The 195775-nt window shown below is 68.5% G+C and carries 159 protein-coding genes, 1 tRNA gene, 1 rRNA gene and 1 other RNA gene (1 of these 162 running past the window's edge); 65 read left to right on the forward strand and 97 right to left on the reverse strand.

Annotation, left to right across the window (positions count from 1 at the left end; genetic code table 11):
• The 5 genes from thrB to CW348_RS11385 all read right to left on the reverse strand — a co-directional run.
• On the reverse strand, positions 1-924 hold the 5' portion of the coding sequence (gene thrB / locus CW348_RS11365; protein WP_011292845.1) for a homoserine kinase. Its footprint begins 27 nt before the window's first position; 924 of the gene's 951 nt are visible here — the first part of the coding sequence; the start codon lies at positions 922-924; its stop codon lies off the left edge, out of view.
• Positions 925-953: 29 nt separating this feature from the next.
• The gene (gene thrC, locus CW348_RS11370) at positions 954-2018 is read right to left on the reverse strand and encodes a threonine synthase (protein ID WP_011292846.1); all 1065 of its coding nucleotides are present in this window, start codon (positions 2016-2018) and stop codon (positions 954-956) included.
• Positions 2019-2226: 208 nt separating this feature from the next.
• Complete coding sequence (locus CW348_RS11375; RefSeq protein ID WP_011292847.1) at positions 2227-3522, reverse strand: homoserine dehydrogenase; 1296 nt, start codon at positions 3520-3522, stop codon at positions 2227-2229.
• Positions 3523-3602: 80 nt separating this feature from the next.
• Positions 3603-4988: a diaminopimelate decarboxylase gene (gene lysA / locus CW348_RS11380; protein WP_011292848.1), complete on the reverse strand. Its 1386-nt coding sequence runs from the start codon at positions 4986-4988 to the stop codon at positions 3603-3605.
• An 86-nt stretch (positions 4989-5074) separates the two neighbouring features.
• Complete coding sequence (locus tag CW348_RS11385) at positions 5075-6244, reverse strand: DALR anticodon-binding domain-containing protein (RefSeq protein ID WP_255266193.1); 1170 nt, start codon at positions 6242-6244, stop codon at positions 5075-5077.
• Between the two features lie 399 nt (positions 6245-6643).
• On the opposite strand from CW348_RS11385, the gene CW348_RS11390 reads away from it, so the two are divergent.
• Positions 6644-6715 (forward strand) — tRNA-Arg (locus CW348_RS11390).
• A 383-nt stretch (positions 6716-7098) separates the two neighbouring features.
• Here the strand turns inward: CW348_RS11390 and CW348_RS11395 are convergent.
• The gene (locus tag CW348_RS11395; protein WP_104613014.1) at positions 7099-8592 is read right to left on the reverse strand and encodes a carboxylesterase/lipase family protein; all 1494 of its coding nucleotides are present in this window, start codon (positions 8590-8592) and stop codon (positions 7099-7101) included.
• A gap of 445 nt (positions 8593-9037) precedes the next feature.
• Here CW348_RS11395 and CW348_RS11400 point away from each other — a divergent pair, with 445 nt between their 5' ends.
• Positions 9038-9811 carry a PP2C family serine/threonine-protein phosphatase gene (locus CW348_RS11400; protein ID WP_011292851.1) on the forward strand — a complete coding sequence of 258 codons (774 nt, stop codon included), beginning with the start codon at positions 9038-9040 and terminating at the stop codon, positions 9809-9811.
• Between the two features lie 312 nt (positions 9812-10123).
• Here the strand turns inward: CW348_RS11400 and CW348_RS11405 are convergent, their stop codons facing one another.
• Positions 10124-11044: an aminoglycoside phosphotransferase family protein gene (locus CW348_RS11405; protein WP_011292852.1), complete on the reverse strand. Its 921-nt coding sequence runs from the start codon at positions 11042-11044 to the stop codon at positions 10124-10126.
• 713 nt (positions 11045-11757) lie between these two features.
• Entirely contained in the window at positions 11758-12447 is a 690-nt protein-coding gene (locus tag CW348_RS11410; RefSeq protein WP_011292853.1) for a sirohydrochlorin chelatase, read from the reverse strand.
• 512 nt (positions 12448-12959) lie between these two features.
• On the opposite strand from CW348_RS11410, the gene CW348_RS11415 reads away from it, so the two are divergent.
• The 4 genes from CW348_RS11415 to CW348_RS11430 all read left to right on the forward strand — a co-directional run bounded on the left by CW348_RS11415 (position 12960) and on the right by CW348_RS11430 (position 17285).
• Positions 12960-14297: an aminoglycoside phosphotransferase family protein gene (locus CW348_RS11415; RefSeq protein WP_104613013.1), complete on the forward strand. Its 1338-nt coding sequence runs from the start codon at positions 12960-12962 to the stop codon at positions 14295-14297.
• A 416-nt stretch (positions 14298-14713) separates the two neighbouring features.
• On the forward strand, positions 14714-15523 hold the full coding sequence (locus CW348_RS11420) for a nucleotidyltransferase domain-containing protein (RefSeq protein WP_011292855.1): 810 nt from the start codon (positions 14714-14716) through the stop codon (positions 15521-15523).
• An 81-nt stretch (positions 15524-15604) separates the two neighbouring features.
• Positions 15605-16162: a peptide deformylase gene (gene def / locus CW348_RS11425; protein WP_011292856.1), complete on the forward strand. Its 558-nt coding sequence runs from the start codon at positions 15605-15607 to the stop codon at positions 16160-16162.
• Between the two features lie 148 nt (positions 16163-16310).
• Positions 16311-17285 carry a hypothetical protein gene (locus CW348_RS11430; RefSeq protein ID WP_011292857.1) on the forward strand — a complete coding sequence of 325 codons (975 nt, stop codon included), beginning with the start codon at positions 16311-16313 and terminating at the stop codon, positions 17283-17285.
• 48 nt (positions 17286-17333) lie between these two features.
• Here the strand turns inward: CW348_RS11430 and CW348_RS11435 are convergent, their stop codons facing one another.
• From CW348_RS11435 to CW348_RS11445, 3 genes are all read right to left on the reverse strand, one after another.
• The gene (locus CW348_RS11435; protein ID WP_011292858.1) at positions 17334-18131 is read right to left on the reverse strand and encodes an alpha/beta hydrolase; all 798 of its coding nucleotides are present in this window, start codon (positions 18129-18131) and stop codon (positions 17334-17336) included.
• A gap of 64 nt (positions 18132-18195) precedes the next feature.
• Complete coding sequence (locus CW348_RS11440) at positions 18196-18993, reverse strand: M48 family metallopeptidase (RefSeq protein ID WP_011292859.1); 798 nt, start codon at positions 18991-18993, stop codon at positions 18196-18198.
• Between the two features lie 91 nt (positions 18994-19084).
• Positions 19085-20833 (reverse strand): amidohydrolase, encoded by a 1749-nt coding sequence (locus tag CW348_RS11445; protein ID WP_276527022.1) that lies wholly within the window; start codon positions 20831-20833, stop codon positions 19085-19087.
• Positions 20834-21383: 550 nt separating this feature from the next.
• On the opposite strand from CW348_RS11445, the gene CW348_RS11450 reads away from it, so the two are divergent.
• Complete coding sequence (locus CW348_RS11450) at positions 21384-21521, forward strand: hypothetical protein (RefSeq protein ID WP_016189136.1); 138 nt, start codon at positions 21384-21386, stop codon at positions 21519-21521.
• Between the two features lie 218 nt (positions 21522-21739).
• Positions 21740-21982, forward strand: a complete 243-nt coding sequence (locus CW348_RS11455; protein WP_016189137.1) for a hypothetical protein — start codon at positions 21740-21742, stop codon at positions 21980-21982.
• A gap of 232 nt (positions 21983-22214) precedes the next feature.
• On the opposite strand, the gene CW348_RS11460 is transcribed toward CW348_RS11455, so the two are convergent.
• Positions 22215-23186, reverse strand: a complete 972-nt coding sequence (locus tag CW348_RS11460) for a CDP-alcohol phosphatidyltransferase family protein (RefSeq protein ID WP_011292862.1) — start codon at positions 23184-23186, stop codon at positions 22215-22217.
• A gap of 231 nt (positions 23187-23417) precedes the next feature.
• On the opposite strand from CW348_RS11460, the gene CW348_RS11465 reads away from it, so the two are divergent.
• The 11 genes from CW348_RS11465 (at position 23418) to CW348_RS11515 (ending at position 37207) form a co-directional block, all read left to right on the forward strand.
• On the forward strand, positions 23418-24857 hold the full coding sequence (locus tag CW348_RS11465) for a GuaB1 family IMP dehydrogenase-related protein (protein ID WP_016189138.1): 1440 nt from the start codon (positions 23418-23420) through the stop codon (positions 24855-24857).
• Positions 24858-25050: 193 nt separating this feature from the next.
• Positions 25051-26880 carry a VWA domain-containing protein gene (locus CW348_RS11470; RefSeq protein ID WP_011292864.1) on the forward strand — a complete coding sequence of 610 codons (1830 nt, stop codon included), beginning with the start codon at positions 25051-25053 and terminating at the stop codon, positions 26878-26880.
• A 26-nt stretch (positions 26881-26906) separates the two neighbouring features.
• Positions 26907-27569: a hypothetical protein gene (locus tag CW348_RS11475; protein WP_011292865.1), complete on the forward strand. Its 663-nt coding sequence runs from the start codon at positions 26907-26909 to the stop codon at positions 27567-27569.
• A 43-nt stretch (positions 27570-27612) separates the two neighbouring features.
• Positions 27613-28008, forward strand: coding sequence for a DUF3592 domain-containing protein (locus tag CW348_RS11480; RefSeq protein WP_011292866.1), 396 nt, complete (start codon positions 27613-27615; stop codon positions 28006-28008).
• A gap of 269 nt (positions 28009-28277) precedes the next feature.
• On the forward strand, positions 28278-30788 hold the full coding sequence (locus CW348_RS11485) for a sensor histidine kinase (RefSeq protein WP_104613125.1): 2511 nt from the start codon (positions 28278-28280) through the stop codon (positions 30786-30788).
• Positions 30785-31225: a roadblock/LC7 domain-containing protein gene (locus CW348_RS11490; protein WP_011292868.1), complete on the forward strand. Its 441-nt coding sequence runs from the start codon at positions 30785-30787 to the stop codon at positions 31223-31225. The genes CW348_RS11485 and CW348_RS11490 overlap by 4 nt, the downstream gene beginning before the upstream one ends.
• Before the next feature lie 12 nt (positions 31226-31237).
• Positions 31238-31615, forward strand: a complete 378-nt coding sequence (locus tag CW348_RS11495) for a DUF742 domain-containing protein (protein WP_011292869.1) — start codon at positions 31238-31240, stop codon at positions 31613-31615.
• The gene (locus tag CW348_RS11500; protein ID WP_011292870.1) at positions 31596-32183 is read left to right on the forward strand and encodes an ATP/GTP-binding protein; all 588 of its coding nucleotides are present in this window, start codon (positions 31596-31598) and stop codon (positions 32181-32183) included. Before CW348_RS11495 ends, CW348_RS11500 begins: the two co-directional genes overlap by 20 nt.
• A 172-nt stretch (positions 32184-32355) precedes the next feature.
• Complete coding sequence (locus tag CW348_RS11505) at positions 32356-33315, forward strand: oxygenase MpaB family protein (protein WP_016189142.1); 960 nt, start codon at positions 32356-32358, stop codon at positions 33313-33315.
• A 247-nt stretch (positions 33316-33562) separates the two neighbouring features.
• Positions 33563-34225, forward strand: coding sequence for a TrmH family RNA methyltransferase (locus CW348_RS11510; protein ID WP_016189143.1), 663 nt, complete (start codon positions 33563-33565; stop codon positions 34223-34225).
• Between the two features lie 126 nt (positions 34226-34351).
• On the forward strand, positions 34352-37207 hold the full coding sequence (locus tag CW348_RS11515) for a DEAD/DEAH box helicase family protein (protein WP_104612802.1): 2856 nt from the start codon (positions 34352-34354) through the stop codon (positions 37205-37207).
• A 99-nt stretch (positions 37208-37306) separates the two neighbouring features.
• On the opposite strand, the gene CW348_RS11520 is transcribed toward CW348_RS11515, so the two are convergent.
• Genes CW348_RS11520 through CW348_RS11530 form a run of 3 tightly spaced genes read right to left on the reverse strand, consistent with a single transcriptional unit; the run spans position 37307 to position 40707 of the window.
• Entirely contained in the window at positions 37307-38053 is a 747-nt protein-coding gene (locus CW348_RS11520; RefSeq protein WP_011292874.1) for a succinate dehydrogenase/fumarate reductase iron-sulfur subunit, read from the reverse strand.
• Positions 38050-39990 (reverse strand): fumarate reductase/succinate dehydrogenase flavoprotein subunit, encoded by a 1941-nt coding sequence (locus CW348_RS11525; protein ID WP_011292875.1) that lies wholly within the window; start codon positions 39988-39990, stop codon positions 38050-38052. Before CW348_RS11525 ends, CW348_RS11520 begins: the two co-directional genes overlap by 4 nt.
• Positions 39991-40707 carry a succinate dehydrogenase cytochrome b subunit gene (locus CW348_RS11530; protein ID WP_011292876.1) on the reverse strand — a complete coding sequence of 239 codons (717 nt, stop codon included), beginning with the start codon at positions 40705-40707 and terminating at the stop codon, positions 39991-39993.
• Between the two features lie 79 nt (positions 40708-40786).
• Here CW348_RS11530 and CW348_RS11535 point away from each other — a divergent pair, with 79 nt between their 5' ends.
• On the forward strand, positions 40787-41740 hold the full coding sequence (locus tag CW348_RS11535; protein ID WP_011292877.1) for a LysR family transcriptional regulator: 954 nt from the start codon (positions 40787-40789) through the stop codon (positions 41738-41740).
• 11 nt (positions 41741-41751) lie between these two features.
• On the opposite strand, the gene CW348_RS11540 is transcribed toward CW348_RS11535, so the two are convergent.
• The 4 genes from CW348_RS11540 to CW348_RS11555 form a co-directional block, all read right to left on the reverse strand.
• The gene (locus tag CW348_RS11540; RefSeq protein WP_104612801.1) at positions 41752-42933 is read right to left on the reverse strand and encodes an FAD-dependent monooxygenase; all 1182 of its coding nucleotides are present in this window, start codon (positions 42931-42933) and stop codon (positions 41752-41754) included.
• A 193-nt stretch (positions 42934-43126) separates the two neighbouring features.
• Positions 43127-45013 carry a translational GTPase TypA gene (typA, locus tag CW348_RS11545; protein WP_104612800.1) on the reverse strand — a complete coding sequence of 629 codons (1887 nt, stop codon included), beginning with the start codon at positions 45011-45013 and terminating at the stop codon, positions 43127-43129.
• A gap of 127 nt (positions 45014-45140) precedes the next feature.
• A complete protein-coding gene (locus tag CW348_RS11550) occupies positions 45141-45584 on the reverse strand; it encodes a (deoxy)nucleoside triphosphate pyrophosphohydrolase (protein WP_016189148.1) in 444 nt (147 codons plus the stop codon).
• 9 nt (positions 45585-45593) lie between these two features.
• On the reverse strand, positions 45594-46868 hold the full coding sequence (locus CW348_RS11555) for an acyltransferase (RefSeq protein ID WP_011292881.1): 1275 nt from the start codon (positions 46866-46868) through the stop codon (positions 45594-45596).
• A gap of 138 nt (positions 46869-47006) precedes the next feature.
• Between CW348_RS11555 and CW348_RS11560 the strand changes: the two genes are divergently transcribed.
• Genes CW348_RS11560 through CW348_RS11575 form a run of 4 tightly spaced genes read left to right on the forward strand, consistent with a single transcriptional unit; the run spans position 47007 to position 51055 of the window.
• Complete coding sequence (locus CW348_RS11560) at positions 47007-47942, forward strand: DUF3068 domain-containing protein (RefSeq protein WP_011292882.1); 936 nt, start codon at positions 47007-47009, stop codon at positions 47940-47942.
• A gap of 58 nt (positions 47943-48000) precedes the next feature.
• Positions 48001-48885 carry a decaprenyl-phosphate phosphoribosyltransferase gene (locus tag CW348_RS11565; RefSeq protein WP_011292883.1) on the forward strand — a complete coding sequence of 295 codons (885 nt, stop codon included), beginning with the start codon at positions 48001-48003 and terminating at the stop codon, positions 48883-48885.
• 26 nt (positions 48886-48911) lie between these two features.
• Positions 48912-50270 carry an FAD-binding oxidoreductase gene (locus tag CW348_RS11570; RefSeq protein ID WP_011292884.1) on the forward strand — a complete coding sequence of 453 codons (1359 nt, stop codon included), beginning with the start codon at positions 48912-48914 and terminating at the stop codon, positions 50268-50270.
• A gap of 17 nt (positions 50271-50287) precedes the next feature.
• Entirely contained in the window at positions 50288-51055 is a 768-nt protein-coding gene (locus CW348_RS11575) for a decaprenylphospho-beta-D-erythro-pentofuranosid-2-ulose 2-reductase (protein ID WP_038044072.1), read from the forward strand.
• Between the two features lie 92 nt (positions 51056-51147).
• Here CW348_RS11575 and CW348_RS11580 read toward each other — a convergent pair whose 3' ends face one another.
• Complete coding sequence (locus tag CW348_RS11580; protein WP_227480923.1) at positions 51148-53085, reverse strand: hypothetical protein; 1938 nt, start codon at positions 53083-53085, stop codon at positions 51148-51150.
• Between the two features lie 111 nt (positions 53086-53196).
• Between CW348_RS11580 and CW348_RS11585 the strand changes: the two genes are divergently transcribed.
• Together CW348_RS11585 and CW348_RS11590 are read left to right on the forward strand one after the other, a co-directional pair.
• On the forward strand, positions 53197-53952 hold the full coding sequence (locus CW348_RS11585; protein WP_107491010.1) for a class I SAM-dependent methyltransferase: 756 nt from the start codon (positions 53197-53199) through the stop codon (positions 53950-53952).
• A complete protein-coding gene (locus CW348_RS11590) occupies positions 53949-54689 on the forward strand; it encodes a class I SAM-dependent methyltransferase (protein ID WP_011292888.1) in 741 nt (246 codons plus the stop codon). The genes CW348_RS11585 and CW348_RS11590 overlap by 4 nt, the downstream gene beginning before the upstream one ends.
• 52 nt (positions 54690-54741) lie before the next feature.
• Here the strand turns inward: CW348_RS11590 and CW348_RS11595 are convergent, their stop codons facing one another.
• The 6 genes from CW348_RS11595 to CW348_RS11620 form a co-directional block, all read right to left on the reverse strand.
• Entirely contained in the window at positions 54742-55731 is a 990-nt protein-coding gene (locus tag CW348_RS11595; RefSeq protein WP_104612798.1) for a DUF3068 domain-containing protein, read from the reverse strand.
• A complete protein-coding gene (locus CW348_RS11600) occupies positions 55728-59939 on the reverse strand; it encodes an alpha-(1->3)-arabinofuranosyltransferase (RefSeq protein WP_061783928.1) in 4212 nt (1403 codons plus the stop codon). Before CW348_RS11600 ends, CW348_RS11595 begins: the two co-directional genes overlap by 4 nt.
• Positions 59936-61219, reverse strand: coding sequence for a glycosyltransferase family 4 protein (locus CW348_RS11605; RefSeq protein WP_016189156.1), 1284 nt, complete (start codon positions 61217-61219; stop codon positions 59936-59938). The genes CW348_RS11600 and CW348_RS11605 overlap by 4 nt, the downstream gene beginning before the upstream one ends.
• A gap of 235 nt (positions 61220-61454) precedes the next feature.
• The gene (locus CW348_RS11610; RefSeq protein WP_016189157.1) at positions 61455-61595 is read right to left on the reverse strand and encodes a hypothetical protein; all 141 of its coding nucleotides are present in this window, start codon (positions 61593-61595) and stop codon (positions 61455-61457) included.
• 159 nt (positions 61596-61754) lie between these two features.
• The gene (locus tag CW348_RS11615) at positions 61755-63440 is read right to left on the reverse strand and encodes a hypothetical protein (RefSeq protein WP_011292892.1); all 1686 of its coding nucleotides are present in this window, start codon (positions 63438-63440) and stop codon (positions 61755-61757) included.
• Positions 63427-64947 (reverse strand): GDSL-type esterase/lipase family protein, encoded by a 1521-nt coding sequence (locus CW348_RS11620; protein ID WP_011292893.1) that lies wholly within the window; start codon positions 64945-64947, stop codon positions 63427-63429. The genes CW348_RS11615 and CW348_RS11620 overlap by 14 nt, the downstream gene beginning before the upstream one ends.
• A gap of 235 nt (positions 64948-65182) precedes the next feature.
• Here CW348_RS11620 and CW348_RS11625 point away from each other — a divergent pair, with 235 nt between their 5' ends.
• A complete protein-coding gene (locus CW348_RS11625) occupies positions 65183-66085 on the forward strand; it encodes a hypothetical protein (RefSeq protein ID WP_011292894.1) in 903 nt (300 codons plus the stop codon).
• 7 nt (positions 66086-66092) lie between these two features.
• Here the strand turns inward: CW348_RS11625 and CW348_RS11630 are convergent, their stop codons facing one another.
• Positions 66093-66611: an NADPH-dependent FMN reductase gene (locus tag CW348_RS11630; RefSeq protein ID WP_011292895.1), complete on the reverse strand. Its 519-nt coding sequence runs from the start codon at positions 66609-66611 to the stop codon at positions 66093-66095.
• Between the two features lie 382 nt (positions 66612-66993).
• Here CW348_RS11630 and nagA point away from each other — a divergent pair, with 382 nt between their 5' ends.
• The gene (nagA, locus tag CW348_RS11635) at positions 66994-68151 is read left to right on the forward strand and encodes an N-acetylglucosamine-6-phosphate deacetylase (RefSeq protein ID WP_011292896.1); all 1158 of its coding nucleotides are present in this window, start codon (positions 66994-66996) and stop codon (positions 68149-68151) included.
• A gap of 287 nt (positions 68152-68438) precedes the next feature.
• Entirely contained in the window at positions 68439-68765 is a 327-nt protein-coding gene (locus CW348_RS11640) for a hypothetical protein (RefSeq protein ID WP_011292897.1), read from the forward strand.
• Between the two features lie 88 nt (positions 68766-68853).
• Here the strand turns inward: CW348_RS11640 and ssrA are convergent.
• From ssrA to CW348_RS11695, 11 genes are all read right to left on the reverse strand, one after another.
• Positions 68854-69226, reverse strand: a transfer-messenger RNA (tmRNA) gene (ssrA, locus tag CW348_RS11645).
• Positions 69227-69709: 483 nt separating this feature from the next.
• Positions 69710-71641 carry a penicillin-binding transpeptidase domain-containing protein gene (locus CW348_RS11650; RefSeq protein ID WP_011292898.1) on the reverse strand — a complete coding sequence of 644 codons (1932 nt, stop codon included), beginning with the start codon at positions 71639-71641 and terminating at the stop codon, positions 69710-69712.
• A 12-nt stretch (positions 71642-71653) separates the two neighbouring features.
• Positions 71654-72136, reverse strand: coding sequence for an SsrA-binding protein SmpB (smpB, locus tag CW348_RS11655; RefSeq protein ID WP_011292899.1), 483 nt, complete (start codon positions 72134-72136; stop codon positions 71654-71656).
• 41 nt (positions 72137-72177) lie between these two features.
• Positions 72178-73086: a permease-like cell division protein FtsX gene (gene ftsX, locus CW348_RS11660; RefSeq protein ID WP_011292900.1), complete on the reverse strand. Its 909-nt coding sequence runs from the start codon at positions 73084-73086 to the stop codon at positions 72178-72180.
• 118 nt (positions 73087-73204) lie between these two features.
• Positions 73205-73894 (reverse strand): cell division ATP-binding protein FtsE, encoded by a 690-nt coding sequence (gene ftsE / locus CW348_RS11665; protein ID WP_011292901.1) that lies wholly within the window; start codon positions 73892-73894, stop codon positions 73205-73207.
• 341 nt (positions 73895-74235) lie between these two features.
• Positions 74236-75363 carry a peptide chain release factor 2 gene (prfB, locus tag CW348_RS11670; RefSeq protein WP_011292902.1) on the reverse strand — a complete coding sequence of 376 codons (1128 nt, stop codon included), beginning with the start codon at positions 75361-75363 and terminating at the stop codon, positions 74236-74238.
• A gap of 75 nt (positions 75364-75438) precedes the next feature.
• Positions 75439-76278 (reverse strand): lipopolysaccharide assembly protein LapB, encoded by an 840-nt coding sequence (locus CW348_RS11675; protein WP_011292903.1) that lies wholly within the window; start codon positions 76276-76278, stop codon positions 75439-75441.
• A 98-nt stretch (positions 76279-76376) separates the two neighbouring features.
• Positions 76377-81218 (reverse strand): NAD-glutamate dehydrogenase, encoded by a 4842-nt coding sequence (locus tag CW348_RS11680; RefSeq protein ID WP_016189161.1) that lies wholly within the window; start codon positions 81216-81218, stop codon positions 76377-76379.
• Between the two features lie 424 nt (positions 81219-81642).
• Complete coding sequence (locus CW348_RS11685; protein ID WP_011292905.1) at positions 81643-82380, reverse strand: HAD family hydrolase; 738 nt, start codon at positions 82378-82380, stop codon at positions 81643-81645.
• Positions 82381-82514: 134 nt separating this feature from the next.
• Entirely contained in the window at positions 82515-82967 is a 453-nt protein-coding gene (locus tag CW348_RS11690) for a DUF6912 family protein (protein ID WP_011292906.1), read from the reverse strand.
• A gap of 79 nt (positions 82968-83046) precedes the next feature.
• On the reverse strand, positions 83047-83703 hold the full coding sequence (locus CW348_RS11695; RefSeq protein ID WP_011292907.1) for an HAD family phosphatase: 657 nt from the start codon (positions 83701-83703) through the stop codon (positions 83047-83049).
• Between the two features lie 122 nt (positions 83704-83825).
• On the opposite strand from CW348_RS11695, the gene CW348_RS11700 reads away from it, so the two are divergent.
• Positions 83826-85022: an acyl-CoA dehydrogenase family protein gene (locus tag CW348_RS11700; RefSeq protein WP_016189162.1), complete on the forward strand. Its 1197-nt coding sequence runs from the start codon at positions 83826-83828 to the stop codon at positions 85020-85022.
• Positions 85023-85085: 63 nt separating this feature from the next.
• Here the strand turns inward: CW348_RS11700 and CW348_RS11705 are convergent, their stop codons facing one another.
• The 11 genes from CW348_RS11705 to mtrA all read right to left on the reverse strand — a co-directional run bounded on the left by CW348_RS11705 (position 85086) and on the right by mtrA (position 99017).
• Positions 85086-86744 (reverse strand): glycoside hydrolase family 3 protein, encoded by a 1659-nt coding sequence (locus CW348_RS11705; protein WP_104612797.1) that lies wholly within the window; start codon positions 86742-86744, stop codon positions 85086-85088.
• An 81-nt stretch (positions 86745-86825) separates the two neighbouring features.
• The gene (locus tag CW348_RS11710; RefSeq protein ID WP_011292910.1) at positions 86826-87089 is read right to left on the reverse strand and encodes an HPr family phosphocarrier protein; all 264 of its coding nucleotides are present in this window, start codon (positions 87087-87089) and stop codon (positions 86826-86828) included.
• On the reverse strand, positions 87086-87799 hold the full coding sequence (locus tag CW348_RS11715; protein ID WP_016189163.1) for an HAD family phosphatase: 714 nt from the start codon (positions 87797-87799) through the stop codon (positions 87086-87088). Before CW348_RS11715 ends, CW348_RS11710 begins: the two co-directional genes overlap by 4 nt.
• Positions 87790-88239, reverse strand: coding sequence for a PTS glucose transporter subunit IIA (locus CW348_RS11720; RefSeq protein WP_011292912.1), 450 nt, complete (start codon positions 88237-88239; stop codon positions 87790-87792). The genes CW348_RS11715 and CW348_RS11720 overlap by 10 nt, the downstream gene beginning before the upstream one ends.
• Positions 88240-88508: 269 nt before the next feature.
• Complete coding sequence (gene secA / locus CW348_RS11725) at positions 88509-91415, reverse strand: preprotein translocase subunit SecA (RefSeq protein WP_104612796.1); 2907 nt, start codon at positions 91413-91415, stop codon at positions 88509-88511.
• 136 nt (positions 91416-91551) lie between these two features.
• Positions 91552-92280 carry a response regulator transcription factor gene (locus CW348_RS11730; protein WP_011292914.1) on the reverse strand — a complete coding sequence of 243 codons (729 nt, stop codon included), beginning with the start codon at positions 92278-92280 and terminating at the stop codon, positions 91552-91554.
• Between the two features lie 215 nt (positions 92281-92495).
• Positions 92496-93176, reverse strand: a complete 681-nt coding sequence (gene hpf / locus CW348_RS11735; RefSeq protein WP_011292915.1) for a ribosome hibernation-promoting factor, HPF/YfiA family — start codon at positions 93174-93176, stop codon at positions 92496-92498.
• Positions 93177-93813: 637 nt separating this feature from the next.
• Positions 93814-94632: a ComF family protein gene (locus CW348_RS11740; protein WP_061783975.1), complete on the reverse strand. Its 819-nt coding sequence runs from the start codon at positions 94630-94632 to the stop codon at positions 93814-93816.
• A gap of 69 nt (positions 94633-94701) precedes the next feature.
• Positions 94702-96582 (reverse strand): LpqB family beta-propeller domain-containing protein, encoded by a 1881-nt coding sequence (locus tag CW348_RS11745; RefSeq protein ID WP_011292917.1) that lies wholly within the window; start codon positions 96580-96582, stop codon positions 94702-94704.
• Complete coding sequence (gene mtrB / locus CW348_RS11750; protein ID WP_011292918.1) at positions 96579-98318, reverse strand: MtrAB system histidine kinase MtrB; 1740 nt, start codon at positions 98316-98318, stop codon at positions 96579-96581. Before mtrB ends, CW348_RS11745 begins: the two co-directional genes overlap by 4 nt.
• A gap of 21 nt (positions 98319-98339) precedes the next feature.
• The gene (mtrA, locus tag CW348_RS11755) at positions 98340-99017 is read right to left on the reverse strand and encodes an MtrAB system response regulator MtrA (RefSeq protein ID WP_011292919.1); all 678 of its coding nucleotides are present in this window, start codon (positions 99015-99017) and stop codon (positions 98340-98342) included.
• A gap of 612 nt (positions 99018-99629) precedes the next feature.
• Here mtrA and CW348_RS11760 point away from each other — a divergent pair.
• The 5 genes from CW348_RS11760 to CW348_RS11780 are packed head-to-tail and all read left to right on the forward strand — an operon-like array spanning position 99630 to position 104825.
• A complete protein-coding gene (locus tag CW348_RS11760) occupies positions 99630-100751 on the forward strand; it encodes a hypothetical protein (protein ID WP_152436266.1) in 1122 nt (373 codons plus the stop codon).
• Entirely contained in the window at positions 100751-101362 is a 612-nt protein-coding gene (locus CW348_RS11765) for a DUF4129 domain-containing protein (protein WP_011292921.1), read from the forward strand. The genes CW348_RS11760 and CW348_RS11765 overlap by 1 nt, the downstream gene beginning before the upstream one ends.
• Positions 101359-102507 (forward strand): DUF4350 domain-containing protein, encoded by a 1149-nt coding sequence (locus tag CW348_RS11770; RefSeq protein WP_011292922.1) that lies wholly within the window; start codon positions 101359-101361, stop codon positions 102505-102507. The genes CW348_RS11765 and CW348_RS11770 overlap by 4 nt, the downstream gene beginning before the upstream one ends.
• Positions 102504-103487: a MoxR family ATPase gene (locus CW348_RS11775; RefSeq protein WP_011292923.1), complete on the forward strand. Its 984-nt coding sequence runs from the start codon at positions 102504-102506 to the stop codon at positions 103485-103487. The genes CW348_RS11770 and CW348_RS11775 overlap by 4 nt, the downstream gene beginning before the upstream one ends.
• A 36-nt stretch (positions 103488-103523) precedes the next feature.
• Entirely contained in the window at positions 103524-104825 is a 1302-nt protein-coding gene (locus tag CW348_RS11780) for a DUF58 domain-containing protein (protein WP_104612794.1), read from the forward strand.
• 33 nt (positions 104826-104858) lie between these two features.
• Here CW348_RS11780 and CW348_RS11785 read toward each other — a convergent pair whose 3' ends face one another.
• On the reverse strand, positions 104859-105854 hold the full coding sequence (locus CW348_RS11785; protein WP_011292925.1) for a stage II sporulation protein M: 996 nt from the start codon (positions 105852-105854) through the stop codon (positions 104859-104861).
• 152 nt (positions 105855-106006) lie between these two features.
• On the opposite strand from CW348_RS11785, the gene CW348_RS11790 reads away from it, so the two are divergent.
• Together CW348_RS11790 and CW348_RS11795 are read left to right on the forward strand one after the other, a co-directional pair.
• Positions 106007-106801 carry an RDD family protein gene (locus CW348_RS11790; RefSeq protein WP_016189170.1) on the forward strand — a complete coding sequence of 265 codons (795 nt, stop codon included), beginning with the start codon at positions 106007-106009 and terminating at the stop codon, positions 106799-106801.
• A gap of 72 nt (positions 106802-106873) precedes the next feature.
• Positions 106874-107626: a ZIP family metal transporter gene (locus tag CW348_RS11795; protein ID WP_011292927.1), complete on the forward strand. Its 753-nt coding sequence runs from the start codon at positions 106874-106876 to the stop codon at positions 107624-107626.
• A gap of 494 nt (positions 107627-108120) precedes the next feature.
• Here CW348_RS11795 and ahcY read toward each other — a convergent pair whose 3' ends face one another.
• Positions 108121-109557: an adenosylhomocysteinase gene (ahcY, locus tag CW348_RS11800; RefSeq protein WP_011292928.1), complete on the reverse strand. Its 1437-nt coding sequence runs from the start codon at positions 109555-109557 to the stop codon at positions 108121-108123.
• A 220-nt stretch (positions 109558-109777) separates the two neighbouring features.
• Between ahcY and CW348_RS11805 the strand changes: the two genes are divergently transcribed.
• A complete protein-coding gene (locus CW348_RS11805) occupies positions 109778-111028 on the forward strand; it encodes a hypothetical protein (RefSeq protein ID WP_016189171.1) in 1251 nt (416 codons plus the stop codon).
• Between the two features lie 32 nt (positions 111029-111060).
• Here the strand turns inward: CW348_RS11805 and CW348_RS11810 are convergent, their stop codons facing one another.
• The 5 genes from CW348_RS11810 to CW348_RS11830 all read right to left on the reverse strand — a co-directional run bounded on the left by CW348_RS11810 (position 111061) and on the right by CW348_RS11830 (position 115723).
• On the reverse strand, positions 111061-112326 hold the full coding sequence (locus tag CW348_RS11810; protein WP_104612793.1) for a serine/threonine-protein kinase: 1266 nt from the start codon (positions 112324-112326) through the stop codon (positions 111061-111063).
• A 30-nt stretch (positions 112327-112356) separates the two neighbouring features.
• Positions 112357-113466 (reverse strand): SIS domain-containing protein, encoded by a 1110-nt coding sequence (locus CW348_RS11815; protein ID WP_104612792.1) that lies wholly within the window; start codon positions 113464-113466, stop codon positions 112357-112359.
• Positions 113467-113540: 74 nt separating this feature from the next.
• Positions 113541-113717 (reverse strand): Trm112 family protein, encoded by a 177-nt coding sequence (locus tag CW348_RS11820; protein ID WP_011292932.1) that lies wholly within the window; start codon positions 113715-113717, stop codon positions 113541-113543.
• Positions 113718-113758: 41 nt separating this feature from the next.
• A complete protein-coding gene (locus CW348_RS11825; RefSeq protein WP_011292933.1) occupies positions 113759-115126 on the reverse strand; it encodes a phosphomannomutase/phosphoglucomutase in 1368 nt (455 codons plus the stop codon).
• Between the two features lie 180 nt (positions 115127-115306).
• Positions 115307-115723, reverse strand: a complete 417-nt coding sequence (locus CW348_RS11830; protein ID WP_038044087.1) for a DUF3499 domain-containing protein — start codon at positions 115721-115723, stop codon at positions 115307-115309.
• A 175-nt stretch (positions 115724-115898) separates the two neighbouring features.
• On the opposite strand from CW348_RS11830, the gene CW348_RS11835 reads away from it, so the two are divergent.
• Complete coding sequence (locus CW348_RS11835; RefSeq protein WP_173668267.1) at positions 115899-116294, forward strand: metallopeptidase family protein; 396 nt, start codon at positions 115899-115901, stop codon at positions 116292-116294.
• 64 nt (positions 116295-116358) lie between these two features.
• On the opposite strand, the gene CW348_RS11840 is transcribed toward CW348_RS11835, so the two are convergent.
• The 4 genes from CW348_RS11840 to CW348_RS11855 all read right to left on the reverse strand — a co-directional run bounded on the left by CW348_RS11840 (position 116359) and on the right by CW348_RS11855 (position 122927).
• Positions 116359-117774 (reverse strand): DUF5719 family protein, encoded by a 1416-nt coding sequence (locus tag CW348_RS11840; protein WP_104613105.1) that lies wholly within the window; start codon positions 117772-117774, stop codon positions 116359-116361.
• Positions 117771-120995: a glycosyltransferase gene (locus tag CW348_RS11845; RefSeq protein WP_061784014.1), complete on the reverse strand. Its 3225-nt coding sequence runs from the start codon at positions 120993-120995 to the stop codon at positions 117771-117773. The genes CW348_RS11840 and CW348_RS11845 overlap by 4 nt, the downstream gene beginning before the upstream one ends.
• A 262-nt stretch (positions 120996-121257) precedes the next feature.
• Positions 121258-121545 carry a WhiB family transcriptional regulator gene (locus CW348_RS11850; RefSeq protein ID WP_016189177.1) on the reverse strand — a complete coding sequence of 96 codons (288 nt, stop codon included), beginning with the start codon at positions 121543-121545 and terminating at the stop codon, positions 121258-121260.
• Positions 121546-121763: 218 nt separating this feature from the next.
• The gene (locus CW348_RS11855; protein ID WP_287463727.1) at positions 121764-122927 is read right to left on the reverse strand and encodes a hypothetical protein; all 1164 of its coding nucleotides are present in this window, start codon (positions 122925-122927) and stop codon (positions 121764-121766) included.
• A gap of 215 nt (positions 122928-123142) precedes the next feature.
• Here CW348_RS11855 and cofD point away from each other — a divergent pair, with 215 nt between their 5' ends.
• Both cofD and CW348_RS11865 read left to right on the forward strand, forming a co-directional pair.
• On the forward strand, positions 123143-124111 hold the full coding sequence (gene cofD / locus CW348_RS11860; RefSeq protein ID WP_016189180.1) for a 2-phospho-L-lactate transferase: 969 nt from the start codon (positions 123143-123145) through the stop codon (positions 124109-124111).
• Positions 124108-125379, forward strand: a complete 1272-nt coding sequence (locus tag CW348_RS11865) for a coenzyme F420-0:L-glutamate ligase (protein WP_011292941.1) — start codon at positions 124108-124110, stop codon at positions 125377-125379. The genes cofD and CW348_RS11865 overlap by 4 nt, the downstream gene beginning before the upstream one ends.
• A gap of 70 nt (positions 125380-125449) precedes the next feature.
• On the opposite strand, the gene CW348_RS11870 is transcribed toward CW348_RS11865, so the two are convergent.
• Both CW348_RS11870 and CW348_RS11875 read right to left on the reverse strand, forming a co-directional pair.
• Positions 125450-128095, reverse strand: coding sequence for a bifunctional FO biosynthesis protein CofGH (locus CW348_RS11870; RefSeq protein WP_081430430.1), 2646 nt, complete (start codon positions 128093-128095; stop codon positions 125450-125452).
• Positions 128096-128214: 119 nt separating this feature from the next.
• Positions 128215-128916 (reverse strand): class I SAM-dependent methyltransferase, encoded by a 702-nt coding sequence (locus tag CW348_RS11875; protein ID WP_104613107.1) that lies wholly within the window; start codon positions 128914-128916, stop codon positions 128215-128217.
• Between the two features lie 95 nt (positions 128917-129011).
• On the opposite strand from CW348_RS11875, the gene CW348_RS11880 reads away from it, so the two are divergent.
• Positions 129012-129947, forward strand: a complete 936-nt coding sequence (locus tag CW348_RS11880) for a flippase-like domain-containing protein (RefSeq protein WP_258076931.1) — start codon at positions 129012-129014, stop codon at positions 129945-129947.
• Positions 129948-129950: 3 nt separating this feature from the next.
• Here the strand turns inward: CW348_RS11880 and CW348_RS11885 are convergent, their stop codons facing one another.
• Genes CW348_RS11885 through CW348_RS11895 form a run of 3 tightly spaced genes read right to left on the reverse strand, consistent with a single transcriptional unit; the run spans position 129951 to position 134020 of the window.
• Positions 129951-131045 carry a glycosyltransferase family 4 protein gene (locus CW348_RS11885; RefSeq protein WP_287463732.1) on the reverse strand — a complete coding sequence of 365 codons (1095 nt, stop codon included), beginning with the start codon at positions 131043-131045 and terminating at the stop codon, positions 129951-129953.
• Positions 131046-131058: 13 nt separating this feature from the next.
• Positions 131059-131976, reverse strand: coding sequence for a glycosyltransferase family 2 protein (locus CW348_RS11890; RefSeq protein ID WP_011292946.1), 918 nt, complete (start codon positions 131974-131976; stop codon positions 131059-131061).
• Between the two features lie 7 nt (positions 131977-131983).
• Entirely contained in the window at positions 131984-134020 is a 2037-nt protein-coding gene (locus CW348_RS11895) for a hypothetical protein (protein WP_041428147.1), read from the reverse strand.
• Positions 134021-134204: 184 nt separating this feature from the next.
• On the opposite strand from CW348_RS11895, the gene CW348_RS11900 reads away from it, so the two are divergent.
• Together CW348_RS11900 and CW348_RS11905 are read left to right on the forward strand one after the other, a co-directional pair.
• On the forward strand, positions 134205-135005 hold the full coding sequence (locus CW348_RS11900) for a TIGR03089 family protein (protein ID WP_016189184.1): 801 nt from the start codon (positions 134205-134207) through the stop codon (positions 135003-135005).
• A gap of 25 nt (positions 135006-135030) precedes the next feature.
• Positions 135031-136467 carry an LCP family protein gene (locus CW348_RS11905; RefSeq protein WP_011292949.1) on the forward strand — a complete coding sequence of 479 codons (1437 nt, stop codon included), beginning with the start codon at positions 135031-135033 and terminating at the stop codon, positions 136465-136467.
• Positions 136468-136488: 21 nt separating this feature from the next.
• Here CW348_RS11905 and CW348_RS11910 read toward each other — a convergent pair whose 3' ends face one another.
• Both CW348_RS11910 and CW348_RS11915 read right to left on the reverse strand, forming a co-directional pair.
• Positions 136489-138669 (reverse strand): glycosyltransferase, encoded by a 2181-nt coding sequence (locus tag CW348_RS11910; protein WP_104612870.1) that lies wholly within the window; start codon positions 138667-138669, stop codon positions 136489-136491.
• Between the two features lie 96 nt (positions 138670-138765).
• Positions 138766-140421, reverse strand: coding sequence for a hypothetical protein (locus CW348_RS11915; protein WP_104612871.1), 1656 nt, complete (start codon positions 140419-140421; stop codon positions 138766-138768).
• Positions 140422-140986: 565 nt separating this feature from the next.
• On the opposite strand from CW348_RS11915, the gene CW348_RS11920 reads away from it, so the two are divergent.
• Together CW348_RS11920 and CW348_RS11925 are read left to right on the forward strand one after the other, a co-directional pair.
• A complete protein-coding gene (locus CW348_RS11920) occupies positions 140987-142306 on the forward strand; it encodes a nucleotide sugar dehydrogenase (RefSeq protein WP_104612872.1) in 1320 nt (439 codons plus the stop codon).
• A 245-nt stretch (positions 142307-142551) separates the two neighbouring features.
• Positions 142552-143166, forward strand: a complete 615-nt coding sequence (locus tag CW348_RS11925) for a malonic semialdehyde reductase (protein WP_016189187.1) — start codon at positions 142552-142554, stop codon at positions 143164-143166.
• A gap of 73 nt (positions 143167-143239) precedes the next feature.
• On the opposite strand, the gene CW348_RS11930 is transcribed toward CW348_RS11925, so the two are convergent.
• From CW348_RS11930 to CW348_RS11965, 8 genes are all read right to left on the reverse strand, one after another.
• Positions 143240-144070 carry a glycosyltransferase family 2 protein gene (locus tag CW348_RS11930; RefSeq protein ID WP_104612880.1) on the reverse strand — a complete coding sequence of 277 codons (831 nt, stop codon included), beginning with the start codon at positions 144068-144070 and terminating at the stop codon, positions 143240-143242.
• 295 nt (positions 144071-144365) lie between these two features.
• Complete coding sequence (locus CW348_RS11935) at positions 144366-145136, reverse strand: CDP-alcohol phosphatidyltransferase family protein (protein ID WP_016189189.1); 771 nt, start codon at positions 145134-145136, stop codon at positions 144366-144368.
• Entirely contained in the window at positions 145114-146163 is a 1050-nt protein-coding gene (locus CW348_RS11940) for an iron-containing alcohol dehydrogenase family protein (protein ID WP_011292956.1), read from the reverse strand. Before CW348_RS11940 ends, CW348_RS11935 begins: the two co-directional genes overlap by 23 nt.
• Before the next feature lie 5 nt (positions 146164-146168).
• Entirely contained in the window at positions 146169-146900 is a 732-nt protein-coding gene (locus tag CW348_RS11945) for a sugar phosphate nucleotidyltransferase (RefSeq protein ID WP_011292957.1), read from the reverse strand.
• A gap of 17 nt (positions 146901-146917) precedes the next feature.
• Complete coding sequence (locus tag CW348_RS11950; protein ID WP_011292958.1) at positions 146918-147556, reverse strand: DUF5941 domain-containing protein; 639 nt, start codon at positions 147554-147556, stop codon at positions 146918-146920.
• A gap of 8 nt (positions 147557-147564) precedes the next feature.
• The gene (locus CW348_RS11955; RefSeq protein ID WP_011292959.1) at positions 147565-148425 is read right to left on the reverse strand and encodes a hypothetical protein; all 861 of its coding nucleotides are present in this window, start codon (positions 148423-148425) and stop codon (positions 147565-147567) included.
• A 95-nt stretch (positions 148426-148520) separates the two neighbouring features.
• Complete coding sequence (locus tag CW348_RS11960) at positions 148521-149306, reverse strand: ABC transporter ATP-binding protein (RefSeq protein ID WP_011292960.1); 786 nt, start codon at positions 149304-149306, stop codon at positions 148521-148523.
• Positions 149306-150136 carry an ABC transporter permease gene (locus CW348_RS11965; RefSeq protein WP_011292961.1) on the reverse strand — a complete coding sequence of 277 codons (831 nt, stop codon included), beginning with the start codon at positions 150134-150136 and terminating at the stop codon, positions 149306-149308. The genes CW348_RS11960 and CW348_RS11965 overlap by 1 nt, the downstream gene beginning before the upstream one ends.
• Before the next feature lie 427 nt (positions 150137-150563).
• On the opposite strand from CW348_RS11965, the gene ispD reads away from it, so the two are divergent.
• Positions 150564-151313 carry a 2-C-methyl-D-erythritol 4-phosphate cytidylyltransferase gene (gene ispD / locus CW348_RS11970; protein WP_016189192.1) on the forward strand — a complete coding sequence of 250 codons (750 nt, stop codon included), beginning with the start codon at positions 150564-150566 and terminating at the stop codon, positions 151311-151313.
• Entirely contained in the window at positions 151310-152077 is a 768-nt protein-coding gene (locus CW348_RS11975; RefSeq protein ID WP_011292963.1) for a glycerophosphodiester phosphodiesterase, read from the forward strand. Before ispD ends, CW348_RS11975 begins: the two co-directional genes overlap by 4 nt.
• Before the next feature lie 41 nt (positions 152078-152118).
• Here CW348_RS11975 and CW348_RS11980 read toward each other — a convergent pair whose 3' ends face one another.
• Entirely contained in the window at positions 152119-153132 is a 1014-nt protein-coding gene (locus tag CW348_RS11980; RefSeq protein WP_081430452.1) for a glycosyltransferase family 2 protein, read from the reverse strand.
• A 262-nt stretch (positions 153133-153394) separates the two neighbouring features.
• On the opposite strand from CW348_RS11980, the gene CW348_RS11985 reads away from it, so the two are divergent.
• The 4 genes from CW348_RS11985 (at position 153395) to CW348_RS12000 (ending at position 157688) form a co-directional block, all read left to right on the forward strand.
• Positions 153395-154924, forward strand: a complete 1530-nt coding sequence (locus CW348_RS11985; protein WP_011292965.1) for an LCP family protein — start codon at positions 153395-153397, stop codon at positions 154922-154924.
• Between the two features lie 128 nt (positions 154925-155052).
• A complete protein-coding gene (locus CW348_RS11990) occupies positions 155053-155682 on the forward strand; it encodes a hypothetical protein (RefSeq protein WP_011292966.1) in 630 nt (209 codons plus the stop codon).
• A 221-nt stretch (positions 155683-155903) separates the two neighbouring features.
• Entirely contained in the window at positions 155904-157235 is a 1332-nt protein-coding gene (locus CW348_RS11995; protein ID WP_104612873.1) for a UDP-glucose/GDP-mannose dehydrogenase family protein, read from the forward strand.
• A gap of 36 nt (positions 157236-157271) precedes the next feature.
• Positions 157272-157688 (forward strand): CoA-binding protein, encoded by a 417-nt coding sequence (locus CW348_RS12000; protein WP_011292968.1) that lies wholly within the window; start codon positions 157272-157274, stop codon positions 157686-157688.
• Positions 157689-157754: 66 nt separating this feature from the next.
• Here CW348_RS12000 and purE read toward each other — a convergent pair whose 3' ends face one another.
• Both purE and CW348_RS12010 read right to left on the reverse strand, forming a co-directional pair.
• A complete protein-coding gene (purE, locus tag CW348_RS12005; protein ID WP_104612874.1) occupies positions 157755-158288 on the reverse strand; it encodes a 5-(carboxyamino)imidazole ribonucleotide mutase in 534 nt (177 codons plus the stop codon).
• Positions 158285-159442, reverse strand: coding sequence for a 5-(carboxyamino)imidazole ribonucleotide synthase (locus tag CW348_RS12010; RefSeq protein ID WP_104612875.1), 1158 nt, complete (start codon positions 159440-159442; stop codon positions 158285-158287). The genes purE and CW348_RS12010 overlap by 4 nt, the downstream gene beginning before the upstream one ends.
• 107 nt (positions 159443-159549) lie before the next feature.
• Here CW348_RS12010 and CW348_RS12015 point away from each other — a divergent pair, with 107 nt between their 5' ends.
• The 3 genes from CW348_RS12015 (at position 159550) to CW348_RS12025 (ending at position 162233) form a co-directional block, all read left to right on the forward strand.
• Positions 159550-160017 carry a GtrA family protein gene (locus CW348_RS12015; RefSeq protein WP_011292971.1) on the forward strand — a complete coding sequence of 156 codons (468 nt, stop codon included), beginning with the start codon at positions 159550-159552 and terminating at the stop codon, positions 160015-160017.
• 237 nt (positions 160018-160254) lie between these two features.
• Positions 160255-160923 (forward strand): response regulator transcription factor, encoded by a 669-nt coding sequence (locus CW348_RS12020; RefSeq protein ID WP_011292972.1) that lies wholly within the window; start codon positions 160255-160257, stop codon positions 160921-160923.
• A 26-nt stretch (positions 160924-160949) separates the two neighbouring features.
• Positions 160950-162233, forward strand: coding sequence for a HAMP domain-containing sensor histidine kinase (locus CW348_RS12025; protein ID WP_038044118.1), 1284 nt, complete (start codon positions 160950-160952; stop codon positions 162231-162233).
• Positions 162234-162248: 15 nt separating this feature from the next.
• Here the strand turns inward: CW348_RS12025 and CW348_RS12030 are convergent, their stop codons facing one another.
• The 4 genes from CW348_RS12030 to CW348_RS12045 form a co-directional block, all read right to left on the reverse strand.
• Positions 162249-162878 carry an MBL fold metallo-hydrolase gene (locus CW348_RS12030; protein WP_011292974.1) on the reverse strand — a complete coding sequence of 210 codons (630 nt, stop codon included), beginning with the start codon at positions 162876-162878 and terminating at the stop codon, positions 162249-162251.
• 97 nt (positions 162879-162975) lie between these two features.
• Positions 162976-163986, reverse strand: coding sequence for an adenylate/guanylate cyclase domain-containing protein (locus tag CW348_RS12035; RefSeq protein WP_011292975.1), 1011 nt, complete (start codon positions 163984-163986; stop codon positions 162976-162978).
• A gap of 182 nt (positions 163987-164168) precedes the next feature.
• The gene (locus CW348_RS12040; protein ID WP_104612876.1) at positions 164169-165008 is read right to left on the reverse strand and encodes a biotin--[acetyl-CoA-carboxylase] ligase; all 840 of its coding nucleotides are present in this window, start codon (positions 165006-165008) and stop codon (positions 164169-164171) included.
• Between the two features lie 81 nt (positions 165009-165089).
• The gene (locus tag CW348_RS12045; protein WP_219821492.1) at positions 165090-167690 is read right to left on the reverse strand and encodes a phosphoenolpyruvate carboxylase; all 2601 of its coding nucleotides are present in this window, start codon (positions 167688-167690) and stop codon (positions 165090-165092) included.
• 251 nt (positions 167691-167941) lie between these two features.
• Here CW348_RS12045 and CW348_RS12050 point away from each other — a divergent pair, with 251 nt between their 5' ends.
• The 4 genes from CW348_RS12050 to CW348_RS12065 all read left to right on the forward strand — a co-directional run bounded on the left by CW348_RS12050 (position 167942) and on the right by CW348_RS12065 (position 173237).
• On the forward strand, positions 167942-169546 hold the full coding sequence (locus CW348_RS12050) for an acyl-CoA carboxylase subunit beta (protein ID WP_011292978.1): 1605 nt from the start codon (positions 167942-167944) through the stop codon (positions 169544-169546).
• Positions 169546-169791, forward strand: a complete 246-nt coding sequence (locus tag CW348_RS12055; protein ID WP_011292979.1) for an acyl-CoA carboxylase subunit epsilon — start codon at positions 169546-169548, stop codon at positions 169789-169791. The genes CW348_RS12050 and CW348_RS12055 overlap by 1 nt, the downstream gene beginning before the upstream one ends.
• 99 nt (positions 169792-169890) lie before the next feature.
• Positions 169891-171654 (forward strand): biotin carboxylase N-terminal domain-containing protein, encoded by a 1764-nt coding sequence (locus CW348_RS12060; RefSeq protein WP_011292980.1) that lies wholly within the window; start codon positions 169891-169893, stop codon positions 171652-171654.
• Positions 171655-171950: 296 nt separating this feature from the next.
• The gene (locus tag CW348_RS12065; protein ID WP_011292981.1) at positions 171951-173237 is read left to right on the forward strand and encodes a hypothetical protein; all 1287 of its coding nucleotides are present in this window, start codon (positions 171951-171953) and stop codon (positions 173235-173237) included.
• A 96-nt stretch (positions 173238-173333) separates the two neighbouring features.
• Here CW348_RS12065 and CW348_RS12070 read toward each other — a convergent pair whose 3' ends face one another.
• Entirely contained in the window at positions 173334-174716 is a 1383-nt protein-coding gene (locus CW348_RS12070) for an NAD(P)H-quinone dehydrogenase (RefSeq protein ID WP_011292982.1), read from the reverse strand.
• A 175-nt stretch (positions 174717-174891) separates the two neighbouring features.
• On the opposite strand from CW348_RS12070, the gene CW348_RS12075 reads away from it, so the two are divergent.
• On the forward strand, positions 174892-175341 hold the full coding sequence (locus CW348_RS12075) for a gamma-glutamylcyclotransferase (protein WP_104612877.1): 450 nt from the start codon (positions 174892-174894) through the stop codon (positions 175339-175341).
• 369 nt (positions 175342-175710) lie between these two features.
• Here the strand turns inward: CW348_RS12075 and CW348_RS12080 are convergent, their stop codons facing one another.
• From CW348_RS12080 to CW348_RS12095, 4 genes are all read right to left on the reverse strand, one after another.
• On the reverse strand, positions 175711-176283 hold the full coding sequence (locus CW348_RS12080) for a PH domain-containing protein (RefSeq protein ID WP_011292985.1): 573 nt from the start codon (positions 176281-176283) through the stop codon (positions 175711-175713).
• Positions 176280-177383, reverse strand: coding sequence for an adenosine deaminase (locus tag CW348_RS12085; RefSeq protein ID WP_011292986.1), 1104 nt, complete (start codon positions 177381-177383; stop codon positions 176280-176282). Before CW348_RS12085 ends, CW348_RS12080 begins: the two co-directional genes overlap by 4 nt.
• Before the next feature lie 64 nt (positions 177384-177447).
• Positions 177448-178680: a M20 family metallopeptidase gene (locus CW348_RS12090; protein WP_011292987.1), complete on the reverse strand. Its 1233-nt coding sequence runs from the start codon at positions 178678-178680 to the stop codon at positions 177448-177450.
• Positions 178667-179866 (reverse strand): glutamate--cysteine ligase, encoded by a 1200-nt coding sequence (locus tag CW348_RS12095; RefSeq protein WP_011292988.1) that lies wholly within the window; start codon positions 179864-179866, stop codon positions 178667-178669. Before CW348_RS12095 ends, CW348_RS12090 begins: the two co-directional genes overlap by 14 nt.
• A gap of 643 nt (positions 179867-180509) precedes the next feature.
• Here CW348_RS12095 and CW348_RS12100 point away from each other — a divergent pair.
• Together CW348_RS12100 and CW348_RS12105 are read left to right on the forward strand one after the other, a co-directional pair.
• A complete protein-coding gene (locus tag CW348_RS12100) occupies positions 180510-181661 on the forward strand; it encodes a galactokinase (protein ID WP_016189208.1) in 1152 nt (383 codons plus the stop codon).
• Positions 181662-181769: 108 nt separating this feature from the next.
• The gene (locus tag CW348_RS12105) at positions 181770-182984 is read left to right on the forward strand and encodes an LCP family protein (RefSeq protein WP_104612878.1); all 1215 of its coding nucleotides are present in this window, start codon (positions 181770-181772) and stop codon (positions 182982-182984) included.
• Positions 182985-183284: 300 nt separating this feature from the next.
• Here the strand turns inward: CW348_RS12105 and CW348_RS12110 are convergent, their stop codons facing one another.
• Entirely contained in the window at positions 183285-184505 is a 1221-nt protein-coding gene (locus tag CW348_RS12110) for an NADP-dependent isocitrate dehydrogenase (protein WP_287463774.1), read from the reverse strand.
• 219 nt (positions 184506-184724) lie between these two features.
• The gene (locus CW348_RS12115; RefSeq protein ID WP_049755069.1) at positions 184725-185054 is read right to left on the reverse strand and encodes a DUF3017 domain-containing protein; all 330 of its coding nucleotides are present in this window, start codon (positions 185052-185054) and stop codon (positions 184725-184727) included.
• 519 nt (positions 185055-185573) lie between these two features.
• On the opposite strand from CW348_RS12115, the gene CW348_RS12120 reads away from it, so the two are divergent.
• Positions 185574-186179 carry an FHA domain-containing protein gene (locus tag CW348_RS12120; protein WP_016189212.1) on the forward strand — a complete coding sequence of 202 codons (606 nt, stop codon included), beginning with the start codon at positions 185574-185576 and terminating at the stop codon, positions 186177-186179.
• A 47-nt stretch (positions 186180-186226) separates the two neighbouring features.
• On the opposite strand, the gene CW348_RS12125 is transcribed toward CW348_RS12120, so the two are convergent.
• From CW348_RS12125 to purN, 3 genes are read right to left on the reverse strand one after another with little or no spacing between them, the layout of a single operon-like run.
• Complete coding sequence (locus CW348_RS12125; protein WP_011292994.1) at positions 186227-187078, reverse strand: bifunctional methylenetetrahydrofolate dehydrogenase/methenyltetrahydrofolate cyclohydrolase; 852 nt, start codon at positions 187076-187078, stop codon at positions 186227-186229.
• Positions 187079-187136: 58 nt separating this feature from the next.
• Positions 187137-188705, reverse strand: coding sequence for a bifunctional phosphoribosylaminoimidazolecarboxamide formyltransferase/IMP cyclohydrolase (purH, locus tag CW348_RS12130; RefSeq protein ID WP_011292995.1), 1569 nt, complete (start codon positions 188703-188705; stop codon positions 187137-187139).
• A complete protein-coding gene (gene purN, locus CW348_RS12135; RefSeq protein ID WP_081430453.1) occupies positions 188702-189334 on the reverse strand; it encodes a phosphoribosylglycinamide formyltransferase in 633 nt (210 codons plus the stop codon). Before purN ends, purH begins: the two co-directional genes overlap by 4 nt.
• Positions 189335-189609: 275 nt before the next feature.
• Between purN and CW348_RS12140 the strand changes: the two genes are divergently transcribed.
• On the forward strand, positions 189610-190038 hold the full coding sequence (locus CW348_RS12140; protein ID WP_011292997.1) for a hypothetical protein: 429 nt from the start codon (positions 189610-189612) through the stop codon (positions 190036-190038).
• Here the strand turns inward: CW348_RS12140 and CW348_RS12145 are convergent.
• From CW348_RS12145 to CW348_RS12160, 4 genes are all read right to left on the reverse strand, one after another.
• Positions 190035-191408 (reverse strand): DUF6350 family protein, encoded by a 1374-nt coding sequence (locus CW348_RS12145; RefSeq protein WP_016189215.1) that lies wholly within the window; start codon positions 191406-191408, stop codon positions 190035-190037. The two genes, CW348_RS12140 and CW348_RS12145, sit on opposite strands and share 4 nt — an antisense overlap.
• A 262-nt stretch (positions 191409-191670) precedes the next feature.
• The gene (sucD, locus tag CW348_RS12150; protein ID WP_011292999.1) at positions 191671-192549 is read right to left on the reverse strand and encodes a succinate--CoA ligase subunit alpha; all 879 of its coding nucleotides are present in this window, start codon (positions 192547-192549) and stop codon (positions 191671-191673) included.
• Positions 192550-192569: 20 nt separating this feature from the next.
• The gene (gene sucC, locus CW348_RS12155; protein ID WP_016189216.1) at positions 192570-193751 is read right to left on the reverse strand and encodes an ADP-forming succinate--CoA ligase subunit beta; all 1182 of its coding nucleotides are present in this window, start codon (positions 193749-193751) and stop codon (positions 192570-192572) included.
• 289 nt (positions 193752-194040) lie between these two features.
• A complete protein-coding gene (locus CW348_RS12160; protein ID WP_016189217.1) occupies positions 194041-194835 on the reverse strand; it encodes a TSUP family transporter in 795 nt (264 codons plus the stop codon).
• 181 nt (positions 194836-195016) lie between these two features.
• On the opposite strand from CW348_RS12160, the gene CW348_RS12165 reads away from it, so the two are divergent.
• Positions 195017-195295 carry a hypothetical protein gene (locus tag CW348_RS12165; RefSeq protein WP_011293002.1) on the forward strand — a complete coding sequence of 93 codons (279 nt, stop codon included), beginning with the start codon at positions 195017-195019 and terminating at the stop codon, positions 195293-195295.
• A gap of 356 nt (positions 195296-195651) precedes the next feature.
• Here CW348_RS12165 and rrf read toward each other — a convergent pair.
• Positions 195652-195767: ribosomal RNA gene (rrf, locus tag CW348_RS12170) — 5S ribosomal RNA — on the reverse strand.
• Positions 195768-195775 lie beyond the last annotated feature (8 nt).

A 195775-nucleotide genomic window follows, 5' to 3' on the forward strand; every position in this document is an offset into this window, starting at 1 on the left:
CCCTACCAGATCAATCGCTAAGGGGCGTATGTGCCATTCAGTACCCGCTCGCCGCCGGATTGAATCAACTATGGCGCTGTTCTTTTGTGGAGATTCGCCGTGGGGATCGCCCGCGGCACCGTGGTAGAGCACTAAGACGGTAGGTCCGGCTCCGGAGATCACCGCCGCCAGGCCGTCGCCGCGCAGGGATTCGACCAGCGCAGCGCTTTCCGGCATGGCTTCGGCCCGATACGACTGGTGCAGCCGGTCCTCGGTCGCCTCGAACAGCAGCTCGGGGCATTCGCGGACGGCCGCGACGAGCAGGGCCGCGCGTCCCGCGGAGAACGCGGCGTCGGAGTGCGGCACCGTCTCAGGCAGCAGCCCCCGGGCCCGCTGGGTGGACAGGCTCCGACGGGGCACGCAGACGATCGGCAGCACCCCGGGTGCGGGAGCTGCCGTCCAGGCACGCCAGGTCTTGGCACCGTGCCAGGAGATGGTGAACCCGCCATAGACACACGGGGCCACGTTGTCCGGGTGGCCTTCGATATCGGCCGCGGTCTGGAACACCCAGTCCCGGTCGAGCCGGCCGCCGCCGACCAGGGCCGCGGTCGCGGCCACGCCCGCCACGATCGCCGAGGCGGACGACCCCAGTCCTCGGCCGTGCGGGATGGCGTTGCGGCAGCGCAGGTCGACACCGGGCATGGTCTGACCGACGGCATCGAATGCGGCGCGCATGGCGCGTACCACCAGATGCGACTCGTCGAGAGGAACGCTGTCCGCTCCTTCCCCCTCGACAGCCACCGTAACATTGCGGTCCTCGCGGACGCGGACTTCGACCTCGTCGGACAGGTCCAATGCGAGTCCAAGAGAGTCGAATCCCGGTCCGAGGTTCGCGCTCGTAGCAGGGGTACGCACAGTAACCGCGGTGCGCTGCGGCTGAGGCATTCAGTGGCTCCGAATGAGGAGGGTCTGGGCTAGGCCAGGCCGAGCGCCGCCGCAGCGGCCTGGGCATCGACAGGAATCGTGGTGGCAGAGGAGGCGCCGGCCAGAGCCCAGTCGGGGTCTTTGAGGCCGTTGCCGGTGACCGTGCAGACGACGCGGCTGCCCCGCTCGATCTGCCCGGCTTCCACTGCCTGCAGTAGGCCCGCCACACTGGCCGCGGAGGCCAGTTCCACGAAAACCCCTTCCTGGCCGGCAAGCAGCCGGTAGGCGGCGAGAATCTGCCGGTCGGTGACCGCATCGATGCGACCGCCGGACTCGTCGCGGGCCTTTTCCGCAAACCGCCAGGAAGCAGGGTTGCCGATCCGGATGGCAGTAGCAATAGTACGCGGCTGGGTCACCGGTGCGCCATCGACGATCGGTGAGGCCCCGCTGGCTTGGAAGCCGAACATGCGCGGCAGGCGGGTGGCCAGTCCGTCTGAGTGGTACTCCTGGTAGCCCATCCAGTAGGCGGTGATGTTGCCCGCGTTGCCCACCGGCAGGCAGTGGACGTCGGGAGCGTCGCCGAGGGCGTCCACGATCTCGAACGAGGCGGTCTTCTGGCCCTGGAGGCGGAACGGGTTGACCGAGTTGACCAGCGCCACCGGGTAGTCGGTGGAGAGCTGGCGGGCCAGTTCCAGACAGTCGTCGAAGTTGCCGTCGACTTGGAGCAGGCGGGCGCCGTGGACGAGGGCTTGCGCCAGTTTGCCCATGGCGATCTTGCCCCGGGGCACGAGGACCGCGCAGGTCATCCCGGCGCGTACCGCGTAGGCGGCGGCGCTGGCGCTGGTGTTCCCCGTGGACGCGCAGATGACCGCTTTGGCTCCTTCCTCAGCGGCTTTGGAGATGGCCATGGTCATCCCGCGGTCTTTGAAGGAGCCCGTGGGATTGAGCCCTTCAACCTTGAGGTAGACCTCGCATCCGGTCAGTTCCGAAACCCGCGTGGCGGGAACCAGCGGTGTACCCCCCTCAAGCAGGGTGACGACCGGGGTGTTCGCCGTGACGGGAAGGCGATCGCGATATTCCTCGACGATTCCTCGCCACGCCCGTGCCATGCTCATGACAGGGCCCTTTCGAATGGTGGACTGGTTGGACGACCGGACGCCGTCGCCGCGCCCGGATGGGATGCTCCAGTGGGGCGACCACGCGTGAGCTCGTAGTCTGCCCCTGATTCTAGAGCCCTTCGGAACGCGGCACTTCCGCGGCATCTGCCCCTTGGGGCTGCTGCGGCGGCCGCCGCGGGAGGCGAGGGACGGGTCCGGGCGCTGCTCATCGTTCGTTGTCGAAGGTTTCGACCCGCATCACGCTGGCGACCGCGCGGACGTCCTCGTGGTTGCGCAGTTGCTCCACGGTCCGGGCCAGGGCGGCATCCGGCGCGGTGTGGCTGACCAGGACGAGCTGGGCGTCGTCCCCGCGGCCTTCCTGGCGGACGTGCTTGATCGACACGCCGTTGGCCGCGAAGACTTTGGCGACCCCGGCGAGCACGCCGGGCCGGTCGGCAACGTCCAGCGCCACGTGGTAGCTGGTGATGGTCTCCCCCATGGGGTGGACGGGCAGTTTCGCGTCGGCCCGGCCGTCGGCCACGAAAGTGCGGGCCAGGCGGTTCCGTGCCACCGCGACCAGGTCGCCGAGGACTGCGCTGGCGGTGGGGACGCCTCCCGCGCCCGCGCCGTAGAACATGAGCTGCCCGGCGGACTCGGCTTCCACGAACACCGCGTTGTAGGCGCCTTTGACGCTGGCGAGCGGGTGTTCGCGGGGCAGCATCACCGGGTGGACGCGCACGCCGATGCTGGAGCCGTCGTCGGAGCGCTGGCAGATCGCGAGGAGTTTCACCACGCAGCCCATGGCCTTGGCGCTGGCGATGTCGGCCGCGGAGACCTCGGTGATGCCTTCGCGGTGCACATCGGCAGCGGTCACCGGTGTGTGGAAGGCGAGCCGGGCCAGGATCGCGGCTTTAGCGGCGGCGTCGAAGCCCTCCACGTCGGCGGTCGGGTCGGCTTCGGCGTATCCCAGGGCCTGGGCTTCCTCCAGTGACTCGGTGAAGCCGGCGCCCAGGCTGTCCATCCGGTCCAGGATGTAGTTGGTGGTGCCGTTGACGATGCCCAAGACCCGGTTGACGCGGTCCCCGGCCAGGGAGTCACGCAGCGGCCGCAGCAGCGGGATGGCCCCGGCGACGCTGGCCTCGTAGTACACGTCAACTCCCGCTTCCCGGGCAGCGGCGTGGATGGTCGCGCCGTCCTCGGCGAGCAGCGCCTTGTTGGCGGTCACCACAGACTTGCCCTTCTGGATCGCGGCCAGGATGAGCGACCGGGCGGGCTCGATGCCGCCGATGACCTCCACCACGAGGTCGATGTCGTCTCTGGTCACAAGACCCATGGCGTCGGTGGTGAGGAGGTCGGGGTCCACGCCCGTCCCCCGGGCGCGGTCCAGGCGGCGCACCGCGATGCCTCCGATCTCCAGGGGCGTTCCGATGCGCTCCGCAAGTTCACGCGACTGCTCGTTGAGCAGCCGGACCACCTGAGAACCCACAACGCCGCAACCCAGCAGCGCCACCTTCAGTGCCATGAGGGGGTGACTCCCGTTTCGTCGTTCATTGTCCGTATCCAGAACCTCGTCGTGGTGGCCAGAGCGTCGTCGGCCACTGCTCAGCCTACGTCCAGCCGCAACAGGTCTTCTTCGGTTTCCCGTCGCACCAGGACGCGGGCGTTCTTCTCGCGGACCGCGACCACGGCGGGCCGGGGCACGTGGTTGTAGTTGCTGGCCATGGAGTAGCAGTAGGCGCCGGTGGCGGCCACTGCTACCAGGTCGCCGGGACGCAGGTCGGCAGGGAGGTAGAGGTCGCGCACGACGATGTCGCCGCTCTCGCAGTGCTTGCCGACCAGGCGGGACAGCATCGGCTCGGCGTCGCTGTGCCGCGAGGCCAGCACACAGGTGTACTCCGCACCGTACAGCGCGGTGCGGATGTTGTCGCTCATACCGCCGTCGACACTGACATAGGTGCGGATCCCCTCCACGTCCTTGACCGTGCCGACCTCGTAGAGGGTGATGCCCGCCGGTCCGGCGATGGCGCGGCCGGGTTCGACCGCGATCCGCGGCACCGGCAGGTTCTGGGCGGCGCATTCGTGTTCGACGATCGACCGCAGGCTGTCCGCGATGCTCTTGGGGTCCAGCGGGTCGTCGTCGGGGAGGTAAGCGATCCCCAGCCCGCCCCCGAGGTCGAGTTCGGGGAGGGAGATCCCGTGTTCAGCGTAGATCTGGGTGAGGAAGGTGCTGAGACGGCGCGCGGCGACTTCGAAGCCTGCGGTGTCGAAGATCTGCGATCCGATGTGGGAGTGGAGCCCGACGAGGCGCAGGTGCGGGGAGGTGAGCAGGCGGCGCACCGCCTCGGCAGCCGCCCCGTTGCTGAGGGACAGCCCGAACTTCTGGTCGTCGTGGGCGGTGGCGACGAACTCGTGGGTGTGTGCCTCCACGCCGGTGGTGACACGGATCAGCACTTCGGGGACACGGCCTCGCTCCGCGGCGATCCGCTCCAGCCGGTCGATCTCGTCGAAGGAGTCGATGATGATCCGTCCGACGCCGACTTCGACGGCCCGGGCCAGTTCGGCCGCGGACTTGTTGTTGCCGTGCATGCCGATCCGCTCGGGCGGGAACCCCGCGGCCAGGGCGACAGCGAGCTCGCCGCCGGTGCACACGTCGAGTTTGAGCCCTTCCTCGGCCACCCAGCGGGCCACCGCCTTGGTGAGCAGGGCCTTGCCCGCGTAGTAGACGTCGGCGTCCTCGAAGGCGAGACGGTAGTCGCGGGCGCGGGCCCGGAAGTCTGCTTCGTCGATGACGTAGAGCGGGGTGCCGAATTTCCGGGCGAGTTCGGTGACGCCGACACCGCCGATGGTGATCTCGCCGTCGACTCGGGTGGCTGTGCTCGGCCAGACGCGGGGGTGGAGCTCGAGGAGGTCCGCCGGAGGGCTGGGTGGGTGTTCCTCAGGCAGCACGTCCGCGTGGCGCGGTCCGGCGGGATGGGCGTAACGGCTCATGGATAAGACTCTCGGCTGGGTTGTGCTAGGGGCGGAGATGTGGTCGCGCGCCGGCCCGTACTGATCGCGGCGCGGTTGACGAGCGTCTACAGCCTTGTGGGCGCGGACACACCGATGAGGAGGAGTCCCGCGCGTAGGACACCGGCGGCGGCTGCACAGAGGTCGAGCCGGGCTGCCACGGTTGTGGTGTGGGTGTCGGCCGTGCCCTCGTGTCCGGGCAGGACACTGTGGGACTCCCACCACTCATGGTAGGCAGCGGCAAGGGACTCAAGGTAACGCACCAGGATATGAGGTTGGTGACGCCGGGCTGCAGCGCGGAGCGCAGCCGGGCCGTCGAAAAGCGTACCGAGGAGGGCCTCGGCTGCGGGAGTGGTGAGGGCCGCTACTTCGTCGGCGGTGTGGCGGCGGCGGGTGCCGAGCCGCCGCAGCCCGAGCTGGGCCGCCCAGTGGTGGACCGCGGTGTGCGCGTGGGCGTGGGCGTAGCGCAGAGCGAAAGCCGGGTTGGCGGCGGTGGCGCGGGCCCAGGCGCCCGGCGCGTGCGGGCTGGGGCGCGCGGGCAGGTCGGGGCCGGTGGTTTCCTGCGGCCGCACCTGGTCGGCGGCGCTCCGGCAGGCGGCGACGCGGGCGGCAGCCTCTCCGATCACCGTGAGCAGTTGGGCGGCCTCGGTTGCGGTGTTGTCCTGGGGCACGTCGCGCCAGTCCGCTGGGGGTTGCCGGGTGAGGGCGGCCGCGGCAGCGGGCGCGGTCGCGGGGTCGGCGGCCGCAGCGATCCGGCGGCGCGCATCAGCACGGGCCCAGTCCCGTAGCTGTCCGGAGTCGCGGGCGTGGGCCAGGTCGGAGAGGGCCCAGCCGTCGGGGGGCGGCCCGGGTTGGTGTGCCACGCCCGGGACGGCCAGGTCGAGCAGAAAGGCCGCGGGCGCGTCGGCGACGAGTTGAGCGAGCGCGGCCCGCATGCTCGGCACGGGGGTGACGGCAACGAATCCGGGTCCGGTGACCTGGACGTCGGTGAGGTGCGGCTGGTTGCGGAGCACCGCGGTGATGTCGGCTGCCAGGTCGCGGGCAGCCCGGCCAAGGCGTCCGGCGAGCCGCGACGGCAGGGGGGAGAGGTACTGTCCGGGCTGGTCGGTCGACCGTCGGAGGGGGGCGTCGGGAAGGTGGGCCGCGGGGATTCCCGTGGCTTCTGTACAGGCGTGGCGGATGAGGTCGCTGAGATAGCGGGGGGTCGCCGCAGCGAACGACAGTGCTGTCATGGCCATGTGGGCTCCGGTGCAGGGCCGGATGTGTGGGGTGCCGGGCAGGACGGCGAAGGTGTCTCTGCCACGGTCCGCTTCTGGCATGCGTGGTGTGATGAGTGCCACTACACGGTGGCGGACCGGGAGGTCTGCGCCTGGTTCGGCAGCCTAGTGCCCCGGGAGGACGGGCAGCTGGATTGGGTGTTGCAGTGTCCTCGGAACCGCGGTGGTCCGGTGTCTTTGCTCTGGTGTGACCTGTGGCTCTGTCCCGCTTCTCGCTTTGCGGTGCGGCTCGCGGGGCGCGCCGAGCGGTGCCCGGTGTGGGGGTTGTGGGCGTGACCGCAGCGCTCGGGGGTGGCTGCGGGCGGCAACAATGATCGTGCAACCTACTCAGCGGCCCTGCTACAGTTGAGGAAGCAGAGCGCCCCCTTAGCTCAGGGGATAGAGCAACGGCCTCCGGAGCCGTGTGCGCAGGTTCGAATCCTGCAGGGGGCACCCAGAAGACAGCAAACCCCAGCGGCTTTCAGTCCCGGGGTTGTGTTGTTGACAGGCTTTTCGGTGCTGTTTCGGGCTTACTTGCGAGCGTACCGCCGCGTCTTTTTCCGCTCTCTGCGCGGACTCTTCTTCGTGGGACAGCCATAAGGTGCGTGCGGTGCCCCGCGGGCCGTTCCCCTGCCGAGTGGGCCAGCACACATGTCACCAGGGTGCTCCCGGTGTCTTCGGGCAGCGAGGCGAGGCTGTCTGCCTGCGCAGGCGGCGGGCACGGCCTGTTCTTCGCCTTCTCTCCTCCCCTTTGTCTCAGACAGGTGATCCGCCCGCCGCATCCGCACGGGTGCGGCGGGCGGATTTTTCTTTGCCAGGACTCACCGCGGCCCGGGCTACAGCGGCACCCCGTCCCACAGGGCGCGGGTGGCGGGGTACGGGTCCGTGACCATCTCCGAGACGGGGTGGTCGAAGCGCATGACCGACCGGGTTTCGGGGTTCCATGCGGGCCAGCCCGGGTCGCCGGAGGTAGCGAAACGCACCCAGGCGTTGTGGACGGTCTCGGCGAGCTCTTCCGGGGGGTTGGTGCCGACGAGGGAGGCGGCCCGGTCCAGGGTGCGGAACACGAAGGGGAGCTCGACCGCGTGGCAGGCACCCAGGATTCCGTCGAGCTGCGGAGTGCGCCAGGCGAATTCGTAGCCGAAGGTGCGGGCGGGCGCGTCGACGCGGGATTCGGCGATGCGGAGGGCGGGGATGCGGAACACCTGGTCGGTGATGATCGAGGCGAGGATGTCGCCGGGTTCTTCGCCGCGTCCTTCCGCGGTGTAGGCCTTGGCGGCGTCCGCGTCCAGCCCGGACTTGGCGAGGTGGGCGGTCACGTAGTCGCTGGTGATGAAGGGCAGCAGCCCGGTGGGGGCGAGGAACAGCCGGTATTCGTCGGTGGTGGTGCCGAACAGCAGGTCGACGTCGTGTCCGGCGCCGCCGGCGATGGCCTCCGCGGGGCGCTGGGAGAGGAGTTCTCCGTCGATGACGGGGGCAAAGGGCAACAGGACACTGCCGCCGGCGATCCGTTCCCCCCACACTGCAGGGGCGGGGGCTCCCTGGATTTCTTGGGCGACCTGTTGTTGGACGTCGAGGAGCTGGGCGACGGGAACGTGGGCGAGGGCTGCCGCGGTGGGTTCGACCCCCAGCCGGTGGGCGATCACTGCGGCGATGGTGGTGGCGTCTTCGGCTGCCACTGCCATGTTGCCTGCGCCTGACTGGAGGATGGCGCGGCGGAACAGGCCGCGGGCTCGCGGGGTGGCCATGAGGGTGCACACGCTCATGGCGCCCGCGGATTCCCCGAACACGGTGACGTTGCCGGGGTCGCCGCCGAAGCGGGCGATGTTGTCGCGCACCCATTCCAGGGCAGCGATCTGGTCAAGCAGGCCCCGGTTGGAAGGAGCGTCGGGCAGGTCGGCGAAGCCGATGATGCCGAGCCGGTAGTTGAAGCTCACGAAGACGACGCCGTCGCGGGCGAAAGCAGCGCCGTCGTAGACGGGTTCTGAGCCGGAGCCGTTGGTGAACGCCCCGCCGTGGATCCACACCATGACCGGCAGGCCGACGGCGTTGGGGTCCGGGGTCCACACGTTGAGCGTGAGGTAGTCGTCCCCCGGGATGAACCGTTCGATGAGCAGCGCGCCGATGGCTTCGGGGTAGGGCGGGCGGGGCGCGGTGGCGCTGAATTCGGTGGCGTCCCGTACCCCGTCCCAGGGGCGGGGCGGGCGGGGTGCGGTAAAGCGGTGGGCGCCGACAGGCGGCTCAGCGTAGGGAATTCCGCGGAAGACCGCGATCCCGTTCTCTTTGCTTCCTCGCACGTCGCCCGAGCCGGTTCTGATCACGATCTCCACGCATTTACCCCTTTCTTTACCGACTAGTCGGTTTCTTCCTAGTAATGCGGGATGAGTGATGTCAAGGGGCACACGTGAAGATTTCTCATTCGCCACCCATTTTCCGTTTTTAGGCAGCGTGTCAGGCTACTTGCGTCGCCCTCACCGCCCAGCCGCACAAACACAGCCACCTGGCCGAATTACCGCAAACCGATTCCGACCGTCCGCGGAATCGTCCGTTTGCGCACCGCATTACCGGCGCGTCGGCACCGCCGCGCGCCTCACCGCTGCTTGTCTATCCCCCACGCCGCTACCGCTGCGTCACCGTCGCGACCTTCCGCCCGCGGGCCGTCCCGTCCCACTGATCCGGCCCTCGGAAAGCTCATTCCCAACCAAAACCACCCAAACGGCGTAAGTGGGGCGCCGACCCGCGGCGCCCCCGCCACGGACTGTGAAAGAGGGGCTCATGCGAATCAGGCAGGCCAGCCGCCGCGGTGTTGGAGCGAACAACGAAGACCGGCTCGGCAGCGGAGCTGACTGGGCGTTCGTCTTGGACGGAGCCACCGCCCCCGCCGGAGTGGACAGCGGCTGCATCCACGATGTGTGCTGGCTCGTCGACCGGCTAGCGGAAGCGCTCAGCGTCACCCTCAACACCCCGATGCCGCTGACCGACGCGCTCGCCGTCGCAATCGAACGGGTCTGCTATGCCCACGGCGGCCAGTGCGACCTGAACAACCCAGACAGCCCGTCGGCGACCGTGGCCCTGGCTCGGCGCTGCGACGACGGCTTCGACTACCTGGTGCTGGCGGACACCGCGGTGGTATTCGCCCAGGGCGACGGAACAGTCCAGGCAGTCAGCGACGACCGGGTAGACCGCCTGCCGGGAGGCCGCCCCTACAGCAGGCAGCTCGTCCGGGAATCCCGCAACGCCCCCGGAGGGTTCTGGGTCGCCAGCACGGTCCCCGAAGCCGCCTACGAGGCGCTGACCGGGACCGTGCGCGGCAACGAGTTCGCGCTGATGTCCGACGGCTGCTCTCGCCTAGTGGACTACTACGGGTATAGCTGGGCAGACGTCTGGAACCACCTCCGGGCCTACGGCCCGCACTCCCTGGTCGACTGGGTGCGTCGCGAGGAACGCCGCCACGGTGTGAAACTCGGCAAACTCCACGACGACGCCACCGTGCTGCACGCGGTCTTCGCCCCCGACCAGGCCCGCAGGCTGGCCCGAGCCTCCCATTGACTGCCCTACCCGGGGCGGGGCACCGGTGTGTCAGTCCTGCTGCAGGACTGACACACCGGTCGTCCAGATCGTTTCGGCCCCGTGCGGCACGGGACGTCGATCACGGATGGGGAGGGAGGACTGCAGTCGGACTCCGGCGGTCCGCAGCACGGGAATACGGCTGGTCGCACCATGAGGCTGGGGATGGCCACGGCGCTAGGGACCGTCAGCCGAAGCACTTTCCAAGGTCTCGCTCTTCTCCTCGTCCCGACTGATGGCCTAGTTCGGGCGGTGCTGAGCGGTACGAACCGGACGGGGAAAGTCGCTGCGGGCTCAGGCTGCGCAGAGCTCCATTGCCACTTTGAACGCCACGGTGTCCGCGCGTCCACGGTTCGCCAGTGCGGTAGCGAAGATGGGGGCGAAGGCGACACACCACCGGAACAACCGCTGGTGGGGAACGCCGATACCAGCGGCGAGGACCATGCAGCGTTCCTCGATCTCGGCGAGGGACTCGGTCTGCCACACCGCCCAATCGATCGCGTCATAAGCGGGGTCCCCCAGGCAGCCGCGGGGGTCGATGGCGACCAGTCCGCGTCTCACTCCCCCGTCGAGAATGTTGCCCGGGTGGAGCTCCCCGTGGAGCGGCACCGCGTTCTCCTCCTCCCACGCCAGGGTGCGGGCCAGCGCGTGGCCGTGGTGCATGAACGGGGCGGGGACGAGGTCGGCGGCCGGGCCCTCGACCCGAGCGCGCTCCCACAGGTCGAACAGGAAGTTGACTCGGCTGATCAGCGGGTGCAGTTCCTGTCGTTGGGCGTCGCTGAGCGGAATGGAGTGCAGCTCGGTGATGAGGGAGCTGATCTGTTCCATCGGGGGGACCGTGCCGAGCTCGGCAATAGTGAACCCCGGTTCGATCGCTTCCAAGAGGATTCCGCCGCGTTCCGTGTCCACCGCATAGACCTTCGGCACCCGGTCGGTGGACGCCCACAAGGCAAGGACGCGCCCCTCGGCACCGATCAGCGCTGGATCAGGGCTGATCTTGAGGATCGCTGGGGTCCCGTCGGCGCGGCGGCACCGGAAGACGACCGATGTCTGTCCGTGCGGTCCGCGTCCTTCCACCGTGCAGCCCCACTCGTCCATGAGCTCGGTGACAAGGCGGGGAAGCCCGTCCAGCCAGTGCAGCGCCCCGGCCCCGAAACGTCGCACCAAGCGCTCTTGTTGTTTGTCATCGATGGGCTGCGTAACGACATTATTCATGGGAACCACCCTCAGAAGATCGGTTTCCTCTATCCGTGCTTCCCCCTTACGCCCCTGTCACTCCTCTTTCCTCTGTATTCTGCGGCGCACTGCGTCCGCATGCCGGGAGGGGCGTGTGTTTCTGATCGGTTCCGCGGGGAAAAGCAGTCCCCGGTCAGTGGACTCGGGGCCGGATCGGGTAACCGGTTGTTTTCTCTACGCAAGGAGAACGTCGAGGCGACGGCTTCCCAAACAGAGAGCCACCGCGTCGATACTGAACTGTCAAGGATTTGTCGGCTGGCTTCATCCCGGGTATTAGCGGCGCTTGGCAGCCGAATCCGCGGCGCTCTCTCACCGAATCGGGGTATTCCGCCTCGGCTCTCCGTTCCATAGCGCCCCAGAGGGCTCGCGGATCGCCGTGTCCCGCCGCCGGTTGCGGAGCTTGGATACCGTCTCACTCCTCCGCGCTGCCGCGGGATTTTCCTTTCTTTGCGGCGCCGCCCAGCCGCGGCCCGGATTCTTTCGGCGTATTCACAGCGGGAAGGAGCACCCGTCTTACGACGTGTTTCGCCAGCCGCGGCCCGTGCGGGGCCGGGAGATGCAGATATGCGGATCAGCCCCCTGACTCTTCCTGCTCGGACGGTCCTGGCCGACGCCGGTGCGGTCGGCCAGGACCGTGCTGGATGGAGACTTCCGGTTCGTGGAGTTCCCCTCCAGGCTTTCCGTTCTGCTCGTCACGCTGCCAGCCGTGCGGTGGCGGCCCGGTGCTGGGCCAGCAGTGTTTCGACCACGACGGGTGAAGGGCCGAGCGGGGCGGTGACAGTGGTGGCACCGCTGTCCTGGAGTTCGGCCAGCTCTGCCCCGTCCACGAGCTGCCAGGCGGCCACAGCCACCCTCTCGTGCCCGTTGCGGCGCAGGCGAGCCACCGCGTCGGTCACGGAAGGAGCCCATTCCCGCAGGTAGCCGATCTGAACCGGGGTCTGCAGCCGACGGCTCAGCATTCGCGCCACGTCGAGGACCTGGCGGTGCTCCGTGTCGTTGGACAGCTCCAATCCGCCGTCCACAGCGAGGACGATGCCGTCCCCGGGACGCCAGTCGGCGGCGTGGAGCCGAGCGATGAGCTGCCCGACGATCGAGGGCACCGCTCCCAGCGGGGCCGTCATGCAGGCGTCGAAGCGGCCACCCAGGTCGAGCCCGGCCAGCAGTTCAGTGCTCGCGGTATCGCTGCCCGCGAGGAACGCCGGGACGACTACGAGCGGTCCCGCCGTGGACTGCACGATGTCGCGGAGTTCAGCTCGGGTGCCGAACGCCGTGCATACCGGGACCTCTCGGCGGTCGGACACCGCTTCGGCCAGGCCATGCAGGGCGTCTCGGCGCCGGGCGTCACGTGTTCCGTCCGCCACGAGAACCATAGTCGGGACCATAACCACTGCCTCCAAAAGACCCGAGAACCCTGCCTGTTAACCCCGGAGCCTAATAAGCACGGGTTTCACACGAATGAATCTGTGTTACACGTGAGCTAACAGCGCCCAATAGTCGCCCACCCGACCGAAGTCAGAACAAAGACCAAGCTGGTTGACTCCGGGAGGAACACTGGAGGATTACCCCTCCGTGGACCACTACCGGTAGCCACGCACTACAGAGGATAATCGAAGGGAATTTTCTTCTCCATATCACAACAATGTTGCGCCTATCACTTAGGATGTCGCTCTGCAGCGCATGGGCGGTGCGGACCCGCGGAGTTCTCGGGGTAGCGGATTCCGGTCAAGAGTCAGCCTTCCAGGAGATTCATTGGGGGGCGTCCGGTCCATTCGGAGGGCGCGGTGTTCAAGAAATACCCAGTTCCGAACCCGCCTTAACATAATTTCCCAAGCGGCTTCTCCCCGCCAGCAGAGCAGAATGAGAAAATTGAAAAGAACGTGTTCTAACAGGCGAATTGCGGACCGGTTCGCCGCCTGTCTGGATCGCCATGGAGGTGGCGGTGCCGCAAGGAAGCACATTCCCCAGCGCTGACGAGGAACTCATCCGTACCGATCCCCGGCTCCCCGGGCTCCGCTCGCTCCTCACCGGGGACGCGGCCGCAGCACTCCTCGACACACTGCTCCCCGAAAGCCAGGAACGACCGTCCCGCATCACCGTGGTGCGCGGCCGCTACCGCCGCGGCACCAGCTTTACCGCCACCCTGGTCCTGCACTCTGCAGACGGCCCGCAGTACGCCTTTGCCCGGGCTTTCCCCCCGGACGCCGCGGCCGAGCTCGCCGCGGAGCTCGACTATGCCCGCCGGTGGCATCCCCCCGCTGCGCGGAGTGCTGGTCTGCGCGCCCTCGCCGCCCCAAGGCTGCATGGACTCTGTTCCAGCCCCGACCTCGGCATCGTGCTGGGACCGCCCGCGGACGACCGTGCCCTGCCCGCCCTGCGGTGGCTCGTCGACGAACCGCACCGCTCGACCGGGCTTGCTGAACTGTCGCCGCGCACTCGCTCCTACCTGGCCGGACACCACTGGACCGGGCAGACCAGCGACGCTTCAGGCGCTCCACGACTCGTGCTCCATGCCCGCTCCGCTGGGGTGAACGCGGCCTGCTACCTCGGCCCGGCGCTTGCCGGAATCCCCGTGCCCGGGCTGGTCAAAGTGAGCCGGTACGGGCTGGTGGTCACCGAGTGGCTCCCCGGAACACCCGTGAACCGCCTTGCAGCATCGGCTCAGGAAGAGGCCCTGGCCCAGGCTGGTCGGCTGCTTGCCCGCCTGCATGCGGCGCCGCCACCGCGGGAACTCCCCCGCCGCGATCTGGACACCGCACTGTCCTGCGCCGCTGCAGACCTCTCCGCGCTCCTCCCCCGCCTGGCGTCCCGCGCCGCGGCCGTGGCGCAGGACGTCAGCGCCACCCTCGCCCGTACCGAGACGCCTTCGGTGTTCGTCCACGGCCGTCTGGCACCGACGCGCATCATCGTGGGCGAGCACGGTCCGGCGTTCGTGGACTTGACGGAGGCGCACCGCGGCCATCCCGCCGTCGACCTGGCCTGGTATGCCGCATCCTGTGCTGCAGCCCAGCCGCGCCCTGGCCGCCCGGTCATCCCGCCCGAACCGCTCCTAGCGGGCTACCTGGACGCGCTTCCCCCGCCGCTGGCCGCGCACGTCCACCGCGACCTGGGTGCCGTGACGGCTGCCGCGCTCCTGCACCAGGCGACCGTTCCGTTCCGCCGCGGTGCCCCCGACTGGGGCATCCGCGCGGCCGCGCTTCTCGCCGCTGCCGAAGCCGCGCTGGCGGAGCAGTGACCTGCGCGGGGCGCCGCACCGCCACCGCCGTTTGCCGAAGTGCTCTGCGGGGCATGCCGTATCAGCCGGTCTCGGATGCCGGACCACGGCCTCCCATGCGACTATGGACCTGTCCGATACACCGGAGGGCGCGGCTGCCCCGCGCACTGTGCGCTCGAGGCCGTCCCAGGGCCGCCCCGGCAGCGGCCTCCCGGCGTGTCGGCATGGCAGGACGAACCTCCACCGGGGCGGTCGCAAGCCGCGGTGGACACTCCCGCCCTTGAAGCACGAATATCGACCCTTAAACCGGGAAATGCAGGCTTTCGATACCGTCTGCGTCCCGGACGGGCGGGCGCCGCGGATACCCCCCGCCGGAGTGTGCGCACTCCGTCCGGTGTCACGGCCCGACCGGAACAACTGGACTGGAGTAGTGACTGATGGCTGTCCACCCGCTGGTACGAACCGTGGCTGAGGCGTTCCTGCGGGACGTCGACAATGAGCTCCCAGGTCTCGTGGAAGGCCTCTACCTGACCGGATCCGTGGCGTTGGGAGACTTCCGTCCACACACCAGCGACATCAACTTTGTCGTGGTCACTACAGAGCGGCTCACTGCCGCCCAGCACGACGCGCTCCGGCGGACGCATGCCCGGATCCGCAGCAGTTTTCCCCGTCCCCACTTCAACGGCATCTATGTCACCTGGGAGGACCTCGCTACCAACCCGCAGCAGTGCGGCCCGGTGGCTTCCGTCCTCGCCGGACGGCTGCGGTTGCGCGCCAGCGCCGAGGTCAACCCGGTCACCTGGCGGGTACTGGCCGAGCGTGGGATTGCCGTCCGCGGCCCGCACCCGGACCACGTGGACATCTGGGACGAACCGACCATGCTGCGGACGTGGTCGTTCGGCAACCTCGAAGAGCAGTGGCGACGGTGGCGTGCCAAAGCAGGCCGCCTCATCACCCCGCGCGGCCTGGCAGTGCTGGGTTCCCTAGTGCCCTCGTGGAGTGTGCTCAGCGTCAGCCGCCTCCACTTCACCCTGCGCACCGGGGAAGTCACCTCCAAGTCGGGGGCGGGTTTCTACGCCCTGCACGCCTTCCCGGAGCGCTGGGAGCGCATCGTCAACGAGTGCCTGCGGATCCGCCGCAACTCCACGCTGCCGTCGCTCTACCGGAGCGCGTTGGAGCGGCGCCGGGCAGCGCTCGACTACATCGAAATGGTGGTGGACGACGCGCTCTCGCTGCAGCCGGCCTGAGCCCGCGTCAGAGCGGTTCCCTCTTCTCTGCGCCTCCCTGGAAGGTCAAAAGCCCTGCGGGCAAGGCTCTACTCTGGGGGCATGACCAAGCGCCCCATCGTCCTCTTCGGGGACCCGGTGCTGTCGACACCCGCCGCCCCGATCACCACGTTCAACCGGCACACTGAGGCTCTGATCCGCGACCTGATGGACACGGTGGACGCCCCTGGCCGGGCCGGGGTCGCCGCCCCCCAGATCGGGGTGGGGCTGCGGGCGTTCAGCTACCGCGTGGACGGCCAGATCGGCTATGTCATCAACCCGGAGATCGTGGAGCTGTCCGAGGAGATCCAGGAGGACGGCAATGAAGGCTGCCTGTCCGTGCCCGGACTGTGGTATCCGACCCCGCGGGCCCGTCGGGCCGTCGTCAAAGGAGTGGACCTCCGCAACGAGCCGGTGGTCGTGGCAGGCACCGGGGTGATGGCGCGCTGCCTGCAGCATGAGACTGATCACTTGGCGGGGAAGCTCTACCTGGACCGGCTGCCTCCCGAGACGCGCCGTGCCGCTATGCGGGAGATCCGCCGTTCCCCGTGGTTCCTGGGCGCTCGGGAGACGCCGCCGTCCACCCCCTCCCTTCCGTCTGCTTTTGGCGGAAAGTTCTGATCTGTGCCTCTCTTCCGATTAACGAGCGGTATCGACTAGTCAGATCACGAGAAGATCTCATAAGGTCTGCTCCAGCACCACGTGGCCCGGGTGACCCCCGCCTCACTTCTGTGGTACGGCCACAGGTCCCTCCCATGGAGCTAGTCAAGTGAGCAAATCCGTCGATCCTTCCACTGTGTCCATCCGCCGCCGCAGCGCTGTCCTCCTCTCCTCCGCTGCGGCGCTCTTCCTAGCCTTGTCCTCCTCCACGGCCCACGCTGACCCCGACGAGCCGTCCCTGGAGGAGCTGAACGAGCGCATCGCGGCGCTGGAGGAGGAGTACGACGCTGAGCTCGTCCAGTACACCAGCGCCAAGGAAGAGGTGGAGCGGGCCACCGAGGAGCTCGAAGAGATCGAAGAGAAGCTGGAGGCCGCGCGCGACGATGTGGCGCTGATCGCGGCCAGCCAGTACAAGAGCAGCGGGTTCGACCCCGTCATCGAGGTCATGGTGAGCCGCTCCCCCGACGAGGTGCTCTCCGACGTGGCTCTGATCACCCAGGTCTCCCATATCAACGGGGAGCGGGTGTCCCACCTGTCCGAGCTGAAGGAGGAGGCGGAGCAGGCCAAGGAGGAGGCCGAAGCGAAACTGGCAGAAGCCGAAGAGCTCGTTGAGGAGCTTGAAGCGCAACGCGACGAAGTGCTCGCCAAGATCGAGGAGTACGAGTCGGAACAGGTGCCGGTCACCACCGGAACCGGCAGCATTCCCGAGAGCGCCCGCGGCTGGGGCTTCGACGGTGCTACCCCGCGGATGGCGGCGATCCGAGACGAGATCATCCGGAAGTTCGGCGCCCCCTACCCGGTGGGGTGCCTGCGCCCCGGCGACCCCGGAGAGCACGGTTCGGGGCGTGCCTGCGACTTCATGATGAGCGCGGGGGGTGCGATGCCTTCTGCGGCCAACCGGGAGCTGGGCTGGCAGATCGCCGAATACGCCAAGGCCAACGCCGACCGGCTCGGGGTCATGTATGTGATCTGGGAGCAGAAGATCTGGGACTCCCGGAACCCGGGCGCCGGGTGGAAGCCGATGGCGGACCGGGGAAGCATCACCCAGAACCACTACGACCACGTGCACATCTCGTCGTGGTGACCGCGCTTTCCTCCGCGGCTCCGCCGCAGGGGTGTCCGCGGCCGCGGTTCACAGCGTGGCAGCCAGGTACAGGCTGAGCCAGGAGGCGAGGCGGTCGACGAGATCCGGTCGGACGGCCACGGCCCGTTCGGCATGCCCCATTCCCGGTTCAATCCACAGTTCCCTGGGGTCTTGTGCCGCCTCGTGGATCCGCCGAGCGTGCTCGACCGGAAAGTAGGGGTCGGCGTCGCCGTGGACGACGAGTAGTCCGGCGGGGGCTACGGCCCCGGCCAGTTCCGTCGGGTCCAGGGGGACCGGGTCCCATGGGCGGTCGAGGACCCTGACGTTGCGGGTCAGGCGGAGCAGAAGCCGGCCTGCCGGGCGGGTCACTCCGAAGGTGAGCAGCCGCATCCGCGTCGTGCCCTGGTAGAACCAGCGGCTGGGGCCGCTGACCGCCACCACGGCGTTGACGCCGCCGAAAAGGCCGGCGTGGCGGACCGCGACGGCCGCCCCCATGGAGAACCCCAGAGTCGCGATCTGGGTGTACCCCTGGGCGCGGAGATGGTCCACGGCGGTCTGCAGGTCGATGACCTCCCGGTCTCCGACAGTGGAGAATCCGGTGGAGGCGTGGTGGCCGCGGAAGTCGAAGAGCAGGACGTCCCCTACGGCCAGCAGGCGGGCGGCGATCGCTCTCGTGTGCGGGCTGCGCCATGTTCCCGTGAAACCGTTGGCGAGTACGACGGCGCTGGTCCGGGTGCGGGTGCCGCGGAGCAGCACCGAGTCGATTCGGACCCCGTCGGGGGTGGTGAGCCAGCGGCGTGCCTGCCGGGGGTGCTGGGCGTCGCGGTCGCGCACGGGATAGGTCATGGCTCCATCGTGCCGGAGGGGGCGGGGAAGGCGGGGGAAGGCACCGCGGTACGGCGTGCGGGTGTCAGAAGACCCGTCCCGGCTTGCTGCGGTCGCGGAGCGCAGCAAAACGCCACGTGTTGATCGGATGGGTGGCCAGCAGGTTCACCAGCATCACGAAGAATCCTTGGTCGGTGCGGGCCCGGTCGGCGATGGCGGCGAAGTCCACCCGGGGGTACAGGTATTTGCCTGCGGCTAGGACGCACAGACCGTGAACGCCTTCGGGGCAGAAACGGTAGGCGTGGTTGTCGGCGGTGTATTCCTGGGCCCGGCTCAGCGAGCTGCCGAGTCCGGGGATGAGGTTGGCGATGGAGATGCCGAACTGCCGCCAGAAGGAGGCGTGGCCTGCGGCGATGTGCCCGACTTCGTGTCCGATGACGAAGCGGAGTGCCGCGAGGTCCCCGTTGCGGACCCCGATTTCGAACAGGTCGCTGGTGATCGCCACATAGCGGCGGAACCCGTGCCCGGAGGCAAAGGCGTTGATCTGGCCGTGGCCGGCGACAAGGTAGGCGTCCGGGGGATGCGGCAGCCCGAAGGCGCGGGCGGCGTCGAGCACGATCTGGTGGATTTCCGGGAATTGGTGTTCGGTGATACGGACACCGTTGACGCGCTGCCGGGCGTACAACTGTCCGCGGGTGAAGAACACGAGGGCCGGGACGAGGAGCACCAGCAGCGGCTGGGTGCTGTGTTCGGTGATGGCCCGGTCAAAAGTGCCGATGACCGTGAGTGTGGTGACAGCCACACAGATCCACAGCAGACGGTTCTCCTGTGGATGGCGTAGCGACCGGTCCAGCCGTCGGCCCTCCCGGCCCCAGGGTGTCATGTGCGTCCGTCCGCTCTGCGGGGTCGCCCCCGATGGTCGACCAGGTGTGCGTGGTGGTGGCCTCGCTGGTCAGGAGGCGCACCACCCGGGGTCAGTAGCGGTACGGAGGTTCGTCTGAGTGGGGCGGGGTCTCCGGCGGGGGCGGGGCATCAACCGGCGGCCCCATGGGGGGCGGAGCGGCGAGCGGGGGACCGGAGGGCGGGCGGAAGGAAGGTGCGGGGCCGGTCTGGGGTCCCTGCGTGGGGCCTCGTGGGGGCGGGGGAGGATCGTTCAGGAGTTCCGCCATGTTGGCCCGTTGCGTGGTCTCCCCTTCATCGTCGGCGAGCAGCGCTTCCATGTCCGCGCTCTGCGTCGACTCCCCCTCATCATCGTCCGCGAGCAGCGCCTCCATGTCCGCGCTCTGCGTCGACTCCCCCTCATCATCGTCCGCGAGCAGCGCCTCCATGTCCGCGCTCTGCGTCGACTCCCCCTCATCATCGTCCGCGAGCAGCGCCTCCATGTCCGCGCTCTGCGTCGACTCGTCCTCCGTGATCCGGGAACTGGCGATCTGCGCCAGGCCGGAGGTGGCCCGTCCCGGTCCAGAGGTGCGGCCCAGATAGGTGAGGGCACCGATCGTGAGTGCGGCGATTCCGGCGCGCAGGGTGGCTTCGCGATCGGGGGCGAATTGGGAGGAGTGGGAGCCCGGCACTGACGCGAGTTTGTCGAAGGGGGTGGCTCCGGGGGCGGCGGACCACACGTCGTGCGGGGTGGAGCCGAGGAGCCACATGACGTATGGCACGGGTTCAGGGTCATCAGGGAGCCCGAACGCACCGAAGTCGTCGCCAACCGCGAAAGGTTCCGGCAGGTCGATCACATAGGCGTCGCCGAAGTAGGCCCGGTGGGCGGAGGACACCGCGCGGGTGTGCTGCGCGTGGTTGCGGATCAGGCTGGTCCTGCGGATCTCGGTGACCTCGGGTTCGCGGGGGGCTGCCGAGGCAGCGGCTTCGGCTTTGACTACGCGTTCGATGGCCGCGTAAATCCGGTCGGCTACCCGCTCGTTGAGGCAGCGCGTGTTGATTTCCAGGTACGCCTCGTCGGGGACGAGGTCGGCTTTGGTTCCGGCGCGCACCACTCCCGTGGTGAGGACCGCCATCTCACTGGGGTTGACTTCGCGCGCGACGATGGTCTGCAGGCGTGTGATGATGGATGCGGCGATGACCACGGGGTCGACACCGGTCTGCGGCTGGAATCCGCCGTGGCCCGGGCTGCCGAAGATCCGCACTCCCACGGTGGTGGACATGCCGAGGATGACCCCGGCCCGGTGGGCGATCATTCCGGCGGGTTGGGGGCCGACCCGCTGGGTGAGGACGATGTCGGGGCGCCCGAAGCGTTCGTAGAGGCCGTCAGCGAGCATGGCCTCGGCGCCGTCCAGGGTCTCCTGGCCGGGCTGTGCGACGACCATCAGGGTGCCGCTCCAGTGTTTCCGTGAACTGGACAGCAGGTCTGCTGTCCCGACCAGGCAGGCGGTGTGCGCGTCGTGGCCGGCGGCGTGCATGATCGGCGTTTCTTGGCCGTCGGCCGTCGTCCCGCGGGCGGTACTGGCGTAGGGCAGACCGGTCTGCTCTGCGAGGGGCAGGGCGTCCATAGCGCAGCGGAGCAGCACGGTCGGTCCTTCACCGTTGCGGAGGATCCCGACGACCCCGGTACCGCCGATCCCGGTCGTGACTTCGTACCCCGCCCGGGACAGCCATTCGGCCACGGCTTGGGAGGTGCGGTGCTCCTGATGCGACAATTCAGGGTTTCGGTGCAGGTCAACGTAGAAACCCTCGACGAGGGGGAAAATCTCGTCGACGAGTCGCATGACCTCGCTGCCGTGTTCCGTGACACGTCGTGGATCGACCGCCTGCGGCACTACTTGCCACCGCCTTCGTTATGTCGGTTCGATGGAACGGACCGTGGTCGGGCCCGGCGGAACGCACGCGACCCGCAACGATTGTTGCCGCCCACGTCGGGAATCTCAACACGCTTCCCGGGCCGGCGGACGTGCGCGCTCCGGTGCTCCGCTCCTGGAGTCGAGGGGAGCCGGGTGGGGAAGACCGTGTCCCAGCAGCCCATCTCTCCAGCTTTTCTCGCCGGGCTTTCCTGAGAGTCCTCTTATCCTTCTCCCAGAATTCTCTCGGGATTACTGTCTGTCACAACAAGTGCTGTGCTGTCGAACCGCTTTCTCCCGCAGCCTCCGTTGGTGATCGTTCTCTCGGAGAGCGTGTGGTCCCAACGCCCTTCTTTCCTACGACTGCCGTACCTGCCGCAGCACGCCAGCAACGCGATTCCCGGTTGGAGAATGCGAAATTCCCCCTCGTCGCTTTGATGGTGTTCGGCCCCGCGATCGATCCGATCTGGGGAACCCCTTGGTGAACGCGGTCTCCACGCGGGTCTACGCGTTCTGCAGGCCCGCGTCCATCCTGATCAGCGGCTACCTGCCGCAGCGGTTCGACGCTTCTCCGCGGCGAGTGGAAAAACTGGTGCTCGGGCTGGCTTCCCCTACCTGATCTTCTGGGAGGGCACGTGCTTTGGGCGCTCGTGGTGGGCCCGAGATTTCCGACGGCCCACTGGAGCCGGCGTGGCCCCTGCGGTTCCTGGTGGCCCTGTCTGGCTGGCGGTTGCGTGTTCCCGCGGGGCAGCGGCTGCGGTGGCCGCTCACCACAGCGGTAGGGGTCTCTGTCGCCGTGGCTTCGCGGAGTTGGGGGACGTACTTGGCCTGGGGCGGATGCTGAGTCTACTGCCGTTCTTCGTGCTCGCCCTGCTGCAGCCGAGGCACTTGTCCGCGCTCACGGTCGTCGTCTCGCTGGTGGCGGCCGTGCCTGCGGCGCACTACGTGGACTGTGCGTGGTTCTCCTGGCGGTCGAGCCTGGTCGACCGCGGTATCGACCCGTTGGGGCTCGGACTGCTGAGCCGGTCCGGCTGCATGCTGGCGGCTCTCGCCCTGACGCTGGCCCTTCGGCCGGGATGAGCTGGCCGACAGGGCTCTGGGATGGCGGTCAATACCGGCCCAGGGCTGGCGCTGGCCTTTGTCCTCTGCCTGCCGTGGGTCAGGGCGGTGGTGCGCCCGCTCGTCGAACCGGACGCCTCGTGGCTCTTGCGGCCGTCTGCTGCGGAGCGCTCCCGTGCGGTGGAGCGGTCCAGCGGCTCAACGGTCCGGAGAGGCCGGTGAGGGCCCTTCCGGACCAGGAAACCTGTCGGGGTCAGCTGGCGGCGGCGTTGGCCTCGGCCTCGGCAGCAGCGGTCAGCTGCCGGATGCCGGCTTCGAAGACCCGGGTGTCCAGCCACAGCTTGACCACCAGCACGGCCTCGAAGAGCATCAGCGCGGCGCCAGCGAAGACAGAGACGGGAATGATGAAGTGCGGCCACGGGGTGAACAGCGAGACGAGAGCGGTCAAAGGTGCCACGATGCACACGAACATCTCGAATTCGATCCCGCTGAACAGGTGCGGACGGACCCGGTGGCGCAGCAGCGCTTCCCGCAGGCGCTGGTAGGTGCTGAACCTCGTGAACACGGGCGCCATCGAGGAGACCACGCCCTCTTTTTTGTCGTCCTTGGGCTGCTGGTGCTGGGGGAAGACGGTCGTCTCGGTCTCAGTGCTCTCCGCGTCTTCGGCGGCCCCCGGCTCGTTCTCGCTCTGCTCAGGCTGGTCGTTCTGCTGGCCGAGCAGCGCGTTCAACCGCCGCCGCATGGTGCGCCGGGTCTTGGCGATCTGCGTGCCGTTGAGGTAGCGCAGCAGGTCGAAGAAGGTGAGCAGCGGCGCGAGCAGCAGGTAGGCGATCTCTCCGGTGTGGACCCACTGGCCGAGGAGCAGGGCCATCATGCAGGCGAAGAACCGGATGCGGTCGAAGACGAAGTCGACCCAGGCCCCGAACACCGTACCGGTGCCTTTGAGGCGCGCGATCTTGCCGTCCATGCAGTCGAGCACGAAGCTGAGGTGGAACAGCAGCGCTCCAGCCACCAGCCAGGGCCATGTCGCCTGAGTGAAGCACGCCGCCGCCCCCAAACCCAGGAGTCCGGCTCCGAAGGTGAGCTGGTTAGGGGTGATGGAGGTGTGGTTGGCAGTCCAGACGACCAGCCGTCCGGCGAGCGGATCGACCAGGAACACCGTCCACCAGGCATCACGTTTCTTGTACGTGCGCTCCTGGATTTCAGCAAGCGTGAAGGCTGTCATCGTCTTGTGTTACTCCTGTAACGGGGTGGAGAGACTCCACATCGGGTGGACGCCCCCGGAGAATGCGAGGACACGTTTTCCCGGGCGGAGTGGTGGGACGGGAGATCCGATGGTCACCGCTCTGCCGGGATGACGGTTGGCGAACCATAATCTGAAAAAAGTGAGAGGCGTGACGTGGGAACAGGGTCGCGTCTTTCACCAAGGCCGCCCAACATCGAAATCGAGGTGGACGTGCGCTTTCTCAACGACCAGGTGCCCACCCACGACCTGACCTACGGCGATGTGTTCATGGTTCCCCAACGTTCATCTGTAGGTTCCCGGATGAACGTTGACCTGACATCGCATGATGGTACAGGTACGACTATTCCTATCGTAGTGGCGAACATGACAGCGGTTGCCGGTCGCCGCATGGCCGAAACCGTGGCACGCCGCGGTGGTCTGGTCGTCCTACCCCAGGACATCCCTACCGATGTGGTAGCGGATGTGATCCAGTGGACAAAAACCCGTGATCTGGTGCACGATACGCCGATCACTCTGGCGCCGACGGAGACGGTCGGCCACGCGCTCAACCTCTTGCCTAAGCGGGCGCACAACGCGGTCATCGTCGTCGACGAGGAACGCCGTCCCATCGGTGTCGTCACCGAGGCGGACTGTGTGGGGGTGGACCGCTTCACCCAGTTGCACGAGGTGATGTCCACCGAGTTGCTCACCCTCGCCGCGGGCACCGACCCGCAGGAGGCGTTCGCCATCCTGCACGACTCCCGGCACCGCCTGGCCCCCGTGGTCGACAGCAACGGGGCTCTGGTCGGGGTGCTGACCCGCACCGGGGCGCTCCGCGCCACCCTCTACCGGCCCGCCGTGGACGCGCAAGGACGGCTGCGTGTCGCCGCCGCCGTGGGCATCAACGGCGATGTGGCGGGCCGGGCAGCGAAACTCCTGGAGGCCGGGGTGGACACCCTGGTTGTGGACACTGCGCACGGCCACCAGGAGAAGATGCTCGAGGTGCTCCGCCAGGTGCGGGCCCTGGACCCGCAGGTGCCGGTGGTGGCGGGCAACGTGGTGACCGCTGAAGGGGTGCGCGACCTCGTCGAGGCCGGCGCCGACATCGTCAAAGTCGGGGTGGGGCCGGGGGCGATGTGCACCACCCGCATGATGACGGGGGTGGGCCGTCCCCAGTTCTCCGCCGTGGTGGAGTGCGCTGCCGCCGCCCGGGAACTCGGCAAGTGGGTCTGGGCTGACGGGGGAATCCGGCACCCGCGTGACGTGGCGCTCGCGCTGGCCGCCGGGGCGAGCAATGTGATGATCGGCTCCTGGTTCGCCGGGACCTACGAGTCTCCCGGGGATGTGCTGCGGGACTCGGAGGGACGGTTGTACAAGGAGAGCTTCGGCATGGCCTCGGCCCGCGCGGTCCGGCTGCGCACCGCGGACGATTCGCCGTTCGAGCGGGCGCGTAAAGCCCTGTTCGAGGAGGGCATCTCTTCTGGGCGGATGTACCTGGACCCGGAGCGCCCCAGCGTCGAAGACCTGATCGACATGATCGTGGCGGGGGTACGCAGCGCGATGACCTACGCTGGCGCGGCGAACTTGGCGGAGTTCCACGAGCGCGCGGTGATCGGAGTCCAGAGCGTCGCCGGGTACAACGAGGGCAAGCCGGTGCTGCACGGCTGGTGACCAGGGCTGGGGTGCGGCTCCTGGGTGCTCAGGGGCTGCACCACATCACCGCCCCAAATCCGACAAACGGCACTTTCATTACAAAAATACTTTTTTGTTCTTGGTGCAACCTGTTCTGCCTACGCTGCCTCTAAAGCATCGGGGGCTTACATCTCGGGGGACACCTGCGGAGCGGCACCAAGGACGGGATTCAGTGGTCTACCAGGCTTCTTCTCCACCACGGCATCGACGGTTCCTTCCCTTTCTCATCGTCGCCGTTGTCGCGGTCCTCGTCATCGCCCTTGTGCGGTGGGTGGCGACCGGAGCGAAACTGCCCTCGCTCGCCCAGTTCGGATGCCTTGGGGACGCCATCTCCCTGACCGTGGCGTCCTCACCGGAGAAAGCCGGGGTGATGCGGCAGCTCGCCGAGGACTACAGCGGCACCCGGATCGACGAAGGCTGCGTGGAAGTCTCCATCGTCGAACAGTCTTCCGGGATGACCATGGACGCCCTCGCCGCCGGGGAATGGGACGAAGAGGAGTACGGCCCCCGCCCCGATGTGTGGTCGCCGGCAAGCTCCGGCTGGGTGGAGATCACCCGGCAGCGGGTCACCGAACAGGACCGCGCCTCACTCATCCCGGAAGAGACCCCCTCGATCGCCAACTCCCCCCTCGTCATCGCCATGCCCCGGCCGATGGCTGAAGCGCTCGGCTGGCCGGACAAGGAGCTCGGCTGGGTAGACCTGCACGACCTTGCGGACAGCGAAGCAGGATGGGGATCGGTCGGCCACCCCGAGTGGGGCGAGTTCCGCATGGGCAAGACCAACCCCAACTACTCCACGTCCGGGCTCAACGCCACCGTCGGCACCTACTTCGCGGGCACGGGTATGGCCTCCGACCTCACCGTCGACGACATCAACTCCAGCCAGACCCGCGCGTTCGTCAGCGCTGTGGAGCGCTCCATCGTCCACTACGGCGACATCACCATGACGTTCCTGGCCAACCTGCGCCGCGCCGACGCGGAAGGGCAAGGGCTCACCTACGTCTCCGCGGTGGCGGTGGAGGAGATGTCGGTGGTGCACTACAACCAGGGCAACCCCAGCGGCGACCCGGCAACCGCGGAAGACGCCGAACCGCCGAACGTGCCGCTCGTCGCGGTCTACCCCAAAGAGGGCACCCTGATGTCGGACCACCCCTACGTGGTCCTGGACTGGGCGGACGAGCCGAAGCGCGCCGCTGCGGCGGCTTTCCTGGACTACCTCCTCAGCGACGAGGCGCAGCAGGTGTTCCTGGACAACGCGTTCCGGGGGCACGACGGGCGCACCGGGGACCTGTTGACCGAGGAGAACGGGGTGCTGCCCGCAGAGCCGGTCGAGCTCTCCCTGCCGTCGGCGAACGTGCTCAACGCGATGCTGGAGAACTGGGCTGAGCTCCGCAAGCCCGCCAACGTCCTCCTCGTCATCGACACGTCCGGCTCGATGCAGGAATCGGTCCCGGGCACGGGAAGCACCCGCCTGGAGCTCGCCAAGGAGGCCGCTATCACGTCCCTCGACGAGTTCTCTGACAGCGACCGCGTGGGGCTGTGGATGTTCAGCACCGACCTGGAGGACAACGGGCAGGACTGGCGGGAGCTCGTGCCCCTCGGCCCGCTCGGCGCCTCGGTCAACGGGACACCCCGCCGGGAGGAGCTCGCGGAGCGGATCTCCAACCTGCCGCCAGGGGGCGGTACCGGCCTCTACGACACCGCGCTGGCCGCGCACACGCTCGTCGCCGAGCACAGCCGGCCGGACGCCATCAACGCGGTTGTGTTCCTCACCGACGGGAAGAACGAAGATCTCAACGGCATCAGCCTGGAGAAGCTCCTCGACAGCATCACCCCGGAACCCGGGCAGCAGGGGGTGCGGATCTTCACCATCAGCTACGGCGAGGACGCGGACCTGAAGACGATGACTCAGATCGCGGAAGCTACCAACGCCGCGGCCTACGACGCCTCCGACCCCCAGAGCATCGACGAGGTGTTCGAAGCAGTGATCTCCAACTTCTAGCGGCGGGATTCGGAGGGGAACAGAGAATGCAGCTACGGAAGTTCGCCAACCCGTGGTGCCTCCTGTGCGGCGCGGTGGCGGGCGGGCTGGCCTGGGCGGTGACCCTCCCCGTCTGGGCAGCCTTCGTGATCGCCGTGATCATCTGGTTGACCGCGGTGCTCGTGTTCGGCTTCCTGTTCCCCACCGCCCCGTCCGAGACGGAGCTGCCCGCCGACCCGGTGGCGGTCGACGCCGGCTGCGCCCGCCGCGCGCACGCGGCCGCCGCCTCCCTGCAGGACGTGGCCGCACCGTTCCTGGAAGGGCCGCTGGGGGACCGGGTTTCCCGCATCGTCTGGCGGGCCGGTGAGATCGCCGCGTCCATTGACCACCTCGTCCGCCGCAGCCAGGAGCTGTCCGCGCTGGTCCACAACCTGGCACAGCATCCGCACTCCCGGGGACGGGCACGCTATGTGGAGTCCCGCCACGCCGAGATACGGCGCCGCATGTACGCGGCGACCCGGGACTTGGAGGCCGCGGTCCCCCGATTCTTGGCTACGGCCTCCCCTGGGGCCGCTCCCGATGTGGCCGCCCTGGACCGGCTTGCTACCGATTTGGAAAACATCGGCTACGGCGTGGACATTGGTGAGAGCATGGTCACGGAGATCTTGGGGCCGGAGCCTCCGCGCACCCCGCAGGCGCCGGCGAACTGACCGCAGCCCATAGCCATCCGACCGAGCTTTCGGACCACGATCGATGGATCGCTACTACCCTCTCCTGCCTATCGGAATCGGCCTGTGCTCCCTCGTGTGGCTGGTACGGGACATCGTCGCCGCGTGGCTGCTGGGGCGACGCGGCGAGCGAGCCGAAGGCACGATCGTCGGCTATGCCGAAACCAACAGCACCTCGCGGATGATCGTGCGGTTCCGCACCGAAGAAGGGGAGGAGGTCCTGGCTCTGCACGACAACTCCTCCTGGTCGGCTGCCCGCTACGGTGATCCCGTCACCGTCTCCTACGATCCGGATAACCCGCAGCGGGCTCGAGTCGTCGCTGCCCCGTGGTTGAGCCTGTGGCCCCGCACACTTTTCCTGACCGTGGCCTCAGGCATTCTTCTGATCGGCTGTTTCCTCGGTTTCCTCACCTGGGGATAACCGCGCCGACGGCTCGGCTCTAAGATCCCACCGCAATGGCATCTCATCCGGTTCTTCGGTTTTCGTCCGGAATGATCACCATGGAGTTAGCCGAACGCGGTACGATCCTTGCTGGTTTCCTTACCCTTTGACCGCTTACGCGCTTCAGCACACCGCGCCGCCCTCTCTCGCACAGGGGGTGGCCCTCGGCTCCGGCCGTCATCGCTGTCACAGTATCCGTCGGCCTTTTCCCCATGTGTGCTCAGCGGCCCCGGTCCTCTAGGAGAGCAGTGCAGGCAGCCAAGAAGAAGCGGGCTCCCCTGATCAAGACCCGCCTCCGCAGAATTGTCCTCGCTCCGGTCTCGGCGTTGGTCGTCCTGTGGTTGATCGGTAGCGTCTACCTGGCCTACGGGACGGTGGTGCAGTACGCCTACGTCCAGGCCAACGACCGTCTCCTTCTCCCCTCGGCCCTGGCACTGACCGCGGTCATGGATGAGCGTTCGGTGACCATGGCCTACCTGGACCGCCCCCGAGAGACCCGGGAGACCCTCCTCGACGTCCGCGCAGACGTCGACCAGCGCATGGGCAATATCCTCGACGAATTCCGCGGCCTTTTGTCATTGTCCCCCGAGAAAGTCCAGAAACGCATCACCTACCTGGACGAAAAGTTCAAGGAAATCGGCGAACTGCGTGCCCGGGTCGACCAGGGAAACATCGACCGTGAAGAGGTCGAGGAGTATTACAACGACCTGGTCATGGCGGGTGCCGACCTCTTCGACGAGCAGGCCCGGTCCGTTCCCAGCCCGGAGGTCGTCGGACCTTCGGTCAGCGCTGTCTCCATGTTCCGTGTCGTCGACGCGCTCGCCCGGGCCGACGCGAAACTCTCCCGCGGCTTCGCCACCGGCGAGTTCTCCATGGACGACCAGCACGAGTTCGTGGCGCAGGTCGGCGCATACGAATCCATGCTGGAAGCGGTCGACGACTATCTTGGCCCCGAGCCCACGAACATGCTCGCGTCCCTGCGGGACAACGAAGAGTACGTCCACCTGCACGAACTCATCCACGAGATCGCCAACCGGATGATCACCACGGAGTTCGACCCCTACACCGGGCAAGAGGTCGAAGATTTGAGCCTGCCGGTGGACGAAGCCGAATGGCGGTCCGCCTACCTGCCGGTGAAGGACGCCCTCACCGAGATCGGGGCCAGCCAGGCGACCTGGGGTGCGCAGGTGCAGCGCTCGGACGCCAACCAGTCTCTGCTCATCGCGGTGCTCGGCTCGCTCGGGGTTGCCGCGCTCACCGCGACCGTGCTGGTCTACTCCACCCGGTCGTCGCAACGGCTCGTCGACCGTCTCGTACAGTTGCGCGACCAGACCCAGGAGCTGGCGGACAAGCGCCTGCCTGCGCTGATGGACCGTTTGAAGAAGAACGAGCCGCTCGACTCCGAGGTGGAGGTCGAAGCCGAGATCCTGCCGCTGAGCGAGTCCGAGGACGAGATCGGCGAGGTGAGCCGTGCCTTCACCGCCGCCCAGCGCACGGCGGTCGAAGCCGCGGTCCGGCAGGCGCAACTGCGCCAGGGTGTCAACCGCGTGTTCCTCAACATCGCCCACCGCAGCCAGACCCTGGTCCACCGCCAGTTGCGCATCCTGGACAAGCTCGAACGCGAACAGGAGGACCCGGAGCAGCTCACCGACCTGTTCAAACTGGACCACCTCGCCACCCGGGCCCGGCGGAACGCAGAAAACCTGCTCATTCTCGGCGGCCAGAACCCTGGACGCACCTGGCACCACCCGCTGCCGCTCATCGACGTGCTGCGCGGTGCGATCTCGGAGTGCGGTGACTACTCCCGGGTCAAACGGCAGCGGATCGCCCCGGTCTCCGTGCAGGGCAACGCGGTCGCTGACGTCATCCACCTCGTCGCCGAGCTGGTCGACAACGCGACCACCTTCTCCCCGCCGCACACCAAGGTCCACTTGCGCGCGGACCGGGTGCCCAACGGGGTGACGATCGAGATCGAAGACCGCGGCCTGGGCATGAAGGACGACGAGCTCGAGTCGGCCAACGCGATGCTGGCCGATCCGCCCGAGTTCGACGTGATGCGTCTCAACGAGAAGACGCGGCTGGGCCTGTTCGTGGTCTCCCACCTGGCGCGGCGGCACCACATCAAGGTGCAGTTGCGCACCTCCCCCTACGGGGGTGTACTGGCGATCGTGCTGCTGCCGGCAAACCTGATCGTCGACGAGCAGCCCTCCCCCCTCCGCGGCGCCAACACGGACGGCGGAGAGACGGGCAGCGGGCTGCCGCAGCGCGGGGTGCGCACCCCGGCCCTGCCGGCTGCGTCGCCCACCGGTGCCCCGTCCGAGGAGGCTTCCGAAAGCGACGGGGACATGCTCACCACCCCCTCGTCCTCCCAGGCGCCCGCCCAGCCGCCGAGGTTGCCCCGGCGGATTCCTGGGGTGAGCACGTTCCCTGAACTGGCCACCGAGGGCGCGGCCCGCCGCCCCACTCCTCCTGCCCCTTCCGGTTCCTCTCCGGCTGACGCGCCGCAGCGTCCGCAGCCCGCCGCCACGGAGGGCCGTCCTCCGCTGCCGCGTCGCATCCCCCAAGTGAATCTCGTCCCCCAGTTGTGCGACGACCCGACTGAAGAAACGGCTTCTTCCCCTGAGACAGGGCCATCCACCAATGACATGGAACGTCCAACGCGTCTCCGGCAGACCCTGACCGCATTCCAACAGGGCACCCGCAAAGGACGCGAGGACGGTAAGAAGCTGCTGAACGACACCGAGAAGGATGCACAGTGACCGACAACGCACCCCGTGATCTGGACTGGCTGCTCGACGAACTCGTGGAGCGCGCGGTCGGTGCCCAGCACGCGATCGTGCTGTCCGCCGACGGGCTTCCCATCGGGAAGTCCAAGGACATCACCACGGAGGACGCCGAACACCTCTCCGCGATCGCCTCAGCATTCCAGAGCCTTGCGCAAGGCACCGGACGCCAGTTCAAGGGCGGCCGAGTGCTGCAGACCGTCGTGGAGATGGAGCACGCCTACCTGTTCGTCACCGGGGCGGGCAGCGGCGCCTGCCTGGCAGTGCTCGCTGGGGAAGGGTCCGATGTGGGGCTCATCGCCTACGAGATGAACGTCCTGGTGGAACAGGTCGGCCGGTTCCTGGAGTCCTCCCCCCGAAGCACCGCAGAGTCACCAGCCCACGGTCAGACGACCGCGGCCTCCACGCGATAGCGGAGAGCAACCATGTCCGATCGGCGCACGCCGGACAAGGCTTCCGACGGTCCCGGCTCTCCGGTCAGGCCTTACGTGATGACTGAGGGCCGTGAGGCAACCAACACGGTCCAACTGGACATGATCAGTGTGGTCATCTCGGCCCGCGGCGAGGTGGACGAGCTGTCCTTGGAGCCGGAACAGCTTGCCATCCTCGACCTTTGCCAGCGCCCCTTATCAGTGGCAGAGGTCGCGGCACGCCTCGACATCCCGGTGGCCGTGGTCAAAGTGCTGATGGGAGACCTGATCGCGCGCGGCTACATGCTGGCCCGCGCCCCGTACACGATCCAGCACCCGGTGGTCGGCCGGGACGTCCTTCAGGCGGTACTCGATGGCATCCAACGACTCTGATCGCGGTCCAACACTGCTCCCCGCGGCGCTCAAGGTTCTCATCGCGGGCGGGTTCGGCGCGGGGAAGACCACGATGGTCGGCTCGATTAGTGAGATCACCCCGCTGAGCACCGAGGAGGTGATGACCGAGGCCAGTCTGGGGGTGGACGACCTGTCCGGCGTGGAGAACAAGACGACCACCACGGTGGCGCTGGACTTCGGTCGGATCACCATCAGCCCTGAGCTGGTGTTGTACCTGTTCGGTACCCCGGGTCAGGAGCGGTTCTGGTTTATGTGGAACGAGCTGGCTGCCGGGGCGCTGGGTGCGGTGGTGCTTGCCGACACCCGGCGGTTGGAGACGTGTTTTCCCTCGGTGGACTTCTTCGAACGGCGCGGTATCCCGTTTGTGGTCGCGGTGAACTGCTTCGACGGGGCCGCCGTATACCAGCCGGAGGAGGTCCGCGACGCCCTGAGCCTCGATCCGCAGATCCCCGTGCTGCTGTGTGACGCGCGGGTGCGCGAGTCGTGCAAAGAAGTGCTGATCACGCTGATCCAGCACCTCCAGTCCAGGGCGGCCAGCACGGTGTGATGCTTGGTGGTCGCTGATCGCATCAGCGACCACCCGCACCCCATCCGTTGCTTTTTTCACATTTTGAGCTGGTTCATACAAGTTTTTTAGGGGTATGAAGAAGGGTTGATGTGCCGCGGGGCTTTGGAACAGCCCCCGGAGACGGTACACAACCGCCCTGGAGACACCCCCCGTGAAACGCTTCGACTGGTATACCGAGATCCACCGGCTTGACGCCGAAGCCGACTGCCGTCGGATCACGGAAATCCTCACCACGCACGAGTTTCCTTGGGACATCGAGCAGGCGTTGAGCCTGGCCCTCTACCGCACCTACGCCGTACCGAGCATCGGGCAACTGCTCGCAGAGACCCGAGAATTCCTCGACCGCACCCAGCGCCGCTCCGACGACACCGCCCTCATCCTCACCGAGATCATGCGGCACGGTTTCGAACCGGGACGGGGGCGCGATGCGCTGCGGCGCATGAACCAGATGCACCGCTCCTACGACATCAGCAACGACGACTACCTCTACGTGCTCAGCACTTTCGTCGTCATGCCGGTGCGCTGGATCAACGACCTGGGCTACGGCTGGCGTCGGCTCACCGAGCACGAGATCACCGCCAACACCAACTACTACCGGCTGCTCGGCAAGCACATGGGGATCAAAGAGATCCCTGAAACCTACGACGAGTTCTACGAGCTGTTCGACTCCTACGAGATCGCCCACTTCGGGTACAGCGAAGGAGGCCGGGCTGTCTCCGATGCCACGCTGCGGCTGATGGTCGATACCGTCCCCCGCTGGCAGCAGCCGGTCTTCCGGAAGTTCACCATGGCTCTGCTGGACGACCGGCTCATCCAAGCGTTCCGCTACGACCCGCCGTCACGGTTCTGGCGCACCGCCGCGCACCTGGCGATGCGGCTGCGGGCCAAGATCGTCCGGTTCATGCCCCCGCGGGTGGAGCCCTACCGCATCGAGAACAACCCGAAGATCAAGAGCTACCCCAACGGCTACGATCCGCGGCGGATCGGCACGTTCCCCAAGGGATGCCCGGTGCCGCACGACATGGTCACCATTGAGATCCCCGAGACGGGTGCCCGCATCCCCGCTCCCGGGCAGGAACTGGCCCCGCAGGGGCAGGACGCGCGCGCATAGTCTGAACCTTATGGCCGGAAGCGGTCGGGCGGCAGACGGCGGTCTTGTGCGACTCTGGTAGGGATGTCCCCAATAGGAAGAGAGCCTATGGTGACCTTTTCTCCCGAACGAGCTGCGGCATCCACCCGTGCAGGAGAGGGCTGCCGCAGACGGAGTCTGCTGCCGGGCTGCCGCCCCGCGTCCTCCAGGGATCGAGCACCGACACCTCAATAGCGTGACTGCTGCTGTGGGGCCTAAGCTGAACCGCGTGAGTGAACAGGTCGTTCCCCCATCCTCCGACAGTCCCCCTCCCCCCGACCGGACCGAGGTGGGTGTAGGTCCGTGGGAAGGTCCCTGGCCCGAAGGCGATCACTACGACCCGGAACTGCTCAAAAACGGCGACCGCCGGAACGTGGTGGACCGGTACCGCTACTGGCGGCGGGAAGCGATCGTCGCTGACCTCGACCGCCGGCGCCACCCATTCCATGTGGCCATCGAAAACTGGGAGCACGACTTCAACATCGGGTCCGTGGTCCGCACCGCGAACGCTTTCGCTGCCCGTGCCGTCCACATTGTGGGGCGCCGCCGCTGGAACCGGCGCGGCGCGATGGTGACCGACCGCTACCAGCACATCCACCACCACCCCGACACGGCTTCCCTGGTGGCATGGGCGGAAGCCCACGACCTTCCGCTGATCGGGATCGACAACCTTCCAGGCTCGGTCCCGTTGGAGACCTATCCCCTGCCCCGCGAATGCGTTCTCGTCTTCGGCCAGGAGGGACCCGGCCTGTCGGAAGAAGTCCGCAAAGTCTGCGTTTCGGTGCTCTCCATCGCCCAGTTCGGCTCCACACGGTCCATCAACGCTGGTGCGGCCGCTGCGGTGGCCATGCACGCTTGGATCCGCGCCCATGTGTTCCACCAGTCCGTGTGACATCCCATCCCCGCGCGGTACTTGACGGCCCCGTGCCGCTGCTCGCCGCGTTCCCTGACGAGGAGAGAGGAGGCCGCGTTCTCTCCCTGGCTTGACGGCCTGGGGCACCACACCGCGCACACCATGATGAGCAGAGTCGCATCGGCCCGCTGGCCGGGTGGATTTCGGTCGTACCAGCGGCACGCGCTGGAAGCGTTGGATGCCCGTTGGGCGTCGGGGGAACGGCGTGCGTGGGTGGTGCTGCCTCCCGGAGCGGGCAAGACTCTCGTCGGATTGGAAGCGGCGCGGCGGCTTGGCCACCGCACGGTGGTGTTCGTCCCCAACACCGCGGTCCAAAACCAGTGGCTCGCCCTGTGGCGGAAGTTCGACCGCCCCGACGGGTGTACTGCGGGAACCCGGCGCTCCCTCGACCACGACGTCACCGTGCTGACCTACCAGTCGCTAGCCGTGTTCGACCCGGATGCGGAGACCGACGAAGAGGGAAATGAACTGCCTCCCCTGGGTCGGCTGCACGGCAACGGCAGCGCCCTGCTCGAAGCCCTGCGTGCGGCGGGGCCGGTCACCGTCATCCTCGACGAGTGCCACCACCTCCTGCAGATGTGGGGGCGGCTGCTCGCCGACGTGCTGCGGGAACTCCCGAACGCCCACGTCCTCGGCCTCACCGGCACCCCGTGGGAGACCCTAACGGACAGTGAGGCCGTACTGGTTCGGCGCATGTTCGGCGCCCCGATCCGCGGGGCTTCCATTCCCGCCCTGGTCCGCGACGGCTACCTCGCCCCCTTCGCGGAACTCGTCTGGATCACCGAACCCACACCCGCCGAACAGGACTACATCGCCGAGCAAGGACTGCGGTTCACGGAACTCTGCACCGACCTGTTCTCCCCCGGTTTTGCCAGCACCGACTTCGTGACCTGGCTGCGCCGCAGGTTCTGCGAGCGTGTCACCGACACGGGGGAGCAGGCGAGCTGGGCGCAACTGGCCGCGCAGGAACCGGAACTCACCGACGCAGCCCTGCGTCTGCACCATGCCGGGCTGTTCATGCTGCCGCCCGGCGCCCGTCTCCTGGAGCGGCACCGCAGCGCCCCCACGGCTGACGACTGGATGGTGCTGATCAGCGACTACGTCCTCAACTGTCTGGCCCCCCACCAGGGCAAAGAGCTCGTCGCCCCGGAGCGGGCCGCCGACGACCGGGACACGCAAGCGTGGGAGCGGATTCGCACCGCGCTGCGGGCGATCGGATACACACTGACCCGGCACGGCATCCGCGGCGGCCGTTCCCCCGTGGACCGGGTGCTGGCTCGGAGCTCCGCGAAATCGCAGAGCACTGTGCAGATCATCGCAGCTGAGTCCGCGTTCTTGGGTTCGCGGCTGCGGGCCCTGGTGCTGTGCGACCACGAACGGGCCAGTGTGCGCCCTTCACCGCAGTTGCGCGACGTGCTCGACGACCAAGCTGGGTCGGCGTGGCTGCAGTTGGAGCTGTTGGCCACAGACGAGCGCACCAGCGCCCTGCATCCCATGCTGGTGACCAACCGCACCGTGGCCGCGGCCCCGGACACCGCGGACGATTTCATCGCGTTCGTCAAGGAGCGCCGCCCCGCCCTCAACTTGACCTGTGTGGATACGGGGTCCCGCGGCTCCCTGGTGCGGATCGAAGGCCGCTGGACGTCCCGGACCTGGGCCCGACTGGTCACCGAATACTTCGAAGAGGGCCGCTGCCAAGTCCTAGTGGGCACGCTCGGACTGCTCGGCGAAGGCTGGGACACTCCCCGGGTCAACACGATCGTGGACTTGACGACCGCCACCACCCCCACCTCGGTGGTTCAAGGGCGCGGCCGTGCGCTGCGCCTTGACCCGGAGTGGCCGGAGAAGACCGCGCACACCTGGACAGTGGTGTGTGTCAGCGACACCCACCCCAAGGGGAGCGCGGACTGGGAGCGGTTCGTCCGCAAGCACGAAGGCTACCTGGGAGCGGCTGCTGACGGGGAAGTGATGAGCGGGGTCGCGCACGTCGACCCGGCGCTCTCCCCGTATGCGCCGCCGCCGGTGGACCAGTTCGCGGACATCAACGAGCGGATGCTGCGGCGCGCCGAAGACCGAGAGGATACCCGGGAGCGGTGGCGGATCGGCTCCCCCTACACGGACGAACTGCTGGCCACGGTCCGGGTCCGGCCGCAGCAGTATCGGGGAGTGCTGGCGCCCCGCCCGGCAGGCCAGTCCCCGCAACCGCCGCCCGCCGTGCCGGGCCGGGCGGGGGTGGACACTGCTGAACAGTTGGCGGTGTCCCCGCTGTGGAAGATCGTGCTGTCTGTTCCCGTGGTCGCGGCCGCGGTCCTGCTGGTGGTGACCGCGTTCGGCCTTCCGCCGTCGGCCGGCCTGGCCGTGGCAGGAGCGGTGGCCGGCGGGGTCTGCGCCTACCGGCTGCTGGCCCGGCGGCCGCGGATCCGGCGGGCCGCCCAGCTTTTCGAGATCGCTTCTGGGGAGCCTGACATTCTCCGGTTCGGTTACGCCATTGCGGATGCGATGCATGCGGCGGGGTATTCCCCGGTGGGCGCGGAAGGCCTGCGGTTGGACATCGACACGGACGGCACGTTCCGGCTCACGTTCACCGGCGCCGGGCCTGCCGAAGCCAAAGCCTTCAGCACGGCCTTGGACGAGGTGATCTCACCGCTGGTAGGCCAGCCCCGCTACATCATCAACCGCTACCGGATCGAGCCTCCCGCCGATGCAGCGCAGGCCCAGCGGATGGGGATGGACTGGCTGCTCGGCAAAGCCCCGGAGAACCCCGCGGTGTTCCACGCGGTGCCGGCACTGCTGGGCCGCGACCGGCGGGGAGTGGAAGCGTTTGCGCGGGCGTGGAACCGGTGGCTGTCCGCCGGGGAGCCCATCTACACCGCGAGCCCGGCGGGGTCCCGGCTGCTGCACACCTACTACGCCACGGACCCGTACCCGTCGGAGACAGAGTCCCGGTTCACCTGGCTGTGAGCTTCCCAGTCGAAGGAGCGGGTCCGCTGCCTTCATGCGGGCGGGCCCGCCCTTCCCCAGGGGAGGGCGGGCCCGCTGTCTGAAGCCGAAGAAAGCCTGTTACAGCTTTCCGGAGGCCAGCGCACTCAACAGGTCGTTGTTGAGCTGGGAGATCGTGTCCAACGGGATGCCCTTCGGGCAGACCGCTGCACATTCGCCGATGTTGGTGCAGCCGCCGAAGCCTTCCTCGTCGTGCTGGTTGACCATCTTCACCACGCGGGAGGCCCGCTCGGGCTGTCCCTGCGGGAGCATGCCCAGGTGGGTGATCTTGGCTGCGGTGAACAGCATCGCCGAGGCGTTGGGGCAGGCCGCCACGCAAGCGCCGCAGCCGATGCAGGTGGCGGCGTCGAACGCGCGGTCCGCGTCAGCCTTGGGCACCGGGACGGAGTGCGCGTCCGGGGCCGTGCCGGTGGGCGCGCTGATGTAACCGCCCGCCTGGATGATGCGGTCGAACGCGCTCCGGTCGACCACCAGGTCCTTGATCACCGGGAACGCCTTGGCCCGCCACGGCTCGACCTCGATGACGTCGCCGTCCTTGAAACTGCGCATGTGCAGCTGGCAGGTGGTCGTCACTTCGGGGCCGTGGGCGACACCGTTGATCACCACGCCGCACGCGCCGCAGATGCCTTCCCGGCAGTCGTGGTCGAACGCGATCGGGTCCTCGCCCTGGAGCGTGAGCTTCTCGTTGAGGACGTCGAGCATCTCCAGGAAGGACATGTTCTCGTTGACGTCATCGAGCTCGTAGGTGACCATCCGGCCTTCGTCGTCCCTGCTCTTCTGACGCCACACACGCAGGGTGATTCTCACTTGTAGCTCCGCTGCTTCATCTCGACGTACTCGTATTCCAGGGCTTCCTTGTGCAGCACGGGCGGTTCACCCACGCCGGTGAACTCCCACGCTGCGACATAGGCGAACTCGTCGTCATGACGCAGCGCCTCGCCGTCTTCGGTCTGGCTTTCGGCGCGGAAGTGGCCACCGCAGGACTCGCGGCGGTGCAGCGCGTCGATGCACATCAGTTCCGCCAGTTCCATGAAGTCGGCGACTCGGTGAGCCCGCTCCAGGGTCTGGTTGAGTTCTTCGTTGACGCCGGTGACCTTGACGTCACGCCAGAACTCGTCCCGCAGCTCGCGGATGAGCGTGATCGCCTTGCGCAGCCCTTCCTCCGTGCGCTCCATACCGCAGTAGTCCCACATGATCTTGCCGAGCTCGCGGTGGAAGGAGTCCACGGTGCGGCTGCCGTTGATGGACAGCAGCTTCTCGAGGCGGGCGCGCACGCCCTCGACTGCCTCCTTGACCTCCGGGTGGTTCTCGTCGATCTTCTCGAAGGGTCCGTCGGCCAGGTAGTCGTTGATGGTGTTGGGCAGCACGAAGTAGCCGTCGGCCAGGCCCTGCATGAGCGCGCTGGCGCCCAGCCGGTTGGCGCCGTGATCGGAGAAGTTGGCCTCACCGATCACGAACAGGCCGGGGATGGTGCTCTGCAGGTCGTAGTCGACCCACAGTCCGCCCATGGTGTAGTGCACCGCCGGGTAGATCCGCATGGGGACCTCGTACGGGTTCTCCCCGGTGATGCGCTCGTACATGTCGAACAGGTTGCCGTACTTGGCTTCGACCGCGTCGCGCCCCATCCGCTTGATGGCGTCAGCGAAGTCCAGGTAGACGCCCAGGCCGCCGGGGCCGACCCCGCGTCCTTCGTCGCAGACCCGCTTGGCGGCCCGCGAAGCGATGTCGCGCGGCACCAGGTTGCCGAAGGCCGGGTACATGCGCTCCAGGTAGTAGTCGCGCTCCTCTTCGGGGATGTCCCGCGGGTCGCGCGTGTCACCCTTCTTCTTCGGCACCCAGATCCGGCCGTCGTTGCGGAGCGACTCGCTCATCAGGGTCAGCTTGGACTGGTAGGTGCCGCTGACCGGGATGCACGTCGGGTGGATCTGCGTGAAGCAGGGGTTGGCGAAGAACGCGCCCTTGCGGTGGGCCCGCCAGATCGCCGTGACGTTGCTGCCCATCGCGTTGGTGGACAGGAAGAACACGTTGCCGTAGCCACCGGTGGCGAGGACGACCGCGTCCGCGAAGTGGGTCTCGATCTCACCGGTGACCATGTCGCGCACGATGATGCCGCGCGCCCGGCCGTCGACGACGATGAGGTCCAGCATCTCGTGGCGGGTGTACATCTCCACCGTGCCCGCCGCGACCTGCCGTTCCAGCGCCTGGTAGGCACCGAGCAGCAGCTGCTGCCCCGTCTGGCCGCGGGCGTAGAAGGTGCGGGAGACCTGCACACCGCCGAAGGAGCGGTTGTCGAGCAGACCGCCGTATTCGCGGGCGAAAGGCACGCCCTGGGCCACGCACTGGTCGATGATCTCGACGCTGACCTGGGCCAGCCGGTAGACGTTGGATTCGCGGGCCCGGTAGTCGCCGCCTTTGACGGTGTCGTAGAACAGCCGGTAGATGCTGTCCCCGTCGTTGCGGTAGTTCTTCGCCGCGTTGATGCCGCCCTGCGCGGCAATGCTGTGCGCGCGCCGCGGGCTGTCCTGGTAGCAGAACGACTTGATGTTGTACCCGGCCTCGCCCAGGGTGGCCGCCGCGGAGGCGCCAGCCAGACCGGTACCCACGATGATGATCGAGAGCTTGCGCCGGTTCGCTGGGTTCACCAGTCGTGCGGAGAAGCGGCGCTTGTCCCAGCGCTCCGCGATCGGCCCGTCCGGGGCCTTCTCGTCGCGGATCGGAGCGCCCTCGGTGTAAAGCTCGGTCATCTAGCCCACCAGCCCAAAGAGAACGGAGAACGGGGGAATGAGGAACCCGACCGTGATGGCCACGGCGACGGCAGTCGCAACGGCGTTGATGGCACGCTGACGCCGCGCCTTGTTCTTACCGAGGGTCTGCACTGCGCTCCACAGCCCGTGCCGCAGGTGGAAGCCGACCGCCAGCATCGAGATGAAGTAGGTCAGCACCACCCACCAGATCTGGAAGCCGTTGACGACCCGCTCGTACGGGCTGTCGGAGGCCCCACCCGGAGCAATGTGGTTGGTGGTGAGGTGGAGCAGGTGGTAGAGCACGAAAAGCGCGATGACCACGCCGCCCCAGCGCATGGTGAAGGACGCGTAGGTGCGCTGCACTCCGGTCCGGTTCTTCTTGCTGTGGTAGCGCCGTGATCCCTTGCCTGCGGTCGCCTGCCGCGCCCGGTTCCACAGGGTGAAGGCCGCGTACATGTGGATGAGGACGCTCGCCAGGAGGACGACGCGCATAATCCACAGGAAGCCGTTGGTCGGGAGCATCGGAGCGCCGAGCACTCTCAGGTGGTGGGAGTACTCGTCGAAGGCCTCCTGCCCCCCGAAGATCATCAGGTTGCCGTACATGTGCGCGATCAGGAACAGCACCAGGATCGCACCGGTGATCGCCATCGCGGCCTTGAGCGCCACCGTCGATCTGAATGCTGCCGATCGCTGCTTCGTCAGGGTACTGTTCGCCACGTTGTGAACTTTAGATCTTTCTTAACAGGTTCGTCTAAGTCATCAGAACGCTCGTGACCATAGCTTTAGGCTATGGACTATGCAGCTCCAGCAATTGGCCTACTTCCTCGCAGTGGCCGAAACCCGACATTTCACCCGGGCAGCTGAGCTTTCCCGAGTCGCGCAACCCAGTCTGAGCAAGCAGATCAAGGCCCTCGAAGAAGAACTCGGCGCGCCGCTCTTCGTGCGCGCCCGGGGAAATATCACACTCACTCCGGCGGGAGAAATCCTGCTGCCGCTCGCCCAGCGCATCCTCGCCGACGTGGAGACGGCACGCCGGGAGATCCAGGAACTCGCGGGCATGCGCCGCGGCTGGGTGCGCCTCGGCGCCACCCCGTCCCTGTGCGCTGGGCTGCTCGCCGACGCCCTCGTCCGATTCCACGAACGCTACCCGGGAATCGAACTGCACGTGGAAGAGGGCGGCTCCCGCGACCTCATCCGCGCCCTCGGCGGTGGCGAACTCGACCTCGCCCTGATCATCCTGCCCCTGCACAGCAGCGATCCGGCGTTCGTGACCGTGCCGATCCTGCGGGAGAGTCTGGTCGTCGCCAGCCCGATATCTCAGCCCCCGCCCACCAACGGCGGGGCAATGCGGATCACCGACCTGCGGGACCAGCCACTGGTGATGTTCCGGCGCGGCTACGACGTGCGGGAGACGACACTCAGCGCCTGCCGGGCCGCGGGCTTCGAACCCCGCCTGGCCGTGGAAGGCGGTGAGATGGACGCGGTGCTGCGGTTCGTCGAAGCCGGCCTGGGGCTGGCGGTCGTGCCCAGCATGGTGCTGCGGAACCGTCCCGGACTGCGCGGCACCCCGCTCGCCGAGCCGCGACTACTCCGCACCATCGCGCTCGCCCACCGCAAAGACGTCGCCCTCTCCCGGACCGCGCGGGCCTTCTGGCGGGTGCTCATGTCCTACCTCGGCACCCTCACCAAAGCCGAGCTCGGCGAAGACCTCGAAGTCATCGCCCCAACCGAGAAACTCAAGCGGATCTGAGGCGTGTGCGGTCAGAGCAGCGCACTCTGTCGCGGCGGCTCCCACTCCACCAGGGAGTCCAGGTAGCGCTGCGCCACCTGGTGGGCGGCGAACGCGCCCACCGCTCTGATCCCGGCATCGCGGAACCGGACCAGGGCTGGGGAGGCGGTCCGGGCCATCTCCGCGAACTGCGCGACCCGCTGCACGACCCGGCTGGTCCGTTGGATCCGGTCGTCGGTGTAGGAGGTCAACGCGGTCGGCAGGTAGGCGGCGGAGCCGCTAGCGCGGTGGGCGAGTACGACAGCGTCCTCCATGGCCAGGCAGACGCCCAGGTCCAGGTTGGGCGGGGCGGCGTGGGCGGCGTCCCCGACCAGCGCCACCCGGCCGCTGTGGTAGGCAGGCAGCGGATCGTCGGCCACCCAGGCGTCTGCGCGGACCACTGCCTGGGCGGGGACAGCGCGGACCAGTGCGGGAATGGGGTCGTGCCAGGAGCCGAACAGCCGCAAGAGTTCGGCCCGCTCGTCGGCGGACCGCTGACCCGCGGGTGCGGTGGCCGTGGCATAGCAGTAGGCCCGGCCGTCGGGCAGGGGCAGCACCCCGAAGGACGCGCCGCTGCCCCACGTCTCCCCTGCCGGGACGGCGTGCACCGGGGCGGGGGTGAGGAACCGCCACGTCGTGAAGCCCGCATACGTCGGTTCCGGGTGGCGGGGGAACAGCAGGGCGCGCATCCTGGAGTGGACACCGTCGGCCGCGACAACGAGGTCTGCGGCCAGGTCGCCCGCCGTGGTGCGAACATGGGCCCGCTGGTGGATGTCCCCCACGCGGAGCTCGGTCACCGTCACACCCACGTGGATCGCCCCGGCCGGCAGCCGGGCGGCGAGGAGTCGGAGCAGGGCGGAGCGGCTGACCACAGCGACCGCTGCCCCGTACCTGCGGGTCAACCGCTCCTGTTCCAGGCGCAGCAGGACACGGCCGTCGGCGCGGCGCAGTTCCACCGTAGGCGGCCAGGCTGCGGCCGCGTGGAAGGCTTCACCGACGCCGAGGGCGCGCAGTACGCGTAGCCCGTTGGGGAGGATCCCCAGGCCGGTGTCGACGGCTCCTGGAGATGTGGACGGTTCGCAGACGGTGACAGCCCATCCCCTGTCGTGGAGGGCGACCGCGGCGGTGAGCCCGCCGACACCGCCACCGATGATGACCGCGTGAGGCTGCGCCATGGAAGGTCCTTATCGTTCGCCCGACGGACATCGCCGCTCGAGCACCGGAAACCGGGAAGGCGTCGTGTGCCCCTCAGATTACGGTTGGAAACGCGAGAAAACCATGCGGTCAAGGGAATGCGACGTTTGCTGGTTTTCTTCTGTGCCGCACGGGCTGCCGCCTTCCCCGCAGCTAGGGCGTCTGCAGCCGCGCTCAGCGGCGCTTGCGGTAGGCCAGGATGCGGGCCCGCTCCTTCTGGTCGAGGATGACTTTGCGGATGCGGACCGCCTCCGGGGTGACCTCCACGCATTCGTCCTCGCGGCAGAACTCCAACGCCTCCTCCAAGGAGAGCTTGCGCGGCGGGGAGAGGCGTTCGAGCTCCTCGGCGGTGGAGGAGCGCACGTTGCTGACCTTGCGCTCCTTGGTGATGTTGACGTCGATGTCGTCGGCACGGGAGTTCTCGCCGACCACCATGCCCTCGTAGACCTCGGTGCCCGGCTCCACGAAAAGCGTGCCTCGCTCCTGCAGGCCGAACATGGCATAGGCGGTGGCTTTGCCGCTGCGGTCGGCGACCAGCGATCCAGTGGCGCGCGTGCGGAGCTCGCCGAACCACGGCGCATAACCGTCGAAGACGTGGTGGGCGATACCGGTGCCGCGCGTCTCGGTGAGGAACTCGGTGCGGAAGCCGATGAGGCCGCGCGACGGCACCGTCCAGTCCATGCGGACCCATCCGGTGCCATGGTTGGTCATGGTCTCCATGCGGCCCTTGCGGATGTTGAGGAGCTGGGTGACGGCGCCCAGGTACTCCTCGGGGATGTCCACGGTGAGGCGCTCCACAGGCTCGTGGACCTGGCCGTCGATGACCTTGGTGACGACCTGCGGTTTGCCCACGGTCAGCTCGTAGCCTTCACGGCGCATCTGCTCGACGAGGATGGCCAGCGCCAGCTCCCCGCGCCCCTGCACCTCCCACGTGTCAGGCCGGTCGGTGGGCAGGACGCGCAGGCTGACGTTGCCGACGAGTTCCCGGTCGAGACGTTCTTTGACGAGGCGGGCGGTGACCTTCGCGCCTTTGACCCGGCCCACGAGCGGCGACGTGTTCGTGCCGATCGTCATGGAGATCGCTGGCTCGTCCACGGTGATCGGCGGCAGCGGCCGGGGATCCGCCGGGTCGGCCAGGGTCTCCCCGATCATGATGTCGGGGATACCGGCGATCGCAATGATGTCGCCAGGCCCGGCTTTCTCCGCGGGCTTGCGGTCCAACGCCTCGGTCAGGAACAGTTCGGTGACTTTGACGTGCTCGATGCTGCCGTCGGTGCGGATCCAGGCGACCTGCTGGCCTTTGCGGATCTCTCCCTGGTGGACGCGGCACAGGGCGAGCCGGCCCAGGAACGGGGACGCGTCCAGGTTCGTGACGTGGGCTTGGAGGGGTGCGCCCGGGGTGTAGGCGGGGGCGGGAATCGTGTCGAGGATGGTGGTGAACAGCGGTTCCAGAGTGTCGCTGTCGGGGAGGCTGCCGTCGGCGGGGCGGGTGAGGGAGGCCCGGCCTTCGCGGGCGCACGCGTAGACGATGGGGAAGTCGATCTGCTCCTCGGTGGCGTCCAGGTCGAGGAAGAGCTCGTAGGTGTCGTCCACCACCTCGGCGATCCGGCTGTCCGGGCGGTCCACCTTGTTGATGACGAGGATCACCGGGAGCTGGGCAGCCAGGGCTTTGCGCAGCACGAACCGCGTCTGCGGGAGAGGCCCTTCGCTGGCGTCGACAAGCAGCAGCACACCGTCCACCATGGACAGCCCGCGCTCCACTTCCCCGCCGAAGTCGGCGTGGCCAGGGGTGTCGACGATGTTGATGACGATGTTCTCGCCGGCGGGCGTGGTGTAGCGGACCGCGGTGTTCTTGGCGAGGATGGTGATGCCCTTCTCGCGTTCCAGATCACCGGAGTCCATGACCCGCTCGTCGACGTCCTGGTTGGCGCGGAACGCCCCGGACTGCCAGAGCATGGCGTCCACGAGGGTGGTTTTGCCGTGGTCGACGTGCGCGACGATGGCGATGTTGCGCAGGTCGGTGCGGCGGGCCGTGTTGTGGACGGTGGTGGCGGTAGGCATGCGAAAGTCTCGATCGTGTTGTGGGAAAACAGAGGGGGCACCGCGACTTCCGCGGCCTCCCGCCATTTTATGCGCCGCTCACCCCCTGCCGTGATGACGGGCTGGTCACACGGGGTGCGCTCTTTGGTCACTTGTCGAGCAGGGAGCTGGAGACGCTGTGCGGCGCCAAAACGTTCCGGACATCGTCGAGGAACGGTGCGTCGGTGGGCAGCCAGTCCACGTCGTCGAGGGTCTCCGGGGTCAGCCAGCGCAGCGCCAGGTGCTCCACGAGGCGGGGTTCGCCGCGAAGGAGTTCTGCGGTCCACAGGCGCAGGACCGCGCGAGGGCTGCCGGGGCGTGTAGGAAAGTCGACTTCGCGGGGCAGCCGTTCCAACGGCCGGACGTCGACATCCAGTTCTTCCCGGCACTCGCGGATCAGCGCCTCTTCCTCGCTCTCACCGGGGTCAACCTTGCCGCCGGGGAACTCCCATCCGCCCCGCATGCTCTCGGGTTCTGCACGTTGCGCGGCGAGGACTGCGCCGTCCCGGATGATCGCGGCGCCGACAACGATGAGGACTTCTCCGTCTGCCATGGGCTGACCCTACCGTTGCGGGGCAGTAGCGCGGTCCGCGTCAGCCGGTTCCGGGGTAGCGGACGCGTCGGGTCGGCGCGTGACACGGGCCATGATCGGCTGCTCCACCCAGTAGTAGGTGGCGGCCGCGAGCAGGATGGTGCCCGCGGCCACGGGGACGAGGTCGAGCGGGAAGAAACCGGTGAATGCTTCCTGGTTCGTCACGTCGCGCCACAGGTAGAGCACAACGAACTGCCACAGGAAGATGCCGTAGGAGACCCGGCCCAGGAAGCGCATGGTCCGATGCTCCAGGAAGGTGCGCAACCAGGAGGGTCGGGCAGTCGGCTCTTGGGGAAGCAGCGCGAGCGGGGCGATCAGAAAGAACGCGAAAACCATGGTGACCAGGAGTTCGGCCACCCCCGCCCAGAAGTCCTCCGCTCCGCGGAACCGGTCGCCAGTCAGCGGAGTGCATCCCAGCAGGTAGGCGGCTGCGGCAACACTCCAGCACAGTCCAGGAGAGGCTGCGAGCGTCTGGCAGAACCGGCGTACCGGTCCGGCCGCGTCACGCTCCCACCACGCCCACCGGGCCAGGACCGCAAGCGCCATACCGACAGCGAACAAGCCGAGGGCACGTGGGGGCCAGGCGTGCAGGTGGAGGCGCGGTTCCGGGAAGAACTGGATGACGAGCGCGGCCAGGCTGAGCACGGGAAGCACGGCAACCCCGGTGAGCAGGATCCGAGCCCGCCCTTCCGGATCGCTTCCGCGTGCGGCCAACATCGCCAGTCCCACGGCCAGCAGGGGAAGCAGCACGTAGAAAGCGACTTCGACGCACAGGCTCCACATCTGGCCTAGCCCGCGCGGCCCAGTGCCGGTCCACCACGGAGCAGGGTCGTAGATGAACGTCAAGGTCAGGATTTCCAGCCAGGCACGCGGTGTCCCTAAGTGTTCGCGTGACCACAGCAGGAGGGCCACCACAGCGACCAGCCAGTAGGCGGGAAGGATCCGCGCTGCCCGCCGCCGCAGGTAGCTGCGGACTGACGGGCCGGGTTCGCCGTCGATCGCCGCGTTGGCCCAGGGCCGGTAGAGCAGCAGCCCGGAAAGCGCGAAGAACAGCGGCACCGCCATATCGCCTCCGGCGAGGAGTGCGCCGCCTACCCCTGGGGCGAGCGCATCCCCCGTCTCCATAGCGACGTGGAAGAGCAACACCAGAAGCGCCGCGAGCGCCCGCATGCCTTCAAGAGCGGGCTGGTGCCCGCTGACCTGAGGAAGTGCTGTGTTGGCCGAACGGGAGAGGGCTGTGGTCACGTTTCTCTCCCAACCAGAAACAGAATCGGATTACAAAAATTCGGTCACATAGGGGTGACTCATATCACTAAGAGTCCATACGATACCCAAAACTTCATCAAACCCTCCCCAAACCCCCAGGCCCCGTCAGGAGGAGCCATGCGTCGTACCGTGGCCACCGTGGGCGTCGCCTTCGGGGTCTTCTGCCTTGTGCTTGCCCCCCTGCTGCGCTATTGGGTGGCCAGCGCATTCATGAAGACTCCGTTGGACTATTACGCGCAGACGGTCAACCGCAGCGAAGACGCGACCTACTTCAACGTCGAAGAGATGAAGGTGATCGAGGGGGCGACCGTCGAAGCGCACACCACCCTCAAGGCGGACGTGCGCGCCAGCGACGACGACATCGTCGTCTGGGACGAGTTCCGCTGGGTGAAAGACGTCGACCGCGACTTCGCCTTCCTCTCCACCACTCGGCACACCGCGCACGACCGGGTCACCGGCGAAGCGGTGGACTGCTGTGGTTCCTCGGTCAACGAGGAATCCGTCCCGCAGAGCGGCCAGGCATTCAAGTGGCCGTTCCTCGTCGAACAGCGCGACTACGAATTCTTCGACTCCACCGTCCGCGAAGCCCTGCCCATCAGGTTCGAAGGAGTCGAAGAGGTAGACGGCCACCCCGGTGTGGAGGCCTACAAGTTCGTCCAAGAGGTCGAACCGACCGTGGTCGAAACCCGCGAGCTGCCCCGCAGCCTGCTCGGCCTCGACGGGGAAGGCGACGTCACCGCCGACATCGTCTACTCCAATACCCGCACCTACTGGGTCGACCCGATCACCGGCTCCCCGCTCGACCTCCGTGAGGAGCAGCGCCGTGTCGCAGTCGTCGACGGTGAGGAACGGCTCGTCATGTTCGACGCCACGATGGACTTCACCGACGAGACCGTTGCTGAACGGGTCGCGGCTGCCGCCGACGGCGACAAGATCATCCTCATCCGCACCACCCTGCCGATCGTGCTGCTCGCAGTGGGCGCCGTGGTCCTCGTGATCGGTCTGGCGCTCTCCCTGTCCCGCACCAGAACCCCTGCCCACGCCCGCGCTTGACGTGCTGTCGACGAGCGGCCCCGCGTTCCGCCCGCACCCGGAACGCGGGACTCCCCCGTTGCGACGTCCCGGGCCACGCGCCGTGGCCTGGGGCGTCCTGCTCGTGGCCCGTCCTCGGCAGTGGATCAAGAACCTCCTCGTCGCAGCGGCACCCGCGCTCGCCGGGGCACTGGACTCTGCGGCAGCCGCGGCCGACACCCTGCTGGCCTTCCTCCTGTTCTGTGCGGCGGCGAGCGGCACCTACCTGCTCAACGACATCGCTGATGCGGAAGCCGACCGGGCCCATGCCCGCAAACGGCACCGTCCCATCGCTTCCGGCCTGGTCCCCGTCCCCCTGGCCGCGGTCCTCGGCGCGCTCCTCATCGGCTCCGCCCCGCTGGTCGCGCTGGCCGCCGCCAAGCCCCGCCTTGCCCTGGTCCTCGTCGGCTACCTTGCGCTGTCGGTGAGCTACACCTACGGGCTGAAACACCTTCCACTCTGCGACATCGCCGCAGTCGCGGGCTGCCACGTGCTGCGCGCCCTCGCCGGAGGGGCCACCACCGGTGTCCCCATCACCGGCTGGTTCCTCGCCGTCGTCTCCCTGGGGGCGCTTCTCGTCGTGGCGGGGAAACGGGAAGCGGAGCTCCGCACCCCCGCTTCCAGACGCACCCGCGCCACCCTCGCGTACTACACGACCGGTTTCCTCACCCGGCTGCGGATCGCGACCGCGAGCGCCATGGTCGCCACCTACTTCCTGTGGGCGTGGACCACTCCCACCGGCCTCGCCCAGGTGCTGACCGTAGCGAGTATCGTTCCCCTGGTCATGGCGGTATTCCGGCTCCACGCGCTCGTGGACCGCGGCATCGGAGAGGAGCCGGAGGAACTGGTGCTGCGTGACCGCCCACTGCAGCTGTGCCTCGCCGCTCTCGGGGCCCTCGTCCTGCTCGGCGTCCACGTGGGCTGAGCCTGATTCGACGGCAGGGAGGACCGGTGCACCGCCACCGCACACCGCTCACCGGCTGGGGACTCCTGCGCCCCACCGTCGCCACCGTGGTGCGCCCCCGCACCACAGACGAACTCGCCGCTGTGCTCCGCTCCGCCGCCCGCGGACGCGGCGCGGTCGCCCGCGGTCTGGGCCGCTCCTACGGTGATGCCGCGCAGAACGCGGACGGCACCGTAGTGGACTGCGCCGACCTCACCCCGGGCTTCCGGGTGGACGCGGCTGCGGGCACGGTCACTGCCTCGGCAGGCACCAGCCTGGACACGTTGCTGCGCCACCTGCTGCCCCGCGGCTTCTTCCTCCCGGTGACCCCCGGCACCCGGCAGGTCACCGTGGGGGGAGCGATCGCCGCCGACGTCCACGGCAAGAACCACCACGTCGACTCGTCGTTCGGCGCACACCTGCGCGCCCTCACCCTCGTCACCCCCGACGGCGCGGTCCGCCGCCTCGGCCCCGACCGGGACCCGGACCTGTTCTGGGCGACCGTCGGCGGCATGGGGTTGACCGGGGTGATCACCGAAGCCACGTTCACCGTGCTTCCCGTGACGACCTCGCGGATGCGAGTGGACACCGACCGCATCCCTGACCTGGAGGCGGCCCTAGCGGCAATGACCGAGCGCGACGACGACTACCGCTACTCGGTGTGCTGGCTGGACCTGCTGGCGCGCGGCCGCTTTCTGGGGCGCGGCGTGCTCACCCGCGCCCACCACGCCCACGTCGCCGACCTGCCTCCCGCGGCCCGCCGCGACCCGTTGCGCTACCGGCCCCGGCAGGGGATCCGGGTGCCGCGCGGCGTGCCCTCCCGCCTACTGACGCCGACCACCGTACGGGCCTTCAACACGGCCTACTATGCGGCAGCGCCGCGCCGCCGCCGGGACGAGCTCCAGGAGGTCACCGCGTTCTTCTACCCGTTGGACGCGCTCCGCGACTGGAACCGGCTGTACGGGTCCCGCGGCCTGGTGCAGTACCAGTTCACCGTGCCGTTCGGGCAGGAGGAGACGCTGCGGCGGATCGTCGAGCACCTGGCGAAGCACCAGGCCCCCTCGTTCCTCGCGGTCCTGAAACGCTTCGGCCCCGGCACTCCCGCTCCGCTGTCCTTCCCCCAGCCCGGGTGGACACTAGCGGTGGACCTGCCCGCCGACCTTCCTGGACTCCTCCCGCTGCTCACCCGCTTCGACGAATGGGTGCTCGCCGCGGGAGGCCGCCTCTACCTGGCCAAGGACAGCCGGGCCGCAGCGGCAACCGTGCACGCCATGTACCCGGAGCTTCCCCGGTGGCACCGGGTGCGGGACCGGGTGGACCCCGAGCGGGTGCTGGTCTCGGACCTGGCCCGCCGTTTAGAACTGTGACAGGAGGACGGAGCGAGATGCGTCGGACAGCACGTGCCGTGGAATCGGTGCTGCTGCTCGGCGGACGCAGCGAGATCGGGCTGGCCATCGTGGAACGGCTGGTCCGCGACGGCGCCCGCCGGATCGTGCTGGCGGCCCGGCCGGGACGGCAGGCGCCGCTGGCGGAGGCGGCCGCCCGCCTCCGAGCTCAGGGCGCTGCCGACGTGCACGTCGTCGACTTCGACGCGGCCACGCCCGCCGACCATGCCGCAACCGTTGCGGAGGCGGTGCGTCTCGTCGGCGACCTCGACGTGGTGGTCGCCGCGTTCGGGGTGCTCGGCGACCAGTCGCGCCTCGTCGGCGACCCCGTGGCGGCAGCCGAGAACGTGACAGTGAACCTGACCGGTCATGTGTCGGCCGGGTTGGCGGTTGCGGCCCGGCTCCGCGAACAGGGCCACGGAACCCTGGTGGTGCTGTCGTCCGTGGCGGGGGTGCGAGTGCGGCGCGCCAACCTCGTCTACGGAGCGGCCAAGGCAGGCCTCGACGGTTTTGCCCACGCGTTGGGCGACCTGCTCGCCGAGAGCGGCGCCCGGGTCTTGGTGGTCCGTCCCGGATATGTGCGCACCCGCATGTCCGCGCACGTGCCTGAAGCGCCGCTGGCCACCACTCCGCAGCAGGTCGCGGACACGGTCGCTGCGGCGCTCCGCCGCGGCACGCGGACCGTGTGGGTTCCCCGCGCCCTCGGCGTGCTGGCGCTGGTCTTCAGGCTGCTGCCCCGTCCCGTGTGGCGCCGGTTGCCTCGTTGACCGCGCTTCCCGGTGCCTGCCCGGGCTGTGCACGGTCCTGCACCCCGCCGGTACGCGGCTGCTCCCCGGTGCTTTCCTGAGCGGGCACTGCCCTATTCAGTTTTCTCTTCCAGGTCTTCCTGCTCCCAGGGGTTGCCTTCCACCGACGGGACGAGTTCGCCGAACGTGACCCAGGTCAGGCAGACCTCATCGGGCACCTTGATCACCAGGGTCTGCCCTTTCCCGGTCAGCGGCACATACCAGGATCCCCCGTAGGGGGCAGCAGGCAGGACCGTGGTCTGGGTGACCGTGTCGAGCCCCACCGTGGTTTCGGCATCCCGGTCGGAGACGTAGCTGAGGCCCAGCACGTGGCCGGGGTGGCCGAAGGTGGAGACCTGGTGAAGTACCTGGCCGTCGAGCGTCTCCACGCATTCCCCGTCGTCAGGCGGGCCGAGGAAGACGCTGTCCGGTGCGGGCTCGGCGACCACGAGGAAACCCGCGTCGTTGAGCACCATGGGCAGGGCCGCGGGCTGGGGGTCGGCGATCCGCTCGGCGTCGTCGCCGGCGAGCGGGCTGAGCAGGAACGAGCTGAACCGGCGATGCCCGTTCCACGGCAGCACGATGTCTTCGGGAACCGGACGGGGGAACACTCCCGCTTCTTCGGGGATCGCGGCCAGGGAAGCGCGCACCGTGTCCAGGTACCAGTGGACCCGGTCCCCCGACAGGGTGTCCGCGTAGGCCGCGGTGGACACGGAAGCCGCAGCGACGAACCCGGCCGTGGCCCCCGCTGCTGTGCCGCGGAGCAGCCGTCTGGGCAGGCGGATCCGCTGCCGAACCGGGCGCTGCGCAGCGGACTCCTCCCAGCGGGGGGCGAGGAACGCCCAGGCCACGCAGAACGCGAACACGAGAGCAGCATCGGCCACGTAGCGGGGGTCGTAGCCGACGAGCTCGTGGTAGCGTCCACGCGCCACCAGCGTGGGGACAAGGTCCACGCACACCAGGTAGCCGACGAGCAGCGCCCAGGCACGCCACGCCCATCGGGGGCGGTGCAGCAGGCTCACCCCCACCATCGCCGCCAGCACCGTCCACGCTGCCGCGACGAGGGCCGGATGCGGTTGGAGCAGGCCGCCTGCCGGGGTGACCGGCCCCCACGAGAACGGACCGCCCACGGCCCCGACGGGGAAGGTCTCCAAGAGGAGCCGCCGCGCCTGTCCGAGCGCCGCCTTCAGCGCCGGCACCCCAGCACCCTCCGCATCAGCGGGACGACTCATGTAGACCACCAGGTAGCCGAGGAACAGGGCGCCCATACCGGTCCAGAACCTGGGGCGGGCGCGCAGGGCGGCTGACGGCGCCCACGTCAACGGTCCGGGGGTGTGGAACGCGACCGCCACGGCGAAGAGCAGCAGCGGCAGCAGCAGGGCTTTGACGGAGAACGCCATACCGCCCACGACCGCGGCCGCGGCCAGCCACGCGTCCCGCTCGCGTCCGTGGCGCAGGTAGCGCACCGTCCACAGCAGGGCGAGCGCTGTCGCCAGCTGGAACGGGATCGCGTTGAGCGCTGCTGACCACCAGGCCAGGACAGGCACGGTGAGGGGCGCGCACACCGCGACGGCCAACGGTGCGAGAATCGCCCAGCGCCATCCCCAGACTTCGCCGAGCAGCCGGAAGGTCGCCGCTGCGGCGGCGCCGTGCAGGGCGAGCATGGTGCCCGCAGCCAGCGTCCAGTTGTAGGGGGACAGGGCAGTCAGCACGGCGACCAGTAGCTTCGCCCCGGGCATGAAGTGGCCTTTGTGCAGGCTGGTCAGGTAGTCGAAGGTCAGCGGGGAGGCTGCCGCGTCGGCCACGAACAGGAAGTCGTCTTCGATGAAGTAGGCGTGCCGCAGAACCCAGGCGCGCAGGCCCAGGGTGAGGGCGATGAGTGCGGCACCGGCGAGCACGACACGGTGGCTCTTCTGCGGGACTTCTCGCTCCGACGGTGCGGTCGCCGGGGAGGTAGTCAGACGGCTGTCGGGGTTGACGCCGCCATCAGCGGAAGTGACAGAATGAGGCACATTGCCCACTATTGCGTAGCTCACCCCGCGGGGTCCATGGTCGTACCCGGAACGCGGAAAAAACGTGAACTGTTGCCGTCCGCCGCACCGTGGCGGCTGTCAGGAGTGTTCGTGAGTCTCGACGAGATCCGGAAGGACTGGACGACGCTGGGGGCCGCCGCTCCCCTGTGGGCGGTCTGCGTCGACCCCGCCAAACGGCACGGCGGATGGGACGATGACGAGTTCCTCGCCTCGGGCCGGGCCGAGATCGACGCCGCGATGGCGCGGCTGGCCGAGCTCGGGATCGCGCACGGCCGGGAGCGGGCACTGGATTTCGGCTGCGGGGCGGGACGCTTGTCCAACGCCCTGGCCGCCTACTTCGACCGGGTAGTGGGGGTGGACATCTCCGCGCCCATGCTGGCGGAGGCCCGCCGACTGGACCGCAGCGGCGGCCGGATCGACTTCCTCCTCAACGACGCCCCCGACCTGAAGATCTTCCCTGACGCCTCCTTCGACCTGGTCTACACCGACCTGGTGCTGCAGCACCTGCCGCCGCCCCTGGCCCGCGGGTACCTCGCGGAGTTCGCCCGGGTGCTGCGGCCTGGCGGGGCCTTAGTGGCGGGGATGCCCGCCACCGAGCGCCGCACCGTGAAAGGGCTGGTGTTCCGGTATGCACCGCACCGCGTGATCCGGTTCATCCAGCGCGTCCTGCTCGGATATCCCGCGCCGATGCGCATGCACACGATGCCGCCGGAGCAGATGCGGGAGCTGCTCGCCTCCCACGGCGTCCGGGTGGTCTCCGCCGAAGAGTACGCGGGCGACGACCACGGCACCCACTGGGTCCACATGCGCTACTACGCCCGCAAGGATCCGGGGGCCGCCCTGTGACCTCTCCCGTCCCCTTCCGCGCCACGGTGGGCCGGTCGGTGCGGCTGTTCGCGGCGTTCCGCAAAGAGCAGACCGACCCGGACTTCTTCTACGGCACTCTGGCCCGGGACACGGTGGCGCAGTTGCAGCAGTACACCGAGTTGGACGGTGCGATCGTCGCCGATGTGGGCGGCGGTCCCGGCTATTTCGCGGACGCGCTCCGCGAGGCGGGGGCGCGCTGCCTGTGTGTGGACGCTGACGCGGGTGAGATGCGGCTGCGGGACGGGGTCCTGCCGAAGAACGCGGTCCTGGGCAGTGCCCTCGACTTGCCGTTGCGCACCGGTTCGGTGGACGTGTGCTTCTCCTCCAACGTGCTGGAGCATGTCCCCGACCCGATCCGCATGGCTGATGAGATGGTGCGGGTCACCCGGCCGGGCGGGATCATCTACCTGTCGTACACGCTGTGGCTCTCCCCGTGGGGCGGGCATGAGACGTCGCCGTGGCACTACTTCGGCGGCCACTACGCGGCCCGCCGGTTCACCCGCCGTCACGGTCGCCGCCCGAAGAACGACTTCGGCTCCACCTTGTTTGCGGTCTCGGCCGCGGAGATGATCCGCTGGGCGCGGCGGACCCCGCACGCCTCGGTGGTGGCGATCCTGCCCCGCTACCTGCCGTGGTGGGCGTATCCGGTGGTGCGGATCCCGGTGCTCCGCGAGTTCCTCACCTGGAACCTGCTGCTGGTGCTGCGTCGCCGCTAGTAGGCCCGCATCAGGAGCGTGTCGGCTGCCGACGTGCCGTGGGAGTGCTGCGTCAGGAGGTAGCCCGGGCTGCGCGCCGGGCCAGCAGCATCCCGGATGCGACGAGCACCGCGCCGCAGACGCCGAGGACGAGCGGCCCCCATTCCTGCACGGCCCGCAGCAGACGCACCTGGGTGTCGGCGAGGTGGCGGGCCCGGCCGACCTGGCTGGGGACCGCTTCGAGGTCCGCGTCGAGCAGCAGCCGCTCGTGGTCGCTGTCGAGGGCGCGGAGTGTTTCACGCCGCTGTTCGGCCAGGTCGATGACTTGGCCGCTGGACGGCTCCACCCAGTAGACGCGGACGGCCTCTACCCAGCGTTCGGCGCGCACCGTGCCTTTGCGGTCCAGGCCGAGTGCTGCGGCGGGCACGTCGCGGACCGATCCGGGGACCCGGGTTGGCGGGATCTCCTGCCGGTAGCGGTGGACAGTGAGCCCGTCCCGGTCCTCGATCCCGTCGAGGCGCATCACGGGTGCCGCGTGCGTCTCCGGGTCGTGGAAGGCGAACGCTGCCTCGGCCGTGCCGGGCGGCCAGAGCCCGGTCCGCGCCCCGCTGCCAGCACCGCTGGTGCCGCAGCAGTCCACGATCCGTCCGCTGGCCCGGTCAACGACGCGCTGGTATTCGAGGAAGCCGATCGCTCCTAGCGGGCCATGGGTGTCGATGGTTGTCGCCACCGCGACCAGGCCCGGTGCGCCCGGCACCGGGGTGCCCCGCGTGCTGACGGTCTGTTTGACCTCCACGTTCTCCCGGGTCTGCCAGTGCGCAGTGTCCAAGTAGGTGGCGTGGGGGTCGAGAAGGGTCCACGTGTAGTGGAATTCGGCGGGCAGCAGGGCGAGCCGGGGGGCGACGACCAGCGGGAGGAGCAGGGCAGCGGTGAGACAGAACGCGCCCAGCATCGTCGTCAGCAGTCCCGCGCCGCGCGGCGGCCTCCGCCGTACGGTGGGCTGCCGCTCCTCCCCGGTCTGGTCGACCGGCTGCGGTTCCGCCGTGTCCTCTGCTCGGGTCACGGTGCTTCCTCCGCGTTGTCGGGCTGTGGGCGGGCCGCGGCGCGGGAGGGGGCATGCTGGGCTGCCGCGGGAGAGGGGCGGCGGCGCGGGGTGGACGGCAGGGCGAGGACGATGCTCACCAGTGCGGGCAGGCACAGCAGTTGCGCGACCCAGCCGCGGAGCGGTTCCGCGAGCACGGCCGTGGCCTCGTGCAGTGGCAGGTGGGCGGCGAGCGCGCTGCCGCTCGCGGCGCAGAGCCCGGCTGCGGCAAGTGAACCGGCGACCACCCAGCTGGGGGAGACCCGCTGTCCGCGCCGCTCCAGGGCGGAGGCGGTGAAGAGTCCGGCCAGGGCGACGGCGCAGCCCGCCCACCCGGAACTCACGATCCCGGCAAGGACAGCGATGACGCCCACGACGGGCAGGGGGAGGCGGGTCGTCCCTGCTGCGGGGAGGGCTGCCCAGCGCTGGGCTGCTGCCGTGCGGGGCAGGAGCAGCAGCATGACGAGGAGTACCGCGACCAGGACAGCGCCGACGGCGAGAGCCGCGTGGTAGAGGGTGTCTGGGGCATAGGAGAGGACGATCTCCCCGGAGGTTCCTGCGGGCAGCAGCCACGCCTGCTTCCACCCGTCGACGCGCACCGGGGTGAGCTCAGTTCCGGTATCGGCGAGCCGTGCCGTCCACCCGTCGTTGAAGTTCTCGGTGACGACGAGGTAGGAGTCGACGTCGGTGTCCACGGTGACCCGGCGTTCGCTGCGGCCCCACGCTTCGACGTCTACGGCCGCGGCGCGGACCGGGGCAGCGTCTTCTTGGGCGGCCTGTTCTGCATCGCGGACGATGACCGAGTCCACGCGGTACCGCTCAGTGGGCGGCAGGGTGATCCGGTTGGCTCCTGCGGTGAGGGGCACGGTGGTGCAGCTCGTGAACTCGACGGGCCGTCCGGCCAGCTGGTCGCGCACGGTTCCGCGGCTGATCCGGGTCTCCACCGGCGTACCGTTGACGGTCACGGTCGGTCCTTGACCGCATCCGGTGGTGGCGTCCGTGTCGTCGGGGACCGAGCGGGACGGGGCGACGCCGGGGAGGACGATTTCCGCGATCTCCAGTGGCTGGTCTGCGGGCGGGTCGAAGACGATCCGCAGCTCTTTGGCACGCAGTTTCGCGAACGTGAAGTGCCCGTAGGCGTCGAGGAGTCCTTCACGGACGGTGGTGCCGGTGTCCAGTACCACGCCGATGGGCCGGGTGACGGTGTCGCCGCGGGGGAACTCCACGGTCAGCTCGGAGAGGGTCACAGTCGTGCCGAAGTCGATGTGCAGGGAGGGGCGGTTGTCGTCCGGGGAGGGGTACCAGACAGTGGCGTCGTCGCCGTCGAACGCGTTCCGGCCCAGCGCGGCAGGGTGGTCAACCGAGGTGGACGACGCGGTGACTTTCGGGTAGCCGCCCGCGCGGTTGGCGTTCTTCTCAATCCGTTCCAGGTCGACCACGGTGACCTGCCCGGTGATGACGTGGTCTTTGGCCGCGGCCTCAGCGGAAAGCGTGACACTCCGGTCGAGGCGGTAGGCGTCCTCGCCCTGGATTTCCAGGCTGGGATGGCAAGTCCACACCCGTGACCCGTGGAAGCAGCCGGGGGCGGCGCCCGCTGCCCCCGTGAACAGCAGGGTGTCGGCGTCGACGACGCCGGGCACGGTGAGAATGCGGTCGGCGCGGAGCCCGGGGATGGCGAGCGAGACAATGCCGACCCGGGTGCCGGCCCGGTATCCAGGCTCCCAGGCGAGCTCGTCGACGCGGATCCGCATCCTGCTGGTCTTCCCTTCGGGGACTACGAGTTCCTGGGTGAGGTGGAAAGGGTCGATGTCGGTTTGGGCGCTGCCGTGGTCGGTGGTGACGGTGACCGTGGCGGGGGGCGGGGTGTCCGGGAGCCGTTCGAAGGTGATGGTGGTGCCGGTCACGTCGCGGGGTTCGGTGAACGTCACTTCCAGCCATTCCCCGACCGCACCTTCGATACTGCTGGACCGCCACGAGGTGGCGGAGGACTGGTCGAGTGCCGCGTACGGGGTCCGGCCCGGGTCACGCCGGCTGGGGAAAGCAGAGGCGCGGGATTCGGCGGAGGAGGCGGTGACCGCGGCGATCCCTTCGTAGCGGATGACGGCGGTGTAGGGCTCCCAGGCGGGGTCGACGACGTCGGGAGCGGGCATGTCGCGGTCGAATTCTTCGGTGGCGGTGAGGGCGGCTGAGGTGTTGCGCCGCACATCGGGGTAGACGACTTCGACACGGCGCAGGGTGTCGGAGACGACGGTGTCGGCGGCGGCGATCTGCTCGGCTCCCGGGTCGTCGCCGACGATCACGGGGCGGTCGTCAGTGAGCAGCCCGGTGTCCGCCATGGCCAGCAGGGTTTCGGGCCCGCCGATGACGCGCAGCGCCGTATCGGCGGGGACCGTGCTGGCCAGCGGGGCGGTGTCGGTGACTTCGTAGATGTCGAGCGCCCGGTAGGGCTGGTCGTACCAGTGCGCGGCGGGCAGCGCGTCGAGGCTGCCGATGACAGGGCCAAAGGAGCGCACGTGTTCGATGCCTGGCGAGTCGGCGAGCGCCTGGTGGACTCGGGCGGGCCAGCCGCCGTTGTTCCCTTCGCGCTGCAGGTCGTTGCGGACGAGCAGGTAGCGCACTCCCATGCGGGCGAGGACCTGGGCGAGGCCCGCAGACCCTTGCCCGGTGGAGAGCCGCTGGTCGACGGCGTGGGTGAGCCGGGACACCCCCGCTGAGCCCCAGGGGATGATCTGCTGGTTGGTCCACGGGGTGTCCATGAGCGGCTGCATGGGCTCGTCCATGGGGCGGCCCCAGAGGTATTCGCCGCGCGCCGAACCGGGGACCGCCATGGTCATCCGGCCGCCGCTGTGCGCGTCGAGCCACGCGGTCGCCTCGTACCAGTAGCCGGGGATTTCGGTGAAGGAGCCGCGGGTGGCTCCGCCGACGGTGGCGAACGGGGTCAGCGTGGCGAGGACGGTCAGCGCGCACGCGCCCGCGGCCAGGCGCTGCGGGGCTTCGGGACGCTGGAGCGGGCCGCGGGCGGGGAGGCGGTGGGCGACGGCGACGGGGAGGTGCGCGAGGCCGAGGACGACAGGAAGGCGGATCAGGACGTCGAACTTGTGGATGTTGCGGAACGGGCTGAGTACCCCGTCGAGCAGGTGCTGCACGGTGGGGCCGAACAGGCCGCCCAAGTCTCCGGTGTACCCGGCGGTGATAAGGGTAATCCCGGCGAGCGCGCTCGCGCCGAGGAACAGCCGTTCCGGGTTGTTCCGGTGCACTGCTCCGGCCAGGCCCAGCCCGGCGACCAGGGTGGTGGTGAGCACGAGCCAGGGCTTGGTGGCTATTTCGCTGCCGGCGGGGAGCGCGGAGGGACCGAAGATGTACCCCAGCCAGTGGGAGGCCCCGCGCACCGTGTTGAGGAGCGAGGTGACGCTGGTGGTGGTGGCGGCGTTCTCGGTGAAGGGCATGAACGAGAACACGTAGCCGCCCATGATCAGCAGCGGGACCAGCCACCAGAAGGAGGCGAGGCCGATAGCGGCCAGCCACCAGCCGAGCAGGGTCCACGTGCGCCGCTGGCGGGCGCGGGTAGCCAGGTAGAGCAGGGGGACGGTCAGGACGGCCAGTTCGGAGGCGGCGTTGGTGCCGCCGCACAGCAGGAATGCTGCGGCGGACAGCAGGGCCGCGCGCCGCGGGTCTGCGCCGGGCCGGGTCCCGTGGATGAGGGGCAGCAGCACCCACGGCAGCAGCAGGGTCGGCTGGAGTTCCGCGGAGTTGTACGACAGCAGGGTGAGGACGCGGGGGGACAGCGCGAACGCGACCCCCGCGAGGACCTGGGTCGGCAGCGAGCCGATGCGCAGGGCGCGGGCTACGGCGACGGTGCCGGTGAACGCCGCGCACAGCAGGGCTGCCATCCACAGCCGCTGGACCACCCATTCGGGCATGCCGGCGCTGATGAGCACGGCGTGGAAGGGGCCGTTGGGGAACAGGTAGCCGTAGGCCTGGTTCTGGAGCTGCCCGAAGTACGCCGGGTCCCACAGGTACAGGGCCCGGTACAGGAAGCCCAGCGGGTTGATGGTGAGGTCGAGTTTGGTGTCGCCGACGATCCGTGTGGGGTCGAGACTGAACGCGAGGGCGCTGAGGAGCAGGCACCCGGCGAGCAGGGTGAGCCTGCGGACTATGGTCTCGTCACGGTCAGCGGCGGACGGGGTCAACGGAGCAGACCTCGCCTTTCCGGGGTGCGGTGGAGTTCTGCGGCGAGCAGGTGGGCCATGGCGCAGCCGCTGCGTTCCCAGGTGAATTGCGCGGCCCAGTCTCGGCAGGCTTGGCGGATCTCGGCGGCGCGCACCGGGTCGGCGAGTTCGCGGAGGGCGCGTTCGACCACGTCGGTAAGGGTTTCCCCGTCGCGGACCAGCCAGCCGGTTTCTCCGTGCCGCACCGAGTCGCGGAGCCCGTCCACGTCGTAGGCGACCGTGGGCACGCCGTGCGCGGCGGCTTCGATCACGGTGAGCCCCCAGCCTTCGAATTCTGAGGGGGTGACGTGCAGGGTGGCTCCGGCGAGGACCGCGTTCTTTTCCGCTTCGGGCAGGAAGCCGTGCAAGTGGACGACGTCGTGGAGGCCGTGGTGGTCGATGCGTTCCCGCAGCGGCACGCTTTCGGGGCCGCGTCCCACGATGTGGGCGCGCAGGCCGGGGTAGCGGGACCGGAGTTCGGCGACCGCGTCGACGACGCGGGTGACGCGTTTCTGGACGACGAGGCGGCCGAGGAAGACGATCGCGGGGGAGCCGAGGTCGGTGCGGGGCGGGGTGGGCGGGAGCTGCGCGCGGGCGGGGCCGCCGTTGTGCACGATGGTGATGGGGGCGCGCCACCCGAGTTTGTCGCGCATGGCGCGGCGGGAGGACTCGGAAACGGTCACGGTGGGGCAGGAAGCGTAGACGCGGCTGGCGACCCAGCTTTCGATGAACCGGCCTAGCCGGGCGAGCGGCGGGCTGAAGTAGGCGTTGAACTGCAGGTCGTGGACGTGGTGCACGATGCTGATGACGCGGGTGCGGCGGGGCAGGACGATTCGGGAGAAGAAGGGGATGCCGTTCATGCAGTCGAAGGCCGCGTGGAACCGGCGTCGCCGCACCAAGAGCCACAGCATCACCCGGAGGTAGACGGTCCAGGGGCCGCCCATCCGCCGGATGGCGATGCCGTCGCGGGTCTCGGCGCGGGCTTGACCGCGTTCCCGGCTGGTCACGAATACTACTTCGGCCCCGCAGCGGACGAGGTAGCGGCTGATCTGCCAGGCGTAGGTCTCTGCGCCTCCGGCGACGCTCTGCCACGGGTCGCGCCAGTTGATCATGGCGATGCGGACGCCGTCGAGGCGGGGTGCCGCGTCCAGGCTCTCGTCCGGTACCGAGGAGGTCCGATCGTTGGCTGTTGCCGCGGGTGCGGCCCGGTGAGGGTGGTGGGTGGGGTGGAGACCGGTGGAGGGGGTGTGTTGGGAGACCACGTGCTCTTCTACTTTCCGCGAGCGGTGACCAGGGGAAACCCAGACAGTCGACACGGAAAGCATTTATTTGAATTCGAAGAGTAATTGACTTGGGGGTTGCCGAGGGGCGGTGCCGACCGTGCCGACGGTCTGAGGGGGTGTGCGTGTGCGCTGCGTCGGGAGTGCGAGGACTGGAACGTGGTCGGCGAAGCGCTCCGGGCGCCGCGGCGACGGCATTCACCGGAGCACGCCGCGCCTACCTGTCGCCGTAGTTGTAGAGCGTCTCGTTCACCGGTTCGACGGAAGTCGCTGAGGTTGTCGCAACCGTGGTCACGGTCAGGGTCGCGACCACTGCGAGGGCCGCGCCGACGGCACACGCGACCAGGATTCTGACCACTGCGCTTCTCCTTCCTCGACGCGTCACGTCGTTGAGGATGTGCGGGTATGGAGCAAGAGTAGAATCGAATTCGGCACTTGACTAGAGCTGTACCCGCACCGTTATCGCTGCTCCGGCCCTATCTGCCGCCTCACATGCCTCATACGCTGTAGTGATGTACTAATCGGTAACTTTCAGGAGTAGGAGCAGCGGACCGTCGTGGACCGCCGTGAAACCGGTGTGCGCGAAACCGAGGCTGCTCCCCTCGGGCACATTGGTCCGGTCGACGAGCACGTAGCGCACCCCTTCCGCGGCCAGCCGCTGTGCTAGGTCCGGCGTGTCCCGCGGGAGTCCGTCGTCCCCCATCAGCGGAGCGATCCGCTGGGCACGCGGGTCCTCCCCGGCGACCACGCGGAGCTGTTCCCCGTCCCGCACCCGCAGCGCGTCGTTCCACACCACGGGACGGTCGACCATCTTGATCGCCGGGTCCAGCACCACTGTCGCTGCATCCTTTCCCGTGGGAAAACCCCGGTAGGCGCTCCACGGCAAAGACAGCAGCGCCCCCTCGTGGGGGTCCTCGTTGACCAGCCGCTGCACCGTCACCCACTCGTGGGGGTAGTCGACCGGACGCAGCGTCCCCCACGCGCCCCACGCCAGTCCGGGAAGCAGCACCACCGGGGCAAGCAGCGCGCACCCCGCGAGGAGACGCGTCGCTGCCCGGGAACCTCGCGCTGTCCCCCGCCCACCGGACTGCCCCCACCACTGCACGGCGCCAGCCAGTCCCACGGCCTGCAGCAGAGCGAGCGGTGCCAGGTAGAGGTGCCCGTCGCGCAGCGGACCGAACCCCGGCCACAGGTCGATGAGTGCGCGCAGCACCCCTCTCCCCGCTTCCACGGTGCCTGCCAGGGCGACCAGCAGGCCCGCCGCTGCGGCCGCGGTCAATCCAGCCTGGAACCCTGGCTGGGGGCCGCGCCGCAGCAGCCATCCCCACCCGGTTAGCGCCACCAGGGACAGCACCAGCCGCCCCACCGCGCCCACCGGCTCGGCGAAACCGGGGGGCACGGCCCGGGCATTCCAGATCCCGCCCAAGCTGAGCAGGGAGGCCACCGTGCCGAGCGGAGTATCGGCGCGGACCGCGAACACGTCCACCGCTGCGGGATCCGTCGTTGCGGCGCTGGCCAAGGCAGGCACCAGCCACGGCAGTGCCGCCACCGCCAGGCAGCCGAGCACCGCGGCACTGGCGGCGATTGCCCGCCGCCACGGCCGCAGTAGGGCGATGGGCAGGGCCACCAGCGCGGACAGTACCGCAGACGAGAACCCGCCGATGGCGGCCGGCACCAGCGCGGCCCCCACGCGGGGCAGGTCGCGGGGTCCGCGGTACCGGGCTGCCGCGGCCACCACCCACGGAAGTCCGGCATAGCCCAGCAGCAGCGCCCACTGCCCCAGCAGCAGCCGCTCGGCGAGGAACGGGTTCCACACGTAGGCGAGAGCTGCCGCACTGCGCGCCGCCAGCCCGGGCCCCGGCACGAGCCGGGCCGCACCGGCGGCGCCGAGGACGAACACGGTGAGCAGCAGCAGTGTCTGCACCACATCGCCGGGAAGCACCATGCCCAGGAGGGCTGCGACGGCGTCGCTGGGCACTGCCCGGGGGAAACCGTCCCCCCAGCCCAGGGCCGCAGGGGAGAGCGGGGCGTTGGGGACGAACACCATGTCGTAGCGGAGCACGTAGCCCGGTCCCAGGGCGGGTCCCAGTACCGCTGCTCCGGCGGCCAGTCCGATCCCTGCCGGCCCCCACCGGTGCAGGAAGCAGGAGAATGCTGCGCGCCGCTGGCGGGGGGACGGCCGGGCAGGGTCAGTCGCTGGCACGGTAGACGATCCGTTCCGAGAAGCCGCCGGCGAGGTAGTCCCGGTGAGCGCGGACCGCGAACTCGTGGCCTTCGTGGCCCGGGCCGAGCTCCACCTGCGTAGCGTCGTGCACGACGGCTACGGTCTCCCAACCCGTGTCAGCGCTCACTTCCGCGGAGTCGGCGGGTGCACACTGGTCGCCCGCTGCACCGGAGCATTTCAGCTGGCGGCGCCACACCGCGTAGTGCGTGGCGCCGGGAGCAGCCTCCCAGGTGAGCACCCCGGCAACGATGCGGAGCCCTTCGGGGGCGGGCGGCGGGTCGTCGTCCAGTTCCAGTTGCACGGACGCAGAGAGCGGCCCCGGATCGTCGCCTTTGAGCGCCCGCACCGCGAACTCGTAGACGGCGCCCGCGAACAGGCCGGTGACCTCGTAGGTTTCGGTCTCCTCCGCGGTTGCGGCGACCACGCCGAGACTGGTCTGCTCATCCGGATCGGGGGACACCCTGCGCTGGAACACCTCGTAATGTGTCGCCCCTTCGACGTCCTCCCAGTACACGTGGACCCCTTCAGCGGTCCGTTCTGCGCGGACGTCCTCGGGAGCGGCGGTGGGCCCCACCGTCACCTCCGGCAGGGGGCGCGGGTAGGGAGCTCCCAGGTTGAGGGGGCGGGCCAGCGCGTCCGCGAACGCGGCGGCGATCTTCAGTTCGCCGCGCGTGTTGGGGTGGACGGCGTCCCAGTTGTCGTCCGCGGGCGCGTAGTCGGCGGCCGTGCGGGCGACGACGACCGGGGAGTTCGCGGTGGTGAGCTGCTCAGCCAGGGTCGGCAGAGCAGTGTTGTAGCTGTGGATGACCGTGTTGGCCGCCCGGTCGTTCTCGGTACCCCACACCGGGGGGATCTCGCCGAGCACGATGCGGATGTCGCCTTTGGCGAGCCGGGCGGCAGCAACGATGCCGCGGGTCCGGTCGAGCACTTCGGCTGTGCTGGCACCGCGCACGATGTCGTTGACGCCGACGAGGAGGAGCAGGTAGTGCGGGTCGGCGTCGACGACTTCCCGGCCGATGCGTTCCGCGACTTCCGCCGCGGTGGCTCCCCACACGCCCGCGTGGTCGGTGTCGAAATCAGCGGCATAGCGGTGGTCGCCGGGGCGGTCGGCGACCGGGTCGAACAGGTCGTTGCGCGGTCCCACGAAGTCCACGGCGACTCCGGCATGTTCGGTGAGGTGCTCCCACAGCCAGTAGCGCCAGGTGTAGTCCCCGGTACTGCCTTGGACGCGGGAATCGCCGCACACCATGATCCGGACCGGGTCCCCGGGCGGGGACCATTCCGTGGGCGGGGCGGGTCTGGGGGGTGCGGGACCGTCCACCCGGAAACCGCCGAGGGTGGTCTGGAGGACGAGCATAGTGAAGGCCATCGCGGCCATGGTGATGGCGAGCAGGCCGGACACGGGAGGGCGTGCCCACAGCCACCGGCGGCGCCTCCCGGTCTCCTCGGCCCCTTCCGCGGGGGGCGGGGTGTCTGTCTGCTCCACAGCGGACAGCCTAGGATGTGGTGCTCACCCCGGGCTATGCCGTACGCAACTGCCGTACCAGTGGTGGGGTTGGACACCGCACCGGGCACGGGGGTCCCTGGGGGCGGCGTCCTGCTGCGACTCTGCGCCGTCCGGGTGTCCCGTGCCGCTGGACGGGGGTAGCGGGGTCTCCCCTCCCCGGGTTACCCTCGGGTAACCTGCTGGCGCTCTCCCCCCGTCCAGAAAGGTCGTCCACGTGACCGGTCTGATCGCCGCCTTGGTTTCCGCCATGGTCTACGGTGTCGGCCTGACCGTGGAGCAGCGCGCCCTACACCGGTCGGAACCCATCGGCATCCGCCGCCCGCTGCACCTGGCGCGCGTCCTGTTCGGCAACCCCCGGTGGCTCGCCGGATGCGTGCTGGCGGCACTGGGCAGCGTCGGACTCATCGTCTCCCTGGGACTTGCCCCGGTCTCCGTGGTCCAGCCGACCTTTGCCGGGGGGATCTCGCTCACCCTGCTGCTGCTGTCCCTAGCCCAGCAGCAGCGGATCAGCCGGGGAGAGCTGGCCGCCCTTGGCATCATGCCGGTCGCCCTCCTCCTGCTGGCCCTGTCCCTGGGACCGCGCGATGCCGCGGCAGGAACCGTCCCGCACCTTCCTCTCCTGCTCACGGTCAGCGGGGTCACTCTCGCGGTCTGCGCGGCAGGGGTGGCCCTTGTCGGCGGCGGCCGGGCGTCCGCGGCTCTCATGGGCGGCGCTGCCGGACTCGCGCAGGGGGTGGCGGGACTGCACGGCAAGGGAATCGGCGGTCTCCTCGCCGACCACGGGCTCTTCGCCGCACTCGTGCCGGTCCTACTCTCCCCGTTCCCCTACCTGTACGCGCTGGGGTGGGCGGTGGGTATTGCGCTCTTCCAAACTTCGATGCAGCGCTCCCGCGCCTCCATCACCGCCCCGGCGGCGAATGTGGTGGGCAACGTCTTCACGGTCGTGGCCGGCACCGTGATCTTCGCCGAGCCCTTGCCGACCGAACCGCTTCCCCTGGTGCTGCGCGCCCTGGGTTTCCTGCTCACCCTCACCGTGGTGGCACTGGTCCACCGGGCTTCCGGCGAGGCGGAAGCGGAAGCCGGTCGGCTGCGCGCCGCGGCCCAGCCGACCGGCTGAGCCCGTCTTACACGGCGACGGCCAAGGCCTGGCGGAGCGACGGAGCTGCGACTTCCGCCCACGCGTCGACCACGCTGAGCGGTTCGGCGAGTTCCGAAGTGGCCAGGACCAGGCCGGGTTCGGCCACCCACGCGCCCAGGTCGGACAGGAGGACCCGCAGGTCGCTTTCGATGTTGTAGCCGTTGCGCAGGTCGTCCACCACCGCCAGCGGCAGCGCGATGACGTGGGCGAGGCCCAGCTCCGGCAGCCGGTCGAGGAACACCTTGAGCAGCCCGGTATAGCTGCCGTGGATTTGGGGGGTGGCCACGATCAGTACGTCGGTTGCGGCGATCGTGGCGAGCGCGTCGGCGACGCCGTCCGTCGCTTCTTCAGCGAGCAGCGCCGGACCCAACGCGGCAAGGTCGATGACGTCGATGCAGGCAGGGACACCGGTGTGCGCGGCGATAGCGTCAGCGGTGTGGACAGCGGTGGCACGAAGGGCGGAACGGGTCTCGAGTGCAGCGACGAGCACAGTGAAGCGAGTCATAGTGATCTCCAGGTGACACGACGGCCTCAAGCCGCGGGACGTAGCGCGAGGGAATCGTCGAGACGGGGAAGGCGGCAGAAGAGGGTTCCCAGGCACGGCGAACACGCACGTTCCTGACCGCTGGGATCAATGGATCTGGACCGGGGGCTCGAACGCGTGCGAGGAAACCGCGAGGACAGCAGGGGACAGAAACCCCGAAAGAAAAACGCTAGCGACGACAGAGTGCGCTCGCCTGCTGTCGCAGATCGACGTGCAGACGCTGAACGAGCAGCTCACCGGCAGACATGTACACCATCATGAAACGGACTCCAGGATGGCGTCAATGCGTGATGGACAGTTTTGTCAGAGTTAGCGGGTGAGGAAGGACACAGGGGGTCGGGCAGTGCGCACATTGACTAACGCACGGATCGTCACCTCGCAGGGGTGGACCGCAGGGTGGCTGCGCGTCGACGGTCCACGTATTGCCGAGGTCGGCGCGGGAATCGCCCCCTATCCCGCAGCAGAATCCGTGGACTTGGGCGGCCGCCTCCTCGTCCCCGGCTGGGTGGACATCCACGTCCACGGCGGCGGGGGCGCTTCCTTTGACGACGGCGACCCCGAGCGCGCCCTGGCCGCCGTCGACCTGCACCGTCGGCACGGGACGACCAGCCTGGTCGCGGGACTGGTGACCGCTTCCCCCGCAGCTCTGCTGCGCCAGGTGGCCGCGCTGGCCGAACTGTGCGAGGCGGGTGAGCTCGCCGGCATCCACTTGGAAGGCCCCTACCTGGCCACACAGCGGTGCGGGGCGCACGATCCGGCCCTGCTGCGCTCCCCAGACCTCGCCGAGTTCCAGCGGATCCTCCGCGCAGGCCGCGGCCACGTCCGGATGATCACACTCGCCCCCGAGCTGCCCGGCGCGCTCGAACTGGTGCGTGCAGCTGTTTCCGAAGGCGTCGTGGCCGCGGTCGGGCACACCGACGCCGACTATGCCACGGTGTGCGCCGCGTTCGACGCGGGGGCGACGGTGGCCACCCACCTGTTCAACCAGATGCGGCCCCTCCACCACCGGGATCCCGGGCCCGTGGCCGCGGCGCTCACCGACGACCGGGTGACCGTGGAGGTCATCAACGACGGGGTCCACCTCCATCCCGCGGTGGTGCGCATGGCCTGGGCTGCGGCCGGAGCCGACCGCACCGCTTTCGTCACCGATGCCATGGCAGCGGCCGGGCTGGGCGACGGGGACTACACCTTGGGCGGGCGCCGTGTCCGGGTCGCAGACGGCACAGCCCGCCTGGCGGACACGGGGGCGATCGCGGGCAGCACGATCACTTTGGCCGATGCTGTCCGTCGGGCAGTGCGTGACCTGGGCATTCCGCTGGCCGCGGCGGTACGCGCAGCCAGCACGGTTCCCGCTGCCGCCCTGCGCCTCGCTGACGTGGGGGCTCTCCTGCCGGGACGCTACGCCGACCTCGTCGTGCTGGAGCCGGATGGGACGCTCCACGCCGTCTACCACCGGGGCCGCCCCGTCACCGGAGTTCCGGCCAGCCGGGGCCAGCGCTGAGCCTGTTCCGCTCCGCTCCCCTGCGGTTCTGCGTCCGGTACGGAGGACGGGATCGGGCGGCCTGGGCGAGGGCGGGGGCGCCTGTCAGCGCGCTCTGGCCTACGGCAGGTGCCCTCGGGGTCTGCCCCGGTCCCGGCCATGCCGACTATGCCCCGGCAGTGCTCCCGCAACGGATATGTTGAGACACCCCACGGCGTGTCATCATTACGTTGCGTGACCAAAGACGGTTTGACCTTCACAATACGTGAAAGTCAACTGGAGTTTCCTCTATCTAGGAGGACACCGTCATGGTTCACCCCACACATCCCACCCGCCCCGTCACCCCGGCGGCGATACTCACCCAATCCCTGCAGCGCAAACGGCTGGCCCGCCTCGCTGAAGCAGTCTCCTCACACGGGATCTGGGCGCGCGTCATCGACGACGGCCGCCCGTTCCTTCGGGTGAGCAACCCGCAGTCCGAGTTCGCCGTGGAAGACATCACCTGCGAACGCCGGGGGCAGGGCTACGTCTTCGTGACCTCGTTCGGCATGTACCTCGGCGACTGCGACGACCGCAGCCTGCGCCCGAGTGTGGAGCGGACCGCGCGCCTGCTCGGCGTGGAACTGTCCAACTGAGGACCGCACGCACCGGACGCCATGCTCCCCAGCACACAAAAAACTGCGGCGGCCGGTGCATTTCTGCACCGGCCGCCGCAGCAGCGACGCGTGGAGGTGGCGGGAATCGAACCCGCGTCCTTCGATGCTGCAGCAGGGCTTCTCCGGGCGCAGTCTGCTCAGCGTTCTCCTCGGCCCCGGCGCTCACGCAGACAAGTCGCCGACAGGCCCAGCCACAGAGCATGTCCCAGTCAGATCCTGTGGCCTGATCTGACCGGCAAGTCTCCTCAACGATGCCGGACACTGGGTCGGAGACGCTCCCAGGCCGACAGAGTCACTCTCGATTAAGCAGCGAGAGCGAACTCAGTGCGCTTAGAGTTGGCACTTATTTTTTTCGCGGTCGCATTTTTAACGAGGCTGCGTCCGCTCTCCTCGGCCCGCTTCCCCTACAACAACCATCGAAGTCGAAACCGATCACCCCCTGTGCAGTTGTCAACGGGCTTCGAGCCCGCACTCAGGACTCACGCAGCGTCCTCGTTTTCTTAGGCTACTGGTTCAACACACCAGGTGCCAACCACATTCCCGGGACGCACGCAACTGCCTCGAAAACTGGAGAAACCCCCGCGGGCGCGGACGAGATCCGTCGACGCTGCCCGCGAGGGCCGGCCGGTAGGGTCACACCGACCTCGGTGGACAGGGCCTCCCCCGAGACGAGGTCCTGTCCCAGACTGGCCGCGACCCCCCATTCGCAGACCAGTCACCTATGAAGACGCCTCAGACGGCGTCCCAGGTTGCCTCCTCAGGAGAAAATTCGGGAGAAACCCCTCAAACCACCGCCCGTCCGTCGCTGCCCGAGCACGGCACGCAGTGCAGGCTCACGGGAGACCGGGCGGGGCCGTGCGGTCGCGGCCACCGCAGCCGTCACCCCTGACGGCCCGCCGTGCCAGCGGGAGCCCGCAACCGGGTCACGCACTCCCCTCGAGCTGGGAGTCCGCCTCGGCAGCGGAAACGTAGCTGGCGGGCAGCAGCTGCAGGAACGACAGGGCAGAGTTCACCGCGAACTGGTAGGTGTGCGAGGGAGCGGCCTCCACCACCACCGCGAAAGCGACGTGGCCCCGGTAGCCGACAAACCACTGGATGGTCTTCTCCTCACCGTCGATTTCCTGGGTGACCATCCCCGTCTGGCCGTGCACCGGGTTCACGTAGTCGATGTTGAGCACGGAGGCACTGCCCTGCTCCACGGGGGCGCGCATCAGCTCGCGGAGCGGCTCCAGCACCGCGGGGTCAACCGGAATGCTGTCCACTTCCGGCTCCACCCCGTCGATCAGCCGCGGCGCGTGCCACTGCCCGCCCGCAACCGCAGCCGCCACGAGAGCCATCCCCAGCGGGCTGACCGTGATCCCGTCCGCCCCCACTGTGGCAGCGGCAACCTGCTCCTGGCCTCCCTGCACGGTGAACTCCCCGGAAAACGCGGGGACCGGCAACTGCCACGGCTGGCCGATACCGAACCGCTCCGCGCTCTCCGCCAGGTCCGCGGCGCTCAACGAGCTCGACAGCCCCACAAACGCTGTCGTGCAGCTGTAGGCGAAGTTCGTCCGCAGGTCCGGGGTCCCCAGCAGGCTGCCGCCGTTGGGGTTCGTGAAAGTCCGGCTGCCCACTTCCGCCTGCTGCTCGCAGGCCATCGTGGTGTCCAGAGTGGCTTTGCCCCCGCTCAGCAGTGCTGCGGCCGAGACGATCGTGAACGTCTCGCCCGGGTAGTACTGCCTGGTCAGCGCACCGTCGTTGGACGGCTCGTCGGGCTGTCCCGCCGCGGCGAGGATCTCCCCGGAACGCGCATCCACCGCTACCAGGTAGGCGGTGCCGTTGATCGTAGCCAGCGACGTCTCCGCCGCCTCCTGCACCGCGTGGTCGAGGGTGGTGGTCAGCGAACCGCTCTCCTCCCCCGTCCACGTCTCCAGCACCCCCGTCTCCTCGCCCGAGGAGCTGAGCGTGACGACCCGGGTCGTCGCCGTACCGGCGAGCTGCTGCTGGAAACTGCTCTGCAAGCCGTTGAGCCCCACCGTGTCCCCCGCCTGGTACGGGCCCGAAACACGGTTGGCGACCTTGTGCTCCGCGGTTCCCGCGACCTCGCCGACCACGCCCGCGGCCCGGATCGGCAGGAGAGGCATCGTCCCCTCCTCGACCTCCACGCCGGGAATCGCGGTGGCCTTCGCGAGCAGGGAGCTGGACACGTCCTGGGTGCGTTTGAGGACGAGCGGCTGGAACTCCTCCGGAGGCGCAGACCGGACCCGGTTGAGCAGCGGCTCAGGATCCTCGTCGAGCAGCTCCGCCAGGCTGTTGATCCCCTCGGTCATGTCCGCCATCGCGGCGGGACGCACCCCGAACGCGGTGACTTCGGTCTCCTCGACGAGGGGTTCGCCGTTGCGGTCGTAGATCTGGCCGCGGTCTGGGACATCGTAGGTGACCGCGAGCCGCTCCCCCTCCCCCAGCTCCGGGTGGATCACCGCAGGCGACCAGTCGATCACCCAGCCCGAGTCCGTGCGCGTCAACGGGATCGTCCCCGTGTAGCGCCACACCGGATCGCCGATACCGAGGTCGGCCTCGGCCCCGAAACCGGCCGTCGCCGTGTCCCCGTCCATCTCGATCGGGCGAAGGCTCAACCGCAGCGCCGCCAGGTCAAGCTGGTTGTGCGCTTGACGGAGCGCCTCAGCGACCTCGGCGACGTCACCGTTGGTGACCTGTGCTGCGGCCTCGTAGTCGCCTTCCTGCCAGTTCAGCAGAAAGCTACGGACGGCGACCTCAGGGCTTGGCTCCGCCGCGCAGGCCGCAGTGGCCGTGACCAGAAGGGCGCCCGTGGTCGCGGCAAGGAATCGACGGAGGCTGTTTCGGGGGGGCAACCTGCTGTCCTTTCAACGCCGCCGACGCAGAGCTCTTTCCATTTCGCGCTTAGCCTCGCGTTCGGCGATGTCGTGGCGTTTGTCGTACTCGCGCTTGCCTCGGGCCAGAGCGATCTCGACCTTGGCCCGGCCGTTCCGGAAGTAGAGCGACAGCGGGACCAGCGTGCGGCCCGCCTCGCGGGTCTTCGCGTCCAGCTTCGCGATCTCCTCCCGGTGCAACAGGAGCTTACGCGGGCGACGCGGAGCGTGGTTCGTCCACGTCCCCATCGTGTACTCGGGGATGTGCACGTTGTGCAGCCAGACCTCGCCGTTCTTGATCTGGGCGAAACCGTCGACCAGGGAGGCACGGCCGGCACGCAGCGACTTCACCTCGGTACCGGTCAGCACCAGACCGGCCTCATAGGTGTCTTCGATGTGGTAGTCGTGCCGGGCGCGCCGGTTCTGCGCGATGGTCTTCGGTCCCTGCCCCTTGTCCTGTTTTTTCTTCCGTGCCATGTGTGCTCGCTCCTCGCCAGGCTGGCCGCCTCATCAGAGCCTCAGACGCGCAGGTACCGCCGCAGCGTCAGGAAAGAGGCGATCGCACAGAGCAGCACACCCAGGATGATGGACATTCCGATAACGGAGAGCAGTGCCCCCGTGCTGAGCCGGACTCCGGAGTAGAACCAGTCCTGGATCTTGTCCAGCAGGACATACCTGGCTGCGACGATGAAGCCTGAAGCGATGATACCGCCGATGAGACCGCAGATCGCGCCCTCGAGAAGGAACGGGAGCTGGATGTAGAAGTTGGAGGCTCCCACCAGGCGCATGATTCCGGTCTCCCGGCGGCGGCTGTAGGCCGACAGGCGGATCGTGTTGCCGATCAGCAGCGCGGCAGCGGCGAGCTGGACGATAGCGAAGGTCAGTGCCGCCCACTTGAGGACGTCGAACAGTTCGAAGAACCGGTCGAGCACGTCTTTGTCGTTGGAGACCATGTCGACGCCGGCCCGGTTCCGGAAGCTCTCCTGGACCTTCTCGTACTGCGAGGGGTCGACCAGTTGGACCCGGAAGTTGTCGGGGATGTCGCCTTCCTGCGTGGCTTCGACGAGGGCCTGCTGGTTGGCGAAGCGGTTCTGGAAGTCCTCCCACGCCTGGGCCTGGTCGACGTACTCGACACTGGCGACCTCGGGCATGGATTCCAGGTCCGCTTGGATCGCGGCGCGGTCCTCATCGGTCGCGGGCCCGTTCTCGACGCAGTGGCTGCTGGGTGAGCTCTCGGTGCACAGGTAGATCGTGATCGAAATCCGCTGGTCCCAATACCCGCGCATTGCGCTGACTTGCTGGTTGATCAGCATGCCAGCACCGAAGAGGGCCAGCGAAATGGCGACCGTGGTGATGACCGCGATGGTCATCGTCAGGTTGCGCCGTAGGCCGATCCAGATCTCAGAGAGTACGAACTGTGCGCGCATGATGTGTCAAAGGTCCATCCTTGTTGGGCTCCGCGCCACTGGGTAGGCGTACCACGAGAGCCGCTGGGCGGGGTTCCGCTGAAGGCTCCACGAGCCCGGGATTCACGAAAAGCGGGACCTAGTACGCCTGGCCGTAGACGCCACGCGACTGGTCACGGATGACCTCGCCGTCCTCGAGCTCAATGACCCGCTTGCGCATCGAGTCGACGATGGCAGCGTCATGGGTGGCCATGACGACAGTAGTTCCGGTCCGGTTGATTCGGTCGAGCACCTTCATAATGCCGATCGAGGTCGCAGGGTCGATGTTCCCTGTCGGCTCGTCGGCGAGAAGGATCTGCGGACGGTTGACGAATGCCCGAGCAATCGCCACTCGCTGCTGTTCACCACCGGAGAGTTCGCTGGGCATGCGGTCGCCCTTGCCTTCGAGGCCGACCAGTTCGACGACCTCGGGGACAACCTTGCGGATGAACCGACGCGGCTTTCCGATGACCTCCAACGCGAACGCCACGTTCTCGTAGACGTTCTTGTTGGGCAGCAGCCGGAAGTCCTGGAATACGCAGCCGATGCGACGCCGCAGGTGCGGAACCTTCCAGTTCGACAGCCGTGAGAGGTCCTTACCCGCGACGTGGACCCGACCTTTGGTCGGTTTCTCCTCTTTGAGGATGAGACGGAGGAACGTGGACTTACCCGATCCCGAAGGGCCGACGAGGAAGACGAACTCCCCCTTCTGAACGTCGATGGAAACGTTGTTCAGCGCGGGACGTTTCTGGGTCGGGTAGACCTTGGTGACGTTTTCAAACTGGATCACGGGCGCATCACAAGGGTCTCGAAGTTAGGGCCCACAGCGGTGGGTCCGCTCAAGGCAGTACCGCGGCCACAGGGCCAGACGACAGTCTAGGGGGAAAGCGACCCGGAATGTCCGGGTTCACTTTGAACCGCGGAACGTGCGGCGCCGCTGTTCGCTCCCCGGCACCGACAGTGTCTTCCCTTCCCGGGCCTCACAGCGGACTCGGGAGTAACACTAGTCAGCTACCAAGAGCATAGAGGGATCGTCAAGCGGTGATAACGTTCACATATACACGACTTTCCGAGCCGCGGCGGGCGTTTCCGCGAATCCGCCGCGGCTCTGCTCGTGCACCGGCGGCACAGTTATCCCGCTTTCTTCTGCTCGTCCCTCTCCCGGCTCCGCAGCCAGCGGATCCCAGCGTTGATGAACTCGTCGATCTCTCCGTCGAGGACAGCGCTGGTGTTCCCGGTCTCCACCCCGGTGCGGATGTCTTTGACGCTCTGGTAGGGGTGGAGCACGTAGTTGCGCATCTGGGTTCCCCACGCCCGCGCGGACTCACCGCGGAGCGCGGCGAGCTCGGCCTCCTCCTCCTGGCGTTTGCGTTCCAGCAGCTTGGCCTGGAGGATCGACATCGCGGTAGCGCGGTTTTGCAACTGGGAGCGTTCGTTCTGGCAGGAGACCACGATCCCGGTCGGCAGGTGGGTGATCCGCACCGCCGAGTCGGTGGTGTTGACGCCCTGGCCGCCGGGCCCTGAAGAGCGGTACACGTCGATCCGCAGTTCGCTTTCGTCAATCTCAATGTGGTCGCTCTGCTCGACGACCGGGACCACATCGACTCCGGCGAACGAGGTCTGACGGCGGCTCTGGTTGTCGAACGGCGAGATCCGCACCAGGCGGTGCGTACCGTGCTCGCCGCGCAGCATGCCGTAGGCGTAGGGCGCCTTGACCACGAACGTCGTGGACTTGATGCCGGCTTCCTCAGCGTAGGAGGTCTCGTAGATCTCCGTCGGGTAGCCGTGGCGCTCCGCCCAGCGGAGGTACATCCGCTGCAGCATCTGCGTCCAGTCTGCCGCGTCGACCCCACCCGCCTGAGCGTTGATGCTGATCAGTGCTTCACGCTCGTCGTAGGGGCCCGATAGCAGGGTGCGCACCTCAAGATCGCTGATGTCCTTGCGCAGCGCGGCCAGCTCCCTGCGGGCCTCGGCAAGGGTTTCGGCGTCGTTCTCTGCCGCCGCGAGCTCGAAGAGCACACCGAGGTCATCGATCCGGCTGCGGATGTTCTCGACCTTGGAGACTTCCGACTCCAAAAAGGAGAGCCGCCGCGTGACCTTCTGCGCATTGGCCTGGTCGTTCCACAGCTCGGGATCGGCTGACTGCTCCCGCAGCTGCTCAATTTCCGTGCGCTTGGCGTCGAGGTCCAGTACGGCCTCGATGTTCTCCAGCGTGGATGTGAGTTCCTTGATCTGCTCTGCGGGGTCTAGTTCTGCCACACTGCCAAGTCTAAACGGCGCCCGCTGCCTTCTCGCCCACTCAGTTTTCTTCTGCCCGGGAAACGCACAGCAGCGTCACAGCCCGTGGTGGACGCGGAGCTGTTCCACTTTCCGGCACACCTCGGCGACCTCGGGGTGGTCGCGTTCGGCTTCGCCCAGCCCGCGCAGTCTGGCCACGGCAAGGACCGCATCGGAGATGCGGCCGAGCCGCAACTGGGCTTCGATCGCTGTCACGAGCGGCAGCGGCCCGTGCGACGCTTTCCAGTGGGAGAGCACGAGGGAGATGCACTCCGTGTCGTGCCCTTGGGCGGCCAGGGCGCGGGCGGCCCGCCGCAGCGGCTCGCCGTGGCGGGCTCCCCGGGTGCAGGCGGCAGTGAACAGTTCCAGGGCCGAGTCCAGTTCGCCCCGGTGCAGGGCGCGCTCGCCCAGCATCAGCGTGGCGCGCCAACTGCGCGGTGCCTGCTCGGCAAGCCACGCGTCGGCCTGCTCGGCTCCGTGCTGCCTGGCGTGGTACCGCCACCCCCACACAAGGGCTTCCCGGTGGTCGGGGTCGCAGCGCAGCGCGTTCGCCAGCGCGGTGGCGACGTCCCTGGTGCTGCCCCGGCGCTCCGCCAGCGGGACGAGGGCGAACCATGTGTCGGCGTGCCCGCCGCGGCCTTTGATGTGCCGGATGAGTTCCCGTTCGGCTTCGTCGTGCCGGCCGCAGGCGCGCAGTGCCAGCGCGTAGAGCACCATGCCCCGGTCCAGGTCGGGGTCGAGTTCCCGCACCCGCTGCGCGGCGGGCAGCACTTCGGGGCCGAACCCTTCGTGGAGTGCGCTGCGGACGAGGTCCCGGAGGCGGTCGACATCGTTCCAGACGTGGTCGACGGCTTCGAGCAGCGCGTCGACGCTCGGGCGTTCGGTGTTCGGCTGCACACCGCCATGACACCAACTCCGGGCTGGCAGCGCCAACCCCCGCAGCGTGCGGGCCGGGGCCGCTGCTGCGGTCCCGGCCCGCGTCTGCTCAGGTCAGCTCAGATACTGGAGGCCACCAGCGACCGGATCGATCGCACCGCCACCGAGAGGGTGGACAGGTCGAAGCGCTCCGTCTCCCAGATCTCCGAGAGCAGTTCGGTGGCCCGCCGCACCGCGGCGCGGTTCTGCTCAGTCCAGTGGGCGCGGAGTTCGTCCGGCCGCTCCCCGGCATGCCCGGAGCGCAGGATGATCGCGCTCAGGTCGGCTTGGGCGGCATACAGGTCGTCGCGCACCGCGGCGCGCGCCATCGTGCTCCAGCGGTCGTCGCGCGGCAGGGCGATGATCCGCTCCCGCAGCCGGGTGAGCTGCAACTGGTCGGCCAGGTCGAAGTAGACCTCCGCCACCTCGCGCAGCGACCGGCCGGTCTCCTCGGAGACGCGGATCAGGTCGAAGGTCGAGTAGGCGGGGACCATGGCGGCGACCTGTTCGGCCAGCTCCTGGGGCACGCCCTTGGCCACGAGGGCGTCCCGGCGCTCCGTGAAAGCCTGCAGGTCGCGCCCCTGCAGCATTGCGGACAGCTGCGGGACGATCTCCTGGACGCCTTTCCGGAACCGGGCGATCTCGGCGTGGAGGTCCGAGTCGAAGGAGCGGTAGCGCATCAGCCAGCGGGCCGACCGTTCGACCAGCTTGCGGGCTTCCAGCAGCATGGTCAACTGGGTGTCGACGTCGACCTGGTAGTCGAGGGCCTCGACCTTCGCCCAGAAGTCCCGCAGGCCGAAGACTTCCGTCACCAGCAGGTAGGCGCGGGCGATCTCCGGAGCGTCCGCGCCCGTCTCCTCGGCGAAACGGAAGGCGAACGTCGACCCGCACCGGTTGACCATTTCGTTGACCACCACCGTGGTGATGATCTCCCGGCGCAGCGGATGCTGGAGGATGGCGTCGCGGAAGCGCTCGCGCAGCGGTGTGGGGAAGTACTCCAGCAGCACGGAGTTCAGATAGGGGTCGTCGGGCAGGTCCGAGGCGAGGATCTCCTCGGCCAGCACGATCTTGGTGTAGGCGATCAGCGTGGCGAACTCAGGCCCGGTGAGCCCGCGCCCGGCCGACCGCCGGGCCGCGATCGCCTTGTCGTCGGGCAGGAACTCGAGCTTGCGCTGCAAGTGGCCGTCCCGCTCCAGTTTGCGCAGGTAGCGGGTGTGGACGTGCAGCATGGCGGGACTCTGCTTGCGGGCCGCAGCCAGCGCCGTGTTCTGCAGGTAGTTGGTGCGCAGCACGAGGCGGGCGACCTCGTCGGTCATGTCCATGAACAGCGCGTCGCGCTCGGCCTTGTCGAGCCGCCCGGCCCGGACCTCGCGGTCCAGCATGATCTTGATGTTCACCTCGTGGTCCGAGGTGTCCACGCCGGCGGAGTTGTCGATGAAGTCGGCGTTGACGCGGCCGCCGGCGAGCGCGAACTCGATGCGGGCCTGCTGGGTCATTCCCAGGTTGCCGCCTTCCCCGACCACTTTGCAGCGCAACTGGGAGGCGTCGACGCGGACCGGGTCGTTGGCCTTGTCCCCCACCGAGGTGTGGGATTCGGTGGACGCCTTGATGTAGGTGCCGATCCCGCCGTTCCACAGCAGGTCCACCGGGGCGGTGAGGACGCACTTGATCAGCTCGTGCGGGGTGAGGGTCGTGACGTCGTCCGCGATCCCCAGGGCCCGGCGCACCTGCGGGCTGATCGGCACGGACTTGGCGTGGCGGGAGTACACGCCGCCACCCGGGGAGATCAGCTCGGGGTTGTAGTCCGCCCAGGAGCTGCGGGGGAGTTCGAAGAGACGGCGGCGCTCCGCGTAGCTCACCGCCGGATCCGGGTCGGGGTCGAGGAAGATGTGCCGGTGGTCGAAGGCGGCGATGAGGCGGATGTGCTCGGAGCGGAGCATGCCGTTGCCGAACACGTCGCCCGACATGTCGCCGATGCCCACCACCGTGAAGTCCTCTTTCTGGACGTCCACGCCCATTTCCCGGAAGTGGTATTTGACCGACTCCCAGGCGCCGCGGGCGGTGATGCCCATGGCCTTGTGGTCGTAGCCGACCGAGCCGCCGGAGGCGAAGGCGTCGCCCAGCCAGAAGCCGCGTTCTGCGGCGACCGCGTTAGCGATGTCGGAGAAGGTCGCTGTGCCCTTGTCGGCAGCCACGACCAGGTAGGAGTCGTCTCCGTCGTAGCGGACCACGTCCTCGGGGTGGCTGACAGTCCCGTTGACGAGGTTGTCGGTGACGTCGAGCAGGCCGCCGATGAACTGCTTGTAGCAGTCCACGACTTCCGCCATGACCGCGTCGCGGTCGCCCTTGGGCAGCCGCTTGCAGACGAACCCGCCTTTGGCGCCGCTAGGCACGATGACGGAGTTCTTGACCGTCTGCGCTTTGACGAGGCCCAGGATTTCGGTGCGGTAGTCCTCGATTCGGTCCGACCAGCGCAGCCCGCCGCGCGCCACCGTGCCGAACCGCAGGTGGACTCCCTCAACGCGCGGGGAGTAGACGAACGTCTCCAGCTTAGGCCGCGGCTGCGGCATGTCGGGGATACGTCCCGGGTCCAGCTTGTAGACCAGGTAGGGCTTGGTGCCGCCGTCCTGGAAGTAGTTGGTGCGCAGGGTGGCGCCGATCGCGGCGAGGAAGAACCGCAGGATGCGGTCGGCGTCGAGGTTGTCGACCTGGTCGAGCTCTCCGAGGATCTCCTCGGTGATCCCCTCGCACAGTTCTGCGCGGCCCTCGTCCAACTGCGGGTCGAACCGCGATTCGAAGAGCCGGACCAGTAGCCGGGCGATGTGCGTGTGGGAGTTGAGCACATCGGCGATGTAGGCGGGGGTGAAGGACGTGGCGGTCTGCCGGAGGTAGGTGGCGTAGGCGCGGAGCACGGTGATCTGGCGCCAGTTCAGGCCGCCGTGCACGACCAGGGCGTTGAAGCGGTCGGATTCGAGCCGTCCCTGCCACAGCGCGACAAAAGCCTCTTCGAACAGGCCTGCCACCTGCTCTATCTCCGCGGAGTCGAGCGGGGGGTTGACGAGGCCGAAGTCGTAGATCCACGCGAATTCGCGCTTCCCGTCCCCATCTGCTTCGCGTTCGAAGCCGTAGGGCCACTCGTCGACGATCTCCAGTCCCATGTGCTCGAGCAGCGGAAGGACTTGGGAGAGCGTGATCGGGCTGCCGCTCCGGTAGACCTTGCACCGCCACTCGCCGGGCAGGACCCCTTCGGAGCGGTAGAGCCGGACTTTGATGTCGTCGGGGCCGAGCTGGTCGAGGCAGGCGATGTCGTCGACCGCGACGGAGGCCGGGACGTCGACCTTGTAGCTCTCGCTGATCGTGGCGAGGTAGGTGTCCAGCAGCTCTTGGGCGCGTTCAGGGCCGAAGCGGGCGGTCAGCTCGGCGGCGAAGTCGTCGTTCCAGGAGCGGATGACGCGGGCGACTTCGGCTTCGAGCTTGTCCTGGTCCACTCCGGCGAGTTCGGTGCCCCGCCCCGCGCGGACCACGATGTGCAGGCGGGCGAGCGGGGAGGCGCCCACCATCACGCTGTGGTCCATGTCGGCGCCGTGGAATGCCCGGGAGAGCACCTCCTGCACGGCCTGCTGCACCTTGGTGGTGTAGCGGTCGCGCGGCATGTAGATCAAGCAGGACACGTACCGGCCGTAGGGGTCGCGGCGGAGGAAGAGCCGGGTGCCGAGGCGTTCCCGGAGCCGCAGCACGCCCAAGATGACCTTCTGGACTTCCTCCACTGACATCTGGAACAGCTCTTCGCGGGGGAAGTCCGCCAGGAGTTCGATGGCTTCGCGGCCGTCGTAGCTGTCGGGGGCGAAGCCGGCGCGGCTCAGGAGTTCGTCCTGTTTCCGGGACAGGATCGGGATCTGGCTGATGGGGCTTGCCTCGGCTTCGCGGGTGTAGAGGCCGAGGAAGCGGTGTTCGCCGACGACCCGGCCCTGGTCGTCGAACTTCTTGACGCCGATGTAGTCCAGGTACTTGGGCTGGTAGACGGTGGAGCGGGAGTTGGCTTTGGTGAGGACCAGCACGTGGGGTTCGCGAGCTTTGCGCTGGCCTTCGGGGGGAAGCGGGCGGACGGTGGGCCCGTCCTGCGGGTCCATGCGCAGCAGCCCCAGGCCGGTGCCGAGGACGGCGCGCAGCCCTTCAGCCCCGCTCTCATCGGTGTCCAACTGGTATTCCCGGTAGCCCAGGAAGATGAAGTGCTGGTCGGTCAGCCAGCGCAGGAACTCCGCGCTCTCGGTGATCTCCTCTTTGGCGACCCCGCCCGCAACGAGGGCGGCAGCGGATTCGGTCACCTGGTCGGCCAGGCGGAGGGCGGTGTGCCGCATCCGCGCGCTGTCTTCGTTGACCTGCCGGACGTCGGTGAGGACCTGGGTGAGGTCGTCGGCGAGCTCCTGACGGGCGGCCTCTTCCGTGCGGCGGTCGATTTCGATGCGGATCCACGACTCTTCGCAGGGCCGGAGGGTAGCGTCCTCCGGGTCGATCTCGACGATGGCGCCGAGGGTGTCGCGTTCCACCCGGAGCTGGGGGTGGATGATCGACCGCGCGCTGATCCCGCGCTCTGCCAGGCGCATGGTCACCGAGCTGACGAGGAAGGGGGTGTCGTCGGTGACGATCTCGACGACGCTGTGGTCGGCGTCTTCCGGGCTGCGGACCCGGACCTTGGTGCGCCCTTCCGGGCGGCGGGCGCCGAGGTCCCAGTGGTCGAGAGCGTGCCGGACGAGCTGGTCGGGGTGGCGTTCGGTGAGTTCCTCGGGGTTGGCGTGCCGGTAGTACCGGTGGAGGAACCGCCGGAACCGGTCGGTGTCGACCGGCAGCGGGTGGGACTGGGACCATTGGCTGACGGCGTCGTCAAGGAGCTGCGTCCTGACGGCGTCGGGCTGCCCTGACATGTGCGATCTCACTCCTTTGTGAGTCGTCGGGGGTGGTAGGCCGCGGTGCTCGCGGTACCGCGCACTCTACTGTGACATTGTGTGACAGATGCGAGAGGAGCTCACAACCGTTTCCAGATGAGGCTCCGGGCTCACCAGCCCAGGAAGTACCCAAAGAGGCGTGACCGGACTCCGTTGTCCGGTTAACTCTGTGTTGCACGTCGTACACAGGGACAGGACGTGCGCCTTCGGTCAACGGTGCGCTTCTCTCGCCAGTGACTGCCAGTCTCAGAACCTACTCGTCGTCCACCACAGAAAAACTGGACAAAATGGATAAAGCCGTCCGCTAGTGCGCTGGTGAACGGCTGATATCCACTCTCTGACAGTACCCCGAGGCGTCCCGTTCCGGGGGGAATTCCGCGGGTTCTCCTCGTCCCCGGGGTCCTCAGTCCTCACTCGTCGCGGCGCGGATCGCGGCCACCAGCGCGGCCGGATCGGTGAGGTCGTCCAGGATGTGCTCAGCACCGGCCGCCCGCAGCTGGGACTCGGTGGAGGACCCGCTGACGACGGCGATCGGCTGCACCCGGCCGATCCGGGCCGCCTCCACATCACGCACCGACTCGGTGATGTACACGGTCTGGGACTCGGGGAAGGCTCGGCCGTAGGCCTCTTCCGCCCGCATCCGGGTGAACTGGATCAGGCTGGCCTTGGGATAGTTCTCCGACCCGTAGCCGCCGATGCTCAAATCGAGGCAGCTGTCCAGTCCGAAGGCGGCGAGCTTCGCCTTGGCGTTGCTCCGGATCGTGCCGGTGACCACCGTCTGCACGGTGTCCGGCAGCCGCATGACCGCGTTGAGCGCGTCCAGCGCCCCCGGCATCATCCGGCCTCGGACGGCGAGCTGGTCGCTGTGCCGGGCGAACGCCTCCCCCAGTTCTTTGGTGAAGCGCGGCAGCAGCGTTTCATCCGTGTCGTCGACGTCGTTGCGCGCCAGGAAGTCGAAGAACAGCTCCGAATCGGTCCGCCCCGCCGTCGGCGCGAGGTACACCAACGGTACGCCGGTCACCTTCTCGAACGCCTCGGCATAGGCCGCGCGCGTCACCTGGGCGACGTCGACAAGGGTGAGGTCGATGTTCCACAACACCAGACGGCTGATGGGAAGCTCCTTTACGCAGGGAAACGGCACTGATGTTCCATACGGGCCCCATTCTGCCGCACCCTCCCGACTTCCCGCCGGGGCATTCTTCCCGTTCCCCGCTGCAGCGGGCCCGCTCAGGCGGCTGGCGCCCTGGGGGGATGGTGCCGCGCGGGGAGCCGGGGCTATGCGGTCGTGGGGTCTTCCAGGAGATAGCGCAGCTCCTGGGTGGCGTACCAGAGGAGTTCGTGCTCCTCGGTCCGCCCGGCTTTGATGTCCGGGGCCGCGGCCTCGTCGTCGATATGCGCGGAGGCGATGCGTTTGAGCGGCACCACCCCGTCGATGCGGACCTGCCCGGGCGTCTCCGCCTCCGCCACAGGGTGCACGATGCGCTCGGGCAGCTCGGCCGCGATCACGACCCGACGGGCCGGGGCCTCGGGGTCTGCGGCGAGCATCCGCAGGGATGCGTCCGCGGCCATGCTCATCGCGGCGTATTCCAGTTCTTCCTCGTCGTCAGTGCCCACGGCGGCGCGCAGGGCGGGGGTGACGGCGTACGCGGTGTACGGCGCGTCGCGGAACCCTCCGTCCGCCAAGGCCGAGGCGAGCGTGGTGAACGTAGCGGGCAGATAGATGCGCATGTGCTTGTGTCCCCAACGTGGTGTGCGGTCCGCTGTTCCCTGTCACGGGCTGGACGAGCTGCGGTGCGGCAGGGGCCGCTCACAGCAGGGAGGCGAGGCTGATCCCGCAGGCCTCCTCGAGCTGTGCCCGCGTCTCCGCGGGGTCGCGGTGCACGATACCGGTCATCCCCAGGTCGACCGCGGCCGCGACGTTGCGCTCCACGTCATCGACGAAGACGCACTCCTCGGCTTCCAGGCCCACCAGCTCCAGGGCGTAGTGGAAGATCTCCGGTTCGGGTTTGCGCATGCCCACTTCCCCGGAGATGACCACGCCGTCGAAGGTTTCGGCGAACCGCTCCCGCGGGTAGACGTTGCCCCAGGAGTTGGAGAGCAGGCAGGTGCGTATGCCCTGGCTGCGTGCCGCGCGCAGGGCCGCGTACATCTCCTCTACCGGCTCGAATCCGGCGAACATGCGCGCGATCAGCCCTTCCGCGGGGACTGGGCCGCCGTCGACCAGCCGGAGCCGCGCGGCGAGCATCCGTTCGAACTCGGCAGGGTCCACTTCGCCGCGTTCCAGGGCGTGCACTGGGCTGCGCGCCCCCTCGTGGTAGGCAGCGTGCACCCAGGTGCGCATGACCTCCCGGTAGGCAGCGCGGTCGATCCGCTCCTGCTCCAGCCAGGCCGCAATGGTCTCCGGGAGCGGAGAGGTCAGCACTCCGCCCCAGTCGATGATGATTCCCCTGCGGTTGCGGGACATTTCGCCTCCATCTCCCCGAACTACGGGCGATGTTAGTTCCCCGAGCCGTCTTCGCTAAATCCTCGGGGCCCACCACCACACCCCAAGGTACCGACCGGTCGGTCTAGTGCGATACTCGTGTCATGGACTTCGAACTCAGCCCCAAGGCCAAGGACTACCTGGCCAACCTCCAGGAGTTCATGGACGAACACGTCTACCCGGCGGAGCCCGTCTACCACGCCTGGCGCCAGCAGGCGGGCCCCGACAACCATGAACTCCCGCCCATCATGGAAGACCTCAAAGCCGAGGCCCGCCGCCGCGGCCTGTGGAACCTGTTCCTCCCGGACGTCAGCGGGCTCAGCGTCCTCGACTACGCTCCCCTCGCTGAGCTCAGCGGCCGCTCCAGCCTCGCCCCGCAGGCGATGAACTGCTCCGCCCCGGACACCGGGAACATGGAGGTGCTGCACATGTTCGGCACCCCCGAGCAGAAGAAGCGGTGGCTGGAACCGCTGCTGGACGGCAGGATCCGCTCGGCCTTCGCGATGACCGAGCCCGACGTCGCCTCCTCCGACGCCACCAACATCCGCACCTCGATCGTGCGCGACGGCGACGAGTACGTGATCAACGGGCGGAAATGGTGGATCAGCGGGGCGGCCGACCCGCGCTGCGAGATCTTCATCGTCATGGGGAAGACCAACCCCGACGCGGACCTCCACCGGCAGCAGTCCATGATCCTGGTCCCCCGCGACACCCCCGGGGTCAAAGTGCTGCGCTCCCTGCCCGTCTTCGGCTACCAGGACCAGGAAGGCCACTGCGAAGTCGAATTCGACAACGTCCGGGTCCCCGCCGAGAACCTCATCGCGAACGAAGGCGACGGCTTCATGATCGCCCAGGCCCGCCTCGGCCCCGGCCGAGTCCACCACTGCATGCGGGCCCTCGGCAAAGCAGAGCGCGCCCTCGAACTGATGGTGCGCCGTGCCACCAGCCGGGTCGCCTTCGGCAAGCCCTTGTCCGAGCAGGGCATCGTCCAAGCACACATCGCCGAGTCGCGGCTGGAGATCGAGCAGGCGCGCCTGCTCGTCCTCAAGACCGCGTGGATGATCGACCGGTACGGGGCGAAAGCCGCACGCAACGAAATCGCCGCGATCAAAGTGGTGGCGCCCCGCGTGGCCGCGGCCGTCATCGACCGCGCCATCCAAGTCCACGGCGGCGCCGGGGTCAGCGACGTGGTGCCGCTCGCGGAAATGTACGCCGGAGCGCGCGCCATGCGCATCTTCGATGGCCCCGACGAAGTCCACCTGCGCTCGCTGGCCCGCCGCGAGATCAAACGGCACTCCTGATCGCGACCACGCCGAGGTCCCCGCCCCAGCGGGAGACCTCGGCGTCCGCGTGTCTGCGCAGGCTCAGTAGCTCAAGCCGTCCCCGAAGCCCAGTTCGGTGCCGGGGATGTCCACGGGCAGCCGGCCGGAAGGGGACACCTCCCCGGCAACCACCCGGGCCGCGGCAACGCGGGACACCTCCATCGTGGAGTAGACCGCGAGAAACGCGTCGACGTCCGGCAGCACACTGAGGTCGTAGGGGGTGCCTTGGGCGACGACCACCACCGGGGCTCCCGACGCCTGGGCGCGGGCCACCAGGCGCTGCTGCTCGGCGTCGCCGCGTGCCCCGTCCGTGCCGACCACCACCGCATCAGCACCGCTCAGGGAATCCGTCACCGTGAGCCCGAGGTCGGCCAGGGCCGCACCGATCTCCTCGGCCCCCACCCCGAGGACGTGCACCGTTGCGGTGCGCGCCAACGGCAGCACGCCGTTGGTGTTGCGAAGCAGGGTCACTGAAGCGTCCGCGACCCGCTGGGCTGCCTCGTGGTGCTCCGGCTGCGTAGCGACCTGTGCTGCCTGCTCCGCGTCAGCCGGCGCCGCGTCGAACAGGCCGCGGCGCAGTTTCAACCGCAGGATCCGCAGCACCGACTCGTCCAGACGCTCCTCGCTGATCCGCCCCTCTTCCACGGCGGACAGCACCGCAGAGTAGGCGAGGTCCACATCGGGCGGCATCAGCAACTGGTCGGCCCCGGCGAGGACCGCGCGCACCGCCACCTCGCCGTCGTCGTGTGTCTGGCGGACCCCCTCCATGTTGAGCGCGTCCGTGGTGACCACGCCGTCATAGCCGAGCTCCTCACGCAGCACCCCGGTGATGAGGTGCGGAGAAAGCGTGGCGGGCTCCTCGGCGTCACCCAGCTGCGGCATGAGCACGTGCGCGGTCATCACCATGTCGACTCCGGCGTCGACGAGCCGCTGGAACGGCGGCAGGTCGACCCGTTCCCACTCGTCGCGGCTCTTGTCGATCACGGGCAGCCCTGTGTGGCTGTCCACATCGGTGTCGCCGTGGCCGGGGAAGTGCTTAGCGACCGCCACCACCCCGCCGTCTTGGAAAGCCACCACCTCGGCGGCGGCCAGCTCCCCGACAAGCTCCGGGTCCGAACTGAACGAGCGGATCCCGATCACCGGGTTGTCCGCGTTGACGTTGACGTCCGCTACCGGCGCGTAGTCGAGATTGATCCCCACCGCGGCCAACTGCTCCGCGGTCGCCGCTGCCAGCTCCCGGGCCAGTTCCGGGTCGCGGGCCGCGCCCAACGCCATCGCGTCGGGGAAACGGGCACCGAACGGGAGCCGCGACACCAGTCCCTGCTCCTCGTCCACCCCGAGGAACAGCGGAATCCCCGCCCCCGTGCCGGTGGCACGCTCTTGCAGCCCGTTGGACATGGCAGCCACCTGCTCGGGAGTCTCCAAGTTCTCGGGGAAGTAGATGAACCCGCCTGGGTGGTAGCGCTCGATCACCTCGGCGTTCTCCTCGGCCGTGGTGCCGGAGAGTACGGGGACCAGCAGCTGTCCCACTTTCTCTTCCAGGCTCATCTCCGCGAGCAGCGCTGCCGCCTGAGCGTCCACGTCAGCGGGGTCGGATATCTGGGTGGTGCGCTCCCCCGGGCGGGGTGCGCTCCCCCCGCCGCAGGCGGTTGTGAACAGCAGAACGGTTGCACCGGCCAGCACAGGCAGACGTCGAAACATGGGCACGCTTTCACAGACTAAGGATGACGACGCGTCGTTCTCCGGGCCGCGGTCGCGGTCGGCAGCGCCGGGACAGACCCGTCACGGCGTAGCGGCGATCTCGGCGAGACGGTCCAGCAGCTCTTCGGCCCCCTCGCCCTCCGCGGTGATCACGATCTCCTCCCCGCAGCGCACCCCCAGCGCCAGCACCGCCAGCATGCTCGTCGCCGGCACGCTCGCCCCGCTGGGACGGGCAATGCGCACCTCCCCGTCGAACTCGGAGGCCGCCGTAACGAACCGCGCCGCGGGCCGGGCATGCAGTCCCACGGGGGAAGCCACGGTGACCCGGCGTTCCGCGCGGCTCACCCTTGACCTGCCAGAGCAGTCTGGGGCGGCTCCGGATCCCGCAAAACCAACTGCGGCCAGCCCACCTGTCCCAGATGCTCCACGACGAGATGGGCGTGGGCCAGCGCCTGCGGCGGATGCGTCGTCGTGACTCCGACGACCCGCATCCCCGCGTTGCGCCCCGCCATGATCCCCGCCGGGGTGTCCTCGAACACCACGATGTGCTCGGGGCCGTAGCCGACAAGCTCGGCTCCGCTGAGATACCCCTCAGGGTGCGGTTTGCCGACCGTGACATCGTCCGCAGAGATGATCCCGCGGAACATGTCGCGGACCCCCAGCCATTCCAGGGTGCTTTCTGCCCACTGCCGCCCGGCCGAGGTCACCAACGCAAACGGCACTCCCTGGGCGTGTAGGTACTTCAGAAACGCCACGGACTCGGGCAGCTGCTCCACCGGGGGCAGGTCCGGATCCTGGCCGTAGCGCCAGCGGTCAGCAAAGATGTCCTCCACGGACTCGCCCGGGAACAGGTGGGCGAGCTCGTTGATCACGTCTTCGCCGCGCCGCCCCATGAACTTGCGCAGCAGCGCCTCGTCCGGTTCGACCCCGCGGTCCTGGAGCACCCTGGCCCACACCGCCACACTCCGCGGTTCGCTGTTGATGAGAGTTCCGTCGAGATCGAACAGGGCCGCGCGCGGCGTCGCCCACTCGCTCTCGGTTGTCCTCAAGCCCATCGGAATAGCAATTCTCCTCGTTTGACCTCTCCGCTCACCGGACGCGAAATGACGTCGCCGTCCGCGTCCAAAGCCACGATTGGCACGATCGGGGAGATTCCACTCGCTACGACCTCGGCCGGATTCCACCTGATCAGCGGCTGTCCCGCGGTGACCTCGTCGCCCTGGGCGGCAAGGAGCTCAAACCCTCGGATCAGGGGGAGCCGGACCGTGTTCATGCCCAGGTGTACCAGGACCCCCTTGCCGTCCGCACTCTGCACTACGAACGCGTGCGGGTGGAAACTGACGATCCGGCCGGTGATCGGAGCAACCGCCTCTTGCACCTCCTTGCGGGGGTCGATCGCGGTCCCCGGGCCCACCAACCCTTGGGCGAACATCGGGTCAGGAACTCTGCTGAGTCCCACAGCCACACCCGTCACGGGGGCGAGTACCGCAAGCACGCTCCTACCTCCTTCACCGACCAGGGCGTTGTCGGACGGCGGCAAGCCACCCGGACTCGCGAGGTGCCGTGGGTCACAGGCTGAGCTTAGGACGGAGTGATCGCGATGCCTAGACAGTTGGCAGAAAAACGAATGGCCGTCCTGTGCCAGCTTCCGACGGTCTGGCCCGACCCGGAGTCCGGTATGCGAACTCCGGGTCGGGCCAGACTATCCGCACATAACCGGCAGCGGTCCCAGGGACGTCCCTGGGACCGCTGCACTGTCAGCCGTCACACACGCGACTTAGGCGCGCCATGGCACTTCTTGTACTTCTTGCCGGAGCCGCAGGGGCAGGGCGCGTTGCGCGGGGTGTTCGCATAGTCCGGACCGGTGTCCTCGGTGCGCTTCTCGACACCGCCGCCCTCACTGGGACCGGAGTACTGCAGCTTCTCGGGCTGCTTCTCCTCCTTGCCCAGCGCGGGGACCACGGCCTGCGCCTTCTTCGCTACGGACTCGGCGTCCTCGTCCTGCGCGGTGTCCTTCGCGGACTCCGCAGCCTCGGCGGACGCAGCGGACTCCTCCGCTTCCTGGGCGTCCTCCGCCTTGTCCTCCGTCTTCTCGGCCTCAGGCGCCACCAGGGGAATCGCGGAGGCCGTGGCCGCCGCGGAAGCCGCAGTGATCTGGGACTCCTGCGGCTGGTTCACCCGGACCTCGACGTTGAACAGGAAGCGGATCGACTCCTCCTTGATGCCTTCGAGCATCTCCTGGAACATGTCGTAGCCTTCCCGCTGGTATTCGATCAGCGGGTTGCGCTGCGCCATGGCACGCAGGCCGATGCCCTCTTGGAGGTAGTCCATCTCGTAGAGGTGCTCCCGCCACTTGCGGTCCATGACCTGGAGGATGACCTGGCGCTCCACCTCGCGCATGGTCTCCTCGCCGATCTCGGCCTCGCGGCGGTCGTAGACCTCGTGGGCGTCCTCCCGGACCCGCTGGCTGATGATGTCCGGGGTCAGCACGCTGATGTCCCCGCCGTTCTCCTCGATGAGCTGGTCGGCGGTGAAGCTCACCGGGAAGATCTGGCTGAAGGCCGTCCACAGGTGTTCGAGGTCCCAGTCCTCCGGGTCGCCTTCGGCGGTCGCCGAGCGGACGTAGGAGTCGAGCACGTCGTCGATCATGCTCCGGACCTGCTCGCGGAGGTCAGCACCTTCCAGCACCTTGCGGCGCTCGGCGTAGATCACCTGGCGCTGCCGGTTGAGGACCTCGTCGTACTTGAGGACGTTCTTGCGGATCTCGAAGTTCTGCTGCTCGAGCTGGCCCTGCGCACTCTGGATGGCCTTGGTGACCATCTTGTGCTCGATCGGCTGGTCGTCAGGCAGGTTCAGCCGGTTCATGATCATCTGAACCCGCTCGCCGTTGAACAGCCGCATCAGGTCGTCGCCGAGCGACAGGTAGAAGCGGGACTTGCCGGGGTCGCCCTGGCGTCCGGCACGACCGCGCAACTGGTTGTCGATCCGCCGGGACTCGTGGCGTTCGGTGCCCAGCACGTACAGGCCGCCGAGCTCAACCACCTTCTGGTGCTCGGCTTCGACTTCCTTCTTGGCCCGCTCCAGCGCCTCCGGCCAGGCCTTCTCGTACTCTTCGGGGGTCTCGAGGGGGGAGAGGCCACGTTCCTGCAGCTCTTCGGCTGCAATGAAATCCGGGTTGCCGCCGAGCATGATGTCGGTACCGCGACCGGCCATGTTGGTGGCCACGGTAACCGCGCCGAGCTTGCCGGCCCGGGCCACGATGGCCGCCTCCCGGGCGTGGTTCTTGGCGTTGAGGACCTCGTGCGGGATCCCGCGCCGCTTGAGCATCTTGCTCAGCAGCTCGGACTTCTCCACGCTAGTCGTACCCACCAGCACCGGCTGGCCCCGCTCGTGGCACTCGGCGATGTCTTCGACAATCGCCTGGAACTTGGCCTCCTCGGTCTTGTAGACCAAGTCCCGCAGATCCTCGCGGATCATGGGCTTGTTGGTGGGGATGGGCACGACACCCAGGTTGTAGGTCTGCTGGAACTCTGCCGCCTCCGTGACCGCCGTACCGGTCATGCCGGCCAGCTTCTCGTAGAGCCGGAAGTAGTTCTGCAGGGTGATCTTGGCGAGAGTCTGGTTCTCTTCCTTGATCTTGACTTTCTCTTTGGCCTCAATGGCCTGGTGCATGCCCTCGTTGTAGCGGCGGCCCCGCAGGATACGGCCGGTGAACTCATCGACGATGAGCACCTCGCCGTCCTTGACGATGTAGTCCCGGTCCCTGCGGTAGAGCTCCTTGGCCTTGATGGCGTTGTGGAGGAAGCTGATCAGCGGAGTGTTGACCGACTCGTAGAGGTTGTCGATCCCCAGCCAGTCCTCGACCTTGGCCACCCCGGCCTCGGTGATGCCGACGGTGCGCTTCTTCTCGTCGACCTCGTAGTCGACGTCGCGGCGCAGCCGCGGGGCGATCTTGGCGAACTCGACGTACCAGCGCGAGTTCTGCTCTGCGGGACCACTGATGATCAGCGGGGTGCGAGCCTCATCAATCAGAATGGAGTCGACCTCGTCGACGATGGCGTAGTGGTGGCCGCGCTGCACGCAGTTGTCGAGCGACCGCGCCATGTTGTCGCGCAGGTAGTCGAAGCCGAACTCGTTGTTGGTGCCGTAGGTGATGTCCGCCTGGTAGGCCTTGCGGCGCGCTGCCGGGGACATCTCCGGGGAGATGACACCAACCTCCATGCCCAGGAACCGGTAGATGCGGCCCATGGTCTCGGCGTCGCGGCGGGCCAGGTAGTCGTTAACGGTGACCACGTGGACGCCCTTACCGGTGAGCGCGTTGAGGTAAACGGGGAGTGTCGCGGTAAGCGTCTTACCCTCACCGGTTTTCATCTCAGCGATATTGCCGAAATGCAGCGCGGCGCCGCCCATGAGCTGCACGTCGAAGTGCCGCTGCCCCAAGGTCCGCTTCGCCGCCTCGCGCACGGTGGCGAAAGCCTCGGGCAGCAGGTCGTCTAGCTCCTCACCGTCCTTAAGCCGCTGCTTGTATTCGTCGGTGAGCGCGCGCAATTCAGCGTCGCTGAGGTCGACGAAATCATCCTCGATGGAGTTGATCTGGTCCTTGAGCTTATTCAGCTTGCGCAGGATTTTGCCTTCGCCTATGCGCAGGACCCTGTCGAGTATGCCTGGCACTTCTAATGCGCTCCTCGCGATCGTGGCCCGCATCCGGAGACGGGATGCATCCATTCCCCGTAGCTCCCATCGTAGGAGAGCCTATGCCCTCCCCAGGAACATCTGCGTACCGCGAAGCGGAGGGCACGGAGCGTGACTATCTGCCACGCTGGCCGATGGGTCCGTCGTCGGTGTCGTCAGCGTCCAGGAATTTTTCCCGGATCGCGTAGACAGCGGCCTCGGTCCTCGAATGCAACTGGAGCTTCTCCAGGATGTTGCGGACGTGGTTTTTGACCGTGTTGTCCGAAATGTAGAGCCGGTCGGCGATGTCACGGTTGTTCAGCCCGCGCGCGACCAGTCGCAGCACCTCGGTTTCCCTCTCGGTCAGCCGGGGGGGTTTCGTGGGCTGGCTCCGTCGGTCTTTTCCTTTCCGGGCCAGCGCCGCGAATTCGTTGATGAGCTTAGTGGCCATCGAGGGGTTGATGAAAGACTGACCTTTGCAGACCGCACGCACCGCCTCGGGAAGCTCCACCACCGAGATCTCTTTGAGGAGGTAGCCGGTCGCACCGGCCTTGATCGCCTCGAAGAGGTCCTCCTCTTCGTCGCTCATCGTGAGCATCACGATCTTGGCGTCGGGGACAGCTTCCTTGATCCCCGCGCACGCAGCGATCCCGCTGCGTTTCGGCATCCGCACATCCAGCAGGACGACATCGGGGCGGAGTTCCTTGGCCCGGGCAACCGCTTCCTCCCCGTCCCCGGCCTCTCCCACCACCTCGATGTCAGGCTCCTCAGCCAGGACGGAGACCAGTCCTCTCCGGAAGAACTCGTGGTCATCAACGACGAGTACCTTGATGGATTCCACTCGGGTGGGGGGAGCCCCGCTCACTGTCTGTGTTCCTTCCTCCCGCGCGGTGGCGTCACACGGGTGTGGGGCGCTCTGCGAACGAGCGCTGCACCGTCGACCCACGACAGACGTGGCTGTGCTCGGTCACGGGCCCAGGGACTCTCGGGATCCCGTTGGAGCGCCGTACCCCACGGTGTGTCGTGCCGAAACCGGGGCTTCGGCACGACACACCGGACGCTATTCAGATGTAGGAAACTTTATTCCATGAGGCGCAGCACGCCATAGTTGAACCCCTTGCGCCGGTAGACCACGCTGGGCAGCCCCTGCTCCTTGTCGCGGAACAGGTAGAAGTCGTGGCCCACCAGCTCCATCTCCAGAAGGGCTTGGTCGATGGTCATGGGTTTGGCGTAGTGGAACTTCTCCCGGACCACCAGGGAACCGCCGCCCTCGGTGTCCAACTCCACGAATTCGTCGGCGAAAGCGCTGTCGACAGCGCTGCCGTCGAACTCCTCTGCCTGGTTCTCCTCGCGGTCCTCGACCACCTGCGGCGGGATGGCTGAGTCGGCCGGAAGGCCGTCGACAGGAAGCTGCGCGGTCGCGGCGGCCACGGAGACGAGCCCTCGGCTTCCCTTGTGCACCTTGCGGCGGTCAGCGAGCTTCCGCAGCCGGGCCTCGACCCGGTCCAGGGCGAGGTCCAAAGCGGTGTAGCGGTCATCTGCGGCGGCCTCGCCTCGGACCACCGGGCCGGAGGAGCGGATGGTCAGCTCCACCCTCTCGCGGTGGTTGGCGAGCCTCGGGTTGCGCTCCTTGGACACCTCCACGTCGACGCTCATCATGTCCTTGCGTTCCCACTTGCGGAGCTTGGCCAGCTTGTGCTCGACGTGCCGCCGGAACTTGTCGCTGACTCCGGTGCGTCGACCTTTGACGATGATGTCCACAAGACCCCCTTCGTCGCATGGTCGCCTCCAGAGGCGACCAGCTATGCGGTGTGCGCCCCGTTCGCTGTTCGCGTGGGGTTGACCGGTGTCTTCCTCCTCTCCAGCCTCAGCAGCCACAGGCCTTTCTACTTGGGCGTATACCCAGCAGACCCCACGATCATCACCGGTCGTTGGTCCTGTACGCGCAGAGAGAAACTGCAGAAGCGCGGGGCAGGCCGCAGGCCGGGGACCGCGTTAGGTGATCCGGGAACCGCACGTGGACGGATGGACGGGCGCGGCAGGCGCTGCAGCGGCCTTACCGCCCCCACAAACACAAGGGGGCGCCCGTGACGGCGCGCCCCGTGTGGACAGAAAGTGTCACCCGCCCGGCCGACCTGGTCTTCGTCCCCACATCCGCCTGCTGAGGGGCTCGCGGCGCTTGTGCGCCACTACTACCCTTCTCCCTTGTCCGGAGGGCATCGGGCCCTCCCAAGAGGCAGGACTTACCTCTAAGCCGCACCGTGATCAGTCGACGAAAAGTCGCCTTACGTGGGCCGTTTCGCCTGCGGCTGGCATCGGCTTGCCGACCCGGCGTCCCCATTGAGGGCACGCCACGGTCGACGCAACCACGGACCCGGACGGGTGCCATAATGGAACGCTAACCCGAGATCGCCCGGTTGTCAGGTACCGTCTTCCAACGACTTTTCTGAATCTCCCGACACATCGCGTGCGGTGCACCACCGGGAGGCGAACGGGCCGGACCAGCTGTCGCTGTTTGCGACGGGTCCGTCACGACGCGGCAGAGGCGTTCCGCCACTACGGCCGCGCCCGCAACCCGGATCCCCGCCGCAGTGAGCGCGCGAGCCGCCTCCGCCAGCGTGGCCCCCGTGGTGAGCACGTCGTCGACCACCACGACCGCGTCCCCCACCGCGGGGCTCTTGCCGGGCCACCGGGCCCGCATAGCCCCGGACAGGTTCGCCCACCGTGCGGCCGCGCCCAGCCCCACCTGGTCCCGGGTCGGGCGGCTGTACCGCAGCGGGCAGACCACCCGCGCCGCCACCCCCTGGGCGCGCAACCGCACTGCTGCGGCCGCGCCCACCGTCCGCACCGGGTCGTAGCCGCGCTTCCGCACCGCGGAGCGCCGCCCCGGCACGGGAACCAGACTGATCCGCTCGGCGGTCGGCGCTGCCGCCCGCACCGCGGCAGCCAGGCCCCGGGACAAAGGTTCCGCCAATGCCCGGTACCCGCCGTTCTTGAACGCCAGCAGGACCGCGCGACCGCGCCCCGTATACGCCCCCGCCGCCCAGACCGGTGGGCAGCCGAACCGGGCCGGGCAGCGCCACGGGCCCCGGTCGACCACTTCCCGGCACGCCGCGCACAGCGGCCCGTCCAGCCCGCCGCATCCGGCGCAGTGCTGCTCCAGCACCAGGTCGGCGAGCGCCGACACCCATTCCGTCAGCACAGAGCACAGGACCATGCCTCCACGGTGCGCCTCCGCGGCGGGATGCAGCACCCCGCACCGCCAGGCTGTGGATAAGGCCGCCGCTTAGCCTGGGTAGACGGGTTTGGTGCCCTCCACTGCCCGCCGCCACATGAGGCGGTCGCTGGACGAGGAGATCGTGTCCTCTTCAGTCCCTGACAGCAGGGGCATTCCCGGGGCCGCGGTAATGGTCTTCATGTCCGATCCGGTCACCGCGCCCGCGCTGGTGGACTCCCCGCTGCCGTTGAGCGACACCAGGTAGGCCTGGATCGCGCCGCGCTCCTTCTGCCCCAGGACCGCCAGCTGGTCGGCACCGCGCCACGACAGGTCGGTGACGGTCACCAAGTCCCGGGCCAGGGGCAGGAAGGCTTGCAGGCTCACCGTCGATTCGCCGTGGACCACGCGGCCCACCAGGACCTGGCCGCCGTCGGCGCCTCCGGTCAGAACCGCCACCCGGGTGCCGTCCCGGGAGACCCGCAGCTCAGTGACGGGAACCCCGGCGAGCTCCGGCGCGTGCACCTCGACCGGGTCCGCATCCTCGGCGAGCAGCCACAGCCGGGTCACCTGGCGCTTCTCTCCGCGGTCCGTTTCCCGGCGCTCCGTGCTCCCCACCGCGGTGTCGCCCGGCTCGGTGTCGTCCGCGAGATCCTCTTCCCGCTCCGCCTCGGCGACTTCCGCGGAAAGGTCCTCCACCACCCACAGGTTGCCGTAGCCGTCCCACGACAGCGAGGTGTAGTCGCCTCCCTGGAGCACGGTCGTATACTCGCCGTCCTCGGCGATCGGAGCGACCCGGACCGAGTCGTCGTCCGGCATGATGCCCGCCACCCGGGTCTCGTCCAGCGAGACCGCGTGCTCCTCCACCAGGATGCGTCCGTGCCCGGCCGCCCCGGGCACGAGAGCCTCCCGCTGGTCGACGTCGAGCGACCACAGTTGGCCGTCCCGCAGGAAGTAGGCGCGCGGCGAACCGGTCATTCCCGCCGGGTTCACCGAGTTCCACTCTTGGCTGCTGGCCTGCAGCACCCCGTCCTCCACTCCGGGGAGCTCCACCTCTTCGCCGTCGAGCCGCAGCGTGAACTCCTGGATCTCGGGGAGCTGTTTGAGGGTCCACACCAGTTGGGCGCCCATGCCGAAGAGCCGGCGGGGGTCGGCGGCCGCGGCCCGGTGGTCGAGGTTCACGGTGACATTGCCCGAGGAGTACTCCACGGTGGCGGTGGTCCCCGCGGGGAACGAGGTGCGCACCGCGGGCGCCAGCCAGTCCGTGGGCCCGTCCAGCAGCATCGTGACCAGCCGCTGGGAGAGCTGCTCCGTGATGTTCACCGCGGAGCTCACCGGCAGGAACACCGGGTCCGGTACCAGGGTGCTCATGTCCCGGTTGAAGTAGTACAGGTTGAGCGGGCGGTACACCCGGTCCACGTCCTGGCGGCTCAGCAGGATGGTGTCGGGCAGGTTCGCGATCCGCCACTCGCCGTCGACCTTGGTCAGGTCGAAGACGACGTCGATCGCTTCTCCCGGTGAGGCGGGCACGTACTGGCCGTCCGGGCGGATCGTGGCGTACAGCGGGGTGCGGACCCGCACCCGTGCCGCGCGCTCCTCCTCGACCGTCTCCACGTCGAAGCGGACCGCATCCATCTCCTCGTAGACGAGCACCCGGTCGCTGGGCTGCCAGACGTCGGCGCACTCCTCGGTCATGTACAGCCGGGCCGCCTCGTGGTTCTCCTCGAAACTGCCCAAGTCCTTGAGGAAGCCGCGGACCAGCGCGTTCTCTCCCCAGCCGGGCTGCGGTCCGGCGGGAAGCAGGCGAGTGAAGGTGTCCACCTGCCCCTGGGCGCCGCCCCCGCGGCCTTCGAAAGTCGGCCCCCCGGTGGGGACAGTGGCACACCCGGCAAGCAGGACAGCGAGACAGGCGGTCGAGACCGCGGCAGCAATCCGGTTCGCCTGTCCGATCACGCTTCCTCCCCCGCGCTTGTTCCTCGCCCGGTCTCCAAGTCGACCTGCTGGCCGCTCAACACCGAAAGGTTTCCCCCTAACGCCATCTCCGGCGGGACCAGCGGCAACGGGGAGCCGCGCAGCTCAGTGCCGGCCACCCGGGGAAGCGACAGCCGGAACTGGGCGCCCTTCCCCGGCCGTCCCCATGCTTGGAGCCAGCCGCCGTGCAGTTGCGCGTCCTCCTTGGCGATCGCCAGGCCGAGCCCGGTTCCCCCCGTAGTGCGGGCCCGAGCGGGATCGGCGCGCCAGAACCGGTCGAAGCACAAGTGCTCTTCGCCTTCCTTGAGGCCGACCCCGAAGTCGCGGACCGCTACCGCCACGGCGTCCCGGTCTGCGGCCGCGGTCACGATGACGTCCTTGCCTTCGCTGTGCTCGATGGCGTTGACGATGAGGTTGCGCAGGATGCGGTTGATCCGGCGGGAGTCGAACTCGGCGGTGCACGGCTCGGTAGGCAGGCGCAGGATCACCTTGATCCCGCGCTTCTCCGCGATCTGTTCGGCTTCCCGGACCGCTTGGAGCACGGAGTCGCGGATGTCGGCGCGTTCCAAAGCCAGCGTGGCGGCGCCGGCGTCGTGCCGGCTGATCTCCAGCAGGTCGTTGAGCAGTTCTTCGAAGCGCTCCAACTGGCTTTGCAGGAGCTCCACGGAGCGCCGCACCGTCGGGTCGAAGCTGTCGCGCTCTTCAAACAGCAGGTCCCCCGCCATGCGGATCGTGGTCAGCGGGGTGCGGAGCTCGTGGGAGACGTCCGAGACGAACTGGCGCTGGACCTTGGACAGCTCCTCCAGCTCCTGGATCTTCTCCTGGAGGCTGCCCGCCATGTCGTTGAACGACACCGCCAGGCGCGCCAAGTCGTCCTCCCCGCGGACTTCCATCCGCTCAGACAGGTCACCGGAGGACAGCTTCTCGGCGGAGCTGGCGGCCTGCCGGACCGGCGTGACCACTTGGCGGGTCACCACGTAGGCGATGGCGGCCAACAGCAGGACCATGACGGAAGCGACGAGCGCCAAGGTCCGCTGCACCAGGTCGAGCATCTGCTGCTCGTGGTCGAGCGGGAACAGGTAGTACAGCTCGTAGGCGCTGGACAACTGGGCGCCCACGGCCAACCCGGGTTCCCGGTTGGGGCCGCGGATGATCTCGGTGTAGCGGCCGTGCTGGGTGTCGCCGTTACTGTTCTGCACTTCCTCGCGGAGCTGTGCGGGAATGCTCGCTTCGCCGACGCCGCCGCTCGCCCGGCCCGTCATGCCGCCCACCGAGGGCAGGATCACCACGTCGTACAACCCGGTGGCACCGCTGCGTGCACTGAGCTCTTCGACGATCTCGTCGAGCTGGCGTTCCGGGTCCTGCTGTCCGCTGTCCTGGAGGATGCCCAGGGCAGCGGTCAGCCCCATGTGGTGGTCGCTGAACGCGGCCTGCTCCTTGGCCTTGAGCAGGTCCGAGCGGACCTGCTGCACCATGAAGAACCCCAGAATCGCGGTGACCAGGACCGAGGCCATCAAGGTGGTGGTGACCACCCGGAGCTGCAGGGAGCGCCGCCACCGCGAGTGCACGGCGGTGACGAGACCGCGGGCCAGCCGCTGGGTCACCACATATCCGGCGCGCAGTGCGTTGCCCATCCGCTGCCACCGTGTGAACGCGGCCTCCCCTTCCAGGGCAGGGGCGGCCGCGTTCGGACTCGGGGCTTGGACGCTGTCCGTCACCGCTTCCGTCCTCAAAAGCCGTCAGGGAGAACCGGCCTTGTATCCGACCCCCCGCACCGTGACCACGATCTCCGGGTGCTCGGGGTCCTTCTCGATCTTGGCGCGGAGCCGTTGGACGTGCACGTTGACCAGGCGGGTGTCCGCGGCGTGCCGGTATCCCCACACCTGCTCCAGGAGGACTTCGCGGGTGAAGACCTGGCGCGGCTTGCGGGCGAGCGCCACGAGCAGGTCGAACTCCAGGGGGGTGAGGTTGATGACCTGGTCGCCGCGGCGGACCGAGTGTCCGGCGACATCGATGGTGATGTCACCGATCTGCAGGATCTCGGGTGCGGGCTCCTCGGTACGGCGCAGCCGAGCCCGGATCCGGGCCACCAGTTCCTTGGGTTTGAACGGTTTGACGATGTAGTCGTCGGCACCGGACTCCAAGCCGAGCACCACGTCCACCGTGTCGCTCTTCGCGGTGAGCATCACGATGGGCACTCCGGACTCGGCGCGGATCTGGCGGCACACATCGATGCCGTCCGCACCGGGAAGCATGAGGTCCAGCAGCACCAGGTCGGGTTTGGTCTCGCGGAAGGCCTCCAGGGCTTTGTCCCCGTCGTGCACGAACGACGGCTCGAAGCCTTCGCCTCTGAGCACGATGCCCAGCATTTCGGCCAGAGCGAGGTCGTCGTCGACGACCAGCACGCGTCCCTTCATCAATTCTCCGGCGTCGGTCGACATCCCTTACTTACTTTGAGGGACGACTCCGGTCCGCCTTCTCCTTTCCGGACACTCGCAAGGGGCAGAACTTCGAAACTCTTCCAGCCGGGCCCCGTCAGCTTGACCGGCCGTCCTTGGGCTGTTGTTTGCGGGGGGACGTCCCGTCAGCATCCCGCATCAGCAGGCGATGAGCTCCGGGCCACTGTGCCCACACTGCCGCCTGTCTGCCGTTCCGTCCAGCGCGGGCCGCTGCGTTCTTTGCGGAAGTCAGGACGTCAGATAACAAAAGCATACAAAACCAGCGGATGTTTGCAGGTCGGACGATACGCGGTCGGGGTCCTCGCCGCGGAATTTCCGGCAGTAGGTTGAGACTCGCATAGCGTGGGAGTGCCGTATCACGGAGGCACACCCGCCTGCACGGTTGCTACAGGAGGTTTCATGTCCGAGGAGGGTCAGCAGTGGCGTGCCCTGGGCGGGGGGGCTTCTCCCGGCCAGCCCCCCGGTCAGGACATTACCCCAGAACACGGTCCCGATGGGGGGCATCACGTTGTCCCGCCTGCTCCGGAAACCTCTTCGCCCGGTCCGTGGGCGGCTCCGGGATCCTCAACCGTGCCTGCTGCCCCGGGGGCGCCTCCTCCGCCGCAGCACGCGCCTCCGTCCGGCCCGGCTGCCCAGCACGGGTGGACGCCCCCGTCCGGTCCGGCTGCCCCTCCCCTCTCCGTTCCGACCACCGCCCCGGCTGCCCCTTCCCCCGCTGTGGGGCTGCGCCCGCACTCGCTCGGGGAGCTGCTCAACGGCGGATTCAGCTACCTGCGCGACAATCCGCGGACCGTGCTCGGGCTGAGCTTCCTCGTGGTGGCGCTCACCAGCCTGCTGCCTGCCCTGGGGCTCGCTGACGTCACCGGCGCGTACGCCGACTTCTTCAGCTCGGAAATCGTCAACCCGGAGGACCTGGAACTGTCCGGGACCGCACTAGTGAGTGTCTACCTCGGCGCGCTGCTGCAGTTCCTCGGGAGTGTGCTGCTCTCCGGCCTGCTCAGCACCGTGGTCGCCGCAGCCGTGCTCGGCCGCCGGCTCTCCCTGCGGGAAACCGCCGCGGCGCTGCGCGGCAGTTGGGGCAGCCTGTGGGCACTGGTCGGCTTCTACCTGGGACTCGTGACAGCGGCGGCAATCGTGCTGGTGCTCGGGCTGCTGATCACCAGCGTGCTGCTCGTGCTCCTGCCTCCGCTGGGCTTGCTGCTCTTCCTCCTGTTCTTCGCCGGGTTCATCGCGCTGTTCGGCTGGCTCATGGTGAAGACATCGCTGGCGGTGCCCGCCGCGGTCGTGGAACGGGTGGGGCCGGGGCGCGCGCTGGCCCGCTCCTGGCAGTTGAGCACAGGCAACTTCTGGTGGATCGCCGCAGTGCTCTTCCTCGCTCTCCTGCTTTCCAGCGTGCTCTCCAACGTGCTGTCCACCCCGTTCTCGTTGGCCGCGGTACTCGTCGAAGTCCCCCTCGGCGAGTCGGCGCTGACGTCCGTGCTCGCCGCCCTGCTGTCCTTCCTCGGCCTCCTCGTGACCGGGTGCGTCAGCGAACCGTTTACCGCGGGGGTGACTGCCCTGCTCTACCTGGACGTGCGGATGCGCCGTGAAGGGTTGGACTTGCGGGTGCGGGAAGCAGTGCGGGCCGGCGCCACCCCCGGTCCTGAGCTGCTGGCAGCCACAGTTCCGGCACAGCCGGCGGGCAGGTCGTGATGGTGAGCCGCGAGGAAGGGGCGCGCCTCGCCTGGGAGGAGCTGTCCGACCCCGTCTACGACGAAGCCCGGCCGTCCCTGCTGGACCTCTTTTTCCGCTGGGTGGACCGGTTGCTGGGCGAGCTGCTCGGGGCAGCCCAGACAGCGCTGCCCGGAGGCTGGTGGACCCTGGGAGCGCTGCTCGTCGTCCTCGCCCTGCTCGTCGCTGCGCTCCTGTGGTACCTCCGCCCCGGCCGCGCTGCGCGCCGCGCCGCGGTCCTCGACTCCGCGGGCACGCTGAGCACAGACGAGCAGCGGGCCCTCGCCGACGAGCATGCGGCCCGCGGCGCCTACGCCGAAGCGATCCGGGAACGGCTCCGCGCGGTGGTCCGCGACCTGGAAGACCACGCCGTACTCACCCCGCGGCTGGGGCGTACCGCCACCGAATGGGCGGTGGAGACCTCCGCGGTCTTCCCGGACCAGCGCACCGAACTGCACCGGGTCGCGGCTTTGTTCAACGACGTCTGGTACGGCGACCGCGAAGCCACCGCCGAAGGGTACCGCCTGGTGTGCGCGTTGGATGACACCCTGCGCCGCGCCCTGCCTGCACTACCGTCGGAGTCCGTGTCATGACCGCTCCCTCCACTGCGTTCTCCCCGAGCCTGCGCGACCTGTGGCGGCGGACGCGTGGACCGCTTGCCTTCGTCCTCGCCGCCGTCGGGATCGCGGCGCTCGTGGCGGTGAGCTCCCCCACCCGGCCCGTGGGGCACCTCGACCCGGAGGCGGTCACCGGGCAAGGATCCCGGGCGCTCGCGCAGATCCTGCGGAAGCGGGGCGCTGACGTCACCGTGGCCCGCAGCGTCGACGCAGCGGCCGCCGCAGCGGGACCGGACACGGTCCTCCTCGTGGTGCGCAGCCACGAACTGCGGCCCGACGATGTCGCACGCCTCACAGACCTGCCCGGCGACCAGCTTCTGGTGCAGCCGACCCCGGACCTGCTCGAAGCAGCCGCACCCGGGGTGGAAGTGGCCGCCTCCTCCCTGCCCGCAGAACCGCTCGAACCGGACTGCTCGCTGCAGGCCGCCGTCATGGCGGGAAGCGCCGAACTCGGTGAGACGCTCTACACCGGCGGGTCCCTCGCCTGCTATCCGGGGGAGGAAGGCCATTCCCTCGTGCAGGTGGAAGAGGCGGGGCGCACGATCACCGTGCTGGGCTCCCAGCAGCCGCTGCGCAACGACTCCCTCGCTTTGGAAGGCAACGCGGCGCTGCTCCTCAACCTGCTGGCCGGGCGCGACGTGGTGTGGCTCATCCCCGCGCCCGCTGCGGCGCAGCCCACGGAACTGCACGAGCTGATCCACCCCGGATTCGTGCTGTCCCTGCCTGTGCTGGTGGCCGCGTTCGCGCTGCTGGCGTTCTGGCGCGGCCGACGGCTGGGGCCGCTGGTCGCGGAACGGCTGCCCGTCGTGGTGCGCGCCTCAGAAACCACGGAAGGACGGGCCCGCTTGTACACGTCCCGGCGTGCCCGGGACCGAGCCGCGGCCGCGCTACGATCCGGCGTGGTCGACCGGCTCCGCCCAGTGCTGGGACTCGGCCCTGATGCCGCCCCCGACACGGTAGCGGCGGCTGTCTCCGCACGCTGCGCCTCCTCCCCTCAGCAGGTGCACGCTCTGCTGTACGGCGAACCGGACGGAGCCGACCCCTTCCTCCGCTCTGACGCGGATCTGGTCCGGCTCGCCGACGAACTCGACCGACTTGAAAGAGAGGTAAGGCAGTCGTGAGCGACGTCCACCCGGGTTCCCAGGCGTCCGCCGATACGGCACGGCAGGCCCTGATCGCGTTGCGGTCCGAGGTCGCCAAAGCCGTCGTAGGCCAGGAAGAGATTGTGACCGGACTGGTCATCGCGCTCCTGTGTCGCGGTCACATCCTCTTGGAGGGCGTGCCGGGCGTAGCCAAAACGCTGCTGGTCCGGGCGGTCGCTGCCGCGCTGTCGCTGGAGTCCCGGCGGGTCCAGTTCACCCCCGACCTGATGCCGGGCGATGTGACCGGGTCCATGGTCTACGACGCGCGGACCGCGAAGTTCGAATTCCGCGAAGGCCCGGTCTTCACCAACCTGCTGCTGGCCGACGAAATCAACCGCACCCCGCCTAAAACCCAGGCGGCGCTCCTGGAAGCGATGGAAGAACGCCAGGTCAGCATGGACGGGCGGACGATGGAGCTGCCCGACCCGTTCGTGGTGGCCGCCACACAGAACCCGGTGGAATACGAGGGCACCTATCCGCTGCCGGAAGCCCAGCTCGACCGCTTCCTGTTGAAGCTGATCGTGCCGCTGCCGGAGCGGGACCAGGAAGTCGAGATGCTCTCCCGGCACGCCGCCGGTTTCGACCCCAGCGACCTGGCCGCGGCCGGGGTGCGTCCGGTGGCGGGGGCCGCCGAGCTCGCTGCTGCCCGCGCAGCAGTGCAGCAGGTCCACGTCTCCCCCCAAGTGCTCGGCTACATCGTGGACCTGTGCCGCGCTACCCGGACGTCCCCCTCGCTGCTGCTCGGCGCCTCCCCGCGCGGGGCGACCGCGCTGCTGCGCACGAGCCGGGCGTGGGCGTGGCTGTCCGGCCGCGACTATGTGACCCCCGACGATGTGAAAGCCCTAGCGAAAGCGACCCTGCGCCACCGGGTCGTGCTCCGCGCCGAAGCGGAGTTGGAGGGGGCGAGCACCGACGGGGTGCTCGACGGCGTGCTGGCGTCGGTGCCGGTCCCCCGCTGACAGCTCATCGGTCGGGCACAACCAGGAAGGGTGTTCATGGCGGTCACCGGTCGTGCGGTGTTCCTGGCGTTCGTCGGGGTGGCGGTAGCCTTCATCGCTGCCCCCGCGGGCCGCTGGGTGCCTTGGGTGGTTCTGGGACTCCTGCTCACGGTCCTGCTAGTGGATCTCGCGCTGGCCGCGAACTCCCGGAGCGTGCGGTTGACGCACGGCGGGGACACGTCGGTGCGGCTGGGAGAGCAGGCCGAGGTGTGGCTGGTGGTCGCCAACCCGGGGCGGCGTCCGCTGCGTGCCACCGTGCGCGACGCGTGGCGGCCCAGTGCCGGAGCGGCCCCGCGCACCCACGACCTGGTGGTCCCGCCGAGAGGGCAGCGGCTCGTCCGGACCGCGTTGACGCCGACCCGGCGCGGCGACCAGCACAACGCCCACGTCACCGTGCGCTCCTACGGTCCCCTGCGCTTGGCGGCACGCCAGTCCTCGCACACGGCGCCGTGGACCGTGCGGGTGCTTCCCCCGTTCCGCAGCAGGCGGCACCTGCCCAGCAAACTGTCGCAGCTTCAGGCGCTGGAAGGCCAGCACCGCACCATGGTCCGCGGCCAGGGCAGCGAGTTCGACTCGCTGCGTGAATATGTGCCCGGTGACGACGTCCGGTCGATCGACTGGCGGGCGACCGCGCGCCGGGAAACGGTGGTGGTGCGCACGTGGCGTCCAGAACGCGACCGCCGCATCCTCCTGGTGCTTGACACCAGTCGCACGTCAGCGGGACGGGTAGGCGACCTGCCGCGGCTGGAGCACGCCATGGATGCGGCACTGCTGCTGACCGCGCTCGCGGCTAAGGCCGGGGACCGGGTCGACTTCCTCGCCTACGACCGTCAGGTGCGGGCCCGAGTGCGCTCGGAGGGGCGGGGCAGCACCCTGCCGGCGATCGTCTCGGCGATGGCGCCGCTAGAGCCGGAACTGGTGGAGCTGGACGCGGCCGGCATGGTCTCCGCGATCCTGAGCGGCCCGCGCCGCGGCCGTCAGCTCGTCGTGCTGCTTACCGACCTCACCCCTGCTGCTGTGGAGACTGGCCTGCTGCCTCGGCTGTCCACGCTGACCGCCCGCCACCTCGTGCTCGTGGCGTCCGTGGCCGACCCGTATGTCACCCGGATAGCCGCGGAGCGGGGGAATGCGCAGGCCGTGTACCGGGCTGCCGCCGCGCAGCGCACCCTCGCGGAGCGCCGCCGTATCGCCGCGGAGCTGCGGCGGCGCGGCGTGGAAGTGGTGGAGGCTCCCGCAGAAGAGCTCGCTCCGGCGCTGGCTGACGCGTATCTCGCGTTGAAAGCCCAAGGGCGGTTGTAGCGGCACGTCTGCGGCAGGCCGCCCCACGGTGGGTCAGCCTGCGACCGCGACCGTCTGCGGGGCGTCTGCGATGTCGCCGGTCTCCCCTTCCTGGGCTGCGCGGCGGCCCAGAGTGAACACGTAGAGCAGGAAGCACGCTTCCGCGGCCACGCCGATCCCGATCCGCAGCCAGGTGATGTGCACCCAGCCGGTCACGAACCCTTCGATGAGGCCGGAGACGAACAGCACGACGACGAGCCCCAGCGCCACCCCCATCGCAGCGCGGGTCTCCTCGCCCACTGCCTGGACGCGGGGTCGCGGCCCCGGGGCCAGGAAAGTCCAGCCGATCCGGATCCCGACCGCGCCGGCGATGAACACCGCGGTCAGTTCCAGCAGGCCGTGCGGGAGGATGAGCCCGAAGAAGATGTCGGTTTTGCCGTGGGCGGCCATCAGACCGCCGGCCATTCCCAGGTTGAGGGAGTTGAGCAGCAGCACGTAGACGGCGGGCAGGCAGAGGAACGCGCCGAAGATGATGGACTGGGCGGCCACCCACGCATTGTTGGTCCACACCAGGGCGGCGAACGACGCCCCTGGATGCTCGACGTAGTAGTTGGCGAAGTCGTGCTCGACGTAGGCCCTGATCTCTTCGGGGGTTCCCATCGCTGTCTGGGCTTCGGGGGTGGTCGCGATCCAGACTCCCACCCCGAAAGCCACCGCGAGGTTGACCGCGGTCACGGCCAGCCACCACCAGCGCAGCCGGTACAGGGTGGCGGGAAAAACGCGGGTGAAGAACCGGGTGAAGTCGCGCCAGGATCCCGCGTGGGCTCCGGTGATCACGGCGCGGGCGCGCGCCACCAGGCCCGACAGCCATCCGGCGAGCGCCGGGTCGTGTCCCGTGGAGCGTAGCACCGACAAGTCGGTGCCGACCCGCTGGTACAGGTCGACGAGTTCGTCGATTTCCTCCCCGGTGAGGCGGCGGTGGCGGCGCACCAGGGTCTGCAGCCGCTCCCAGGCAGGACGCCGCTCGGCAATGAAGAGGTCAAGATCCACATCTCGACTCTACTTGCTGTCTGCTAGGCGGGATTTTCCATCGGTGGGGTGCTTCCGGCAGTCTGAAAGACTGGATCCAGGTTCCGGAAACGGTACGGCGTGCCCCGCGTGCGGAGGCCCGCCACAGTTCCCCGACGCGTGAGGAGAGAACGGTGTCGCACAGCGCAGGGTACGGTGGCTCGACCTCCCTGGTGACCGGGGACGCGGTTCCCCTCGACCTGCGCCCTGCCGGGTTCGCCAGCCGCGCGGTCGCATTCGGTATCGACTTCCTCGTCCAGTTTGCCGCCCTGGTCGCGAGCTTTCTGACTCTTGCGCTGCTCACCAAAGGGAACCTCGACGAGGCGCTGCCCGTCGCCATCGGGTTGACCCTGACCGTGCTGACGGTCGTGGGCTACCCGGTGGCTTTCGAAACCCTCAGCCGGGGGCGCAGCCTCGGCAAGCTCGCCCTGGGCCTGCGGGTCGTCAGTGCGGACGGCACGCCGGTGCGGTTCCGGCAGTCTCTGGCCCGAGCGCTCTCCGCGATCGTGGAGTTCTGGCTGTCGAGCGGCGTGGTCGGGCTGGCCAGCTCGCTGGTGAACCGCCAGGGCCGCCGGATCGGTGACTTCCTGGCCGGCACCATCGTGATCCAGGAACGCACCGGCCACCGGATCACCCCGGTGATCGACATGCCCCCGCCCATGGCGGACTGGGCACGCACCGCGGAGCTGTCGCGGCTCCCCGCTGACCTCGCCGCGGTGGCCTACCAGTATCTGACCCGCTACCTCGCGTTCGATCACCAGACCCGCTACGAACTGGGGATCCAGCTCGCCACCGCGGTCTCCCAGTACGTGTCTCCTCCGCCGCCCCCGCAGGCCAGCCCGCCCGAGTACCTGGCCGCGGTGCTGGCAGAGCGACGGCGGCGCGAGGCGGAGCGGTTCGCCCAGATCCACGGCCCCTCTGCGGGGTGAGACGGACTCCGCCGCAGGCATGTTTCCTCCGCGGCCTGGGGGCAGTGGCCTTCGGGTGGGGGGTGAGAAGCGATGCCTTTGTGGGCGGAGGCGGGATGCTGGGGGCTGCTGGCGGGAAGCGCCCTCCTGATCGGGGCGGCCGCTGGCTGGTGGTTGCGGATTTCACCGCAGGTGATCGCGGGCACCGTGGCTTTTGGCGCGGGCGTCCTCATCTCGGCCATGGCGTTCGAACTCGTCGACAGGGCCGAGCGGTCGGTCGGGCTGCTCCCGACCGTGGTCGGTTTCGTCGCCGGGGCGGTCAGCTATGTGGCGGTCAACGCGCTCCTTGCCCGGCGGGGCGCCCAGCACCGTAAACGGTCCGGCCCTGGACAGCCGTCCGAAACCCAGGTGCAGGGCAGCGGCGCTGCTATCGTCGTCGGTTCGCTTCTCGACGGGATCCCCGAGTCGGTGGTGCTCGGACTGTCGCTGTTCGAAGGCGGCATCGGGGTGGCGGTGCTCGCCGCGATCTTCCTCTCCAACATCCCGGAAGGGCTGTCGAGCGCGGTGGGCATGCGGGAGGCCGGTCGGGGCGCAGGCTACGTCTTCGGGATGTGGGGCAGTGTGGCGGTCCTCACCGGGGTGGCTGCCCTGGCCGGAAACCTGCTGTTGGAGACCGCGTCCCCGGTCACCGTCGCCGTCATCACCGCGGTCGCTGCCGGGGCGATTCTGGCGATGATCGCTGACACGATGATCCCGGAAGCGTTCGCGCGCACCCATCTGCTCACCGGGCTCATCACCACGAGCGGGTTTCTGATCGCCTTCACGCTCACCCGGGTCGAACTGTGACTGCTTTCTCGCTGGGACACGGACGCGCCTACGCGTAGCCTGCCGGATGCGAGGCGCCAGCCGGTCCGCATGTGCTGGGCCGTACGGAAAGCGGCTGCCCTGGTCTTCCCCTTACGGCAGCGGCCCCGTGCCGCCCGCAGGGCGTTTGGGCGGTGGGCGGCCGCGGAGCCGGCGGACTCTTCCGGCGGTTCCCGGCGCCTTCGGGCATGACGTGCGGCCCGGGTCCTTCCGAGGCCAACGTCCGGACCATCGTCCGCTGCGGGCCGCGACAGTGCGTGACAGAGTGATCGTACGACACGGCACACCCTGGGAAGCGGGCGGCAGCCGATCGCCCACCCCGCCCGCTTTTCCCGTTCCGCGGTCCACCGCGTCGGTGTTGTCCACGCTCGGGGCACTGCGCTGCGTCACGCACCTACCGGGCAGGGCGAGAGTGGAGGGCCACCGCGGCCCGGTGCCACGCCACGCGATTCCCGCGGCACCGGGCCCGGGGCGGCTCAGTACCGGTAGTGGTCGGACTTGTAGGGGCCGTCGATGTCCACCCCGATGTACTCGGCCTGTTCCTTGGTGAGCCGGGTCAGCTTCACGCCGAGTGCGTCCAAGTGCAGGCGGGCGACCTTCTCGTCGAGGTGCTTGGGCAGGACGTACACGCCGGTCGGGTACTGGTCGGTCTTGGTGAACAGCTCGATCTGCGCGATGACCTGGTTAGTGAAGCTGGTGGACATCACGAAGCTGGGGTGCCCGGTGGCATTGCCCAGGTTGAGCAGGCGCCCCTCAGACAGCACGATGATGGAGTGCCCGTCCGGGAAGCGCCACTCGTGCACCTGCGGCTTGATCTCGATCTTCTCAATGCCGGGAATCGCGGCCAGCCCCGCCATGTCGATCTCGTTGTCGAAGTGGCCGATGTTGCCGACGATGGCCTGGTGCTTCATCCGGGCCATGTGCTCGGCAGTAATGACGTCCCGGTTGCCCGTCGCGGTGATGAAAATGTCGGCGGTCTCGACGACCTCGTCGAGCGTGGTCACCTGGTAGCCGTCCATAGCGGCCTGGAGCGCGCAGATCGGGTCGATCTCGGTGACGATGACGCGGGCGCCCTGGCCGCGGAGCGACTCCGCGCAGCCTTTACCGACGTCGCCGTATCCGGCCACCACCGCGACCTTGCCGCCGATGAGCACGTCAGTGGCCCGGTTGATGCCGTCGATCAGCGAGTGGCGGCAGCCGTACTTGTTGTCGAACTTGCTCTTCGTGACGGAGTCGTTGACGTTGATCGCCGGGAACAGCAGCGTGCCGGAACGCTGCATCTCGTAGAGGCGGTGCACCCCGGTCGTGGTCTCCTCGGTGACCCCCTTGATCCGGGAGGCGATCTCTGTCCACTTGCGGGGGTTTTCCGCCAAGGTCCTGCGGAGCAGTTCCAAGACGATGCGGAACTCCTCGCTGTCTGCGGTATCCGGGTCGGGGACCGCCCCCGCCTTCTCGTACTGCACCCCCTTGTGGACAAGCATGGTGGCGTCCCCGCCGTCGTCGAGGATCATGTTCGGGCCTTCGCCGTCCGGCCAGGTGAGCGCCTGTTCCGTGCACCACCAGTACTCTTCGAGCGTTTCGCCCTTCCACGCGAACACCGGCACCCCGCGCGGGTTGTCCGGGGTTCCGTCCGGACCCACCACCACGGCCGCGGCGGCGTGGTCCTGGGTGGAGAAGATGTTGCAGCTCGCCCAGCGGACTTCAGCGCCCAACTCCACCAGGGTCTCGATCAGGACCGCGGTTTGAACGGTCATGTGCAGCGAGCCCGTGATCTTCGCACCCCGAAGCGGTTTTTTCGGTCCGAATTCTGCCCGGGTGGCCATAAGCCCGGGCATCTCGTGTTCGGCGAGACGGATCTCCTTGCGACCGAACTCGGCCAGCGAGAGGTCGGCGACCTTGAAGTCGAAAGCCATGCGTCTTAACTCCAGTCCTGAAGGATGCGCTCTGAGTCTACGAGTGCGGGAAGTCGACGGGCATCGTCAACGCGACCGCGTCATGATCTCAGAAATTCTCGGCGGACCCGCCGCAGTCGTGCAGCGGGATGCCCACGAACGTCAGGTTTTCTCCCGTTCAAAGGTCATAGGTTGGCATAGATGAGGTTTTGCCGGTTCCCTGTGGGTAACGGTGTGTCATGTGAGTTCGCTGCGCGACCTTGACCCTGCTGTAGACCGCTTGCCCCCTGACGTGCGGGGCCGACTCGTCGAACTGGATCGACTCCGCGACGTGTGGACCGCCAACCAGCGGCGGCGCCCCAGCCACCAGTGGCCGGCCCACAGGGCCCGCCTGTTTCGCAGACACATCCTGGCACTGCACCGGCTGCGAGGGACTCTTCCGGTCTCCGAGCAGACCGCGGAACGGCTCGTCGTGGACGGCTTCGACAGCGACAACACGCTTGATGCCGCCCTGCGGGAGCAGCTCGCCGCGGAGGAACACACCCTCATCTCGCTCGCGGAAGCCAGCCGCACCGGGGAACGCCTGTCCAGCGCCTACCTCGACGAGGCTGCCCGCTCTCTTACCGGGCAGTCCACGCCCGGCCTGGGAGAACGCCTCGCCGCAGTCCTGGCTGATCTTGCCGCAACCCCAACCCATCCGGTGGTCCGCGCGGCACTGGGTTACCTGGCTGCCGAAGAGGCGCAGCGCGAGCTTGGCGCCGAGGAGCGGTTTCCGCGGGGCACTGACCCGCTGGCGTGGGCCGTCGCCTCCGTAGCGCTCATGCGCGCCAACCATCCGCCGCTCATCGCCGACCATCGGGCGGTCGCGATGCAGCTTCCCTGGCCGCCCGCTGCCTCATCCCCGGACCGGCACCTCCCCCTCATCGCGCTCTTCGCGGAACTGCAGATCGCTGTGCTGCGCGGGGAGCTGAGCTGGACCGTGCCGGAGCGGGACGATCCCGCCGAGTACGGGCAGGCCCTGGCCCGCACCGTCTACCGGCGGCTTTTGGAGTACCTGCGGCAGCGTGCCCCCGCGCTCTCCATGGTGCTGCGCCAGCTCGATCCGGCCAGTAGCGCGCGGGTGACCTCAGGCGACTCCACCGAACTGGGCGAGCATCGGAACCGGGTGGAGCTGGCCGCAGACCGGGCGCTCCTTGCCCGCACCCACCCGTCCTGGTGGGTCTGTCTGGAAGCCACCTGTACGAACAGCACCCTGCGGCTCCTGCTCACCGTGCAGGGGGTTGGCGCTCCCGCGACCGGGGTGCTCGCGGTGACCGCTGACGCCCTGGTGGACTCCCCTCGCGGCATCGAGGACGCGCTCGACCTGGCCCCCACCGACTGTGTGACGTTGCTCTCTTCGGACAGCGCCGATGAGCGCTGGCCGGAAGTGGCGGCGCTGACCGACGAGGCGATCTCCCGCGCCGTCGACCGTTTGACTTCGGTGATGGCCTGACCGCCGCAGCCGATCCGCCGGCTGCGGCGGGGTCAGCTCTCCGCCACCGCCATCAGCAGCAGGATCAGCAGCAGCACGATGATGGTGACGATGACGGCGGGAAGCACCCACCCCTGCGAGAGCACCGGGTCGTCTGCCTGCTGGCTCGTGGTCTGCGGCAGCGTGGGATAGTTCGGCCGCGGCGTCGTGATCGGGGGGTGGGGCGGGAGCGAAGGCATCGAACTGTGCGTCGTCACGTTCGGATGCGCCCGTCCCCCCGAGTTGGGGTTGGGTACCGACGGGCCCGGTTGGGGGTACCGGTAGCCCGACTGCGGCCCGGTGTGCGGCGGGGTGGGCGGGGCGGGGGGCGGCTGAGGGGGGGACGGGGTCTGCGGGCCCCCCTCGCTGGCCTGCTGATTCGGGGAAGGCGAGACGGAGGGGGTCGGGCTGATCGCGCGCTTCTCCCCCTCCTCCACTGCCTGCGAGGTGGAGACTTTCGTCTCGTCCTCCACGTTGTGGCCGAGCAGGCGCATCAGCAACTGCTTAGCGGTGGGCCGCTTGTCCGGGTCCTTGTTCAAACAGTCGGCGACGATCTCCCGCAACGGCTCCGGCACTTCGCTGATGTCCGGGGGTGCGCTGACCACCCGGTGCACGACCGCCGGCACACTGTCCGAGCCGAAGGGGGCGTTGCCGGTGGAGGCGAACGCCATCACACAGCCCCAGGCGAAGACGTCCACCTTGTCGGTGATGTTCTTCCCCGTGATCTGCTCCGGCGCCATGTAGGACGGGGTGCCGACGATGGAGTTGGTCATCGTCGCGGTGCTGTCCGTGACCCGGGCGATACCGAAGTCGATCACCCGCGGACCGTCGGGGCCCAGCAGCACGTTGCCGGGTTTGAAGTCGCGGTGCACGATCCCCGCCTGGTGGATGGCGACCAGCGCGGTCGCGGTGGACACGGCCAGGCGTTGGAGGGCTGCCCCCTTGCGCGGCCCCTCCTTGGACACCGCTTCTTGCAGGTCCGGCCCTTCCACGTATTCGCTGACCACGTAGGGCGGGTCAGCGTCGAGGTTGGCCTCATGGATCGCAGCGGTGCAGAAGGAGGCCACTTTCTGTGCAGCACGAACCTCCTTTTCGAACCGTTTACGCAGTTCGGTGTCCTGCGACCACTGCTCGTTCAGCACCTTGATCGCGTATTTCTGGCCTTCGGAGTCGCGAGCAAGGTAGACGATTCCCTGGCCCCCGCGCCCTAGACGTCCAATCACGCTGTATTGACCGAACGTGGTGGGGTCGTTCGGCTGCAGCGATTCGGGACCGGGCATCGATCTCCTCCAGAACGGTCGTGGACGTCGTCAGCGCACGACCAGAGTATGTGTTAGGGGTTCCACGGCATAAGCCACTGCGAGATACAGAGTGGCGTAATCGATGAGAGCGATCAAACCGGCCAACCGCTCCACCGGGCTCCTGCCCTGCGCGGCAACCTCGCTCACCAGCACTTCTGCTGTTTCTGCCGTGTGTTCGGCCCGTGCGAGGTCCGCGGCTTCCTCCGGCAGGGCTTCGTCGTCGCGGAAAAGCAGGAGCCGCATCCGGATTCCCGGGGCGTCTGCCGGATCGTCGAACAGGCCGCGCGACGCTTGCAACGGCCCGGTGAGGACCGCGGGCTGCGCCCAGGCGGCTTCGGGAGGGCTGGGGAGCAGCACCGGGTAGCGGGCGTTGGCCGCGAACTGGACGGCTGCCCAGCGGGCCGCGAGCGCGGTGAGAGGGGTCGCGCCCCACAGCACGGGCAGAGTGTCCGCGAACGCCAGAGCGAGTTCCTTGGCCGGGTTGTCTTCGATACCGACCGTGGGACGGCACTGGTGGGCGACCTCCTCCAGACGCTGGGCAGCGGCGTCGAGCTCAGCGTCGGTGAACGCCCGGATCCCGGCCTGCTCCACCGCGGCGAACAGGGGGACGGTGAGGGACCACAGGAGGGTCCGCGGCTCTCCGACCATGGGCAGGGCAATGAAAGGGGCACGGGCCCGCTCGGCGAGCTCCCGCAAGGGCCCGCTCCGCGGTCCTACCGCCACGAACCGGCTGCCGCGCCGTACCGCTTCTGCGGCGAGCCGCAGGGTGGTGTCCGCCTCCTGGTTGCTGCCGGTCGACACGGCGATGACGAGGTCGGGCACTCCCACCCAGCCAGGCAGTCGGCATCCGGTCACAGTGACGATCGGCACGGGGCTTCTGACCCCGACCAGGGTTTCGAGGACCGCTCCGGCGAACGCGGCGACGTCGGTGCCCGCGACGACCACGGACCGCGGTCGGCCGTCGTCAGCGAGCAGGCTGAGCCCGGAATGCGCTGCGACAGTGCGAGCCTGGCGGACCTGGGCGGCAGCCGTAGCGGTCTGCCGCAGCAGGCCTTCCGGATCGAGCGACGGGTCGGTGCCCACGTCGTCGAGCCGGTGCTCTTCGAACACGAATGCCATGCCCGTTTCCCCTCTCGACGAGCCTCCCGGTCCGGAGCACGGTGCTCCGGACCGGGGCATGCCCTACGCCAGTGCTATTCGATCTTGCGGGCCTCGTCGACGAGCAGGACGGGAATCCCGTCGCGAATGGGGTAGGCGAGACCGCTCTCGTCGCAGACGAGCTCACCGGCTTCCTCGTCCAGCCGCAGCGGAGCTTTGCTCTGCGGGCAGACCAGGATTTCCAGCAGCCATTCGTCGATCTTGGTGCTCATAGGAGCCTTCCTCCTGTTGTCGGATGCGCCAGGTGCAGCGGTCAGGCCCGGATGATCGCCAGGACCTCGTCGCGCAGCTCCGCCATGGACTCGGTGTCAGGGGCCTCCACGTTGAGCCGCAGCAGCGGCTCGGTGTTGGACGCCCGCAGGTTGAACCAGCGTTTCCCGGTGAGGTTCACGGTGAGACCGTCAAGGTGGTCCACGCTCTCCACATCCGCGCGCCCGGTGAATGCCTCCTCCACCGCTGCCATGCGTCCCGCCTGGTCGGCGACCCGGGAGTTGATCTCTCCCGAGGCCACGTACCGGGTGTATTCGGCGGTGATCTCCGACAGCGGCCGGTGGTCCGTGCCCAGCACCCGCAGCACGTGCATCGCGGCGAGCATGCCGGTGTCGGCCTTCCAGAAGTCCCGGAAGTAGTAGTGGGCCGAGTGCTCGCCGCCGAAGATCGCTCCGGTCTGGGCCATGGCGGCCTTGATGAAGGAGTGGCCGACCCGGGTACGCACCGGGACCCCGCCGTGCTCGGCCACGATCTCGGGAACCGCCCGGGAGGTGATGAGGTTGTGGATGATGGTCGCGCCCGGTTCTTGAGCGAGTTCTTGGACCGCGACCAGCGCGGTGATCGCCGAGGGCGGCACCGGCTCGCCGCGCTCGTCCACGACGAAGCAGCGGTCGGCGTCCCCGTCGAAGGCCAAGCCGATGTCGGCCCCGGTCTCGCGGACTTTCGCCTGGAGGTCGACGATATTGGCGGGGTTCATCGGGTCGGCCGGGTGGTTGGGGAAGGTGCCGTCCAGCTCGAAGTAGAGGGGGATGATCTCCAAGGGGAGGGCGTCCAGGAGCTGGTCGCCGAGGACCGCGGGCACCGTGTGTCCGCCCATTCCGTTGCCCGCGTCCACCACGACTTTGAGTGTGCGAATCCCGGAAAGGTCCACGAGCTTGCGCAGGTGCGCGGCGTAGTCGGCGAGCAGGTCCCGCTCGGTGACGGTTCCGCGAGGGCCGTCGTAGGCGGGGACGCCTTGTTCGACGAGTTCCCGGATCTCCGCCAGCCCGGTCTCCACGCCGATGGGCGCTGCCCCGGCCCGGCACATTTTGATCCCGTTGTACTGGGCAGGGTTGTGGCTGGCGGTGAACATGGCTCCGGGGATGTTGAACTTGCCCGAAGCGAAGTAGAGCAGGTCGGTCGATCCGAGGCCCGCCATGATCACGTCGCGCCCTTGGGCGTTAGCGCCCTCGGTGAACGCGGCGGCCAGCTCGGGGGATGAGGGGCGCATGTCGTGGGCGACGACGATCGTGTCGCCGTCGACGATGCGCGCAAACGCCGCCCCCACTGCCCGCGCGATATCCGCGTCGAGCGTGTCGGGGAAGACGCCCCGGATGTCGTATGCCTTAAAAATCTGACCGAGGTCACCCACAGTAGCTCCGGAGGTGTCGATAAGCGGCCGATGGTCAGTGGCACGGGCCGCTGCGGCCCGCAGGGTCCAACGTACAAGACGCCGGTTTCGCGTTAGGTGACCGAACGGTACTGTGACGGCCGTCCCACGGCGCGATCCGTGCCCGGCCTCGTGTCGTGCGGACCGCCATCCTCGGGGGCCTCACACGTCGTAGGGGGGTCGGCGCGGAGGGCGGTCGGGCTGGTCGTCGGGGCGGACCGGTTCGGAGCGGAGCACGCGAAGGTGCCCACGGCGGATGGTCTCGATCCCCTGCCCGGTGGGCTCGGGCCGCGGTTTTTTGACAGGCTGTCGTCCCGCTTCGCGCACCGCGTTGGCGAGCGCTTCCAGATCGTCGCTCCCCGGTCCTCCGGTCGCGGTGTCAGCGGGCAGCCGGACGATCTCCCACCCGAGTGGCGCGGTCAGCCGGTCGGCATGCATCGCACACAGGTCGTAGCAGTGCGGTTCGACGTATGCAGCGAGCGGGCCGAGCACCGCAGTGGAGTCTGCGTAGACATAGGTGAGCGTGAAGACTGCTGGCTGCCTGCACGCGGTGCGCGAACAGCGTCTGCTAACGCTCACGTAGACAGACGGTATCCCTTTCCTGACCACTCTGCCACCTTCGCCGTAGGGTGTCCCCTCTGTCGGAGCGAAATCGGACACCTTCCGGCCTCCCCAAGGCTGCGTTGCGGGGCTGTCATGTCTTAGGCTCGAAAGTGTGCGACACTTGCACCTTAACCAATCGCAGGCCGGACGTATACGACGCCGGGACCGCCGGGGCCGAGGCATTCGCGGCCCACTGACGCCTCCAGGAGTTCCCCTCACGCGCAGCAGGGCGCAGGTGTTCGACGATCTCGTTCTTGACGCGGTCGAACGCTTGGAGCGGGTGTGGGCCCGGGAACTCGCCCACGTGGAATTCCTCGTCGAAGACGTCCCTCAAGTGCCGCGCGGGGTGACCGCTGAGGACGGCATCCCTTTTTCCCGACTGGAGACGTCGAAGTCCGGTCGGGCTCGCATCATCGTCTACCGCCGCCCGGTAGAAATCCGCACCAAAGACCCCGAAGAGATGGCCCTGTTCGTCTACGACACGGTGGTTGAGGAGGTCGCCAATCTCCTCGGACTTGAACCGGAGACAGTCGACCCAGAGGCCTGAGTCAGACCTGGATCGTGGGGGTGGCCGTGGGCTACGGCCACCCCCACTGTGCGTAGCGCACCCGTCAGGGCACGATGCCGGTCATGCTGTTGACGACCGGGGGCAGCGGCACCTGGACAGGGGCAGGCAGCAGCGGCAGCACGCTGCTGGTGCCGTCCACGGTCACCATGCGCGCCGCGTGCACAGGCCCGCCTTCCACGACTTCGACGAGCCAGGCGACGGCCCCGTCCGCCGGGTCGAGGTCCGGGGCGAGGGTGCTGCCGGCTTCCACGGTGACGCGGAGCGGCTCGCCTTGCTCCCCGCGGGCCTCGACTGGGGTCAGGGTGACAGTGGCGGCTTTTTCCGGTGCTCCCAGGAGCAGTGCGTGCTCGGCGTCGTCGAACGGGGGCGGGGCGACCGCGCGGGCATCAGGCCCCGGAGTGAGCGGCTCGGTGGCCGCGGTGTAGGCGGCGCCCTCGTCAGGGTGGCGGATGGCCACGCCGACCACGACGGGGTGGTCCGCGATGACGACCAGGGTGGCGTCCCGGCGTTCCATGGGGCCTTCCAAGCTCACCCGGGTGGTGGCGGCCGGGGCCACTTCCACGTCGGTCAGTGTTTCCGCGTCCACTTCGCCGTCCGGGGTGAGCAGGCGGAGCTGTACCGTGGTGGGCTCGTCGGAGACTGCGGCGAGGATCAGCCGCCGGTTGCCGTCCCCGCCGGGGATGCCAGGGATCACATGGCTGGTGGCGGGCGCGGCAGTGGCGGGAACCCAGTCGGCGTCCCTTCCGGAGCGTTGCGCGTACAGTGCGGCCGCGACCCGGCCCGCGTTGGTGCGGACGTGGACTGCGACCGCTTCAGCGTGCTCGACGAGAGGCAGCACCGACAGTTCCACCTCCGTGTAGGGGTCGACCGTGATCCCCCGAGTCTCCAGGGAGAAGGTGGGGCCGTCAGGCGCGTAGAGGTCCACGTTGACGGTGGCCGCGGTCTCGTCGATGTTGGCCAAGTGGAGCCGCAGGTCTTTGAGTTCTGTACCGCCGGGGGCGGCGAACCAGGTGCTGGAGGACGGTTCCGCGCAGCGCGCCTCCGTGGTTCCGCTCTCCCCGGCGGTGAGGTGGGTGATCTCGGCTCCGGCAGCGAATCCGCGCTCCGCCCGGACCACGGTGCCGCTTTCGGTTTCCTCCGGTTCGTGCTGCCACGGCTCTCCCACCTCGGTGGCAGGGCGGGCCGGGCTGGCGTCGGCGGTGTTGGGGGCGGTCTCCAGGACGCCGTCGTCGGTGTCCTGGGTGCCAGGCGCGTACCCGGCGACCAGTGCGCGGATCTCCTCGCCTTGAGGGGTGGGGCACAGCCGCGTGGTGGACTCGACCGGGGCCAGCACGGGCTCGGCGTCCGCGGTGGAGGACGGCAGCGCGGCAGCGGTCAGGTGCGCTACCCCGAACAGTGCGGACAGCGCAACGACCACGAGGAACAGTAGCGTGAAGCGGTTCTCGACCAGCAGTTTCACTGGGCCCCCTCTCCTCGCTGGCGGCTGTGCCGTCGGCCGCGGCGGCCGCGGCCCGCCCGGCGGGTTCCCTCCGTGGTGCGGCGCAGTCCCCGGGGCCGGCGGGGCCGCAGCGCCGGTTGGGCTGCCTGCTCACGCAGGTCTTCCTCGGTTTTGGCGCCGGGCAGCGCCAGCGCTCCCACCACAATGAGCAGGATGGCTTGGATCACGAGCCACACCTGCCGGGCTGTGCCGGTGTAGGTGAGGACCAGCGTGCCGCCTTCGGGGGGCAGGGAGAACTCTTGCATCCCCCATTCGGTGGCCGCCCCGGCGAGCACCCGGCCGTCCAGGGTCGCCTGCCAGTCGTCTCGGGCAGGTTCTGCCAGCAGCAGACGGCGGCCTTCCGGGCCGGGGGGAATCGTGACCTGGGCGTCGAGCGGGCCGGACTGGAGCACGATCGGTTCGGCGTCGTCTTCCGGTCCGACGATGCGGAGCCGTCCCGTTTCCGCGAGCAGCCGCCACAGGGCGAATTCTTCTGTGAGTTGGAGGCGTTCCACGCCGGGCAGGGCGTCGATCGCGTCCACCAGGGTGCGGTCCACGGCGTCGCCTACCGCGGGCGCGGGGACGACAAGGTAGCGGATACCGAACTCGGCGAGGGCTGCGGCGTCGTCGCCGCCGCGGCCGGCCGCCATGGCGGCCACAACTTCCCCAAGCCGTCCGTCCACGGCAGGGTCCGGCGGGATCTGCGGCTCCCCGAGCCGGGGCGGCTGGCCGCGCAGCACGGTGTAGCTGACGACCCCGTCGTCCCGCGGGGAGATGACGAGGGTGCGCGGCTGGGTGCCGTCGGCGCTCACCGACTCCAGGAAGGGCGGGAGCGCGGGGGGAGCATCGCCGGTGAGCGGTCCTTCCACGCCACGCCACATCCACAGCCCCGCCGCCGAGAGCGGGGTGGTCAACGCCAGCAGGGCCGCGGTAGCCGCGAACAGCCGGCGGTGCCAGCCCAGCCGCCACAGGTCGCTGAAGGACTGGGAGGCAGTGGCCGCGGACAGCAGCATCGCGGTGGAGGCGAACGCCAGAGCCACACCTGGCCAGGCCGTGGAGTCCGTGGTAGCGGAGAGCGACAGCGGAAGCCTGCTGACCACGATGGCGATGAGGATGCCGAAGAGGGCAACACACCAGCCGGCGGCCACCAGCATCCGGTTGCGGCGCAGCAGCAGGGCGCACAGCGCTGCCGCGACGAAGCCCCCGGTGACCCAGAGCGGCGGGGCGCCCGGCCCGCCCGGGGAGAGGAGGAGCAGGGCTTCGGCGGGGAGCTGAGGGTTGACGATGTCGGAGCGGTTGATCCCCGCTTCCAGCAGCCACAGCCACGGGCGGCGGAAGAGTTCCACGGTCCACGGCAGCAGCAGCACCAGCGGGGTGACCAGGCTGATGGCCAGGCTGACCTGCAAGCGGCGGCCGAGGTGCCCGAACGCGATGGCGATGAGCACCCCGGTGACCAGGGCCAGCACCCACACCAGGGGCACGAACGCCATCAGCAGGGCCAGGAGCAGGCCCAGCGCCCACGCGGCGCGGCGGGAGCGGCGCGGGTTGAGGGTGAGCACCCTGGTGACCAGCAGTCCGAGGACGGGGAAGAGCGCGTGGACGAGAGCGGTTCCGACCCGTCCTTGCGCAATCGCTCCCGTGGCCACGGGCAGCAGCGCGTACGAGGCGGCCATCCACAACTGGGCGGGGCGGTAGCGCACGACCCGGCGGGCGAGCCGGTAGGCGGTGAAGCCTGCGAGGGGCACACAGCCGAGGAGGATGCCGACAACCGCCAGCCACGGCTTGCCCAGGGCAAGGGTGGAGAGCGCGGCGAGCACAGCGAGGTAGGGCGGGGCCACAGCGTCCGAGCCGACGCCCACGTCGTGCCAGCCCGCCAGGTACATGTCCCACAGGTCGGTGGCGCTCCCCCACACGGGCGGCAGGGCGCCTCCGGCGAGCCGGTCGCCGAACAGCAGGGAGCGCCCGGCGATGAGGGCGACGACGGTGAGCGCGGTGATCGTCAGGACCGCGGGATTGGTGATCGTCCTGCGCAGCAGGCCGGTGTCGTCCTGCAGGGGGTCGTCGTCCTCGTCGGCTTGGGGGGCCACGGTCACCGCGTGGTGGCGGCCCGGCCGGTCCAAGGGGGTGGGGTCGCCGCTGAGCAGGTTGGCGACGGCTTCGGTGAACTGGCGCAGCGCTACCCCGCGCGCCATGAAGGGCCGGATCGCGCTGTAGGTCCGGCGCCGTCCCCGGCGGCGGCGGATCCGGGCCCGCACCAGCCGGAACGGCATCACAAAGAACACGGACGTGATGGCTGCCGCCTCGTCGAGGGCGTTGGCGGGCTGTTTGGCGACTAAGTAGGTGAGGACGCGCAGTGACGAAGCGAAGGAGTTGCGGAGCAGCGCGGCCAGCATCGCCCCCAGGGGCAGGTTGGCGAGCAGGACGTAGAGGGCGTTGCGCCGGTCGATGCGGCGGGGGTGGTCGCTCGTGGCGTGGATGTGGCGGCGACGGCGTGCCGCGGCTTCGGCATGGTAGGCGACGGCGTCGGTGACGATGAGGACCCGGTGCCCGGCACCGCCGACCCGCCAGCAGAAGTCGATGTCGTCGCGGAACAGCCGCAGCGAGCGGTCGAATCCGCCGAGTTCTTCCCACACGTCCCGGCGGATCAGCATGCATGCGCTGGAGACGGCGAGGACTTGCCGGGTGCCGTCGTGCTGTCCGTGGTCGACTTCCGCGTACTCCAGCCCGGTTTCGCGGCGTCCCGCGCCGTCGATGGTGACACCGGCTTCGAGGAGGAGCCTGCGGTCGAACCAGTCGCGGAGTTTAGGACCGAGGACGGCGGCCCGCGGGTTTTCGTCTGCGGTGGCGAGGAGCTGGGCGAGGGTATCCGGCTCGGGGGTGCAGTCGTCGTGGATCAGCCAGATCCACTCCACGGCTCCCTCGGTGTCGGCGAGTTGGGAACGGGACCGGGGATGGTCGAGAGCTGCCTGAATCGCTTCCCCGTACCCGGTGGTGCGGGGCAGGGTGAGGATCATCTCGGAGTTGATGTACTCGGCGAGGATGGCCCCGCTGCGATCACGGCTTCCGGTGTCGACGCCGATGATGCGCTGCACCGGCCGAGTCTGGGAGCGGATCGCTTCCAGCGTCTCCGGCAGCCAGCGGGCGCCGTCGTGGGTGACGACGACGGCGGTGACGATATGCCGGGCGAAATCGAGGGGTAACACTGCTGGTGGTCGCCTCAGGGTTTACACAATGGGCAAAAAGGTTATTGCGGTCAGTTCTCTATCGGAGGATCACGATACGCCACTCCGGCTTCCCGTGGGTCTCGGCTTCCCGCAGGCCTCCGCCCGAAGGTATGCCGTCTGCAACTCTCCGGGCGGATAACCCGTGATGGGTAAACCGGGAAAACACGATGAAGTAAAGAACTACCAAAAAGCATGCGCCTCGGATAAAAAAACCGAGACGCACGCTGTGGTGTGCTGTGAACTAGATCGTTTCAGAAGAGAAATCGAAATCCTGTCCAGCAGCCTTCTTGAGGCGGCGCCGCTCCCGCTCGGAGAGGCCTCCCCAGATACCGAAGCGCTCGTCATGCTCTAGCGCATATTCCAGACATTCCGCCCGCACTTCGCACGAGTGGCAGACCTTCTTGGCTTCCCTGGTGGAGCCGCCCTTCTCGGGGAAGAACGCCTCAGGATCGGTCTGCGCGCACAGTGCGCGCTCCTGCCAGCTCAGGTCTTCGCCTGGGCCGTGCGCCAGCGGGATAACCTCGCTCATGCGCACCTCCTATTTACCCCCCTGGATGCACCCTCCCATTACGACCCCCGGGGAGGGTTGGAATCACACCTTAGAAATTACACGCACGGTCTCCGCTATACGTCAACCGCGCTGGCTGGTAATCCCCTGAATATCAGATAACAAACACGATTCCGAGTCTGTTCACGCGACTCCAGGGGATTACCTCGCCCTTTTCGTGGGTGTTCGGGGGTTCAGGCTCAGGACAGGTTGTTGTCCCCGTACTGCCCGGACCAGGGGTCGCCCGTCTCCGCTCCGGACTGCTGCTCAGACGAGTAGCCGCCGGAGGAGGCAGGGTAACCGCCGGTGCCGTACTGGCCCGGATCGGCATAAGGCTGGTTTCCGCCGCTCGCGCTGTCTGCGGCTCCCGGGGCCGGCTGGGACCAGCCGTGCTGGATCGCTTCCTGGGCAGCGCGTTCTTCGGCGCGCGCGCCGTCGCTCACCGCGTGGGCTCCGGTGGCGGGGTCGGAGACGGCGGGCTGGACCAGGGTCGCCTCGGAGTCGCTGGCGGAGTATCCGCCCTGCTGGTACTGCTGCTGACCATAGGCCGACTGGTCATAACCCGACACAGCCTGCTGCCCACCCGTCTGGGAGTACCTGGCAGCCTGCTGCTGCTCATACCCCTGCTGGTACTGCTGCTGACCATAGGCCGACTGGTCATAACCCGACACAGCCTGCTGCCCACCCGTCTGGGAGTACCCGGCAGCCTGCTGCTGCTCATACCCCTGCTGGTACTGCTGCTGACCATAGGCCGACTGGTCATAACCCGACACAGCCTGCTGGGCCTCAGCCCCTGCTCCGGTCTGGGACTGCTGCCAGGCACCTGCCTGTCCCGCGGACTGCTGGGCGCCGGTGACGTATCCGGGGGTCTGCTGCTGGTTGAAGGCTTGCTGGGTACCGCTGGGGTACGAGGAGGCGGTGGCGCGGGGCACCAGGTTGGGGTCGTTGAACGCCCGGATCAAGAAGATCCCGGCGAAAACCGCGACCGTCAGGTAGGCGCCTATGGTGAAGAAGTGCTGGAAGGCGCCGGCGAGGTTGAGGTCGCCGTAGGCCACAAAGCCCATGATGAGCGAGATGACGCCGAGGAGCGCACCGACACCCAGTTCGATGATCGCCATCATCACGATGCCGAAGGTACGCGGCGAACGGTTCGGTGCGGTCAGCACGAGCGCCACAGCGGCCAAGATCAGCGCAACGGTGCCGGGACCGATCACGCTGCCGCCGACGTCCGCGAACCGGGCCGATGTATCGGGTCCAGGCCCACCGAAGATGTGGATCAGTGCGCCGAGCAGGACTGCTGCCGTGGCGCCGAGGAGCGCCCAAGCGGCCGGCTCACGCAACCGTTGAATGGATTCGTTATTCAAGAGAGGTTCCCCTCCGCAGGCTACTTCTTGTCGCGTCGGTGGAAGCTTTACATATCCGTGGTGTGGCTTGGGAAATCAGGCGAAAGGGTCTCCACGAGGCCAAAGCCTGATCACCATTCGACATGCCGCCCGTGTCCGTGTTTCCGCCGGAGACCGGACGGACATGCGGCACCGTGGGGCGCGGCGCGCAATCCCAGACTGCCAGACTTGACCCTATGCGGATAGTCGTACTGGCTGGCGGCATCGGTGGCGCACGTTTTCTCCGCGGCCTCAAAGATGCCCTGCACCACCGTGCTGAACAGGGGGAATCCCCGTCCTCGATCACGGTCATCGGGAACACTGGAGACGACATCACTCTTTTCGGGCTCCGGGTCTGTCCCGATCTGGACACGGTGATGTACACCCTGGGGGGCGGGATCAACGAGGAGCAAGGCTGGGGACGCGCCGACGAGACGTTCACGGTGCGCGAAGAGCTCATCGCCTACGGCATGCATCCCCAATGGTTCGGGCTCGGTGACCGGGACATCGCCACCCACATCGTGCGATCGCAGATGTTGGCGGCCGGATACCCGCTCTCTGCGATCACTGAGGCGCTGTGCGACCGGTGGAAGCCGGGGGTGCGGCTGCTGCCGATGACCGACGACCAGGTAGAGACCCACGTGGTCGTAGCGGATGAGAAGGGTCGCCGCGCGATCCACTTCCAGGAGTGGTGGGTGCGGTACCGCGCCCAGATTCCCGCGGAGTCGTTCGTGAGCGTCGGCGCGGATTCCGCCAAACCCGCGCCCGGCGTCCTCTCCGCGATCGACGAAGCCGACTTCGTCCTCTTCCCGCCGTCCAACCCCGTGGTCAGTATCGGGTCTATCCTCGGCATTCCCGGAATCCGGGATGCGGTGGCCGCCAAGACCGTGGTGGGGGTCTCCCCCATCATCGGCGGGGCCCCGGTGCGAGGGATGGCGGACGCCTGTCTGCGCACGATCGGGGTGGAGACCAGCGCCCGGGCGGTGGCTGAGCACTACGGCGCCGACCTGTTGGACGGCTGGCTGGTCGACGAGGCCGATGCGGACACCGTCGTCGCGGGGGTGGAAGTGCGGGCCATGCCGCTGTACATGAGCGATCCGGAGCGCACCGCGGCGATCGCGGGCGCCGCCGTGGACCTGGCGCTGGAGCTGAAGGAACGGTCATGATCACGATCTGGGGAGTCGAGGGGATCCCCGAGGTGCAGCCCGGGGACGACCTTGCCGCGCTGATCGCGGAGCGGACGGAGCTCGCCGACGGCGACATCCTCGTCGTCACTTCCAAGGTGGTGAGCAAAGCCGAGGGGCGGATCCGCGCGATGAGCCGCGAGGAGGCCATCGACACGGAGACCGTGCGGGTCGTGGCCCGCCACGGCAGTACGCGGATCGTGCAGACCCGGCACGGTCTGGTGATGGCGGCGGCCGGGGTGGACTCCTCGAATGTGGCCCCGGGGCACGTGCTGCTGCTGCCCGAGGATCCGGACGCGTCGGCGCGGCGGATCCGCGCCGGGCTGCGGGACCGCGCAGGCGTGCAGGTCGCGGTGATCATCTCGGACACGTTCGGGCGGCCGTGGCGGATGGGCCAGACCGATATCGCGATCGGGGCCGCGGGCATCGCCGCCCTGGAGGACATGCGCGGGCAGCGCGACACCCACGGCAACGTGCTCGAAGTGACGCTGAACGCGGTTGCTGACGAGCTCGCCTCCGCCGGGGAGCTGGTGAAAGGCAAGGCCTCGGGGATCCCGGTGGCTGTGGTGCGCGGCCTAGGCCACATGGTCACCGCGGAGGACGGGGAGGGTGCGCGAGTCCTGGTACGCCCCGCCGACCAGGACCTGTTCCGCTACGGTTCCCGGGACGTCATCCACGCGCGCCGCACCATCCGCGAATTCACCGACGACCCCGTGGACCCGGAGGCGGTGCGCCGCGCGGTGGCCGCGGCCATTACCGCGCCTGCCCCGCACCACACCACGCCGTGGCGGTTCGTGCTCCTGGAGTCCGCGGACGAACGCACACGGCTGCTGGACGCGATGGCGGAAGCGTGGGTTGCGGACTTGCGGGCGGACGGGCTGTCTGAGGAGCGCATTGCGCGGCGGATCCGGCGCGGGGATGTGCTGCGTCGCGCCCCCTATCTGATCGTGCCGTGCCTCGTGGCGGAGGGCGCGCACAGTTATCCGGATGAGCGCCGCGCCTCCGCGGAGCGCGCCATGTTCCTGGTGGCCATGGGTGCGGGGGTGCAGAACCTGCTCCTGGCCTTGACGGTTGAGGGCCTGGGTTCGGCGTGGGTGTCGTCCACGATGTTCTGCCCCGACGTGGTCCGCGAAGTGTTGAAGCTTCCCGAGGACTGGCAGCCGATGGGGGCGGTCGCGGTCGGGCATCCCGCGGCGCCGCCCAAGCACCGGCCGCCGCGCGACCCGGAAGCGTTCATCGAAGTGCGGTAGCCCGCGAGAACCGGGGACGTGGCGGCCGCGCTTCCGGGGAGGCGCGGCCGCCACGGGCAGCAAGCCCGGATCAGACCACGGGCAGCCGGGTGCGGCGCAGGCTCGCGGCCACCCCGTCGTTGGCTTCGGCGATGGCGCGGCGCTCCGCGGGCACTTCCCGGTAGAGGGTGTCGCGCTGACGCAGAGGGCGTCCGAGCGGTTCTACCATGGCGCGCATCTCGCTGATGGTTTTGAACGACCCGTTGGTGGAGCCCGCCATCCGGCTGATGGTCTCTTCCATCAGGGTGCCGCCGATGTCGTTGACGCCGCCGGCGAGGAGGCGCCGGCACTGCTCCTCAGACAGTTTCACCCACGAGCACTGGATGTTGTCGATCGCGCCGTGCAGCAGGAGACGGGCGAGGGCGTGCACGGCCCGGTTCTCCTGTTCGGTGGGCCCGGTCCGCGACAGCCCGGCCAGGTAGATGGGCGCGTTGGTGTGCACGAAGGGGAGCAGCACGAATTCGGTGAACCCGGGGCGGCCGTTCTGTTCCAGGGAGCGTTCCTGCAGCGAGCGGATGAGCCGGATGTGGGCGACCCAGTGGTGCGGGGCGTCCACGTGCCCGTACATCATCGTGGCCGTGGTGGGGATGCCGAGGTCGTGGGCGGCGGTGATGACCTCGATCCACTGGGCGGTGGGCAGTTTCCCCTTGGTGAGGACCCAGCGCACGTCGTCGTCGAGGATCTCCGCGGCAGTGCCGGGAAGGGAGTCGAGTCCGGCTTCGCGGGCCCGGAGCAGCCATTCGCGGATCGGGAGGTTGGTGCGGGACACGCCGTTCATGACCTCCATGGGGCTGAACGCGTGGATGTGCATGTCGGGGGTCCGCTCCCGGACTGCCCGGGCGATGTCGAAGTAGGCGGTTCCCGGCAGGTCGGGGTGGATCCCGCCTTGCATGCACACTTCGGTGGCCCCGGCCTCCCACGCTTCGGCGGCCCGGTCTGCGACCTGTTCGAGGGAGAGGGTGTAGGCGTCGGCGTCGGTGCGGCGCTGCGCAAAAGCGCAGAACCGGCATCCCGTGTAGCAGACGTTGGTGAAGTTGATGTTGCGGGTGACGACGAAGGTGATCTCGTCGCCCACGGTGTCGCGGCGGACCCGGTCGGCGAGGTCGGCGAGCGCTTCCAGTTCGGGGCCGTCCGCGGCGAGCAGGGCCAGGGCGTCGCGGTCGGTGATCCCGGCAGGATCGTCTTCGGCACGGCGCAGGGCGGCACGGATCTCCGGGTCGAACCGGTGGGGTGCCCGCGTGTCGCGGGCGGGTTGGGCGATGCGTGCGCGGAGTTCCGACCAGTCGCCGTAGACGGAGTCGAAGTCGCCGCGCCGGTCGCTGCTGCGGCCTGCGGTGTCGATGTCCTTGTGGAGGTTGGTCCGGCCCCCGGATTCGAGGCTGGCGGGCTCCTGCCAGGGGCGCCCAGTGATGACGGCGTCGGGGCGGGCCAGCCCGGTCTCCGGGTCGGCGAGGACAGCGACGTGGTCGTGGAGGCGCGGGTCGATCCACGGTTCGCCTTGGCGCACGTATTCGGGGTAGACGGTGAGGCGTTCCCGGAGGGTGAAGCCTGCCGCGGCAGTGCGTTCGGCGAGCAGGTCGATCTGCGGCCAGGGGCGTTCCGGGTTGACATGGTCGGGGGTGAGCGGTGAGACCCCGCCCCAGTCGTCGATGCCGGCGCGCAGCATGAGCGTGAACTCGTCGCCTGTGCCCTGCTCCGGGTTCCCGTCGTCGGTGATGAGGTTGGGCGGCGCTTGGATGTGGGCTTTGGGGCCCAGCAGGATGCGGGTGACGGCGATGGTGGCGGCGAGGTCTTCGAGGTCGGCGTCGGGCCAGTCGCGCAGCGCGGTGTCCGGTTTGGCGCGGAAGTTCTGCACGATGACTTCCTGGATCGCGCCGTACTGGCGGGCGATCTTGCGGATCGCGAAGATCGAGTCGACGCGTTCCGCGAGGGTTTCGCCGATGCCGATGAGGATGCCCGTGGTGAAGGGGACCGTGGAGCGTCCCGCGTCTTCGAGGACGCGCAGCCGCACCACGGGGTCTTTGTCCGGGCTGCCGTAGTGGACTTGGCCGCGTTCCGTGAATAGCCGCCGCGCCGTGGTTTCCAGCATCATGCCCATGGACGGGGCGACCGGCTTGAGGCGTTGGAAGTCGCTCCAGGTGAGCACTCCCGGGTTGAGGTGCGGCAGCAGCCCGGTTTCTTCGAGGACGCGGATGGCCATGGCCCGCACGTAGGAGAGGGTGTCGTCGTAGCCTTGCTCGTCGAGCCAGGCGCGGGCTTGCGGCCAGCGGTCTTCCGGCCGGTCCCCGAGGGTGAACAGTGCTTCTTTGCAGCCGAGGGCCGCGCCTTGGCGGGCGATCTCGAGCACCTCGTCCGGGGACAGGTAGGGGGCGGACAGTTTCGCGGGGGCGGTGGCAAACGTGCAGTAGTGGCAGCGGTCCCGGCACAGCCGGGTCAGGGGGATGAAGACTTTGCGGCTGTAGGTGATGACGCCGGGGCGTCCAGCCGCGGCAAGCCCAGCATCGCGGATGCGGGAGGCGTGGTCGAGGAGGGCCTCCAAGTCGTCGCCGCGGGCGTGCAAGAGGATTTCCGCTTCGGTCGGGTCCAGGGTCTTGCCGTCCCTGACCCGGGCTAGTGCACGCCGCAGAGCAGCGGCCGAGGGAACCACTTCCTTCATCCCGTTTCCAGAACCACTCATGGGCGCACAATACGCCGTGGGCTTCACCGTTGAGCGCGCGGGCCCGCCGGTATGTCCCGTCTGTTTCTTCCCTTCCACCACCCCACCATATTCATGATTATTGTTAGAAGGGTAAGGGGTTACTGTTTGCGGGCGTGGCAGAGCACGATGCTGCCCTGGGTGTTCGGGTGGCGGCGGTCGCTCCACGCGACGAACGGGATGAGCGGGGCCGCAGCGTTGAACCCGACCCGGCCGCCGTAGGCGGACAGGGTGAGATAGGCGCGCTCCATGCGGCGCGACCGGAACTGGTAGCGGTAGTCCACCAGGGTGAAGCCGCACGCGCCGAGCAGGGCTTGCAAGGTCTCGTGGGTGTAGGTGCGGTGCACGTGGTAGCGGCGGCAGTGCGCGTCGAACAGGTGCGGCCATTCGGCGCGGCGGGACAGGCAGTCCGCGGACAGGACAAGGTCGCCGCCGGGTTTGAGGACTCGGGCCATTTCACGGAGGGCCGCGGGCCCGTCAGTGAAGTGCTCAAGAGCACAGACCGACATGATCTTGTCGATACTGGCGTTGGCGAACGGCAGCCGCAGGGCGTCGCCTTCGATGAGCGCCGGCGCGTGGGAGATCCGCTGGCCGCGCAGCATCTTGTGCCGGGCCAGGTCGAGGGAGACGGCTCGCGCGCCGCGGCGGCGGGCCTGCGCCGCCCAGTAGCCGTCGCCGCCCGCGACGTCGAGCACCACCTGCCCGGTCAGGTCGCGGCCCAGCCACCGCAGCAGTGTGCCTGCTTCCCGGTAGCGGCACACGTGGGTCTGGTGGCCCAGGAAGGCTACGGCGTCAGCGAACACGGGCCCACCCTACTGGCCCTGTCGGACAGCCGGAAAACAGTAGTGGTGCGCCCAGGACTGCTCCCCGGGCCGACGCGGCGGCTTAGGCTGGCCGGGTGGTGAGCCGTCTCCGCGTCCAGCGACGGGTGCGCAGTGCCGTGGTGGTCGTCGTCCTCGGCTGTGCTGTGCTTGCGCTCCGCGCCCGGTGGGACGAGGCCGGGGCCGCGCTCGTCGCCCTGTCCCCGTGGACCGTGGCCGGTGCGCTCGCTGCCGCACTCGCCGGGCTGGGCACGCAGATGCTGGCGTGGCGGGCCCTGCTCGCCGACCTGGGTTCTCCCCTGCCCGTCCCGGTCGCGGCCCGGGTGATGTTCGTCGGCCAGCTCGGCAAGTACGTACCCGGGTCGGTGTGGGCGTTCCTCGCCCAAGTAGAACTCGCCCGGGACCGCGCGGTGCCGCGCTACCGGGCGGCCGCCGCCACCGTCCTGGCGATCACGGTGACATTGACCGTGAACTTGCTGGTCGCCGCGGTGCTGCTGCCGATCGCGGCCCAAGAGGCGGCACGGCGCTGGTGGTGGGTGCTGGCCGCGGCTCCGCTTCTGCTGCTCTTCACCCACCCGCGGCTGGTGACCTGGGTGTTGCACGGGGTGCTGCGCCGGATCGGCCGGGTGCGCACCGACGTGGACGCGGAACTCGACCGGGTGAGCGGGCGGGGCATGGCCGCCGCCGTGGGCTGGTCACTCCTGTCCTGGCTGCCGCTCGGGGCGCACGTGTGGCTGCTGGTGGCAGGGGTGGGCGGCGGCTGGGATTCGTGGGCTGCCGCTACCGGCGGCTACGCCCTGGCGTGGACCCTGGGCCTGCTCGTCATGTTCGCGCCTGCCGGGCTGGGAGTCCGGGAAGCGGTCCTGGTGACCGCGTTGGCCCCGCTCCTCGACGCGGGGGCAGCGCTGGTGGTGGCCGCCCTGTCCCGGCTGGTGATGACCGTTGCCGACCTCCTGTGGGCCCTGCTCTGCCTGGCCGCGGTACGCCCCCCGGCTGCTCCGGATCCGCAATGACCCCTATCCGGCCGTGTCGGTGAGGGCCGCAAGGTACCGGTCCCAGGAGGCGTCGGTGTCGACCGGCCGGACCCCCGCCCGCAGCGCGTCCAGACGGCCGGGCGCATAGCAGTCGGCGATCGCTCGCGCCAGATCCGCGGGATCGTCGGGGCGGCACAGCAGTCCGTCCACCCCGTCGCGGACCTGGTCGGGCAGGGTGCCCACGCGGGTGGCAATCACCGGCACGCCGTGGGCGTGGGCCAGCCACACGTTCTGGGTGGCGGTGGCCGAGCGGTAGGGCAGCACCACCGCGTCACACTCAGCGAACAGGGCGGGCAGCTCCCCGGCGGGCACGTATCCTTCCCGCCACTCCACCCGGTGGGCGACGCCGAGCTGCTCGGCGAGCGCCCGCAGCTCCGCGGAACCGCCCCAGAACTCGCCCGCCACGGTCAACGCCACCTCCGGCGGCCCGGCCGCGAGCGCCCGCAGCAGCACGTCCACCCCCTTGTAGGGGCGGACGATCCCGAAGAACAGCAGGCGGTGCCGCACCCCCGGGGGCCGCGGCTGGCGCGGGCCGATGTCCGGCAGGTGCGGGGGCAGTTCCGCCATGCGCACGGGCGGGCCGCTGCCGCCCAGCAAGCGGTCGGCGAGAGCACGCTGCTGCGGCGAATGGGTGAGGACCGCGTCGACGCGGCGGAGCAGGGCCCGCATCAGTGCGGTGTCCCCGGGCCGCTGTTCGTGCGGCAGGACGTTGTGGCAGAGCGCCACCACGCGGGCTGCTGTCCCGCAGCCGGCGCGCAGGACGAGATAGGGGGGAACCTGGACGGGAGAGAAGACGGCGAGTGCGACGAGGTCGGCTTCACAGCCCGCCCTGCGGCCGACCCGGTACCAGCTGTCGGGCCGGTACCAGGCGAGGTCGCGGCGGGTGCCGGGGTAGGGCGGGCCTTCCGGTTCTGTGACGGTCTGCTGCCCCGGGTACAGCAGCGCCGGGTACTGGGCACGCCACGATTCGATGACGACCCGGTGTCCTGCAGCGGCCAGCCGGTGGGCGAGTTCGGTGGTGTGCCGGGCCCCTCCGCCCTTGTACGGGTGGGTCGGGCCCACCAGGGTGATCCGCATGACTGCTTCCCTGTCAGGAGTCGCGGGACCGCACGATGAGATCGGCCAGCAGCCCCATTGCGGCGACGATGAGCCCGGTCATGAGCAGCATGATCGTGTTGTTGCGGATGTAGACCGGATCGGTGACCACGTCGTAGACGACCTTGAGCACGCCGGTGCCGAGCAGGAACAGGGCAGGCGGCATGAGCACCTTCAACGGGTTGAAGTACATGACCATCCGCAGCACTTGCAGCAGGTAGCGGTAGGCGTCGCGCACGGGCCGGAATTTGGAGCGCCCGGCCCGCTTGGCGTAGCTCACCGGTTCGTAGTGGATGGCGTGCTGGTTGGACAGGAAGGCCAGGGTGATGGTGGTGACGCAGGAGAACCCCGGGGGCAGCAGCCGCAGGTAGGGCAGGGACACGTCGCGGCGGAAGGCGCGCAGCCCCGAGTTCAGGTCAGGGATGTGCGAGTTCGTGAGGAGCTCGGCGAGCTTGCGGACCAGCCACTTGGCGGGGACGCGCAGGAACCGGTAGCTGCCCATCTCCTGGTCGCGGGCCCCCACCACCTGGTCGATGGTGTCGTCCTTGAGAAGGATGTCCACGAGCTCGGGGATGCGCTCATTGGGATAGGACATGTCCGCATCGGTCCACACGACGATCTCGCCGCGAGCGCGCTGGGTTCCGATGCGGCGCACAGTTCCCGCCCCGCCGTTGGTGGAGAACGCGATGACCTTCAGGTTCGGGAAGTGGAGTTCGGCGTCGCGCAGTCGGGCAAGGGTGTCGTCGGTGGAGGCGTCGTCGAACGCGAGCAGTTCATAGGAATGGCCGCTGGCGTCCATTGCCGCACAGATCCGTTCGATCTCGGCGACCACGTGGTCCTGCTCGTTATAGCAGGGCAGGACGATCGTGACGCGGGGATCGGCGTGCTGCGGGCTGGGGGCGGTCTCACTCACGGTGCGATCAGGATATCGAGGGAGTTGCCGCGGTCGCGGGGATGACCGCGATCCACAGGTCCCCGTTGAACCGCCATGCTCCCGCGGGCGGCTTCATCAGCGTGCTGGGGTCCTGCTCGGTGTGGACGTCGAACGAGTGGCGCGGGACGATCCACGGCGGCAGGTACGGGTGGAGCCGTTCGGCTCGGTCGGCGGCGAGCACCGCGTCGCGGCCGCGATCGTGGACTTCAGCGACGATCCGGTGCACGGTCTCCGGGTCGGTTTCCACCACCTGCGCTGTGGGCACCCCGCACATACCGCGGATGAGCTGCATGAACTTGGCGGCAGTGTTGGGGTCGACGATGAGCACGCTGGCCGTGTCCGGAAGCTCTGCACAGGTCTGCCGGGTGGCCGCGATCGACCCGACGTCCATGCGGTAGGTCATGATCCCGGCTGCGGTAGCCGCAGTGGGCAGCAGCAGGGTAGCCGCGCCCAGCACGGCCAGGGGAGTGCCCAGCCGGCGCAGCCGGTGCGGCGCACGGTCGCGGACCCGGCGCCGGGCCCAGGCGAGGAAGAAGACCGCGAACAGGATGAACGCCGGGAGCACCAGGGTGACCAGGCGGCGGCTGGCCCACGGATGGTCGGGGGTGATGGCAGGGCGCAGCAGCGTGGTGCCGACCGTCCAGGACAGCACCATCAGCGGCAGCACCCACTGGGGAGTGGGGCGCAGCGCCATCCGGCGCACCAGGAGAGCGACGCTGAGCGTCGCCAACAGCACCGTGGCCCAGCCGACGTACCAGCCGACCCAGGTCAGGCTCATCTCCTCGTAAGTGCGGTCGGGGTCGACAGGCAGCCCTTCGATCTCCTGGACTTGCCCGATATAGATGCCGGTGGCTTCGTCGCCGTGGCCACGCTGGACGAACAGCAGCGGGCGGGCGGCAATCGCCGCCATAGCGACGACGACGAGGACCGCCCCCGCGGTAGGCAGCCAGGGAGGGCGGTCCAGGCGAGGGATGCCGCGCCGCCACAGCAGAAGCACGCCCGCGGCCGTGCCGCCCACCACGATCCCGCTGATGAACAGGAGAGGATTGAGCGAGTCCGCGAGGTAGTTCAGGTAGGGGCGGGAGTATCCGAATCCGGCCACGAACCCGTAGCCGGCCCCGACTGCCAACCCCAGCCCCAAGGGGGTGGCCTCCCGGCGCCGGGCGACAAGCAGCAGCCCCACAAACCCCACCACGGGCAGCAGGTCGCGGAGCGCATCGATGCGCACCAGCAGCCCCAGTCCCAAGCTCAGCCCCGCGGCAAGAGCGAGCGTGTGCCCTGCCGACCACCGGCCCCGGGCTCTTCTCTCCAGCGCGTCGTAGGCAAGCACGAGCCCGCCGAGCAGCATGATCTGGGCGACCGGTTCGCTGTACGTGGAGCGGCTGATCCACTGCTGGGGCAGGCACACCGCGAGGAGGAGGGCGGCCAGCGGCGCCCATCGGGCACCGACGAGCCGCGCGACGAGTCCCGCGAACGTCAGCACCGCGAGAGCACCCGTGACCGGCGGTGCCAGCACAAGTCCTTCCAGGTCCGCGGCCCAGAACCCGAGCGCGTACACCAGGGGGGCGCCGGCGAGGAACTGCGGCCAGACCACGTCGTCGACCTGGTAGTAGGCGAGGCTGTGGTAGGTGAGCGCCGGATCGTTCCCGGCGATGAGCTCCCGCTGCTGGGGGATCGGCAGGAAACCGTACTCGGCGATCCACGCGGTGTACTGGGCGTAGGAGGCGGCGTCCCGCCGGACGACGAGCTGCTCGGAGTGGTAGGCGAGCTGCACCGCGGCAAAGGCGGCGGTGACCAGGACCACTAGGAGCAGCGCCCACCACGGGGTGTCGTCAATGTCCGGGGCCAGCCGGGGCAGGAGGACGAGCGCGGCGACGAGTGCGGGTCCTCCCAGCAGCACTCCGAGGAGCGGCGTGAAGTGGCCGAGGCAGAGCAGAGGGAACGCGACCGCCAGCCAGGCGGTGGCGGCCACCACCGGAACCAGTGTGACCCGGGCGAGCAGGGTGCCGGGAGACAGGTGCATGAATGCAACAATGCCAGCTCCCCTGCGCGGCGGCTCCGGAACCGGAATCTTTCCCCGGCCAGGAACGGCCGGCGCGGGCACGGCCCCGGCATTGGCCCGCCCCGGCAGCGGTGTTCTGCTTTCCCCGCCCTCCCGCAGGTACGATGTGCCCCGATTCGCCACCAAACCGAGAAAGGGCCTGCTGTTGTCAGCGCACACTCCGGGAGAGCTGTGGTGGGCGGCGAAGAGCGTCGACGCTACCCGCCCTTTCCTCACCTCCTACGACCCTGCCACTGACGTCCGGGTGGAGATGTCGTTCGCCACCTTCGACAACTGGGTGGCGAAAACAGCCAACATGCTGGTGGACGGGCTGGGCGCACTGCCCGGGGACACGGTGGCGCTCGCCCTGCCCCTGCACTGGCAGAGCCTCGCCTGGACGGTGGCGTGCTGGGTGACGGGGACGACCGTGGTGCTCGCTGAAGCAGACATCCCGGAAGCGGACGTGGTGGTGGCCGACGCGTCCCGGGTGGACGCCGCACTCGCCTCGGGGGCCCGCGAGGTGGTTGGGGCCTCCCTGCACCCGCTGGGCTTGCCGATGGACGACTGCCCGCCCGCGGCGACGGACTACACGCAGGAGGCCCGCGGGTACGGCGACGTGTTCGCTCCGCCTAAGGGTGATCCCCAGGCGGCGGCCCTGGTGCACGGCGGCCGCTCCTGGACGGGGGGTGAGCTGGCCGACAGGGGCCGGGACGCTGCGCGTCTCGGAAAGCTGACAGCCGAAGACCGAGTGGCTATCATCACTTCCGATCATGCCCCTCTTGCGGCGCTGGGGGATGATCTGTCCAAATTTTTGGGCGTACTGTCCGCGGCCTCCTCACTTGTGCTCATTCCGAGCCGTGACTCCACTACTCTGCAATCGCGGCTCGACATGGAGCGCGTGACGGCAGTCGTCGGTGATTTCCCTTCTCCTCTGCCGCCGCAGGCTTCTTACAGGTCGCTTCCCTGACCCCTATCTCCCCTCCTGGTGTTCGATGCCGAAGAGATCCTCCTCCCGACGGTCCGCAGGATCGCGTGCCCTGCAACGCAAGCTCAGCCTCGGCGGCTGGGTGGCAATAGGGGCGACGGCACTCGTCATCGCTAGTAGCCTGACCGCCTACGGCGCCTACTACGACATCTACGGCAACATCAGCCAGGAGACGGTCGACACCGACGCCTGGGATCGGCCCACCAAGGTCGAGGGCGCGATCAACATCATGATCATCGGCTCCGACGTGCGCAGCGGCGCGAACGCGGAGTACGGCGGGGAGATCGAAGGCGAACGCCCCGACACGCTACTCATCGCGCACATCTCCCCCAACCACGACGGCGCGATCCTGGTCAACCTGCCCCGCGACTCCATCGTGGACATGCCGGCGTGCGAGCCCAACGGGGATCGCCCGGGCATGGAAGCGCACCGCGGCATGCTCAACTCCGCGATGAACTACGGCGGCATCCAGTGCCAGTGGAAGGTCGTGGAGCAGCTCACCGGCATCCACATCGACCACTTCGTCAGCGTGGACTTCACCGGGTTCAAGGAGATGGTCGACGCGATCGGCGGGGTGGAGATGTGCATCCCACACCCGATCGACGACCCTAAAGCGCATCTGAAACTGGATGCGGGGCGGCAGACCCTCAACGGCGAGCAGGCACTGGGCTACATGCGTTCCCGCTACGGCCAGGGCGACGGCAGCGACCTGAGCCGTATCGACCGCCAGCAGGTGTTCCTCGGCGCCATGCTGCGGAAGGTGATGAGCGGGGAGATCATGTCGAGCCCCAGCAGCATCTACGCATTCCTCAGCTCGGTCACGGACTCCATTACCGTCGACGACCAGTTCACCGTCGACAAGATGACCGACATCGCCATCCAGATGCGCGAGGTCGACATGAGCAACATCCGGTTCGTGACCGTCCCCAACGGGGCGCACCCTGACGACGCGAACCGGGTGGCGTGGACCCAGCCTGACGCCGACCGGCTGTTCCAGGCGATCGCCAACGACACGGAGATCACCGACGAGAAGTCCGACGACGAGGAGAAGGACGAGGAGAAGGAGGACGTGCCCACCGTCGACCCCGCCGAAGTCTCGGTGGAGGTCATCAACGGCACGACCACCTCGGGCCTGGCCGGCACGGTGGGCGAGGAGCTCCAGGCACGAGGGTTCGTGGTGGCGGGCACGGGCAACCCGCAGGGGTCGGTTCCCGGGCGGACCACCGTCTTCTACGGTCCCGGTATGGAGGCGCACGCCCACACGGTCGCCGCGCAGGTGAAGAAAGCCGTCGTTGAGGAGAGCCCGTATCTGGGCTCCACCGTGCAGCTGGTGATCTCCATGGACTGGGACGGGCTGAAAGGGCAGTCCTCCGGGGATTCCAGCAACGTGCTTGACTCGCTCAACGCGAAGACCGCCGAGGCACCCGAAGACGACGCCTGCTGACCGCCTCCTGCCGGGTAGCGGTCAGGCGCGGGGAGCAGCCTCGGGTGGCTCGCCCGCCACGATCAAGCGGACCCACTGTTCGAGGATCTTCGGTAGCGCATAGCGTTCCGCGACCTCGGCACGGGCTGCGGCACGTTCCGCGTCGAACCGCTCCTCGGTGACGATGGTGTGCACCGCGTCCGCCATCTGCGCCACGTCGCCGTGGACCCAGCGCGGCGCGTAGACGGTGTCGGCGCCCGGCCACGCCCACACCACGGGGACGCTGCCTGAGGCCGCCCCTTCGGCTACCGCCCGGTGGAAGCTCTCGTCGTCACTGGTGGAGAGCACGAAGCCGACCCGGCGCAGCCATACCGCCACATCCGGGCCGTACGGGTCGAACACGACAGCGTCGGAGAGCGTCCTGGACCGTTGGATACGCCGGTAGACGTGCTCGTAGTGGGCGCGCTCCTCGGGCCGGTTCCACACCCACCAGTAATCCCAGGGCTGCCGGGTTTTGAGCGCCAGCGTGTAGCGGGGGTCGCGGGCACGCAGTGCGGCAAGGACGTCCAGCGCCCGGTCCAGCCGCTTGCGGGAGGGGATGACTCCGAGCATGCCCAGCGTGTAGCGGGCGCCGTCCAGTTTGGGCCGGGACAACTGGTCCACGTCGATGCCTTCGGGGAGCACCACCATCCGGTCGGCGGGCCAACTAGCGTGCTCTCGGGCGCGGTCCGCGTAGTGCTGGCTGACGCAGATGACCGCGTCGACTTTTTCGATGTCGAGGCGGCGCGGCCACTCCGTGGCGAGTTCGAACCGGTGGAGCCGCACCAGCAGCCGCTGCCCGGACCGTTTGTACTTGGCGTAGAACAGGGCGTGCGGGCCGCACCACTCGCAGATCACCACGTCGGCCCAGGCCGCCAGTTCCCGGCTGAGGTACTCGTCGTGGGTGTGCGGGCCTTCCCATTCGTCGAGCCGCAGCTCGATACCGGGCAGGCTCCTCAGATGCTGGATGAGCCGGTCGAGACCGCTGAGGTCGGTGCCGGCGATCGCGACTTTCAGCGGCAGGTCCGGGTTGGTTCCCCGGGGTGGCGGCGGCAGGGCTGCCTGCAGGAGGGAGCGGAGGACCTGGATTCCTTGGTCGAGGGTGAAGCGGGCGGCCGCGGCCGCGCAGCGTTCCCCTGCTGTGCGGTAGACCTCCGGCTGGCCAGCCCGTTCCACCGCGTCCGCCAGACTCTGCAGGTCCGGGGCGGCGAAGAGCGGATAGTCGGCGCCGAGCAGTCGCTCGTAGAGCGGGGTGCGGTTGACGACGACGGGAATCCCCAGCGTGCCGGGCTCCAGTGCCGTCAACGCGGGCACCAGGGCAGCGTCGATGTCCGAGCGGTGCCAGGACACGGCGAGGTGGCAGCGGGCGAGCAGGTCGAGGGCTTCTTCGTGGGAGCGGCCGCCGTGCCAGACCACGTTGGGGGTATCTTTGAGTGCTTTGGTGGCTCGTCTCACCCACTCCGGGGAGCCGTTGCGGATAGCGTCGCCGACCACGTGCAGCTCCGCGGGGATACCGCGGGAACCGAGCGCCGCGGGAAGCTGGGTGAGCGTCACCATGTTGCGGGTTTCCGCGATCGACCCGGCATAGCCGATACGCAGCGGCACGCCGGGCCGGTCTGCTCTGCGGGGTGCCGCGGTGAGCATGGGGGGAAGCAGCACGGCGCGGCCGGAGGCGGCGGGCACGGTGGATTCCACGAAGCAGCGCAGTTCTTCGCTGGCGCACAGCAGGTACCGGGAGGCCAGGGCGATCTCGGTGAGCTCGGAGACCACGCTGGGGGTCATCCGGGCCAGGGTGTGCGGTACGTCGTCCACACAGGTCCACAGTCGTCCAGCGAGTTCTTCGGCGTGGGCGGCGACCGCGGCGACGCGCTGCCCGCGGATGACGATGAGGTGGAAGCGCCGTTCCGCGTCGAGCCGGGTGATCAGTTCCACCGCCTGCTCAGGGTCGAGCCCGTGCGGACCGGGGTCGATCCGGTGCGCCCCGGTCTTGGGATGTCTTACCGTGACGTTCGGCAGCCCGGCCAAGGGGGCGGTGAGGACGTCCGTGTCCGGCTGGTTGCGGAGCAGCAGCATGGTGGCACACCCGGCTGCGGCCAGTGCCTGGGTCATGGACTGCGCCCACCGGGCGGTGGCGTCCATGGAGTCAGGGTCAGCATCGCCGTAGACGAGTGCGCGGATGTTCACGGATGTCCTTTCTGCGCCCCGGGGGTACGCCTGTGGCGTGGCACCATCCACGGTGGTGGCCTTGTCAGCGCTTCTCCGTTTGTTCCAGTGTGCCGCTTAACCGCCGGGTGTGTGCTCCGGGACAGGGCTCGAGGCTGCGGGGCCCGCGGCACTGAGAGCGAGCAGGCGCGCCCCATGCCGGCTCCACTGCTGGGGCGGCAGTCCTTTGCGGACCAGTTCGCGGCGGGCGAGGACAGGGCGTACTGCGCTGACGAAGACGTAGTCGGCTCCGGAGGCTGCCGGGTCGACGGCGGGGCCGACCGCGTCCGCTCCGGAGCATTCCGCGGCGCAGAGTGCATCGGCAAGGAAGAATTCCCCCGCGGGCTGGTCCCACAGTGCCGTCCAGGGGGTGGTTGCGGCGGCGGCGAGCTGGGCCCATTCAGCCGCAGACCAGCGGTCCTCCGGAGCGGTGGCGACGGTACGCACGGGGATGCCACGGTCTTTCAACCGCTGGATCCCGGCGAATGCGGCGCGGGAGTCAGGCACGACGACTTCGGCAGGCGGGTGCTGTTGGCGGAACATGTCGTCGGCGAGGGCAAGCGATTCGGTGTCGTCAAACGGGCAGGCGAGGACTGTGGTGGCCCGTCCCGCCAGCGGCTGGGTGGCGGAGCCTCCCCCCGCGGGAAGCGAGACCCGTTCCAGGAGGTCCGCCAGGACTACCGGGGTGGCCCGGGTCAGGAAGAGCGTGCGGAGGGCCAGGCGGAGCTCGGCGGGGCTGAGGGGCCCTTCAGCAACGGCTTGGATGAAGTCGGCTTCGTCGGCAGCGGTGCGCGCCGCAGTGTCCGGCAATCCGGGACCGGGGGCGGTTCCGGCGAGGAGGGCCCGGGTTCCGCAGGCGAGTGCCTGGTCGGCGAGCGTCGGCGTGTCCACGACCGCGACTGCGGCGGCGCGCAGCAGTTCCGGCAGTTCTTCCCATCGCGCGTCGGCGCGCACCCCTCCTTTGCTTTCCGCCACGAGAGGGTGGCAGTAGGGGGCAGCTCCGCTGACCCGCAGCAGGGTGGCGGCGCGATCTTCGGGGGCGGCGATCGGGTTGTAGCGGTGGAGGGGGACGCCGAGGTCGCCCTGGTGGACGTAGTCGAAGCCGAGCCCGGCCAGTGCGGGGGGTGCGGGCGCGTCGCAGACGAGGATGGTCGCCACTCCGCGGGCAGCGGCCGCGTCCAGCACCCATCGCAGGGCCCGGGTGCGGTCGACCGCGGCCGGGTCGCCTACGTGCGCCCACAGGTTTCCGGGTTGGGCGGCTGAGGCGGTGACCACGACCGCGTCGACGTCGGCGGAGTCGAAGACGATCTGGACGTCGTGCGGGCGCAGCGGGACGAGCCGCGCGTACGGTTCTACGGCCGCGCGGGCTACGGAGGAGAACACCCCAGCGATGACGACCCGCTCGTCTTTGAACGCTGGCTGCCCGGCAAGCAGCCGGGCTTCCTGGCGTTCGGTCTCATAGGAACGGACCGGTTCGGGGGACCGTACGCGCTGTTTCGGCGTGCTGCCCGCTGAGCGGCTGCTGCTGTCCCGCCACAGCCGGTACAGTTCCCGCGGCAGGTTCACCAGTCCTCGGGCGGGGCGCCGGGCAGCCCCGGCCAGGGCGCGGCCCACCTGGAGCGAGGTGGATCCTTCCAGGGCAGCGAGGCGCGCCTGGGCTTCTTGGAGCTGCGCTTCCCGTTCGGCGAGCGCTTTGCGGAGTTGCTCGGTCTGGCTCTGCTCACGCCGTTTCATCGTCCGTCCTTCCGGAGCGCGGGTCGCCCGTGGGGGCCAGGTGCGCACGTCACTGTGCCACTCCTTCACCTTGGCGGACGCGGATGAACGGGTGTTGAACCGGATGACACGCTTCAGGTCGCTCCGGTAGTGCCACCGCGCCGCATCGGGCGTGGCGCACCGCCATCGTAGTGCCCGATCCGGTTACAGCCAGGAAAACCCTGTCGCCCTGCGACGGTAAGCAAATACAAACCGTAGCAGCATCTCCGTAAACAGAATCACTAAATTTGCCGATGACACCCGCGGGAGTCTTTGACTCTCAGGTAATTCATCAATCTTCGCGAAATCGTTTCCCTCCCCTACTTTCCCCCTTCTTACCGCTGGTAGAAGCGCTATCATCGATCGCGCGCCGAGAGCAGCCCGCAGCCGCATACCCAGATATCGACCTTCTTATGTCTCCGGGAACAAGAATGTCCTGAACAGGCCAGAAAGATATCGGAAGGCAACGCGGTACCAATCTCGCGCGTCTAGCTACCGGGAAAATGAACACCCCGAGGGCACGTTTTCCATATGAGGGAGATCAACTGTGGGCGTCTCGACCTACACCTCTGACCTGGTAGTCGTCGGCTTAGGTTATGTCGGGCTTCCGTTGGCGCATGAAGCATGCCGGTCCGGTCTGAAGGTGACCGGCCTCGACGTGAACCAGCGCGTGGTCGACGGGCTGAACGCCGGAAAGTCGCATATCGACGACCTCTCCGAGCTGGACATCGCGGATATGCGGGCTGCCGGGTTCACCGCAACCTCGGACCCCAGCGTGCTCCGCAACGCCCAAACAATCGTGATCTGCGTCCCTACGCCTCTCTCGGAGGAGGGTTCTCCCGACCTCAGCGCGGTCACCTCCGCGGCTGAGACCATCGCGGCCCACCTGTCCCCGGGAACCCTGGTCATTCTGGAGTCCACGACCTTCCCCGGCACCACCGACGAGGTGCTCCGGCCGATTCTGGAACGCTCCGGCCTGGTCGCGGGGAAAGACTTCCACCTGGCGTTCTCCCCTGAGCGGATCGACCCGGGCAACACGCTGTTCGGCGTGGCTAACACACCGAAGGTCGTCGGCGGGTACACCGAAGTCTGCGGCGAGATCGCGGCCGCCTTCTACGGCAAGTTCGTGCGCACGGTGGTGCGGGCGCGCGGCACTCGGGAAGCGGAGATGGCCAAGCTCCTGGAGAACACGTACCGGCACGTCAACATCGCCCTGGTTAACGAGATGGCGATCTTCTGCCGCGAACTGGGGGTGGACCTCTGGGACGCCATCGCCTGCGCTGCCACTAAACCCTTCGGCTTCCAGGCGTTCTACCCCGGGCCAGGGGTGGGCGGCCACTGCATCCCTATCGACCCCAACTATTTGTCGTACAAGGTCAAGACCCTGGGCTACCCCTTCCGTTTCGTGGAGCTCGCCCAGGAGATCAACTCGCGCATGCCGGACTATGTGCTGTGGCGGGTCCAGGACATGCTCAACGAGGCCGGGCTGGCGCTGTCGCGGTCGACGATCCTGCTGCTGGGGGTCACCTACAAGGCGAACATCGCTGACCAGCGGGAGTCTCCGTCCCGGGCCGTGGCAGCCAAGCTCATGCAGAAAGGCGCCACGCTGCTCTTCCACGACCCGCATGTTCCGGAGTGGCAGGTGAACGGGTCTCCGATCCCGCGCGCGGACGACCTGGAGCAGGCACTGGGTGAAGCGGACCTGACGGTGCTCCTCACCGACCACTCCGAGTACGCGCCCAAGATGCTGCTGGAGCGGTGCCAGCGCCTCCTCGACACCAGGGGGGTGCTGCGCCGCGCTGACTCCGAGCTGCCCGGGGGCCGTCTCACTGCTTCGATCAGCCGCAAGGGCGTCCAAGTCCTCTGATCGCCTGTTCTCGGCTAGCTGTTTGCGCCCGGTACGGTTCCCGGTCCCGTTTTCAGAGCTTCCGCAACGGCGCGGAGCTCTGGATGCGGGACCGCAGCCGGGGGTGCGCGCCTCATCGGCGCTGGGTGAGCGGAAACACACGAAACCCCGGAATCCTTTCCTGGAAAGATAAGTTGTACGTTGCTGATCCGGCCTGCACCGCCGGACAGCCCCGTATTCGACGTACTTTCTTTCCAGGAGAGACCTTGTCCCAGATCTCCGAACCGCTGGAACTCGCCAAGGACGCCCAGGACCTCCTGTTCCGGGAAGCGCGGACCGCGAACACCTTCAGTGGCGAACCCGTCTCCGAAGAACAGGTCCGCGCGATCTACGACCTGGTGAAGTACGGTCCCACCGCGATGAACACGCAGCCGCTGCGCATCGTGCTGCTGCGTTCCCGCGAAAGCCGGGAGCGTCTCGTCCAGCACATGGCCGAGGGGAACCAGGCCAAGACCCTGTCGGCTCCGCTCACCGCCATCCTCGCCTACGACAGCGAGTTCCACGAGAAGGCCGACCGCTTCTTCCCCGACCGTGCCCAGGGCATCCGGGACATGTTCTCCAGCAGCGCTGAAGCCCGCGCGACGACCGCGAAACTCAACGCGTCCCTGCAGATCGGGTACTTCCTTATCGGAGTCCGCGCGGCCGGGCTGGCAGCGGGGCCGATGACCGGTTTCGACGCCGCCGCGATCGACGCCGAGTTCTTCCCTAACGGGCGGTACCGCACGCTCGTCGTCATGAACATCGGCAAGCCTGGCGCGGACCATCCCCAGTTCCCGCGGCTGCCCCGCCTCGACTACGAGGATGTGGTGACCGAACTCTAGGCCCGCCGCATGCACAGTGGCCCACTCCGCCGCGCGGGGTGGGCCACACCTCGTTCTACGCCGCTGCGACCGTTCAAATGATCGGCGGCCGTCCAGCGAGAGTCATCCGCCAGGCCGTGGACCATCGGATCGGCCGGCGCTCCCCCGCGTCGGTCCGCCACCCTTCCCAGAACCCGGAGAACCAGGGACGCAGTGCGCTGAGGGAACGTTCGCGCAGCACGGTCAGCGCCACCCAGACCGCCACGTAGACCACGGCCAGCGGCCAGGGCAGGTTCCGCTTGGCCAGCCACACGCGGTTGCGGGCGTTGAGCCGGTAGAAGTCGGCGTGCCGGGTCGGGGACGTCGCCGGGTGGTACATGACCGCCTCAGCGTCGTACTCGATGTGGTATCCCGCATCCAGGATGCGCCACGCCAAGTCTGTTTCCTCGTGCGCGTAGAAGAACGCGTCAGGCAGCCCGCCGCCCTGTTCGAACGCGGTGCGCCGGATCGCCGACGCCCCGCCGAGGAACGTGGTGACCCGGCTCGACCTGCCCGGGTCGCCCACTCTGAGTCGAGGCACGTGCCGCCGCTGGTCCGGGCCGCCGTCAGGGTCGGAGATCCGGAAGGACAGCGCACCGAGCGAGGGGTCTGCTGCGAACCGGTCGTGGACGTGCCGTCCCAGGTTGCGGGACCGGTACCATCCGTCGTCGTCGAGGAACAGGATGATGTCGCCGGTACTGGCCCGCACTCCCGCGTTCCGGCCAGCCGGGATTCCAACATTCTCGGGAAGCCGCACGGTGACCACCCGCTCATCCAAGTCCGGGAGGTCTGCGCCGTTCCCGACGACGACCACCTCGATGTCGACACCCTCCTGTTCGAACACGCTGGCGATGGCCCGGCGCAGCTCTGCCGGCCGATTGCCCATCGTCAGCAGCACACAGGAGAGCTTCAACTGTTGTTTACCTCCGCGCTGGGGAACGGATGGCTCCTGCCCCGGCGCGGCCCGTACTGATCCGCCGGAGGGGAGCGCGTCCTGGGAGGACCCCGTGTCCGCTCCGGATGCCTCACCCTGCCGTGTCGCGCTAGGGGAGGGGACGGAACCGCTCATCGACAACCGTTCAACACACCAAAGATGGATGACAGGACAACGGAATTCAACGGTCTCATGAACCAGGTAACGACCGTATCAACACCGGCAGGGTGAGCGGAACGCCCGCGCGTCACCGCAGCCGGCTGGAGGCCAGGATGCTCACCAGGTGCAGCACGGTCTGCAGCGCTGCCACCGCCACACAGGCAGCCATGAGCACCTGGGTGGCAGCCAGGTCGCCACGGACCGCATCCACCACTGCGGCCACCACGACCAGGAGGGAGAGCTCCACTGCCTGGATGATGCGGTGGAAACGCAGCGCAGAAGCGATCCGGCGCGCCAGGCTCAGGCCCGCGGACCGGGGATTCAGGGCTGCGGCCGGCACGTGGTCGCTCAACCCCGCCTTGGCCCGGGCCACCACCACGTTGTCGGTCTCCGCCTTGATCAGTGCGGCGCCGAGTGCCGCGGCCAGTCCGGCGACCACCCAGCCTCCGGCCGTGAACTCTCCTTGCGCCCGGATCCCTACCCCGACCAGCAGGGCGACCTCAGCGAAGTAGTGGCCGATGCGGTCCAGGTAGACACCGGTCACGCTGGTACGCCCGGTGAACCGGGCGACCTCGCCGTCAGAGCAGTCCAACAGCAGGTAGACCTGGATGAGCAGGGCCGCGAGCAGGGCCGACCACAGCCCGCCGAAGGCCACGACGATCCCGGCGAGCACACCGCAGACCACCATCAGGTAGGTGATCGGGTTCGGGGGCACCCCCAGGCGCACGAAGAACGTACTCGCATAGGGCGAGATCGCCCGCATGTAGAGGCGTCCCGCCCAATGCTCCTCGTTGACCCGCTCTTTGATTCCTTCCGGCTGGCCGCCGGCCCGCACCTCAGCGACCGAAGGTTTGGACATAGTCGCGAACGCTCCGCCTGATCTCGTCTTCGGAGAGGTTGAGGTGCTCCAAGACCGTGTAGCGTCCCGGCCGAGTGGACGGCGCGTGGACCACGGCTTTGACGAACTGCTCTTCGTCCAGCCCCACGTCCGAGGGGAGAGTCGGAAGCCGGTGGCGGAGCAGGCTGGCGCGGATGTCCTCGAGCTGCTGTTCCCCGTGGCCCAGGTAGCGGGAGCGGAGGAAGAAGGCGAACAGCGTGCCCAGCCCAGCCAGTTCTCCGTGGTTGCTGGTCCCCGGGTAGAGCTGGTCGATGGCGTGGAGGATCTCGTGGTCAGCGCCGCTAGCGGGCCGGCTCGACCCGGCCACCGACATGGCCATCCCCGACAGCACCAGGGCCTCGGCGAGCGCGGTGAGGAAGCTCTCGGATTCCACGGAGTCGCGGCGGTGCAGCACGGACTCGGCGGCCACCCGGGCGAAGGTGACGGCCATCCCGTCGACCGGTTCGTCCATCTCCTTGCCGGCCAGCTCCCAGTCGGTGATCGCGGACAGGTTGCTGAGCACGTCCCCGATCCCCGAGCGGACCAGCCGGTCAGGTGCGGAGCGGACGTAGTCCACATCCACCACGACGGCGACCGGCATGTTCACCCCGTAGGAGCTCTTGCCGCTCTCGTGCTCCAGCGAACTCACCGGGGAGGCGATGCCGTCGTGGGAGAGGTTGGTGGCGACCGCGATCATCGGGATTCCCGCCATGGTGGCGGCGAATTTAGTGACGTCGATGGTCTTGCCGCCGCCGATCCCCGCGACCGCTTCGAAAGCCTCCGTCCGCAGCTTCTTGCCGAGTTCGTTGGCGACGTCGACGGTACCTTCGTCGACCTGGAAGACCTCGCAGTGGGGAAGGTTGAGGTCCGCGACGATCCGGGCGCCCTGGCCGGGGCCGACCGCCACCGCGATCCGTCCCTCGTTGGCGATCCTCCGATCCGCGAGGAGAAGTCCCAGGTCCGCGATCGCTCCCCGCCGCACGTCAATGGAGAGCGGCGAGGCCAGCATCCGGGCTAGTAGCGGCATGCGATCTCCCGAGCGCGAGCCAGATCGTCGTGATTGTCCACCTCAACCCAGTCGACCTCGCCGATCGGCGCCACAGCGATCCTCTCGCCTCGGTCGACCAGTTCCTGGTAGCCGTCCTCGTAGTAGAGCTGGGGGTCGCGTTCCCAGGTGGCACGGAGCGCGTCTGCCAGGCGGCCAGCGATGCTCCCCTCGATGAGGGTGACTCCGATGTACTCGCCTGCGGCTGTCGCGGGGTCCATCAGCTTGGTGATCCGCTGCAGGTGTCCGGAGGAGTCCAGAGCCACCTTCATCTCTTCATCAGCAAGTGTTTTCACGGTGTCTACCGCGAGGACGATCTCCGGTCCCCTGTTGGCGAGTAGTGTTTTTTCCACGCTGGCCGGGTGCACGGTGTCACCGTTGACCAGCACCACGCCCTCAGCGAAGTAGTCCCGTGCAGTCCACAGGGAGTAGGCGTTGTTCCACTCCTCAGCCTTGTCGTTGAAGACGGTGGTGATCTTGACGCCGTGGCGGCGTTCCAGTGCCTCGCGCCGCTCCTCCACCGCCTCGGAGCGGTAGCCGACGATCACCACTACGTCGGTGAGCCCCACCGAGGCCAGGTTCTGCAGGGCGATGTCCATGATGGTGGTGTCACCATCGACCGGCACCAGAGCCTTGGGCAGCGTGTCGGTGTACGGGCGCAGCCGGCGCCCTGCCCCAGCGGCAAGAATCATGCCGAGCATGTCGGCGCTTCCCTCCCTCAGTTGTCGGAGGCCACAGCGCCCCCTTGTCCTTCACGTGGTTCTACCGCCACCGCGGTCACCGGTGCCGAAAGCCAGCTTGTGGTGGTCTCCCACGCCAGCAGGACCGCCAGATAGCCCAGGAGCAGACCGTAGGTGAAGGGCAGCCATCCCAGCGCCCCTCCGGCCGCGATGAGGAGCATCCGACCGTCCCAGCCCAGCATAGCCAGCCTGGCCCACTCGGAAGGGGGAATACCGTGGCGTACCCGGCGTACGGCGGAACCGTGATGGAAGATGACTAACGCGACAAGTGCGAATACTAGGGGACCTGGTACGCCGGAACCGTAGCCCAGCGCACAGAGGTACAGGTATTCGGCTGCTCGCAGCAATGGCGGAACAATCCAGTCGAACCGCCCATTGTGCGGATGCGCGGAAGCCACTCCCGACAAGAGGAGTGCCGCCGCCGGTGCGAACAGGGTAACCCCGTTCAGATCCTCAAAACCGGTGAATAACAAGACTCCCATCACCAGGATTCCGGCGAAAGCCGGCAGAACCGGCGGGAGCGCGCCCTGGACGAGAACGCCGATGCCCGTGCTCAAATGCCCGTCGTCTCGAAGAAAACGCAGGTCAACGTGGGGAGACTGCGTCGCAGAGCTCATGGTGGGCCTTACCGGGAGTCGGATTGCGGAAGCAATGTGGCAACTGCCATAGCAGCCACGGATCCGGCGATCAACGCCCCGAAAGCCACCGATGCATGCCAAATCGTTACCGAAACGGCAATGACGAGGAAGCGCTCCGACGGGCCGAACCGGGCCACGTCGCGGAGGAGCCTCCCCGCGCGTCCGCGGGACACGGCCTGCCGCCTCCGGCGGGGTGGGGCGGCGTTCCCGGGCGCCGCGCCACGGTCCCTGGTCTTCTGGGACGCAGGGGCCGGGCGCAGCCGGACGGTTCCGGGCGGCTCAGCGGTGTCGTCCGGGTCGCGGGCCAGGCCGAGGAGCTCCGCGGTGAAGTCGGGGTCGGCCGGTTCCCGGCTGCGGTAGCTGGGGTCGATCGCTTCGATCGGCGGGGGCGCTCCCCTGGACGCGTCCCGGGGCTGAGCCTCCGGGCGGTGTGCCGCGCGGGCCTCCGCCACTGATTCGCGGACCGCGTGGGCGGTCAGTGCCCCCGCCGCCCAGAGCCAGACGTCGGTCTGGCCTGCCAGGGACGCGCCGAGCGCCAGTCCTAGGAAGAGCACGTATTCGCGTACCCGGCTGAGCATCGCGACCGCCCAGGCGTTGAGCGCATCGCAGCGGTGTTCCGCTATGCGAGAGCCGACCGCGTCGCAGTAGAGCACCAGCGCCAGCGCGAGCGTCCCGACGAGGCTGCCCATCAGGGCAGTGTCGGTGAACCACACGGCCGCCACTGCGGTGAGGACGGCCCCGGCCCGGGCCATGGCAGCCGGAGTGGTGCCTCGCCGCACCGCCCAGCGCACCACGGGCTCGGCCAGCGGCCGCATCCCGTAGGCGGTGAGTACTCCGGTCTCCGTCACTCGCCGCGCCTTTCCCACACACGTTCTGTAGGTGTCAACGGTTACCCGGCCACAGACCGCTTGGCAAGGGGCCACACGGGGCGGAACGGGACGGCTTAGGCGGCTTTGCTCTTCTTCTTCCGCTTGGCGATCTCCGCCTTGGTGTCGGCGTTGTAGGCGTCCAGGGCGGCTTTGATGTCGGTGTCCAACACCAGTTCGCCGTTCTTGATGTACAGGCCGCGGTCGCAGAAGCGTTTGAGGTCGCCTTCGTTGTGCGAGACCAGGACCATGGTGCGCTGGTTTTGCAGCATTCGCTCAATGGCGTCGTAGCATTTGTTGCGGAAGGATTTGTCCCCCACCGCGAGCACCTCGTCCACCAGCATGATGGGGTGTTCCAGTTGGGAGATGAGCGCAAATCCGAGCCGCACCTTCATGCCGCTGGAGTAATGGCGCACCGGGGTGTCGATAAACCGCGACTCGATCTCGGCGAACTCGATGATCTCGTCGAACCGCTCCTGGAGCATCTCGTTGCTCATCCCGTGCAGGGCGCCCACCAGGTAGACGTTCTCCCGCCCGGTGAGGTGGTCGTTGAACCCGGCCCGCAGCTCCAGCAGCGGAGCGACTTTTCCGCGGACAGTGACTCTGCCCTCGTCGGGGATCAGCACCCCGGCGATCAATTTGAGCAGAGTGGATTTACCCGTCCCGTTCTTGCCGACAATACCGACACACTCGCCTTTAGTGATCGTAAAGGAGACGTTGCGCAGCGCCCAGAAATCGGAGGCACCTCGGTTGGGGTCACGCCGGTTTCCGTGAATAAACATCTCCCGCAGACTGCGTTTGCGCCGGCGGTTCGTCGCAAACTTGATACCGAGCCTTTCAGCCTCGATGATCGGCTCCGCCATTACAGCTCCTTAAGGACGGCGCTCTCCAGTCGTCGGAACGTGACGTACCCAACCAACATCACCAGGATGGCTCCGCCGACCGTCGTCCACAAGACGGACGCCGGAGGCGCTTCGCTGGCGTACCACACCGCGTGGTGCATCTGGAAAATCCCTGCCAGCGGATTGTGCTGGTAGAGCCACTTGAACCAGTCGGGCAGCGCGTCAATCTCCGTGACGCGGAACAGCGGGTAGATGACGGGCGTGCTGTAGAACAGCACTCGATTCAGGATACGAACGATCCGTTCCACGTCGCGCAGCAGCACGTTGATGGAGGAGAGCAGCAGAGTCATCCCCAGCGACAGGATGAACTGCACCGCGATCGCCGGGATGACCCAGAAGAAGTTCCACCCGGTCTCGCCCCGCAGCACCACGACGAACATCAGCAGGACAGGCCAGGTGAGCAGGTACTCCACGAATTTGGTCTGCACGATGGCCAGGGGGAAGATCTCCCGGGGCACTTTCATCGTGGTGATGAGCTTGGAGTGGGTGGTGAGTGCGCGGGGCGCGTCGCTGAGCGCCGCACTGAACCACATCCACGGCAGCAGCCCTGACAGCAGGAACAGGGCGTAGCCCCCGGGCGCGTCCGGGCCGCCCGGTGCCTCGCGCGCTCCGCCAGTCGCCGCGAACACCACGCCGAAGACGAAGTAGTAGACGCAGGCCATCGCCAGCGGCTCTAACATCGACCAGGCGTAACCGAGGATCGAATTCTGGTACTTGACTTTGAGGTCACGGCGGACCAGGTGTCTGACGACTTTCCGGTGTTGCCAGACGTCCAGCGTCCTCGACGCCACCGCACCTCCTCAGGATGCAGTCGTATGGAAACGATCGCGCGATAGAGATCGCCGTGGGATTCGTAGGGGTTTGCCTGTGGCATCCGAAGTCTCCGACGGGGCCGCTAGTGCGCCACGGCGGATATTTCGAGGCCACCGTCATGACATGCCACATCTGTGGCGGGGATGCTCAGGAGTGAGCGGCGCCGCTGACGAAAGCTGGGGCACGTCCGCCGCCTCTCCGGGAGAACACCGGGACCAGATCCATGGTTGCACGACCGGTGGCCCTGTGATTCCAGGCGTCCTAAGGTTACCGGTGATACCGCCCTGCTGTCCCATTCGCGGTGAATTGTTCCTCCATTGTTGAATCGCTGCCCAGAGTGTTCCGGAACCGTGGGCTAGCCTCTCCTTGTCACGCCGCTGTGTTGCTGTCACCCCGGGAGAGGCCATGTCGCTCGATCAGCCCGCGCACCGCCGGCCGCGGGTCGCCGCTGCTGTCCTCGCCGGCGGCGTAGGGTCGCGCATGGGCAGTGCGCACCCCAAACAGCTCCTGCGGCTGGCCGGGCAGACCATCCTGGAACGCTCGGTCGCCGCCCTGTGCGCCGCCCCAGAGGTGGACGAGGTCGTCGTGGTCATGAACGCCGCCCACCTCGCGGAAGCGGAGAAGATCCTCGCCGAAGGCAGGTACGACAAGGTGTCCCGGATCGTTCCGGGAGGAGCGAGCCGTTCCGAGAGCTCTCTCGCCGCCCTGCAGGCAGTCGACGACTACGACGACAACGACCTGCTGCTCCTGCACGACGCCGCGCGTCCGCTGGTCAGCGGCCGCACGATCACTGCCTGTGTGACTGAACTTACCGAAGTCGGCGCGGTCGGCGTGGCTGTACCGTCCAGTGACACCGTGGTCCAGGTCACCTTGGACGCCTCTGGACGCGAAGTGATCGCCGCGGTCCCCGACCGCGCTGCGCTGCGTCGGATGCAGACCCCGCAGGGTTTTCGGCTCGGCGTGATCCGCCGGGCCTATGCGCGAGCGTTCGCCGACCCCGGGTTCACCGCCACGGACGACTGCGGTGTCGTCCTGCGTTACCTGCCTGAGGAACCCGTGCGTATCGTCACCGGGGAGGAGAGCAACATCAAAGTGACCCATCCCAGCGACCTTGCCGTGGCTGAAGCCCTGCTCCGCACCGGGGTGGCGCAGTGATATTCGTCCCGACCGAGGTCATCGGCCACCGCGGCTTCGGCCGCGGCACCGTTGCCGGCCTGGTGGAGAACACCCCCGAATCGTGCGCCGCGGCTGTGGCGCACGGCGCCTCCTGGGTGGAGATCGACGTGCGGCGCAGCGCCGACGACGTCCTGCTGGCGTACCACAACGCTGCCCTGCCTGACGGGCGGCTCATCGTGGACCTGCCCGCCGCGGAAGCCCGGGCCGCCGGGGTCGCCACCCTCGACGAGGTCCTGGAAGCGATCCCCTCGGACATCGGCCTGGACTTCGACGTGAAAACTGTGCTGGAGGACGCTGTCGACCCGCCTGCCCGGCGCACGGTCAGCCTGCTCGCGCCGTACCTGAAGCGGCACGCGCGCCTCCAGCGGGTCTTCGTGTGCTCCTTCGACCCCTCTGCCCTGCTCGCAGTGCAGGAACAGGTGCCCGGGGTGGCCACCGCTTGGATGCCGTTCGTCCGCAACCCCGTCGACCACGCCCTCGCCGGGGCCGTGGCCCTGGGTTGCGCCCTGGTCGCCGTCGATGCCCGATCGTTCGGCCTGGGCGGCGAACCGGAGCGCCCGGGGCGGCGCTCGATTGAGGAGACGGTTGCGACCGCGCACCGCGCCGGTCTGCAGGTGGTGTCGTGGTGCCCCGACCCGGCGGACTCGGCGCGCCTCGCCGCTGCCGGAGTGGCCGCCGTGGTCGTCGACGATGTTCCCGGCACCGTGCAGGCCCTCACCGCTACGGCCGCGTCCTCTGCATAGGACACCGGTCCTTTCCCCAGGCTGGGGAAAGGACCGTGCACTCAGTTGGCTTGGGCTTTCTGCTGGCGCCGCGCCTGCGCAGTCCGCGAGTCGGAGCCCAGGCTCGGCGGACTGGTGAGGAAGCCCGCCCCCCACGCCATGTGCATGGTGGCCAGCGCCACCGGGAGCGCGAGGCGGGAAGCCAGCGGCAGTCCGGAGCCCAGCGGAATCGAGGCGAGGAGGATCGCCGCCACATAGCCGCCGGGGATCAGCCACGCCGGCCAGAAGAAGAACCCGCCCACCAGGCCCAGGACGATCGCGGTCAACGCAACCGGCGGAGCCAGGTAGCGGAAGTTGAGGGTGCCCGGGTGCTGCCGGGCCACAACCCGGCGCCACCGCCCGTAGTGGAAGTACTGTTTGGCGAGCGCCCGGACGTTGGGGCGCGGCCGGTAGGACACCCGCATCCGCGGCTGGAACCACACGGTCCCGCCGGTCATGCGGATCCGGTAGTTCATCTCCCAGTCTTGAGCCCGCAGGAACGCCTCGTCGTAGCCTTGGACCCGCTCCAAGGCGGAGCGCCGGAACACGCCCAGGTAGACGGTGTCAGCGGGCCCGCTCTCCCCACCGGTGTGGAAGCGGGCGTTGCCCACGCCGATCTTCGACGTCATCGCGGCGGCCACCGCTTTCTCCCACGGGGTTTCCCCCTCCGCGGCCATGATGCCGCCCACGTTGTCCGCGCCGGTCTCCTCCAGCGTCTCCACCGCGATCCGCAGATAGTCGGAGGGCATCATGGCGTGGCCGTCGATGCGCGCAACGATGTCGTGGGAGGACGCAGCGATAGCCGCGTTGAGTCCGGACGGGGTACGGCCTGACGGGTTGGGCACCACCTTGACCCTCGGGTCCGCCGCAGCGAGTCCGTCAGCGATCTCCTGTGTGCGGTCGCTGGACGGCCCCACGGCCAGGACGACCTCGATTTCACCTGGATAGTCCTGTTCCAGAACGTGGCGCACGGCGGAGGCGAGGTGGCGTTCCTCGTTCAGGACAGGCATGACAACCGAAACGGCAGGCCAGCTCACGGGCATATCCACAAGATTTTCACGCGATCCGGGAAGGAATCTGGGTATGTGAGTGCGGGAATCCGCTGTCGCAACGGTACTGCATACAGCGGTGCCCGGGATCCGCTCGGCGACCGTCCCATCCCGGTGGACGGGACGTGGAGGCAACACGCCGTAACCGGATTTTCCCGATCCGGAAGGGTGGTGCTGCCACTCTGGAAGAGTCGGCGGCTCGGACTGCTCCCGCGGCAGCGGCGGGCCGGATGGTTCGGGAGGACAACCGGTGAACGAGGACGGTAACGACACACCCCGCCCGTTAGGGGAAGTACCCGAGTTTCGACGGATCCGGTCGGGACCGCTCCCCCCGCATCAGAACATCCCGCCCCGTCGCCGCGCCCCCGCAGACCAGCTGCCGTGGCTGCCCAGCGCGGCCGCCCGACGGCGCCGCGCCGCACTACTGCTGTGCGGGTTCCTGTCCGCTGTGGTCCTGCTGGTGTCGGGAAGCTCATGGGCGGTCACCGGCTGGCTCTCTGACCAGTTGCACCGTTACGACGTCTTCACGGGCCTGCTGGACGAGAACCGTCCCCCGGCCTCCCAGGGCGCGTTGAACTTCCTGGTGATCGGCTCCGACGACCGCAGCGGTCTGGACTCCCGCCAACGCTCCGAACTGGGGGTGGGCAACGTCGAAGGGCGGCGCTCGGACACCATGATGCTGGTCCACCTCAACCACCAGCGGGAGCACATCACCGTGGTGGGCATCCCCCGGGACTCCTGGGTGCGGATCCCCGGCCACGGCCCTGACAAGATCAACGCCGCCTACTCCCTGGGCGGACCGCAACTGGCCGTGCAGACCGTGGAAGCGGCCACGGGGGTGCGCATCGACCACTACGTGGAGATCGACTTCACCGGGTTCGTGGAAGTGGTGGACACGCTCGGCGGGATCACCGTCTGCCTGCCCGAGGCGATCCACGACGAGAAGGCCCACCTGTCCCTCGAAGCCGGAACCCACCGCCTGCAGGGCACCCAAGCGCTGGCTTTCGCCCGCACCCGTAAAAGCCCGCACGGCGACTTGGACCGCATCGACCGGCAGCAGCAGGTGCTGGCCGCACTGCTCGACGAGGCGCTCAATGCGCAGATCCTCAGCGACCCGGCCCGGCTCGCCCAGTTCGTGGAGACCGCGCTCGGCTCGATCACGGTCGACGACACGCTGGACACCGCTGCCCTCATCCAGTTGGGCACGCAGCTGCGTTCCCTCGGCCTCGACGACGTCACGTTTACCCAGGTTCCGGTGGACCGGATCGACTTTTGGACGCCGAGCGGCGAAGTCGCGGTCACCTGGCATGAACAGCACGCCACCGAACTGTTCACCGCGATCGCTGCGGACCGGCCCATCCCCCAGCCGCAGTCCGCGGAAGACTCAGCCCTCCCCTCCCCGGACGAGGTGACCGTGGAGGTCTACAACGGCACCACCATTCCCGGGCTGGGCGCCCAGGTGCGTGTCGAACTGCTGGAGTCGGGGTTCCAGGTGCCGGAGAGCGCCGGGAACTGGCCGCAGCAGGACCTCGCCGAGACCCTGGTCCGCTACTCCCCGGAGCGCGAGGACGCCGCCACCCTGCTCGTGGAGAGCATTCCGGGGGCGCGCGCCGAAGTCGACCCGGGGCTGGGAGGCCGCGTCCAAGTGATCGCCGGCGTGAACCACACCGGGGTAGCCGTACCCGCCCACGCCGCCTCCCCGATTGCCGAGCAGCCGGTGGACGTCGGCGGCCGGGAGACCGTGCACACGCGCACCGCAGCGGAGAACGTGTGCCGGTGAACTCCGGGCCGTACGCGGTCCCGGAAACCACGGGCGGCTACCGCGCGTTGTCCCGGTGAGGCGGACAGAAGTGAGTTTCCTGCCTCCCGGTGGTAGGGAGAGAGAACACCGGTTGTTAAGGAGGGCCCGTGGTACGCCACCTGCTCGGTCTGCTCGCCGGAGTCGCGGTCACCCCGCTGCTGTGGGTCGGCGTGGCATGGGCGGGCGATCAGATCGCTCGACACGCCGCTGGACAGGAGTCCAGCGTCCCGCTGCCCACCGCCTGCGCCGTCCTGATGGGGGTCGGCCTGCTCGGCGCAGTCCTCGCTGCAACCCGGTTCTCGCCGCTTGCTGCGTTCGTCTCCGGCGGAGTGCTTCTCGGCGGCCCCCTGTGGGCGCTCCTCGACCCCGGCTCGCTGACGCAGCTCCTCCCGGCGTGGCTGGTAGGCTCCGACTCGCTGGTCCATCCGCTGGGCCCCGGGCTGCCGCTCTTGTGCACGCTCGGCACGCTGCTGTTCCTCTCCGCGCTCGTGCCGTCCCGATGGCGTTCGCGAAGCCAGCCCTGGTCCGAGGAGGTGTACCCGCCGCTTCCGCCCCCGGCCCGGGAACGCGGCCCCACGCCGACCCCGCCGCCTCCCGCAGACCCGCCTCCCGCCTCCGACCAGGCCGACGACCTGGCTACTCGGACGACTCTCCCGTTCCGCCGCGGCGAGGACGGCATCCATCCGCTGGCGGGGGATGACGACCATCACACTCGGGTGTTCGGCGACGGACGGTAAACCACGGTCCTGCCTCACCAGACGCTGTCCAATTTCTTGCAGTCTGTTGTGCTGTGCGGGAGTTCGACAGGGTTCAAGCCGACTACCGTGTTGGGATTAACCGCCCCTCGTGCACGCCAGTGAGCGGTCGTGGCGGCACGTGACCCGGAGGGGGCCCTGGGGCGGTGGAACAGCCCGCAGATAGCATTCCTAGGCCGGTCGGTGAGGAAGGACTGATTCCATTGGCGGAGAAGCAGCGCCTCAGAATCGCGGTGCTCGGCACCGGATACCTCGGAGCGACCCACGCCGCGTGCATGGCGGACCTGGGGTTCGACGTCCTCGGGCTCGACACGGACCAGAGCAAGATCGCAAGCCTCTCCTCCGGTCGGGTGCCGTTCTACGAACCGGGTCTCGAAGAGGTGCTCAACCGCAACCTGGCCGCTGGCCGGCTGCGCTTCACCACCGACTACGCCGAAGTCGCGGCCTTCGCTGACGTGCACTTCATCTGTGTCGGGACCCCGCAGCAGGCCAACTCCAACGCAGCCGACTTACGGTATGTCGACGCCGTGGTCGACACGCTGGCCCCCCTGCTGACTCGGCCCGCCGTCATCATCGGAAAGTCCACGGTGCCGGTGGGTACCGCGGCCCGCCTCGCCGCCCGGTTCCGGGCCCTCGCCCCCGCGGGTGAAGCCGTGGAACTGGGTTGGAGCCCGGAGTTCTTGCGGGAAAGCCACGGGGTGGAAGACACGCTCAACCCGAACCGGATCGTCCTCGGCACCGACTCCCCCCGGGTCGAGCAGGTGATGCGGGAAATCTGCGCCAGCCAGATCGAACGGGGCATCCCGTTCCTGGTCACCGACTTGCAGACCGCGGAACTGGTCAAAGTCTCCGCCAACGCGTTCCTCGCCACCAAGATCTCCTTCATCAACGCGATGGCCGAGGTGTGCGAAGTGGTGGGCGCGGACGTGATCCAGTTGGCCAAGGCGCTCTCCTACGACGACCGGATCGGCGGCAAGTTCCTCGGCCCTGGCCTGGGTTTCGGCGGCGGCTGCCTGCCCAAGGACATCCGCGCGTTCATGGCGCGCGCCGACGAGCTGGGAGTGGAATCGGCCCTGTCGTTCCTGCGCGAGGTCGACGCCATCAACCAGCGGCGCCGTGCCCGCACGATCGACATCGCGCGCGGCCTCATCGGCGGGAGCTTCGCCGGACGCACCGTCGGTGTGCTGGGCGCGTCCTTCAAACCGAACTCCGACGACATCCGGGACTCTCCCGCACTGGACGTGGCGGCTACGATCAACTCGCTGGGCGCCCGGGTCACGGTCTACGACCCGGAGGCTTTGGAGAACGCCAAGCGCGCCTACCCGCAGTTGAACTTCGCGCACACGATGCTGGAAGCGGTCCGGGACGCCGAAGTGGTTCTCCTCCTCACCGAGTGGGCCGAGTTCCGGGATGCCGACCCGGACGAGCTCGGCAAGGTGGTGGCTGAGAAGCGGATCGTGGACGGCCGCAACGCGCTGGACCCCGACTACTGGCGTTCCCGCGGCTGGACGTACCGGGCTCTTGGGCGCCCGTGACCGGCCCGTTGCTGTTCCGCACGAGGGGGACACGGTATGGCACAGCTCAATGATCCGGAAGCGATCCGCCGGCTGCTCGTGGACACCGAGGTGTGGGCGATTGTGGGGCTGGGCGCCAATCCGCACCGCCCCGCCTACTCGGTGGCCCGGTTCCTGCAGGAGCGCGGCAAACGGATCGTGCCGGTGCACCCCACCGCGGCAACAGTGCACGGTGAGCGGGGGTACGCCTCGCTCACCGACATTCCCTTCGACGTGGACGTGGTGGACGTGTTCCGCCGCTCCGCAGAGGCGGGCGCGGTTGCCGACGAGGCGCTCACCCGGCCTGAAGTCCAGGGCGTGTGGTTCCAGTTGGGAGTGGTGGATCCTGCCGCTGCCGACCGGGTGCTGGCCGCGGGGCGCACCATGGTGATGGACCGCTGTCCCGCGATCGAATGGCCGCGCCTGGTGGGATGAGCCCGGCCGACGAGACTGCTCGATCCAGGGCCGGGCTCGGAATGTCGCTGGGCGGGTGCTCCGGGCTCAGCGGGCGCCGAAGCCGAACGAGGAGCCTTCCGTGAGTTTGCGGCGCAGCCGCTCCCCCTTGGCTTTGGCCTGCTGGTTGAGGTCGTCCTGGAAGTCGGCCATCTTCGCGCGCAGCTCCTCGTCGTGGGCGCCGAGGATCCGCACTGCCAGCAGGCCCGCATTGCGGGCCGCGCCCACCGCCACCGTGGCCACCGGGACTCCCGCGGGCATCTGCACGATGGACAGCAGCGAGTCGAGCCCGTCGAGGTACTTCAGCGGGACCGGCACCCCGATGACCGGCAGCGGAGTGACCGAGGCGAGCATGCCCGGCAGGTGGGCTGCCCCGCCGGCCCCGGCAATGAGGACTTTCAGGCCCCGCTCCGTTGCCTGGGAGCCGTAGGCGATCATCTCGTGCGGCATCCGGTGCGCCGAGACCACGTCAACCTCGTAGGGGACACTGAACTCGTCCAGTGCCTCGGCTGCCTCTTCCATGAACGGCCAGTCGGAGTCGCTTCCCATCACGATGCCGACGGCGGGCGGGCTCTGGCTCACTGTGCGTCTCCCTTGAGGTAGGCGGCGGCAGTTCTAGCTCTCTCCAGCAGGGCGTCGGGGTCGTCCCCGACCACGGTCACGTGTCCGATCTTGCGGCCGGGCCGGACTTCTTTGCCGTAGAAGTGCACTTTCAGCTCCGGGTCCCGGGCCATGACATGAATGTAGCGGTTGAACACGTGGGGGTCGTGCCCGCCGAGCAGGTTCGCCATCACCGTGAAGGGGGCCACAGTGCGCGGCGACCCCAGGGGCAGGTCCAGGACGGCCCGCAGGTGCTGTTCGAACTGCGACGTGCAGGCGCCGTCGATCGTCCAGTGGCCGGAGTTGTGCGGCCGCATCGCCAGCTCGTTGACGACGACACCCGTGTCGGTTTCGAACAGTTCCACGGCGAGCAGCCCCACCACGTCCAACGCAGCGGCCAGTTCGATGGCGAGCTCCTGGGCGGCCACCGCCCGGTCTTCGGACAGGTGGGGGGCAGGAGCGATCACTTCGTGGCAGATTCCGCCGCGCTGCACGGTCTCCACCACCGGGTAGGCCGCGACCTGGCCGTAGGGGGAGCGGGCGACCTGGACCGCGAGTTCCCGGCGGAACGCGATCTTCTCTTCGACCAGCAGCGGGACCTGCTCGCGGGCGGCGCGCTCTACGACGGCCGCGGCCTCTGCTGCATCGCCGACTACCCACACGCCTTTGCCGTCGTAGCCGCCGCGGGCCGCTTTGAGCACCACCGGCCAGCCGGTCTGCCCGGCGAACTCGGTGACCTCGTCCAGGCTGGTGATGCCGCGCCACCGCGGGCAGGGGGCGCCGAGTTCGCTCAGCCGGGTGCGCATGACCAGCTTGTCTTGGGCGTGGTGCAGCGCTTCCGGGCCGGGGCGCAGCACGATCCCGGCGTCGTGGAGTTCCCGCAGCACCGGCTGGGGGACGTGCTCGTGGTCGAACGTCACCACGTCGCTGTCTTTGGCGAAGGCGAGCAGGTCGTCGCGGCCCCGGTCGTCGCCGAGGTGCACGTCGGCGACGACCCGCGCCGCACTGTCGGTGGGGCGGGCCGCCAGGACGCGGAAGTCCACGCCCAGCGCGATCGCCGCCTGGTGGGTCATCCGGGCGAGTTGGCCGCCTCCCACCATGCCGACGACGGGGACGGTCCGGTTAGTCTCGCTCACGGCTGCCTCACCTCTCGTTCACGGATACTGGGGTGCGGCCCCGCTTTCCACCGACGCGGGAACCCGGAAAAGTCTAGTAATCCTCTTGGTTCAGATCGGAACGGCTCGTGCGGTTGCTCTCCACGGTGTACCAGCGTTTCGCCCAACTCATCCACGAGCTGGCCAAATTCGGCGTGGTCGGCGCGGTGGCCTATGTGACGCAACTGGTCGCCACCAACGTGTTCTGGTATGCGCTGGGCCTTCCGGAACTCGTGGGGCAGGCGCTGGGCACGGTCTGCGCCACCGTGGTGGCGTTCCTCGGCAACCGGTTCTGGACGTTCCGGCACCGTTCGCACGGCCATCTGCTGTGGTCGTATGTCATGTTCTTCGGGTTGAACGCGGTGGGGTTGGGGATCCAGGTCGCCTGCCTGTGGTTCACGATCGCGGTCCTCGGGCTGGACGGCCCGCTGGCACGGAACATCGCAGGCAATGTGGTGGGGGTGGGCCTGGGCACCCTGTTCCGGTTCTGGAGCTACCGCCGGTGGGTGTTCCGCGCCCCGCACCGGGTGTCTGCCGCAGAAGCGGAGCAGGGGTAGCCCTATTCACTCAATTTTTCGTAAAAAGGTTTTTACTTACTTTCGACAAGGCCAACAACAAAAAGGATTATTTGCTCAGTAAACTTCTTTTTTCACAGAGCCGCTATCTCTAGGACCAGAGGACTGCGCGAAATAGGCAACACCTGGCGAAGACAGGAGTTGCACATTTTTAGGAAATCTCTGGTCCATCGGCGAGCGTAACCCGAAAATCTCTGCGAGAGTCTTACGATCAGTGCTATGACCTGCGTTTTGCTGGCCGAAGACGATGCTTCGATCTCTGAACCGTTGGCCCGCGCGCTCCGGCGGGAAGGATATTCAGTCGACGTCACCGTCGACGGTATGGAAACACTCGACCGTGCCCGTAGCGGCGACATCGACCTGCTCGTCTTGGACTTGGGATTGCCCGAACTGGACGGGCTCGAAGTAGCCCGGCGGCTGCGTTCCGAAGGGCACGGAACTCCGATTCTCATCCTCACCGCCCGGGCCGACGAGGTGGACACCGTCGTCGGACTGGACGCGGGGGCCGACGACTACGTCACCAAACCCTTCCGCCTGGCAGAGCTGCTGGCCCGGGTCCGGGCCCTGCTGCGCCGCGGCGGCGGCGAAGTCCCCGTCGTCCACGGGGTGCGCATCGACACGGACTCCCGCCGGGCCTGGCTCGGCGACCGCGAACTGCAACTGACCACGAAAGAGTTCGACCTGCTGCGGGTCCTGGTCCGCGAAGCGGGCAAGGTGGTCACCCGGGAGCAGATCATGCGGGAGGTATGGGACACCAACTGGTGGGGGTCCACGAAAACACTGGACATGCACATTTCCTGGCTGCGCCGGAAGCTCGGCGACGACGCCAACCAGCCCTCCTACATCACTACGGTGCGGGGGGTCGGCTTCCGGTTCGAGAAGGAGTGAGGCGCCCGCGGCGTTGACGAGGCACTATGCGCAGGAGGATGCTGTTCTCCACCCTCGTGGTGGCCATCGTCGCGGTACTACTGCTCGGGCTGCCCTTGGGGGCGCTCACCTACCAACAGGTGAACAACGCGAACATCGACCAACTCCAGCGGGAAGCCGAGATCATCGGCACCGAGGTGGACACCCAGCTCATGCGCGAGGGCCGCGTCGACGCCGCCTACTTCGCCAAAGTCTACCCCCAGCGGCATATCCAGATCACTCCTAGCGGCTCCTCCACCGTGGTGACCGGAGGCTGGGAGTACGATCCGCACGCTTCCGACGCGCCTGCAGCGCTCAACGCGACTGTGGTCTCCGCCAGCGGAGCCTCCATCTCGGTGTGGCGGGACACCCGGGGGGTGCGCGAGGAGATCATCAGCGCCTGGTTGGGGATCGCTTCCCTGTCCCTGCTGGCGATCGGCGTGGCGGTAGGACTGGCGATCTTGCAGGCGAGACGGCTCACCCTGCCGCTCGTGGACTTGGCGGCAGCCGCAGAACGGCTCGGTTCCGGATTCATCAGCCCCTGGGGGCACCGCTACGGCATTCCCGAAGCCGACGCCGTGGCTGAAGTCTTAGACCGCAGCGCCGAACGCATCGCCAGCCTGATCTCCACTGAGCGGCACTTCGCTACCGACGCCTCCCACCAGTTGCGCACTCCGCTGACCGCGCTGTCGATGCGGCTGGAAGAGATCATCGCTGAAGCAGACAAACCCGATGTGGTCCGCGAGGAGGGCGAGGCCGCGCTCGCCCAGACTGAACGGCTCGTCGACATCGTGGAAAGCCTGCTCGGACGAGCCCGCCGCACCCAGAACCCCAAACTGGAACCGGTCGCGATCGACGATGTGATCGAGCAGTTCATGGAAGAGTGGCGGCCGGTGTTCACCCAGGCCGGGCGGAAGATCCAGCTCGCCGGCCAGCCGGGGCTGACCGCGATGACCGTGCCCACCGACCTGGCCCAGATCCTGGCAACCCTCGTGGAGAACGCCTTCAAGCACGGGGCTGGCACGGTGACTGTCCGCCGCGTCGAAACCGGACAGTCCGTGCGGATCGAGGTGAGCGACGAAGGCGAAGGGATTCCGGAAGACCTCGTCCCCCGCATTTTCGAGCGTGAAGTGACGAGCGGCAACGGCACCGGACTGGGGTTGGCGCTGGCTCGGCACATCGCCGAGTCCGAAGGCGCCCGGGTGGAGTTCATCCAGTCCAAGCCGACGACGTTCGCGCTCTTCCTCCCCCCGGGCCGGGCCACTCTGGCGCGGACCACGGGGCCTGCCTGACCCGCCGCTCCCGTCTCACTCCGCTTGGGCTGCCCAGGCGGAGATCGGGGCCGCGGCGCCGTGCCCGGAGTAGACCGTGGTCTCCGGCGGCAGGGTGAAGAGGCGTCCCGCCACCGAAGTGCGGAGCGTCTCCGGGTCGTCCGGAGCATACTCTCCGCTCGCGCCGTGCCCGAGCAGGGTGTCACCGGTGAACACGGTGGCGAGCGCAGGCACATACAGGCAGACCGAGCCAGGGGTGTATCCGGGGGTGTGCCGCACCTCCAGTTCAACCGCACCGATCTGGAGGACTTCCCCGTCCAGCAGGGGCGCATCCGGTTCGCGGCGGGGGTGGCGCCGGTACCACAGCGGCAGGTCAGCCGGGTGGAGCAGAATCGGTGCGCTGGTGAGGTCTGCGAGGGTTTCCGCTGCGTTCACATGGCTTTCGTGGGCGTGCGTGCACACGACTGCCATCAGTTCGCGGTCACCGAGACCGCGGGAGATCGCCACCGGGTCGTGCGCCGGGTCGATCACGATCGCGCCGCGGTCGTCCCCGATGATCCACACGTTGGCGCTGCCTTCCCGGGTCCGGGCTTCGGGAGGCAGCACTCCCGAGGTGACGACCCCGCTGACCGTGACGGGAACTGCCGTGTCAGGACTGTCGGTCATGGGATGTACCACCGCTTTCCGTCGTCTCACGGCACCGCGCGGGCGACCTCTTCGTTCAAGGCCTTCCCGGCAGCCGTGGGAGAGTAACGCGGCGGGGTCACCCGCGTGCGGCCGCTGCCGACCCGAAACTGCGCCGCAGCGCGTAGGGCTGGAGCTGCCCCAGGCCGTGCGCGTGGCGGGCGCGCACCGCTACGACCTGGAAGCCCTCTTCGTCTTTGAGCTGGGCGGCGAGGGCCTCGTCGATGAGGACCGTGCCGGGGCGGGCGAAGGAGGTGAGCCTGCTGGCCCGGTTGACCGTGGTGCCGAACACGTCGCCGAGGAGGGCCAGCACCGGACCGTAGGCCACTCCGACCCGCACGTCCGGCACTTCGACGTGGGTTTTGACGCCGGCGGCGAGCTGCAGGGCGATGTCCGCGGCCGAGCGGGCGTCGTCGGCGACGTAGAGGATCTCGTCCCCCAGGGTTTTGACGATCCGGCCGCCGCAGGAGGCGACGATGTCGGCGGAGGTCGCTTCGAACCCCTCCACCACGTCGGCGAGGGCGACCTCGTCCAGTTCCCTGCTGAGCGTGGTGAAGGAGACCAGGTCCGCGAAACCGACGATGAGCGGAAAGTAGTGGGGGGAAGCGTCCTCGCTCTGCTGTTCTTGGACTGCCAGGCTGCGCGAGACAGCCGCCACGAGCTGGCGGCGCCACACATGCAGCAGCAGGGTCTCCATGTCGGGCAGCAGCTCTTTGGCGAGCCCCACCAGCGGTCCCAGATGCCCGTCGGTGTCGACCTCCGGTTTGTACGACAGGGTGGTGAGGATGCTGGTCTGCCATTCGGCGAGGCGGATCATCGTCTGGCCCATGGCGCGGGCGAGACGGATAGAGGCCTCTTCGGTGAGGAGACCGTCGCGGATCAGCCGGGCGGTGACCCGCATCGCCTCGACATCGCTGTCGGTGTAAGCGGGAACGTCGTCCTCGCGGGCAGCGAATCCCAGCGCCCGCCAGATCCTGGCGGCGAACTCAGGCGAGGTTCCCGCGAGTCGCACCACCTCATCACGGGTATACCGCGCCTCGCCTCCCATGAGGACGGCTTCGGTCTCCTTGGGGTCAGGACGAGACGGCATGGGTTCTCTCGTATTCGAGGTCGGGGCGGTAGGGGTGACGCCCGCTGGACATGGGTGAGCCGACACCCCTCCTAGCGAGGTGAGGCGCGCATGACTGTCGGTTTAGCCCTTCTCGGGCTTCCCCGTCAAGAAACACCTGCTTGAAGGGCTGCGGGCCGGCGGATGGGCGAAGCGGGAGGTGGTCAGGGGCCGGCGAAGCGGACGTGGACGACGTCTCCCACGGTCAGGGCGTGGTCGCGACCGCCGTCGGAGCGTACCTGGAGTCGCCCGTCCGTGTCGATCCCCATGGCCGTACCCTCCACCACGCTGTTGCCGGGGAGGTGGACGCGCACCTGTTGACCAAGAGTAGAACACACAGAACGATACTCCGCGGTCAGTCCACTGCGCTCAGCGTCCCCATCGTGCTCGACCCAGCGGGTGTAGCGGTCCGCGAACGCCTGCAGGATCGCGCAGAGCAGGAGGCCGCGGTCGACGCAGGACGCTCCGGCGAGCGCCAGCGAGGTGGCCGTGGGCACGGGGAGTTCCGCCGCGGTCTGGGTGACGTTGAGCCCTGTGCCGATCACCACGGCCGGCCCGGACGGGCCGAAGACGGCTTCGGAGAGGATGCCCGCAATTTTGCGGTCTTGGGCGAGAACGTCGTTGGGCCATTTCACCTGGGCGTCGACCGCGGCGACCCGCCGCACCCCGGCGGCGGTCGCCGCCCCCATGAGCAGGGGCAGCCACCCGTAGCGGGCGGACGGGACCGTGGGGCGCAGCAGGACCGAGAAGGTCAGTGCGGCCCGCGCCGGGGTGTGGAACGACCTGCCGAGCCGGCCGCGTCCCGCGGTCTGGTGCTCGGTGACGAGCACCGTGCCCGCGGGAGCGCCCTGCCGCGCCTGGGCGAGCAGCTCGGTGTTGGTGGATCCGAGCGACGGCACGACGTGGACGCTGGTCCACAGCGCTCCCGGCTGGACCAGGGCCTGGTGGAGCGCCTGCTGGTCCAGGGGCGGCCTGCTCAGGTCGGAGTGGAGCGAAGAAGGCATAGTCCCATTCAAGCAACGGCGAAGCCGCCTTCCCCCGCAGGGAGAGGGCGGCTTTGCCATGGAATTGCCGCAGCTCGGCGCTCACCCAGTGTTCTGGAGCCCTGCGGCCACACCGTTGACCGAGAGCAGCAGGAGCCGTTCCAGGTGGTTGCGGTCCTCCTCGGACAGCCGGTCGGCTTCCCCGGTGCGCAGGGCTTCCAGAGCACGCAGCTGCAGGTGCGAAAGGGCGTCCACGTAGGGGTTGCGCAGGTCGACCGCGCGGGACAGCACCCGGCGGTTCTCGAGGAGGCGGGTGTGCCGCGTGACTTTGAGGACCAGTTCCCGGGTGCGGTCGTATTCGGCGAGGACCTGTTCGGTGAGCTCTGGACGCCCGCCCAGCGCGAGGTAGCGCTCGGCGATCACCCGGTCGGTCTTGGCCAGGCTCATCTCGGCGTTGTCCAGCAGCGAGGCGAACAGCGGCCACTCCTTGTAGGCGGTGTGCAGCGCTTCCAGGTCGTCGACCGCGGCCAGGCCGCTGCCGAGCCCGTACCAGCCAGGCAGATTGACCCGGGTCTGGGTCCAGGCGAACACCCACGGGATAGCGCGGAGGTCGTCGAGGCCGCGGGCAGCCGAGCGGCGCGCCGGACGCGACCCCAGCCGCAGCTCACTCAGCTCCTCCAACGGGCTGACCCGGGAGAACCACTCCGCGAACCCTTCAGTGTCGACGAGGGCGCGGTAGGCGGCGTGGGCGGCTTCGGCGATGCGGTCAGCCATACCGCGGAACCGGGCGGCTGCCTCGGCGGCTCTCCGCTGCACGCTTTCGGTGGAGGCCATGAGCACGGCGTGGCCCACCTGTTCGATGTGGCGGTGGGCGATCGCCCGCTGACCGTAGCGGGCGAAGATGACTTCGCCCTGCTCGGTGACCTTGAAGCGGCCGTCCACCGATCCGGGGGCCTGGGCGAGGACGGCCCGGTTGGCGGGCCCGCCGCCGCGGCCCAGGGCACCGCCGCGGCCGTGGAACAGGGTGAGTTTGATGTCGTGCTCGCGCGCCCATTCGGCCAGCCGCGCCTGGGCGTCGTAGAGCCGCAGGGTGGCGCTGACCGGGCCGACGTCCTTGGCGGAGTCGCTGTAGCCGAGCATGACTTCCATGCGGCGGCCGGTCTGCTCGAGGCGGCGCTGGACGGCGGGCAGGCGGAGCATGCCGTCGAGGACCTGGGGGGCCGCGTCCAGGTCGGCACCGGTTTCGAAGAGCGGGATGACGTCGAGGATGGGCGCCTTGCCCGGGGGCATGGCGTGCTCGGCGAGCTCGTAGACGGCGGCGATGTCGTCAGCGGACTGGGTGAAGCTGACGATGTAGCGGCGGCATGCTTCCACGCCGAACCGCTCCTGAATCCAGGCGACGACCCGCAGGGTGGCGAGGACTTCCTCGGTACGTTCGGACAGTTCCCCGCCAGCGCGTATCTCCTTGAGTGCGGCGGCGTGGACTGCGCTGTGCTGGCGGATTTCCAGTTCCGCGAGGTGGAAGCCGAAGGTTTCGGCCTGCCAGATGAGGTTTTGGAGTTCGCCGTAGGCTTGGCGCACAGCGCCCGCGGCAGCAAGCGACTCTTGGACGGTCCGCAGGTCGGCGAGGAACGCTTCCGGGTTGGGGTAGCCGAGGTCGGCGTTGCGCAGCCGGGTGGCGCGGAGCCGTTCCGCGGCGAGCAGCAGGAGCTGGCGGTGGGGTTCGTTGGGCGAGCGCTTGATGATCTCCTGCATCAGGCGCGGGTAGGCAGCCCGGGCGCTGCTCAGCGCGGCGCGCAGTTCCGCGCTGGGCGGGGTGAGGCCGGTGTACTCGGTGTGGGTGCGGCCGATGCGTTCGCAGGCGTTTTCCAGGGCGCGCAGCACGTGCTCGGACTGGATGGTGATGGCTTCCCGCGTCACTTCGTGGGTGACGAAGGGGTTGCCGTCGCGGTCACCGCCGATCCAACTGCCGTAGCGGACGAAGGCTTTCGCCAGCGCGGGGCGCCGTCCGCAGCCTTCGGGGTCGAGCGCCCGGTCGAGGCTGCGGTAGACCTCGGGGATGACGGTGAAGATGGTCTCGTCGAAGGCGGCCATGGCGGTCCGCACTTCGTCGAGCGGGTCCATCTTCGTATAGCGGAGCTGTGATGTTCGCCACAGCAGGTCGATTTCTTCGAGGAGTCTGCGACGCGCCTCGGCTTCGGCGCCGCTTCCCGGGTGGGCCGCGTGCAGGCGTTCCAGTTGGGCACTGATGCGCTGGATCGCGGTGGAGACGGCGCGACGGCGCGCTTCGGTGGGGTGCGCGGTCAGGACCGGGTGGAATTCCATGCCCGCGATGAGTTCGCGCAGCCGCTCTGGCCCGGCGTCTTCGCGGATGGAGTGCACTGCGGCAGCCAGCGATTCGCGCTGCGGTTTGGCCGCGTCGTCGCGTTCCCGCAGGGCGCGCATACGGTGGTGCTCTTCAGCCAGGTTGACCAGGTGGAAGTAGACGGTGAAGGCACGCGCCACCTGCTTGGCGCGTTCCAGTGGCCACGAGGCGACGAGCTCGGTGATCTCTTTGCCCTCGACCGTCCCCTCGCGAGCTCCGATGACGGCGCGGCGGAGTCGTTCCACATCGTCAAGCAGGTCTTGACCGCCACTCTCGGCAAGTACGGTGCCGAGCATTTCGCCGAGCAACCGGACGTCGCGGCGAAGCTGGTCGGGCATCTCCTGGCGGGCGCTGTCGCGTGTCATGGCACAGACGATACCCAGATTGGTCTACTCCACTTGAACGTAGGGGTGTTCTTTTTATCGCGCAGCGTAGGCACCTCGAGCGATAAACATGAGAACTGTTATCATCAAAAGAAGTCCCGTGGAGACGGAATGTGCCAGGTCAAAGACCCGCGCACCGACACCACCGATGAGTAACCCGTATCTCCCCAGTTGAACGAAGAACCGGACTAATACTCTGAGGCCTTATGGCGACCCAAGCCCCTGAACCGCTGCCCGCGGACCAGATCGACATTCGCACCACCGCGGGCAAACTCGCAGACCTGCAGCGACGCCGCTACGAGGCGGTCCACGCAGGCTCCGAACGAGCCGTAGCAAAACAGCACGCCAAGGGCAAGATGACCGCCCGCGAGCGCATCGACGCCCTGCTCGACCCGGGCTCCTTCGTGGAGTTCGACGCCTTCGCGCGTCACCGGTCCACCAACTTCGGCTTGGAGAAGAACCGCCCCTACGGCGACGGCGTCGTCACCGGCTACGGCACCATCGACGGCCGGCCGGTCGCCGTGTTCAGCCAGGACGTCACCGTCTTCGGCGGTTCCCTCGGCGAGGTCTACGGCGAGAAGATCGTCAAAGTCCTCGACCATGCGCTCAAAACCGGCTGCCCGGTCATCGGCATCAACGAAGGCGGCGGCGCGCGCATCCAAGAGGGCGTGGTGGCGCTGGGCCTCTACGCCGAGATTTTCAAACGCAACACCCACGCCTCCGGGGTCATCCCCCAGATCTCGCTCGTCATGGGGGCAGCAGCAGGCGGCCACGTCTACTCGCCCGCCCTCACCGACTTCATCGTCATGGTCGACCAGACCTCCCAGATGTTCATCACCGGGCCCGACGTCATCAAGACGGTCACCGGTGAAGACGTCACCATGGAGGAGCTGGGCGGCGCACGCACCCACAACACCAAGTCGGGCGTGGCCCACTACATGGCCTCCGACGAGCACGACGCCCTGGAGTACGTCAAGGCGCTGCTGTCCTACCTGCCCTCCAACAACCTGGACGAGCCGCCCGTCGAACCCGTCCAGGTGACCCTGGAGGTGACCGAGGAAGACCGGGAGCTGGACACCTTCATCCCCGACTCGGCCAACCAGCCCTACGACATGCGCCGCGTCATCGAACACATCGTGGACGACGGGGAGTTCCTGGAAGTCCACGAACTGTTCGCGCAGAACATCATCGTGGGCTTCGGCCGGGTCGAAGGCCACCCGGTGGGTGTCGTCGCCAACCAGCCGATGAACCTCGCGGGCTGCCTGGACATCGACGCCTCCGAGAAAGCCGCCCGGTTCGTCCGCACCTGCGACGCCTTCAACATCCCCGTGCTGACCCTGGTCGACGTCCCCGGCTTCCTGCCCGGAACCGACCAGGAGTTCGGCGGCATCATCCGGCGCGGCGCCAAACTGCTCTACGCCTACGCTGAGGCGACCGTCCCCCTGGTGACCATCATCACCCGCAAAGCGTTCGGCGGCGCCTACGACGTCATGGGCTCCAAGCACCTGGGTGCAGACATCAACCTGGCGTGGCCGACCGCGCAGATCGCGGTCATGGGAGCCCAGGGTGCCGTCAACATCCTGCACCGGCGTACCCTCGCCGCCGCCGACGACGTCGAAGCGACCCGCGCCCAGCTCATCGCCGAATACGAAGACACTCTGCTCAACCCGTACAGCGCGGCCGAACGGGGCTACGTCGACAGCGTCATCATGCCGTCGGAAACCCGCACGTCCGTCATCAAAGCCCTGCGTGCGCTGCGCGGCAAACGCAAGCAGCTCCCGCCCAAGAAGCACGGGAATATCCCACTCTGATGACCAGCGACCACACCCAGCCCACTCCCGCCCCCTTCCTGCGGGTCGTGCGGGGCTCCCCCACACCTGAGGAGACGGCGGCGCTCGTCGCAGTCCTCACCGCCCGCGCCCGGGCCATCCAGGCCGCCCGCAGCCGGGCCGCGGGCGCTGCCCCCCGCTCAGGCTGGCGCGACCGCGCCCGGTTGCTCGGCGTGCCGCCGCGGCCCAGCCCTGACGCCTGGCGCCGCAGCTTCCACCCGGGATAACCCGCCGGCCCCTCTGCCCGCACCCCGCTGCGGGCCTGCAGCCCGCAGACTTGCCCACGGCATCGACGCCCGATGCCCCTCCAGGAGGAATGTTCGACCGTGCGTAAAGTTCTCATCGCCAACCGAGGCGAGATCGCTGTCCGGGTGGCGCGCGCCTGCCGGGACGCAGGCCTCGGCAGCGTCGCGGTCTACGCCGAACCCGACATCGACGCGCTCCACGTCAAAGTCGCCGACGAAGCCTACGCCCTCGGCGGGCAGACCCCCGCCGACAGCTACCTCGACATCGACAAGATCCTGGCGATCGCGGCCAAGTCGGGGGCGGACGCCGTCCACCCCGGCTACGGATTTCTCGCAGAAAACGCTGACTTCGCCCAGGCCGTGATCGACGCTGGACTGACCTGGATCGGCCCTCCCCCCGAGGCGATCACCGCCCTGGGCGACAAGGTCAAGGCCCGCCACATCGCGCAAAAGGTCGGCGCGCCGCTGGTCGCGGGCACCCCGGACCCGGTGTCCGGCGTCGACGAAGTGCTGGCCTTCGCCGAGCAGCACGGCCTGCCCATCGCAATCAAAGCCGCGTTCGGCGGCGGTGGGCGCGGCCTGAAGGTCGCCCGCACCATGGAGGAGATCCCCGACCTGTACGAGTCGGCGGTACGTGAAGCAGTCACCGCATTCGGCCGCGGCGAATGCTTCGTGGAACGCTACCTGGACCGGCCGCGCCACGTGGAGACCCAGTGCCTGGCCGACGCCCACGGCAACGTGGTCGTGGTCTCCACGCGCGACTGCTCGCTCCAGCGCCGCCACCAGAAGCTGGTCGAAGAGGCCCCCGCCCCCTTCCTCACCGACGAGCAGGTGGAACTGCTGTACTCCTCCTCCAAGGCGATCCTGCGGGAGGCCGGCTACGTCGGCGCGGGCACCTGCGAGTTCCTGGTCGGCGCCGACGGCACCATCTCCTTCCTGGAAGTCAACACCCGCCTGCAAGTGGAGCACCCGGTCACCGAAGAAGTCACCGGTATCGACCTGGTGCGGGAGATGTTCCGCATCGCAGCCGGGGAAGAACTGGGCTACGACGACCCTGAGGTACGCGGCCACTCCTTCGAGTTCCGCATCAACGCCGAAGACGCCGGCCGCAACTTCATGCCCGCCCCCGGCACGATCACGTCGATGCGGCTGCCCGGCGGACCGGGCGTGCGCGTAGACACCGGCTGCGAGCCCGGTTTCACCGTGCCGCAGGCGTTCGACTCGATGGTGGCCAAGCTCATCGTCACCGGCCGGACCCGCACCGAAGCCCTGGAGCGGGCGCGGCGCGCCCTCGCCGAGTTCGAAGTCGGCGGCATGCCCACCGTGATCCCGTTCCACCAGGCGGTCGTCCGCCACCCGGCGTTCGCCCCGGCCGACCCGGAGCAGCCGTTCAGCGTGCACACCCGGTGGATCGAAACCGAATTCGACGGGGTGATCGAGCCGTTCTCGGGCGACGTGGAGCAGACCGAAGCCGCGGAACGGGAGAAGGTCACCGTCGAAGTCGACGGCAAACGGCTCGAAGTGGTCCTGCCTGCCGGCTTGGGTGCGGACCTGTCCGCTTCCGCCCCCGCGAAGAAGTCGGGCAAACGCGGCGGCTCACGGAAGAAGTCCGCGGCAGCGGTGAGCGGCGACGCCCTGGTCAGCCCGATGCAGGGCACGATCGTCAAAGTCGTGGCTTCCGACGGCCAGGAGGTTTCGGAAGGCGACACGATCGTCGTCATCGAAGCCATGAAGATGGAGCAGCCGTTGACCGCGCACAAGTCCGGTACCGTCACCGGCCTGTCGGTGAGCGCCGGCGAGACCGTCGGAAACGGCGCGGTGATCTGCGAGATCAAAAGCTCCTGACCCGTAGCGCTCCTCACCAGGCCGGGCGGACCGTCCAGCGGCCCGCCCGGCCTGCGCGCACTCCCGCCCGAGGTGGATGTCCTCTCGCCCTGGCCGCCCTGGGCCCGCAGCGAGGAAGATAGACGCCACGAGGTAAGGCTCCCCCGCTCCCTCGCACGGGCGCAGCAGCACAACCGCCCGGCACGGCTCCCGCCGGCTTTTCCGAGCTTGCGCGGTCATGGACCGCCCGCGCGGGAACCCAAACCCCCACCCCATTCGTCGTCATAGGTGAGAGAGGCGAGAGGAACGGACGGATCATGGTGCGCCGACTAGCAATCACCACACTCGCCGCGGTGGCCGCTGCCGCCGTGGCTGCCGCACCCGCATACGCGGACCCCAGCGTGGACGAAGTCGCCGACGCGCTGAACAGCTCCCACGTCTACATCGACCCGGACGCCACCGGTGTCACCGACCGCGACGCGGAACTGATGAGCCAGGCCGCGGAGAACGTCGACACCCCGGTCTACTTTGTCGTCTTCCCCGAAGAAGAGTTCACGTCGCAGGCGGAGCTCGGCTCCTTCATGGCGGAAGTGCAGCAAGACGTCGGCGACGGCTCCTACCTGGTCTTCATCGGCAACACCACCGCGGCTGACTCCACCGTGCTCTCTCCCTCCGATGTCGCCGCGGCCGAGGAGGCCGCCCAGCGGATGAGCACCGTCCCCGACGCAGCCGTGGCTTTCGCCAACGAAGCCGAAGCCCAAGCGGACGCGGCCGCAGCCTCGGGCATCTTCGGCATGGTGCTGCTGGGCCTGTTCATCCTCGCCATCGTCGGCACCGGCTTCTTCCTCTACCGGTCGAAGAAGAAGCGGGAAGCCCAGGCAGCCCGGGAGCTGGCGGAAGTCAAGAAGGCTGTCGCCGAGGACGTGACCCTGCTCGGCGAGGACATCGCCCGCCTCGACCTCGACCTCAGCACAGCCGACGAGGCGACCCGCGAGGACTACGCCAAAGCGCTGAACGCCTACGACCGGGCCAAGGCGGAGCTGGAGACCATCACCCGCGCCGACGAGATCCAGCGGGTGACCAACGCTTTGGAAGACGGCCGCTACTACATGACCGCGACCCGCGCCCGGCTGGCGGGTGAACCGGTGCCGGAGCGCCGCGCCCCCTGCTTCTTCAACCCGCAGCACGGCCCGTCGGTGCGGGACATCGACTGGGCGCCCCCGGGCGGCGCAGTCCGCTCGGTTCCGGCATGCCAGGCCTGCGCCAGCGCTGTCCTGTCCGGCATGCACCCCGATGTGCGCATGGTCGACATGGGCGGCCGCCGGGTGGCCTACTACGACGCGGGCCCCGCCTATGCGCCGTACGCGGGCGGCTACTTCGGTATGGACATGATGATGGGCATGTTCACCGGCATGATGATCGGCAACATGATGGGCTCGATGATGGGAGCCAGCATGCTGGGCGCCGGTATGGGCGCTGGCATGGACGACTTCGGTGGTGACGACGGAGGCTTCGGCGACTTCGGCGGCGACGGAGGCGGTTTCAGCGACTTCGGCGGCGGCGGATTCGACGGAGGAGACTTTGGCGGTTTCGGCGACTTCTGACCGTCGGTCTCCGGCACACCAGGCAGCGTAGGGGTCTCGGCTGATCCGGCCGGGACCCCTTTCTCCTCGGGCAGGAGTCGCGCCCCGCGCTGCTCCCTATTCAGGGAAGCCCTGCATGAGGGAGCGGGCCGCCTCGGTCACGCTTCCCGACAGCGACGGGTAGACCGCGAACGTGTGCGCGACGTCGTCGACGGTGAGCCGCTGCTGGACCGCCAGGGAGACCGCGAGGATGAGCTCGCTGGCTCGCGGACCGACAATAACGCCGCCGAGCACGATCCCGGTGTGCTGGCGGCAGATGAGCTTGACGAAGCCGTCGCGCGTGTTGTGCATCTTGGCGCGCGGGTTGGTGGCCAGCGGCAGTTTGACGATGCGGCCGTCCACCCGGCCCGACACCACGTCGTCCTCGGTAGCGCCGACTGCGGCGAGCTCGGGATGGGTGAACACCGTGGAAGCGACAGTGGACAGGCGCAGCGGGGACACGGCAGCCCCGAGCGCATGCCACATCGCGATCCGCCCCTGCATGGCGGCCACGGAGGCAAGCATGTTGACGCCGGTGCAGTCCCCGGCTGCATACACCCCGGGGGTGGAGGTCCGCGACACCCGGTCGACTTGGACGAAACCCCGCTCGTCCAGCCGGATTCCCGCTTCTTCCAGGCCGAGGTTGGCGGTGTTGGGCACCATGCCGACCGTCATGAGGCAGTGGCTGCCTTCAATGACCCGGCCGTCGGTGAGCCGGACCAGCACCCCGGCATCGGTGCGGGTCACCGACTCGGCGCGGGAGTTCCCCAGCACGGTCATGCCGCGGCGGGCAAACACGTCTTCCAGCACGCGGGCAGCGTCCGCATCCTGGGTGGGCATGACCCGGTCCCGGGAGGAGACGAGGGTCACGTCGGATCCGAGGGCCTGGTAGGCGTTGGCGAACTCGGCCCCGGTCACTCCGGATCCAACCACGATAAGTTTCTCAGGCAGCTCGTTGAGGTCGTACAACTGCCGCCAGGTGAGGATGCGCTCACCGTCCGGGCGGGCCGTGGGCAGTTCGCGCGGATGCGCCCCGGTAGCGATGAGCACGACATCGGCGCGGATCCGCTCGTCGCCGACGGCGACGATGTGCGGATCGACCAGTCTGGCCTCGCCGATGATGATCTCGACGCCTTCCGTCCTCAGCCGGTTCGCGGTGTCGACCGACTGGGCTTGCGCCAAGCGTTTGACTCGCGCATTGACGGTTTTGAGCTCGACCCGGACAAGGTCTTTGTCCTCGGGTTCGTTGCCCACGTTGATACCCAGTGTCGCTGCCTCTTTGACGTACGAGGTGCGCACGGACGTGGCGATCAGTGTTTTGGAGGGTACGCAGTCGGTGAGTACGGATGCACCACCGATACCGTCGCGTTCGATGACCGTGACGTCGGCTCCCAGTTGCGCAGCGACGAGGGCCGCCTCGTAACCTCCGGGTCCGCCTCCGATAATGACGACCTTCGTCACGTCCCATCCACTCCTTAATGTTCTTCGGCCGCGAGGTCCGCTCGTGGTGGACACGCCCCAGCCGGGTAGGCCGCGGGCGCCGGTATCGCCTACTGGTCGGTGCCCTCCATTGTCGCGCATCCCCAAGCGGCGATTTGGCAGGCGCGAAAGGGAGAAGAGGTCGTAACATGGCCCCGTGCCCCTCTACGCCGCATACGCCACCACGCTCGACCCGGATCAGATGGCCAGGTGCGCGCCGCATTCCCCGCTGTGGGACACCGGGTGGCTGGAAGGTTGGAGGCTGACATTCGGCGGCGGCCGAGCGCAGGGCGACGGTGCTCTGGCCACCGTGGTGGAGGACGTGACGTCCAGCGTGTTCGTGGCGCTCTACGACGTCACCGAGCGGGACCTGCACGCGCTGGACAGCTGGGAGGGGAGCGACATCGGCCTGTATTCCAGGATCAAAGTGCGGGCAACCACCCTGTTCAACGGGGGGGTGACCGCGTGGATCCACATCCTCAACGACTACGAGGGCGGGCTGCCTTCCGCCCGGTACCTGGAGATGATCGCTTCTGCAGCGCAGAAGGCCGGAGCGCCGGCCGACTATGTCCAGGCGCTGCGTTCTCGGCCGTGTGAACCGCGGTAACCGGCTGCGCAGAGTTCCGGCCCCAGCTTTCGGAGGAGAAGCGCCACGCCCGCATGGTCGTGGCGGACGTCCGCCTCCCCTCCGAAAGCCGCGGAGCCCCGATCCGCCGGGTCGGCACCTGGCGCGGTGTGGCGAGCAGCATCCCGTGCCGAGATGTTTCCGCACCGGTGCCGTGCCGACGGTCTGTGACGCTGTACATCCCGGCGCTGATCCGCGCAACCCTTGCCGGGCTGTACTCACCGTTCTCGGGCGACCCGCGTTTCACCCGAGACAGCCGAGCGGTTGTGGTCCGCGCCCCACAACCACCCCGTTCTCTTTAGGCATGCCTAACCTAACCCGACTTGGGTGTGGGGGTCAAGGGGACGTCCATCACATCACGATCAGCGACGCCAGCCACAGCGCCACCGGAACCGCAAGAGACGCCACCGCATCCGGCGACCACGCCACGGTCGGCCCCGCCCCGGCACCTGCCCCCTTCCCCGCGCGGGCCTTGCGCTGCTCCGCCTGGGAGCGCAGCGTCCACGCCACCCGCTCGGCGGGACGCATCTGACGCGGGTCGTCCGGCCCCTCCCCGTAGCCGTTGAGCCGCCGCAGGTTCTCCCGCACCTCGGCGCGCTTGTTCTCCCGCACCGCCCACGAGCGGAACACCTGGTCGTCGGCGTGGACCCGCAGCACGTCGGAGACATCAGCCCACGTGAAAGCCGACCACGGCACAAAGACTTCCCGCAGCGGATTGACCAGGCGGACCCCGTCCTCGGTCGCCACCACCTTGGGGCGGATCGCCACCACGTAGGCCACCCCCACCGTGATGAGCAGGACCGCACCCGACACCACCGCGCTGAAATCCTTGCCCCGCACCACCAGGTCGACGAGCAGGAGCGCGGAGATCACCAGCCACGCCCACCCCATGAAGTGGGAGAAAGGCTGCCGGAACGTCGTCACCGCCCGCCCCACTTGAGCTGCGCAAACCCCGGCTTGATCCGGCCGTTGACCAGCACCAACCGCTCATCGAACGACGCGAAAGCCGACTTCATCGCGTTCACCGTGAAACTCTCCAAGTCATCCCACCCGTAACCGAACGTGTCCACCAGCGCGGCAAACTCGTCAGATAGCGTAATTCCTCCCAACAACCGGTTATCGGTGTTGACCGTGACCCGGAACCGCAGCCGGTGCAGCAGATGGATCGGGTGGGCTTCCAACGAAGGAGCCGCCCCGGTCTGCACATTCGAACTCGGGCAGATCTCGAGCGGGATCTGCTTGTCCCGCACATAGGAGGCGAGCCGCCCCAGCCGTGCCCCGTGCAGGTGCTCGTCCGCCGCCTCAATGTCCTCGACGACGCGCACCCCATGGCCTATCCGGTCCGCACCGCACCACTGCAGCGCCTCCCAGATCGACGGCAGGCCGGACGCCTCCCCCGCGTGGATCGTCAAATACGCGTTCTGCTGCCGCAGGTACGTGCACGCGTCCACGTGCCGACTGGGGGGAAAGCCCGCTTCGGGCCCGGCAAGGTCGAACCCCACCACGCCCTCGTCCCGGTAGCGCACCACAAGCTCGGCGATCTCCCGGGAGCGCGCCGCCTGCCGCATCGCGGTCAGCAGCGTCCGCACCTGGATCACCGCGCCGCGGTGCGCCACCCGCCGGACTCCCTCCGCGAACCCTGCCTGGACGGCTTCCACCACCTCTTCCAGGCGCAGCCCGCCGCGCAGATGCTGTTCTGGGGCGTAACGGACCTCGGCGTAGACGATCCCGTCTGCTGCCAAGTCCTCCACGCATTCGGCGGCGACCCGCTCCAACGCTTCCCGGGTCTGCATCACCGCGACCGTGTGCCGAAAAGTCTCCAGGTAGCGTTCGAGGCTCCCCGAATTGGCCGCCGCCACAAACCAGGCGCCCAGCTCTTCCGGGTCGTCGGTCGGCAAGTCGGTATAGCCGGCAGCATCAGCGAGTTCGACGATCGTCTGCGGCCGCAGCCCGCCGTCGAGGTGGTCGTGCAGCAGCACTTTGGGGGCGCGGCGGATCTGTTCCAGGGTCGGCTTAGCATCCATGGAAATCAGCTTCCCACCGGAACCGCGCCGCACCCTGGCATACTGCGGCGCGCGTCCTCCCTGGTCAGTCCGCTTCAGCGGTGTCGTCCAGGCCGCCGCGCTGCTCGGCGCGGAGCGCGGCCAACGCGGTGGCGACCATGAACCGTGTCCCCACCCCGATCGCGGTCTCGTCCACGTCGAACGTGCCGCGATGCAAGTCGAGCATGGGACGGTCGGAATTCCCCCAGTGGGTGCCGAGCCGCGCATACGCGCCCGGCGTGGTCTCCAAATACCAGGCGAAGTCCTCGCCGCCCAGGCTCTGCGGAGTGGCTGCCACCGCCTGCTCGCCCAGCACCTGCACGCAGGCAGCGCGGAAGATCTCCACGCTGTTCGGCTCATTGATGGTGGGCGGCACGCCTCTGCGGTAGTCCAGTTCGGCCTGCACACCGTAGGCGGCGACCACCGAGTCCAGCAGTTCCTTCACCACATCGGGGGCGGCATGCCAGGCCTCGTCGTCCAGGCAGCGCAGCGTCCCCTCCACCACCCCGTCGTCGGGGATAGCGTTGGGCGCGGAGCCGGCGCTGATCCGCCCCCATACCAGGCTGAGCCCGGCTCGGGGGTCCACCCGCCGCGACAGGGCGGCGGGCAGCTCAGTGACGATCTTGCTGAGGGCGTAGACCAGGTCTGCGGTCAAATGAGGCCGGGCGGTGTGCCCGCCAGGCCCGGACAGCCGCACCAGCACCTGGTCGCAGGCCGCGGTAATCGGCCCCGACCGGAGCCCCACCTGCCCCACGGGAAGCCGCGGGTCGCAGTGGAGCGCGAAAATCCGGTCGACCCCTTCCAAACCGCCCGCGTTGATCACTTCGCGGGCCCCTCCCGGCAGTTCCTCGGCCGGCTGGAAAAGCAGCCGGACCCGGCCGGGCAGCGCACCGGCCCGCTCCTGCTGGGCGAGGAACAGGCCGGCGGCCAGCACGATCGTGGTGTGCACGTCGTGTCCGCAGGCGTGTGCCACGCCCGGGACAGTAGACCGGTAGGGAACGTCCTTCTCGTCGTTGAGGGGCAGCGCGTCAATGTCGGCACGCAGTGCCACCGTCGGACCCTCACCGGTACCGATATCGCAGATCAACCCGGTGCCCTGGGGGAGACGCAACGGTTTGAGCCCGGCGTCGATGAGCCGCTCCTCGATCCGCTGCGTCGTGCGGTGCTCCGCAAAAGCGAGCTCGGGATGCCGGTGAAGGTCGCGGCGGAACTCGACAAACTCCCGTTCCCGGTGCGCCAGGAACACGGCCAACTGTTCGCGCAGGTCACGCCCCTGCATGCGAGGGACCCCCATTTCTCGATGGATCTGTTCGACCATGGCTCGACCCGACCGCGGGTGCCCCAGCCCGGAACTCTTTGACCAGCGCGTCGACTACGTCCTTGAGGACGCCTCCCTGCCGGATAATGGCCCGCTGGCGTTCGTAGGATGCGCCGTAGTGGAGAATCTCCGCGACCACGTCGAGGTCTTCGGCACACCCCAGGCGCTCAGCGATCGGCCGTAGTTCATGGAGCAGTTCGTACAGGTCGTCGCGCAGGGGGACGGTGCTCCCGCGCTCATCGATGATGATCCGGGCGTCCAACCCGTACCGGGTGGCTCGCCACTTGTTGTCGGTGACTACCCAACTCGACGGACTGGGCAGCCGGTATCCCCGATCGAGCTGCTGCTCGAACAACTGCACCAGGCTCTGCGACAGCGCGGCGGCCATGCCCACCTCGCGCACCGTGGGGATTCCGTCGAACATCCGGATCTCGACCGTGCCGAACTCCGGATGCGGCCGGATGTCCCACCACACTTCTTTGATGCTGGTGATGGTGCCTGCCCGCAGCAGCGTGTCCATGTACTCCTCGAACGCCCCCCAGTGCGCGAGCCGCGGCGGCGGCCCCGCCGTAGGCAGCGCACCGAAGACGATGGAACGGCTGGAAGCCAGTCCGGTGTCGTGCCCGCTCCAGAACGGGCTGGACGCGGTCAACGCGAGAAAATGCGGCAGGTAGCGGGAGAGCGCATTGACGATGGGGATGACCTTGTCGCGGTCGGTCACCCCCACGTGGACATGGACCCCGAAGGTGAGGATGCGCCGGGCCAGCCACTGCATCTGTTCGATCAGTTCGCTGTAGCGCTGACTCGGGGCGAACTCTTGGTCCCGCCAGTCGTCGATCGGGTGGGTGCCGGCGCACGCCAGTTCGATTCCGCGGCCGTCCGCGGCCTGCGTGAGCCGTGCGACCGTGGCTGAGAGGTCTTCCTTGACTTCGTCCACGGTCTCGCAGATGCCGGTCACCACCTCGATCGTGCTCTGCATCAGCTCATGGCGCAGCGGGGGGTTGCTTTCGGCGCCACTGAGCTCCGGGAGTTCTTCCAGGAGTTTCTGGGCGTCCTGGCGCAGGTGGCCGCTGTCGCGGTCCACCAGTTGCAGTTCCCACTCCACTCCGAGGGTGGCCCGCTTCGAGGGGTTGAATTCAATGGTCATGTCCGCCCTCCGCGCTGTTCGGCAGGAAACCGCTCCGGGTGCACGGCGCATCGGACATCGGGGTCGATGCCCTGTGCGCAGCGCATAGCCGTTTCGCTCCCTGTTGCTCGCCGACGCGTGTGGCGGACCGCGAGGGACCGGATCGCGGGGTCAGCGAAACGCCGTTTCCTCCTCGACGGCGAGAAAACGCGGGAATCGCACCGGGCTCGCGGAAAAGCGGCGGAGCGTGCTCTAAGGCCGTGCCGCCCCGTTCCGTTTGGGTTGCCGTCGCCGGGCCGCTCCGGTCGGGACTCAGTCCGCGGTGACGGCACTCGGGTGCAGCCGGTCGCTGCCGAACACTGCAACGCGTCGCCTCCCACCACGCTACCGAAAGAACCCGGAAACCGCTCGGAAGTGACCAACACGTAATGCCTCCGTCACACTCCAGCAGCGTGTTCCACCACACACGCCGCTTCTGTCCCTACCCAGGCGGCACGGCCCTCCCCCGCGTAGACCGGGCGCTCTCTTCCCGCTCCTACAGTGAACAACGACGCCCCCGCCCACAGCCCCGCGATGAGCTGCGGGTCTGTGGTCTGCGCCGCACCGAGTCACCGGGGAGGACGACACTGTGAAGCTGTTGAGGTCCGACCGAAAACCAATTCCGGTGGATGCTTCCACGGTCGCGGCATCCCGGGCCGCAGACCGGGCGGAAACCGCGTTCCGCGCCGCCTACGGCCGCGCCCCGGCCGGCGTGTGGTGGTCCCCCGCCACACTCCCCCTCCTCGGCGACTATGCGGGCGGCCACGACGCACGAGTGCTGTCGGTCGCCCTCCCGTGGGGAGTCGCGGCCGCGCTCGCCCCCGCCCCAGCGCCCGCCGTGGACATCCGCACTACCCGGTCCCCCAACCGTGCCGTGCGCTTCACCGCCCCGCGCCTCCCCCGCCGGCTCCCCGACTGGGCGGCAGCACTGCCCGCGGTCCTCACCGCAGCAGCGCACCAGGGACGCGGGCTGCAGATCATGCTCGACCTCGGCCCGTTCGACGCTGCCCCGGCTCTCACCGCCGCCTACGCGGTGCTGCTCGCCGCCACCGAACTCCACCAGGGGGCGGACGCCGCAGCAGATAGGTCCGCGCTAGCCCGCACCGCGCGGGAGCTCCTCGCCGACCACCTCGTCCCGGATGCCGCCGAGGCCATCCCCGACACCGCGCTGCGCGCCACCGCCGACCACGCGTTCCTTGCCGACTTCTGGACGGGCCGCGGCCGCCTGCTACCGCTGCCCCTTGCCCAAGCGGGACTGCGGCTCCTCGTCGTGGACGCCGGGACCGGACCGCTACCGAAACGGACCCTCGCCCAGCGGCGGGAGGAATGCGCGCGGGCCGCCCGAGCCCTCGGCGTGTCCTCGCTGCGCGAAGTCTCCGACCTCGCCGCTGCCCTGGCCCGCATCGACGACGCGGCGCTGCGGCACCGCATCAGGCACGCGGTCGCGGAAACCCACCGGGTCAACGCGGTCGTGGGCCTGCTGCGCGCAGGCTCCGCCGCGGAGATCGGTCCCGCGCTCAACGCGGGGCACCTGTCGCTGCGGGACGCCTTCGCCACGGTCTGCCCCAGGCTGGACACTGCGGCGGACACCGCCGTCCGCAAAGGTGCACGGGGCGCCCGCATGGCCGGTTCTGGCCACCGCGCGGCCGCTCTCGTCCCCGCCGAACGGGTCGACGCGGTGCGTGCGGGCATCCACGCCGCTTTCACCGCGCGCCGCTGGTCTGCGCCGCTGCTGGGGGTCGCCGACCCCGCCCCCGGCGCGCACCGGCTGCGCTGAATCCGGACATCAACCCGCACGCCGCCGCATTGAACCCACATAGCATGTGGCACGTCCAAAAGGACAACGACCAGGCGAACCGCCGTCAACGAAAAGGCGAGCGACACGATGGCTGACAGACCCCACCCCTACGACCGCGCCCCCGGCGGATCGTCGGGAAGCCACGACCGGACCGGCGTGTTCCGACGCAACCCCGACGGTGGCCTCCCCGACCGGATCGACAGCCTCTACCGGCCGGAACCCGCGGCGCGCTCCGCATCGGACGCTGCCGCGACCCGACGGCTCTCCCGGACCAGCGGCACCCCGCCCCGCCGCCCCACCCCCCGCAGCCGGGGCCGGGACAGCGGCGGATGGGAACGCCGAGAGCGCGAACGCCGGGCCCGGCGCCGCAAGAAAGCGGCGGTGCTCGTCCTGGTGCTGCTCCTCCTGCTTCCCACAGTCGGCTACCTGTGGGCGAACTCCCGCCTGAACCGCGTGGCAGCCCTGGTCCCCTACGAGGGCCGCCCCGACGACCAGCCGGGCACCACCTACCTCATCGTCGGATCCGACAGCCGAGAAGGCCTCAGCGACGAGGACATGGAGGCGTTGCGGACCGGCAAAGCCGAGGGGAAGCGCACCGACACGATCATGGTGCTCTACGTGCCCACCGAAGGCCGGCCCGCCATCATCAGCGTGCCCCGCGACTCTTACGTGGAGGTCCCCGGCATCGGAGCCAACAAGATCAACGCCGCCTACGCGGAGGCGCTCGGCGGCGGCCCCGCCACCCTGGTGCGCACCTTCGAACAGGCCAGCGGGGTGCGGATCGACCACTACGTGGAGATCGGATTCGCGGGTTTCGTCGACATCGTCGACGCCGTGGGCGGGGTAGAGTTGTGCCCGGAAGAAGCGATGGAAGACCCCAAGGCCGGCTTGGACATCGAAGCGGGCTGCCAGGTGATGGACGGCCCCACCGCCCTGGGCTATGTGCGGACCCGGGCAACCCCCCGCGCCGACTTGGACCGCATCCAACGCCAGCGCGAGTTCTTCAGTGCCCTCATCCAACAAGCCACCGCCCCCAGCACCCTGTTCAACCCGTTCCGGTCGATTCCGCTGGTCCTCAGCGGCACGTCGACGTTCAGCGTGGACGAAGGCGACAGCCTGATGGACTTGGCGTGGCTGGCGCTGGCCATGCGCGACTCTCCCGCGACTACGGCGGTCCCGGTCGGCTCCACCCCGACACTGGACGTCGGCTCGGTAGTGCTGTGGGACGAGGCCCGCGCCGAAGAGATGTTCGCTGCCATGCGGGAAGGCCGGCCGATCCCCGAGTCGGCGATGCAGGACTGACCCCGGTCCGCAGTGGACGTGACCAGTAGGGAGGCCCCGCGCGTGCTCGCTGCGGGGCCTCCCTGGTGACGCTCCTCGTCGCGTGCCTACCCCCCAGCGGCAACGCGACGGGCCACGTCGCTTTCGGAAAGAAAGTCCGTATTCTGTGGTGCTCGTGTCTTCCACCCTAGGGGCGGCCAGGTAAAACGCGCTGGGGGGTTCTCACCAAGAGTGCGCAAACCACTGCGCGGCCGCTCCGGGCGTCGCGCCGTGGCACCGGGCCGCCGAACAGGCGAGCCCCGGTGCCACGCGCCACACAGATCAGGCCGCCAGGCGCTTCTGCAGGTTCTCGTCGAGCACGGCGAGGAACTGCTCGGTGGTCAGCCACTCCTGGTCGGGGCCGATCAGGACCGCCAGGTCCTTGGTCATCTGGCCGCTCTCCACGGTCTTGATGACCACGTCCTCCAGGGTGCGGGCGAACTCGATGACCGCGGGGGTGTTGTCGAGCTTGCCCCGGTGCTCCAGGCCCCGCGTCCACGCGAAGATCGACGCGATCGGGTTGGTGGAGGTGGGCTTGCCCTGCTGGTGCTGCCGGTAGTGGCGGGTGACCGTACCGTGCGCGGCCTCGGCCTCCACGACCCGGCCGTCGGAGGTGCGCAGCACCGAAGTCATCAGACCCAGCGAACCGAAGCCCTGCGCGACCGTGTCCGACTGCACGTCACCGTCGTAGTTCTTGCAGGCCCACACGTAGCCGCCCTCCCACTTGAGCGCGGCGGCCACCATGTCGTCGATCAGCCGGTGCTCGTAGGTCAGCCCGGCCTTCTCGAACTTCTCCTTGAACTCGTTCTCGTAGATCTCCGCGAACACGTCCTTGAACATGCCGTCGTAGGCCTTGAGGATCGTGTTCTTGGTGGACAGGTAGACCGGGTAGTTGCGGTCGAGACCGTAATTGAAGCAGGCCCGCGCGAAGTCCTCGATGGACTTGCGGAAGTTGTACATGCCGAGCGCAACACCGCCGCCCTCGGGGAACTTGGCGACCTCCATCTCGAGGGGCTCGCCGCCGTTCTCCGGGGTGTAGGTGATGGTCACGGTACCAGGACCGGGCACCTTGAAGTCGCTGGCCTTGTACTGGTCGCCGTGGGCGTGCCGGCCGATGATGATCGGCTTGGTCCAGCCCGGGACCAGGCGAGGCACGTTAGAGCAGATGATCGGCTCGCGGAAGACCACACCGCCGAGAATGTTCCGGATCGTGCCGTTGGGCGACCGCCACATCTTCTTCAGCCCGAACTCTTCAACCCGAGCCTCGTCCGGGGTGATGGTCGCGCACTTGACGCCGACACCGTACTTCTTGATGGCGTGGGCCGCGTCGATCGTCACCTGGTCCTCGGTGCGGTCGCGCTCCTCAATACCCAGGTCGTAGTACTTGAGGTCGATGTCGAGATACGGCAGGATCAGCCGCTCCTTGATGAAGGACCAGATGATCCGGGTCATCTCGTCGCCGTCGAGCTCTACTACGGGGTTCTCAACCTTGATCTTGGCCATGGCTCGTGGCTGTCCCTTTCGTATGGCGTGTGGCCGGACCGCGAACGCGGCACCGTCTGAGGTTTCCTGGTCCGCGGCTCATGGATCGCCGCAAGAACGTCCCGGTCAGCGCGCTTCCAGGCCCGCCCGGAAGGCTGCTCCTCCCCGGGGACGCTCCGATCAGTCATACACGACGCTGTGCGGTATCTCGATATCAAGCTTATTAGTCGCGGACATATGTCATAGCTGCGGGGCTACCCAGGCCAAAACAATGAGAAGCACCGCCAAGGTGACGAACGTGACCACGTCCACCCAGCGGCTGCGCACCGCCAGCATGCCCACCCGTTCAGTAGGCAGGACAGCCCGCAGCACCGCACCCAGCAGCAGAGAACCGGCGATAATCGCGGGCCCCCGTTTGAAGTGGGCTGCAGCGACCACGACGATGCCCGCGCTCATCGTGGCGAGAACCAGCAGATAGGGCACCTGGTTCAACCAGCCTGGCCCGCTATCCGCGGCCGTCCCTGGCCCCTCCGGGTCAACCGGCTCATTCTCCCCTGTGGGCTGTGGCATGTCCGACCGCTCCGCTGTCGCCGCCTCCACCGTTTCCTGGCTCACCGCACACCTCACGCTCGCGCATACCTGCCCCGGGGACCGGCCGAGGCGACAGGGCCCGCCGCGGCGCAACGGGTTCGCACACGCCCGAGCTGACGCACTCTGTGGGAGCGCCCTACGCCGCCTGCCGACAGCCCATGCTGCTGTCGGCCACACGTGGCCCCAATTCTATTGACCGCCACGGTCACGGCCGGGTGGAGAATCGGGCTCGTCGAAAACTGGGGAATCGTGACCTGATTACCAGAAAAACGCTGGAGACACCCCACCTCACCGCCTTACTGGCGGGTAAGGGCATAGAAATCCTACCTCGCGGGTAACCAGACAGGAGATGAGTGCCACGGGCGAGCGAGGACAAAAACCCCTATGAATCCCACTCAATCGACGGCATCCCGCCGTGCCGCGGTCGGCACGGCAGCCCCCGCTACCCCCCGTCGCAACCATCCACACCGGTCGCGCTCCACAACAGGAGGAACAGCCGTGGACGGCCCCCACATACGGGTCGAGGAGACCGGCGAGATCCACCCCCTCACCGCGGAAGTGACGACAGTCGGACGCGGCAGGGGTGTCGACATCATCCTCTCCGACCCGAGTGTCTCGCAACTGCACGCGGAGATCGTCCGCCGCGGCCCGTACGTGTACGTCGTCGACATGGGTCTGTCCCGCAACGGTACCCGTGTCAACGGCCGCCCCATCGCCCAGCGGGTTCTCCGTGAAGGCGACGTCATCAGCTTCGGCGCTGCTCGGTGCAGAGTCGGCGGACTGCCGGAAGAAGACCTCCGCCCCGAGGTGGAACTGCGCCGGGGCGGCACCCCCGAACTCACCCGCCGCGAGATCGACGTCCTGACCTCACTGTGCCGCCCCGCCCTGTCCGACGACGCCTTCGTTGCCCCCGCGACCGCCCGGCAGATCGCGGAGGACCTCGTGGTCACCGAAGCGGCGGTCAAACAGCACCTGCTCCGCCTCTACCAGAAGTTCCGCATCGCGGAGGGGGTCAACCGCCGCACCCGGCTGGCCAACGAGGTGGTGGCGTTGGGACTGATCCGCCCCACACCGCCCTCCGAACGGCAGCGTCAGGCAAGCTGACCGTCCGGTGGGAGGTCCGACCCACGTCGGGCCTCCCACCGACCGGTTCAGGACAGCGACCGCTCCGCCGCTTCCACCACGTTCGTCAACAGCATGGCGCGGGTCATCGGCCCCACCCCGCCCGGGTTGGGGGACAGGTACCCGGCGACCTCGGCCACGTCCGGAGCCACGTCACCGACCAGGCCCTTCTCCGTGCGGGTGACCCCCACGTCCAGCACGACGGCCCCCGGGCTCACCATGTCCTTGGTGATCAGCCCCGGCACCCCGGCCGCGGCCACCACGATGTCGGCGCGGCGCGTGTGCGCCGCCAGGTCACGGGTCCCGGTGTGGCACAGCGTCACCGTCGCGTTCTCTGAGCGGCGGGTGAGCAGCAGCCCCAGGGGACGGCCCACCGTCACCCCGCGGCCGACCACGACCACTTCGGCGCCCCGGAGCGACACCCCGTAGCGGTTCAGCAGCTCCACGATGCCGCGCGGCGTACACGGCAGCGGAGCCTCCTCCATGAGCACCAGCTTGCCCAGGTTGGAAGGGTGGAGCCCGTCCGCGTCCTTGGCCGGGTCGATCTTCTCCAGCACCCGGTTCTCGTCCAGCCCGCGAGGGAGCGGAAGCTGCACGATGAAACCGGTGCACGCCGGGTCAGCGTTGAGCTCCGCCACCGCGGCTTCCACATCGGCCTGCGTCGCATCCGCCGGCAAGTCCTTGCGGATGCTGGCGATACCGACCTCAGCGCAGTCGCGGTGCTTCCCCCGCACATAGGCGTGGCTTCCCGGATCGTCGCCCACCAGGATCGTGCCGAGGCCCGGCACCACCCCGCGGGCGCGCAGCGCGGCCACCCGCTCCTTCAGTTCCTCCCGGATCGCCGCAGCGGTCGCCTTCCCATCCAGTACCTGTGCTGTCACCGTCATGCCTCTCTACTCGGCGAGACCGCGCAAGCCTCGCGACCAACGCTGTGCCGGATCAGTGGAAGAAGTGCCGGGTTCCGGTGAAGTACAAGGTCACCCCGGCACGCTCGGCAGCGGCGATGACTTCGTCGTCCCGCACCGAACCTCCCGGCTGCACGATCGCCCGCACGCCTGCCTCGGCCAGCACTTCCAGTCCGTCAGGGAAGGGGAAGAACGCGTCACTCGCGGCTACGGAGCCCTTCACCCGCTCCCCGGCGCGTGTCACCGCGAGGCGAGCCGAGTCCACCCGGTTCACCTGGCCCATGCCCACGCCCACCGTGGCCCGGTCGGCAGCCAGCAGGATCGCGTTGGATTTCACGGCCCGCACCGCACGCCACGCGAAGGCCAGATCGGCCAGGGTCGCCTCATCCGCGGCTGGTCCGGCCCGCAACTGCCACTGCGCAGGATCATCCCCGGGCGCGTCGACCAGGTCGGCGTCCTGCATCAGCAGCCCGCCGCTGATCTGCCGCATCTCCCGCCGGGCCCCGCGGTCCGGCTCCGCCACCTCCAGCAGGCGGATGTTCTTCTTGCGCGTGAGGATCTCCACGGCCTCAGGGCTGAACCCGGGCGCCACGACAACCTCGGTGAACACCTCGGCGACCTGCGCGGCCATGGCCTCGTCAACAACGCGGTTAGCGGCGATCACCCCACCAAACGCCGACACCGGATCGCAGGCGTGCGCCTTGCGATGTGCTTCGGCGATATTTTCTCCTACAGCGATCCCGCACGGGTTGGCATGTTTGATAATCGCCACGCACGGCTCAGTGAAGTCGTAGGCGGCGCGCAGGGCAGCGTCGCTGTCCACGTAGTTGTTGTACGACATCTCCTTGCCGTGCAACTGCCGCGCCCCGGCCAGGCCCTCGCCGCTGGCGCTCGCCGGCCGGTACAGTGCTGCGCTCTGGTGGGGGTTCTCGCCGTAGCGCAGCGTCGTCTGCCGCTGGTAGGTGACAGCCGTGAACTCGGGCCACCCCGAGTCCTTCGCCACCTCGTCGGGGGCGTAGGCCTCGGCGAACCATGCCGCTACGGCAGCGTCGTAGCTCGCCGTGTGCGCGAAAGCCGCCGCCGCCAACCGCTTGCGCTCCTCCAGGGTGAACCCGCCGCTGCGCACCGCTTTCAGGACGTCGCCGTAGCGGGCCGGGTCCACGACCACCGCGACACTCGCGTGGTTCTTTGCCGCGGCCCGCACCATCGCCGGACCGCCGATGTCGATCTTCTCGATGCACTCCTCAGGGGAAGCGCCGGACGCAACCGTGTCCGCGAAAGGGTAGAGGTTGACCACGACCAGGTCGAACGGCGCGATGTCGAGTTCGGCGAGCTGCGCCCGGTGCTCGGCCTTGGTCCGGTCAGCGAGCAGTCCCGCGTGCACCTTCGGGTGCAGGGTCTTCACCCGGCCTTCGAAACACTCGGGAAAACCGGTGACGGATTCCACCGGGGTGACTGCGACCCCGGCTGCGGTCAGCCGGGCAGCAGTGGAACCGGTGGAGACGATCTCCACCCCTGCTTCAGCGAGGCCGCGTCCTAGCTCCTCGACCCCGGTCTTGTCGTACACGCTGATCAACGCACGCCGAATGGCCTGCTGTGTCACCGGTTCTCCTCTGTCACGTCCCGGCTGGGCGCACCGCCCAGCTTCACCTGTCGATCGTTGAGGGTCCATCCGTGGCGGGCGAGCCGGCCGACGACGTCCACGAGCATGCGGCGCTCAACCGTTTTGATCCGCTCGTGCAGCGTGGCGACGTCATCGCCTTCCTCCACCCGCACCACGGCTTGTTCGATCACCGGACCGGTATCCACGCCTTCGTCCACAAAGTGCACGGTCGCTCCGGTGACTTTGACCCCGTAGTCCAGCGCGTCGCGTACCGCGTGCGCTCCCGGGAACGCGGGGAGCAGCGCCGGATGGGTGTTGATGACCGTGTTCTCCTGGAGAACCTCACGGCCAAGAATGCGCATGAATCCGGCGGAGACGACCAGGTCCGGTGAGAACTCCGCAAGACGTGCGGCAAGCACGCGATTCCATTCGCTCCGATCCGAATACTCGGAAAAAGGAACTATGAAAGTGGGCACGCCCGCTTCTTGAGCGCGGACTAAACCGGCAGCCTCACGATCAGATCCGACCGCAACGATCGTCGCACCGTAGTCCGGATCGGCAGCCGCCTCGAGTAAGGCCGCCATGTTGCTTCCCGTGCCCGAGATGAGAACGACTACTCGCGCCGACAGTGTGCTTCCTCCCCTGGGTGGACGGTTCGAGGACTTCTGCCCGGCCCCGGGCACGGCACGACCACACGCTGTCCGGGGGTATACCGCTGCCCTGTGGCCGACAAGGCAGCGCAGAGTGAGCAACTCGTGCAGAAGCCAGCCTATCCCGCCGCCCGGTACCGCTTGCGACGCCGGGTCCTGGCAGGAGCCGCGGAGCGGATCATTCCGGTCCGGCCGACCCGGTAGCGTCTAAGGAGACGCTAGTCCACACATGCCCCCACCGGTGAGGAGACCTAGTGAACAGTGAGCCGTCGACGCCGCAGCCTGGAAGACCCGAGATCACCGTGGAACGCGGTGGCCTGTGGGGGCTCATGTTCTCGTTCGCCGGCCTCCTCCTGCTCCCCTACAGCGCAGTGCTCTCCGTGCTCGGCATCGTCCAAGGGGCCCGGGCCCGCAAGAAGGCGAAAAGCCGCGGCACGCAGGCACCGGGTTCGCTGGCCAGCATCATCGTCGGCATCGTCGGAATCCTCTGGGCGCTCGTGATCTCCGCAGCTCTGGCGGTGTTCTCCGACGAACTCCGGGCGTACAGCGAATGCACTGCCCGCGCGCACACGGTCAGCGCCCAGGAGAAGTGCGACGACGCCTACTTCGAAGCGATCAGTGAGCGCTTCCCCGACCAGCCGTGGGTGCGGGAGCTCTTGGAGAGCGGCCGGGCCCAGCCTTAATCCGTTTCCCGGTCGAAGCCGGTGTCGGCCTCGTAGGTGATGCCGTACAGCTCGTCTGCGTCGTCGTCCCGGAACCGCCGCCGTAGGCTGCGCCACTGCGGGCGGGGCAGCCGCAGCGTGCGAGACGCGGCTTCCCGGTCCTCCTCGCCCTTCCTTGCCGGGGTGCTGGCCGGCCGGGCAGTCTCGACTCCGTCGAACGTGTCTCGGAGCTGCCGCCAGTTGACCACCCACGCGGCGATCGCTGCGCTCACCCCGACTTCCAATGCGACAACCACCCCCACCTGCCAGGGGGAGGAGCCGATCTCCGCCAACCGGTCCGCTCCCAAGGGGCCGCGGGCCAGTGCGCTCAGCCCGCCCCACACCACTCCGGTGCCGATCCCGCAGATGAATCCCCACAACGGTGCAGCCTCGTTGACCGGTACCGGCGCGCCGTGCAAGCTCCGCCAGCCTCCCACTGCCCCGGCGGCAAACGGGGCCAGCAGAGTCACCAGGGACAGGGCCGGGGCGGGACCGTTGTCGGGGAGGGCAGCCAGCATCGGGAGCTCCGGCAGCGGCCCCAGGGCCACGCCGGTGGGCGCGACCACTGTGTCTGCCCCGAACGCGAACCCCGGGCCTGCCGCGTAGGCGACCCCGAAGATGACCGCGTTCGGCAGGTACAGCAACTGGATGACGAACAGCAGCACGCCGCCGACCACCCCGGGGGCTAGCCCGCGGGTAGTCTCGACCGCTTCGGGGAACCCTGCGGCAAGACCGGAGAAGAACAGCGCAGCCCCGGTTGCTGCGAGCACTGCGGAAGCGCTGAACAGCCCGGAGACGACGGCGCGGAGCCGTAACGGCAGGAATGCGAGCACCCCCCGCCACGGGATACGGCGCTCTTTGAGGAGCTGCCGCAGCGCTCCCAGCCCTCCAGCGAGGAACGCGAGGAGGAAACCGGTGACGAGCGCTTGGAGCATGCTGGGCTGGACCGTGTCGTCCCGCCCGATGAGCGCGAGCGTGCCGGCGATCGCCGCATACGGGCTGGCGAGGGCCAGCGCTGCCTGGGCGGCGTGCCGGAGGCGGACCAGTCCGCAGGCGCGGACAAGCCGGCTTCCCGAGTGGTACAGCAGCAGCCCGGGGAGCACGAGCAAGCCAATGGGGAACAGCCCCATCCGCCCATCCGGGGTGACGAGTTCGACGTGGTGGCCGACAAGCCACATGCGGACCGCGATCCGGAACACGTCAACGATGTCGTCACCGAACGTGGTCGGCGGGGCAGCGATCCAGCCGACGAGGGTGAGGGTGGTGAGCATAGCCAGGCCGATCGCGGCAGCCGACGCCGCGCCGACCCCACCCGACGCGTACAGCGGACGCGCCTGCGCGCTGGCGCCCACGGGACGGGACGTTGCGGGACGGCTCCCCGGGCGGTGGGGTCTTCTGCCTGGGCGACCGCCGCCAGCCGGTTGACGACGTTTCGACGTTCTTGGAGGCACGCTCACGCTTCCATGCTCCCAGCCGCCGCGGTTTTAGGAACCTATTTCCGCCTGGCGTGTCGGAAGTCGCCAAAAAATCCCAAATGTGGTAAGGCGCGCTCCGGAGAACAGAACGGAGGGCCCGCCCCTCCGCGGGAGCAGGCCCTCCGACACGCGTAGCGTGTTAGAACAGGGAACGCACCAGCTTCGCGGCCTCGCTCGGCGTCTTACCGACCTTGACGCCCACGGCTTCCAAGGCTTCCTTCTTCGCCGCAGCGGTACCAGAAGAACCGGAGACGATAGCGCCGGCGTGCCCCATCGTCTTCCCCTCAGGCGCGGTGAAGCCCGCGATGTAGCCCACGACAGGCTTGGTGACGTGCTTCTTGATGTATTCAGCGGCCCGTTCTTCAGCGTCACCGCCGATCTCACCGATCATCACGATGACGTCGGTGTCCGGGTCGGCTTCGAACGCGGCGAGCGCGTCGATGTGCGTGGTGCCGATGATCGGGTCACCGCCGATACCCACGCAGGTGGAGAAGCCAATGTCCCGCAGCTCGTACATCATCTGGTAGGTGAGCGTGCCGGACTTGGACACCAGGCCGATACGGCCCGGCTTGGTGATGTCGGCGGGGATGATGCCGGCGTTGGACTGCCCGGGGGTGATGAGGCCGGGGCAGTTCGGGCCGATGATGCGGGTCTTGTTGCCCTTGCTGCACGCGTGGGCCCAGAAGGTGGCGGTGTCGTGCACCGGGATGCCTTCGGTGATGACGACCGCGAGGCCGATCTCCGCGTCGATCGCTTCGATCACCGCGTCCTTGGCGAACTTCGGCGGCACGAAGATGACGGTGACGTCAGCACCGGTGGCCTTCATGCCTTCGGCTACCGAGCCGAAGACCGGTACCTGGGTGCCGTCGAAGTCCACCACCTGGCCGGCCTTGCGCGGGTTGACACCACCGACGATGTTGGTGCCCGCGGCAAGCATGCGACGGGTGTGCTTGGTGCCCTCGGAGCCGGTCATGCCCTGGACGAGGACCTTGCTGTCCTTGGTGAGGAAGATAGCCATGTCTTGAAATCCCCCCGCGCTTACTTCGCGGCCAGTTCGGCGGCTAGTGCGGCAGCGCCGTCCATGGTGTCCACCTGGCGGACCGCTGGGTGGTTACGTTCGTTGAGGATCGAGCGACCGAGTTCGGCGTTGTTACCGTCCAGGCGCACCACCAGCGGCTTGGTCACATCCTCGCCCCGGGATTCCAGCAGTTCGAGCGCCTGCACGATACCGTTGGCGACCGCGTCGCACGCGGTGATACCACCGAAGACGTTCACGAAGACGCTCTTGACCGCGGGGTCGCTCAGGATGATCTCCAGGCCGTTGGCCATGACCTCGGCGGAGGCGCCACCGCCGATGTCGAGGAAGTTGGCGGGCTTGACGCCGCCGTGCTGCTCACCGGCGTAGGCGACCACGTCCAGCGTGGACATGACGAGTCCGGCGCCGTTACCGATGATGCCGACCTCACCGTCGAGCTTGACGTAGTTGAGGCCCTTCTCCTTGGCCTTGACTTCCAGCGGGTCGCCTTCCGCGGCGGAGGCTAGCGACTCCAGGTCCTGCCGGAACTCGGCGTTGTCGTCCAGGGTGACCTTGCCGTCAAGGGCGACCACCCGGCCGTCCTTGGTGAGGATGAGCGGGTTGACCTCGACCAGCGTGGCGTCTTTCTCCACGAAGACTTTCCACAGCTTGGTGATGACGTCGACGGCGCCCTGGGCAGCAGCCTCGGGCAGTTTGCCTTGGGCAACGATGTCGGCCGCGACGTCAGCCGGAGCCCCCTTGAGCGGGCTGATGGGGACCTTCGCTACGGCGTCGGGGTTGGTTGCCGCAACCTCCTCGATCTCCATACCGCCCTCGGCAGAGCAGATGGAGAGGAAGGAACGGTTCGCCCGGTCCAGCAGGAAGGAGAAGTAGTACTCCTCCGCGATGTCGCTGGCCTCTTCAACGAGGACCCGGTGGACGGTGTGGCCCTTGATGTCCATGCCGAGAATCTGCTTGGCCTTAGCGACTGCGTCGTCGGGGCCGTCGGCCACCTTGACACCGCCCGCCTTGCCTCGGCCTCCGGTCTTGACCTGAGCTTTAACCACGACGCGGGGCTTGCCCGCCGCCGCGAACTCTTCGGCGATGGCACGCACCTCCTCGGGCGTGCTCGCCACCTTTCCTTGGGGTACCGGAACCCCATATTCCGCGAAGAGTGCCTTCGCCTGGTATTCGAACAGGTCCACGAGGGTCCGTCCTTGTGACTCGCTGGCTGGGTTTCTGCGGAGGTCATTCACACAACGTGGGAACCATCTGCGGGGTGTGCCACGTTGGAAAGATGCTTGTTTAAGCCATCCGCACCATGCGGAAGCTTATCCAGCCCGACTTTCCGCAACAGACACCGGGTTCCCGATGACCGGTCCCATGACCTCGTGAAACTGGTTGTTTGTCCGTTATTCCCCACACTGAGTCGATAACCCATGTGACGGGTTACACAAGCTTCACAGGGACCGTGTCACGCTCTGTCATGCTCCTTCACCCTGTGCCCGAGGGGACCGCGGATGCGACGAACTGGTCGTAGCCGAGCCGCAGCACGAGGAGCACGACGACGACCAGGAGGACAGCCCGCACGAAGCCGGTACCGCGGCGCAGCACCATGCGGGCGCCCACCTGCGCCCCGGCGATGTTGCACACCGCCAAGCCCAGCCCGATCAGCCACATCACGTCACCATTGAGGGCGAAGACGATGATCGCGCCGAGGTTGGTGGCCGTGTTGATGATTTTGGCGGACGCCGAGGCAGTGACGAAGTCCATGCCGATGATCGACGTCAGCGCGATGATCAGGAACGTGCCGGTGCCCGGCCCGATGAGGCCGTCGTAGCATCCGATCACTAGGCCCGTGATGAGGACCGCGGCTACGACCCGGGCAGGGGTGCGCAGCCGTGGTTGGGCGACCCGTCCCATCGCGGGGCGCAGCACCACGAAGACAGCGACAGCGAGCAGCACCGCCATGATGATGGGGCGCAGGGTCGCGGAGGACACTGCTCCGGCAAGCGCGGCCCCGCTTCCCGCTCCGAGGAGGGCGAGTCCGGCTGCGGACCACACCACGTGGGGTTCGGATTTGACCCCGCGAGCGTAGGTGATGGCGGCGGAGCAGGTACCGAAGATCGCTGTCAGTTTGTTGGTTCCGAGCACTGCGGCCACCGGTGTGGTGGGGAAGGCGACGAGCAGTGCGGGAAGCATCAGCAGGCCACCGCCGCCCACGACAGCGTCGACCCATCCGGCGGCGACCGCTGCGGCCATGAGCAGCGCGATGATCTCGACGTCCACGCCTACCGATCCGAAAGAACGACGTGCCGCGGCGGAACGTCCCGATACGGGCTACCTGTAGTCACAAGTCCAAGAGCCTATCTCTTTGCCGTTTTCTGCCCTGCACCATCCCCGCCCGTCGCGATGCGGGGGAGTCTGTCCCGCAGAGCGCGGAAAGCCCCAGATCGGGTAGTGGGAGGTCATGGGTGAGGACTTGGAGAGGTTGGACACGGACGAGTTGCGGGAACGGGCAGTGGAGCTCGCCCGGAAGCGGTGGGATGTCAGCTACCTGTGGAAGCTGGTGGAGCATATTCCTAGTGCGGAGGCCCTTGCCGGACGCCCAGCGGCAGGACAGGCCGGGGTGCACACCGTGTCGGCGTTGTTCAGCCAACTGATCGCAGAATTCGAAGGGGACCACCAGCTCCGTGAGGCACTGCGTCCGCTCTACTTGGACTACCTGCGCCAGCATCAAGGCACTTAACCACCGGATCCAGTAGTGTGCCTCTCCCGGGCGAGAGAGGGTATTCGCTCCTTCCGCAGCGGCACAGGCAGGGATCGCTGCATCTCCGCTCTACCCCGCGGCAACCGTGACGACGGGACCGTGCAGGATTCTCGCCTTGAAGAGGCCATGCAGTGAATTCATCCCTCTTCCCGCTCTTCTTCACCACGGTTTTTCCTGGCCATTTCCCCGACACAGGGGTGGGGGCACCCTCGCCCAGGAAAAGGCATAAAAATAGGCCCCTGCGCGAGGGGCCTTAATTCAGAGAAAACGAAAAGGAGAGAGGCAGGAAAGAGGACCAAAGCCTCACATCTACTCCCTCTCCTTTTTGCGTGTGTGTACGGCGGTGTCCTACTCTCCCACCCCACCACAGGGCAGTACCATCGGCGCTGGGCGGCTTAACGACCGGGTTCGGAATGGGACCGGGTGGACCCCGCCCGCTATGACCGCCGTAACCCTCAC

Origin of the sequence: Thermobifida sp. (assembly GCF_017577275.1) — a bacterium.
Classification (GTDB): Bacteria; Actinomycetota; Actinomycetes; order Streptosporangiales; family Streptosporangiaceae; genus Thermobifida; species Thermobifida fusca.

Excerpts from the sequence above, each read along its gene's own strand:
- sucD (WP_011292999.1), bottom strand. The coding sequence starts at position 192,549 with ATGGCTATCTTCCTCACCAAGGACAGCAAGGTCCTCGTCCAGGGCATG.
- CW348_RS12045 (WP_219821492.1), bottom strand. The coding sequence starts at position 167,690 with ATGCCCGACCAGCTTCGCCGCGACGTCCGGTTGCTCGGCGAAATGCTC.
- typA (WP_104612800.1), bottom strand. The coding sequence starts at position 45,013 with ATGCCTACCGCCACCACCGTCCACAACACGGCCCGCCGCACCGACCTG.
- CW348_RS11740 (WP_061783975.1), bottom strand. The coding sequence starts at position 94,632 with ATGGTCCTGTGCTCTGTGCTGACGGAATGGGTGTCGGCGCTCGCCGAC.
- CW348_RS11810 (WP_104612793.1), bottom strand. The coding sequence starts at position 112,326 with ATGCCCGGTCCCGAATCGCTGCAGCCGAACGACCCCACCACGTTCGGT.
- CW348_RS11525 (WP_011292875.1), bottom strand. The coding sequence starts at position 39,990 with ATGACCGAGCTTTACACCGAGGGCGCTCCGATCCGCGACGAGAAGGCC.
- CW348_RS11440 (WP_011292859.1), bottom strand. The coding sequence starts at position 18,993 with ATGACACCCTGGGGCCGGGAGGGCCGACGGCTGGACCGGTCGCTACGC.
- CW348_RS11375 (WP_011292847.1), bottom strand. The coding sequence starts at position 3,522 with ATGGCACTGAAGGTGGCGCTGCTGGGTTGCGGCGTTGTGGGTTCTCAG.
- CW348_RS11420 (WP_011292855.1), top strand. The coding sequence starts at position 14,714 with ATGGCTGTCCACCCGCTGGTACGAACCGTGGCTGAGGCGTTCCTGCGG.
- CW348_RS11700 (WP_016189162.1), top strand. The coding sequence starts at position 83,826 with ATGGACTTCGAACTCAGCCCCAAGGCCAAGGACTACCTGGCCAACCTC.
- CW348_RS11930 (WP_104612880.1), bottom strand. The coding sequence starts at position 144,070 with ATGGGCAATCGGCCGGCAGAGCTGCGCCGGGCCATCGCCAGCGTGTTC.
- CW348_RS11690 (WP_011292906.1), bottom strand. The coding sequence starts at position 82,967 with ATGCGCATCTATCTGCCCGCTACGTTCACCACGCTCGCCTCGGCCTTG.
- CW348_RS12165 (WP_011293002.1), top strand. The coding sequence starts at position 195,017 with ATGGGTGAGGACTTGGAGAGGTTGGACACGGACGAGTTGCGGGAACGG.
- CW348_RS11385 (WP_255266193.1), bottom strand. The coding sequence starts at position 6,244 with ATGGCCATGACAGCACTGTCGTTCGCTGCGGCGACCCCCCGCTATCTC.
- CW348_RS12000 (WP_011292968.1), top strand. The coding sequence starts at position 157,272 with ATGGCACAGCTCAATGATCCGGAAGCGATCCGCCGGCTGCTCGTGGAC.
- CW348_RS11940 (WP_011292956.1), bottom strand. The coding sequence starts at position 146,163 with ATGCTGGCCTCGCCGCTCTCCATTGACGTGCGGCGGGGAGCGATCGCG.
- CW348_RS11410 (WP_011292853.1), bottom strand. The coding sequence starts at position 12,447 with ATGGTCCCGACTATGGTTCTCGTGGCGGACGGAACACGTGACGCCCGG.
- CW348_RS11460 (WP_011292862.1), bottom strand. The coding sequence starts at position 23,186 with ATGACAGCCTTCACGCTTGCTGAAATCCAGGAGCGCACGTACAAGAAA.
- CW348_RS11575 (WP_038044072.1), top strand. The coding sequence starts at position 50,288 with ATGCGTCGGACAGCACGTGCCGTGGAATCGGTGCTGCTGCTCGGCGGA.
- CW348_RS11695 (WP_011292907.1), bottom strand. The coding sequence starts at position 83,703 with ATGTCCCGCAACCGCAGGGGAATCATCATCGACTGGGGCGGAGTGCTG.
- ftsX (WP_011292900.1), bottom strand. The coding sequence starts at position 73,086 with ATGCGCGCACAGTTCGTACTCTCTGAGATCTGGATCGGCCTACGGCGC.
- CW348_RS11850 (WP_016189177.1), bottom strand. The coding sequence starts at position 121,545 with ATGAGCGAGGTTATCCCGCTGGCGCACGGCCCAGGCGAAGACCTGAGC.
- CW348_RS11540 (WP_104612801.1), bottom strand. The coding sequence starts at position 42,933 with ATGGCGCAGCCTCACGCGGTCATCATCGGTGGCGGTGTCGGCGGGCTC.
- CW348_RS12035 (WP_011292975.1), bottom strand. The coding sequence starts at position 163,986 with ATGCCGTCTCGTCCTGACCCCAAGGAGACCGAAGCCGTCCTCATGGGA.
- CW348_RS11495 (WP_011292869.1), top strand. The coding sequence starts at position 31,238 with ATGTCCGATCGGCGCACGCCGGACAAGGCTTCCGACGGTCCCGGCTCT.
- ahcY (WP_011292928.1), bottom strand. The coding sequence starts at position 109,557 with ATGGCTTTCGACTTCAAGGTCGCCGACCTCTCGCTGGCCGAGTTCGGT.
- CW348_RS11405 (WP_011292852.1), bottom strand. The coding sequence starts at position 11,044 with ATGAATAATGTCGTTACGCAGCCCATCGATGACAAACAACAAGAGCGC.
- CW348_RS11915 (WP_104612871.1), bottom strand. The coding sequence starts at position 140,421 with ATGAAACGGCGTGAGCAGAGCCAGACCGAGCAACTCCGCAAAGCGCTC.
- CW348_RS12050 (WP_011292978.1), top strand. The coding sequence starts at position 167,942 with ATGGCGACCCAAGCCCCTGAACCGCTGCCCGCGGACCAGATCGACATT.
- smpB (WP_011292899.1), bottom strand. The coding sequence starts at position 72,136 with ATGGCACGGAAGAAAAAACAGGACAAGGGGCAGGGACCGAAGACCATC.
- cofD (WP_016189180.1), top strand. The coding sequence starts at position 123,143 with ATGCGGATAGTCGTACTGGCTGGCGGCATCGGTGGCGCACGTTTTCTC.
- CW348_RS11870 (WP_081430430.1), bottom strand. The coding sequence starts at position 128,095 with ATGAGTGGTTCTGGAAACGGGATGAAGGAAGTGGTTCCCTCGGCCGCT.
- CW348_RS11765 (WP_011292921.1), top strand. The coding sequence starts at position 100,751 with ATGGTGAGCCGCGAGGAAGGGGCGCGCCTCGCCTGGGAGGAGCTGTCC.
- CW348_RS11630 (WP_011292895.1), bottom strand. The coding sequence starts at position 66,611 with ATGACTCGCTTCACTGTGCTCGTCGCTGCACTCGAGACCCGTTCCGCC.
- CW348_RS11705 (WP_104612797.1), bottom strand. The coding sequence starts at position 86,744 with ATGTTTCGACGTCTGCCTGTGCTGGCCGGTGCAACCGTTCTGCTGTTC.
- CW348_RS11950 (WP_011292958.1), bottom strand. The coding sequence starts at position 147,556 with ATGAGCTCTGCGACGCAGTCTCCCCACGTTGACCTGCGTTTTCTTCGA.
- CW348_RS12095 (WP_011292988.1), bottom strand. The coding sequence starts at position 179,866 with ATGACCATTGAATTCAACCCCTCGAAGCGGGCCACCCTCGGAGTGGAG.
- CW348_RS12110 (WP_287463774.1), bottom strand. The coding sequence starts at position 184,505 with ATGGCCAAGATCAAGGTTGAGAACCCCGTAGTAGAGCTCGACGGCGAC.
- CW348_RS11780 (WP_104612794.1), top strand. The coding sequence starts at position 103,524 with ATGGCGGTCACCGGTCGTGCGGTGTTCCTGGCGTTCGTCGGGGTGGCG.
- CW348_RS11715 (WP_016189163.1), bottom strand. The coding sequence starts at position 87,799 with ATGGGCTTGAGGACAACCGAGAGCGAGTGGGCGACGCCGCGCGCGGCC.
- ispD (WP_016189192.1), top strand. The coding sequence starts at position 150,564 with ATGTCGCTCGATCAGCCCGCGCACCGCCGGCCGCGGGTCGCCGCTGCT.
- CW348_RS11550 (WP_016189148.1), bottom strand. The coding sequence starts at position 45,584 with ATGGCAGACGGAGAAGTCCTCATCGTTGTCGGCGCCGCGATCATCCGG.
- CW348_RS11445 (WP_276527022.1), bottom strand. The coding sequence starts at position 20,833 with ATGCGACTCGTCGACGAGATTTTCCCCCTCGTCGAGGGTTTCTACGTT.
- CW348_RS12025 (WP_038044118.1), top strand. The coding sequence starts at position 160,950 with ATGCGCAGGAGGATGCTGTTCTCCACCCTCGTGGTGGCCATCGTCGCG.
- CW348_RS12115 (WP_049755069.1), bottom strand. The coding sequence starts at position 185,054 with ATGCCACAGCCCACAGGGGAGAATGAGCCGGTTGACCCGGAGGGGCCA.
- CW348_RS11895 (WP_041428147.1), bottom strand. The coding sequence starts at position 134,020 with ATGCACCTGTCTCCCGGCACCCTGCTCGCCCGGGTCACACTGGTTCCG.
- CW348_RS11480 (WP_011292866.1), top strand. The coding sequence starts at position 27,613 with ATGGATCGCTACTACCCTCTCCTGCCTATCGGAATCGGCCTGTGCTCC.
- CW348_RS12085 (WP_011292986.1), bottom strand. The coding sequence starts at position 177,383 with ATGGATGCTAAGCCGACCCTGGAACAGATCCGCCGCGCCCCCAAAGTG.
- CW348_RS11865 (WP_011292941.1), top strand. The coding sequence starts at position 124,108 with ATGATCACGATCTGGGGAGTCGAGGGGATCCCCGAGGTGCAGCCCGGG.
- CW348_RS12030 (WP_011292974.1), bottom strand. The coding sequence starts at position 162,878 with ATGACCGACAGTCCTGACACGGCAGTTCCCGTCACGGTCAGCGGGGTC.
- CW348_RS11935 (WP_016189189.1), bottom strand. The coding sequence starts at position 145,136 with ATGTCCAAACCTTCGGTCGCTGAGGTGCGGGCCGGCGGCCAGCCGGAA.
- CW348_RS11770 (WP_011292922.1), top strand. The coding sequence starts at position 101,359 with ATGACCGCTCCCTCCACTGCGTTCTCCCCGAGCCTGCGCGACCTGTGG.
- CW348_RS11905 (WP_011292949.1), top strand. The coding sequence starts at position 135,031 with ATGCCGAAGAGATCCTCCTCCCGACGGTCCGCAGGATCGCGTGCCCTG.
- CW348_RS11500 (WP_011292870.1), top strand. The coding sequence starts at position 31,596 with ATGGCATCCAACGACTCTGATCGCGGTCCAACACTGCTCCCCGCGGCG.
- CW348_RS12040 (WP_104612876.1), bottom strand. The coding sequence starts at position 165,008 with ATGCCTTCTTCGCTCCACTCCGACCTGAGCAGGCCGCCCCTGGACCAG.
- CW348_RS12105 (WP_104612878.1), top strand. The coding sequence starts at position 181,770 with ATGGCTGACAGACCCCACCCCTACGACCGCGCCCCCGGCGGATCGTCG.
- CW348_RS11435 (WP_011292858.1), bottom strand. The coding sequence starts at position 18,131 with ATGACCTATCCCGTGCGCGACCGCGACGCCCAGCACCCCCGGCAGGCA.
- CW348_RS11680 (WP_016189161.1), bottom strand. The coding sequence starts at position 81,218 with ATGTCAGGGCAGCCCGACGCCGTCAGGACGCAGCTCCTTGACGACGCC.
- CW348_RS11960 (WP_011292960.1), bottom strand. The coding sequence starts at position 149,306 with ATGGCGGAGCCGATCATCGAGGCTGAAAGGCTCGGTATCAAGTTTGCG.
- CW348_RS12020 (WP_011292972.1), top strand. The coding sequence starts at position 160,255 with ATGACCTGCGTTTTGCTGGCCGAAGACGATGCTTCGATCTCTGAACCG.
- CW348_RS12090 (WP_011292987.1), bottom strand. The coding sequence starts at position 178,680 with ATGCAGGGGCGTGACCTGCGCGAACAGTTGGCCGTGTTCCTGGCGCAC.
- CW348_RS11945 (WP_011292957.1), bottom strand. The coding sequence starts at position 146,900 with ATGCTCGGCATGATTCTTGCCGCTGGGGCAGGGCGCCGGCTGCGCCCG.
- def (WP_011292856.1), top strand. The coding sequence starts at position 15,605 with ATGACCAAGCGCCCCATCGTCCTCTTCGGGGACCCGGTGCTGTCGACA.
- thrC (WP_011292846.1), bottom strand. The coding sequence starts at position 2,018 with ATGAGCATGGCACGGGCGTGGCGAGGAATCGTCGAGGAATATCGCGAT.
- CW348_RS11885 (WP_287463732.1), bottom strand. The coding sequence starts at position 131,045 with ATGCGGATCACCCTGGTGGGCCCGACCCACCCGTACAAGGGCGGAGGG.
- CW348_RS11795 (WP_011292927.1), top strand. The coding sequence starts at position 106,874 with ATGCCTTTGTGGGCGGAGGCGGGATGCTGGGGGCTGCTGGCGGGAAGC.
- lysA (WP_011292848.1), bottom strand. The coding sequence starts at position 4,988 with ATGAGCCGTTACGCCCATCCCGCCGGACCGCGCCACGCGGACGTGCTG.
- CW348_RS11535 (WP_011292877.1), top strand. The coding sequence starts at position 40,787 with ATGCAGCTCCAGCAATTGGCCTACTTCCTCGCAGTGGCCGAAACCCGA.
- CW348_RS12065 (WP_011292981.1), top strand. The coding sequence starts at position 171,951 with ATGGTGCGCCGACTAGCAATCACCACACTCGCCGCGGTGGCCGCTGCC.
- CW348_RS11640 (WP_011292897.1), top strand. The coding sequence starts at position 68,439 with ATGGTTCACCCCACACATCCCACCCGCCCCGTCACCCCGGCGGCGATA.
- CW348_RS11820 (WP_011292932.1), bottom strand. The coding sequence starts at position 113,717 with ATGAGCACCAAGATCGACGAATGGCTGCTGGAAATCCTGGTCTGCCCG.
- CW348_RS11455 (WP_016189137.1), top strand. The coding sequence starts at position 21,740 with ATGCTGAGTCTACTGCCGTTCTTCGTGCTCGCCCTGCTGCAGCCGAGG.
- CW348_RS11475 (WP_011292865.1), top strand. The coding sequence starts at position 26,907 with ATGCAGCTACGGAAGTTCGCCAACCCGTGGTGCCTCCTGTGCGGCGCG.
- CW348_RS12055 (WP_011292979.1), top strand. The coding sequence starts at position 169,546 with ATGACCAGCGACCACACCCAGCCCACTCCCGCCCCCTTCCTGCGGGTC.
- CW348_RS11400 (WP_011292851.1), top strand. The coding sequence starts at position 9,038 with ATGCGAATCAGGCAGGCCAGCCGCCGCGGTGTTGGAGCGAACAACGAA.
- CW348_RS11560 (WP_011292882.1), top strand. The coding sequence starts at position 47,007 with ATGCGTCGTACCGTGGCCACCGTGGGCGTCGCCTTCGGGGTCTTCTGC.
- mtrA (WP_011292919.1), bottom strand. The coding sequence starts at position 99,017 with ATGAAGGGACGCGTGCTGGTCGTCGACGACGACCTCGCTCTGGCCGAA.
- CW348_RS11515 (WP_104612802.1), top strand. The coding sequence starts at position 34,352 with ATGAGCAGAGTCGCATCGGCCCGCTGGCCGGGTGGATTTCGGTCGTAC.
- CW348_RS11815 (WP_104612792.1), bottom strand. The coding sequence starts at position 113,466 with ATGGCATTCGTGTTCGAAGAGCACCGGCTCGACGACGTGGGCACCGAC.